Source organism: Gracilimonas sp. (assembly GCF_040218225.1).
Taxonomy (GTDB): domain Bacteria; phylum Bacteroidota; class Rhodothermia; order Balneolales; family Balneolaceae; genus Gracilimonas.
This window is the reverse complement of sequence record NZ_JAVJQO010000008.1, coordinates 230,685-461,370: the sequence shown is the minus strand read 5'-3', so window position 1 is coordinate 461,370 and position 230,686 is coordinate 230,685. Positions and strand designations below refer to the sequence as shown.

General features: G+C 40.4%; 215 protein-coding genes, 1 tRNA gene and 1 riboswitch (2 of these 217 only partly in view). Of the genes, 131 read left to right on the top strand and 85 right to left on the bottom strand.

The features are described from left to right. Both RIB15_RS13365 and RIB15_RS13360 read left to right on the top strand, forming a co-directional pair. Positions 1-874: the 3' portion of a M16 family metallopeptidase gene (locus tag RIB15_RS13365; protein ID WP_350202668.1), read on the top strand. 377 nt of this gene lie to the left of the window's left edge; the window shows 874 of its 1,251 coding nt (coding positions 378-1,251); its start codon lies beyond the left edge, outside the window; the stop codon is at positions 872-874. 45 nt (positions 875-919) lie between these two features. Continuing rightward, complete coding sequence (locus RIB15_RS13360; RefSeq protein WP_350202667.1) at positions 920-2,413, top strand: asparagine--tRNA ligase; 1,494 nt, start codon at positions 920-922, stop codon at positions 2,411-2,413. On the opposite strand, the gene RIB15_RS13355 is transcribed toward RIB15_RS13360, so the two are convergent. From RIB15_RS13355 to RIB15_RS13345, 3 genes are all read right to left on the bottom strand, one after another. Beyond that, the gene (locus tag RIB15_RS13355; protein ID WP_350202666.1) at positions 2,410-3,396 is read right to left on the bottom strand and encodes a bactofilin family protein; all 987 of its coding nucleotides are present in this window, start codon (positions 3,394-3,396) and stop codon (positions 2,410-2,412) included. The genes RIB15_RS13360 and RIB15_RS13355 overlap by 4 nt on opposite strands. Positions 3,397-3,486: 90 nt before the next feature. Next, complete coding sequence (locus RIB15_RS13350; protein WP_350202665.1) at positions 3,487-3,954, bottom strand: bactofilin family protein; 468 nt, start codon at positions 3,952-3,954, stop codon at positions 3,487-3,489. A 45-nt stretch (positions 3,955-3,999) separates the two neighbouring features. Further along, complete coding sequence (locus RIB15_RS13345) at positions 4,000-4,380, bottom strand: DUF4345 domain-containing protein (RefSeq protein ID WP_350202664.1); 381 nt, start codon at positions 4,378-4,380, stop codon at positions 4,000-4,002. Positions 4,381-4,462: 82 nt separating this feature from the next. Here RIB15_RS13345 and holA point away from each other — a divergent pair, with 82 nt between their 5' ends. The 5 genes from holA to RIB15_RS13320 all read left to right on the top strand — a co-directional run bounded on the left by holA (position 4,463) and on the right by RIB15_RS13320 (position 9,548). Beyond that, positions 4,463-5,530: a DNA polymerase III subunit delta gene (holA, locus tag RIB15_RS13340; RefSeq protein WP_350202663.1), complete on the top strand. Its 1,068-nt coding sequence runs from the start codon at positions 4,463-4,465 to the stop codon at positions 5,528-5,530. 50 nt (positions 5,531-5,580) lie between these two features. Next, on the top strand, positions 5,581-6,195 hold the full coding sequence (locus RIB15_RS13335) for a sigma-70 family RNA polymerase sigma factor (RefSeq protein ID WP_350202662.1): 615 nt from the start codon (positions 5,581-5,583) through the stop codon (positions 6,193-6,195). 43 nt (positions 6,196-6,238) lie between these two features. Beyond that, complete coding sequence (locus RIB15_RS13330; RefSeq protein WP_350202661.1) at positions 6,239-6,475, top strand: anti-sigma factor; 237 nt, start codon at positions 6,239-6,241, stop codon at positions 6,473-6,475. 408 nt (positions 6,476-6,883) lie between these two features. After that, complete coding sequence (locus tag RIB15_RS13325; protein WP_350202660.1) at positions 6,884-8,563, top strand: protein O-GlcNAcase; 1,680 nt, start codon at positions 6,884-6,886, stop codon at positions 8,561-8,563. Between the two features lie 76 nt (positions 8,564-8,639). Next, entirely contained in the window at positions 8,640-9,548 is a 909-nt protein-coding gene (locus RIB15_RS13320; RefSeq protein ID WP_350202659.1) for a cation diffusion facilitator family transporter, read from the top strand. Here the strand turns inward: RIB15_RS13320 and RIB15_RS13315 are convergent. Genes RIB15_RS13315 through RIB15_RS13295 form a run of 5 tightly spaced genes read right to left on the bottom strand, consistent with a single transcriptional unit; the run spans position 9,541 to position 15,277 of the window. After that, on the bottom strand, positions 9,541-10,023 hold the full coding sequence (locus RIB15_RS13315; RefSeq protein ID WP_350202658.1) for a Pycsar system effector family protein: 483 nt from the start codon (positions 10,021-10,023) through the stop codon (positions 9,541-9,543). The genes RIB15_RS13320 and RIB15_RS13315 overlap by 8 nt on opposite strands. 16 nt (positions 10,024-10,039) lie before the next feature. After that, the gene (locus tag RIB15_RS13310; protein ID WP_350202657.1) at positions 10,040-12,022 is read right to left on the bottom strand and encodes an alpha-ketoacid dehydrogenase subunit alpha/beta; all 1,983 of its coding nucleotides are present in this window, start codon (positions 12,020-12,022) and stop codon (positions 10,040-10,042) included. A 24-nt stretch (positions 12,023-12,046) separates the two neighbouring features. Beyond that, positions 12,047-13,021, bottom strand: coding sequence for a deoxyhypusine synthase family protein (locus tag RIB15_RS13305; protein ID WP_350202656.1), 975 nt, complete (start codon positions 13,019-13,021; stop codon positions 12,047-12,049). Continuing rightward, positions 13,018-13,878 (bottom strand): agmatinase, encoded by an 861-nt coding sequence (gene speB / locus RIB15_RS13300; protein ID WP_350202655.1) that lies wholly within the window; start codon positions 13,876-13,878, stop codon positions 13,018-13,020. The genes RIB15_RS13305 and speB overlap by 4 nt, the downstream gene beginning before the upstream one ends. Beyond that, positions 13,871-15,277, bottom strand: a complete 1,407-nt coding sequence (locus tag RIB15_RS13295) for a type III PLP-dependent enzyme domain-containing protein (protein ID WP_350202654.1) — start codon at positions 15,275-15,277, stop codon at positions 13,871-13,873. The genes speB and RIB15_RS13295 overlap by 8 nt, the downstream gene beginning before the upstream one ends. A 299-nt stretch (positions 15,278-15,576) precedes the next feature. Between RIB15_RS13295 and speD the strand changes: the two genes are divergently transcribed. From speD to RIB15_RS13260, 7 genes are all read left to right on the top strand, one after another. Next, entirely contained in the window at positions 15,577-15,981 is a 405-nt protein-coding gene (gene speD, locus RIB15_RS13290) for an adenosylmethionine decarboxylase (protein ID WP_350202653.1), read from the top strand. Positions 15,982-16,073: 92 nt separating this feature from the next. Beyond that, positions 16,074-16,925 (top strand): polyamine aminopropyltransferase, encoded by an 852-nt coding sequence (speE, locus tag RIB15_RS13285; protein WP_350202652.1) that lies wholly within the window; start codon positions 16,074-16,076, stop codon positions 16,923-16,925. 214 nt (positions 16,926-17,139) lie between these two features. Then, positions 17,140-17,502 carry a hypothetical protein gene (locus RIB15_RS13280; protein ID WP_350202651.1) on the top strand — a complete coding sequence of 121 codons (363 nt, stop codon included), beginning with the start codon at positions 17,140-17,142 and terminating at the stop codon, positions 17,500-17,502. Positions 17,503-17,657: 155 nt separating this feature from the next. Next, positions 17,658-19,319: a BamA/TamA family outer membrane protein gene (locus RIB15_RS13275; RefSeq protein WP_350202650.1), complete on the top strand. Its 1,662-nt coding sequence runs from the start codon at positions 17,658-17,660 to the stop codon at positions 19,317-19,319. 174 nt (positions 19,320-19,493) lie between these two features. Continuing rightward, a riboswitch (SAM riboswitch) is annotated at positions 19,494-19,605 on the top strand. A gap of 50 nt (positions 19,606-19,655) precedes the next feature. Then, positions 19,656-20,672, top strand: coding sequence for a homocysteine S-methyltransferase family protein (locus RIB15_RS13270; protein WP_350202649.1), 1,017 nt, complete (start codon positions 19,656-19,658; stop codon positions 20,670-20,672). A 114-nt stretch (positions 20,673-20,786) separates the two neighbouring features. Then, positions 20,787-23,486, top strand: coding sequence for a methionine synthase (metH, locus tag RIB15_RS13265; protein WP_350202648.1), 2,700 nt, complete (start codon positions 20,787-20,789; stop codon positions 23,484-23,486). Continuing rightward, positions 23,483-24,439 (top strand): methylenetetrahydrofolate reductase, encoded by a 957-nt coding sequence (locus RIB15_RS13260; RefSeq protein WP_350202647.1) that lies wholly within the window; start codon positions 23,483-23,485, stop codon positions 24,437-24,439. The genes metH and RIB15_RS13260 overlap by 4 nt, the downstream gene beginning before the upstream one ends. Here the strand turns inward: RIB15_RS13260 and RIB15_RS13255 are convergent. The 5 genes from RIB15_RS13255 to RIB15_RS13235 are packed head-to-tail and all read right to left on the bottom strand — an operon-like array spanning position 24,436 to position 27,772. Then, on the bottom strand, positions 24,436-24,882 hold the full coding sequence (locus RIB15_RS13255; protein WP_350202646.1) for an energy transducer TonB: 447 nt from the start codon (positions 24,880-24,882) through the stop codon (positions 24,436-24,438). The two genes, RIB15_RS13260 and RIB15_RS13255, sit on opposite strands and share 4 nt — an antisense overlap. Before the next feature lie 21 nt (positions 24,883-24,903). Then, positions 24,904-25,413, bottom strand: a complete 510-nt coding sequence (locus RIB15_RS13250; RefSeq protein ID WP_350202645.1) for a hypothetical protein — start codon at positions 25,411-25,413, stop codon at positions 24,904-24,906. A 13-nt stretch (positions 25,414-25,426) separates the two neighbouring features. Beyond that, complete coding sequence (locus tag RIB15_RS13245; RefSeq protein WP_350202644.1) at positions 25,427-25,798, bottom strand: cupin domain-containing protein; 372 nt, start codon at positions 25,796-25,798, stop codon at positions 25,427-25,429. Further along, positions 25,795-26,748 carry a phosphoribosylaminoimidazolesuccinocarboxamide synthase gene (locus RIB15_RS13240; RefSeq protein WP_350202643.1) on the bottom strand — a complete coding sequence of 318 codons (954 nt, stop codon included), beginning with the start codon at positions 26,746-26,748 and terminating at the stop codon, positions 25,795-25,797. Before RIB15_RS13240 ends, RIB15_RS13245 begins: the two co-directional genes overlap by 4 nt. A gap of 4 nt (positions 26,749-26,752) precedes the next feature. After that, the gene (locus RIB15_RS13235) at positions 26,753-27,772 is read right to left on the bottom strand and encodes a LacI family DNA-binding transcriptional regulator (protein WP_350202642.1); all 1,020 of its coding nucleotides are present in this window, start codon (positions 27,770-27,772) and stop codon (positions 26,753-26,755) included. Positions 27,773-27,966: 194 nt separating this feature from the next. On the opposite strand from RIB15_RS13235, the gene RIB15_RS13230 reads away from it, so the two are divergent. From RIB15_RS13230 to RIB15_RS13150, 17 genes are all read left to right on the top strand, one after another. After that, on the top strand, positions 27,967-28,950 hold the full coding sequence (locus RIB15_RS13230; RefSeq protein ID WP_350202641.1) for a squalene/phytoene synthase family protein: 984 nt from the start codon (positions 27,967-27,969) through the stop codon (positions 28,948-28,950). A gap of 68 nt (positions 28,951-29,018) precedes the next feature. Continuing rightward, on the top strand, positions 29,019-30,521 hold the full coding sequence (gene accC / locus RIB15_RS13225) for an acetyl-CoA carboxylase biotin carboxylase subunit (protein WP_350202640.1): 1,503 nt from the start codon (positions 29,019-29,021) through the stop codon (positions 30,519-30,521). A 1-nt stretch (position 30,522) separates the two neighbouring features. Continuing rightward, on the top strand, positions 30,523-31,458 hold the full coding sequence (murQ, locus tag RIB15_RS13220; protein ID WP_350202639.1) for an N-acetylmuramic acid 6-phosphate etherase: 936 nt from the start codon (positions 30,523-30,525) through the stop codon (positions 31,456-31,458). A gap of 1 nt (position 31,459) precedes the next feature. Continuing rightward, the gene (locus tag RIB15_RS13215; RefSeq protein ID WP_350202638.1) at positions 31,460-32,185 is read left to right on the top strand and encodes a lysophospholipid acyltransferase family protein; all 726 of its coding nucleotides are present in this window, start codon (positions 31,460-31,462) and stop codon (positions 32,183-32,185) included. A gap of 92 nt (positions 32,186-32,277) precedes the next feature. After that, positions 32,278-32,862, top strand: a complete 585-nt coding sequence (locus RIB15_RS13210; protein ID WP_350202637.1) for an energy transducer TonB — start codon at positions 32,278-32,280, stop codon at positions 32,860-32,862. 72 nt (positions 32,863-32,934) lie between these two features. Then, positions 32,935-33,026 (top strand) — tRNA-Ser (locus RIB15_RS13205). Positions 33,027-33,080: 54 nt separating this feature from the next. After that, positions 33,081-33,719: a 4'-phosphopantetheinyl transferase family protein gene (locus tag RIB15_RS13200; RefSeq protein ID WP_350202636.1), complete on the top strand. Its 639-nt coding sequence runs from the start codon at positions 33,081-33,083 to the stop codon at positions 33,717-33,719. 95 nt (positions 33,720-33,814) lie between these two features. Further along, positions 33,815-34,567, top strand: a complete 753-nt coding sequence (gene amrB / locus RIB15_RS13195; protein WP_350202635.1) for an AmmeMemoRadiSam system protein B — start codon at positions 33,815-33,817, stop codon at positions 34,565-34,567. A 2-nt stretch (positions 34,568-34,569) separates the two neighbouring features. Next, on the top strand, positions 34,570-35,427 hold the full coding sequence (locus RIB15_RS13190) for a Rossmann-like and DUF2520 domain-containing protein (RefSeq protein WP_350202634.1): 858 nt from the start codon (positions 34,570-34,572) through the stop codon (positions 35,425-35,427). Further along, positions 35,424-35,774 (top strand): MGMT family protein, encoded by a 351-nt coding sequence (locus RIB15_RS13185; protein WP_350202633.1) that lies wholly within the window; start codon positions 35,424-35,426, stop codon positions 35,772-35,774. Before RIB15_RS13190 ends, RIB15_RS13185 begins: the two co-directional genes overlap by 4 nt. After that, positions 35,774-36,259, top strand: a complete 486-nt coding sequence (locus RIB15_RS13180; RefSeq protein ID WP_350202632.1) for a TlpA family protein disulfide reductase — start codon at positions 35,774-35,776, stop codon at positions 36,257-36,259. The genes RIB15_RS13185 and RIB15_RS13180 overlap by 1 nt, the downstream gene beginning before the upstream one ends. A 3-nt stretch (positions 36,260-36,262) precedes the next feature. Beyond that, complete coding sequence (locus tag RIB15_RS13175) at positions 36,263-36,883, top strand: thioredoxin family protein (RefSeq protein ID WP_350202631.1); 621 nt, start codon at positions 36,263-36,265, stop codon at positions 36,881-36,883. 97 nt (positions 36,884-36,980) lie between these two features. Next, complete coding sequence (locus tag RIB15_RS13170) at positions 36,981-37,370, top strand: 6-pyruvoyl trahydropterin synthase family protein (protein WP_350202630.1); 390 nt, start codon at positions 36,981-36,983, stop codon at positions 37,368-37,370. Beyond that, complete coding sequence (locus RIB15_RS13165) at positions 37,363-38,013, top strand: 7-carboxy-7-deazaguanine synthase QueE (RefSeq protein WP_350202629.1); 651 nt, start codon at positions 37,363-37,365, stop codon at positions 38,011-38,013. Before RIB15_RS13170 ends, RIB15_RS13165 begins: the two co-directional genes overlap by 8 nt. Positions 38,014-38,020: 7 nt before the next feature. Next, a complete protein-coding gene (locus RIB15_RS13160) occupies positions 38,021-38,734 on the top strand; it encodes an SDR family NAD(P)-dependent oxidoreductase (protein WP_350202628.1) in 714 nt (237 codons plus the stop codon). 298 nt (positions 38,735-39,032) lie between these two features. Further along, positions 39,033-39,485 carry a hypothetical protein gene (locus tag RIB15_RS13155; RefSeq protein ID WP_290967919.1) on the top strand — a complete coding sequence of 151 codons (453 nt, stop codon included), beginning with the start codon at positions 39,033-39,035 and terminating at the stop codon, positions 39,483-39,485. A gap of 88 nt (positions 39,486-39,573) precedes the next feature. After that, the gene (locus RIB15_RS13150; protein WP_350202627.1) at positions 39,574-39,945 is read left to right on the top strand and encodes a hypothetical protein; all 372 of its coding nucleotides are present in this window, start codon (positions 39,574-39,576) and stop codon (positions 39,943-39,945) included. Positions 39,946-39,964: 19 nt separating this feature from the next. On the opposite strand, the gene RIB15_RS13145 is transcribed toward RIB15_RS13150, so the two are convergent. Genes RIB15_RS13145 through RIB15_RS13130 form a run of 4 tightly spaced genes read right to left on the bottom strand, consistent with a single transcriptional unit; the run spans position 39,965 to position 44,922 of the window. Further along, complete coding sequence (locus RIB15_RS13145; protein ID WP_350202626.1) at positions 39,965-42,565, bottom strand: c-type cytochrome; 2,601 nt, start codon at positions 42,563-42,565, stop codon at positions 39,965-39,967. Between the two features lie 59 nt (positions 42,566-42,624). Continuing rightward, positions 42,625-43,338 carry a 3-keto-disaccharide hydrolase gene (locus tag RIB15_RS13140; protein WP_350202625.1) on the bottom strand — a complete coding sequence of 238 codons (714 nt, stop codon included), beginning with the start codon at positions 43,336-43,338 and terminating at the stop codon, positions 42,625-42,627. A gap of 20 nt (positions 43,339-43,358) precedes the next feature. Beyond that, the gene (locus RIB15_RS13135; RefSeq protein ID WP_350202624.1) at positions 43,359-44,546 is read right to left on the bottom strand and encodes a hypothetical protein; all 1,188 of its coding nucleotides are present in this window, start codon (positions 44,544-44,546) and stop codon (positions 43,359-43,361) included. After that, entirely contained in the window at positions 44,527-44,922 is a 396-nt protein-coding gene (locus RIB15_RS13130; protein ID WP_350202623.1) for a hypothetical protein, read from the bottom strand. Before RIB15_RS13130 ends, RIB15_RS13135 begins: the two co-directional genes overlap by 20 nt. A 56-nt stretch (positions 44,923-44,978) precedes the next feature. Here RIB15_RS13130 and nei point away from each other — a divergent pair, with 56 nt between their 5' ends. The 3 genes from nei (at position 44,979) to RIB15_RS13115 (ending at position 46,889) form a co-directional block, all read left to right on the top strand. Then, positions 44,979-45,806 (top strand): endonuclease VIII, encoded by an 828-nt coding sequence (nei, locus tag RIB15_RS13125; RefSeq protein WP_350202622.1) that lies wholly within the window; start codon positions 44,979-44,981, stop codon positions 45,804-45,806. 71 nt (positions 45,807-45,877) lie between these two features. Further along, positions 45,878-46,369 (top strand): DUF4920 domain-containing protein, encoded by a 492-nt coding sequence (locus RIB15_RS13120; RefSeq protein ID WP_350202621.1) that lies wholly within the window; start codon positions 45,878-45,880, stop codon positions 46,367-46,369. Between the two features lie 28 nt (positions 46,370-46,397). Then, positions 46,398-46,889 carry a putative metallopeptidase gene (locus tag RIB15_RS13115; protein ID WP_255135566.1) on the top strand — a complete coding sequence of 164 codons (492 nt, stop codon included), beginning with the start codon at positions 46,398-46,400 and terminating at the stop codon, positions 46,887-46,889. 65 nt (positions 46,890-46,954) lie between these two features. Here the strand turns inward: RIB15_RS13115 and RIB15_RS13110 are convergent, their stop codons facing one another. The 5 genes from RIB15_RS13110 to RIB15_RS13090 all read right to left on the bottom strand — a co-directional run bounded on the left by RIB15_RS13110 (position 46,955) and on the right by RIB15_RS13090 (position 52,081). Further along, complete coding sequence (locus tag RIB15_RS13110) at positions 46,955-47,179, bottom strand: translation initiation factor (RefSeq protein WP_350202620.1); 225 nt, start codon at positions 47,177-47,179, stop codon at positions 46,955-46,957. 1 nt (position 47,180) lies between these two features. Further along, positions 47,181-48,593: an MATE family efflux transporter gene (locus tag RIB15_RS13105; protein WP_350202619.1), complete on the bottom strand. Its 1,413-nt coding sequence runs from the start codon at positions 48,591-48,593 to the stop codon at positions 47,181-47,183. 3 nt (positions 48,594-48,596) lie between these two features. After that, a complete protein-coding gene (locus RIB15_RS13100; RefSeq protein ID WP_350202618.1) occupies positions 48,597-49,157 on the bottom strand; it encodes a hypothetical protein in 561 nt (186 codons plus the stop codon). 128 nt (positions 49,158-49,285) lie between these two features. Continuing rightward, positions 49,286-50,740: a carboxypeptidase regulatory-like domain-containing protein gene (locus RIB15_RS13095; RefSeq protein WP_350202617.1), complete on the bottom strand. Its 1,455-nt coding sequence runs from the start codon at positions 50,738-50,740 to the stop codon at positions 49,286-49,288. Between the two features lie 132 nt (positions 50,741-50,872). Next, positions 50,873-52,081 (bottom strand): MFS transporter, encoded by a 1,209-nt coding sequence (locus tag RIB15_RS13090; protein ID WP_350202616.1) that lies wholly within the window; start codon positions 52,079-52,081, stop codon positions 50,873-50,875. Between the two features lie 342 nt (positions 52,082-52,423). Here RIB15_RS13090 and RIB15_RS13085 point away from each other — a divergent pair, with 342 nt between their 5' ends. The 7 genes from RIB15_RS13085 to RIB15_RS13055 all read left to right on the top strand — a co-directional run bounded on the left by RIB15_RS13085 (position 52,424) and on the right by RIB15_RS13055 (position 62,076). Next, positions 52,424-53,761: a type II secretion system F family protein gene (locus RIB15_RS13085; protein WP_350202615.1), complete on the top strand. Its 1,338-nt coding sequence runs from the start codon at positions 52,424-52,426 to the stop codon at positions 53,759-53,761. 9 nt (positions 53,762-53,770) lie between these two features. Then, complete coding sequence (locus RIB15_RS13080; protein ID WP_350202614.1) at positions 53,771-55,546, top strand: GspE/PulE family protein; 1,776 nt, start codon at positions 53,771-53,773, stop codon at positions 55,544-55,546. Between the two features lie 79 nt (positions 55,547-55,625). After that, positions 55,626-56,132, top strand: coding sequence for a Crp/Fnr family transcriptional regulator (locus RIB15_RS13075; RefSeq protein ID WP_350202613.1), 507 nt, complete (start codon positions 55,626-55,628; stop codon positions 56,130-56,132). 144 nt (positions 56,133-56,276) lie between these two features. Then, positions 56,277-57,524 carry a type IV pilus twitching motility protein PilT gene (locus RIB15_RS13070; protein WP_350202612.1) on the top strand — a complete coding sequence of 416 codons (1,248 nt, stop codon included), beginning with the start codon at positions 56,277-56,279 and terminating at the stop codon, positions 57,522-57,524. A 10-nt stretch (positions 57,525-57,534) separates the two neighbouring features. After that, complete coding sequence (locus RIB15_RS13065; protein WP_350202611.1) at positions 57,535-59,283, top strand: PilN domain-containing protein; 1,749 nt, start codon at positions 57,535-57,537, stop codon at positions 59,281-59,283. A 7-nt stretch (positions 59,284-59,290) separates the two neighbouring features. Further along, the gene (locus RIB15_RS13060) at positions 59,291-60,160 is read left to right on the top strand and encodes a type 4a pilus biogenesis protein PilO (RefSeq protein WP_350202610.1); all 870 of its coding nucleotides are present in this window, start codon (positions 59,291-59,293) and stop codon (positions 60,158-60,160) included. After that, the gene (locus RIB15_RS13055; protein ID WP_350202609.1) at positions 60,157-62,076 is read left to right on the top strand and encodes a secretin GspD/PilQ domain-containing protein; all 1,920 of its coding nucleotides are present in this window, start codon (positions 60,157-60,159) and stop codon (positions 62,074-62,076) included. The genes RIB15_RS13060 and RIB15_RS13055 overlap by 4 nt, the downstream gene beginning before the upstream one ends. Before the next feature lie 7 nt (positions 62,077-62,083). On the opposite strand, the gene RIB15_RS13050 is transcribed toward RIB15_RS13055, so the two are convergent. Then, on the bottom strand, positions 62,084-62,866 hold the full coding sequence (locus RIB15_RS13050; protein WP_350202608.1) for an alpha/beta fold hydrolase: 783 nt from the start codon (positions 62,864-62,866) through the stop codon (positions 62,084-62,086). A 137-nt stretch (positions 62,867-63,003) separates the two neighbouring features. On the opposite strand from RIB15_RS13050, the gene RIB15_RS13045 reads away from it, so the two are divergent. From RIB15_RS13045 to RIB15_RS13035, 3 genes are read left to right on the top strand one after another with little or no spacing between them, the layout of a single operon-like run. Continuing rightward, complete coding sequence (locus tag RIB15_RS13045) at positions 63,004-63,798, top strand: GNAT family N-acetyltransferase (protein ID WP_350202607.1); 795 nt, start codon at positions 63,004-63,006, stop codon at positions 63,796-63,798. A gap of 19 nt (positions 63,799-63,817) precedes the next feature. Further along, the gene (locus tag RIB15_RS13040; RefSeq protein WP_350202606.1) at positions 63,818-64,627 is read left to right on the top strand and encodes a lysophospholipid acyltransferase family protein; all 810 of its coding nucleotides are present in this window, start codon (positions 63,818-63,820) and stop codon (positions 64,625-64,627) included. 21 nt (positions 64,628-64,648) lie between these two features. Beyond that, on the top strand, positions 64,649-65,425 hold the full coding sequence (locus tag RIB15_RS13035) for a DedA family protein (RefSeq protein ID WP_350202605.1): 777 nt from the start codon (positions 64,649-64,651) through the stop codon (positions 65,423-65,425). Position 65,426: 1 nt separating this feature from the next. On the opposite strand, the gene thrC is transcribed toward RIB15_RS13035, so the two are convergent. From thrC to RIB15_RS13015, 4 genes are all read right to left on the bottom strand, one after another. After that, entirely contained in the window at positions 65,427-66,716 is a 1,290-nt protein-coding gene (thrC, locus tag RIB15_RS13030) for a threonine synthase (protein ID WP_350202604.1), read from the bottom strand. Then, positions 66,713-67,645 carry a homoserine kinase gene (locus RIB15_RS13025; protein WP_350202603.1) on the bottom strand — a complete coding sequence of 311 codons (933 nt, stop codon included), beginning with the start codon at positions 67,643-67,645 and terminating at the stop codon, positions 66,713-66,715. Before RIB15_RS13025 ends, thrC begins: the two co-directional genes overlap by 4 nt. A gap of 1 nt (position 67,646) precedes the next feature. After that, on the bottom strand, positions 67,647-70,097 hold the full coding sequence (gene thrA / locus RIB15_RS13020; RefSeq protein ID WP_350202602.1) for a bifunctional aspartate kinase/homoserine dehydrogenase I: 2,451 nt from the start codon (positions 70,095-70,097) through the stop codon (positions 67,647-67,649). Between the two features lie 413 nt (positions 70,098-70,510). Then, positions 70,511-72,739 carry an NADP-dependent isocitrate dehydrogenase gene (locus RIB15_RS13015; protein WP_350202601.1) on the bottom strand — a complete coding sequence of 743 codons (2,229 nt, stop codon included), beginning with the start codon at positions 72,737-72,739 and terminating at the stop codon, positions 70,511-70,513. A gap of 248 nt (positions 72,740-72,987) precedes the next feature. Between RIB15_RS13015 and RIB15_RS13010 the strand changes: the two genes are divergently transcribed. The 3 genes from RIB15_RS13010 to RIB15_RS13000 all read left to right on the top strand — a co-directional run bounded on the left by RIB15_RS13010 (position 72,988) and on the right by RIB15_RS13000 (position 76,545). Further along, positions 72,988-73,194 carry a hypothetical protein gene (locus tag RIB15_RS13010; RefSeq protein ID WP_350202600.1) on the top strand — a complete coding sequence of 69 codons (207 nt, stop codon included), beginning with the start codon at positions 72,988-72,990 and terminating at the stop codon, positions 73,192-73,194. A gap of 18 nt (positions 73,195-73,212) precedes the next feature. After that, a complete protein-coding gene (mutL, locus tag RIB15_RS13005) occupies positions 73,213-75,066 on the top strand; it encodes a DNA mismatch repair endonuclease MutL (RefSeq protein ID WP_350202599.1) in 1,854 nt (617 codons plus the stop codon). 369 nt (positions 75,067-75,435) lie between these two features. After that, a complete protein-coding gene (locus RIB15_RS13000; RefSeq protein ID WP_350202598.1) occupies positions 75,436-76,545 on the top strand; it encodes a tRNA-queuosine alpha-mannosyltransferase domain-containing protein in 1,110 nt (369 codons plus the stop codon). Here the strand turns inward: RIB15_RS13000 and dnaB are convergent. Further along, positions 76,542-78,062, bottom strand: coding sequence for a replicative DNA helicase (dnaB, locus tag RIB15_RS12995; RefSeq protein WP_350202597.1), 1,521 nt, complete (start codon positions 78,060-78,062; stop codon positions 76,542-76,544). The two genes, RIB15_RS13000 and dnaB, sit on opposite strands and share 4 nt — an antisense overlap. Before the next feature lie 122 nt (positions 78,063-78,184). Further along, positions 78,185-78,712, bottom strand: coding sequence for a GNAT family N-acetyltransferase (locus tag RIB15_RS12990; RefSeq protein ID WP_350202596.1), 528 nt, complete (start codon positions 78,710-78,712; stop codon positions 78,185-78,187). A gap of 164 nt (positions 78,713-78,876) precedes the next feature. Here RIB15_RS12990 and RIB15_RS12985 point away from each other — a divergent pair, with 164 nt between their 5' ends. Both RIB15_RS12985 and RIB15_RS12980 read left to right on the top strand, forming a co-directional pair. Continuing rightward, on the top strand, positions 78,877-82,029 hold the full coding sequence (locus tag RIB15_RS12985) for a sensor histidine kinase (RefSeq protein WP_350202595.1): 3,153 nt from the start codon (positions 78,877-78,879) through the stop codon (positions 82,027-82,029). A 2-nt stretch (positions 82,030-82,031) separates the two neighbouring features. Further along, entirely contained in the window at positions 82,032-82,403 is a 372-nt protein-coding gene (locus RIB15_RS12980; protein ID WP_350202594.1) for a response regulator, read from the top strand. 2 nt (positions 82,404-82,405) lie between these two features. Here the strand turns inward: RIB15_RS12980 and RIB15_RS12975 are convergent, their stop codons facing one another. Continuing rightward, on the bottom strand, positions 82,406-83,206 hold the full coding sequence (locus RIB15_RS12975; protein WP_350202593.1) for a uracil-DNA glycosylase: 801 nt from the start codon (positions 83,204-83,206) through the stop codon (positions 82,406-82,408). 48 nt (positions 83,207-83,254) lie between these two features. Next, on the bottom strand, positions 83,255-83,797 hold the full coding sequence (locus RIB15_RS12970; RefSeq protein ID WP_350202592.1) for an RNA methyltransferase: 543 nt from the start codon (positions 83,795-83,797) through the stop codon (positions 83,255-83,257). 108 nt (positions 83,798-83,905) lie between these two features. Here RIB15_RS12970 and RIB15_RS12965 point away from each other — a divergent pair, with 108 nt between their 5' ends. The 33 genes from RIB15_RS12965 to RIB15_RS12805 all read left to right on the top strand — a co-directional run bounded on the left by RIB15_RS12965 (position 83,906) and on the right by RIB15_RS12805 (position 123,369). After that, entirely contained in the window at positions 83,906-85,153 is a 1,248-nt protein-coding gene (locus RIB15_RS12965) for a TCR/Tet family MFS transporter (protein WP_350202591.1), read from the top strand. A gap of 153 nt (positions 85,154-85,306) precedes the next feature. Next, positions 85,307-85,780: a transcription elongation factor GreA gene (gene greA / locus RIB15_RS12960; protein WP_350202590.1), complete on the top strand. Its 474-nt coding sequence runs from the start codon at positions 85,307-85,309 to the stop codon at positions 85,778-85,780. Between the two features lie 16 nt (positions 85,781-85,796). Continuing rightward, a complete protein-coding gene (locus tag RIB15_RS12955; protein ID WP_350202589.1) occupies positions 85,797-86,255 on the top strand; it encodes an NUDIX hydrolase in 459 nt (152 codons plus the stop codon). Next, entirely contained in the window at positions 86,234-87,472 is a 1,239-nt protein-coding gene (locus tag RIB15_RS12950) for a hypothetical protein (protein WP_350202588.1), read from the top strand. Before RIB15_RS12955 ends, RIB15_RS12950 begins: the two co-directional genes overlap by 22 nt. Before the next feature lie 7 nt (positions 87,473-87,479). Beyond that, complete coding sequence (locus RIB15_RS12945; RefSeq protein ID WP_350202587.1) at positions 87,480-88,697, top strand: acetate/propionate family kinase; 1,218 nt, start codon at positions 87,480-87,482, stop codon at positions 88,695-88,697. Further along, a complete protein-coding gene (locus RIB15_RS12940; RefSeq protein WP_350202586.1) occupies positions 88,688-90,418 on the top strand; it encodes a caspase family protein in 1,731 nt (576 codons plus the stop codon). Before RIB15_RS12945 ends, RIB15_RS12940 begins: the two co-directional genes overlap by 10 nt. Further along, positions 90,418-91,281, top strand: coding sequence for a hypothetical protein (locus RIB15_RS12935; RefSeq protein ID WP_350202585.1), 864 nt, complete (start codon positions 90,418-90,420; stop codon positions 91,279-91,281). Before RIB15_RS12940 ends, RIB15_RS12935 begins: the two co-directional genes overlap by 1 nt. Beyond that, positions 91,281-92,234 (top strand): phosphate acetyltransferase, encoded by a 954-nt coding sequence (gene pta, locus RIB15_RS12930; protein ID WP_350202584.1) that lies wholly within the window; start codon positions 91,281-91,283, stop codon positions 92,232-92,234. Before RIB15_RS12935 ends, pta begins: the two co-directional genes overlap by 1 nt. Positions 92,235-92,626: 392 nt before the next feature. Then, positions 92,627-94,069 carry a Fe-S cluster assembly protein SufB gene (gene sufB / locus RIB15_RS12925; RefSeq protein ID WP_350202583.1) on the top strand — a complete coding sequence of 481 codons (1,443 nt, stop codon included), beginning with the start codon at positions 92,627-92,629 and terminating at the stop codon, positions 94,067-94,069. Positions 94,070-94,156: 87 nt separating this feature from the next. After that, positions 94,157-94,981, top strand: coding sequence for a Fe-S cluster assembly ATPase SufC (gene sufC / locus RIB15_RS12920; protein WP_350202582.1), 825 nt, complete (start codon positions 94,157-94,159; stop codon positions 94,979-94,981). Beyond that, positions 94,981-96,318, top strand: a complete 1,338-nt coding sequence (sufD, locus tag RIB15_RS12915) for a Fe-S cluster assembly protein SufD (RefSeq protein ID WP_350202581.1) — start codon at positions 94,981-94,983, stop codon at positions 96,316-96,318. Before sufC ends, sufD begins: the two co-directional genes overlap by 1 nt. Before the next feature lie 102 nt (positions 96,319-96,420). Next, positions 96,421-97,671, top strand: coding sequence for an aminotransferase class V-fold PLP-dependent enzyme (locus RIB15_RS12910; RefSeq protein ID WP_350202580.1), 1,251 nt, complete (start codon positions 96,421-96,423; stop codon positions 97,669-97,671). An 18-nt stretch (positions 97,672-97,689) separates the two neighbouring features. Then, positions 97,690-98,241 (top strand): NifU family protein, encoded by a 552-nt coding sequence (locus tag RIB15_RS12905; protein ID WP_350202579.1) that lies wholly within the window; start codon positions 97,690-97,692, stop codon positions 98,239-98,241. Positions 98,242-98,259: 18 nt separating this feature from the next. Then, positions 98,260-98,598, top strand: a complete 339-nt coding sequence (locus tag RIB15_RS12900; RefSeq protein ID WP_350202578.1) for a HesB/IscA family protein — start codon at positions 98,260-98,262, stop codon at positions 98,596-98,598. A 73-nt stretch (positions 98,599-98,671) separates the two neighbouring features. After that, on the top strand, positions 98,672-99,181 hold the full coding sequence (locus RIB15_RS12895) for a DUF2480 family protein (protein ID WP_350202577.1): 510 nt from the start codon (positions 98,672-98,674) through the stop codon (positions 99,179-99,181). 1 nt (position 99,182) lies between these two features. Next, the gene (locus RIB15_RS12890; RefSeq protein ID WP_350202576.1) at positions 99,183-99,905 is read left to right on the top strand and encodes an SDR family oxidoreductase; all 723 of its coding nucleotides are present in this window, start codon (positions 99,183-99,185) and stop codon (positions 99,903-99,905) included. A 276-nt stretch (positions 99,906-100,181) separates the two neighbouring features. After that, positions 100,182-101,207 carry a type 2 isopentenyl-diphosphate Delta-isomerase gene (gene fni / locus RIB15_RS12885; RefSeq protein ID WP_350202575.1) on the top strand — a complete coding sequence of 342 codons (1,026 nt, stop codon included), beginning with the start codon at positions 100,182-100,184 and terminating at the stop codon, positions 101,205-101,207. Between the two features lie 75 nt (positions 101,208-101,282). Next, positions 101,283-102,278 carry a polyprenyl synthetase family protein gene (locus tag RIB15_RS12880; RefSeq protein ID WP_350202574.1) on the top strand — a complete coding sequence of 332 codons (996 nt, stop codon included), beginning with the start codon at positions 101,283-101,285 and terminating at the stop codon, positions 102,276-102,278. 19 nt (positions 102,279-102,297) lie between these two features. After that, positions 102,298-103,137: an outer membrane protein assembly factor BamD gene (locus RIB15_RS12875; protein ID WP_350202573.1), complete on the top strand. Its 840-nt coding sequence runs from the start codon at positions 102,298-102,300 to the stop codon at positions 103,135-103,137. Then, complete coding sequence (gene nadD / locus RIB15_RS12870; protein WP_350202572.1) at positions 103,137-103,718, top strand: nicotinate (nicotinamide) nucleotide adenylyltransferase; 582 nt, start codon at positions 103,137-103,139, stop codon at positions 103,716-103,718. The genes RIB15_RS12875 and nadD overlap by 1 nt, the downstream gene beginning before the upstream one ends. Positions 103,719-103,746: 28 nt before the next feature. Next, positions 103,747-104,772, top strand: coding sequence for a S66 peptidase family protein (locus RIB15_RS12865; protein WP_350202571.1), 1,026 nt, complete (start codon positions 103,747-103,749; stop codon positions 104,770-104,772). 41 nt (positions 104,773-104,813) lie between these two features. Continuing rightward, positions 104,814-107,255: a DUF5686 and carboxypeptidase-like regulatory domain-containing protein gene (locus RIB15_RS12860; protein ID WP_350202570.1), complete on the top strand. Its 2,442-nt coding sequence runs from the start codon at positions 104,814-104,816 to the stop codon at positions 107,253-107,255. 100 nt (positions 107,256-107,355) lie between these two features. After that, complete coding sequence (locus RIB15_RS12855; RefSeq protein WP_350202569.1) at positions 107,356-110,853, top strand: amidohydrolase family protein; 3,498 nt, start codon at positions 107,356-107,358, stop codon at positions 110,851-110,853. Positions 110,854-111,317: 464 nt separating this feature from the next. Further along, positions 111,318-112,358: a phosphoribosyltransferase-like anti-phage protein gene (locus RIB15_RS12850; RefSeq protein WP_350202568.1), complete on the top strand. Its 1,041-nt coding sequence runs from the start codon at positions 111,318-111,320 to the stop codon at positions 112,356-112,358. Next, on the top strand, positions 112,348-112,944 hold the full coding sequence (gene ybiA, locus RIB15_RS12845; RefSeq protein WP_350202567.1) for a riboflavin biosynthesis intermediates N-glycosidase: 597 nt from the start codon (positions 112,348-112,350) through the stop codon (positions 112,942-112,944). Before RIB15_RS12850 ends, ybiA begins: the two co-directional genes overlap by 11 nt. A 167-nt stretch (positions 112,945-113,111) precedes the next feature. Next, positions 113,112-115,208 (top strand): ATP-dependent nuclease, encoded by a 2,097-nt coding sequence (locus RIB15_RS12840; protein ID WP_350202566.1) that lies wholly within the window; start codon positions 113,112-113,114, stop codon positions 115,206-115,208. A 1-nt stretch (position 115,209) separates the two neighbouring features. Then, positions 115,210-116,964 (top strand): UvrD-helicase domain-containing protein, encoded by a 1,755-nt coding sequence (locus RIB15_RS12835; protein WP_350202565.1) that lies wholly within the window; start codon positions 115,210-115,212, stop codon positions 116,962-116,964. 258 nt (positions 116,965-117,222) lie between these two features. Beyond that, positions 117,223-117,972, top strand: coding sequence for a VOC family protein (locus RIB15_RS12830; protein WP_350202564.1), 750 nt, complete (start codon positions 117,223-117,225; stop codon positions 117,970-117,972). A 109-nt stretch (positions 117,973-118,081) separates the two neighbouring features. Next, on the top strand, positions 118,082-118,759 hold the full coding sequence (locus RIB15_RS12825; protein ID WP_350202563.1) for a hypothetical protein: 678 nt from the start codon (positions 118,082-118,084) through the stop codon (positions 118,757-118,759). A gap of 75 nt (positions 118,760-118,834) precedes the next feature. Beyond that, entirely contained in the window at positions 118,835-119,557 is a 723-nt protein-coding gene (locus RIB15_RS12820; protein WP_350202562.1) for an NAD(P)-dependent oxidoreductase, read from the top strand. 299 nt (positions 119,558-119,856) lie between these two features. Further along, complete coding sequence (locus tag RIB15_RS12815) at positions 119,857-121,272, top strand: tagaturonate reductase (protein WP_350202561.1); 1,416 nt, start codon at positions 119,857-119,859, stop codon at positions 121,270-121,272. 2 nt (positions 121,273-121,274) lie between these two features. Then, on the top strand, positions 121,275-122,936 hold the full coding sequence (locus RIB15_RS12810) for a UxaA family hydrolase (protein WP_350202560.1): 1,662 nt from the start codon (positions 121,275-121,277) through the stop codon (positions 122,934-122,936). 16 nt (positions 122,937-122,952) lie between these two features. After that, entirely contained in the window at positions 122,953-123,369 is a 417-nt protein-coding gene (locus RIB15_RS12805; protein ID WP_350202559.1) for a cupin domain-containing protein, read from the top strand. 1 nt (position 123,370) lies between these two features. Here RIB15_RS12805 and RIB15_RS12800 read toward each other — a convergent pair whose 3' ends face one another. Beyond that, on the bottom strand, positions 123,371-124,435 hold the full coding sequence (locus tag RIB15_RS12800; RefSeq protein WP_350202558.1) for an alanine racemase: 1,065 nt from the start codon (positions 124,433-124,435) through the stop codon (positions 123,371-123,373). 5 nt (positions 124,436-124,440) lie between these two features. Further along, complete coding sequence (locus RIB15_RS12795; protein WP_350202557.1) at positions 124,441-125,283, bottom strand: 5'-nucleotidase, lipoprotein e(P4) family; 843 nt, start codon at positions 125,281-125,283, stop codon at positions 124,441-124,443. Between the two features lie 113 nt (positions 125,284-125,396). On the opposite strand from RIB15_RS12795, the gene RIB15_RS12790 reads away from it, so the two are divergent. From RIB15_RS12790 to RIB15_RS12765, 6 genes are all read left to right on the top strand, one after another. Further along, positions 125,397-125,852 (top strand): ATP-dependent zinc protease family protein, encoded by a 456-nt coding sequence (locus RIB15_RS12790; protein ID WP_350202556.1) that lies wholly within the window; start codon positions 125,397-125,399, stop codon positions 125,850-125,852. A gap of 3 nt (positions 125,853-125,855) precedes the next feature. Next, positions 125,856-126,779: a 30S ribosomal protein S6--L-glutamate ligase gene (rimK, locus tag RIB15_RS12785; RefSeq protein ID WP_350202555.1), complete on the top strand. Its 924-nt coding sequence runs from the start codon at positions 125,856-125,858 to the stop codon at positions 126,777-126,779. Next, on the top strand, positions 126,772-127,716 hold the full coding sequence (locus RIB15_RS12780; protein WP_350202554.1) for a succinylglutamate desuccinylase/aspartoacylase family protein: 945 nt from the start codon (positions 126,772-126,774) through the stop codon (positions 127,714-127,716). Before rimK ends, RIB15_RS12780 begins: the two co-directional genes overlap by 8 nt. 12 nt (positions 127,717-127,728) lie before the next feature. After that, positions 127,729-128,076, top strand: a complete 348-nt coding sequence (locus tag RIB15_RS12775) for a DUF952 domain-containing protein (RefSeq protein ID WP_350202553.1) — start codon at positions 127,729-127,731, stop codon at positions 128,074-128,076. Continuing rightward, positions 128,073-128,963: a diacylglycerol/lipid kinase family protein gene (locus RIB15_RS12770; protein WP_350202552.1), complete on the top strand. Its 891-nt coding sequence runs from the start codon at positions 128,073-128,075 to the stop codon at positions 128,961-128,963. The genes RIB15_RS12775 and RIB15_RS12770 overlap by 4 nt, the downstream gene beginning before the upstream one ends. Before the next feature lie 81 nt (positions 128,964-129,044). Continuing rightward, positions 129,045-129,728, top strand: coding sequence for an energy transducer TonB (locus RIB15_RS12765; RefSeq protein WP_350202551.1), 684 nt, complete (start codon positions 129,045-129,047; stop codon positions 129,726-129,728). Positions 129,729-129,791: 63 nt separating this feature from the next. Here RIB15_RS12765 and RIB15_RS12760 read toward each other — a convergent pair whose 3' ends face one another. The 6 genes from RIB15_RS12760 to der form a co-directional block, all read right to left on the bottom strand. After that, positions 129,792-130,160 (bottom strand): response regulator, encoded by a 369-nt coding sequence (locus RIB15_RS12760; RefSeq protein ID WP_350202550.1) that lies wholly within the window; start codon positions 130,158-130,160, stop codon positions 129,792-129,794. Positions 130,161-130,370: 210 nt separating this feature from the next. Then, positions 130,371-130,826, bottom strand: coding sequence for a redoxin domain-containing protein (locus RIB15_RS12755; RefSeq protein ID WP_350202549.1), 456 nt, complete (start codon positions 130,824-130,826; stop codon positions 130,371-130,373). Positions 130,827-130,836: 10 nt separating this feature from the next. Next, complete coding sequence (locus RIB15_RS12750; RefSeq protein ID WP_350202548.1) at positions 130,837-131,439, bottom strand: hypothetical protein; 603 nt, start codon at positions 131,437-131,439, stop codon at positions 130,837-130,839. Then, positions 131,439-131,969 carry a hypothetical protein gene (locus tag RIB15_RS12745; RefSeq protein WP_350202547.1) on the bottom strand — a complete coding sequence of 177 codons (531 nt, stop codon included), beginning with the start codon at positions 131,967-131,969 and terminating at the stop codon, positions 131,439-131,441. The genes RIB15_RS12750 and RIB15_RS12745 overlap by 1 nt, the downstream gene beginning before the upstream one ends. 13 nt (positions 131,970-131,982) lie before the next feature. Continuing rightward, complete coding sequence (locus tag RIB15_RS12740) at positions 131,983-132,672, bottom strand: NuoI/complex I 23 kDa subunit family protein (RefSeq protein WP_350202546.1); 690 nt, start codon at positions 132,670-132,672, stop codon at positions 131,983-131,985. Positions 132,673-132,761: 89 nt separating this feature from the next. Then, positions 132,762-134,072, bottom strand: coding sequence for a ribosome biogenesis GTPase Der (der, locus tag RIB15_RS12735; protein ID WP_350202545.1), 1,311 nt, complete (start codon positions 134,070-134,072; stop codon positions 132,762-132,764). 66 nt (positions 134,073-134,138) lie between these two features. Between der and RIB15_RS12730 the strand changes: the two genes are divergently transcribed. Beyond that, positions 134,139-134,384: a hypothetical protein gene (locus RIB15_RS12730; protein ID WP_350202544.1), complete on the top strand. Its 246-nt coding sequence runs from the start codon at positions 134,139-134,141 to the stop codon at positions 134,382-134,384. 3 nt (positions 134,385-134,387) lie between these two features. On the opposite strand, the gene RIB15_RS12725 is transcribed toward RIB15_RS12730, so the two are convergent. Further along, the gene (locus tag RIB15_RS12725) at positions 134,388-137,318 is read right to left on the bottom strand and encodes a BamA/TamA family outer membrane protein (protein ID WP_350202543.1); all 2,931 of its coding nucleotides are present in this window, start codon (positions 137,316-137,318) and stop codon (positions 134,388-134,390) included. Positions 137,319-137,360: 42 nt separating this feature from the next. Beyond that, a complete protein-coding gene (locus tag RIB15_RS12720) occupies positions 137,361-139,379 on the bottom strand; it encodes an ATP-dependent helicase (protein ID WP_350202542.1) in 2,019 nt (672 codons plus the stop codon). 114 nt (positions 139,380-139,493) lie between these two features. Here RIB15_RS12720 and RIB15_RS12715 point away from each other — a divergent pair, with 114 nt between their 5' ends. From RIB15_RS12715 to RIB15_RS12680, 8 genes are all read left to right on the top strand, one after another. Next, the gene (locus RIB15_RS12715; protein ID WP_350202541.1) at positions 139,494-140,075 is read left to right on the top strand and encodes a 2'-5' RNA ligase family protein; all 582 of its coding nucleotides are present in this window, start codon (positions 139,494-139,496) and stop codon (positions 140,073-140,075) included. 76 nt (positions 140,076-140,151) lie between these two features. Then, positions 140,152-140,826, top strand: coding sequence for a thymidine kinase (locus tag RIB15_RS12710; RefSeq protein WP_350202540.1), 675 nt, complete (start codon positions 140,152-140,154; stop codon positions 140,824-140,826). Further along, the gene (locus RIB15_RS12705; RefSeq protein WP_350202539.1) at positions 140,826-142,154 is read left to right on the top strand and encodes a NupC/NupG family nucleoside CNT transporter; all 1,329 of its coding nucleotides are present in this window, start codon (positions 140,826-140,828) and stop codon (positions 142,152-142,154) included. Before RIB15_RS12710 ends, RIB15_RS12705 begins: the two co-directional genes overlap by 1 nt. Positions 142,155-142,196: 42 nt before the next feature. After that, positions 142,197-144,134, top strand: coding sequence for a peptidylprolyl isomerase (locus RIB15_RS12700; protein WP_350202538.1), 1,938 nt, complete (start codon positions 142,197-142,199; stop codon positions 144,132-144,134). Between the two features lie 4 nt (positions 144,135-144,138). Then, complete coding sequence (locus RIB15_RS12695) at positions 144,139-145,056, top strand: peptidyl-prolyl cis-trans isomerase (protein ID WP_350202537.1); 918 nt, start codon at positions 144,139-144,141, stop codon at positions 145,054-145,056. After that, complete coding sequence (locus RIB15_RS12690) at positions 145,053-146,426, top strand: peptidylprolyl isomerase (RefSeq protein WP_350202536.1); 1,374 nt, start codon at positions 145,053-145,055, stop codon at positions 146,424-146,426. Before RIB15_RS12695 ends, RIB15_RS12690 begins: the two co-directional genes overlap by 4 nt. Then, positions 146,423-147,415: an AAA family ATPase gene (locus RIB15_RS12685; protein WP_350202535.1), complete on the top strand. Its 993-nt coding sequence runs from the start codon at positions 146,423-146,425 to the stop codon at positions 147,413-147,415. The genes RIB15_RS12690 and RIB15_RS12685 overlap by 4 nt, the downstream gene beginning before the upstream one ends. A 21-nt stretch (positions 147,416-147,436) precedes the next feature. Next, on the top strand, positions 147,437-149,533 hold the full coding sequence (locus RIB15_RS12680; RefSeq protein ID WP_350202534.1) for a hypothetical protein: 2,097 nt from the start codon (positions 147,437-147,439) through the stop codon (positions 149,531-149,533). Here the strand turns inward: RIB15_RS12680 and RIB15_RS12675 are convergent. From RIB15_RS12675 to RIB15_RS12660, 4 genes are all read right to left on the bottom strand, one after another. Then, positions 149,530-150,045, bottom strand: coding sequence for a SixA phosphatase family protein (locus tag RIB15_RS12675; RefSeq protein ID WP_350202533.1), 516 nt, complete (start codon positions 150,043-150,045; stop codon positions 149,530-149,532). The two genes, RIB15_RS12680 and RIB15_RS12675, sit on opposite strands and share 4 nt — an antisense overlap. 123 nt (positions 150,046-150,168) lie before the next feature. After that, positions 150,169-151,395, bottom strand: a complete 1,227-nt coding sequence (locus RIB15_RS12670) for an AAA family ATPase (protein ID WP_350202532.1) — start codon at positions 151,393-151,395, stop codon at positions 150,169-150,171. Beyond that, positions 151,392-151,880 carry a hypothetical protein gene (locus tag RIB15_RS12665; protein WP_350202531.1) on the bottom strand — a complete coding sequence of 163 codons (489 nt, stop codon included), beginning with the start codon at positions 151,878-151,880 and terminating at the stop codon, positions 151,392-151,394. Before RIB15_RS12665 ends, RIB15_RS12670 begins: the two co-directional genes overlap by 4 nt. 66 nt (positions 151,881-151,946) lie before the next feature. Next, positions 151,947-152,489: an adenine phosphoribosyltransferase gene (locus RIB15_RS12660; protein ID WP_350202530.1), complete on the bottom strand. Its 543-nt coding sequence runs from the start codon at positions 152,487-152,489 to the stop codon at positions 151,947-151,949. A 58-nt stretch (positions 152,490-152,547) separates the two neighbouring features. Here RIB15_RS12660 and tadA point away from each other — a divergent pair, with 58 nt between their 5' ends. Further along, positions 152,548-153,024, top strand: coding sequence for a tRNA adenosine(34) deaminase TadA (tadA, locus tag RIB15_RS12655; RefSeq protein ID WP_350202529.1), 477 nt, complete (start codon positions 152,548-152,550; stop codon positions 153,022-153,024). Between the two features lie 90 nt (positions 153,025-153,114). Next, on the top strand, positions 153,115-153,555 hold the full coding sequence (locus RIB15_RS12650; protein ID WP_350202528.1) for a hypothetical protein: 441 nt from the start codon (positions 153,115-153,117) through the stop codon (positions 153,553-153,555). A 192-nt stretch (positions 153,556-153,747) separates the two neighbouring features. Here the strand turns inward: RIB15_RS12650 and bioA are convergent, their stop codons facing one another. From bioA to trpE, 14 genes are all read right to left on the bottom strand, one after another. Beyond that, positions 153,748-155,016, bottom strand: a complete 1,269-nt coding sequence (bioA, locus tag RIB15_RS12645; RefSeq protein ID WP_350202527.1) for an adenosylmethionine--8-amino-7-oxononanoate transaminase — start codon at positions 155,014-155,016, stop codon at positions 153,748-153,750. A 49-nt stretch (positions 155,017-155,065) separates the two neighbouring features. Continuing rightward, on the bottom strand, positions 155,066-155,683 hold the full coding sequence (gene bioD / locus RIB15_RS12640) for a dethiobiotin synthase (protein ID WP_350202526.1): 618 nt from the start codon (positions 155,681-155,683) through the stop codon (positions 155,066-155,068). A gap of 5 nt (positions 155,684-155,688) precedes the next feature. Further along, positions 155,689-156,498, bottom strand: a complete 810-nt coding sequence (locus RIB15_RS12635) for a methyltransferase domain-containing protein (protein ID WP_350202525.1) — start codon at positions 156,496-156,498, stop codon at positions 155,689-155,691. After that, complete coding sequence (locus RIB15_RS12630; RefSeq protein WP_350202524.1) at positions 156,455-156,865, bottom strand: hypothetical protein; 411 nt, start codon at positions 156,863-156,865, stop codon at positions 156,455-156,457. Before RIB15_RS12630 ends, RIB15_RS12635 begins: the two co-directional genes overlap by 44 nt. A 310-nt stretch (positions 156,866-157,175) precedes the next feature. After that, the gene (gene bioF / locus RIB15_RS12625) at positions 157,176-158,345 is read right to left on the bottom strand and encodes an 8-amino-7-oxononanoate synthase (protein ID WP_350202523.1); all 1,170 of its coding nucleotides are present in this window, start codon (positions 158,343-158,345) and stop codon (positions 157,176-157,178) included. Between the two features lie 3 nt (positions 158,346-158,348). Further along, the gene (locus RIB15_RS12620) at positions 158,349-159,455 is read right to left on the bottom strand and encodes a DUF4837 family protein (RefSeq protein ID WP_350202522.1); all 1,107 of its coding nucleotides are present in this window, start codon (positions 159,453-159,455) and stop codon (positions 158,349-158,351) included. A gap of 9 nt (positions 159,456-159,464) precedes the next feature. Further along, the gene (gene trpA / locus RIB15_RS12615) at positions 159,465-160,262 is read right to left on the bottom strand and encodes a tryptophan synthase subunit alpha (protein WP_350202521.1); all 798 of its coding nucleotides are present in this window, start codon (positions 160,260-160,262) and stop codon (positions 159,465-159,467) included. 7 nt (positions 160,263-160,269) lie between these two features. Continuing rightward, complete coding sequence (gene trpB / locus RIB15_RS12610) at positions 160,270-161,472, bottom strand: tryptophan synthase subunit beta (protein WP_350202520.1); 1,203 nt, start codon at positions 161,470-161,472, stop codon at positions 160,270-160,272. A 59-nt stretch (positions 161,473-161,531) separates the two neighbouring features. Then, complete coding sequence (locus tag RIB15_RS12605) at positions 161,532-162,182, bottom strand: phosphoribosylanthranilate isomerase (RefSeq protein WP_350202519.1); 651 nt, start codon at positions 162,180-162,182, stop codon at positions 161,532-161,534. Further along, positions 162,175-162,993, bottom strand: a complete 819-nt coding sequence (gene trpC / locus RIB15_RS12600; RefSeq protein ID WP_350202518.1) for an indole-3-glycerol phosphate synthase TrpC — start codon at positions 162,991-162,993, stop codon at positions 162,175-162,177. Before trpC ends, RIB15_RS12605 begins: the two co-directional genes overlap by 8 nt. Next, positions 162,993-164,033 carry an anthranilate phosphoribosyltransferase gene (gene trpD, locus RIB15_RS12595; RefSeq protein ID WP_350202517.1) on the bottom strand — a complete coding sequence of 347 codons (1,041 nt, stop codon included), beginning with the start codon at positions 164,031-164,033 and terminating at the stop codon, positions 162,993-162,995. Before trpD ends, trpC begins: the two co-directional genes overlap by 1 nt. Next, positions 164,033-164,596, bottom strand: coding sequence for an anthranilate synthase component II (locus tag RIB15_RS12590; RefSeq protein WP_350202516.1), 564 nt, complete (start codon positions 164,594-164,596; stop codon positions 164,033-164,035). The genes trpD and RIB15_RS12590 overlap by 1 nt, the downstream gene beginning before the upstream one ends. Positions 164,597-164,599: 3 nt before the next feature. Continuing rightward, positions 164,600-165,586 (bottom strand): tryptophan--tRNA ligase, encoded by a 987-nt coding sequence (gene trpS / locus RIB15_RS12585; RefSeq protein ID WP_350202515.1) that lies wholly within the window; start codon positions 165,584-165,586, stop codon positions 164,600-164,602. 9 nt (positions 165,587-165,595) lie between these two features. Next, a complete protein-coding gene (gene trpE / locus RIB15_RS12580) occupies positions 165,596-167,056 on the bottom strand; it encodes an anthranilate synthase component I (protein WP_350202514.1) in 1,461 nt (486 codons plus the stop codon). Positions 167,057-167,383: 327 nt separating this feature from the next. Between trpE and RIB15_RS12575 the strand changes: the two genes are divergently transcribed. Genes RIB15_RS12575 through wecB form a run of 9 tightly spaced genes read left to right on the top strand, consistent with a single transcriptional unit; the run spans position 167,384 to position 177,916 of the window. After that, entirely contained in the window at positions 167,384-168,184 is an 801-nt protein-coding gene (locus RIB15_RS12575) for a hypothetical protein (protein WP_350202513.1), read from the top strand. After that, complete coding sequence (locus RIB15_RS12570) at positions 168,185-169,846, top strand: WD40/YVTN/BNR-like repeat-containing protein (RefSeq protein ID WP_350202512.1); 1,662 nt, start codon at positions 168,185-168,187, stop codon at positions 169,844-169,846. It begins immediately after the preceding gene. Next, on the top strand, positions 169,846-170,901 hold the full coding sequence (locus RIB15_RS12565; protein WP_350202511.1) for a hypothetical protein: 1,056 nt from the start codon (positions 169,846-169,848) through the stop codon (positions 170,899-170,901). Before RIB15_RS12570 ends, RIB15_RS12565 begins: the two co-directional genes overlap by 1 nt. Then, entirely contained in the window at positions 170,898-171,839 is a 942-nt protein-coding gene (locus tag RIB15_RS12560) for a PorV/PorQ family protein (protein WP_350202510.1), read from the top strand. The genes RIB15_RS12565 and RIB15_RS12560 overlap by 4 nt, the downstream gene beginning before the upstream one ends. 13 nt (positions 171,840-171,852) lie before the next feature. Further along, on the top strand, positions 171,853-172,869 hold the full coding sequence (locus RIB15_RS12555) for a glycosyltransferase family protein (RefSeq protein WP_350202509.1): 1,017 nt from the start codon (positions 171,853-171,855) through the stop codon (positions 172,867-172,869). After that, positions 172,862-174,265: an oligosaccharide flippase family protein gene (locus tag RIB15_RS12550; RefSeq protein ID WP_350202508.1), complete on the top strand. Its 1,404-nt coding sequence runs from the start codon at positions 172,862-172,864 to the stop codon at positions 174,263-174,265. The genes RIB15_RS12555 and RIB15_RS12550 overlap by 8 nt, the downstream gene beginning before the upstream one ends. Next, positions 174,238-175,797 carry a polysaccharide deacetylase family protein gene (locus RIB15_RS12545; protein ID WP_350202507.1) on the top strand — a complete coding sequence of 520 codons (1,560 nt, stop codon included), beginning with the start codon at positions 174,238-174,240 and terminating at the stop codon, positions 175,795-175,797. The genes RIB15_RS12550 and RIB15_RS12545 overlap by 28 nt, the downstream gene beginning before the upstream one ends. Further along, positions 175,794-176,825, top strand: coding sequence for a glycosyltransferase family 4 protein (locus tag RIB15_RS12540; protein WP_350202506.1), 1,032 nt, complete (start codon positions 175,794-175,796; stop codon positions 176,823-176,825). Before RIB15_RS12545 ends, RIB15_RS12540 begins: the two co-directional genes overlap by 4 nt. Further along, a complete protein-coding gene (wecB, locus tag RIB15_RS12535) occupies positions 176,822-177,916 on the top strand; it encodes a non-hydrolyzing UDP-N-acetylglucosamine 2-epimerase (RefSeq protein WP_350202505.1) in 1,095 nt (364 codons plus the stop codon). The genes RIB15_RS12540 and wecB overlap by 4 nt, the downstream gene beginning before the upstream one ends. On the opposite strand, the gene pssA is transcribed toward wecB, so the two are convergent. The 9 genes from pssA to tmk all read right to left on the bottom strand — a co-directional run bounded on the left by pssA (position 177,907) and on the right by tmk (position 185,815). Further along, positions 177,907-178,737: a CDP-diacylglycerol--serine O-phosphatidyltransferase gene (gene pssA, locus RIB15_RS12530; protein ID WP_350202504.1), complete on the bottom strand. Its 831-nt coding sequence runs from the start codon at positions 178,735-178,737 to the stop codon at positions 177,907-177,909. The genes wecB and pssA overlap by 10 nt on opposite strands. Continuing rightward, positions 178,737-179,387, bottom strand: coding sequence for a phosphatidylserine decarboxylase family protein (locus tag RIB15_RS12525; RefSeq protein WP_350202503.1), 651 nt, complete (start codon positions 179,385-179,387; stop codon positions 178,737-178,739). Before RIB15_RS12525 ends, pssA begins: the two co-directional genes overlap by 1 nt. 2 nt (positions 179,388-179,389) lie before the next feature. Beyond that, the gene (rseP, locus tag RIB15_RS12520; RefSeq protein WP_350202502.1) at positions 179,390-180,730 is read right to left on the bottom strand and encodes an RIP metalloprotease RseP; all 1,341 of its coding nucleotides are present in this window, start codon (positions 180,728-180,730) and stop codon (positions 179,390-179,392) included. Positions 180,731-180,735: 5 nt separating this feature from the next. Continuing rightward, entirely contained in the window at positions 180,736-181,884 is a 1,149-nt protein-coding gene (dxr, locus tag RIB15_RS12515; protein ID WP_350202501.1) for a 1-deoxy-D-xylulose-5-phosphate reductoisomerase, read from the bottom strand. A gap of 43 nt (positions 181,885-181,927) precedes the next feature. Next, entirely contained in the window at positions 181,928-182,827 is a 900-nt protein-coding gene (locus RIB15_RS12510) for a histone deacetylase family protein (protein ID WP_350202500.1), read from the bottom strand. A gap of 15 nt (positions 182,828-182,842) precedes the next feature. After that, entirely contained in the window at positions 182,843-183,589 is a 747-nt protein-coding gene (pgeF, locus tag RIB15_RS12505; RefSeq protein ID WP_350202499.1) for a peptidoglycan editing factor PgeF, read from the bottom strand. After that, entirely contained in the window at positions 183,573-184,472 is a 900-nt protein-coding gene (aroE, locus tag RIB15_RS12500; RefSeq protein WP_350202498.1) for a shikimate dehydrogenase, read from the bottom strand. The genes pgeF and aroE overlap by 17 nt, the downstream gene beginning before the upstream one ends. A gap of 34 nt (positions 184,473-184,506) precedes the next feature. Continuing rightward, positions 184,507-184,983 (bottom strand): SRPBCC family protein, encoded by a 477-nt coding sequence (locus tag RIB15_RS12495; RefSeq protein ID WP_350202497.1) that lies wholly within the window; start codon positions 184,981-184,983, stop codon positions 184,507-184,509. Between the two features lie 229 nt (positions 184,984-185,212). Next, the gene (gene tmk, locus RIB15_RS12490; protein ID WP_350202496.1) at positions 185,213-185,815 is read right to left on the bottom strand and encodes a dTMP kinase; all 603 of its coding nucleotides are present in this window, start codon (positions 185,813-185,815) and stop codon (positions 185,213-185,215) included. A 279-nt stretch (positions 185,816-186,094) separates the two neighbouring features. Here tmk and metG point away from each other — a divergent pair, with 279 nt between their 5' ends. From metG to RIB15_RS12445, 9 genes are all read left to right on the top strand, one after another. Continuing rightward, the gene (metG, locus tag RIB15_RS12485) at positions 186,095-188,134 is read left to right on the top strand and encodes a methionine--tRNA ligase (protein ID WP_350202495.1); all 2,040 of its coding nucleotides are present in this window, start codon (positions 186,095-186,097) and stop codon (positions 188,132-188,134) included. 3 nt (positions 188,135-188,137) lie between these two features. Further along, positions 188,138-190,162 (top strand): alpha-amylase family glycosyl hydrolase, encoded by a 2,025-nt coding sequence (locus tag RIB15_RS12480; protein WP_350202494.1) that lies wholly within the window; start codon positions 188,138-188,140, stop codon positions 190,160-190,162. Positions 190,163-190,206: 44 nt separating this feature from the next. Next, positions 190,207-191,553, top strand: coding sequence for a sodium-dependent transporter (locus RIB15_RS12475; RefSeq protein WP_350202493.1), 1,347 nt, complete (start codon positions 190,207-190,209; stop codon positions 191,551-191,553). Positions 191,554-191,620: 67 nt separating this feature from the next. Next, positions 191,621-192,190: an elongation factor P gene (efp, locus tag RIB15_RS12470; RefSeq protein WP_350202492.1), complete on the top strand. Its 570-nt coding sequence runs from the start codon at positions 191,621-191,623 to the stop codon at positions 192,188-192,190. A gap of 8 nt (positions 192,191-192,198) precedes the next feature. Further along, positions 192,199-192,684, top strand: coding sequence for an acetyl-CoA carboxylase biotin carboxyl carrier protein (accB, locus tag RIB15_RS12465; RefSeq protein WP_350202491.1), 486 nt, complete (start codon positions 192,199-192,201; stop codon positions 192,682-192,684). Between the two features lie 9 nt (positions 192,685-192,693). Further along, a complete protein-coding gene (accC, locus tag RIB15_RS12460; protein ID WP_350202490.1) occupies positions 192,694-194,046 on the top strand; it encodes an acetyl-CoA carboxylase biotin carboxylase subunit in 1,353 nt (450 codons plus the stop codon). 6 nt (positions 194,047-194,052) lie between these two features. Then, positions 194,053-194,433, top strand: a complete 381-nt coding sequence (gcvH, locus tag RIB15_RS12455; RefSeq protein WP_350202489.1) for a glycine cleavage system protein GcvH — start codon at positions 194,053-194,055, stop codon at positions 194,431-194,433. A gap of 56 nt (positions 194,434-194,489) precedes the next feature. Next, on the top strand, positions 194,490-196,040 hold the full coding sequence (gene guaA / locus RIB15_RS12450) for a glutamine-hydrolyzing GMP synthase (protein ID WP_350202488.1): 1,551 nt from the start codon (positions 194,490-194,492) through the stop codon (positions 196,038-196,040). A gap of 65 nt (positions 196,041-196,105) precedes the next feature. After that, positions 196,106-197,791, top strand: a complete 1,686-nt coding sequence (locus tag RIB15_RS12445; protein ID WP_350202487.1) for an ABC transporter substrate-binding protein — start codon at positions 196,106-196,108, stop codon at positions 197,789-197,791. A 32-nt stretch (positions 197,792-197,823) separates the two neighbouring features. Here RIB15_RS12445 and mltG read toward each other — a convergent pair whose 3' ends face one another. Next, the gene (mltG, locus tag RIB15_RS12440) at positions 197,824-198,909 is read right to left on the bottom strand and encodes an endolytic transglycosylase MltG (protein ID WP_350202486.1); all 1,086 of its coding nucleotides are present in this window, start codon (positions 198,907-198,909) and stop codon (positions 197,824-197,826) included. A 352-nt stretch (positions 198,910-199,261) separates the two neighbouring features. Beyond that, positions 199,262-199,807: an HD domain-containing protein gene (locus tag RIB15_RS12435; protein WP_350202485.1), complete on the bottom strand. Its 546-nt coding sequence runs from the start codon at positions 199,805-199,807 to the stop codon at positions 199,262-199,264. A gap of 113 nt (positions 199,808-199,920) precedes the next feature. Between RIB15_RS12435 and RIB15_RS12430 the strand changes: the two genes are divergently transcribed. From RIB15_RS12430 to RIB15_RS12420, 3 genes are read left to right on the top strand one after another with little or no spacing between them, the layout of a single operon-like run. After that, positions 199,921-200,331: a hypothetical protein gene (locus RIB15_RS12430; protein WP_350202484.1), complete on the top strand. Its 411-nt coding sequence runs from the start codon at positions 199,921-199,923 to the stop codon at positions 200,329-200,331. A gap of 1 nt (position 200,332) precedes the next feature. After that, the gene (locus RIB15_RS12425; RefSeq protein ID WP_350202483.1) at positions 200,333-200,878 is read left to right on the top strand and encodes a YceI family protein; all 546 of its coding nucleotides are present in this window, start codon (positions 200,333-200,335) and stop codon (positions 200,876-200,878) included. A 1-nt stretch (position 200,879) separates the two neighbouring features. Continuing rightward, complete coding sequence (locus RIB15_RS12420) at positions 200,880-201,752, top strand: DUF5777 family beta-barrel protein (RefSeq protein ID WP_350202482.1); 873 nt, start codon at positions 200,880-200,882, stop codon at positions 201,750-201,752. Between the two features lie 6 nt (positions 201,753-201,758). On the opposite strand, the gene RIB15_RS12415 is transcribed toward RIB15_RS12420, so the two are convergent. From RIB15_RS12415 to RIB15_RS12345, 15 genes are all read right to left on the bottom strand, one after another. Then, complete coding sequence (locus RIB15_RS12415; RefSeq protein WP_350202481.1) at positions 201,759-202,100, bottom strand: TM2 domain-containing protein; 342 nt, start codon at positions 202,098-202,100, stop codon at positions 201,759-201,761. Beyond that, complete coding sequence (locus tag RIB15_RS12410; protein WP_350202480.1) at positions 202,093-202,401, bottom strand: DUF2752 domain-containing protein; 309 nt, start codon at positions 202,399-202,401, stop codon at positions 202,093-202,095. Before RIB15_RS12410 ends, RIB15_RS12415 begins: the two co-directional genes overlap by 8 nt. 32 nt (positions 202,402-202,433) lie before the next feature. Next, positions 202,434-206,369 carry a DUF2194 domain-containing protein gene (locus RIB15_RS12405; protein WP_350202479.1) on the bottom strand — a complete coding sequence of 1,312 codons (3,936 nt, stop codon included), beginning with the start codon at positions 206,367-206,369 and terminating at the stop codon, positions 202,434-202,436. Continuing rightward, on the bottom strand, positions 206,347-208,404 hold the full coding sequence (locus tag RIB15_RS12400; protein WP_350202478.1) for a hypothetical protein: 2,058 nt from the start codon (positions 208,402-208,404) through the stop codon (positions 206,347-206,349). Before RIB15_RS12400 ends, RIB15_RS12405 begins: the two co-directional genes overlap by 23 nt. Beyond that, entirely contained in the window at positions 208,401-209,264 is an 864-nt protein-coding gene (locus tag RIB15_RS12395) for a glycoside hydrolase family 191 protein (RefSeq protein ID WP_350202477.1), read from the bottom strand. Before RIB15_RS12395 ends, RIB15_RS12400 begins: the two co-directional genes overlap by 4 nt. Then, positions 209,261-210,886 (bottom strand): HD-GYP domain-containing protein, encoded by a 1,626-nt coding sequence (locus RIB15_RS12390; protein WP_350202476.1) that lies wholly within the window; start codon positions 210,884-210,886, stop codon positions 209,261-209,263. Before RIB15_RS12390 ends, RIB15_RS12395 begins: the two co-directional genes overlap by 4 nt. 9 nt (positions 210,887-210,895) lie before the next feature. Next, positions 210,896-212,530: a hypothetical protein gene (locus RIB15_RS12385; protein ID WP_350202475.1), complete on the bottom strand. Its 1,635-nt coding sequence runs from the start codon at positions 212,528-212,530 to the stop codon at positions 210,896-210,898. Next, the gene (pelF, locus tag RIB15_RS12380; RefSeq protein ID WP_350202474.1) at positions 212,523-214,106 is read right to left on the bottom strand and encodes a GT4 family glycosyltransferase PelF; all 1,584 of its coding nucleotides are present in this window, start codon (positions 214,104-214,106) and stop codon (positions 212,523-212,525) included. The genes RIB15_RS12385 and pelF overlap by 8 nt, the downstream gene beginning before the upstream one ends. After that, a complete protein-coding gene (locus RIB15_RS12375; protein WP_350202473.1) occupies positions 214,103-215,287 on the bottom strand; it encodes a DUF3492 domain-containing protein in 1,185 nt (394 codons plus the stop codon). The genes pelF and RIB15_RS12375 overlap by 4 nt, the downstream gene beginning before the upstream one ends. 9 nt (positions 215,288-215,296) lie before the next feature. Continuing rightward, positions 215,297-216,232 (bottom strand): response regulator, encoded by a 936-nt coding sequence (locus RIB15_RS12370; protein ID WP_350202472.1) that lies wholly within the window; start codon positions 216,230-216,232, stop codon positions 215,297-215,299. A gap of 11 nt (positions 216,233-216,243) precedes the next feature. Next, a complete protein-coding gene (locus tag RIB15_RS12365) occupies positions 216,244-217,383 on the bottom strand; it encodes a hybrid sensor histidine kinase/response regulator (RefSeq protein ID WP_350202471.1) in 1,140 nt (379 codons plus the stop codon). A 223-nt stretch (positions 217,384-217,606) separates the two neighbouring features. Beyond that, positions 217,607-218,326, bottom strand: coding sequence for a PspC domain-containing protein (locus tag RIB15_RS12360; protein WP_350202470.1), 720 nt, complete (start codon positions 218,324-218,326; stop codon positions 217,607-217,609). Between the two features lie 47 nt (positions 218,327-218,373). Beyond that, on the bottom strand, positions 218,374-218,949 hold the full coding sequence (locus RIB15_RS12355; protein WP_350202469.1) for a 5-formyltetrahydrofolate cyclo-ligase: 576 nt from the start codon (positions 218,947-218,949) through the stop codon (positions 218,374-218,376). Continuing rightward, positions 218,946-220,559 (bottom strand): bacillithiol biosynthesis cysteine-adding enzyme BshC, encoded by a 1,614-nt coding sequence (gene bshC, locus RIB15_RS12350; protein ID WP_350202468.1) that lies wholly within the window; start codon positions 220,557-220,559, stop codon positions 218,946-218,948. The genes RIB15_RS12355 and bshC overlap by 4 nt, the downstream gene beginning before the upstream one ends. A gap of 3 nt (positions 220,560-220,562) precedes the next feature. Then, positions 220,563-221,141, bottom strand: a complete 579-nt coding sequence (locus RIB15_RS12345; RefSeq protein ID WP_255135727.1) for a bifunctional nuclease family protein — start codon at positions 221,139-221,141, stop codon at positions 220,563-220,565. Between the two features lie 238 nt (positions 221,142-221,379). On the opposite strand from RIB15_RS12345, the gene RIB15_RS12340 reads away from it, so the two are divergent. The 11 genes from RIB15_RS12340 to RIB15_RS12290 form a co-directional block, all read left to right on the top strand. Then, positions 221,380-221,754 (top strand): NADH-quinone oxidoreductase subunit A, encoded by a 375-nt coding sequence (locus RIB15_RS12340; RefSeq protein ID WP_350202467.1) that lies wholly within the window; start codon positions 221,380-221,382, stop codon positions 221,752-221,754. Positions 221,755-221,762: 8 nt separating this feature from the next. Then, positions 221,763-222,245 (top strand): NADH-quinone oxidoreductase subunit B, encoded by a 483-nt coding sequence (locus RIB15_RS12335; protein WP_350202466.1) that lies wholly within the window; start codon positions 221,763-221,765, stop codon positions 222,243-222,245. Between the two features lie 4 nt (positions 222,246-222,249). Beyond that, a complete protein-coding gene (locus tag RIB15_RS12330; RefSeq protein ID WP_350202465.1) occupies positions 222,250-222,762 on the top strand; it encodes an NADH-quinone oxidoreductase subunit C in 513 nt (170 codons plus the stop codon). A gap of 3 nt (positions 222,763-222,765) precedes the next feature. Next, the gene (gene nuoD, locus RIB15_RS12325; RefSeq protein WP_350202464.1) at positions 222,766-224,058 is read left to right on the top strand and encodes an NADH dehydrogenase (quinone) subunit D; all 1,293 of its coding nucleotides are present in this window, start codon (positions 222,766-222,768) and stop codon (positions 224,056-224,058) included. After that, a complete protein-coding gene (locus RIB15_RS12320; protein WP_350202463.1) occupies positions 224,058-224,600 on the top strand; it encodes an NADH-quinone oxidoreductase subunit NuoE family protein in 543 nt (180 codons plus the stop codon). Before nuoD ends, RIB15_RS12320 begins: the two co-directional genes overlap by 1 nt. Positions 224,601-224,606: 6 nt before the next feature. Further along, positions 224,607-225,893 (top strand): NADH-quinone oxidoreductase subunit NuoF, encoded by a 1,287-nt coding sequence (gene nuoF, locus RIB15_RS12315; RefSeq protein WP_350202462.1) that lies wholly within the window; start codon positions 224,607-224,609, stop codon positions 225,891-225,893. A 69-nt stretch (positions 225,894-225,962) separates the two neighbouring features. Beyond that, the gene (locus RIB15_RS12310) at positions 225,963-227,699 is read left to right on the top strand and encodes an NADH-quinone oxidoreductase subunit G (RefSeq protein WP_350202461.1); all 1,737 of its coding nucleotides are present in this window, start codon (positions 225,963-225,965) and stop codon (positions 227,697-227,699) included. Then, on the top strand, positions 227,700-228,731 hold the full coding sequence (gene nuoH, locus RIB15_RS12305) for an NADH-quinone oxidoreductase subunit NuoH (RefSeq protein ID WP_350202460.1): 1,032 nt from the start codon (positions 227,700-227,702) through the stop codon (positions 228,729-228,731). A gap of 186 nt (positions 228,732-228,917) precedes the next feature. Next, positions 228,918-229,412: a hypothetical protein gene (locus RIB15_RS12300; RefSeq protein WP_350202459.1), complete on the top strand. Its 495-nt coding sequence runs from the start codon at positions 228,918-228,920 to the stop codon at positions 229,410-229,412. Positions 229,413-229,492: 80 nt separating this feature from the next. After that, positions 229,493-229,975 (top strand): outer membrane beta-barrel protein, encoded by a 483-nt coding sequence (locus RIB15_RS12295; RefSeq protein ID WP_350202458.1) that lies wholly within the window; start codon positions 229,493-229,495, stop codon positions 229,973-229,975. Positions 229,976-230,288: 313 nt separating this feature from the next. After that, a protein-coding gene (locus tag RIB15_RS12290; RefSeq protein WP_350202457.1) for a PAS domain-containing sensor histidine kinase crosses the window boundary here: on the top strand, positions 230,289-230,686 show its start. Its footprint extends 1,108 nt past the window's final position; the window shows 398 of its 1,506 coding nt (coding positions 1-398); its start codon is at positions 230,289-230,291; its stop codon lies off the right edge, out of view.

Sequence of the window (230,686 nt, the reverse complement as noted above, 5' to 3'; positions counted from 1 at the left end):
GGAAAAGAAAGTAGTAATCGAGGAGATGAAGATGTATCGGGATTCTCCTGATGATTACCTGTTCGAAGAGTTCAACTCAAAAATATTTGCAGGGCATGAATTGGGTCGTCCTGTTTTGGGATTTGAAGAAACGGTGTCAGATTTTTCCCGACAGGATCTGTATGACTACATGAAGGAGCGATACTATCCCGGAAATCTGCTCGTTTCGGTAGCTGGAAATGTGGAGCATGATAAAGTTGTGGAACTGGTAGCATCATATTTCAATAAGCTGGAAGCAAAAGACACCGAAGAATCAGAACAACCTCTTCCTGAATTCAAGCCCGAAAATGTAAACCTCACAAAAGCTATTGAACAAACCCACTTTATTTATGGTCGCAGAGGGTTGAACTTTGATCACGATGATAAGTACCTGCTTTTGCTGGCGAACACCGTTCTGGGCGGCGGTATGAGCTCCAGACTGCATCAGAACGTTCGGGAGAAGTATGGGTATTGTTATTCAATCCAAACCTTCAATCAATCCTATACCGATACAGGACTATGGGGCATATATGTGGGAACCGATAAGGAATATGTAGACCACGTTCGTGAGCTGATCAAAAAAGAACTCAAACAAATGCAGGACGAGCAGGTTCCGGAGAAAGAGCTGGCCGAAGCTAAATCACAACTTAAAGGAAAACTGCTTCTGTCTCAGGAAAGTACCAGTAACCGTATGACGCGATTGGCTAAGAGCGAACTATATTTCGGTCGCTTTGTTACTTTGGATGAACTCGTCGAAAACATCGACTCGGTTACAGCAGAAGAAATCCAGCGATTTGTTCAGGACTTCTTTAACGAAGATGACTTCATGGAAGCCATTTTACTTCCTGAAGAGTAACTTTACGAAATTCAAAATTCCTAATTCATAATTTTTCATTATAAAATGACTTACATCAACAAACTCGCAGACCACGTTGATAAAGAAGTAACCTTAAAAGGCTGGGTATATAATTTCCGCAGCAGCGGAAGCCTTGTTTTTATTGAAATGAGAGATGGGACTGGTCTCACTCAATGCGTGGTTGCCAAGGATGATGTTTCAGAAGAGGTGTGGGAAGCCGCAACTTCACTGAAGCAGGAAAGTTCGCTGGAAGTGACCGGAACCGTAAAAGCGGATGAACGGAGTATTGGCGGGCACGAAATTCATATCTCTGATGTGAAAGTGCATCAGGTAGCGGAAAACTATCCAATTACACCCAAAGAACATGGCGTTGAGTTTCTGATGAACAATCGTCACCTCTGGTTGCGAAGCCAGAAGCAGTGGGCAGCTATGCGGGTTCGAAATGAAATTATTTATGCCATTCACACTTTTTTCCAGGAAAAAGGTTTTGTGCAGATGGATTCACCTATTTTTACTGGCAACGCTGCAGAGGGTAGTACAACCCTATTCGAAACGGATTATTTCGAAGAAAAGGCTTATCTGGCACAAACCGGTCAGCTTTATGGGGAAGCCATGGCGATGGCTCACGGATTGATTTATACCTTCGGTCCAACGTTCCGGGCAGAGAAATCCAAAACTCGTCGCCATTTAACTGAATTCTGGATGATTGAACCGGAAATGGCTTATTACGATCTGGACATGAATATGGATCTGGCAGAGAATATGATTAAAGCCATTGTCTCTACTGTGCTTGAAAAGAGAAAAGATGAGCTGGAGATTCTGGAAAGGGATACAACTTCTTTGGAAAAAACGGCTTCTGAGCCTTTTGAAAGAATGACGTACGATGACGCAGTAAAAATGCTTAAAAGTGATGAAACAGCTGAAATGCTGGATGAAATGGCTGAGTCAAGACGACAGGAACAGATTGATCTTGAAAAAGAATGGGAAGAGATCAAGAAAGAACATGGCTCTGCCAAAAAATGGCGCAAAGCTCAAATTGATCAGAGAATTAAGGAAATATCAGCCCGCATTGATCAGATCGAAGAAGACCTTCGAAACATCCCGAGCTGGAAAGAGTCGGCCCGTAATTTTGAATGGGGCAACGACCTTGGAGGCAGTGATGAAACGGTTCTCATGATGCAATACGATGTACCCTTAATTGTTACGCACTGGCCTGCTGAAATCAAAGCATTTTATATGAAGCGGGATGAAACCAACAAGCTTGCTCTTGGAATGGATGTGTTAGCTCCGGAAGGGTATGGTGAAATCATTGGCGGAAGTCAGCGTGAGGACGATCTCGAAGTGATGGAAGAGCGGATCAAGGAAGAAGGGCTGGATAAAGAGGTATTCGAGTGGTATTTGGATTTACGCCGTTTTGGATCTGTTCCTCACTCTGGCTATGGTCTTGGTTTAGAGCGGACGGTAGCGTGGCTGTGTGGCTTATCTCATGTCCGTGAGACTATACCATTCCCAAGAATGATGGGACGTCTTAAGCCTTAATTCCCCACGTAAGAATAGACCCGGGCAGGATCGGTAACAGACTCAGGATTTTTTCTAAGATCTGTTTCCAGTTGCTCGGGTAAAATTTCTACAGCAATACTTTGAACATCGTCTTCTATATGTTGGACAAGAACAATATTTCCAAGAACGACCGCAAACTCATCGAACTGCTTAAATAGGTGCACCAAGGCATCAGCAGCCTGCTGTAGTTGAGAGCTGCCTTCAGTGTTTCCCTTATTCAGAAGGGCCGTTTCCAGACTTTCTTTTCCTTTCTGGTATAATTTCTGAATATCCTCTTCCGAGTCGGTACTTTTACGCACATAAGTCAGCTTCTGATAGAAGGAATCAAAAACCGGTTCATCAAAAATTTCCAGCTCGAAGCCTAGTTCATTCATGAAACTTTCACAGGCTGCTTTGAGTTCCTCAGCTTTATTCTCATCCACAGCTGAAGAAGGTATTCCTGTCAATACATTACCGATAAATCGTGTTTGAGCTTGTTTGGCAGACTGATCGAAAGGGGAGGCAGCCGCAGTTGATTCCTTTTGCTCAGGTCCATCGCTGGAAATGGCTTCTTTAGCCTTTTCAATAGCTTGTTCAATCTCAGGGCGTTTTGGATTTTTAGTAAGCTTGGCATTGAGTACATCTACATCAGGGCCAACACTAACGATGCCTATTACTTCTGCATTTTCATCTACAGTGATCTTCTTTGAAAAGATAAAGCCGTCAATATTAGCTGTTGCTCTGACAGTAATCTGATCTCTGATTCTAAGCTCACCGGTAAACCTTCCCTCAAGTATTGCTTCTTGCGCAATAACAGATCCGGTAATTCTTCCTGACTCAGTTAATATAAGTTTTTTCTCAGCTTTAATATCGCCATCTATTATTCCAGCTACGCGAATATCAGATTCTGTTTCGATATTGGCGGTAATCTGTGTGCCCTTCGTGATATTAGTTACTGACTCTGCCTTATTGAGTTCGTCCACGCGATACCTATTCTTTATCCTTAGTGAAAGCCTTAAAATATCGAATACAGATCAATTTATTTATATCGAAAATAAAAAAATATCTTAGATCTAAGAGTCTTTATCGGTCTTATTTTTCTCATCAGAATTTGACTTGTGAACAGGCCCGGAATCGTTGCTTGAAATAGATACATTAGGGCCAACCTGGAAGGAGCCTTTTACCTGTGCACCATTTTCTATCGTGAGTTTTTTAGTAAATATCTTTCCGTCTACTATAGCTGATGAACGTAAAACGAGCGACTTGGCGGCTTTTACATCTCCGGTTACTTTTCCGGAAATATCAGCTTCAGGAGAATGTATAGTACCTTTCACTTTACCTGACTCGGTAAGCATCACTTTCTTTTTGGACTCGATCTCACCTTCCACAGTACCTGCGATACGAACATCGTCTTCACAAAACATATCCGCTTTTATTATAGTGGACTGAGTTATATAGGTAATAGAAGGAGCGTTGGAGCTTCGGGAATTAGAGTTAGTGTTTGATGAATTTTTCACGGGAGTAGATTTTCTCTTAAGCATAGTATTGTTTGCTACTATGCTGAATTCCAAAAGTTCCCGATATTTTTATTCTAACTTTCCCTTCAGCCACCAAGCAAATAATGAGAATATAATTTCAACTCCCGTTACTATAGGCTGACTTGGATCTTCAAATCCATAAAGGAGGATTCCTATGAAGCGCGCAATTCCTGCAGAAAGAAAAATAAAAGTGTAGGCCGTCAATGCAAGTTGAAACCGATCTTTATCTAAGCCGCTCCAGATAAAAAAGACCGCCATTCCAAATTCCAGTCCACCATAAAAAGCAGTGACCTCCACCAGCGTATTAGGGCTGTGATGAGTGAACCCAACAATTTCACCCAGGGTAGTGGGGCTGAATAAAAAGGTGAGTGCATAGGTTAACAAAACTGCACCGCTGAGAATCAGAAAGTATTTAGCAATCTTTTCCATAATTATGATTTTTGAGAAAGTAGTTCTAATTCTTCAAACTTTCTCATTTCATTCGTCTGCTGTTTCCTTATCTTTGCCACCGATGGCACGAAAACCAAACAGTAACCAGATTTATCAGCAGGTTGTTGGAGAAGTAAACTCCGGCAACCTAAAGCCCATCTATTATCTTTTTGGAGAAGAGGATTTCTACCTGGATCAACTGTTGGAACGGTTTTCTAAAATTATTCCCCCTGATCAAAAAGACTTTAACTTTGATCTTTTATATGGCCAGGAAGTCACTCCGGCTCAAGCCCTATCCATTGCGCGGAGCTTTCCCATGATGGCTGAAAGGAGAGTTTTGATTATCCGGAACTTCCTTCAGTTAAGTAAGGGCGGGAGTGAAGATGATTCACCGGCCGGGCATATAAATGATTTTATTTCCTACATCGAAAATCCAAATCCCTCCACGCTTTTGGTTTGCTTTGATACCAAGAAGCCTGCTGGAAATACCAACATTGGAAAGGTTGTAAAGAAAGCGAAGAATGTAGGATTTCATGAATTTGAACGTATGGCTGATTACCTGATACCCGATTGGGTGATTGACTGGGTTCGAAGCCATCACTCCAAAGAAATTGAGCCGGCAGCAGCCCAGCTGTTGTCTCAGTTTGTGGGCAATAATTTGCAGTTACTGTCCACAGAAATAGATAAAGTGTGCACTTTTGTGGACACTTCTGATACCGTTTCAGAAGCCGATGTAAAAAAAATAATTGGTTCATATCGCGAATTTACGGCCATAGAGCTCAAAGAGGCCATTGTTAAGCGAAATCTGGAACAATCACTATATATCTCGGAACAGATGTTGCAACACACTAAATCAGACACGGGAGAATTAATCCGTCTCGTGGGGTTCTTTAACAGTGTGTTCGTAAATATCTGGCAGATTTTGAGGCTCTCCGAAAAGGGGTTTGCTAAAAATCAGATCCAGAGCGAGTTAGGCATCGGCAGCAGCTGGTACTTTAACAAACTCTGGGATGATGCCTCAGCTTTTCGCTACGGCGATATGCCCCGGATATTTGAAGCCTTGCTGGATGCAGATCGCTCCATAAAAGGGTTCAGCACATTAGACTCCACTTCGATTTTATTCTTCCTGGTCAAGCGAATCATCGGGTAGTATCGATTCGCGCTTAGTGAGAATCGAAACTAAAATTGTGGAGTTTAATAATGAAAGCGTTTCAAGCGACATCAGTTAAGAACTATGACGACGAAGATTTAATGGAGTATTTCCAAAATGGAAAAGAACTGGCTTTTAATGAATTAGTATATCGGTATCAGGATCGCCTCCATAATTTTCTGTATCGCTACACGCATAATCATCAGGACTGTGAAGATCTGGTGCAAGAGACATTTCTCCGTGTTCATAAGAGCAAGCATTCTTACGAGCGCATCGCGAAATTTTCGACATGGATGTATACCATTGCGCTAAACCTTGCCAAGAGTTTGTATAAGAAGAAACAACGAATGTACAAGGTGTCAATTCATAAAGATGAGTCTGACCCCGATGATCGAGAGCTTCTCCTGGAGGATGCTAATATCCTTCAGGATGATGCTCTTCATGAAAAACTGTGCATGGAGCAGCTGGAAAAAGCTCTAATGGAATTACCTGAAGACTTTCGGGAAGTTATAATTCTAAGAGATCTGCAGCAGCTTTCTTACGAAGAGATCTCTGACATTACAGATATCCCAATGGGAACTGTTAAATCCAGAATTAACCGCGGAAGAGCTCAAATCCAGGCACTTATAAAAGATTATGTGCAACTGGGAACATATGCGGCTTAATTAAATTAAAGGGGAGTGAAGACTCATTTAGCAAACTCCCCTTATGAATAATTTTTTAGATAAAGAATACCATCCGGTAATCGAAGATTTCATTGTCGACTTTGTTGATGATGAAATGGGCTCGGTTGAGAGAGAGTCTTTCGAAGAAGTGCTGGTTCACGACGATGATCTCCGTGAGCTGGCATTTTCTGCGAAAGAAGGAAAAAAGTTGTTAGACCAGTTTCGTGAGATTAAAGCCAATGATGATTTCATGGAAAAACTGATGAAAAAAATTAGCTGAGAGCTATTTAATTAAGTCAGCTCTCAAATCATTACATAGTCTTTATACTACTGTGTTGGTATAAGTAGACACCACATGTTAGCCATTGGATGCTTTTCTCCGTTTGCTTTTAGAGTACATTAAACAAATAAAATTTGAAGCTATAGCAGATATCGGGTCACTCATCACAGATATCTGTTTCTTGTCTGTTCAAATTTGAGTCTGACATATTTACTAAATGATTTTTTGCACTTCCTCCATGTTTAGTGAATTTGAAACAGCAGATTCAATCTCTTGTAGATCAGGCAGTTAACATATTTTTTTCTTAGCATTCAGGGAATAGATATTCTTATTCCTTAATCGTTTTTAAATATGCATACTACTTTTTCTCTCCGTGTAAGCTTTATACTTTTTCTCAGTGTGTTTCTAATGATTTCATGTTCCAAAACAGATCAGCGCTTTGAGAAGATCGGGGTAGTGGAAGGCTTTTATGGAACTCCCTGGACTCACGAAGCACGACTAGACATGGTAAGCTTTATGGGAGAGGTTGGTATGGACACCTATTTTTACGCTCCGAAGGACGATCCATACCATCGCGCCAAATGGCGTGAGCCATATGCCGGAGAAAAGCTTGAGGAGTTTAGTGAATTAATCTCAGTGAGCAAGCAGTCGGGAGTAGACGTATTTTTTGCGATTAGTCCGGGTCTGGATATTGTCTATTCCGATTCTGCTGATTTTGCCGCTTTGAATAATAAATTACAGGCTATGGTCGGGCTTGGTGTAGAGCATTTTGCTCTTTTTTTGGATGATGTTCCTGAGGACCTGAGACATGCAGCAGATAAAGAACAGTATGAGAACCTGGCTGCTGCTCATGCCGATCTGATCAATCGCCTTTGGGATAAACTAAAAGAGCAGAATATCGAGTTTGTGGTATGCCCAACTACTTATACTTCTGCATGGGGTAACAGGGATTATATTCAAGAATTGGGAGAGACCATTCCTCAGGAGATTTCCTTATTCTGGACCGGAGAAGATGTAGCCATAGCAAAGATAACGGAAGCTGAAACCCGGGATTGGAAGAGACTCATCCAGCGTAAGCCTCTTATCTGGGATAATTTTCCTGTGAATGATTTTGAGGGTTGGCGTCCCATTCTCGGGCCTTTGAGAGGAAGGAGTCCAAACTTACCAAAAGTAGCCGAAGGCATCATCGCTAATCCAATGGACCGCCCATATTCAAGCATGATTCCATTATATACGGTAGCTGACTATGGAAAAGATCCTGCAGGATATGAACCAGATACCGCTTTGCATGAGGCTGTGACAAGTTTAGCGGGAGAAAAAGCCTTAGCTCATATAATGCCAGTCGTGAAAACATATTCCGATTATGGATGGACGGATAATGAATTTACTCCGGTCTATACTCCGGGAAAACAACTGGATGCAGATCGGTTATATGAAACTCTGGACTCTTTGCAATATCACCTTGAGCAACTAAAAGCCCCAATGTTTTCTGGCAATGACTATGTTCAGCATTTTGTGGCTGAGATCGAACCTTTTATTTCCAAAACCCGGGCTGATCTGGATGAGCTTCTGAAGACGGACAGAAGTTTACCTGACATAACCTCAGGATATGAGAAGAAATGGGAAAATGCCCGGTTTTCTATTCGTCAAGAAGGGGACAAGTGGACAGCAACTTTAGATGTGGATGAGGGTCATTCCAAAAATGAATGGGTAATGATCGTTACTCAATACAAAACCCCTCCGGAAGTATGGTTACAACCGGAAGACTTAATCATTCGCTGGGATCTTGCCAACTCAGACACTGCCAGAGGCGATCACTTTTATCTAACTCCATTTTCCCGAAAAGGAATTTCAGATATCAAAGTTCGCACAATCACTTCCTTTTTTGAACACTTTACCCGCCCATCAAACACCGAAATAACCACACATAAGGAAGATCATAAAGATCATACGAGTTATGTAGTAACCTTTCCGGCTCCTGAGCAAGATAGCGTGCGATTCAATGTTTTTGTGAATCCGGGATATATGTTATCCAAACAGCCGTATTTAGGAAATCCCTTTACTTATCCGGTTCTGGTTAGAGGGTAAGTTTCCCAAATTGATGGATGCATGTCTGTTGAGAATCGCTTTTCTTTGATTCGAACATTCATCAAATAAAAATCTCTTGGCCTCAGGATCGAAAAAAGTAATATATGCTGCTCTTATTGGTAACGGACTCATTTCAATCACTAAATTTGTTGCTGCTGTAATTACAGGCAGTTCGGCAATGATGTCGGAAGGCATACACTCGGTGGTAGATACAGGTAATCAGGTTTTGTTACTTATGGGTTTGAAAAAAGCCAAAAAGCCAGCAGATGCTGAATTTCCATTTGGCCATGGCAAGGAAGTTTATTTCTGGAGTTTTGTGGTGGCCATTATGATTTTTGCGGTAGGTTCAGGAATTTCTATTTATGAAGGGATTCACAGCTTATCCGATCCCCATGAAATCTCTAGCCCCATGGTAAATTATATCGTGCTTGGGCTGGCTATGATCTTTGAAGCTTTTGCCTGGTACTTTGCCTGGAAGGAGTTCAACAAGACCAAGGGCGATCGGAGTTATTTCGAAGCCGTTCGCAAAGAAAAAGATCCAACTACTTTTGTGGTTTTGTTTGAAGATTCTGCGGCCATGCTCGGCTTGGTTGTTGCTTTCATTGGAGTTTTTCTGAGCCAGGTAACGGGAATCCTCATTTTCGATGGAATTGCCTCTATTATTATCGGAGTGATTTTAGGTGGAACCGCTATATGGCTTGCTCATGAAACCAAGGGATTACTCATCGGGGAGAGTGCTGACCTTGAAATCATTGAGGGGATTCAAAAGATGGGTAATGGAATGAAGTCTATTCAAATGGTGAAAGAAGTGCTCACCCTACATATGGGGCCGCAATATATTCTGGTTACTATAAACGCGGATTTCGTTTCGGTTTTGAACTCTGATGAGGTTGAATCCGCTACTGCTGAATTATCTGCAGAGATAAAAAGAACTTACACCAGAGTGAAACGAGTATTTATTGAGGCTGAAGGGGGCTCTAAATAAGCACGACAAAGAAGAGTACGATTTGTACACAAAGGGTATAAAAAGAATAATTATAGTACCGGTATTTCTTATTGGCGATAGCAGAAATCTCATAAATCTGATGGAGAAGGTCGCCCTGCAACTCTTCATCAGAGGCTTCAAGAAATTCGTTGGCGTAGGTTTTTCTGTCTGGTCTTGAAATGATGTCTTTATGATAGATCAGTTTTGAAGTTCCCTGTCCGCCTGAGTGAGTTTTTCTCGGCTTTATAGTCAGAGAGGCGAAAGCCAGAAATAGCACAAAAGAACCCATAAATAGAAACTCCGGGATGTTAATCGTTTCGAGTGCTTTGAATTCGGTAAGAATAAAAGTGGCAGCCACACTGCTCACTAAAAACAAATACCGGATTTTATTATCCGCTAACTTTATGAGTTCCTGTTGATGAAGGAAAATATTCCAGCTGTAATTTAATCGGTCTATACTCTTTGCATTTTCCATACTTATAGATCATAAGTTAGTAGTCAATGAGTTTGTTAAGCATTTTCTCCAGCTTTGAATCAGCCATAAATCCTTCTTCAAGCCCTTTGTCGTGAGGAATAGGCATATCCAGGGAAGCACAGCGCAGAACCGGAGCATCGAGCCATTCAAAGCACTCCTCAGAAATGATAGCTGAAATTTCGCTTAAGGGCCCAAGTGTCAGAGTAGGTTCCTGTAACAGCAACGCTTTACCGGTTTTCTGAACCGTTTGTCTGATAGACTCTTTATCAAGAGGAAGAAGCGTTCTCAGATCCAAAACTTCCAGTGAGGTTCCTTTTTTGTCATATGATTCAGCAGCGGAAAGAGCCCACTGAACTCCCATTCCATAGGTGATGATGGTGGCATCGGAACCCTCTCTTCTGACTTTTGCTTTTCCCAGAGGCTCATAATTTGCTTTGTCAGAAATATTGTCTTTCAGACTTCTATATAGCTTTTTATGCTCAAAAAATAACACCGGATTTGGATCATGAAGGGAGCTGTACATCAAATTCATGGCATCCTCAACTGTTCCTGGTACCACTACTTTTAAGCCGGGAATTTGCATAAACCAACCTTCAACCGATTGGGAATGATAGGGCCCGGCTCCAACACCACCTCCATGAGGTGCGCGAATCGTGATATTAAGGGGAGGAGACCACCTGTAACGGGTTTTCGCAATGTTGTTGACGATCTGGTTAAATCCACAGGAAATGAAATCAGCAAACTGCATTTCTACAACGGGCTTAAATCCTTCCAAAGCCAAACCCATGGCTGCTCCCAAAGCCCCGGATTCAATAATTGGGGTATTCCTGACTCTTTGATGGCCAAATTGCTCTAAAAAGCCTTCCGTGATTTTAAAAACACCTCCATACTCTGCAATGTCTTGTCCCATAATGAGGAACTTGCTGTCTTCTTCAAAAGCTTGCCGTAATGAGGCTTGTATAGCGTCTACAAATCGGTGTTCGTAAGTAACGCCATCTTTATGAGGAGGGAGATTCTCTGGTTGCGAGGCATACACTCTTTCAAGTTCACGTTCTTCGTCAAAAACGGGGTCTGCTGCTGCTAAAGCCTTATTAAGATCCTTTTTAAAGGATGCATCTATTTCTTTTGTGACCTTTTCCAACTCATCCTGAGTAAATAAACCTTCGGATTCTATATACCGTTCGAACCGGTGAATCGGATCTTTTTCAGCCCAGTTTTCAAATAATACATCCGGTACATAATGAGTACCAGAAGCTTCTTCATGGCCACGCATGCGGAATGTTTTGGCCTCGATGAGAACCGGTTCACCTTTTAAAGCGAGTTCTCTGGCTTTGCCAACGGTGTCCATAACTTCAAAAATATTGTTCCCATCAATATTGAAGCCATGCATCCCATAACCTTTGGCACGATCTGATAAATGCTCGCATGCAAATTGCTCTGATGTAGGTGTTGATAGTCCATAGCCATTATTCTCAATAATAAAAACGACCGGCAACTTCCAAACGGCAGCCAGGTTCAAGGCCTCATGAAAATCTCCTTCACTTGTAGCTCCATCCCCACAAAAAGAAAATGCAACGGCTTTTTCTTCCCGCATTTTCATCGCCAACGCAAGTCCGTCAGCTACGGGCATCATAGCAGCAAGATGAGAGATCATCCCGATAATCTTGTGTTCGGGAATACCAAAGTGAAAGGACCGATCGCGCCCCTCGGTAAAACCATCAGCTTTCCCAAACAACTGGCAAAAAAGAGGGTAGAAGGGCACATTCCGAGCCGTGAATACCCCCAGGTTTCGATGCATGGGCAGAATATAATCTTCCGGTTCAGAAGAGAGGGAGACTCCAACTCCAACCGCCTCCTGACCAATCCCCGAAAACCACTTGCTGATTTTATTCTGCCGAAGCAGCATCAACATTCGTTCTTCAATGCGCCGGGGGAGCATTAGGTTTTTGTAGATGTACAGTGCTGTTTCTGCAGAGATTTTTTTATCAGTAATAGCCACGCAGTAAGATGATTAATTAGCAGGTTACCAACCCAACAGATAAGCAAAAATAAGCGGAGCTACAATAGTAGCATCAGATTCAATTATGAACTTTGGAGTGTCTATTCCAAGTTTGCCCCAGGTTATCTTTTCATTGGGAACAGCGCCTGAGTATGAACCATAGCTGGTTGTGGAATCGCTAATTTGACAGAAATAAGACCAAAGAGGTACATCTTCCTTCCCAAGGTCCTGCTCAATCATTGGCACTACGCATATTGGGAAATCCCCGGCAATTCCGCCGCCAATCTGGAAAAAGCCAACTCCGCTGTCTGAGTTATTCAAATACCAATCAGACAGATATATCATGTATTCAATTCCTGACTTCATCGCGTTTGGCTTTGTGCGGCCCTCAATACAATGGGAGGCAAAGAAATTACCACAGGTTGAATCTTCCCAGCCCGGAACAATAACAGGGATATTTTTTTCTGCCGCTGCCATTAACCAGGAATCTTTTGGATCAATCTGGTAGTCATCTTCCAGATCGCCACTCAAGAGCAGATCAAAGAAGTATTCGTGAGGGAAATGTCGATTCCCTTCTTCGGTGGCTTTTACCCAGCGTTTAACCAGGTGATCTTCAATTCGCCGCATGGCTTCTTCTTCCGGTATACAGGTATCTGTTACGCGGTTGAAATGCTGATCGAGGAGATCTTGCTCGTCCTGTGGGCTCAAATCCCTGTAATTCGGAATTCGTTTGTAATAATTATGGGCCACGAGATTGAACACATCCTCTTCCAGGTTGGCTCCGGTACAAGTAATAATATGAACCTTATCCTCCCGTATCATCTCTGCCAGTGATAATCCTAACTCACCTGAACTCATGGCTCCGGCAAGAGTGATCATCATTTTTGCTCCCGAATCAAGCTGTTTTTCGTAGGCTTTGGCAGCATCAACAACAGTAGCAGCGTTAAAGTGTCGGAAATGATGGGTTAAAAATTCTGAAACAGGTCCTTTATTACTCATGAGTTAGCAAATTTATAGCTTAGCATTTTATAGTAAAGTTTGGCAGCCAAAAATTGAGGTGCAGAAAATCCTTCAATTGGGGCGAGTTCAACAATATCAAAGCCGAGCACATTCTTTTGCTGAAATACTTTCTTCAAGTATTTAATCATTGTATTCCAGTTCATCCCGCCCGGCTCTGGGGTTCCGGTCGCAGGCATAATTGAAGGGTCAAAGACATCCAGATCAAGTGTGATATACACCTTGTCGGTAATTTTACTCAGGGAATCATCCATCCAATCCGTTTGGCCATACATATCTTCTGCAAAATAACATTTATTGCGGTCAAGGTATTCAAGTTCTCCGGAATCCATACTTCGGATACCTACCTGTATAAGGTTTGCGTTTTGAGAGGCATCATAGACCGCACAGGCGTGATTGTATGGTGAGCCGTGATACTCAGGGCGGAGATCGGTATGAGCATCCAGCTGAAGGATGGTGATATCCGGATGGGCTTCATAAAAAGCCTTGATAATGCCAATACTAATAGAGTGCTCACCACCAAAGAAAGTGAGAAATTTATCCTTTTTCAGAAGTTCTTTTGTGCTTTTATATACGGCTTCAAACATAGCTTCAGGTGAAGCATCTTCGAGGATGGGGTCTATAATATGAACGCCTTGTTTGTACACCTCACTATCGGTTTCAATGTCATAGATCTCCATGTTCTCTGCGGCATCCAGAAAAGCCTCAAAGCCTTGGTCGGCACCTTTTCCCCAGGTACTGGTTCCATCGTAGGGAACAGACTGAAGCAAGACCCTGGCTTGCTCAAATTCATTGTGACTTCCCTCTATACCTGCAAATAGTTGATTCAATTTAGTCATTGTAACCCAGTATGTTAAGCATATTGTCAACAGTTTGTTCGCCCCGGTAAACATAATCGAAAAGATTGCCGTTCTCGTCCTTATCTACCACGATGTGTTTGGGAGAAGGGATAAGGCAGTGTTTGATTCCACCGTATCCGCTGATGGAATCCTGATAAGCGCCCGTGTGGAAAAAACCAATGTAGAGAGGTTCGTCATCGTCATCCGAATAAGTAGGCAAAAGAACCTGTTGATTGAGCTCTTCTGAATTATAGTAATCAGAATGATCACAGCTGATTCCGCCAATATTTACCCGTTTATACTGATTCTGCCATTTATTGAGGGGGAGGAGAATGAATTTTTCATTGATCGACCAGGCATCAGGGATGGTGTTCATCAGGCTGTTATCAACCAAATACCAAAGCTCGGCATCGTTTTGCTGCTTCTGCTCCAGCACCTGGAAGATGACGGCTCCGCTTTCCCCAACGGTATATTTTCCGAATTCAGTATAGATATCAGGCTCTTCAACATTTTCGTCTTTACAGGCTTCCTGAATATTTCTTACGATTTCGCCGGTTATATACTCATAATCAAACTCAAAGCTCAGGCTGTTCTGGATTGGGAATCCGCCGCCGATATTCAAAGCATTAACAGAAGGAGCAATTTTTTTAATCTTGGTAAACTGGGTTAGAGCTTTCTTGAATTCATTCCAGTAATACATATTATCGCTTACACCCGAATCCACAAAGAAGTGGACCATTACCAGTTCAACCTGATCATTTCCTACAATTCTTTCTTTTACAAAATCCAGGATTTCACGCTTATTAATACCCAGCCTGGAGGTGTAATATGATGCCTGCGGATCTTCCTCAATAGAAATCCGTAATCCAATTTTGATGGGCTGATCCAGATCCAAAGCCATAATCTTATCCAGTTCCCGGGCGTTATCCAGTACACAGATTGAATTCCGAAAACCTTCTTTATTCAGCCGTCCAATTTTTTTGATGTAATCATCCGTTTTGTATCCATTATGGACAATAGTTTTATCCTGAGAAAAAACACCCTTTTTGTACAGGTTGTCAATCAGATCAATGTCAAAAGCTGAAGATGTTTCCAGAGACACATTCTCTTTAAGAGCGGTTCTAACCACATGATTGAAGTGACAGCATTTGGTGCAATAACAAAATTCGTATTTACCAGAGTAGTTGTTTTCAGCTATCGCTTTATTGAAGTATGTGCGGGATTGTTGAATTTTCTCTCTGATTTTTGGAAGATAGGCAAGCTTAAAGGGGGTGCCGTATTTATCAATAAGGTGTTTAAGGTCTACATTATTGAAATTTAGCGTACCATCAACCAGGTTAAAACCATTCTGAGGGAAGTGATACGTCTGATCGATTAATTCGTAATAGTTATTCTTCATTAAATAATAAGGGGTTTAAAAACGGAATAATGTAAATCAAAGGGGCGACTAATATAAAATATAATTCACTATTATTTTTAACCCTGATTATGGGTTTTGACAATTTGTTAATAAGGGTTGATGAGAGTTTTATAAAACATTTAAAAGAGCATAACATTGATTTTCTTTAAAAATATGTATCTTTATTTCTGCTTTTAAAAAAGAAAGTATCATCGGCTTTCATCAAGCCAAGAAATACATTTTCGCTTTTAGTTAAGAAGCACATTCACTGTACTTTTAATTTCAGACCTGTATAAAGATTGGAAGCACTTGGCCGACAGATTTTAGTAGAATTTTATGATTGTGAAAGCGCAAAAATTAATGATGTAGAATACATCGAAGAAGCGATGCTCAGCGCAACCAAAGCTGCCCGGGCAACTATCATTTCGCACAACTTCCACAAATTCAGTCCTTATGGAGTAAGCGGTATGGTAGTGATTGCAGAGTCTCATGTAGCCATCCATACATGGCCTGAGTATAACTATGCAGCTGTAGATATATTCACCTGTGGTGATACTATCGACCCATGGATAATACAAGAGTATCTTAAAGAAGCATTTGGCTCTCAAAATGTGAGCAGTATGGAAATGAAACGTGGTTTATTTAAAGTACCACAGGGCGAAAAATTACTCTTCAAGCCTACGGTGAATGTTCAGGAGAATTGACTGACACATAGATATATCTCGAGGAATTAGTTCAGCGTTATTCGTTTTATGGATAACGTTTTACCGAATAATGAAAAACGATTAATACCACCATGCCCATCCAATTCAATGAATTTTATCACGAGAAAACTGGCTTAACCATTGGTCTGGAGAAACTGTTATTTTCTGAACAGACGGACTATCAGTTAGTGGAAGTCTATGAAACGGATACCTGGGGGAACCTGATGACCATCGATGGGATGGTGATGCTTTCTCAAAAAGATGAGTTTGTGTATCATGAAATGGTGGCTCATCCGGTTATGTTTGCCCATCCGAACCCGGAGAAAGTGCTCATTATTGGTGGTGGAGATGGAGGAACGGCCCGGGAAGTGCTCAGGCACCCATCCGTAAAGCATCTGGATTTGGTGGAGATTGATGAAGCTGTGGTTCGTGCGTCCAAAGAATTCTTTCCGGGAGTTGGGGCATGGGGTGACGCTCGCTTAAATGTGTTGTTTGAAGATGGCATCGCTTTTGTAAAAGCAGCCAGGGCCAAGTACGATGTTGTGATAATAGATGGGTCAGATCCTGTTGGTCCGGCTGAAGGATTATTCGAGAAGGAATTTTTTCAATATTGTTTTGATGCACTAAAGGAGGATGGAGTGCTTTCGGCTCAAACGGAATCTCCCTGGGTGGCAGACTATCACAAGAGTATGAAACAGGTATTTGATGCTTTAAATGATGTATTTACTGAATCTGATATGTATTTGGGCTACATACCGTTATATCCGGCAGGAATGTGGTCTTTTGCTTATGCATCCAAAGGAATTAAAGTACAGGCTGAGGATGTATTGACTAGAGTAGAAGAGGGACTGAGCAGTTTTGGGAATGAACTTAAATACTACAATAAAGCCGTTCATCAGGGAGCATTTGCTCTGCCTAATTTTGTAAAGGAAATTATTCAGTAGGCTTTTTTTGTGAAGGGTTGAACCTCTTCGGTTGTGTACCCGATGCTTCAAGAGATTTTTGTAATAGTCTATTCTATTTTATTTAGCAGATAGGTTTTGATACATTCTAAGAGAACCCTTAAAAATAACTTAGAGAAGAGGTTGCATGAGGTTTTCAATATATCCAAACACGGGAATTCTCGTTGTAATCCTAGTATTTTTTTCAGCTTGTGATTTGATTACTAAAGATCAAACGCTTGAAGTTCCTGAGCCGGTAATTGTCAGTGCACAAGATATTCCTGTCGATATATATGCTTCAGAAGATGTCTATTTCCTTGTTCGTTATGATTCCACGATGAATAAGTGGGAAGAAGGAGCTGGTTCTATTTTGGAAGAGCTAATAAAAAGTAATTTTCATCCACAACAAGCATGGTTTCCGATTGGTGTAACCCGCTGTATGGCACCGAACGTGCATGAAGCATTCATTGTACAGCTTGAAAAGCCAGATATACAAATTCTGGAGAATGGCTTTATTACAGATACCGACTCTCTAAATTTAAATTGTGGTATTGAAGAATTTAAGTACTACTCCTTTTAGTGACATTTCATTTTAACCAGTTCTGATTCTCAGTCTCAAAACCTCTAAGGCCGAATAAACAGGACTTCTTTTTCAGTGATTATCGGCTCAATCCGTTTCATCCGTGTTCTATTCTATTCCCTGCACAAGTTTTAAAAAGAATGTAGATTTGGGACATGTTATCGAAAGCTGGTTTCTTCTCTTTACTGATCTGTTTGCCCTTGCTGGCTTTTGCCCAAAATTCATCTATGGATTTCCGTGTATTTGAAGGTGGAAAACAAATCCAGCTTCCCGATTCTGTGCAGGCACAACTTATACAAAGTCAAAACTCAGTTGAACAAATCCTGATTCGGTGGTTGTCGGCAGAAGGATACTTAAACGCTTCCGTTGATCGTATTCAGGGAAATAAAGCGTTTATCAACCGAAACTGTGAATTTGAATTGAATGAAATACAAGTCACATATGCGGGTGAGCTGGATTCTTCGGTTGTTAATCAATCCGAAATTCCATTTTCAAATCAGGCTCTAAGAACAGAGATTGCAGAACTCATTTATCAGCTGCAGGATCAGGGCTTTCCTTTTGCAGAAGCTTCCATTATTTCGCTAAAGCCGGATTCTGTTAGCTGTACAGTTGAGGCTGAGGTAGTAATTGAAACAGGTGCTAGAATTGAACAGTCTGAAATCTACTTTTCTGGTGCGAAAGTTAACTCACAGGATTATCTGAGAAAAATCTCCAGATACAATTCTTCCAGAGTTATTACACCTGATTATCTCAGATATTTGCGTTCAAACCTTAACTCAAGCGGATTATTTAATGCTGTTGAACCGGCTCAAATCTATCTTCGAAATGGAGAGCCTGTCATTATTTTTCAGATGGAAGAGCGCTCATTGAATCAGTTTGATGGATTAATCGGATATGTGCCGGATGCTGCCGGGAACGGGCAAATTGTAGGTGATGCAGAACTTTCGCTGTGGAATGTGCTTACCCAGGGCAATGGCTTTGATTTCCGCTACCAGCGCTTACGGCCGGAAACGAGTCAGCTCAACCTGGGAGCTTCACAGGATTGGATCGGGAATATTCCAGTGGGAGTTTCAGCGGGATTCCAGCTGTACCAAAACGATACCACCTATCAATCCCGGGATTTTGAACTGGATGGATATTATCTGATGGGGGCGGGATTTAAACTAATGGGTGGAGTGGGATTCCAGAGTACGACTTCCGGAAATAATTTGCCTGTGGTCATAGAACCAGACGGACAAAAGCGAACGGCCCGACTCGGTTTTGAATACACCAATCTCGATCGTTACGATGTGCCCACTTCGGGAAGTTCTGTTCGGTTAATGCTTGGTATCGCAAATAAAGATCTGTCAGAAGATTCCAGCAGCTCCTTCACTCAGAACATACTCGAATTAACTGTCCGGAATTACATCCCCATTTTTGAGAAAAGCGTGATTGCTACCTCTTTACATGGGTTTTTGCTGGAATCAGAGAAAATAACTACCAACGACTTAACCCGATTCGGGGGAGCCAATTCCTTTCGGGGCTATGCCGAACAACAGTTCCGTGCGGGAACGATGCTTTGGGGAGATGTGGAATACCGATTCTTACTCAACCGGCAGTCTTACTTGTTTGGTTTTGGTGCAGTGGGAGGTTATCAACGGCCGAAATTGTTAACCGAGATGAGCAACGATTTTCGAATCACAGATTATTTATTCTCCACAGGATTTGGCCTCAGCTACCAAACTCAAATCGGCCGATTGAAATTTACCTATGCGATTTCACCAGAAGAATCCATAGGTAATGGGAAGGTACATTTTGGGATAAGGACGGAGTTGTAGGTTTCGTAATTTTCATCCTCCGAATACACTCGAAGGATCTTCAAATTGTCTGATTTCCAAAACGGAATATTGAATATCCAAGTTGAGTATATGGATAATGGATATTCATTATGGGCTATTTCGAGGCTTGTTCTGCGCCCCAAAGACTATTATATTCAACTCGAATTTATTGAATGCTTATAAAGAAAGACCGAGGGATGGGCCCGATGACGTCTTGGCAACCACTTCTGAAAAGGGGCAGGTGCCAAATCCCACTCAGCTATACGTATGCTGAGGAAGATAAGCGAGCTAATCACTCTCCGCTCTTTCTGCTTAAGCTAATCCAACATCGAAAGAGTGAATATAAAACAAGCATTACAAGATCGAATTCTGATTCTTGATGGCGCCATGGGCACCATGATTCAGCGTTATAAGCTAGAAGAAGCTGATTTCAGGGGTGAGCAGTTCAAAGATCATACTGATGATCTTAAAGGGAATAATGATTTACTAAGTCTGACCCGGCCCGATATCATTCAGGCTATACATGAAGAATACCTCGAAGCCGGAGCTGATATCGTGGAAACCAATACCTTCAGCGGAACCCGTATCGCCCAGGCCGATTATAACCTGGAGCATGTTGTTTATGAGTTGAATCTGAAGTCAGCCGAGATTGCCAAAAAAGCTACCGACAAGTTCACCAAACAAAACCCGGATAAGCCACGATTTGTAGCAGGTTCGATGGGGCCAACAAACAAGACAGCTTCTATATCGCCAGAAGTTACCGATCCGGGCTATCGGGCTGTTACCTTCGATGAACTGGCAGAAGCTTATAAAGAACAAGCTAAAGGATTGATGGATGGCGGAGCGGATTTACTGCTTGTAGAAACCATTTTCGATACACTGAACGCTAAAGCCGCTCTTTTTGCCATACAGGAGCTTTTTGATGAGCGCGGTGAGGAACTACCCATCATGGTTTCAGGTACGATTACCGATGCCTCCGGAAGAACGCTTTCAGGTCAAACCGTGGAGGCTTTTTTAATTTCCGTATCTCATGCACCCATCCTAAGTGTAGGTTTCAATTGTGCGCTGGGAGCGAAGCAGTTACAGCCATACCTCCAAAATCTGGCAGATAAGTCTGATTTCTATGTTAGTGCTTATCCCAATGCCGGACTACCAAATGAGTTTGGGGAATATGATCAGGGACCAGAGCTTATGGGTAAAGAAGTGGAAAAATATCTTGAAGATAATCTGGTGAATATTCTCGGTGGGTGTTGCGGGACTACTCCCGCGCATATTTCAAAAATGGCCGAATTGTCCCGGAATTATGAACCTCGAATTCTTAAACGCAAAGACGCAAAGCTCGCGGAGTCGTGAATTGAATATGAAGATCTTTGGTAAAATTGAACAGAGAATGAATCAATCACTCGAAAACAGCCTTACAGTTAACCCTTTAACCTTTGCGCAACTCTGCGCGTTCTGCGATTAAATATGCAATCACTACCTCTACAGTTAAGTGGGCTTGAGCCTCTTGTTATTACAAAGGATTCAAATTTTGTAAACGTAGGAGAGCGTACAAATGTAACGGGTTCAAGAACTTTCCTGAATTACATAAAGAATAAAGAATATGATAATGCACTGAAAGTAGCGCTGGATCAGGTGCAGGGCGGGGCGCAGATTCTGGACGTCAACATGGACGAAGGAATGCTGGATAGTGCTAAGGAAATGACTAACTTCCTCAATCTCATCGCCTCCGATCCTGATATCGCAAAAATTCCCATTATGGTTGATTCCTCAAAGTGGGAAGTGATCCTGGCGGGACTCAAATGTATTCAGGGAAAAGGAGTCGTGAATTCCATCAGCCTCAAGGATGGCGAGGAGGAGTTTCTGCGACGTGCTAAAACTATTCGTCGGTTTGGAGCAGCAGTTATATGCATGGCTTTTGATGAAGAAGGTCAGGCTGATACACTGCCAAGGCGAAAGGAGATTTGTGATCGTGCCTACAAACTACTCACCAAAGAAGTGGGCTTTGACTCATCTGACATAATTTTAGATCCTAATATCTTTCCGGTAGCAACCGGGATGGATGAGCATCGTCGCAACGCACTTGATTTTTTTCATGCCGCTAAATGGATACGTGAGAACCTTCCCGGAGCTCATGTGATTGGTGGTGTAAGTAACGTTTCTTTCTCTTTCAGGGGGAATAATCGCGTTCGTGAGGCCATTCACTCCGCTTTTCTATATCACGGTATTCAGCACGGAATGGATATGGGAATCGTCAACCCAACTCAATTGGAAGTGTATGATGATATTCCCGAAGATCTGTTGGAAAGAGTAGAGGATGTACTTTTTGATCGAAGGGATGATGCTACAGAACGATTGCTGGAAATAGCTGAAGAGTACAAAGGCGAATCTTCAACAACCAAAAAGAAGACTGACGACGAGTGGCGTAAAAAACCAGTGGAGGAGCGGCTAAGCCATTCATTGGTAAAAGGAATTAATGATCATGTAGAAGAGGATGCGGAAGAGGCCCGGCAAAAATATGGAAGTCCGCTGGAAGTTATTGAAGGTCCGCTCATGGACGGGATGAATATAGTGGGCGATCTATTTGGAGCCGGGAAGATGTTTCTGCCCCAGGTGGTTAAAAGTGCCCGGGTAATGAAACAAGCCGTGGCTTATCTTACTCCATACCTGGAAGAAGAAAAAGCGAAAAACAAAGATACCAGTGAGCAGCCCAAAGTTTTACTCGCTACGGTAAAAGGGGATGTACATGATATTGGAAAAAACATTGTGAGCGTGGTATTAGCCTGTAATAATTACAATGTGGTTGATCTTGGGGTAATGGTGCCAGCCGATAAAATTCTTGATGAAGCTGAAAAGCATAACGTAGATGCTATTGGTCTAAGCGGGTTGATCACACCATCCCTCGATGAAATGATTCACGTTGCGCGTGAAATGAAGAAGAGAAAGATGGAACTGCCTCTGCTGATTGGTGGAGCAACGACCTCACGCCTTCACACAGCTGTCAAAATTGATCCGGAGTACGATGGCTCCATTATTCATGTGCTGGACGCATCACGGGCTGTTTCCATAGCCGGTGATGTGATTAGTAAACAGCGAAAAGATGGTGTTCGGCTGGAAGTGAAGAAAGAGTACGAAGAGCTTCGCAAACAGCACGAAAGCCGGCAAAATCAAAAAGAGCTTTTGAGTTATGAAGAAGCGAAAGCCAATAAAACAGAAATAGATTGGGAAGGGTATAAGCCACCCAAACCATCATTTTTAGGAACAAAGACTTTTGAAGATTATCCGATTTCGGAACTTAGAAATTACATCGACTGGTCGCCTTTTTTCAGAACCTGGATGCTGACCGGAAAGTATCCGGATATTTTGGAAGATGAGGAAGTGGGAGAGCAGGCTCAGTCTTTATTTGATGATGCTCAGGAGCTTATTGATCGTATTGTTGAGCAAAATTTACTGAAAGCAAAGGCTGCCATAGGCTTTTATTCTGCAAATAGTTACGGAGATGATATAAAGATTTATGAAGGTGATAATCAATCCAAAGAACTTACCGGATTTCACTTTTTAAGGCAGCAGACCAAGAAGAGGTCAGGTCAGCCTAATTCGTGTTTGTCAGATTATATCGCACCACAGGAAACCGGAATTACAGATTACATAGGATTTTTTGCTGTTACTGCTGGATTGGGCATTGAAGCGATCATTGATGAATACAAGAAAGTAAATGACGACTATAATATTATTTTGGTGAAAGCCGTGGCCGATCGGCTTGCAGAGGCTTTTGCTGAACGGATGCATGAAAGGGTTAGAAAGGAGTTCTGGGGCTATTCGGACGAAGAGAACTTCAGTAATGAGGAATTGATTGCCGAGGCGTATTCCGGAATCCGGCCTGCACCTGGTTATCCAGCCTGCCCTGATCATACTGAAAAACGCATTTTATTTGATTTGCTTGAAGTTGAGAACAATGCTGAGATCAAGCTCACTGAATCATTTGCCATGTATCCTGCTTCCTCAGTGAGTGGAATTTATTTCTCTCATCCTCAATCAAGGTATTTCAGGGTAGGGAATCTCGGGGAAGATCAGGTTATTGATTACGCACAAAGAAAATCATCTACGAAAAAGGAAGTCGAAAAATGGCTTTCTCCAATTTTAGACTACGAGCCAGCTAAGGAATGAAAGTAACTGAACATATTGAAAAAGCGAATGGTGATACACTATTCTCATTTGAAGTTTTACCGCCACTTAAAGGTCAGAATATCCGGTCTTTATTTGATCATATGGATCCATTGATGGAGTTTAATCCCCCATTTGTGGATGTAACCTACCATCGGGAAGAGTTTGTGTACAAGAAGCGTGAAAACGGTCTTCTGGAGCGCAAAACGGTACGTAAACGTCCAGGTACGGTGGGCATCTGTGCGGCCATTCAAAATCATTATAAGGTAGATGCTGTACCACACATCATTTGTGGTGGATTCACCAAAGAAGATACCGAGAATGCTTTAATTGACCTGAATTTTCTAGGCATCGACAATGTACTACTCATTCAGGGAGATACACGGAAACCAGAGCGTGAGTTTGTTCCAGAGCCCGACGGTCATGCCTATGCATCAGAGCTTATCGAGCAGGTTGTGGATTTGAATAATGGTATTTATCTGGATGAAGAACTTGAAAATGCCAAGCCATCCGATTTCTGCATCGGTGTGGCCGGTTACCCGGAAAAACATTTTGCGGCTCCCAATATGCAAACGGATTTAAAATATCTGAAGCTGAAACAGGATATCGGTGGCGACTATATTGTTACTCAGATGTTCTTTGACAATCAGTGCTATTTTGATTTTGTAAAGAAATGCCGGGAAGCCGGGATTACACTGCCTATTATTCCCGGATTGAAACCCATTACATCCCAAAAACAGCTAACTATTTTGCCTCAGCTTTTTCATGTAGACTTACCCATGGAGCTTTCTAAAGCGGTTGAAGAATGCAAGAACAGGGAAGAGGTGATACAGGTTGGAATCGAGTGGACTATTCAGCAGTCTAAGGAGCTGATGGAATTTGGAGTGCCAAGCCTGCACTATTATTCAATGGGGAAATCTGCTTCGGTGTATGAGGTGGCTAAGGAGTTGTTTTAATTGGTGTCTAAAGTAAGTATCACATTCTCAGGATTGTCCAGGTTAAATAAAGCCTGAGCTTTTGTATTTGTGCACAAGGGCTCATTTTTAAAGGTTGCTGGTATGAATTGAGAATTCTGAACAGCCCGTAAAGAGGTCTCATCTGCACCCCCGCCAATCCCTTTTGATATGTAAACATCCTGAGCTTCTCCAGTTGCTGTTATCTGGAATATAATTTCAACAGTCCCTTCAATTTCAGCTCTCCGGGCCATTTCTGGGTATTCTCCGGCATTTTCCTTTATGAATTCTCCATTCGAAAAAATGGGTTTTTCGGTTGCTTTAATGAATTCAACCGGAGCTTCACGATCAGTGCATGCCATTACTTCAAATACCTTTTCATCATTTCCATTGGAGCATGAAATGGCAAAAGTCAGTGAAAAGATTAACAGAAGAATTTTATTCATAGGACACTCATTAAAAAATTATCAATGGCCTTCAATTTTTACCTCCAGACACTCTTCAATAAACCGGTGAAGGATTCCCATTTGTTTGTGACCCAGTTTCTGTCCGGAATACGCAACCAAATAAAGGCTCAATAACAAAATAATTAATCCCGGCACAAACCAAAGAATATCGGCGGGGTTACCGAGCGACCAGAGGGAAAGTCCGACCATCAGAATGATCATGGTAGCGAAACCGATGGCGGAGTAGAAGAATACGAACATGGTCCATACCGATGGTTTCGGCCCATATAAACCCCTTACTAAAGTTCCTTCTTCAAGCTCATCAACGGTAATGGTTAATTGAGGTGACCAAAAATGCTGATCTTTTTGTGGTGGATAAATAGTGGCGAAGCCCTTGATGGTTTGTCCTTCACAGGTAGCTTTTTCAGAACTCAATAAAGCTCTGATTCGTTGGTTAATGTCGTCCGGGCTTAGAGATGTTTGTACCTTTATTCGAGGGCGAATGCTGCGAAAATGTATTTGATCGTCCATGCGAGTGCGATGTCTAAATCCACTGCTGATCTTCAATAGCCACGGTTCCTTCTGCCTGGGTTGAACCGGTGTGCAGGGTTGATTTTGGTTCAATCAGCATCACCCAGCATTCTTTTTCTGCAATTGGGAAGTGTTCAACTCCGGCTGGCACGATGTACATTTCGCCTTCTTTCAGAATAACCTCTTTGTCTTCACGAAACTTCAGGTTGAGTTCACCTTTCACGATGTAGAAAAGTTCGTCTTCATTTTCATGGCTATGCCAAACAAATTCTCCCTTGAGTTTAGCCAGTTTCACATACTGATCATTGAGTTCACCAACGATTTTTGGTGTCCAGTATTCGTCAAAGAGACTAAATTTTTTAACTAAGTTAGCCGGAAGAGTCATTTTAAGATACCTTCCAGCGTCTTGTTGAAGTCTTTTTCCAGGGTGGGTTCAAATTTTTTACCTGTGAGCATTTCAAACAATTCGGCATAGCGGCGATATACCTCCATCCGGAATTCATCCGGGAGATCGGGGAGAGTTTGCCCTTCAAGACCCTGAAAATCATGCTCCATCAGCCATTCCCGCAAAAACTCTTTGGACAACTGTTTCTGGCCTTCATCCTGAGCCTGACGTTCCTCATATCCATGCAGGTAAAAATATCGGGAAGAGTCGGTAGTGTGCACTTCATCAATCAAAGTTAGTTCGCCATTATATAATCCAAACTCATATTTAGTGTCAACAAGAATAAGCCCCTGTTCGGCGGCAACTTTGGTTCCCTGTTCAAAAAGGGCGAAGGCTGCATTTTTAATTTCATTCCATAAAGCTGGCTCCACGATTTCCCGGGAAAGAATTTCTTCTTCAGAAATATCCTCATCATGGCCTTCCTGAGCCTTTGTGGCAGGAGTCAGAATAGGGGTTGGGAACTTGTCGTGTTCTTTCAAACCTTCGGGGAGTTTCACTCCACAAAGCTCACGTTTTCCTGATTTATAAACCCTCCATGCATGTCCGGTGAGGTAGCCGCGAATAACTACTTCAATGGGAACAGGGTCACACTTCTTTGCTATAGTCACATTGGGGTGGGGAACATCAATCACATGAGTGGCAACAATATCTTTCACTTTTTCAAACGAAAAAGCAGCAAGTTGATTCAGGATTTGCCCTTTAAAAGGAATCGCCTGCTTCATGATATAATCAAAGGCAGAGATGCGGTCAGTAACAACAATTCCTAACTTATCATTATCAAGCTGATATACTTCCCGGACTTTACCTTTATAGGGTGCAGGAAGTCCGCTTATATTGGTTTCCGTAATGCAGTTATCAAGCGCTTCGCGGGTAGAAAAATCAGAACTCAACTTCTTATTTAGCTTTTTTATTTTCTGTTGAACCTCGCTGTACCAGCACCGGATTTATGGTGGTTTGATACAATTCATCATTGGGTTTGGTGATAATTTCGGCAAGACGTTTTGTAGCCTGCACACCGATAGTATACATCTTCTGATCGATGGTGGTGAGCTCCAGATACTTACTCAACTTAATGTTGTCGTATCCCATGATGGCAATATCATCAGGCACTTTCATGCCAAGTTTTGAAAGCGCATAAATAGCACCAACAGCCTGCGTGTCATTGGAACAGAAAATAGCCTCTGGAAATCGGCCGAGCTTATCAAATTTATAGATGGCTTCAAAGCCAGACTCTTCGGTAAATCCACCATGTTTGGTAGAATCTCCGCTTATAAACAGAGCGTTGTCAATTTTCATCTTATAATTCTTCAGTGCATCTTTAAATCCCTGTATTCGCTGCAGTGAAGCTCTTGACTCGATGACACTGGTAATCATTCCTATCTCCTCAAACCCTTGCTTAACCAAATGCTCACCCGCCAGATATCCTCCCTGGTAGTCATTAAGCATAAAATAATTGTAAGAGGGATGAGAGGCATTTACCAGCACAGCCGGAGTTTGTGTAGCTTGAATAAGTTCGTGGACGGTATCGCTTACATCAATGGATAAGAGAATAACTGCATCGGCTGTACCGCGATCAAAGAAGTTCTGTACAGCTTCTTCAGGTTGCTTAGAGCCCGTATTGTACATAATGATATCAAGATCCATTTTTTTGATTTCATCTTTTACACCTTTCAGTACCTCATTAAAATAGGGGGTTGTAAAAGAAGGAACCGCAATGGCCAGCATCTGAGGCTCTTTACTCGCAAGCTTACGAGCGCTTACCTGTGGGCGGAAGTTAAGTTCCTTAATCGCTTTCTCAACTTTCTCTTTTGTTACCTTCGATACATTCTCTGATCCGTTAAGTACCCTGGAAACCGTAGAGATTGCAACCTCAGCTCGCTTCGCAACCTCATAAATTGTCACTTTCTTATTCATTATACCTCAATTATTTAGCACTATATACTCGTTGAGCTTAAAAGATAATAGAATTGGATTAACTCAATATAACCATTTTCAAGTTTCAAGTATAAACATCTTCTTTTCAAAATGTTATAAAGAAAAACTGATAATTATCTATTTACAGCGGGAACTTTTTTAAAGCAATTAAGGCTTTAGCAAGAGAGAAACAAATGATTATGATTACGAATATTCTACGTCTGCCATACTATGTATTTCGCCCGCTGTACGAACGTACTTCCTTTCATAAGTCTGTGATTGAGGATTTACAGGATGAACAGCTAAAGGAAGCTTACTCTCATTGCCGGCATATAACAAAGAAGCATGCCAAGACTTTTTATATGGCTACACGCTTTCTTCCCAACGAAAAGCAGCGGGGTATTTTCGCTATTTACGGATTATGCAGATACCTGGATGATTTAGTAGACGAAGCAGAGGATCTCATTCACAATAAAAAAATTACAATTGATCAGGTAGATGAAAGGCTTGAGATGTTTAAGCAACGTCTTATTGATGTATATGATGGGCGTATTGTTGATGATCCAATTCTTACTGCCTTTTCCGATACCCTAAAAAAATATAAGATCTCGATGGAATTGCCATTCTTGCTGATGGATGGCGTTAAGACCGACTTGGTTAAAAGCAGGTTCAGAAATTTTGAAGAGGTTTACGACTACTCTTATAAAGTAGCTTCTGTGGTAGGGTTGATGACCAGCGAGGTGTTCGGCTACGTAGATAGTAAAGCTCTGGATTACGCTGTTGATCTGGGTATTGCCATGCAGTTGACAAATATTTTGCGGGATGTAGGAGAAGACTTACGTCGCGGACGGATTTATATACCACAAAATGAGCTCAAAACTTTTGGAATCACTGAAAGTGAATTGTTTTCCTATACTCTGGATGAAAAGTTCAGGAGCTTAATGGAGTTCCAGATTAAGAGGGCAAGGGAGTATTATTCAAAAGCTGATCTGGGAATTTCTCTGCTATCAAGTGATAGCAGGTTGCCGGTTTATCTGGCCAGACACAACTACGGCCGCATTCTTGATAAGATTGAAGAGAATAATTACAACGTTTTCGATCACAGAGCTTATCTCAATTACACGGAAAAACTTTCGATTTTGCCCCGTGCTTTTCTGGATTTAAATACAGCCAGTTAAAATCTGCTTTTTGCTTGGAGAATCTTTGCGTAAAGTCCTATTATTAGAAAAAAATAAAGCAGGATTTTATGGCGGAAATTAAGAAAGTACTCATAGCTAACCGAGGAGAGATTGCACTTCGGGTTATTCATACTTGTAAGGAGCTCGGAATAAAAACAGTGGCGGTTTATTCTCGTCCTGATGCCCACTCACCTCATGTACTTCATGCAGATGAATCTGTATTTATTGGAGAAGCTGCTTCTTCCGAGAGTTATCTGGTGATTGATAAAATCATTGATGCAGTAAAACAAACCGGAGCTGATGCAGTACATCCCGGATACGGTTTTTTGAGTGAAAACGCAGCTTTTGCCAAACGCTGTAAGAAAGAGAATATCATATTTATTGGGCCAGAGCCAAAAGCGATCCGCCTGATGGGGGATAAAACCGAAGCACGGGAATTGGTCACTAAAGCTGGAATCCCAACACCTCCGGGACTTAAAAGCGAGCTGAAAGATATTGAAGAAGCAAGAAGTGTAGCAGATGATATAGGTTATCCTATCTTGGTAAAAGCTGCAGCCGGGGGTGGTGGTAAAGGGATGCGTATCGTTCACAAAAAAGAAGAATTCGAAGCCAGCATCAAAGCGGCAAAATCAGAAGCCAGAAATGCTTTCGGGGATGATCGTATTTACATTGAGAAATACCTTGAAGAACCCCGGCACGTTGAGTTTCAGATTATGGCTGATACGCAAGGAAACGTATTACATGTTTATGACCGGGAATGCTCAATTCAGCGACGGCACCAGAAGGTGATAGAGGAAGCCCCTTGTGCTCTATTAACGGATGAACTGAGAGCAAATATGGCTAAAGCAGCTATTGAAGCCGCAAAAGCGGTCGATTACGTAGGAGCCGGAACGATTGAATTCCTCGTAGATAAACATCTGAATTTCTACTTCCTCGAAATGAATACCCGTTTACAGGTAGAACATCCCGTAACAGAGATGATCACAGGTGTAGATTTGGTAGCACTCCAGATTTTAGTTGCTGAAGGAAAAGAGTTACCAATCAAACAGGAGGATTTATCAATAAACGGACATGCCATTGAGTGCAGGATTTACGCTGAAGATCCAACTGAAAACTTCTTGCCAAGTACCGGACTTCTGAAAAAACACCGAGTGCCAACCGGTTCGGGTATTCGGGTTGATGCCGGAGTGGAAGAGGGGCAGCAGATTACCATTAATTATGACCCCATGATCTCCAAACTCAGTGTACACGGTCCGGACAGAGAGGCAGCACGCAAGAGGATGCTACGGGCTTTGAATGAGTATGAAATAGCAGGTTGCAGAACCACGATCCCATTTTGTGAATTTACCCTAAGGCACCCGGCTTTTATCGAGGCAAAATATGATACCCATTTCGTTAAAGATCATTTTAAACCTGAAGAAATGCAGGAAAAGTTGCCCGCTGATGATATTGCACTTGCGGCATCGTTACTGAAACAGAATAATCAATCACAACCAGAGACTGAAGCTTTGTTGGAAAACGGAGTTGGAGAATCAACACTTTGGTGGAAAAACAGAAAAGGACAGCAGTAAATTGAAATCTAAAGAAGAGAAAAAGAAGCTTTTTAAGAAACTAGAAAATTTAGCAACGGAGAAAAGAAATTCATCAACACTTGAAATAGACTTAGCTTCAGCAGGCGAAATTGCAAGACTCATAAATGCGGAAGACCAGAAAGTAGCCCACCAGGTTGAAAAAAAACTGGATGTAATAGCTGATGTTATTGAATTGGTAAGTGATGCCTTTCAGATGGGGGGTAGACTGCTTTATTTTGGAGCAGGAACAAGTGGCAGGCTTGGAGTGCTTGATGCAGCTGAGTGCCCGCCTACATTTGGAGTTTCTCCTGAAAAGGTGGAGGGATTTATAGCGGGTGGCAAAGACGCTATGTATGTAGCCCAGGAAGGAGCTGAGGATTCAGAAGAAATAGGAGCTCAGGCTGTTGATGGTGCTAACGTTGCTCCGCCAGATGTAGTTTGTGGTTTGGCTGCCAGCGGCCGAACGCCTTATGTGCATGGAGCTATTAAAGAAGCATCCAGGCGAGGCTGTAAAACCATTTTAGTAACTACAGTTCCGGCTGATCAAATTGAACTGGATGTTGATTATTTGATTGATGTACCTGTAGGGCCAGAAGTTATTATGGGAAGCACCCGTATGAAAAGCGGAACTGCCCAAAAAATGGTGTTGAATATGATTACAACAGGAGCCATGATTCGTCAGGGTAAGATCTATGAAAACGTAATGGTAGATCTGATGTTGACAAATGAAAAGCTTGTAGAAAGAGCGAAGCGGATTCTGATGATATTTTCTGATGTTGATTACGATACCGCAGAAACACTTTTAGACCAAACGGGTGGACATGTCAAAACTGCTTTGCTTATGGCCTTGGGAAATATGGGGGTGAACGAAGCAAAAAATCTGCTAAGTGAGAATGGTGGTTTTGTGAGAAAAGCACTTTTAAATATTAATAAATAAAATGAGACGGCTATTCAGTATTTGGGTGTTTAGCTATTTCACCCTGCTTTTTCTCGTATTCTTTGTGATTATACTGGCCGTCTTTCTGGTTACTTTTCCTTTCGACAAGTATCGGAAGGCTCCAAATTTTACACTTTCTTTAATGGCGAGATGCATGATGAAAGCCAGTTTTGGGTGGAAAATGGAGTTCGAAGGAACCGAAAAATACGATCCATCAGAACCAACCATCTTTGTTTCAAACCACCAGAGCTTTCTGGATATGGCATTTATTTACCATTTGCCATGGAAAATGAAATGGGTTTCAAAGAAAAGCCTCACCTATATTCCGGTTATGGGCTGGCTGGTGTGGCTAACCGGACATCTAACCATAAACCGCTCCAGTAAAACAGCACTTAAAAAACTGGATAATTTGATTGAGCCATTAAGAGATCTGGTTCCGGTAATGATTTTTCCGGAAGGAACACGCACAATGGATGGTGAACTAAAACCGTTCAAAAATGGGCCATTCCTTCTTTCTAAAGAATATGGCTTTAAGTTACAGCCAATGGTAATCGATGGTGGCTTTGACGCAATGCCGTCTGGTTCAAAAAACCTGAATCCTAGCGCCACATTCAAGCTGAAAGTTCTCGGTGCCATTGATCCGGCTGAATTTGAAGATATGAAAGAGCTCAAGGACCATACCCGGGAACTCATGAAACAACACTTAACAGAATTAAGACGCACTTGATCAATAAACTTCGAGACATTTACTTCGATGAGCTTGAACATGAACATCGGTTCATGCTGTCTCTAATATGTGCGGAGTTGATTATTATTTGCATGCTCAAATTTTGGCCCATTGAACCTAATGCTGTCAAAGAATATACTGACACTTTTGCTGAAGAAGTGGTTTATATCGAGAATTCCATTGTGACCCGCCAAACATCTGCCCCGGCTGCACCTCCAAAACCGAGAGTTCCTGTACCTGTTCCAAACGATGAAATTATAGAAACAGAAGTCAATTTCCCCGACATGGATGACCTGCTTTCTAAATATGAGGCTGAAGGGGAAGAAGGTTTTTCTGAAACTCAGGGAGAAGGAGAGTTTGTAGGAAGCCCGGATCAGGCTGTTGGTTTGGTGCGAATAGTAGAACCAACTGTTCCTGAAGCTGCCAAGCAAGCAAATATCAAAGCCCGGGTGCTGGTTACTTTTCTAGTGGGTATAAATGGACAGGTAGAGGATTATTACATCTCAGAAATCCGTGTTTTCGACAAAGATGGAAATTATGAAGTTGTAAATCAGATTGGATACGGCATCATGGAAGCGGTACTTCAGGCTGCAGGGAAATGGCGATTTACCCCAGCCAGGGATAATGGAAGGCCCGTAAAAACGTATGTTCAAAATAGTTTTAATATTGGTTTCTAATTACGTTGATATAGGGTATAAATACTTCTATCTTAGGCGCCCTTCGATAAGGCTTTTCATCTAATTTCAAACGGAGAGGTGCCAGAGCGGTCGAACGGGCTCGCCTGGAAAGCGAGTGTGCCCCTTACGGGGTACCGAGGGTTCGAATCCCTCCCTCTCCGCCATTTTTTGCCCATCTGTTAACGTCTCATTCTTCTAAAAATCCTTATACTTGGATCATGAAAAGATTAGAAACTAAGCACATCGATTTATGGCCGGATGATGTAATTCTTGGAGAAGCGGAAATTAATGCTGCTGGCTCGTTAGATATCCTCACAGAAGACGAGCGAAAAGAATATGAAAGTTTTTCTAGCAACAATCGTAAGGCTGAATATGTAACAGCCAGACGTTTATTCAGACATCTGTTAAACGATTTAAACATATCATCTGACCAAGTAGATTTGGTGAAAGAAGAACTCGGGAAACCTTACGCCCGCCATGGAAAGGAGCTAATCTATCTGAGTTTTACACATTCCACAAGTAAAGTATATTGTGCGCTTTCTGTTTCAAAAAATATAGGCCTTGATGTTGAACATGTTGACCGGCAAATAAATGAGGCGGTGGTGCACAGAATTCTTAATGAGCAGGAGAGAGAGAGCCTGGCTGCAGAAAAACCAGTAAAGCTTTGGACGATTAAAGAAGCTGCCGTAAAATGTTTGGGAACAGGGCTTAGAACAAATCTTAATGAACTCACCATTATAAAAAATCAAAAAAACCGCTTTTCTGTAAGATTTAACAATGATAAATTATTTGAAATTTGTAGTTTCAGGGTAACAAACCATCAGATAGCATTAGCTTATCAAAGCAAACATATTTGACAAAAGCTCGGAAGTATCATTTCTCAGGAAAGAGGGGAAGGTATCTCCGGGCTTTTTTGTTTTTTTAAATGAAATATCATCATCAGCACACAATTATGGATGTTCAAAGTCTAACACAGCAGCAGATTCAGGAACACATTAAAAATGCTAAACACTTAAACACCAATTCCGAACATGTTCGGATGCTTTTTGTGCCCAATAATATTGGTGAGCATAACTTCGGGGAACTGTGTACAACTTATAAAACCGTGGTAAATCAAAAGTTTGATACGGTTGTAGTAATTGAATCATATACGGGGCATTTGAAAAAAAAGCTGGCCATGCCTTCCAATCGGGTATTCGAAACCCGCTTTGGTGAAGTACCCGTTAATGATTTCCTGAGAAATGAATTCTGTGATGAAGAAGACGACTTTTTTATTGCTGATGAAGGTTACAGTGAAGAAATGAGCCTGTTTACCCAACTTCCGATCTTACAAGCTTGTTTTACAGATTTTGAAGTAGTAAGCCTGCAGATTGGTGATTATGATCCGGCGATTATTCGTGAATTAGCCTATACACTGGACGAACTTTTACTTAACAGAAACGCACTCATTGTTTATTGTTGTGATGTTCCCGCTTCAAATCCTGAAGAATTGGAGAAGCTGCGTTCGCTGGTAGTCAACAACAAGGAATCAGGTCTTATGCATTATCTGAATAGCAACGAGAAGACGGTGAAAGGAGCTCGCGCTTTTATGAGCGGAATTCTGGTTGCACGCTCCTGGGGATATGATGTGGAATTCCTGGATCATATTGAATCCGCCTCCCACATTTGTGGATATGCCAAAAGAACTGAACCTCAAATGGTCTGATTATGGAAAAGCCCCGCATTACCATAATAGGATTGGGAAGTGTGGGTACAGCATTTCTAAATGTGCTTTCAGAAGCTGGTTACCAGGTTTTATCTGTTTATAACCGTTCTGAAATTGATCCCGATCTTATTAAGAAATTTCCGAATACCATTTTTACCAAAGGACTGCCAAAGGAATCCGGAGAACTTGGGGATATCATTTTTATTACCGTATCAGATGATGCCATTGAATCCATATCAGAGGCTTTATCAGAAAGTCTGGCTGCATTAAATGGAAAAATTGTTGCTCATTGTTCAGGAGCACATTCCTCTGTGGTGCTATCTTCAATGCAAAAAAAAGGTGTTTCAGTAGCTTCTTTTCATCCTATGAAAGCCATCACTCCAAAAACGAATTCCTTTGAAGGTACTTGGTTTGATGTGGAAGGAGAAGAAGAGGCCATGCTCAAACTTGAAAAGATAGCTGATAATTTAAAAGCCCATTCTTTTCGGGTTGAACCGAAAGCCAAACCTTTGCTCCATGCCTCGGCTGTTGTGGCATCCAATTATTTAGTAGTTCTTGCTGAGTTGGTTTCAAAAATATCATCTCTGGGTAATGTACCGGAAGAAACAGCCCTGAAAGCAATTACTCCCTTAATGGAAAATACTCTTCAGAACGTTAAAGAATTAGGTGTTACAGAAGCTCTCACAGGACCTATAGCAAGAGGTGATCTAAAAACGGTAAAACAGCACATCGAAAGTTTGAAAAAAGCTCCTGAACTGCTTTCTTTGTATAGAACATTAGGAATTGAGGCCGTTAAAATAGCCGTGCGAAAAACCGGTGATTCCAATTCTCTTGAAGAAATAAGAAAGTTACTGTCTTGAGTTCAAAAAAGACCAGCGATTTTTATGAAAGGGTATATGATGTGGTATCTCAGATACCCAAGGGCAAAGTTACATCCTATGGAGCCATAGCAGGTTATATCGGGGTTCAGTCGGGAGCCCGGATGGTTGGGTATGCCATGAACAATTACCGTAGCTATAATTTAGGCTATGAATTACCGGCACACCGGGTTTTGAATAGACTGGGACAACTTACAGGTCGAGCACACTTTGAAGGAGACACCATGAGGGAACGTCTGATACAAGAAGGCGTTCAATTTAAAGAAGAATACACCGTTGATATAGAAAAGCATTTTTGGAATCCTACAGAACTTAATAAAGAGTCATGATGAAATCAGCAATAATCAGTTTCATACTAATATTTGTGAGCTTTTCATTTTCCGGTGATAAGATTTTGGTAGATGCTACTGCTGATCAGATTATGGCAAAAGTAGCAGAATATGAAGGGGAGAAGCCAGTTTTAATGAATTTTTGGGCAACCTGGTGTGCTCCCTGTATAGAGGAATTTCCATACTTGATGGAATTAAATGAAAAATATGAAGGACAGTTTAAGCTTATTTTAGTTTCTGGTGATTTCAGGGAAGCAAGGGATGAAGCAGAAGTGTTTCTCAAGAAACAAGGTGTTGATTTCGAAACGTACTTCAAGGTTGGAAAAGATAATGAATTCATCACCACCATTTCTAATAAATGGACGGGTGCACTTCCATTCACCATTGTGTATAATAAGGAAGGAAACGTAACGGCCTCATGGGAGGGTAAAGCGGAATTAGAGACGTTTGAATCTGAAATAGTTAATGTTATAAACGAGGATTAAGCCATGAAAAAATTTACTAAACTTATATTGGGATTATCAGCGATAGTGATTTTGACGGCTTTTACCCAAAGTCAGATTAACAATGCTGCGCTAAAAATTGGAGATAAAGCACCACAAATAAATCAGGAAGTTGAAGATACTTCTGGTCGTACTATTACTCTCGCTGAGGTAGCAGGAGAAAATGGATTGCTCGTTATGTTCTCCTGTAATACTTGTCCCTGGGTGGCTAAATGGGAAGATCGTTATAATGGTCTGGCTGATCTGGCTGAAACTAATAATATCGGGATGATCGCCCTTAATCCGAATGAACGAATTCGCGATCGTGGAGAATCTATGGTTGATATGAAAAAGCGTGCTCAGAAGCAGGGGTATAATTTTCCTTATGCATTGGATGAGAACCATATAATTGCTGATGCTTTTGGTGCAACACGAACACCAGAAATATTCCTTTTTGATGAAAATTTAACGCTGGTATATCACGGAGCTATCGATGATAACGCAGACGATGCAGGTGCTGTAGAAGCTGCCTACACAGTAGATGCTATTAACCAGCTAATTAATGGAACTGAAATCAGTACTAAAGAAACTAAGTCGCTTGGATGTACCATAAAGCGGACCAAGTAATTTTACAGAAAAACCCGTAATTTTAAGCCACGCCACAACGTGGCTTTTTTTATTGAATGATATCACCACAAACGATATCTAAATTACAGACTATACAATGCCAACCTGGACACTACATACTGAGTTTAAATTTGATGCTGCTCATTTCATTGAAGGTTATGATGGAAAGTGTGGAAGAATGCATGGCCATTCATATAAAGTAAAGATGACCGCAAAATCGAATAAGCTGAATCCTTCCCAATATTTAGATACACCAGATATGGTTTGCGATTTCAAGGAATTGAAATGGGTGGCCAAAGATTCTGAAAAAGGCGGATTTGATCATGGTTTTTTAAATGAACTAATGCCGGAAAATACCACTGCCGAAAGAATTGCCGAATTTATTCATAAAGAAACAAAAAGCAGGATTCCAGAAGGAATAGAACTTAATGTGACAGTATGGGAAACAGAAACAAGCTGGGTTGAATACACTGATAAAGATGTTTAGAACACAAGATCATACGGATCTAATTATAGATGATAAAGATTATCTGGATGTTGAATATCCGGTGATGGAGCATTTTTATACTATTCAGGGGGAAGGCGCCCATACTGGCAGGGCCTCTTATTTTATCCGCACGGCTGGATGTGATGTAAATTGTTGGTGGTGTGATGTGAAAGAAAGCTGGGAAGAAGAAGGGCATCCAAAGTTGACGGTAAGAGAATTGGTAGACGCAGCAAAGGAAAGCGGTGCACCTTTTGCAGTAATTACAGGTGGAGAACCTCTTTTGCACAATTTATTGCCACTTACCCTCGGATTGAAATCAGCTGGGTTCCAGGTTCACATAGAAACAAGCGGTTCATCTCCATTATCAGGACAGTTGGATTGGATAACTCTTTCTCCAAAGCGGTTCAAGAAACCAACCGAAGAAGTATTTGCGTATGTTGATGAGCTAAAGGTGGTCGTGCTTACCAACAAAGACCTGAAGTGGGCGGAAGAAAATGCGGCTAAGTGTCCTGAAGGCACACGTCTTTTACTACAGCCAGAATGGGAAACTCCAAAATCTATAGACTTGATTGTAGATTATGTGAAAGAAAACCCGGAATGGGGCATTAGTTTGCAGACACATAAATTTTTAAAAGTACCATAATCGAACGATGTCTTTTAGCAACCAATCAGTAATAATTACGGGGGGTAGTAAAGGCATTGGTCTTTCTATAGCTAAGGTATTTGCCCGTAGTACGGAACGTCCAATAGTATTAATTGCCAGGAATGAGCAGGAGTTGGTATCAGCTAAAGAAGAGTGTTTGAATGAAGGTGCATCTCAGGTGCATATCGTTTCTTTGGATATTACTGATGAGAGAAAAGTAGCGGAAATTAATTTCGCAACGTATAACCCCGGAATTCTTATTAATAATGCCGGTTCCTTTTTATTTAAGAAACTAGAGGATACAACCAGGGAGGAGTTTGAATCTCAGTTTCAGATCAATACCGTTGGAGCCTATAATCTTACAAATGCTCTTCTTCCGGAGTTTAAGAACGCGGAGAGGGCTTTGATAGTGAATATAAGTTCAATGGGAGCCTTGAAGGGATTAAAAGAGAGTGGTGCTTATTCAATGTCAAAGCATGCATTATTGGGGTATACACGTTCGCTCCGGAAAGAGCTAATGAGTTCCAATATCGCTGTGACAGCTATTAACCTTGGGCAGACATTTTCAACATCCTGGCATGATGTTGATATTGATAAAACAAAACTTATCGATCCAGAAGATGTGGGAAAGCTTATCATTTCTTTCTCAGAGTTAAGCCCGAGAAGTGTAGTAGAAGAGATTATATTAATGCCTCAGGGTGGAGAAGTGGCCCCAATGTAGAAAAGTTATTAGAAGTTTTTTATAGTACATCCAACCTAACTTAAATTCCGTAACTTAATCTGTGCTAACTTCTGCATTGCAAAAAAGTTGAAATCAGAATAACTTTTTCTGCAAATATTAAGATTTTTTAATTAAGTTTTGTAACAATCGAAAAGACGATCACTCTTGTGATCAAGAAAAAACCAAACAACACTAAATAATTTCTAATTTACTTTGATACAGTTATTACTAAAATTAGTATCAGATAAATTGAAAACAGTTTAACAAACAACAAAACAACACTACATAGGAGATCATCATGGGTCAACAACAATTACTTCTTGTAATTCTCGTAACAATCATCGTAGGTATTGCGACGGTTGTAGCTATTAACACGTTCGGATCAGCTGCTGATTCAGCTAACCTTGACGCAGTTCGTCAGGATATTGCTACTTTCGCTTCTTCAGCTCAGGGTTACTTTATGAAGCCTGAAATGCTCGGCGGCGGCGGCGGTGACTGGGAAGGTATTACCTTCAATACAGTTGCTTTCCCAGCTGACGAAATCGCTAACGGCGGTTTAACAGCAGTAAACGCTAACGGTGTATATACTTTCTCTGCACCAGGCGCTACTGATACTACCTTTACACTTACTGCATATCCAGCTAGCCGTATCGACGGACCGGTTACCTCTTCAGTTTCTTCTGCAACTGGTAACGGACCTCTTACAGCTGATATTGGACCAGGTGGTATTTCTTGGATCGAGAATGACTAATAGATTTTAATCTATATCACAAGTTAAAAATGGCTCCTGCAAAGGAGCCATTTTTTTTACTCCACTCTTATTTTATTCGGAGGTCAAAATGGGAAAAAGAGAACTACTGCTGGTCATTTTAGTAACAGTGCTGGTAGCTATCACCGTTTCTGTAGCTTTTAATACGTTTTCTAAGGGAGAGCTAAATCCGAATAGGTCTGCTACGCTGCAGGGTATGTATGAAGCAATTGGCAGATCCGTAGCCTATTATGAGCGCCCAAGAATTCAAGGAGGCGGTCAGAATTCTTTTGAAGAGGTTACTCTCAAAGATCTTTATCTGGAGAGCGAAAATGGCCATGGTACCTATACGATTTCTGACAGAACCTATAATTCATTCCGTTTAGTGGGAAGACCTACAAACACTGATATAGTGTTGGAAGTAATGGTTTATGCTGATTCAACTGTTTGGATTCAAAGATAAAGTCTCATCATTTGGCTAATCATTTCTTAAACAAGTCACTTTCCGGATTTCCACCTGATCTCAAATAAGCAATTAAATCCCTTAGCTCTTCTTCATTAAGTGGATTTAGTAAATCAGCAGGCATTTGTGAAATGCTTGAGGGCTCTATAGAACTAACTTCTTCTTTATGTACTGTAATTGGAAGCTGATCGGCGTTTCTCGGATAAATTTTAATAGTATCTGCCTCTTCTACGACTAGCCCTAAAATCAAATCTCCATTCTTAAGCGTTACTTCAGAACTACTATACTGATCGGATATCATCGAACTTGGATGAATAATATCCTCCAGCAATACTTCAACTGAAGACCGGAGCCCAATGGTGCTTAAATCGGGTCCTATATTTCCACCATATCCATTGAAACGGTGGCAGGAAGCACAACCCGTGGCAAAGAAAGCATTTCTTCCATTCTTGAAATTTCTATTGGTAAGATGGTCGGCTACAGCAACAATTGCTTCATTAACAGTCCAATCCCGGCCAGGTCCTTCCGTAGCAGTAACTTCAAAATCTGGCTCAGAAATCAAACTGACACCTGTTATATCAGAAACAGCATCATGTTCTTTTTTTGATGCGTTACTCAAAGCGTCATCTCTTATTTTTCTTAGATACCCCGTATAACTGGAACCACCTAATTGTTTAGAGGCCTCATTTATAAAAGTAAAATACTCTCTGCGCTGTTCGATAGTCCATCCATTTTTGACATTTCGCAACATAAAAGCATATTCGATTTGTTGAACTGGAGGTGGATTTTTCTGCATTTTTTCAATGGTACCATCAGGATGATCAACAACGCCCATCCAATTAGGTTTAGACAATTGTGGTTTGGGGTTTTGGATTAATGCCAAGGCTTTTTCAATCACTCTCGAGTCCTCAATATAAACCAGCAGACGCACCAGCTCAGTATTAATTCGTGCATCTTCGGAGGGCAGAAGTTGTTGCAGTTTGTCGGTCACTGCAGCCTTTTGAGTATCAGTTGGATCTCCAAGTCTCATGAAAACAAGTGATAATGCCCGGAGGTAGCCTAATTTCTGCTCGGGAGTTAAAGAAGCCAGGTTCATTTCGATTAATGAATTAGTGGCATTTTCTCTGAAAGTTTGTGAATTAGATCTCGCTAATGCAATTATAGCATTAATCTTGGCCCAGGTTTGATCTTCGTTCAGAGCTTTATTTGCCCACAGATTGACAGGTTGGGATTCAATTGCAACCCGAGCTGCATATCTAATAAAATGATCGTCTGAGTTAAGGTGAGGCCAGGCTTCCTGAACGGCTTTAGGATTAGTTATTCCATGATATTTTTCCAAATTCATCCGGACTTGGCGTGCCTGTTTAGCATCCACATTATCAGGATAGGGAGCTGGCTTTGTAGATTCATCACCAGTATAAACAACTCGATACAATTTGGTATCGTTAGATCTTCCTCCAATTATAAAATAAAGTGCACCATCTTTTCCTATTACTGCATCTGTTAGTGGAAGTGCATTCCCAGAAAGAAATTTTTCGGCTTCAGCTTTATAAGTAGAACCGTCAGGAGAAAGGTGGAAGGCATATATGGTTCCATAAAGCCAGTCGAGTGCAAATAAGGCGTGCTGGTATTTTGCAGGGAATTTAGCTCCTGTACCGAATAGTATTCCGGTGGGTGAGCCTCGCCCGGTGTTTAGTGTAGGTTGCAGGCTATCTTCATAGTATTGCTTCCATTTTCCGCTACCGCTTCTCCAGCCATAGTCACTGCCACTTGTTACATGTATCAGTCTTGTAGGGCGATACCATGGCATCCCTAAATCCCATTCCATATCTGAGTCAAAGGTGAATAATTCACCATGAGGATTTACGGCTGCATCATAAATATTTCTATATCCAATACTGAACATTTCCCATTCGGTGGCATCCGGATTGATCTTTGCAATATAGCCCCCGGGTGCATAAATACCCCGGGCATTACCCCTGATATCCCACATACGGGGGAGCAACAAATCCTCATCCCAATTCGGTAACCGGCTGGATGTAAGTTCAGGAACTGGAGTGTAATTTCCATTGATAACGAAGATATCATCATCGTTCGGGCTGTTTACGACACTGTGATTTCCATGCTCAGCTAATTTTGCAGGACCACCTAAGAACTCAAGAACATCAAATTGATCATCGCCCCGTTCATCACTCATTTTGAAAATCCCTTTACCTCCAACGTTGGCGTATAAATCCTGACCTTTCCAGGTAAATCCATTTGCTCCTGAAAGAGGAATTGTAAACTCTTCAATTTGAATCTCAGGCTTTTCCTTTGTCTCATTAATAGTAACCCTGTACATGCCTTTATTGCTTTGGTCCGAAGCTATCAATCTGCCTTGGCTATCTACAGTCAGGGCAATCCAGGTGCCATAACTGCCTCTTGGAACTTCGTAGAGCAGCTGAGCCTCAAACCCAGGCAAGGTTTGAATGCCTGTGCTGCCAAGCTCCTTTTGACTCACCGGCGGTTGGGTTATTTCTTTTTCCTGATCTGTAGAAGAATTACAGCCCGTAGTAAGTAGAAGGGAGGTTCCAATTAATGCGAGGCAAGTACTGCTGAGTCTTTTTTTAAATTTATGCATGCAGAATATGTGAAGGGTAAGTTTCCTGATGATATACTAAACTAAAGTAATAATTGTATTTACAATTTCTTCAATTGGATATTCCTGAACTCTACTTTCATTGGTGGGCCAAGATGAAGTTGTAATCCCAGTTTTTTTCCGATAATTCTGGAATCAGATTCATCAATCAGAGTGCTCATTATGTGTCCGTTTACTAAATGAATTACAGTATTTCCATTAGCGATTATATGATATTCATTCCAGCCGTTTTTCGTAGTATCAATCTTTGAGAACAAAGCTTCTCCTGTTCCAGTTCTGACTATATTTGTAGCAGAATTAGTACTAGGGACATAAACTATTTGTCCGCGTTTGGCTAAAGTACCGCGACCTTTTTCATCATATATATTGCCGGTAAATTCATGTGAACCATTAAAATCAGCTTGATATCCTTTTAGTGCAAAATCTTTACCTTCTACAAGGCTGCTTCTGTAATTGATCCCGCTATTACCTTTTCCTGAAATTCGAAACTCTGCTTTCAATTCAAAGTTCTCACTGATCTCACCGTTCCAGATAAAGAAGGTGTTCTCAAGAAGTATATTATTAGGGGTGATCTCGCCAGTTAGTACACCATCCTCAAATGTCCAATATCCCGATTTACCGCTCCATTCATTCAATGTGCTATCTGTTAAGATGGATTGAAAATAACTCTGTTTGGGGGGAGACACTTTTTCATCATTACAACCTGAATACGCCAGGAAAAAAACTAGGATTGAGAGAAGCAGATTATGTTGCATAGTACTCAGGTATAAAATGACTAATTTAATTCAAAGGTTCGGATTCTTTTACCTTCTTCAGAAACATCGGTAAAGGCTATTAGGACACCTTTATCAGCTTCTGTAATCTGAGGAAATCCTGCACTTCTTTCTTCCGAAATATTTGGAATAACATATTGATTAATGAGTTCACCTTTTAAGGTGTAAGCCGCAATATTCAATTGTCCGGTTTCATCAACTTTAGAGAGCCAACTTATCCATATTTTTTCTTCCTTGATAATTGTATCAACTCTGCCAACCGGATTCTTATCATCTACTAAAACTATGTTTTGGAATGTATCTCCATGATCGTTGGAAATACCTAGTTTGACTTTTGCCTTGCCTTCAGCACCTGTAAACCAGCCGGTTACTACGGTTTGATTTTCAGCATCAATGGATGGACCATTAACAGGACAAGCTGCAATTTCCCATTCGTCATTATATATAGCCCTAGGTTCACTCCAAACACCATTACTAAAAGCAGAGGTGTAGATATCCCGGACCTCATTATCTGTACGGTTTCTGTAGGCAATGATAAATCCGGTATCTGTTTCAGTTATAGAAGTATCGCAACAGTCACAAACAGAATCATCAATCAGGTACTTTTCCAGGATGTTTCCATTTGTATCAATAATAGCTCCTCTAAGGGTCATGGCTTTATTGAGGTCAGAATATTCATGATGACCTCTTCCCGCTGTTTCTCTGCCGTCTAACCATATAGCTAGAAACGTTGAGTCAGAAGCGGGAATCATGCTTAAAAACCCATGCTCGGTGGCTGTCTCATCGTGGTGAGGAACATAACCCGGAGACCAGTCACCGTTAAAAGATGAGATATTGATATCGTATGCATAAGTGCCGCCAGGTTTTTTATTAAGCCAATGAGCAGCAAAAGGCTTTCCATTTTTACCAATAATGGAAGGGTAGTCAGCCCAGTTTACAAACCAGGTTGAGTCAGCAGAAATAAGAGAAGGCTCTGACCACGAATTGTTGACATACGTTGCATACTTTAACTTAGCTATATTTTCGTTTTCTTCAACCCAACTCATAAAGATCTTTCCGGTGTTATCAGTATATAAAAAGGGCAGAGAACTTCCTTCATTTGGAGGAGAAGATATCTCTGAAAGCTGAATCTCATTAGTTTCAGAACAACCGGATAGTAGTAAAAAGAAGCTAAGTAGCAGTAATCTCATGTTGATTCTTAAATAATTGATAGGCTAAAAATATACCAGTTAAATGTAAAAATATTACGGAACCGAAATACCATAAAGGCTCTGACTGATATGAATTATAGAATTCCATAGCTCTCCATGCAATTAAAACACACGCAAAAATTACCGAATGGAGTCTTGTATCTTTATTTATCACCGTAAGGATGAGCATGGTTACCAACCAGGTACTGGTTAGAACAGAAATCAAAATCACGACAACCCAAACCGGAGAGGGAAGATGTGAAATACCATAAAAGTTAAACTCTATACGATGATAGAAGGTGATGATTAGTCGTGCGAATCCCTCAAAAAATAGAAAGCCGACTAAGGCAGATGATATAGTTATAAAAGATTTCATGAACGGATTTTTGCTATGGATTGTATGGACTTCCAAACCTTTAACCAAACTAAGATATGCCAGAAGGACCAGAAATTTGGAGAGCAGCAGATAAAATCAGTAATGCAATTACAGGTAAGGAAATTGAAGCTATATTTTTTGCTTTTGATGAGCTAAAGCAATTTGAGAAAAGCTTACAGGGTTTAAAGATAAATTCTGTTACACCGAGAGGAAAGGCAATCATAACTTCCTTTGAGAATAACCTGAGTTTATATTCACATAATCAGCTGTATGGGAAATGGATGATTAGTGAAAATGGAGATGAACCCGATACCAACAGGTCGTTGAGAGTAGCTATTCATACGCATGATAAATCTGCATTCTTGTATTCCGCTTCAGAAATTGAAATACTTGATGATGGGGAGGTTGAAAATCACTCTTATATAAAGAAACTTGGCCCTGATGTGGTTCACCCCGGAACTACCTATGAAGAAGTTTTAGAGAGATATATAAGCAGCACCTTTAAAAATCGGAAACTATCTACATTATTATTGGATCAGGGTTTCCTAAGTGGTTTGGGGAATTATTTACGGAGTGAAATTTTATTCTGCTCCGGAGTTGATCCGGATTTTCGTCCAAAGGATTGTAGCGAAGAGCAAATCGAAGCATTAGCAAGAAATTCTCTGGATCTTTCAAGAAGGTCATATAAAACAGGTGGGCTTACTACTCCTGATAGCTTAGTTGAGGCGTTAAAAGAGGAAGGGGCATCAAGAGGACAATACAGGCATTATGCATATGGAAGAGCTGGCAAACCTTGCTACAAATGTGGCAAAGATATACTCGTTATGGAAACCGGGGGGCGTAAGGTCTACTATTGTGTAACCGAGCAGAAAAACCATAATTAAATCATTCTTTTTGATGCATAATTGGTGCTAAACTTTGTATGTTTGGTCTCCTTAAAATCAAACAAAAGAGAATGAAGAATTTATTTATTTCCCTGTTTTTATTGATGATTCCTTTTTCTGTGTTCGCTCAGGAAACAGAAGTCGTACGTTTATCTGAGCCTGTACAAGTAACCGAGACCCATGAGGTATTTGGTTCTGAAATAGATGAGTGGAGTGAAGCGAGATCGCTGGCTTCAATTATTGAATCAGAAGAGGATATTTCAGGTAAAGAAGTTACTCTCGAAACTCAAGTAGCCAAGGTTTGCCAGAAAAAAGGCTGCTTTTTTGTAGCCAATCAGGATGGTTATTCTGCCCGAATTACATTTAAGGATTATGGGTTTTTTATCCCTACAGATTCGCAGGGTAAGACCGTAAAACTTGTCGGTACTTTCAATGTGAAAGAACTTTCTGAAGAGCAGGCTAAGCACTATGCTGAAGATGCAGGAGAAGACGCAGATGCTATTAATGGACCACAGAAAGAGTATTCAATTGTGGCCACATCTATTATGGTCCCTAAATCATAACTTTCATTTTTAGAGTTCTAAACTATTCATGCCAGAGAACGATTTTTTACAAGCTGAAGCAACTATTCATTCAACAAAGCAATTGATGGAATCTCCTGAAGTGGAGGCCATCGCAAAAAAAGTTATCGAAAAGCATAAGCTGGAATTTGGTCCGGCTGAAATCGGCTATTTCCTTGTTTATCCAAACTTATCCAAGCAGCGTGCGGCTAAATGTATGAAAGCCAGCCGGGAAGTAAAGCACTACTCCGGAAATGACTACCTGATTGAAATATCAGGAGAGCTTTGGGATATGCTTGATAACGAGACTAAAGAGATGATGCTTTATCATGAATTGCTTCATGTTGACCCTACCTTTAAGTCGAAGACACAAGAGTGGAAGATGACCATTCGAAAGCCTGATTTTGCCGATTTCTATACCATCAACGATAAGTTTGGTAACGAATGGTATAAAACCATTCAGGCAACGGCTTCCTCGCTTTATGATCTGGACCCTCGTCAGGAGAGTAAAGTAAAATTGTGATGGGAGTAGGTTTAGGCGATAGGCTTTAGGTGTTAGGGATGAGCCTAACACCTTGCCACTAAAACCTATTTCACCTCGTAGCCTTCTTTTTCCAGGATTTTCTTTATCCGGTCTACGTGATCTCCCTGGATTTCTATTGTTTTACCCTTAATTGTTCCCCCGGTACCAAGCTGTGTTTTTAGCTTTTTTTCAAGGTCTTCAATTACCTGGGGATTGTGTGTGATTCCTCTTATAACCGAAACTTGCTTTCCTCTTCGTCCGGCTGTTTCCATTTTTACACTAACTTTCATTCTATACTTTAGTTTTTTTCCAATTTCCGCGTCGGAACAATATAAAGCCTATTACGCCCAATAGTGATTCCGCTATTACTATAGAGTAAAAAACGCCTTCTTCGTTCCATTCAAGCGTAATGGCGAGGAAGTAAGCGAGTGGTATTTCAATAATCCAGAAGCAAATAAGGTTAATTAAAGTGGGGGTTTTAGTATCTCCTGCACCGTTAAAAGCCTGAATTATAACCATTCCGAAAGCATAGGCAAGATATCCGTAACTCATGATACGCAGGCATTTTGAGCCTACTTCAATAATGGCTAAGTCGTCGGTGAAAATACTTACGAGGTTTTCAGCAAAAATTAGAAAGAGCACACCAACCAGTCCCAGAAAAATCATGTTTATAATAGCTGATATCCATGTAGATTTCTCTGCCCGGTCGGGTTGATTTGCCCCAAGGTTCTGTCCCACAAGAGTTGCGGCTGCATTACTCATTCCCCAGGAAGGGAGAATTGAAAAGATCAAAATTCGGATGGCAATGGTGTACCCAGCCAATGCAATACTTCCAAATTCAGCAATAATTCTCACCAAGCCGACCCAGCTGGCAGTGGCAATTAAAAATTGGCCTATTCCGCCAATCGAAACACGCACCATCTTTTTCAGGATCTCTGTCTGAATTGATAAGTGTTTGCGCAAAATTTTTATTCGGCCATTATCATCAAATAAACGATAGAATTGATAACATACTCCAACGCCTCGTCCAATAGTAGTTGCGACTGCCGCTCCAGCGATTCCAAGCTCGGGGAAAGGACCATAACCAAAAATAAGTAATGGGTCTAACACAATATTAATCCCGTTTGCTATCCATAAAACACGCATTGCTATTGCAGCATCTCCAGCTCCCCGAAAGATGGAATTAATGACAAACAGAAACATAATGACCAAATTTCCTCCTAACATAATTGCAGTGTAGGAAGAAAGGTTACTTGCAATATTTTCATTAGCCCCCATAAGCAAGAGAATCTCTTCAGCGAAGAAAATTCCGGTTATAGAAATTGGAGCAGAAATAATCAGACAAACGAAAATAGCCTGAACAGCAGAAATAGCGGCTTCATCTTTATTTTTTTCACCAATTCGGCGGGATATAATAGCCGTTGTGGCCATGCTAAATCCAATTCCGATGGCATACACAAGTGTAAGAACGGATTCTGTGATTCCAACAGCAGCAACAGCATCGGCTCCTAGTTTGCTAACAAAGAAGATATCGACAACAGCAAAGATGGATTCCATCATCATCTCCAATACCATTGGGATGGAGAGGATTAATATAGCCCGGCCTATGCTTCCTGTAGTGAAATCTAGTTCAGTTCCAGCCAGAGAGGCTTTAATATCAACCCATAAAGATCGTGGGGAGTTTTCTGGCTGTATTTCGGTCATAAATTAATGTGGACGAGGGGATAAAAAATTAGACCCGTGTACGTGTACATTCTGGACTTTCCAGGCTAATCTTTCAATTAAGGAGGAGGGGGCTTTAAATAGCACAACTGAGTCGGCCTTTCTTACAACCATCCGGTCAAGCTGATCAAATTCTTTAAACTCCAGTACAACAGGAGCTTTAATCTTGTTGACATTTTTGAGAAAGTACTTTTCCTGTGGCGAAGCATACTTAACCACAGATCCTGAAAACCCAGTGTAAACACCGTTGAGCTGCTCTGCATTTTTAAAAATGACCAAAGGAGCTTTGTCATCAATTGAAGAAAGGCATTCATCAATATTGGCATAACTTTCTTCTTCGTATGGTGTAACTACTTCCGCCAGATCTATAACAACAGCCTCACCGATCACCTCTCTTTTCAGCTCGTCAATAGAAGCTTTACGGTTTGTTGTGAAAGGACCAGCATATACAATCAGTGTGTGCTTTGAGCTATCTGTATTTCTGAATTTTTTAAGAAACTCTTTGTAATTAACACTGTTGTATTCAAAAGTATTTTCTGCGTTCATAATCGAAAATTATACCTGTATTAGTGATGAGCTTCAAAGGTAGCGGTTAGAACGATTGTAAGAAAGGATTAAAATAAAAAAGTCCACCTTGATTAAGGCGGACTTTGGAAAGAATGATTATTTAAAAATCAGTTTACGCTTTTTCTTCTGGTTCCAGAAATACCTGAGTACGTTGTTTGTTGGCCAGAAGGCGTGGTAACTGAAATTTTTATTGTCAGATCTGCAGGATCAGCTGATTCTTCATCCGTATCCCGAATTGAAAATTGGAATTCAGTAGCACCGGGGCCCGGATATAGATAATTGCCAAGTGTGAAATCCGTATCTCCGGTAACTTCAATATCGTCCCCTCCATCAATCGAAATTTCTGTACCGGCAGCCATCGGGTTTCCATTTAGATCGGTGACCGTATAAGTAAAACTTGCACCGCCATTGGGTTGTAAATCAAAGGTTGTAGGGTTTGCTGAAATAGATGCTGCAGATGTAGAAAATACAATAATTACATTCTTCTCTATTTCCTGGTTGTTTCCATTGATAGTTCTGGCAGTTACTGTGGCATACCCGTCGCGACCACCACTTCCGGTCACATTGTCGTTAGGGCGTGGGTCACCGGAAATCAGATTAACTGTTACCTCTCCATCACTATTAGTGTTTCCTGCTCCTGATCCCTGAATGATACCACCTGTAGTAGTAAAATAGACAGCTGTTCCTGGTTTTACGGGATTACCAAACTGATCTCCCAATATTACAGTTAAAGGATTTCGGTTTCCATTGATAGACCAACCCTCAAAATTATAGTTATCTGCCGCAATACTGAAATGATCCAAGTCTGGAAAACCACCATGAATGGTAATTGCCACTGGTCTTGATCTGATTGTCAGGCCTATATCTTCTCTTACAATTTCAGCCTGAATTTGCACTACACCAGCTAAATTTCCACTATAAAGATTTGAAGTGACAGTACCGTTGGCATTGGTAGTTGCTGTTATAGGAGTAATACCTTCACCACCATTGGGGCCAGAGATAATAGAAAATGTCACTTCTTCTGAATTGTTTAAGTCGAGATTTCTACCTGAAGAATCCTGAACCTGAAAAGAAAAACTGGTATTAACAATTCCACCGGTCTCAGCAATGTTGATTGTTTCCTCTGATATCCCATCAAGGATAATTGCTGCTGCACCTGCAGAGGGGCCCGAAACACCTCCATCATCGTCGTTACCACCGCCGCCATTATTATTGCCTTCGGGAGTAAGCTGAAAGTTGAAGCTTGTAATATTATCTCCGGAAGCAACCTGAACATTTCGGCTTTCTGAAACATAGTCAGTTGCCGAGGCAGCCAATGTTAAATCAGTTAGCTCTGAAACATTAATGTTACTAAATGAATATTGACCCGCCGAATCAGTTCTTGTAAAGTCACTGAATTCTTGAGGGCTGGTAATTTGTACAGTAGCATTTGCTATGGAATTACCATTATCTGAATTCGTAACTGCACCCTGAATGACAACGGTTTCGTCATCATTTGATGTACATCCAACGAAAATATGTAATAAAAAAGCCGTGCAAAGAAGTAGAGATATTTTACGCATAGTTTTTTCTTTTATAGAGAACTAAAGGGATACTAAGTTACAATAAAATTCATTTCAAGTTAGAAATACGTTATAAAAGTAAATTAGGAAAGAAAGAATCAGAATACAGAAAAGAAATTGAATTGGAATAAGTTAGGCATGGTTTTCAGTATTTAGTTCCGGCTCAGGAACATGTTTCCATACCACATATGCCATTAAAAGTATCATGCATGTACCCATAAAGGTATTACTGACATATCCACTTTCTACGTAAAAAGGCCCGGCTATTGCTCCTCCAACTCCATATCCAACCTGACCAATAGCTACCAGTAAACTCATCAAAGAACCCCGGTTATCAGATTTTATCAGCTGAGTAGAGAGTGCTTGAAATGGACTGATTCGCATTGCGATAAGCACCATAGTGACAAAAAAGACGATGTAGGCAATCCAGAATTCGGAAATAACATAAGTAGTAATTCCCATAACCAATGCGAGCCCAAGACAGGAAATTATTATAATTTTTTTTCGCCCAATACGATCTGATATTTTACCGGCAATTGGACCTGTGATTACATTAGCTATTCCTCCCACGAAGAAGAGGGAAGCAATGGCCGTACCGCTAACTCCAAATTTATTTTCAAGCCATGTAGGAAGGTATACCACATAAACTGATATGCTGAGAAACATCACTACATATGCAAAAGCTACAGCTCTTACCTCACTTCGTTTTAGTAAGGTGTAATATTTCGAAATGGATCCTTTAAATGTAACCCGCTCTTGAGATAATTCAACATTTGGCTGTGGTACTTTTGCCAAAATCAAAACATAGGTAAGGGCCATGATGGCACCGAATAGAACAAAAGGAATTCGGAAGCCCATTAAATCTGCCAACAATGTTCCTAATGGGATCCCCAATATCTGGCCCATAGCTATGCCACTCATGATCCAACCGTTTGCCCAGCCTCTTTTTTCGTAGGGAAAGTAATCACCAACATATGCTACAGCCGAGCCACTTAGAACACCTCCGGCCATCCCTGCGAGGGCACGAACAACTAATAAGCCTATGAATGAATCAACAAGTCCATGAAGAAACAGGAAGAAGGAAATTCCACCCGTTCCAATTAATAAAATCTTACGGCGTCCAATTTTGTCGGAAAGAGGCCCCATGATAATTGCAAACAAGCCAACCATAACTGCATAAACGGTGACTAAATTTCCAAGGATTTCTAAAGGGGTTCCAAGTTGTTCGCTTATACGGGGGAGAATGGGTGAAATAATCATGACCTGACTACTTGCTGCAAAAACAAGTAACCAGAGGGCAAAAATAATTAGGTAGGGATTGCCGTCTTGCTTCTTTGTCATTCTAAATTCTTTGAACCAAGATAGAATGCTGGTTTATAAAAAACAGTAAATAATTTTTCAGCAACGATGTCTGCGCTTTTTATCAAAGTTTGATTTATGTTTTTTGGAATACTGCCGAATACATATGAAATAGTATAAGAGATTTTAATAGTTGCTTTTACAAGATTATTCTTATTTCTAAAAAAAAAGTAGTTTATTGTAACAAATAAAGATATATATCATCATTAAGTGGCAACCCGGTTTAGTAAACAATTCGTAATCGAATTAAGAAATACTGGATTATTGAAACTATATTAATGCAGACTAAATGTCTAAAAACTGAGATGGGTAAATTTTAGCATTATGGCACAATTCAGGCTAAAAGCGATATCACAAAAGGGAAAAGTTGTACAAACTGAATTTGAGGCTGACAATAAAAAGGAAGCTCAGCTTAAGGTCGACAGGCTTTCAAAGACTAATGGACTAAAAATCCAGTCTGTTGACGAGAAAGTAATGTTTATGTATAAGGTTCAGCGACCGGGTAAACCAGTAGTTACCGGTGAACAGGAAGCTTATACCAAAGAAGAGCTGGAAAAGGCTCTTGTTAAGCTTGGCTATAAAGTTAAGAGTATAAACAAAAAGCTTTTTGACTTTAAAGGAGGGGTTCCACAGCAAGAGGTAGTTACTTTTATCCGGCTATCATCCGATCTGCTTCAACAACAGTTGCCTTATGATGAGATTTTGAATCTTCTATACGAGGATACTCAGAACAAGAGGATGAAAGAGGTTATTAAAACCATTCAGAAAGACTTAAAGGATGGTAAAGAAGGTTCTGAAGTATATGGTAAACATGAAGATATCTTCGGTAAATTTGCTGCTTATATGCTAAGTGTTGCTTCCACCTCAGGTAATATGGCATTGGTATTTGAAAGTACTGCTAAGTTCATGGAGAGGGATGCTGAGTTTAAAAAGAATATGAGGCGTGCTCTTATGATGCCCGCCGTAACCGTTTTAGCGGTTATCGGTGTTGTGCTGTTTTATGTAGGTTACATTTTTCCTGCTACAGCTGAAATGTTTCTCGAAATGGACATCGCTCTTCCACCTATGACAGCAGCAACTTTGGATATGAGTTATTGGCTGAGAGATAATTGGATCTTAATTGTATTGTCATTTATAATCCCAATCGCTGGCTTTGTATACTTTATTCGAACCCCGAAGGGGCAGTTGCTCAAAGATAAATATATAATACATCTGCCCGTTTTGGGTGATTTATTACATAAAACAAGTATCGAAATTTTTGCTCGTGTATTTTATACTCTTTACAGTGGCTCAGGACAAAATATTGAAGTAATTAAAGTAGCTTCTGAAGCATGCCGGAATAAATACATGGAAAAGCAGATCAAAGAAGTCGCGATTCGTAAAATGTTAAAGGATGGTGCCGGGCTTATTGAGTCTATGGAGGCCACAGGGGTATTTACAAATACGGCATTAAGTAGATTTAGATTAGGTGCAGAATCTGGTGCTTTAAGGGAAAATGCCAAACAGCTGGCCGAATATTACGAGATTCAAACTACCTACAAGATGCAGTCAGTAATTGACATGATAAATTTGTTTATCAATTTATTTATCATGGTAGCTCTGATTGCTATTACTGTTGTTTCTTCCGAATCAGCTGTAATTCAGCCAAATTCTGGTGTTTAAGAGTTTTAAATGGGAAAAATAAACATACGAAGACATATAGGGGATATCCTTGTAAACAAAGGGATAATCACTAATGAGCAGTTGCAAAAAGGCTTGTCTATACTTTCTGAGGAACCCAAGGAAAGTAACCGCAGGTTAGGGCAAATTCTTTCTCAGGATTTAGGCCTTAACAGGCATTTGGTGATGAAAGAAATTGCCAGTATATATGCATTTCGTGAAGTTCTTAAAGATGTAGATGAAATACCGGGAGAGGTTCTTGATCATATCAAAGAAAACCTCGAAGACCTCCCGAAAGAGATTGTGGATGAACTGGTACATCATAAGGCGTTACCGTACCAAAAAACCAAGAATTCCATCATAATTGCTGCTGCAGACCCATCTGATCCCAATATCCAGAGCGTACTCAATAAGATTAATTTCAAACAAACCGAATTAGTCTACTGTAAATATGAGTCGATAGAAGACATTCTTTCCAAAGTATATGAGCAGAAAAACGAATTCCTGGATCTGCTCGAGGAAATCGATTATGAAGAGCCTGATTTAGATAAAAATCAGGAAGAAATTGATGAAGAAGAGATTGATGCTGAGATCAATCAGAGTATGCTCAACTCTCTGGTGGAGGGGATGTTGGTTGAATCAGTTCGTCAGGGTGTTAGTGATATGCACATTGTTCCCAGCTCCCCGACTACAACAGATATTCGGTTTCGTGTGGATGGTAAACTGCAACTTTGGTATCAGCAGAAGAATGTAAAACCTGAAGCTATTTCAGCTGTTATTAAAGATAAAACACGAAATGTTGACCGTTTTGAACGGGATGCTTCTCAGGATGGATTTATTCAGCGTCAGATTGATGGTGTAGGTATTCGATACCGGGTTTCCATCATGCCCATTGTTGGTAAACAATACGATCGCAAGTTTGAATCCATTGTAATTCGTGTTTTGGATGATCGAAATGTAATTAGAGATCTGGATAAACTTGGCCTGCAAAAGCAGGCAAAAGCTAATTTTGTCAAGTCAATCCAAAAGCCTTCGGGTATCGTAATTATCACGGGACCTACCGGTAGTGGTAAGTCAACGACGTTGGTAGCCGCTTTGTATTATGTGATTGACCCAACAAAAAATGTGTTAACTGTGGAGGAACCTGTTGAGTACATTATTGAAGGAGCCAGACAGCTTAAAATTAGTAATCACATGACTTTCGACCAGTCTATTAGGGGTATCTTACGACATGACCCTGATATTGTACTGGTAGGTGAGATGAGGGATTTAAAGACTGCTGAGATTGCCATCAAACTGGCAAACACTGGTCACTTAACATTTTCAACACTTCACACCAACGATGCACCTAGTGCAATTTCTCGTCTTTTTAAGATGGGGGTTGAGCCCTTTTTGATTGCTAACGCTGTTAATCTGGTAGTTGCTCAGCGTTTGATTCGACGTCTGTGTGGTAGTTGTAAGGAAGTTTACACCCCACACCCTGAGTCAGCTAAAGGCATTGGTTTTACAGACCAGGAAATTGAAGAAGCTACATTTTATAAGGCTGTGGGTTGTGAAAAATGTAATCAGACTGGGTTTAAAGGACGTGCAGGTATTCATGAAGCCCTGTACTTCTCTAAAGAAATTAAACAAATGATATTAGATGCAGGTGGCGATATTGATGAAGGCGCCATTAAAGAACTAGCAATGTCCCAGGGGATGCTTACATTACGTGGGTCTGGCCGGGAGCGTATCAAAGAAGGTGTTTCTACGATCGAGGAAATTGTGGCTGCAACTATTGAAGATTAATAAGCGGAAAACTTGAAATTAAATATTAACTTAATGCATATTGCTGTTATGCCAGTAGTAACCATTACAGGGGTTTAGTATGAGTACTGAGATGTCAAATTCCGGCGATGAATTAATGACCGATTACATAAAGAAGTTTTTGAAAGAACCTCCGTTGCTTCTGAAAAACTTTCATTATGAAGACGTTCTGGAATTCCTTCAGTTAGGGAAGGAAGAAAGATTTTTGTCTGATGAAATAATCCTGAATGAATCGGAATATGTTAATTCAGCCTATTTAGTAGCCGAGGGTAAGGTATGTATATGGAAAGATAACATACAGTTAGCTACGTTGGGAGAAGGAAACTTTTTAGGGGAAACTTTTTTATTCAGTAAGAATAATAGAATGGCTAAGGTTACAGCTGAAGGCGATTGCGTACTGTTAAGGTATGAAAGGTACGAAGCTCTTAATTTTTTCAGGAAAAAGCCTGAAAAGCTCTTTAATATCTTTACAAAAAATATCATCGAAATACAGCAGCGTAAGATCAGTAACATGAATGTTCAATTACTTAATCTGAAGAAAAGATTATTGAACGACACAAACTGGTAATACTGAAAACGGTTTATTGTACGGCAAACTTATAATTCGCAAGCACATAGGCTTGGAATATTAGTTTTTTTTAATTTTTTTCGTAACAATGAACCTCTACAGTTATCCTGTTATTTGTCATCAACAAAATGATTTGGCTTTATTATGGAGGCGGCAACTAAAAAATCCGAAAAGCTATCAGAACTGGTAAAACCAGTTATTGAGAAATTACCCCGAACTTCCAGGGGTATAGATCGCCATATCCAATTGGGAAATGTTGTTGATAATTTAGGAGATGAGCACCGTGAAAAGCTCTCTGAGATTTTGGACAACTACCTTAAAAAGATGCTCAAGAATGATGCTTCTGATATTGACTTGGGAGGCCCCGGATGTGATGGTCGGGTATGGTATCGAATTTATGGTGATAAGAAGCCTGCAAAAGAACCAGTTAGCCTCACACTTGACGAAACAAATGTATTGTTGCACAATGCGATTCTTCCCACCCAGCGAAAAAAATTAATTGAGGATAAAAACCTCGACTTTTCATATTCGATAGATCTTGGGGGCGGTACACAGCAACGTTTCAGGGCCGATATGTATTTTGATCTTGAGCATCTTGCTCTGAACATGCGGAAAATTGATAACACTATTCGTCCTTTCAAGAATTTAAACGTCCATACAGAGGTTGCTAAGGCGTTAAGCTTGAAATATTACAAGTATGGATTAACGCTTATTACGGGTATTACAGGTTCAGGTAAGTCCTCAACTCTTGATACTATTATTGATGCAAATAACCGGACGGTTGATTCTCACATTGTTATTATTGCTTCGCCAGTAGAATTAATTCACACCCCGATAAAGTCAGTAGTTCGGCACAGAGAAGTTGGACGAGATGTTGAATCCTTCAAGGAAGGTGCTGTGCAGGCACTTCGTCAGGATCCCGATATCATCGTGATTGGTGAGCTTCGAGATCCGGAAACGATTATGACAGCTCTGGAAATTACTGACTCTGGCCACAAAACTTTCGGTACTCTGCACACCTCATCAGCTATGGAAAGTATTGAGCGGATTTTGGGTGAGGTCCCAACGGAAGAACAAAATAGGGTAAGAGTGAGGCTTGCGGATGTTTTAACTTGTGTAGTAAGTCAAAAACTGGTTCCCAGCCTGGATGGGAAGCGAGTTTTGGCCAAAGAAGTATTAATGGTTAATACATCAGTGCGAGCGGCTATCCGAAATAATAACATTAGCGAGATATACCAGATGCTAATGGAGGGTAGTGATAAAGGGATGAATACAATGGAGCAGGATCTTAAGAGATTGTATACCGATGGTATTATTTCCAAAGAGAATGCCCTCAATCACGCCAACAACAAAACTAAAATGGTTCAACTTTTAAGTGAAGTAAATTACTAGACTCTGAAGCATGTTAGGAAATAAGACATATACCGGAATTGTTGTTGACGAAGAGTTTCTGAAAATCGCCAGGGTTAAAATATCTGGCAAGAAAGTTTCTTTAGTTAGTCTGGATAAAGTTCGCTTGGTAGAGAGTTTAAAAGGGAAAGCCAAAGCCCCGAAAGAAGAAGAAACCGTAGATGTTTTCGATAGCATAGATGATAGTCTTGATGATGAAGATGTAATATTCGGGCTAGAAGAAGAGGAAGAAGATCAGACTGAAGAGTTAGACCTGGAAGCCTTTGAGGATGATCTCGATGATTTTGAAGATATCGATTTTGATAACCTTGATGATTTAGAAGGCTCAGATGAGATTGTAGATACCGATATGGTAGATGAAACTGAAGCAGCTGCCTCAAATGAGTTGTTAGTTTATAATCTCTTAAGTTCAACAGATTCAAAAAGAGCAGATATTGGCCTTAGTATTCCCGCAGGTCAAACTATTTTTCAGATTCTTAAAGATGTTGATTTTTCTGAAACTAAAAGAAAAGATTTACAGGTAATTGTAGACGACCGGCTTGAAGCTCTGCATGGCGTTTCCAAGGCCGAAGATTACTACTCTTATTCGGTCAGGGATGATGGAGCCCTATTACTTACCTCTATCGATGATGAGCCTGATTTGCTCAAGTTGATGAATCGCACCCGTGATATCTATCGCGGGAAGATGTTCATCAATGAAATTTTACCAGATGAGATTCTGCTTTTAGGATTGATAAGAGCTAATTATGACCTGGATATTAACAGTATTACAGGTGTAGTTCAGTTTGGTGAAAAAACAAGCAGAATTCTGTTTTTGAAAGGCCCACAGCTATGGATTGTTTCTCCGATTATCACCGAAGGTATTAAAAATCCAAAATTCCTCAATACTATATTCAGTAAGATTCTTTTCCAGCTAGATACTGGTGAAGTTCCTAACCTGGATCGTCTGATTATTTGTAATAACTCCCTTGGCGATGATGCTATTGAGTTTTTTGAGGAACGTTTTCAGGATGTGAATGTATCTGAGTTCGAATTTTCGGATGAGTTTTTTGACTCCGCGGAAATAAATCCATCATCAATTCCTGCTTTTACAACAGCTATTGGCGCCGCCTGGTCGGCTTCTGGTTACGAAAAGGATAAGTTTCCTAGCATCTCTTTTCTGCCTAACTATGTAAGAGATCGTCAGAAGATTTTTAAACTGCAATGGCACGGTTTTCTGCTTCTTCTTTTGATTTTATTGACTCCAATTGTTTCAAATCACTTTTACACTCAAAATGCGGCTGAAATTGACAGGCTGCGTAATGACGTGAGTACCCTTAATGCACAAATTCAATCACTCGAGCCTACTGTTCAAAGATATAATCAGATAAGTTCTGACTTAGAACAAATTCAAGCCAAACTTGTATTGTTGAGTGAACTTAACCAGGGGACATTGCGCTGGAGTAAGAACATGGATCGGTTGAATAGTGGTTTCGAAGATGTTAATTCAGTTTGGTTGACATCGGCTACAACTTTACCAAACGGTGATATTGAATTAAATGGATACGCTGTTTACAGAGAACGTATTGCAGAGTTAGCAGATGTTTTTGAGCATGCTACTTTATTGGACGTGACTTCAGATCAAATTAGAGAACAGGATATTTACAACTTTACTTATGTTGTCTCAGAGTTTTTTGATGATGAAAGTATCTATACACCTCAAAGTGTACAGGGAATCGAAGATTTAATAGAAGGAAACTAATAGTCAATTGTCATACGCGGTCAGAAATACCATTATTCTTTTAGTAACGCTTACGTTGTTCGTAGGGGCTGCTTTTACTTATATCAAGTTTTTTCAGATGTCTGAACTGGAAGAACTTCAGACCTCTGTAACTGAAAAGCAGAAAGACTTCAACAGTAAAAAGGCTACAAGTGATGCTTTTCCTGCATTAAATCAGCGATATCAACAAGCATTATCTATTATAGAAGACGCTGATAAATCGCTATTCAAGTCTCCAAATCCTGATGATATTTATGATTACCTGAATTACATAAGTAACAGCAGCACCAATTCTAAAGTGTTTTTTGACTTTGTTTTTGTGGACTCTACGGCTCAGGATCAATATGGAGTGGTAAACGCAGACATTAATGGGTACGGCAGTTATTCTAACTTTATGAATTTTATTAACAAAATTGAAAACAGCCAGCTGTTGAATAAGATTTCTGAAATTTCATTAGCACCGCCCAGTTCAAATCCTGAAGAATTAAACGATATTACCTTCACATTTACCATTGAAAGTTATTATGAGCGGATTCCGATTCAGGAAGGGCTGGCTTTATCAAGTCAGCTAACTATGGATGAGCGTGTTTCAACATTCAATCCATTCTATCCGCTAATACAAGAAATAATTCCTCCTAACGATGAAAATCTCATTAATGTGGAGCAAAGCAGACTTATAGGCCTCACCGCATCTCGAATTTTTATCGTAGATCAGGGAGGTAACATAAATTCACTTAGAAAAGGAGATAAAGTTTATCTTGGTGAATTAGAATCTATAGACCTTAATAATAAATCCGCTACTTTTAATCTAAACAAAGGTGGCATCACGGAATTGGTTACCTTGGAGATAGAGCGATGAACCCAATGAAAGCAACATTCTACAAAAAAGGTTTTTTATCATTAGTCCTTATCGGTTTGGTTAGTATAATGATGCCCGGGCTAAGTAATGCTCAGATCGTAGATCCGTTTAGAGAATACACTAATCCGGATGAAATCGTAGCCTTCGACAAAAGTACGACTTACAATGAAGCGATAGAGATTATTAATACTTTTGCACAGGAATTTGAGAATAGATTTATCGTCGATAACTCTGCCTATAGCGGTACTATTGGTGTTACTTTGCCGGCAATGCACTGGAAAGACGCTCTCCAATACATCATGAGGTTCAACGATCTTGAGTTGACAGAATATGATGATTTCTATGAGATTACGGTGCCGGCTCCTGAGACAACAGGCACTACAACCCAGGCCTCGTCAGGTGGGTCAAGTGGTTCTTCAGCACAGGGTGAACCACCATCAGCAACAACACGCACACAGGAAGTTCGTATTAACGCTACTTTTTTCGAAGGTAATAAAAGGGCGCTGCAGGAAATTGGTATTGACTGGTCAACTTTAACAAGTGATGTGCCTGATAATTTATCTGACTTCGTTGGAGCTTCTGGAGGAGGAGAGGGTATACCTGCTACTGAGTTTAATGATCAGTTTGTTTCAGTCAATTCCTATAATGCCGCCAGTGTATCTCAAAATGCTTTTAATGCATTAGTAAACCTTGGTGAAGTAGGACCGGGCATTAGTGTACAAGCTCTTTTCAGTGCTTTTGAAGCTGATAACCTTGGTAAAGTTTTAGCGACCCCATCTATTAAAGTGGTTGATGGTGAAGAAGGTAATATTCAGGTTGGGCAGGATTTCTCGATTAAACAACAGGATATTGCAGGAAATGTGATCGATAACTTTGTGAGCACCGGTACAATCTTAACAGTTACACCGGAAATTATCACTCAAGGCGATACCTCATTTATTTATTTGTCTCTGGAAGTAGAAAGATCAACGGTTCAGCCCGATGTTGTAAGTACTATTGTGAATAAACAAGAAGCTACAACTTCTGCAATCCTGCTCAATGGCGAAGCTACATACGTGGCTGGTTTATACAGAACAGAAGAAACATCAGTCCGCAGGGGAGTGCCAATCTTGAAAGACCTGCCAGGATGGTTCTTTGGCTTGCGTTATTTATTCGGATACAATTCTAAAGATTATCTTGAGAATGAACTGATTATTATCATTCAGGCTGAGCTGATTAAGCCTGTTTCAGAGCGTATATCTCAACGTAAACTTACACAGAGAGAAGTGCTAAACGATACCCGTGATGGCATGAGAACAAATCTGGATAGGGTTTTTACTACCGAAACTTTTGATATGCCCGTTGAGGAAGAAGAAGCAGAAGCTGAGTTGGAAGAGCAACCTGTAATGGAAGATTCAACACTTGCAGAAACGGACTCGGAAGAAATGGAGCCCGATACGGTTGAAGTTGAAGAAACACCTGTTATTGCTGCAGAAGATGATGCTTTAACTGATGATCAAAAAGAAATTGCCAAAGATCTAAGTATGCCGGTTGATAAACCAGAATTGATGGTGGTTGTACCCAAGGCATTTAATTTGGATGAATATCTTGAGTATCAGCAAAATGAAGTAGAGGTAGAAACAATGCAGGAAGAAACCTCAAACCTGAAGTATTTTATAATTGGTGGTTCATTCCTGGTTCCTGGTAATGCCCAGAATTTTAAATCAACGCTTGAACAAGAAGGATACGAAACTCAGATTCTGTTCAATCCTGAAACGAGATTCAATTATGTAGCTTATGAAGCTTTTGCTGATTTTGATGCAGCTGTAAATCGTACGCTCGAAATCAGAAATAGCTTTAATAGTGAAGCTTGGTTATTCACTCTCAGAAATGGGAATAATCCCAATGCTGAACGAATTAACGGTAGCAGCGAATAAAATCGAATCAGGAGTGAGCCTTCAGGTACTGAATGGAAACCCTGTTAAAGGCTCCGGGGCGCTCTACATTACAAACATGACCACAATTTTCTATTACCTGTAGTGTAGAGTTTTTATGCTTTTCTACGATTTGCTTCACAGGAGGGAGAAACATATAGTCTTCACTGCCCATCACGTAAAGCATGGGTGTTTGAACTTCTTTTTCCTTGAAATAACGAAGCAGCGGATTCACCTCATTGGTTAGCTTAAACCATCTTAGAAATTCTTTTTGATATAGTTTTTTTGCTTCCCTGATAAATAGATTTCTGGATTTAGCGTGGCGCTTTCTTGGCATAATAATCCAGGCAAATAATTTATAAAGCCACATATAGGGGATGAACCGCTTAAACATATGACCAACGAATACAAGAATTCTGGAGCGTACATTTAGTCGGGTAATGGCACCGCATAGGATAGAAGATTTAACCCGTTCTGGCGCAATTTCAGCGATTGTACGAATTATTATAGTTCCTAGTGATACCCCAATGAAGTGCGCTTTTTGAATTTTAAGATGATCCAGTACCTCAATGATATCCTGGCTAATAAACTCAAAGGAATAATTCTCCTCATAATACTTCTGAAGCAGGTCTTTAGATTTCCCATGTCCTCGTAAATCCACCATTAACACATTAAAGTGTTTTTTAAAGTCCCTTAGCTGGCTAAACCAAATAGATGAGCTTCCACCTGCACCGTGGACAAACACAACCCAGTCTCTCTCTTCAGAAGATTTATATTCTTTGTAGTACAGCATAATTAAGGGTACAAATATTTATCAATTAAGTAAATATCAAAGCGAGCTTAAGGTTAAATACATTTTCACAACAATTACTAAATATATCCTTAATCCAGGGAATTTAGTTTCAGTTGAACCTTCTTAAACAAGATACTATGGTCTCTGTTACTAAAGTTGAAAATAAAACGAATTCTGACGTTGCAAAGTTTGATTCTTTAAACATTCAGACAAATAAATACACTGTCCGACTGGCTAAAAGCTGGCAGGAAGTAGAACTGGCACTGAAACTACGTTTTGAGGTTTTTAATCTTGAGCTGGGGGAAGGATTGCCTCAATCATATATCAATATGATGGATGAAGATGAATTTGATAAGCAGTTTCATCATTTATTGGTAATTGAGAATGCTACAAATAAAGTGATTGGTACTTATCGTGTACAGGATGGGGACATGGCCGAACAAGGGAATGGATTTTATACTGCATCCGAATTTACAATCAGCCTTTTCCCGGCTGAAGTTTTATTTAACGGAATAGAACTAGGGAGGGCTTGCATTCATAAAGAACATCGTAATGGAAGAGTACTTTTTCTCCTTTGGAAGGCAATAGCAAAATATCTGGTAATAACAGAAAAGCGATTTCTATTTGGATGTTGCTCACTAACTTCACAATCATCTGAGGAAGCCTGGAGAGTATTTAATTACGTGACACGAAGAGGGCACCTTCATCATTGCATTAATATACCAGTTGAGCCTGCATTCCATTGCCCGGGGAGGGTTGTATCTAATCATTCCGAAATAGAGCTTCCCAAGTTATTTCAACTCTACCTCCAAATTGGTGCGAAAGTATGTAGTTCGCCCGCTATCGACAGGACTTTTAAATCTATTGATTTTCTGATCTTGTTAGATTTGAACACAATCAAACCCGAAACAAAAAACCTGTTTTTCAAATAGAAATTGTTAATTTCCGCCCATGAGTATTCTACGGGCTATTACAAAATTAATCAGCTTTTTGGTTGCAACCCTTTTCTTTTATTCCCTGATCATGCTATGTCTGGTTGGTTCTGTGCTTGGAATCAACTATGAAAAGCTAAGGGGATACCTGCTTCGTGCGTGGGGTAAAGTATGTTGCTGGATAATTGGAGCAAAAGTAGAAATCAATAATAAAGTACCCGACCCTCCTTTTTTGTTAGTATCAAATCATCTTAGTTACATAGATATATTTGTGCTTTTCTCTCAGCTGAGATGCCTTTTTGTGGCTAAGAGTGACGTCAAAACCTGGCCATTAATTGGGTTTTTAATCCGGACCTGTGGAATTTTATTTATAGACCGTCAAAGGAAAAGGGATGTAACAAGAGTTAATAAACTTATCTCAAAGAACATTAATGATAATCAGGGTATAATTTTATTTCCCGAAGGAACAACTAGCCCTGGTTACGAAATTTTGCCCTTTAGAACTTCTCTGTTGGAATATCCCGCTTCTGAAAAATTTCCGGTTTCAACGGTTGCACTTTCCTACAGAACAAGACCAGATCAGGTTCCGGCTTTTAACGCTATTTGTTGGTGGGATGATACCCCATTCTTTGTACATTTCTTTAACTTGCTGAAACTTAAATCCTTTACAGCCGTTCTTAATTTTGGTCCTGAAAGAATAATGGATCAGGATCGTAAGCAGTTAGCTGAAAGGCTGCAAGGTGATATAGAGTCTCATTTCGATCCCGTTATCACAGAAGAAGAGTTTCATGATAAAAACCTGGAATTTACACCCATTGCTTTCCCTTAACCCGGCAAGGAGACTCAGTCTGTGAAAGTCATTAAAATCTGCATAATCTTTGTTTTGGCTTTAGCTTTTTCGGGCTCTGATCACGATGTTTATTCCTTTTCAGAGGGATACTCTTTTCAGGATTCTGTTGTTCAGGATAGCATAGGGCAAGCTTCAGATTCGGTTAAGTTCAAGAAAGACAGTCTTGAGAAATTGGTACCTTATCTCGATGAGGTAGAGGCAGATTCAAAGAACGAGCTTATCGTTATTTATATGTTGTTAATCGTTCTTGCCACTTTTATGAGTGAAGACCTTGCTTGTATTGGAGCAGGTATAATGGCAGCTCAGGGTTTGATTGATTTCTGGCCTGCTGCCATTGCAGCAACTGCCGGAATTTTTGTTGGAGATTTTACCCTATACTTCGCTGGTCGAATTATGGGTATGGCAATTTTCGATATTCCACCTTTTAAGTGGATGGTCAAGAAAGAAAATGTGTATAGCGCTGAGGCTTGGTTCCAGAAAAAAGGGCCTGTTATACTTGTTTTGAGCAGATTTATCCCGGGCAGTCGTTTTCCTGTTTATCTGAGTGCGGGCATTCTGAAAACAGGATTTTGGACCTTCCTGCTATATTTTGGATTAACAGCTTTGCTATGGACACCCACCTTTGTTTGGTTTTCTGTTATTACCGGCAATGAGCTGTTGCTGTTTTATGAGACCTACGAAAATTATGCTATATGGGCTATTTTAGCCGTATTCATATTTTTACTGATTCTTCTGAAATACCTGATCCCTGCTTTGAAAACGAAGTTCAAGGTTTAAACTATTTCTTCAGTAAAAAAGCCTTAAGGTCATCAAATTCAGATGAAAATAGTAAGGATTTTTTTGGGAGTTCATCAAAAGAAAGAACAGAAGGTAATTCTGTATGGATCTCATTTTCTACTGTTTTTCTGAATTTACAGGGGTGCGCCGTTTCCAGAAAAATACCAGTGCCACCATGCTGATGGATATATTCTTTTAAACCCAAGAATCCTATTGCGCCGTGTGGATCAAGAACATATTCTGTTTCTTGATAAAGATGCTCTATTGCTGATCTGGTTTCTTCATCTGAAAAAGAATACCCCGAAATGCTCTTCATCATTTCTGAATGTGAGCCAGCAAATAGCTCTAGCATTCTAACGAAGTTACTTGGGTCGCCTACATCCATAGCATTTGAAATGGTTTGAACACTAGGTTGAGCTTTATATTCTCCATGCTGTAGATATTTTGGTACGGTATCATTGGCATTAGAACAGGCCAGGAAATGTTTTATAGGCAAATTCATACGCTGGGCTAAAAGTCCGGCCGATAAGTTTCCATAGTTACCACTTGGTACTGATACTACAACTTTGTCCCATTCTTTTTTTGGTAACTGAGCTATTCCATAAAAGTAGTAAATGCTTTGTGGCAGTAATCGGGCGATGTTAATTGAGTTGGCAGAGGTTAGTGTGATTTTGCTATTCAACTCCTCGTCAAGAAAAGCTGCCTTCACCATTTTTTGACAATCATCGAAGGTCCCATCTACTTCAAGGGCTGTGATGTTTTTACCCAGGGTGGTCATTTGTTGCTCCTGAAAAGGACTGATTTTTCCTGACGGATAAAGAATTACAACATCGATATTCGGTACATCATAAAAACCCTGAGCAACCGCACTGCCCGTATCTCCTGAAGTGGCTACCAAGACGGTCAGTTTCCGGGTTGTTTGATTACTAAAGTGACTAAGGCATCTTGCCAGAAATCTTGCTCCTACATCTTTAAAGGCAAATGTAGGCCCATGAAACAATTCGAGGGAGTAAATACGGTCAGTAACAGGAACCAGGGGGATTTCAAAGTTCAGTGTTTCCTCAAGAATATTCCGGAGTTTGTCATCTTCAATTTCTCCGCTTACAAAAGGCCTGAGAACCTGAAAGCCAATTTCTGAAAGGGAAAGTTTTTTAAGTTCATTAAAAAAAGAAGGGGGAAGAATGGGGATGCGTTCAGGCATATATAAGCCATTATCATCCGGAAGCCCTTTAAATATCGCCTCTTTAAACGAAGCTGATGATGACTCTCTATTTGTGCTATAATACTTCATGATATTATCTCTGAGCCAACAGGATTTATGGCTGAAACATGGACATGACTTTCCAAACCAATGCTTTTGAAAAGGGCTTCAAACCTGGCAGCTACTTTATTAGCAATTGCTTCTCCACGACTAAGTGTGAAGATTGAAGGCCCCGATCCGGAAATACTACAGCCGAGAGCTTCTGTTTCCAGCGCAATGGTTTTAGCTTCCTGAAATGATGGTATCAACATTCCCCGTATGGGCTCAGCGATTACGTCCTGCAGCGATCGCCCAATAAGATCATAGTCTGCCTTAGCCAATCCACTAACCAGCCCACCAATATTTCCCCACTGTGTTATGGCGTCTTTAAGTTCAATTTGTTTGCGGAGCATTTTTTTAGCATCTGCTGTTTTAATTTCAATTTGAGGGTGAACAACAGTAGCTACTAAGTCCTCAGGATAATCCAGGTCAATTACATCCAGAGGTTCGTAACTTCGGATTAGGATGAAACCTCCAAGTAAAGAAGGGGCAACGTTGTCGGCATGGGGAATTCCCGATGCCAGTCGTTCACCTTCCATGGCGAATGGGATCAATTCTTTTATGGTGAAAGGACGGCCAAGCAACTCATTCACCCCAAAAACAGCTGCTGCAGAGCTTGATGCACTGGAACCAAGCCCACTGCCGGGTTTAACCTTTTTGGTGAGCTCAAATTCAAATCCGAAGCTTGGTTTGTTGTCTATATTATTCAAAAGAGCCTGAACAGAAACAGTTACTACATTTTCATCAGGTTCTTTTGATAATGAATCTGAACCGTGGATTTCCGTAATCTTTAGTTCAGGTTTTTCTGTTTTTCGGATGATAAGTTCATCGCCAATTCCCTTAAGGGCAAATCCCATTACATCAAAACCACAAGCTACATTAGCTACGGTTGCAGGAGCAAAAACTTTTATAGAATCCATATCAGGCAGATGCAATTTTCATGATGTCAGCAAAAATACCGGAAGCTGTTACGGCTGCTCCGGCCCCGGCTCCTTTTACTACTAATGGTTGGTCACTATATCGATTGGTATAGAAAAGTACAATGTTATCTTTTCCTCCTAAATTATAGAATGGATGGTCTGATGCAAAAGCTTCAAGACCGGTCTGAGATTTTCCATCTTCAAAAGTTGCTACATATTTGAGTCTTTTACTTTGTTCACTGGCTTTTGTAAAAATCTCTTTGAAAACATCGTCATGTTCATCAAGCTTAGAGTAGAACTCGTCGAGCGAATCAGTTTCCATACATTCTTCTGGCACAAATCCATTATTGGTTATGTCATCCAGTTCCAGGTCGTAGCCACTTACACGTGCCAGGATCAGGATTTTTCTCATCACATCTACACCGCTTAAGTCGATACGAGGATCAGGTTCGGTAAACCCGGCTTCTTTAGCCGCCTTTACTACCTCGCTGAATTTTTGGGTACCGTCATAATTGTTAAAGATGAAATTTAAAGTTCCGGAAAGCACGGCCTGAATTTTATGTACTTCATCACCGCTTTTGATAAGATCATTCAGCGTTGAAATTACGGGCAGACCAGCTCCGACATTCGTCTCATAAAGAAACTTCGATTTGTATTTAATAGCTGAATCTGTGAGCTCTTTGAAATTTTTATAGGATGATGAACAGGCTATTTTATTAGGAGTAACTACAGAAATACTGCTTTCAAGAATGTCTTTGTAAAGTCTCGCTATCTCCTCTGAAGCAGTAGAGTCAATGAAAACCGTATTTCTAAGATTCAAATCTTTCATGATTTCCACAAAAGCATCCACATTCATTTTTTGGTGCTTTTCATCCAGAAGCTGTTGCCAGTTGTCCAGGTCAATTCCTTCCTCATCAAAATACATTTGGCGTGAATTTGCCAAACCTGCGATAAATATGTCGAGATTATGTTTCTTTGCCAGATACTCCTGTTGGGCTTTAATTTGATCTATAAATACCTGCCCGACATTTCCAACACCGATCATGAATAAGTGAAGCTTTCTGCGGTCAGACAAGAAGAAGCTCTCATGAATACTATTGAGAGACTTCTTTAGATCTTTCTTTGATATGACAACAGAAATGTTCAATTCGGTAGAGCCCTGGGCAATGGCCCTGACATTCACTCCGTTATGACTCAGCGTATCGAACAATTTTGCACTTACACCTACTTGCTTTTTCATTCGGGAACCAACCAGAGCTACAATAGAAAGGTCGGTTTCTACTTCAAGCGGATTTATTTTATGTGTTTCGATTTCAAAAGAGAACTCTTCAGATATAGCCTGTCTCGCTTTATCAACATCTTCCAGAGCAATTCCGACTGTTATTGAATGCTCAGATGATGCCTGAGTTATCATTATTACATTTACCTCTTGACGGCTTAATGAACCAAATAACCGATACGAAATATTAGGTACGGCAATCATTCCACTTCCCGTGAGGGTACATAACGCGATTTCCTGTATACAAGATGTTCCTTTAACAACCTGTCCATTTTCAGGGCCGTCTTTTGAAATAAGTGTTCCGGGGCTATCCGGCTCGAAAGTGTTTTTTATATGAACCGGTATATCTGCGTCCAGTACGGGCTGAATAGTAGGGGGATAGATCACCTTTGCCCCGAAATGCGAAAGCTCCATAGCTTCCTCATAAGAAAGATGATCGATAGGATGAGCATTAGGCACCAGACGGGGATCTGAGGTCATCATGCCACTAACGTCTGTCCAGATTTGCAATTCTTCAGCCTTTAAAGCTGCTGCTAACAAAGCGGCAGTATAATCAGAACCCCCACGCCCCAGAGTGGTGATAAGACCATCATTTTTGGAAGAAGCCACGAATCCCGGACAAACAGAAACAGAACCTGCTGACCTGAATTGTTTTTGAATCTGATTATAGGTGGTTTTGGTATCTACGGTGGCTTTACCGAAACGATTATCGGTTTTTATCAAATCCTTCGAATTAAATAAGTCAGAATCCAGCCCTGTTGATTTAAAATAATCATTGATAATTGTCGCAGAAAGTATTTCACCATAACTCAGAATATGATCCAGAGAACGGGGTGAGAGTTCTCTGATTAAAAACACACCACGACAAATATCCTCAAGGTCATTAAGCAGAAGTTTAGTTTGTGTAAGCGTGCTATTTCGTTCTTTAACTGGTAACAACTCGTTACAAAGGGTAAGGTGACGCTCTTCAATTGCAGAAAGGATTTTCAAATAGCTTTCATCACCATTGGATGCAAGATTTGCAGATTCCTGGAGTTGATTTGTTATTCCTCCCAGGGCAGAGACTACCGCTATAACTTTTTCTGCTTTTGCCTGTTCCTGAACTATACTCTGTACTTTATTAAGATTTTCCGCAGTGGCTACAGAGGTTCCACCAAATTTCAATACAAACATAATAGATATAAAACTAGGTTAATGACTTTAAGGCTGTCTGAGATTGGCATAATGCCAAATGGCGATATGTAGATAAGCACCCCCTAAGGGGTTGTAATTGTAGTCGTAGTTGAATTGATAACCAAAGACATAGCTGTGCTCAAAGCCATTGAAAGAGCCGGATTTTTGGAGCTATGTGTTTGATTAAATTTCATTGCTTAAGTCTATTTTATTTGAGACTGAAAGTAAACACTGAAAATCAATTTCTTTTTAAGTGAAGATAAATCAGTTAGTAAGATAGAATTTGTAGCGCTTTTAATTGATGAAATTCCAGCTTTGAATGTAAGCAAGTATTCGGGTGTGGGTATGAAAAAGGGAAATAAAAAAGCCCGGATCTTTTAAGAACCGGGCTTATGGTCTAAGTTTATCAGAGACTAAACAGATTCAATGATTGAGTTCAATGTTTTGCTGGGTCTCATGCGGTCATAAACGATCTCGCTATTAGGCCAGTAGTATCCTTCAATGTTTTCCGGATTTCCCTGGGCTGCAATCAATTCTTCATTGATCTGTGCTTCATTCTCTTCCAGTTTATCAGCTACCGGCTTAAATCGCTTGGCTAGTTCAGCATCCTTGGTCTGATTTGCCAAAGCACGAGCCCAATACATAGCCAGATAAAAATGACTACCACGGTTATCGTGCTCATTCACTTTACGGGAAGGAGACTTATCATTCTGTAAATACTGTGTATTTGCTTCATCCAATGTTTCTGAAAGCACAAGGGCCCGGTCGTTATCAAAAGTTTTACCGAGATGCTCCAGGGAAACGGCTAAAGCCAGAAACTCTCCGAGAGAATCCCAGCGCAAGTGCCCTTCATCCAAAAATTGCTGAATATGTTTTGGTGCAGATCCACCTGCACCTGTCTCAAACAACCCACCGCCATTCATCAGTGGAACAATAGAAAGCATTTTGGCACTGGTTCCAACTTCCAGAATTGGAAAGAGGTCGGTGAGGTAATCACGCAATACATTCCCGGTAACAGAAATGGTGTCTTTTCCATCTTTGATTCGCTCCAGGGTATAACGCATTGCTTTAACCGGCGACATGATATGAATTTCCAGTCCTTCAGTATCAAACTCAGGCAAGTACGTATTTACTTTTTTAATGAGCTCTGCATCATGCTCCCGACTTTCGTCCAGCCAGAATACAGCAGGATCTCCCGTTTCACGAGCTCTGCGAACCGCTAAACCAACCCAATCTTTGATGGGGGCATCTTTAGTCTGGCACATTCTCCATATATCACCTTCTTCAACCGGATGTTCTAACACAGTCTTCCCGGCTTTATTAACAACTTTTACGGAGCCATTTCCAGGAATCTCAAACGTTTTGTCGTGTGAGCCATACTCCTCAGCTTTCTTAGCCATGAGTCCAACATTAGGCACACTTCCCATGGTAGTAGGATCGAAAGCTCCGTGTTCTTTGCAGAAGTCAATTACTTCCTGATAAATACCAGCGTAACTACTTTCAGGAATAACGGCTTTGGTATCCTGCGTTTCATCATTCTTATTCCACATTTGACCAGAAGTACGGATCATGGCAGGCATGGAGGCGTCGATAATAACATCACTGGGAACGTGAAGATTAGTAATTCCTTTATGGGAATTTACCATCGCAAGGTCAGGCCCGTTGTCATAGCATTTTTGAATATCTGCTTTAATTTCTGCCTGCTTACTTTCCGGCAGTTCCTGAATTTTGGACTCCAGATCTCCAAAACCATTGTTTGGATCGACTCCTAGTTCTTTCAGTGTTTCTCCATGTTTCTCAAATACATCCTTGAAATACACTTTCACGGCGTGCCCAAAAATAATTGGGTCAGATACCTTCATCATGGTTGCTTTCATATGCAACGAAAAGAGCACACCCTTATCCTTGGCATCTTTAATCTCATTCTCAAGGAAATTAATTAAGGCTTTTTTGCTCATGGCTGCGGCATCAATAACTTCGCCGGGAAGCAGGGGAGTGCTTTCTTTTAAGACTTGCACATTACCATTGGCATCTACAAACTCGATTCGGACATCATCGGCATCAGAAACGGTAATAGACTTCTCGGAGTGAGCAAAATCATTTCCATCCATGGTTGATACGTGAGATTTGGACTCGGAGCTCCATTCACCCATAGAATGGGGGTTATTTCGGGCATATTCTTTAACAGGTTTTGGAGCTCGTCGATCAGAGTTTCCTTCCCGAAGAACCGGATTTACGGCACTCCCTTTAACTACGTCGTAGCTTTTTTGAATTTTCTTCTCTTCTTCGGTTTGAGGCTCTTCCGGGTAATCGGGTAAGTCATAACCTTTACTCTGCAACTCTTTAATAGCTGCAACCAACTGGGGAATTGAAGCACTGATGTTAGGTAACTTTATGATATTAGCTTCCGGTTTCTTTGCAAGCTCACCCAATTCGGTAAGGGCATCAGATACCCTCTGGTCTTCTTTGAGGTAATCCGGGAAATTGGCAAGAATGCGTCCTGCAAGAGAAATGTCTTTCGTCTCAACATTAACTCCGGCTGCTTTGGTAAATGACTCAATAATTGGGAGGAAAGAGTGGGTCGCTAAATAAGGTCCTTCATCCGTTATGGTATAAAAAATCTTGGCTTTATCAGTGCTCATTTTTAAGTAAATGGTTAATGTTCAATTAATTAATGTTAAGATCGAAAAAATGGTTTCCGAAGAAAAATAATAGGGCAGGGAGTTTACAAATTTTAGTAGCAAAAGAACATTTGAAAGAATACCCAACCTGCAATATGCATTATTCAAAATTGAATGTTCGATATTCACCCCGCAAATTCTGTATATTAGGCAAGATTTGGTAACCACCTGCGTTAGCCATTCAAAGCCAATAAAATTGAGGTGTTGTTATGATCAGACCGATGTTCGGCTTCCGGCCTAAACCCAAAAAATTTGATTACCCGTTTCGCTACTACGATCCCGAAAAGGATGAGAAAGAAAAGCGCCGAAAGCGGATCAAATTCGAGACCCATACACGACGAAGACCGGCACAGTTTACCCGCGTAGTATTTTATGCGGCATGCCTTGCCCTTATTGTTTATTTAATTTCACTATAAAAGACGTACAGATAACCATTGAGCGATACCCGGATTAGCGATTCCATTATACATCAGCTTCCCCCAGAAATTAGTAATAAAATTGCGGCCGGTGAGGTTATTCAACGCCCTGCTTCGGTAGTTAAAGAACTTCTCGATAATGCCATTGATGCCGGTGGCGATCAGGTCAAAATTCTTATCCAAAATGCAGGCCGAACCTTGATTCAGGTTTCCGATAACGGGTGCGGAATGAGTAAGGAAGATCTTCCGCTTTGTTTTGAACGGCATGCTACTTCTAAAATCAATTCTGTTGATGATCTTTTCAAAATCCGGACGTTGGGTTTCCGGGGGGAGGCCATGGCGTCCATTGCTTCTGTTTCGCAGGTTACTGTTAAAACAAAGCGAGCCGGAGATGAAAATGGCTGGGAATTTGAAGTTTGGGGCGGAGAGGAAAGGGAAATTAAGCCCACTGCTACCGATAATGGAACTACTATAGCTGTTCGAAACCTATTTTTTAACGTACCGGCTCGCCGGCAGTTTTTAAAGACTGACGTGACTGAACTTCGGCACATCTTGCGAACCATTCAGTATACAGCATTGGCTAATACAGATGTAGCTTTTTATGTTGAGGCAGATGGGGATATCATTTATGATTTACCCATCCAGGACCTTAAAGATCGCGTTACACAGATTTTTGGAAGTTCTTATAAAGCCAGCCTTATAGAATTTGGAGAAGAAACCAGCTATGTGAAAATTCACGGATTTGCCTCGGATCCCAAACTGGCAAAGAAAAGCCGCGGTGAGCAATTTTTGTTTGTTAATGGCCGCCCATTTCAGCATCGTTATCTTACTCATGTAATTCTGAGTTTATATGATGCGTGGACGAGGAATAATGAATATCCGTTTTATGCTTTGTTTTTTGATATTGATCCTTCCAAGGTGGATGTGAATGTTCATCCGTCCAAAATGGAAGTTAAGTTCGAAGACGAACGCAGTGTTATACAGCTGGCACGCTCGGTGGTTAATCGTGCCCTGAATAAGCACTTTCAGGTTCCAAATATTCAACAGGACCAGGATGCTTTTTTGAGTGATGATCCATCCAAAGGATTTGATTCAGGGTTCAGCTTTAATAAACCCCGGTCACAATCTTCTGGTCAGGGTGGAGGTGGATTCCAAATGCCTTCCCGAATTAACAACCGTTCTTCGAACATTCAAGGAAAGGGTGATGAATTTGGAGAGAAATTATATGGAAGCAACTCGGCTCAACGTGCTGATTTCTCAGATGCGAATAACTTCGAACCTTCTGAAGACCAACAGAAGAAAGTCACACAGGATAAAGGCTTTTGGCAGCTACATAACACATATATCCTTACCCAAACACGAACCGGACTTACCGTAATTGACCAGCATTTGGCGCATAAGCGCATCATTTTTGAAAAGGCGATCAATGCTACCGAAGAAGCACTTCCAAGTACGCAGCAGTTACTTTTTGCGCAAACACTAGAGCTGTCTGCATCAGATTATACGCTACTGAAAGAGCTGCATTCCATCATTCAGCGGATGGGTTTTTCTGTACAACTGCTGAGTGGAAATACCGCCATGATTAATGGGGTGCCAGCCGATATTGAAATTGGCAATGAGGAAGAAGTACTGATCTCGATGCTGCATCAGTACCAGGAACTGGGGCAGAAAGTAAAGCTGGAAGCCCGGGAAAAATTAGCGATCGCTTTTGCAGCTAAAGCAGCTATTCCACGTGGTAAAAAACTTACCGAACAGGAGATGGAAGGGCTGGTTGATCAACTTTTTGCCTGCGAACAACCTTATTTAGATCCGTTGAAAAAGCCTACGATCAGCTACATTCCGCTGGATGAAATACAGTCCCGGTTTAGGTAGTCTTAGTCTCGTTGCAGAGCTCCGCTCCGTAATCCTCCTCCGAGATTCCACAGCAGAGCAGTGGAACCCGTAGAATGTACCACGTCATTGCGAGGAGTCTAAAATATCGAATGTCGGTTTGGGATGTACAACGACGAAGCAATCTCCCTGAATCGAGCTCCAAAATGGTTCAACGAGATCGCGTCGTCGTAAAGCATAGATGTAAATGGTAAGTTATCGATGCTCCTCGCGATGACGTCAATACAGCCAATTCTGGAAATCTACCCATCCTAAAAATCAGAGTTTAGAACCATCTTAAAACTCACTTTATTCGGTTCAATAATAAATTCCTTATACTTATCGCTTTCCTAAGATCTTAAGATCATTTGTATGAACATTCTGGCGGTAGAACCATTTTACAGCGGCTCTCATAAGGCTTTTCTTAAAGGACTTGAAAAGCATTCAAGCCATAATATTATCCCTATCAAACTAAATTATAAGGGATGGAAATGGCGCATGCATGGAGATTCGGTTTCATTGGCTGAAATGACAAAAAAGGTTGATGAAGACATTGACCTGTTGCTCACGAGCAGCATGACTAATTTACCTGCTTTTATGGCTCTCACAAATCCAAGATTTGCTCATACGCCGGTGATTATGTACATGCATGACAATCAGTTTACCCGTCCGATACCGGAAGGAGAAACCCGGGATTTAACGTATTGTTATATCAACTATTTAAGCATGTTGGTGGCTGATAAGCTGCTTTTTTCCTCTCAGTTTCACCTGAATGATTTAATGGAAGCACTGCCAAAATTTTTGGATAAATTTCCTGATGCCAATCAATATAATACTGTAGAAAGGATTGAAAAAAAGAGCATTGTAATGCACCCGGGACTGGATCTTTCCAGTTTTGACAAGCAACCGGATACCCGGTCTCAAAATGAAAATCCGGTTATTGTTTGGAACCAGCGCTGGCAGTTTGACCGGAATCCAGCTATGTTTTTCCGAGTGTTAAACAGGCTCAATGATATAGACCTGAAATTTGACCTGATTCTGGCTGGTGACACACAGCATGAAAAGCCCGAAGAGTTTGAAAAAGCCTGGCAGCGATTCGGGCAGCAAATCACCCACTTTGGGTATGTGGATGACAAAGAAAACTACAGTAAACTACTTCATTCTGGTGACATTGTTGTGTCTACAGCTAGCTATGAGTTCTTCTGCGTTGCCATTATGGAAGCGATATATTGTGGATGTCATCCATTGGTGCCCAACAGTTTACATTATCCTGAACTTATTCCAAAAAGTCTGCATGATCCGCTTTTGCATGCTCCGGTTCTATATGAAACGGAAGATGATCTTTTTCATCATATGAAGGAACTGCTGACCGGTAAAACCAAATCTCTCCCGAAAAATTCACTTCAAAACATCAACCGACATCTGGATTGGTCGAAGCGGATTAAAGATTTCGATAAGCTCTTTGATGGAGTAATAAATTAAAAAGGAGCGTCCTCATCTGGAGCAGGATTATGTGGTAAGGGTGGAGGACCGTCGTTTCCGTTACCTCCATTATTTCCACTACCATCACCAAGAAAAGGGTCATTCTTCTCGGCAGACGTGAGGTTTTCGAAACGAGCATAATCCTTCACGAAGTACATCATTTTACTTCCAACAGGACCGTTACGTTGCTTTCCTATAATCACTTCAGCTATACCAGCCGTGGATTGGCCTTCAGCAGTGGTCGTAATTCCGTAATACTCTGGACGATATAGGAACATAACGATATCGGCATCCTGCTCAATAGATCCAGACTCACGAAGGTCACTAAGTTGTGGGCGTTTGTCACCTCCGCGCTGCTCAACCGCACGTGAAAGCTGTGACAGGGCAATGACCGGAACATCAAGCTCTTTGGCTAGTCCTTTTAATCCACGGGAAATAGATGCGATTTCCTGTTCACGGCTTCCAATATCTTTTGCGTTAGACTGCATCAGCTGAAGGTAATCGACTACAATCAACCCAATTCCTTTTTCACTCTTCAGTCGCCGGCATTTGGTTCTCAATTCCATCAGGCTGATGCCCGGTGTATCATCAATAAAAATCTCAGCACTGAATAACCGGCTCGCTGCATCAATCAGTTTGCGGAAGTCTTCATCCTTTAAGGTTCCTTTACGTGCTTCATCTGCACGAACACGGGCTTCCATAGTTAGTAAACGTTGCACTAAAGACTGATTCGACATCTCCAGACTAAAAAGAGCAATGGGAGTTCGGAGATTTTCATCGGGATGCATAGCTGCATTACGGGCAGCAGTTAATACAAAAGCCGTTTTACCCATAGATGGCCGAGCTGCAATAATAATCAAATCACCGTTTTGCCAACCAGCAGTCATGTCGTCAACGGCTAGTCCGGAAGGTACACCTGTAATACCGTAGTCTTTGCCCCGAAGATCTTCCAGATAGGAAAGAGTATCTTTCAAAAGCTTTTCAACAGGAACGGCAGAGCTTCGGCTTTTCTGGTTTGAAAGATCAAAAATACGCTGTTCGGCAGTATCTAACACATCGTAGGCATCGCTGGTGGTATCATAAGCATCTTTGATGACATCATTGCTGGCGAGAATCAGATTCCGCTTGATAGCTTTTTCGATGATGATTTGAGAGTGATACTCAATGTTTGCTGAAGAACTGACGGAGCGTGTCAGGTCAGATAAATAGGTAGGACCTCCACATGCATCCAGCAGATTGTTATCCTTTAATTCTGTTTCAACGGTAAGGAGATCCAGCGGATTATCACGTTCATATAAGTTGGACAGAGTCTCAAAAATATGGCGGTTGGCAGTCTTGTAGAAATCGGTAGGCTTTAGCATCTGCAGGGCAATAGTAGCCGCTCCGTGTTCAATCAACATGGCACCCAAAACAGCTTCTTCAACTTCTACGGCTTGAGGGGGAACACGTCCTCCTTGCTCCAGAACTTTATCATCATTCTTATAATTATTACCGTAAGATCCGTTCTTTTTTGCCATGAGTGAAAGTGAAAACTAAAGAGTACTGCTGAAAACCGAATTACAAAAATAGGTATAAATTGAAAGCAAAATGAGATTCTTTTTCCACAAATTTAGAACAAGGTTATCCACATTCAATAATCTTAATCTGTACTGAGCTTAGAATAGATTTCGATGTCGATATAGGTGTCATTTTTGAGCTCTGCATTCCTCATAGTTCCTTCAAAAGTAAAGTCGAGTTTATCCAGAGCTTTTTTGCAGTTAGTGTTATGGCTTTCCACATACCCCACGATACGGTGCAGGTTTAATTCCTGAAATCCGAAATTAAGAATGGCAGGTATTGCCTCACCCATAAAAGCATTACCCCAATATTCGGGAAGAAGCCAAAATCCAAATTCAGCTTTATTATGCTCACGTTCGATATCATTTAATCCACCAGCACCAATAAAAGTGCCTGATCCCTTTAAACAAATAGCCCACCATTTGCCGGTTTCATTTTTTTCATGATTAGCGAACCATTTCATCTGTTCTTTAGCTGACTCTTTAGTATCAAAGCTTATACCGTAATATTTGATGATGTCCGGATTTGATAGTCCCTTAAATACATTATCAAGGTCGCTGTCTTTAAAGGAGCGCAATACAAGTCGCTCAGTTTTAAGGGTTGATATCATGAGTGCTTTTTAGCTAGAATTAACAAGGAAATTATATGAAAAGCTTAAATATTAAACATCGTATATTTGGCAAATAAAAATATCAGGGATAATTAATTAGCAGCTTTGGTTTATCAAGAGAATGCTGATGAATTTTTTCCAACACTAAAAAATTCTCTTTGTTTTTGAAGTATTATAAATATTTCATCCTACGGTTTGTGCCCATTTGTTTTATACTGTTTGCTCCGTTCATCTCGGTTGCACAGTTCTATCCGGCAAAAACCTATTCAATCGTAGACGGTTTGCCGTCTAACGCCATTTACGACGTTACGCAAGCTGACAATAGCGTAATGTGGTTTTTGACTTCAAAAGGTGTTACTACTTACGATACACACAATTGGTATGTATTTCCGGATAGTTTACAATTGCCGACTTATCTGAGTTCTAAGATAGAAAAAAGTAGTGATGGGCTGATTTGGGTAGCGGGGAAAAATGATACCGAGTTCGTAATTAAGGTTTTTGATTCAGAGAGCTGGAGAACCATTCCCTTTCCGGATTTTTGGAGTGAAAAACAGCCTACTTTCACTTTTGAGGTCTTAACAAATGATGGACAACATCAGATTGTATTAGCTGGAACACGCGCTGTATATCTATACTCGACAAAAGATGGAAAATGGGAAAATCTTCCGTTTCCTGAAAATGAATCATCCGAGATTAACTCAACAGTCAATATTGACGAAGAGGTATTTATAAATACGCAATCAGGTCAGTTTACGGTACAAGATGGTCAGATTGTAAGAAGTGAATACGACTCTTTTTTCAACAGGTATCAGGATATTCTGACCATCGCCAAAAAGGATAGTACTGTTTATGTTTTAGGATTCAACTGGCTGGCAAAAATTCAAAATAGCCAGTTTGAAATTCTGTCTGAAAATCCTGGAATCCATACCAGGTCGGCTTATAACCGCCACTCTTTAATAATTGACCAAAGAGATCGAATATTTTACAGCAGTAACTCCCGGGTAATGCAGTACGACAGAGAAAGCGGACAAAGTATACCGCTTGAAGTAAATGGACGAACCAATAACATCTTCTCTAACAAACTGTATCTGGACAAAGAAAATAATATATGGTCGGTCGACAACAGGGGGCTTTTTAAGTTTAACATTCTCAATTTTAAGAGTTATAACAGAGACTCGGGGCTCGCTGAAAACGAAGTAAGTGCAATTTTTGAAGCTTCTGACGGGACATTATATATTGCAAACCCTTCCAATTTGAATGTATTCAGGAATGGGGAAATAACGGACCAATATTCTTTAGAAGCTGATAATGAGACTCAGGTAAGGGTTTTACAAATGGCTGAAAGGAATGATGGGTCTGTGTATTTGGCAGCAGGTGATGCTGGATTATATCATTTAAAAAATGGAATACTTATACCCGTTTTTACGTCTTCTTCCTTCCCAATGGTTACCAGTGTTTTAGAAGCTGGCGGTACAATTTATTTCTCTGATTCGAGGCATGTATATAAGCTTTCTGAGAATAACGTACCTATAAAAATAAACGAAAAGCCATATCACTATATCAGAAATATTGTAGAACTTGGAGATGGAAGAGTAGGGTTTTTAAGTGCTATAGAGGGTTTATATCTGTTTGAGAAAGGCACAGTGACTAGCTACAACTCAGGTCTTTTGAACTATAATAATATCTATGATGCGACAAGTTGGAATGGGCAGATCATTTTGGGCACATCTGCTGGATTAGCCACTTTGGAAAACAATCAAATAGTACCTTTTCAGATAAATGATTTTGAAGATGTTGTTTTCTCTCTTTTGGTCGATCACAATAATCAGCTTTGGATTGGAACGTTTAATGGTGTTTTCAGATGGGACGGGGAGACTATAAAGCATTTTTCTGTAGCTCAGGGACTTATAGGAAATGAAATAAACAGAAATGCATTAATACAGGATAAAGCTGGTGATATCTGGATAGGAACCGAGCTTGGTGTAAGTGCCTATGATGAAAGTGAAGATAGGTCGGCTGATAAAGTACCTGATCTTTATTTTACCTCAATCACATCCGAAGATAGTCAGGATATTAAATCAGAGGTTCGGCCATCTTTGCCAGCCGACCTTAGTTCGTTAATATTTAAATTCAGAGCAATCTCATTCCTGCATAACGACAAAATCTTTTACAGGTATCGGTTATCCGGACTGGAAAAAGACTGGAACTTCTCTACTAATTTCAGCAATCCAGCTGTTACGTACAGGAATCTGGATTCCGGTGATTATACATTTGAGATTCAGGCAAGAAATGAAGTAAGTGCATGGAGTGGCAGTAGTACATTCAGCTTTACCATAGAAAAACCCTTCTATGAAACCTGGTGGTTTATTTTAATGGTGTTATTAGCTGTATTGGTAATTTCATACCTGGCACTCAGGTTGAGATACATATATTTAATTGCTAAACAAAAGAAGCTGAAGGAACTTATAGATGAACGTACCAGGAGTATTACTGAGAAAAACCTTCAGATTAAATCAAAGAACGAAGAGTTGACTCAGGTTAATACCGAGTTGCACAAAAAAACGGACTCTCTTAATGAGGCACTAAAAAAATTAGAAACTGCCCAGGTTAAACTTATTCAAAAAGAGAAAATGGCAGCACTTGGAGTTCTGACTGCCGGAGTTGCTCACGAAATAAATAATCCGGTTAATTATATTAAATCAGCCTCTGAAGTGATCAGTGAGATGATTGAGGAGGAAGAAGACAAGCTTGTCATCAAAGAGAAAGATGTTTTCGATGAAGTATTCAAAAGCATTGAAATTGGAGTAGAAAGAATTGTATCGATTGTAAGAAGCCTGGGCTCCTTTAGCCGAACAAATGAAGAGGATAAAGGGGAGTGTGACATCAATAAAATACTTGATGAATGTCTGTTGATACTCAAAAGCGAGTTCACCGGAAGGGTCGAAATTGTTAAAAGTTATAGCAACCAAAAAGTTAGTATTCAAGGAAATGAAGGTAAATTATATCAGTTGTTTACGAATATTATTCTAAATGCTGTTCAGGCAATCGATGGTGAAGGAGAGGTTGCAATCAAGACTTGGAATAAAGAGCAGAACATTTATATTGAAATAAAGGATAATGGCAAAGGGTTTGATGATTTGATTAAAGAAAAATTATTTGATCCATTTTTTACAACCAAAGATCCGGGAAAGGGAACCGGATTAGGTTTAGCTATAGCCTATAATATCGTGGAAGTACACAACGGAGAAATCCATTTTAATTCAGTTCCGGGTTCTGGTACGATTGTTACAATTAAATTTCCTGCAGATTTGGGTTAATCATGTCGGTAAAATCAGTAATTCTTTATGTAGATGATGAACACATCAATCTGCTTTTATTTGGCAGATTAATGAGTAAGCACTTCGAGGTTTTAACTGCTGCTTCTGCTATGGAAGGTTTACAAATGCTTGATGAAAATCCTGAAGTCAAAGTTGTTATCACTGATTTGCGAATGCCAAAAATGGATGGTCTTGAGTTCATAAAAGAAGCAAAGAAAAAATTTGATGATAGGCCGTACATTATTCTTTCAGGATTTGAAAAAAGTGACGCAGTCAAAGATGCCATCAGGCAGGGATTGGTTGAAGAATATATCCAAAAACCCTACAGTTCTGAAGTTGTGGCAGACCGAATTAAAGAAACCATCTCAACTTAACGTCAGGGTTTTCCGCCCAGTTCGTCATATCTTTTTCTCAGCAATTGTACATCTTCCCAAGTGGGGCGTTTATACTTTTGATTATAAAGTAAAGCCGCAGGGTGATAGGTAACTATTAATTCCCTGCCGTGAAATTCATGAAACGTGTTTCTGAGATTACCCAAAGACGTTTCTTTGTCCAGCAAGGTTGTAGCTGAAATTCTGCCAACGCAAAGAATCAGTTTAGGGTCTATTAGTTCGATCTGGCGCAGAAGATAAGGAAGGCTTCGCTGGCGTTCTTCCGGTTTAGGGTCACGGTTATCTGGAGGACGATGTTTTAAAATGTTGGCGATGTAGATTTCAGATCTTTTGAAATTGATAGCCCCCATAATTTTGTCTAACAGTTGCCCCGCTTGCCCTACAAAAGGTTCACCCTGTTGATCCTCATTGTACCCCGGAGCTTCTCCAACTATCATCAAATCTGCGCTAGGATTTCCTACACCAAATACCAGGTTAGTACCATCTAGATCCGTTTTTAACTCTTCTGCTTCTTTACACAACTCCATGAGTTCTTCAAGGGTGGCGCAATCTTGTATACGCTCTGCCGTTGACTTTTTTTCTGTTACGTTTTCAGCTTTAGCCTGAGCCTTGTCAGATTGTTTATTATCTGTCGGTTTGGAGATAAAACCTGTAGCGGGTTCTTTTATCTGTGGATTTCTTGTTTCAGAATCTGTATCCAGCTTCACTGAAAAATCTCCATACATTTCCCGTTGCTGTTTCAAAAATTCAGCGGCTCGTTCTATAAATCTTTTGGGATCGTTCATGGATATATGATTACTGTTTGTTAGTTCTCCGGATAAGATAAAAGGGAATCACCACAACTTCTCTAACATAGCATACAAAACTACCCCAGCGGCTACTGATACATTCAAAGAGTGTTTTTGGCCATATTGAGGAATTGCTACAAATTGGTCAACAAGTGGAAGAAGCTCTTCATCAATTCCTGTTACTTCATTACCCAATACTATACAGATTTTATTGACTGATGTCAGATCTAGATCAGGCAAAGAAATACTGCCCGATGTTTGTTCCAGGCCAAGAATATAATACCCTTGTTCTTTTAAATTGTTAGTGGCATCGACTCCATTTTCTACATACGACCAATTCACAAATTCTTCAGCACCGATGGCTGTCTTATTAATTTCTGGTCGTGGTGGAGTAGGAGAATAACCAGATAAAATAACTTCTGATATGCCAAAGGCATCGGCAGAGCGAAATATAGAGCCTACATTGTGAAGGCTTCTAATATTATGAACCAGCACTTTTAGGCTTCTCAGCTTTTCAGGAGCGGTACGCGCCAGGTTTTCTTCAAGTATTTCTTTTGTGGTGAGTTTATTCAAAACTGAACTTTCCATCTTAAAATTATTTCAGAAAAAGCCTCATTACAGAAAAGGATTACTTAACTTTGAAGCCATAATTACTCCGCTTAAAATATCATTGTTCAGGCATCATTGCATTAATTCATGAAACAAAAGAGAAGCGCAGCGCTCATCTTCATTTTTATTACGGTTCTGGTGGATGTCATTGGCTTAGGTATCATCATTCCTGTGATGCCAGCACTGATTATGGAACTTACGGGTGGCGGACTTAGCGAGGCATCTTTATATGCAGGATGGATAACCTTTACCTATGCAACTACCCAGTTTTTATTTGCTCCGGTTATTGGAGGTTTAAGTGATAGATTTGGGCGCAGACCCGTGTTACTGCTTTCTCTTTTAGGCTTTGGATTAGATTACATTCTTCTGGGTTTTGCACCAACAATCGTTTGGCTGTTTATTGGCCGATTTCTTTCGGGTATTACTGGTGCAAGCTACACAACAGCCAGTGCCTATATTGCTGATATCAGTCCGCCGGAGCGAAGATCACAGGACTTTGGATTGATTGGTGCTGCTTTTGGGCTCGGTTTTATAATTGGTCCATCAGTCGGGGGAATTTTAGGAGAATATGGGGCCAGAATTCCTTTCTTTGCGGCGGCTGGATTGGTTTTAATGAACATGCTCTATGGATATTTTGTACTTCCAGAGTCTCTTTCCAAAGAAAACAGGCGGCCTTTTGACTGGACTCGCGCAAATCCTTTCGGAGCTTTAAAACAGATTAAACAATATCCCAAAATCGCCAGTTTAGTGGGGGTATTCTTTTTGGTCTATGTAGCAAATCATGCCACACAAAGTACCTGGACCTATTTTACCATGGAGAAGTTCAGCTGGACAGAAATGACCGTTGGCTTATCTTTAGGTGTGGTAGGCTTATCAGTTGTAGCTGTGCAAGGTGGACTTATCAAAGTTGCTATTCCTAAGCTTGGGAATAACCGAACCGTATATTTTGGTTTGATGATGTACGTGATTGGGTTTTTAGGTTTTGCTTTCGCTACTCAGGGCTGGATGATGTTTGCCATAATAGTACCATTTTGTATTGGTGGGCTTGCTACTCCGGCTTTGCAGGGTATCATCTCGAATGAGGTGCCCCAAAATGCTCAGGGCGAGCTACAGGGAGCCCTTACAAGCCTGATAAGCTTCTCAGCTATATTTGGTCCACCGATGATGACTAACCTGTTTGGCTATTTTACTTCAGATATTGCTCCCATTTATTTTCCTGGTGCGCCTTTTTTCCTTGGCGCGATTTTAGTAATAGCAGCTATTATTTGGTCAACTAAATCGTTGGGGATTAAGGAAAAAGTGGTGGTTTCTGAAGAGGAGCGGTCAAGCATATAATATCTTATCGTACAAATGTAATTGCAAAATCAAAGATGGATATACATCTTATAACACCTTATTTTAGACTACATTGTAGAAGAAAAAATGAAAGGCGTCTGCTGTTGGTAGATTGCTTTTTTTATTTATTGAAACCGAACAAAAGAAGAGATTATGAGCAAAGTTCAATACCTCACACAAGAAGGTTATGATAAGTTGGAAGCGGAATTAAAGGACCTTAAAACCCGTGGAAGAAGAGAAATTGCGAACGAAATAGCTGAAGCGCGGGCAAAAGGAGATTTGAGTGAAAATGCTGAATATGATGCCGCTAAAGAAGCTCAGGGGCATATGGAAGACCGTATTACCAAGCTGGAAGATGCTTTGGCGAATTCCCGTGTACTTGATAAAAGTGAACTTGACCTTTCTAAGGTTCGGGTGTTAACGACGGTTACCATCTTGAATAAGAAGATGAATAAAGAGATGAAATATACGCTTGTATCTCCGAATGAAGCTGATTTTGCTGCAGGTAAAATCTCAGTTGATTCTCCTATAGGGCAAGCTCTGATGGGGCTGGAAATTGGTGAGTCTGTTGAAGTTGATGTTCCGGCTGGTAAGCTTGAGCTGGAAGTGAAAAACATCGAAATCTGATTTCTGACTCTCACCCATGAAAAAGCTCATTGATGTTTATCCGTATAAGATAAAGGGGGGACAGCCTCTGTTTCTGATCTTTAAACGGTCTTCTGATAAGATCTATGGCGAACAATGGCGAATGGTGGGTGGTAAGGTAAAAGATGGAGAGGCTAGCTGGGAGGGGGCTCTTCGTGAACTCAAAGAAGAAACCGGACTAGCTCCAAAAAAATTCTGGGCCATCCCCTCAGTAAATCAATTTTATGAGCCCAATTCGGATACCGTTTATTCCATACCGGCATTTGCAGCAGAGCTGGCCGGAGATGAAGAAATCCAACTGGACGCAGAACATTCCGAGTTCAAATGGGTTAGTATTGAAGGCATTCAGCCCTACATAAGCTGGCCCGAACAACGCCGGCTTATGGAGCTAACCTATGATATTTTAACAGATCAATTCCTTGAAATACTTCCAGAGTGGATAATCGATATTTCTTAGTTGTACTTCTTTTTTTGTTGATTCCCGGAGCAGTTCATGCTCAGAGCGATAAGTATAAACTGGAGTTTGCTCCTGACCTTTGGTATAACAGTGTAGATGGAATACGTGTCGGTGTCAGGGTTTTAGGAGATATGGAGGGGACCTTCCTCGATGGACCACATCGTCTGGATGCCGGGGCCTGGCTTGGTACCAGCTTTCCCGATCAGCCCGTTTCTTATTATGTCTCATTTACAGAACCTATTCCGGGGCTTTCTGATTTCGGTGAGGAGTTTAATGTTCAGCTTAAAAGCAGTATCAGAACCGGTTATAGCAGACATGGAATTTCATTAAATAAAAGATTCCAAAAAGGATTTGATGAGCTTCGCCATCAGGAAATAAGTATTGAAGTCTCACAAGAAAAAGCGATCGGTAATGAATACAGGCTTAACCCATTTCGGGAAACTGATTGGAAAACATTAGTTGGATTTGATCTCAATACGAGCGGATTTACCCCATTAGGTGCCCTGAAAACATCTTTGGTCTTAAAACAGAACATTAACGGAGCTTCCGGAAACTTCTCTATTGGAAATGCTGAGATAAAACATCTGACCGATTTAGGAAAAGGGTTTGGCTTAAATTTAAGAGCTTTTGGCGCCTTGGTCAGCTCTGATGCACCAATGGAATATAATTTCAGTTTGGCTAACAGGGCTCCGGTATCCTGGCTGAATAACGGGGTGACAAGGGCAAGCGGAACAATTCCGGATTTATTCTTTGAGAACGGACTTGTTCAGGTTGCCGGTGGATTAAATATTAGAGGATATAACACAGAATCTTTTATCAATCCTGATGGTGATAAGGATTATTCAATTAGTTATGTAGGTACTATTGATAAAGGAATTTCGCTGAATACAGAACTCATCTTTCCTAATTATATTAATTCTTTGCTTAACCGCACCATTATGGGTGATTTTATCCATCTTAAATCTTACCTATTCCATGATATTGGAAAAGTCAGCGGTGTTAGAATTGAGGACGACATTGCTGTAGACCTTGAAAAAACAGTATCCGATGCAGGGGTTGGCGTACAGTTTTCTATTAATATTCCTGACTGGTTAGGAAAGGACAGAGGCTTTGCAATCAGGTATGAGGTGCCATTTTGGATATCTGATCCCGAGAATGGAGAAAAAACTTTCAAATTTCGTAATTTGATAGGCATTGGAGCAGTAATCTCACTTTAACTCACTCATGAAAATTCTGGTAATAAACTGCGGTAGTTCATCTATTAAATACCAACTCATAAACACGGAGAATAAAGAGTGTTTATGCAAGGGGTTAGTCGAGCGTATCGGGGCGGTGACTTCAATTATCAAACAAGAATTTAAGGATGAGAAGCCGCTTAAAAAGTCTATGGTAATTGAAAACCATGCAGCTGCTCTTAAGAAAATTATGGAATTGTTGATTGAGTCTGACAATGATTCTCTTCAATCCCTTGATGAAATTGAAGCTGTTGGCCATCGGGTGGTACACGGAGGGGAAACCTTTAAAGATTCTGTACTCATCGACGAAGATGTTGAAGAAGCGATTCAGCAAGCTTTTGATATCGCTCCGTTGCATAATCCCCCAAATCTGGAGGGGATTCGCGCTGCCAAACAGCATCTGCCCAATGTGCCGCACGTGGCTGTTTTTGATACAGCTTTCCATCATTCTTTACCACAACATGCCTATTTATATGGTATTCCCAATCGACTCTATCGCAGATATAAAATCAGAAAGTATGGTTTTCATGGAACCTCACATTATTACGTGAGTCGTCAGTATCACAAAATATCAGGCAAACCAAAGGAAGGTTCCAAAGTAATTACATGTCATTTGGGTAACGGATGTTCGGTAACCGCTATCAAAGATGGTAAATCATACGATACCAGCATGGGTTTTTCTCCACTCGAAGGCTTGGTTATGGGAACCAGAAGTGGCGATATAGATCCATCTATTTTGTTCTACCTCATAGAGAAAGAGGAATTATCTCTTGCAAATGTTCATGCTTTATTGAACAAGCATAGCGGACTTCTGGGCCTCAGCGGATATGCTGCCGATATGCGTGATTTACTGGATGAAGCTGAAAGTGGTGACCGCCGCAGTAATGAAGCCATTGATGTTTTTTGCTATCGGGTAAAGAAATACATCGGATCTTACATTGCGGCATTAAATGGAGTGGATGCGATCATTTTTACAGGTGGTATAGGTGAAAATGCAGCCCCCATCCGTGAGAAAATACTAGGGAATATGCAATATGCCGGCATTGAAATTGATGTGAACAAAAACGCAGATTTGGGCAACGAAACTAAAATTAGTGCAGACAATTCAGATGTGGATGTTCACGTTATTCCAACTAATGAAGAATTGGTGATCGCAATAGATGCAGCCAAAATAGCTACGGCTTCAAAGCAAACTCCATGGGCTTAAAAAACTATTTAATTTTTGCTGCTTTAGTAGCAAGCTTGTTATTACAGGGATGCTCAAGTACCAGTTGGGTAGTTGTTGATGATCAGGCTCTTGATATTAACGACTATGAGCTTATTTCATCCCAGTATTATTTAGAAAGCACCAATGGTATCACGCCAAACCAGCCCATTATTCATTTTGACCTGAAATCAATTAATACCTATGAATACGCTGAAAGGGTGAAAACTGAGCGTTATATACAAAGGTATCGCCCCAGGCTAGGATATGTTTTACTCGGTGCTGCCGGAGCGGGACTGTCTTACTATGCTGCTTTTTCTGATCAATTTCTGGATCGTCCTTCTGATATACAGCGGTATGCTTTAACCGGAGCAGGCACCCTGCTAACCGGTTTGTCTTTTTTAAATATGAAACCTGTTGGTGAGCCTACACGCACCGGGGAAAGCCGTTTATTGAGGCAGACCGGTACCACCACGGAGGTTGATACTACCTCTGCTCGTCCATATAACACCGATAACCCCGGAATCCGAATTTCTTACAACAACAGGATATTGGTAGAGAATAAAGAATGGGATTTTAACAGGGGACGTATCTCAATTAACCTTGCAGAAGAAGTGGATGCCGGAATATTTGATGAAAATCCCCGACAGAATATCGTTGTTGAAGCATCATATGATTCTTTAACTCATAGAAAAGAAGTAGCGGTTCCGTCTGTTTTTGAACAATTTGTGGTAGTAAACGTGCAAATTACGGCTCTTAGGAATGAACCGGAATCTAACCCGGGTAATATTCTAACCGATCTGGCTGAAGGAAGTCAGCTAAAGCTGGTTTCTAAAGAAGGCGATTGGTATAAAGTGTTGTATGGTATTTCTGAAACCTGGGTTTCGGTAAATGATGTACGCACTATTTGGAGGCCCTCTGAATTTGCTTCCGATCTTTCTGTTGTTGCCATCCCCAATGTTCCCTTTGGCTCGGTTGATGTGGAGAGAAATATTCCGGTATTGGGAAGAAGCTCGCTTAATTCAGGAGCTTTTATACTGTCCAACAATCAGTATGAAGGAGAATTTTCGGAACGTATTTATGGTCAGCGTGACGCGAAATTAATGGAAGAATATTTCATTCAGGGTTTTGGTGTCAGAAGTACGAGAGTCGTAAAGGCAATGAATGCCACCAGCGATATGATGGTAGACAGAGCTTACTCCCGACTGGCTTCAACTATAAATGATTCCCGGCACAATCTTAATGTATACATTAATGGCTATGCAGAAATCAGGGATGGCCAGGTTTATCTGTTGGGAAGCGAGTTATCTGATGATGGGGAACTACAATATATTGATCTTCAAAAATTATTCAGAGCTTTCAATAACCTGGACTTAAACTCTATTAAAGTTTTTGCGGATCTCGATATACTGAATGAAAATGGTTCAACCCAGCCTCTGGATAATCTTGCTTCCATTATTACAGATAGAAATTTTGCGTCAGCTGTATTCTTTTCTTCAAGGCCAGGTCAACGTTCGGGAATTTATTCCTCCACAAGTGGAGAGCAAAACAGACATAGCATTTTTACATACTATCTGGCTGAAGCCATTAAAGAGCGAAATATGACGATGAATGCCATCTATAATCATTTAGAAAGGAATGTGCCTTTTACGTCCCGCAGTCTTTATGAACGCCCTCAGAATCCATTATTCTTCGGAAACAGTGAGCTTGAGCTTCTGAACTGATGGGATTGCTCTACATATTTCTGAGTATTTCGTGTTCGCTTACCATTGCCCAAATACTAAAGCTTGCTGAAAACAGAAAGCTGAATGTACTCAAAATACTGGTTTGCAATTATCTGGCTGGGTTTTTAATCAGCTTGTTCAATTCAACTGAATTTTCTGTTTTCCCCGAAATCTCTCCCGATCCAGGAATTTGGCTTATTATTCTTGCGCTCATTCTGGGGATAATATTCATCGCTAATATGGTGGTTTATAGCCGTTCAATCGACAGGGTGGGAATGGGCGTTAGTATAGCCGCGATGCGAATGTCTCTGATTTTCCCGATTGGAATTAGCCTGTTTGTATTTGGTGAAGCCATCGGTGGATTGAAATACATTGGAATCATCCTGGCCTTGGGCTCATTGTTGCTGATGGTGCCACGCATAAGCACGAAAAGTATTTCCGGATTCTCCCATGCGTGGTTGCCGGTATTAATTTTTTTAATGACAGGAATGGCCGACACCGGACTGAAAGTGTATGAGCAGTTGTTTTCCCAACAGATTTCGGAAGATCTTTTTGTTTCGGGAATTTTCTTTTTTTCCTTTTTAGTGGGAATAGTAATTCTTTTAAAAAGGAGGGAGATTCATTTTAACTTCACAGAAATCGTGTATGGTATAGCCACCGGAGTTGTAAATCTCTATTCGTCCATATTTTTGATTTATGCGTTAAAACTTATGCCCGGCTCTATCGTCTTCCCACTTGTGAACGTGAGCCTGGTTGTTTTAGGGACGATCATTGGTATCGGAATATGGAAAGATAAACCTTCGGCGAAGCAATGGTCAGGACTGGCTGTAGCAGTAATTTCAATCATTTTACTAGTAGGATAATGGATATCATTGAAGACATTCGAAAAAGATCAAAATCGGACTTAAAAACCATCGTGTTTCCGCGCTCTTCGGATGAGCGGGTAATTAAAGCAGCTCTTTTTTTGCAGGAAAATGATCTGGCTAAGCCCATACTGATTCAGAATGAAAGTGCTTCAATTCCTGAAGAACTAAAATTTATTGACCCGGTTTCGGACGAAAACCTTAAGAAATATGCACATTCTTTTTATGAGAGAAGGAAACATAAAGGACTATCTGAAGCAGAAGCTATTGAAATTATTAAAGACCCGCTTTTCTTCGCTTCGGCTATGGTTGCAGCAGGTGATGCCGACGGCTGTGTAGCTGGTTCAGTATCTACAACCGGTGATGTTCTTCGGGCAGCAATTCAAACCATTGGCCTGAAACCGGGTTCTAATGTCGTATCCAGTGTATTCCTCATGAGTTTTGATGACGGCCGTGTGTTTACCTATGGAGATTGTGCGGTAGTGCCATATCCCAATGCTGAGCAACTGGCCACCATCGCAATGGATTCAGCTCAAACCCATAAAAAAGTTACCGGAGCTGGTCCAAAAGTCTCCATGCTTTCTTTTTCTACAAAAGGCAGTGCTGAACACGAGCGCATAGATCTGGTCCGGGAAGCCCTGGAAATCGTAAAATCTCATAATCTGGATTTTCCGGTAGATGGTGAACTGCAATTCGATGCTTCTATAATTCCTGATATTGCCATACGCAAAGCACCGGGATCAGAAGTAGCAGGACAGGCCAATGTGTTTATTTTCCCAAACCTTGATGCCGGAAATATCGCTTACAAAATTACAGAGCGACTAGCCGGGGCTACTGCAACCGGTCCGATTATTCAGGGATTAGCCAAGCCCATGATGGATCTTTCCAGAGGCTGTTCCTGGGAAGATATTGTAAATACCGCCTGTGTATGCTCCCTGATGGGGAGGGAGTAAGTTGTAATCATGGTAATCCCAAAATCAAGCCAATCAAGGTTCCATGATTTTGAACCTTGATTTATGGGATGGGAGGATTTTCTTGATTAATCCTAAGTATATCATCTTGGCAAATATTCATCGCTTCGCTCTGAAGGACTTGGTCGGGAGAAAGCAATCAATTTCCATGGCTAAACAAACCCCGAACTTTTCAACGTTTGGCTTACAATTACTTACCGTTACAAACCTATTTATTCAATAGAGATTCTCAATCATTTCAGATTTAGTTAAGAAAGGTAGATTTCGTATATTTGTACTCAATCTAAATAGGCCTGTAAAAGAGCGAACTTAAACCGATGAAAGGTTGTTTTTCAGGTGTAATCAAGAAGCAAAATTTTAAGACCATATAACTAATGAGCGAAACGCAAGCGTTAGAGTCAATGATTGGGGAAGAGTACAAATATGGCTTTTCCACCGATGTTGAATACGAAGATTTTCCCAAGGGACTTAACGAAGATATCATCCGCGAACTCTCTGCTCGAAAAGAAGAGCCGGAGTGGATGCTTGAGTTCCGTTTGAAGGCTTATCGGGCGTGGACTGAAATGGAAGAACCTGATTGGTTCAATGCAACCTATGAAAAGCCTGATTTTGAGAATATTCAATATTACTCAGCTCCCAAGAATAAACCCAAATTGGATAGTCTGGATGACGTAGACCCAAAGATTCGTGAGACTTATGATAAATTGGGAATTCCACTGGATGAGCAAAAAATGTTGTCCGGAGTTGCAGTTGATGCTGTTTTCGATAGTGTTTCTATCTTCACAACGTTCAAGGAGAAGCTTGCTGAAGCCGGCGTGATTTTCTGCTCCATTTCAGAAGCGGTTAAAAATCACCCGGAATTGGTTAAGAAATATATGGGATCAGTAGTGCCAGCCCGGGATAACTTCTACGCTGCTCTAAATTCCGCTGTGTTTTCAGACGGATCTTTCTGCTATGTACCGAAAGACACCATCTGTCCGATGGAGCTTTCTACCTATTTCCGGATTAACAACATGAACTCCGGGCAGTTTGAGCGTACGCTTATTATTGCTGAAGACAATTCACATGTAAGCTACCTCGAAGGCTGTACTGCTCCTATGTATGATGAGCACCAGTTGCACGCAGCGGTTGTTGAGTTAGTGGCGATGGATAACGCCGAGATTAAATACTCCACCATTCAGAACTGGTACGCCGGTGATGAAGATGGTAAAGGTGGTATCTATAACTTTGTAACCAAGCGTGGTGCTTGCCGGGGTAAGAATTCAAAGATTTCCTGGACACAGCTTGAAACCGGCTCAGCCGTAACCCTGAAATATCCAAGTGTGATTTTACAGGGGGATAATTCCATCGGTGAGTTTTATTCAGTCGCTGTTACCAACAAACGTCAGCAGGCCGATACCGGTACCAAAATGATTCACATCGGTAAGAACACCAAGAGTACCATTATTTCTAAAGGTATTTCTGCCGGTAACTCACAAAACAGTTACCGAGGTGAAGTGAAAATCTCTAAGAAAGCGGATGGTGCACGTAATTATTCGGTTTGTGACTCGATGTTGATCGGGCAAACTTGCGGTGCACATACATTCCCATATATCTCTTCTCAGAACCCAACGGCAAGTGTGGAGCACGAAGCTTCAACTTCACGAGTAGGAGAAGAGCAGATTTTCTACCTGATGCAGCGTGGTATAAGTGAGCAGGATGCCATTTCCATGATTATTAATGGGTTTGTGAAAGAAGTACTGAAAGAACTGCCGCTTGAATTTGCCGTTGAGGCGAACAAGCTGTTGGATATCAAGCTGGAAGGTAGTGTAGGGTAATTGAAACTACCCATGAAGTCATTCAGAGCGATAGCGATGAATCTTCACTAGTTCGACATGTGAAGATCCTTCGGAGGTATCCTCAGGATGACCAGAAACGACAAAGAACTTAAAATCAAAAAAGAAAAGAACGATAACGTGTTAGAGATTAAAAATTTACATGCCTCAGTAGAAGGCGAAGAAGAACAGATTCTGAAGGGTGTGAACCTGAAGATCAACAAAGGTGAAATCCATGCCATTATGGGACCAAACGGCAGCGGGAAGAGTACGCTGGCCAAAGTTGTTTCTGGTCACCCGGAGTATGAAGTAACCGAAGGTGAAATCCTGTTTGAAGGAGAAGACATCACTGATATGGATGCTGATGAACGAGCTCACCTTGGGCTGTTCCTGGCATTTCAGTATCCGGTAGAAGTTCCGGGTATCACCAACAAAACCCTTCTTCGTGAATCATACAACACTATTGCCCGAGAAAACGGCCGCGAAGAACTAGACCCAATTGAGTTTGAAGACTATTTAAAAGATCGTCTGGAAATCATTGATATGAAAGATGAATTTCTCGAGCGGTCTATCAATACTGGATTTTCCGGTGGTGAGAAGAAGAAGAATGAGGTATTCCAAATGGCCGTGCTGAATCCAAAGCTGGCTTTTATGGATGAAACCGATTCCGGCCTGGATATCGATGCGCTGAAAATTGTATCAGACGGCATCAATAAAATTGCAGGACCAGAAAATGGGATTGTACTGATTACTCACTACCAGCGTCTCCTGAATTATATTACTCCTGATTATGTGCATGTAATGATGGGTGGTAAGATTGTGAAATCAGGCGACAAAAGCCTTGCACTTGAGCTTGAAGATCAAGGTTACGACTGGTTAGAAAAAGAATTTTCCCTAAATGGAGAGGCTCAGTAATGAGTGTAGCAGTAAAAGAAAAAGAAACCATTTTAGACTTTCTGGACGGTAATTTTGAAACCGTATCTAACGTTTCAGCTATTGCCGGATTGAATGAGAAAGGAGCGGGAAATATTTCTGAATTCCCATTTCCAACCAAGAAGGACGAAGACTGGCGATTTACAGACCTGAAATCAATCAGCCGAAGCCATTTTGTGCCGGTATCAGAAGCTGGAACTGTTTCAGTTGGTGATATTAGTGAATATTATCTGCCGGAAGCCACCAACAGTCGGTTGGTTTTTGTGAACGGCGAATTTGATGCGGAGCTGTCTTCAACAACGGATATTCCTGAAAATGTAATTGTAGGAACGCTGGCAGAAAACGCTGATTCTGAGATTATCGAAAAGCATTTAGGTGCTTACACCAATTATGATGAAGATCAGGATGTGTTTGCGGCTTTGAATGATGCTAATTTCAAAGATGGTGCTTTTATTTATGTTCCCAAAGAGACCAAAGTAGAAGCCCCGATTCATATCCTGAATGTATTTACGGGTGCTGACAAAGCTTTTTACGCAACTCCGAGGGTGCTTTTTGTAGGTGAGGCTTATTCCAAATCAACCATTGTTGAGGAGCACGTAGCTCTGGAGCAAAATGAATATCTGAATGTAACTGTGAATGAGTTTAAGCTCTTTGAAGGCGCTCATGTTCACCATGCACGTATTCAGCGCGACAGTAAAAAGGCGAATCATATTTCACGTCCGATTGCTCACCTGGATAAATATGCTGAATATCACTCATACACTATTTGTCTGGGAGCAAAATTGTTCAGGAACGATCCACGAGTTGTCCAGAATGATGAAGAAGTCAATTTTACTATCGATGGCCTGGTGCTGATTGACGGTGAACAAATAGCTGATACGCATTCTGCTATCGATCACAGACACTGGCATGCGCAAAGCCACCAGCTACATAAAGTAGTGGTGAACGATAAAGCGCATTCCATTTTTAACGGTAAGATTTTTGTTCGTAAAGACTCACAGAAAATCGATTCCTTCCAGGAAAATCGAAACCTGTTGTTATCCTACGACGGAACGGTTCACACCAAACCACAGCTTGAGATTTTTTCTGACGACGTACTTTGCTCGCACGGAGCCACCATAGGTCATCTGAATGAAGACGAGGTATTTTATCTGCATAGCCGTGGTCTGACCAAGAAAAAAGCGCGTGAACTTTTGGTTTACGCTTTTACACTAGAAAGTATTGAGAACATGGAAGTGGAATCAGTACATAAATTATTATTAGATGAAGTAGTCAAATTCACCAGCCGTGACGAGGAATTTGTAGCGGTAAGTGAGTAATATTTACCAGAAAAGAGTCATTCAGAGCGACAGCGAAGAATCATCACTTGTCAAACTTGTGAAGATCCTTCGGCAGTAGCCTCAGGATGACTTAAGAAGAAAATGGAAGAAGCACTAAAACAAGATACCGCCACATTAACTACGGATTGGGAATCCATCCGTAATCAGTTTCCTGTGCTTAAGCGGGAAATCAAGGGAAATCCATTGGTGTATCTTGATAACAGTGCTTCCAGTCAGATGCCGCAGCGGGTGATTGATCGGATTAATGATTATCACGCCAACGAGCATGCGAATGTTCACCGGGGCATTCATACTTTGAGTCAGGAGGGGACCGATGCTTTTGAAGCAGCCCGCACTAAGGTGAAGGATTTTATCAATGCCCGTCATCTGGAAGAAATTATTTATACAACCGGAACCACAGATTCCATTAATCTAGTGGCCAACAGTTACGGTCGTAAGCATTTCAAGGAGGGGGATGAAATCATCCTTTCTGAAATGGAACACCATGCCAATATTGTACCATGGCAAATGGTTGCTGAAGAGACCGGTGCTAAGATCAAAGTCATTCCTATGACGGATGATGGTGAGTTGGTGATGGATGAATTCCACAACTTACTTTCCGATCGAACCAAAATGGTTGCCGTTCTTCATGTTTCTAATGCACTAGGTACTATCAACCCGGTTAAAGAAATTATAGAATCGGCTCACGCCAAAGGCATTCCTGTTTTAATTGATGGAGCCCAAGCTGTTCCCCATTCCGTGGTGAATGTTCAGGAACTGGACGCTGATTTCTATGCCTTTTCAGCCCATAAGATGTGTGGTCCTACGGGATTTGGTATTTTATATGGCAAGAAAAAGTTGCTGGAAGAAATGCCTCCATACAGAGGAGGAGGGGATATGATTGATAAGGTAACGTTTGAGAAAACCACCTGGAATGATCTCCCGCATAAATTTGAAGCCGGTACTCCGCCTATTGCTGCCGGAGTTGGTTTTGCTGAAACCATCGACTTCCTGAATGAAGTCGGGATGGAGAACATCGCGGCCCGTGAAAAGGAATTACTGGATTACGCCACAGCTGAACTGAGTAAGATCGACGGACTTAAAATCGTCGGTACAGCAAAGAATAAGGCGTCGGTAATTTCGTTTTTACTTGAGGATATTCATCCAACGGATGCCGGCACTATTCTGGATCAAAAAGGAATTGCAGTAAGAACCGGACATCATTGCGCTCAGCCCATTATGGATCATTATAATATACCGGGTACAGCACGGGCATCGATTTCCTTCTACAATAATAAAGAAGATGTTGACCGGTTAGTGGAAGGAATCAAATACGTAAAAGAATTTTTCTAAAAACAAACGAGAATCGAGATGGCAAAAATTAAAGAAATAGAACGCACACCAAATCCGGATGCCATGCGCTTTGTATTGGCTGAACCGCTGACGAATGGAACTACCCGTTCGTTTGAGAATGCGGCCGAAGCTGAAGGCGATGAACTTGCATCTGCTTTGTTTGCAATCGATAACGTGATCAATGTTTACTATGTAGACAAATACGTGACTGTAACGCAAGATGGTAAAGCTGTTTGGTCTGAACTGCTTCGCAAGTTGGCTCCTCCAATTCGTGAGGCTGAAGCTACCGATCACAATGAAGATGATTCTGAAGTGCATGTAAGTAAAGAGGCACAAGAATCTGATGATCCAAGGTTGCAGGAAATTAACCGCATGCTGGATGAGCAGGTTCGACCATATCTGTTGGCAGACGGTGGCGGACTCAAAGTATTGGGTCTCGAATCAAACCGACTGAAAGTGCACTATCAGGGTGCTTGCGGAACATGCCCAACAGCTACGACCGGTACGCTTTATGCCATTGAGAGCATGGTGAAGCGCATTGACCCTGAAATTCAAGTTGTGTCTGTTTAAACAGAAGGAAGTAACATTATGGAAGAGCTTTCCATTACAGATCGAGCAACCGAACGGATTAACTTAATCCGGAAAGAGCAGAATGTACCCAACGACGCCTATTTACGTGTGGGTGTTGTAAGCGGTGGTTGCTCTGGTTTAACCTATGATCTGGAATTCAATTCTGATGTTCAACCAAAAGAGAACGATAAGATATTTGATGTAGACGGCCTCAAAGTATTGGTCGACATGCGCAGTTTTCTCTATTTGGCCGGAACCGAACTGGATTATACCGAAGGACTGAACGGGCAGGGGTTCCATTTTAAGAATCCTAATGCTTCGCGAACCTGCTCCTGCGGAGAATCTTTTTCTATATAATTTTTGTCACTAAATCACGAAAGCACTAAAATTTTGAGTTTTCGTGCTTTTTGGCAACAAAAATGATCTTCTTATGGGAGAAAATGAAATTGTAAATCGGGTTCAGCAGAACACCAAGCTGGTTACGCTGGATTTACAGAAATTCCACGACGATACGCCTATCGAAGAGCTGGATATTAAACAGTTCTTGTTTCAGGAATTGATGCTGAAGGAAAAAGACTTCCGGGAGCAGATTAAAGAGTTCGACTGGTCGCGATATGAGGGTAAATACCTGACTGTTTTTTGCAGCACCGACGCCATCATAGCTCCCTGGGCCTGGATGTTGATTACCTCCTATGCTTCAGAATTTGCCAAGGAAATATTCAAGGGGAGGAAGGAAGTTTTTCAACACCAGCTCTATCAAAGAGAGTTAGACAGTTATGATTGGGATCAATACGAAGACAAGTTTGTATTGCTGAAAGGATGCGGTAAAGTACATGTACCTGATTCCATTTACATGCTGGCTACCAATAAGTTAATGAAAAGAGCTAAAAAGATTATGTACGGGGAAGCCTGCTCGAACGTGCCTGTTTGGAGAGGATAATATGAAAGTCTTAATCACCGGCACCTCCCGCGGAATTGGAAAGTCCATTGCAGAAAAGTTATTGGAAAATGGCAATTTGGTTATTGGTACATCCCGTTCAACCAATACACCATTTCCCAATAACCAACGCTATAGCCACATTGCCTGTGATTTATCAAAGCTGGAAGAAGTAGAGAAGCTGAAGGCGGTATTTCATGAAGAAGAAATCCCCGAAGTGCTTATCAACAATGCAGGAATGTTTGCCGAAGCTGATTTTGATATCTCTGATGAAGATTGGCTGGCCAACTGGGATCTGACGCTTCAGGTTAATCTCCGTTCAGCTGCTCTCATTTCCAAGTGGGCACTGAATGCCTGGAAAAAAACCGGAATGGAAGGGAGGCTTATCAACATCTCATCCCGGGCGGGAACAAGAGGAGACACGCAGGAGTATGCCAGCTACGCCGCCAGTAAAGGAGGGATGACCGCTCTGACTAAAAGCATTGCTCGAAGCTTTGGAAAGTATGGAATCACCGCTTACACAGTCGCTCCCGGCTTCGTTAATACTGATATGGCTCAGGGTAGCATTGAAGTGTATGGAGAAGATTATCTCACCAAGGACTTAGCTTTAGATTCCATAGCTCCACCCGAACAAATAGCAGAAATCAGTTATTTGCTGGCGTCAGGAAAACTGAAGCACGCAACGGGGCAGACGTTTCATATTAACTCGGGAAGTTACCTGGTATAGAATTTTCTGATCGTCATGCAAATACCCTACAGATCCTGAATCAAGTTCAGGATGACGACTTACTAGAGAAAAACGTCATTGCGAGGAGTAAAGATCTTAGATTCTATTTAATAAGTATTTCGACGAAGCAATCTCCCTATTTCAAGAACCCAAGCATTCCAAGAAGATCGCCACGTCGAAAGCTGTGTTCATTTTTTTTATAGTCTTGAAGCTCCCCGGGATGATAATCAATAAATAAGCATTGGAATTTGGTGCTTGGAATGTGGAATTTCCGTCATGACAGACATCAGAGACCGAAAAAAAGACCACGTTGAGCTGACCGTTACTGACGGAACCCAATATAATCTATCTGCAGGATTCGAACGCTATCGCTTCATTCATAATGCATTACCTGAAGTTAATATCAACGAAGTAACAACTGCAGCAGATTTTTTGGGACATACTTTCAGTTTCCCACTATTCATTTCTTCGATGACCGGAGGATATGCTGATGCCGGACCTGTGAATTCAATAATTGCTGAATTTTGTGAGGCAGAGAATCTTCCTTTTGGAGTTGGGAGTCAGCGTGCGATGCTGGAAGATCAATCCCTGACAGATACCTTTTCTGTAGTTAGGGAAAAGGCTCCAAATGCTTTTATTTGTTCTAATATTGGTGGAGCTCAACTTATTGGTGGACTTAAACCTAAGAAGATCACCCAACTGATAGATTCAATCAAGGCTAGTGCCATAATTGTTCATTTGAATCCACTGCAAGAACTTATGCAACCTGAGGGAGATCGGAATTTTAAAGGGATTTTAGATGGCATAGAACAGCTGGTTAAAGACACCGAATTACCGGTTATTGTGAAAGAAACCGGAGCCGGAATTTCCGAACATACTGCTCGCAGATTATTAAATGTTGGGATCGAAGTAATTGACGTTGCAGGAGCCGGAGGCACCAGCTGGGCAAAAGTTGAGAATTTCAGATCGTCTAATCATAGTGCAAACCATAATTTTGATGAGTGGGGTATTCCCACTGTTGAATGCATACAACAGCTAAGCAAACTGGAATGGGAACGCAGTTTTGAAATCATTGCTTCTGGAGGCATTCGTTCTTCCTTTGATATTGCCAGGTCGCTGTGTCTGGGGGCTCATTTTTCAGCATCGGCACAACCTGTGATAAAAGCGATAAAAAATGGAGGATATGAAGGATTGGAAAAGCTTTTTAATCAATGGAAACAGGACTTAAGAACTATTTTAATCCTGTTGGGATGCACAAACGTGAGGGATTTAAATCGTTCGCATGTTGAGGAAATTAAGTAGAGCTGTCAGGCGGATTCAAACTAACATCGTCCTGTAATTTCCTTATATTCAGTTTATTCATCTACGAAAAGAGCATTGAGCAACAACAACCTTCAGCAAAAATTACTGGAAAAGATTGAAAGGGGTTTAAAAGACCTTGATTTCCCGGTTCACCCAAAAACCCTTTATGAGCCATACCGTTATGCCTTATCGGTTGGAGGGAAGCGGATTCGCCCCATGCTTACTATACTTGCGAACGGGCTTTGCGGAGGGGATTTGGATGATGCACTTCCTGCCGCACTATCTATAGAGATTCTCCATAATTTTACGCTCGTACACGATGACATTATGGATAGCGCCGATACTCGACGTGGAGAACCCAGCGTATTCAAAAAATGGAATGAAAACATCGCGATTCTATCCGGAGATGTGATGTTTGCTGATGCATTTCAGAAACTTAATTTTTATGGACATAATGACTCTTACTCAAAAGAAGAATATGTTTCTATTCATGATGTTTTTACCCGGACTGTAATCACCGTTTGTGAAGGCCAGGCACTGGATATGGAGTTCGTTGATCGAAAAGATGTCGATCATAATGAATACCTTGAGATGATTGCAGGTAAAACGGCCGCGTTGCTTAGTGGAGCCCTCGAAATGGGAGCTATTTCAGCACATGCTTCATCACAGAAAAGGGAAGAGCTCGCTGAATTGGGCTATGAAATGGGTATTGCCTTCCAGGTACAGGATGATCTGCTGGATGCGATAGCTGATCCTGAGAAATTTGGAAAACGTCCTGGCGGAGATATTTTTGAAGGAAAGAAAACATATCTTACCATACTTGCGTTAGAACGTGCAAATGATGAACAGGCTACACTAATAAAAGATACATTAGACACTGAAAATCCGGCAGCTGATCGTGTAGATGAAGTGCTGGATATTATGTCAAATTTAGGTGTTCTTGATGATGTGGCTCAGGAAATAGATCAGCATTACCAAAAGGCATTACACCTACTCAATAAATTTGAATCTTCTGAATACAAACAAGAGCTTGAAAAACTTCTTATCTTCTTACGAAACCGTGACCACTAAATCACAAAAAACATATTCAATGCGCAGTAAACTTTTAGTAGTATTTGCTTTTTTATTCATGTTTTCGGCTTGTAAAAATGACCGTCTCATCAAAAGAGGAGACTCTGTTGAAGTGGCTTATCAAAAAGCCATGGCGTTTTATGAAGAAGGGGACTATGGCGAGGCTGCAAATGCTTTTGATACGGTTACCAGAGTAGCAAGAGGAACAGAGTATGGCCAAGATGCCCAATATTATCTTGCCGAAAGTTATTATAAAGACCGTCAATACCTTCTGGCTGCCTCTGAATATGACCGGTATGTGAGCTATTTTCCACAAGACGAGCGCCGCCCTGAGATTGAATTTAAATCAGCGATGTGCTTTTACAAGCTAAGCCCGAGATATAAGCTGGATCAGGCGCAAACCCGTAAAGCTATTGACCGGTTCCGTTTATTCAATAACCGCTATCCAGACCATGAAAGAGTTCAGGAAGCTGCAGCTCGAATCGACGAATTAAGAGAAAAACTGGCTCATAAGTCCTATGAAGCTGCTCGTTTTTACGTTCGGACTGAACAGTACAGAGCCGCTACTATTTATCTGGATAAAACCATTGATCAGTATCCAGAGTCTAAATGGGCTGAACGCGCATTGGTAGATCAGATTCAAACTTATATTGATTATGCTGATAATAGTGTAGCCAACAAGCAGGCAGAGCGATATAGTAAAGCAATAGAGAACTATGAAAAATTTCTTCAGCTTTTTCCTGAAAGTAAACTCCGGGAAGAAGTTGAAAACTACCATGATGAAGCAGTTCAGAAATTAGCCGAAGTCCAAAAGAGAGACAGTAACCAAGATGAAGTTGCTGATTCAGGGCAAGGCTAATGTCGCGCCGTATTGGTTTATTTGGGGGTACGTTTGATCCGGTGCACAACGGACATCTGTCTATTGCACACTCCTTTCTGGAATCGAAATTAATAGATGAACTTTGGGTACTTTTAACTCCTTATCCGCCCCATAAAAGTCAGGATCAAACCGACTATGATATGCGTTTGTTGATGCTTAGAGAAGCTTTTTCTGGTATTCAGAACTTATCTATAAAAACTATTGAGAATGAGCTGCCAAAGCCTTCCTATAGTGTTCAGACCATTCGGTATTTAAAGAAAAAGCATCCGAATCAAACATATTTATATTGCATGGGTGAAGACAGTCTGGCTTATTTTCACACCTGGAAATATTATGAGGAGATTTTGGAAGAGTGTGAACTTATTGTAGCACGCAGACCCGGCGAAACCCATACTGAAGTTGAAGACAAAATTCTAAAGCGTACTCACTTCGTAGATCATACCCCTTTGGATATATCTTCTTCAGAGATCAGAAAAAAAATCGCCAGAGGAAGTTCGATTTCTGATCAGGTACCCGAAGAAGTCGTAAAAGTCATTGAAAAAGAGCAGTTATATAGCTAACTACTGCCATTCATAAAATATTATCAGAATGGCATTTACCCGAAAAGACTTTCTCAAGACAACCGCACTCGCTTCTTTAACAGGAGCCGCATTAGGAATTTCAGATTCCGAAATAGAAGCTGCACCCGGTTCAACCCAAAAAATTAAACCCAAAGCCTTAAAAGCCGGCGATACCTTAGGACTGGTGGCTCCGGCTAGTCCTATTTATGAATCATCTGTTTTTGATGAAATGCTTACAAACCTGCAGGGTTTGGGCTTCAAACTGAAGCTGGGAAAATATGTACGCAGCCAAAGAGGATATCTTGCTGGTACCGACCAACAGCGGGCGGATGACTTAATGAATATGTTCCGGGATCCCGAAGTGGACGGAATTATGTGTATTCGGGGAGGGTGGGGGTGTAACCGTATTTTACCCTTTTTGGATTTTGATGTATTCCGAAACAACCCGAAAGCATTCTGTGGTTTCAGCGACATCACTTCGCTTCATATGGCCATGTTTCAGAAAAGTGATCTGATTACTTTTCACGGACCAGTAGGGAAGTCGAAGTGGAATAAGTTTACGACGGACGCTTTTAAACAAATAATCTGGAAAGGGGAAACTCCTAGCTTCGAAATTCCACCAACCGATACCCGAAATTTTGTTATAAATCCCGGTACCATTGAGGGAAAACTACTTGGAGGAAACCTTTCGGTATTGGTCTCCATGATTGGTTCTGAGTATTTGCCTTCCTTTGAAAACGCTGTTTTGTACCTGGAAGATATTGGAGAAAGCGTATACCGAATCGACCGGATGCTGACCCAGCTTAAACTGGCCGGTATTCTAAATCAGATCTCAGGGTTTGTTTTTGGGAAATGCACCGATTGCGATGCCGGAGAAAATAGCCTTACGTTACAACAGGTTTTTGATGATCACATCAAGCCACTGGATATTCCGGCTTTTTATGGGGCTATGATCAGTCATGAAGATGAAAATATCACCCTGCCGGTTGGTTTGAGTGCCAGAATAGATGCAACAAAGAAAACAATTCACGTATTAGAATCGGCTGTTGTTTGATCGAATAAAAATTTCAATTTGTATGCAATCAGGTACAAATAATGAGTTGTGAGTCCCGTTTTTCTGGGTTGATGGTGTTCGTTTTACTGTTGATGGCGGGTTTAAATGTTTTTGCACAAAAGGGGACTTTATCCGGCTTTGTGCATGATGCAGAAACCCGGGAAACCCTTCCATATGCCAATATTATAGTAGAGGGAACAAGCAAAGGAACCTATACGGCGAGCGACGGTTCCTATTCCATTCAACTCGATACCGGCACAGTCAGCATTCGCTATCGGTTTATATCATTTCGCGATACCGTTATCCAGTTTAATATTAAAGCCGGCAAAGAGATTAAACAGGATGTGTATTTAAAACCTGACCTGGCATCTATGGAAGTAACGGTAAGCGCCAATCGCGTTGCACGAAAGGTTCAGGAACTTGCCCGCCTGCGTGATCAGCAGAACTCGAATCTGAACTCCTACAAAGCTGAAGTGTACAAGTTGGCTATTCTCAGCAATGTAGACAAAGACTTTAATTATGAAGAAGCTGAACAAGACGAATTAGAACCCATTGCTTTCTCTGAACGCAAATCAGAGATACGATATATATCGGAGCCGGAACGTTACTCCGAAACACTGGAAGCCAACAGGGCCAGCGATAATTTCTTCAGTGAATATGATTTCTTTTCTACCGGGGGAGCTCCGTTGAACCTGAATTCTGATGAGGTCATCCTGAGTATCCTTTCAGAAGATTTGACCGTAGTTGGCCCAATCTCAGATAAAGCCGGCCGGTTTTATGAACTTTATGATGAAGAAGCTGACAGCAGCTGGCCGGAAGGGACCATTGAGATATACTTTGAACCAAAAACCGATAACCGTCCACTTTTTGAAGGTCAGGTTTGGTACGACGAAGAGCGGTCGGTCATACTTGGCATAGATGTAACCCTTAACGACTATGCCGAAACTAATTCCGGCACCTTTAAAATTTCTGATCTGAGGTACCAGCAGAGTTATAAAAAAGTTGAAGATTTCTGGCTGCCGGAAGAAACAGAGCTTTCGGCTATGCTGCAGTTTATCACCTCCAAAGACCGTATTTACTATCATGATGTATGGACCTGGGATAATTATGAACTTAATGCCCGAAGTATAGATCCTCAGCAGATAGAATTAAATACGACCAATATTTTGCAGGACGCCCACAAACGGAAGCAAACTTATTGGGATACGCTTTCTAACCGGGATCAAAATGATAATACCCGGCTCTTGGATGAAGCCAAAGAGTATGAAGAAGACCGGGCCCTGGTAAAGGCAGGGATGTCAGCTATGCGAACCTTTTTCAGGCTGCCTTATCAACTTGAGCGATTCTATCTGACCAATTTTAGCGATATCTATCATTATAACAGGGTAGAAGGAAACTACCTTGGACTTGGACTCCGGACTCCGGTTCACCCCGACTACGAATACCGGGCTATAGGCGGGTACGGATTTGGCAACCAATCCTGGAGCTATGAATTAAGTGGATATCATTTCTTTGGGAATTCATTTGTAGCTCCGGAAGGAAGTTATCATAAACTTACATTGCCTCAATATCAGGATTATGAGTACAATCGAACTCCGCTGGATTTTTTCGAGGCTCGCCAGACGATGTATGCATTGGCTACAGGTACTTCGGGTAATAACTTTTTTGAGCGTGAAGGATATGAGGCTGGATTGCGCTTTCGATTTGGTACGGAATCTTTTTTACGCTTTTTGTATATAAATGAAACCCATCGTTCACTTACTTCTACAAGAAATTTCAGCATTTTTGGTAACGATCTTAGCCCTGAAAAATATGCAAACAACGATCCGGTTTATCCTGCTGAGCCAGGGGATATTAATGGCTTATATCTTCATCTGCACCATGATACCCGTCAGTACCTAAGAACACAATTTCTACGGGATTATAATATCCGCGAGTTTGGCTGGCTTGCCGATGCTGTTCTTGAAAAGGGAATGAGTGAGTGGAAAAGTGATTTTGACTACAATCGATACCGACTGGCTCTGAAATTTTATTGGCCTGTTTTTTCATCTCATTTCTTTCAAACAGATATTATTGTCGGAGCTGCAAACAGCGGAGTGCCCAATCAGCGATTGTTCACATATAACGGATATATTCCAGATGATTATGTCAGGTATCGGCCTTTTAGCACATTAGACTATCGTGAACCATTAGGAAATCGAATATCACAAATTAAAGTCCGCTACAAATTTGGAAGTTCACTCACCCGAAGCATACCTATCAAATTTATTCAGAAAAGCGGGATACAAATTTCCACTGTCTTAACGGCGGGAGTGATAGATCAGACTTCCAGCCTGGAGCCATTGCTTCCGTACTCAGGATCTAAAACACAAGCGGAGATAGGTATTGCTGCTTCCAAGATTTTTGGAATCTTCTATGCTGAAGTGAGCAAGAAGCTCTATGGCGAGTTTGGGAATTCTATTGGCTTTTTGTTACTGTTTTAAAACAGTTTGGTACAAAAACAAAATTTTACGGGTTAAGAAGCAACTATTTGCTTTAATTCCGTAGATAAGCATTTCTAACTACAATTAATCCCTTATACCTATGAATACGATTACAACCACTAAATGGGCAAAGATCCCATTTTTCCTTTTTTTGGGGCTATTCACGGTTCAGAGTGTACATGCTTCTATTTTCGAGGTACGGCAAGACACTACTGAAGCGGATACAACAGTGATCCCCAAAGCTGATAACGAACTCCCGATGAAACCCGGGCGAATTATTGAATTCAATACTACCGAAGGCACATGGATGTCACTTGACATAAGCCCGGACGGTCAACATATAGTTTTTGATTTAATGGGGGATATATATCGTATTCCTGCATCAGGTGGTGAGGCTGAACAACTTACCGATGGAATGGCTTTTGATACACACCCCCGATACAGCCCCGATGGTAAGTATGTTCTTTTTACTTCGGATGCTTCCGGTGAAGAGGATTTATACTATGTTGATGTTGCTGATACGTCTGAAATCACGCAGATCACCAAAGGTGGAAATACGCGCTATACCAACGCTGACTGGACACCTGACGGTGAATATGTGATCGCGTCAAAAGGAGGGTTGACTCCAAAGCTATGGCTGATTCACAAAGAAGGTGGAAGCGGAACAGCGCTTATTGGTGAACCAAATGGTCTTAAAATCATCGATCCTGCAATTTCTCCTGATGGGCGTTATGTGTATTTCTCACAAAGAAATGGTGCATGGAACTACAATGCCCAGCTACCACAATATCAGATTGCACGGTATGATCGTGAGGATGGTTCGCGACAGACTGTGACTTCCCGCTATGGCTCGGCCTTCACTCCAACTTTATCCCCGGACGGAAAGTGGATGGTTTATGGTTCCAGGTATGAAGATAAAACCGGATTGGTAATTCGTGATCTGAAAACAGGTGATGAAAGATGGCTTGCTTACCCGGTTCAAAGAGATGATCAGGAGTCTATTGCTACAATGGGTGTATTACCTGCAATGACCTTTACACCAGATAATAAGAATCTTATAACTTCTTATGGCGGAAAGATATATAGCATTAATATTGAAAGCGGGGAATCGAAAGAGATTCCTTTTGAAGTAAATGCAGATCTCGAAATGGGTCCTGAAGTTTTCTTCAAATATCCTGTGGATGACAGTAAAGAAATGATTGCTACACAAATTCGTGATGCAGAGCCTTCTCCCAATGGAAAACAGCTGGCATTCACTGTACTCGACAAACTTTATATTCAGGATTTACCGGATGGAGAGCCTAAAAGAATAACCAATTCTGACCTTATCGAAGCGCAGCCTACATGGTCGCCCGATGGTAGCTGGATTGTTTATGCTACCTATGATATGGAAGACGGCGGGGCTTTATATAAAGTAAACCCGAATGCACGAAGAATCCGGGCTGAAAAGATTACCAACGATCCGGGAATATATAGTGAACCCGCTTGGTCAAAATCACAAAATCGAATTGTTGCTCTTAAAGGAGACAACCGAAGCTATGACCATTCCACTGGTCCTTTTGCATTTGGATCTACCGAAGACCTTGTTTGGGTTTCTGCAGACGGTGGTTCGAGCAACTTTATTGCTAAAAGCAATGGCCGATCTAATCCTCACTTTGTAAAATCAAATGATCGCATCTACCTGAACCGTGGAAATGGTACGCTCCTTTCTGTTCGCTGGGATGGAACCGATGAGAAAGAGCATGTTCGTATTACCGGAATCACTACAGCCGGTTTTAACTCTATGGGAGAGAACTATGCGTCTCCTGAGATGCTTCATCCGGAAGAGGCTGCTAAAGAAAATAACCCGCCTTCTAATGCCAGTATGGTAACAATGGCTCCCGAAGGAGATCAGGCTATGGCGCTTATCAACAATGATATTTATGTAGTTACAGTGCCTAAAGTAGGTGGTGATACTCCGAGAATATCGGTTGCGAGCGCAGCGAGTGCGGCTTTTCCTTCCAAAAAGCTTACCTCCATTGGCGGGCAGTTTCCTCATTGGTCGAACGATGCGAGTAAAGTACATTGGTCGATTGGTAAAGGTCATTTTATTTATGATCTGAATGCTGCTGAAGCTTACGAAGACAGCGTGGAAGCGGCTAAGAAAGCTGAAGCCGAGAAGAAGAAAGAGGAGGAGCAGATGAAGAAAGACGACGACTCCGACGATGGGGATGATTCTGGTGATGCTGATGAAGAAGCAGATGAGGAAGAACCTGAAGAAGAAAAGGAAGAGAAGAAGGAAGACGAAGGGTATAAGCCTGAAGAACTCAGCATTGAGGTATCCATTACCAGAGATATTCCTGAAGGAACTATTCTTCTCCAAAATGCCCGCATTATTACTATGAATGGCGATGAGGTGATTGAAAATGGCGATGTTCTGATTGAGAACAACCGAATCGTGGAAGTGGGAACTAATCTTACAGCGCCAAGCGGTGCAGAAACCCGCGACCTAAGCGGGAAAACGATTGTTCCGGGATTTGTTGATACTCATGCTCACCTTTGGGCTTCCTGGGGTATTCATAAACAACGTTTCTGGGGCTATGCCGCTAATCTGGCTTATGGAGTTACTACTACCCGTGATCCTCAAACTGCTACTACAGATGTTCTGACATACTCAGATATGGTAGAAACCGGAATGATGGAAGGTCCGCGCGTGTATTCTACAGGTCCAGGACTTGGATTCTGGGCATATAACATTCAAAGCCTTGAGCACGCCAAAGATGTTATGAAACAGTACAGCAAGTACTATAACACCAAAACCATCAAGATGTATTTGGCAGGAAACCGACAGCAGCGGCAATGGATTCTGATGGCAGCCAAAGAGCAGAGCATTATGCCAACCACCGAAGGTGCCCTCGACTGGAAACTGAATATGACGCAACTTATTGACGGGTATCCGGGACATGAGCATTCATTGCCTATCTATCCGATTTATAAAGATGTAATCACCACAACAGCTGAGGCGAAAATGGCGGTTACGCCCACTTTATTGGTTTCTTATGGTGGTCCGTGGGCCGAAAATTATTTCTATTCCCGCGAGAATCCGTTCTTTGACGAGAAGCTGCGCACCTTCACTCCGTACGAAGAGCTGGCTTCCAAGTCGCGCCGTCGTCCGGGCTGGTTCCATGACGATGAGCATGTATTCCAGAAGCATGCAGAGTTTCAGAAAGACCTGAAAGAAGCAGGCGGACTTTCCGGAGTGGGAAGCCATGGTCAGTTGCAGGGACTTGGTTTCCACTGGGAGCTGTGGGCGATGGCCACTGGAGGCATGAATAACCACGACGCCCTTCAGGTAGCCACCATTGACGGTGCCACCGCTATTGGCCTGGACGGTGATATAGGGTCTATAGAAGCCGGCAAACTGGCCGACCTGATCATTCTGAATGCAAACCCGCTGGATGACCTCAGAAACACCAATTCTATTGAATGGGTCATGAAAAACGGCCGCCTTTACGACGGCGATACGCTGGATCAGCTATACCCAATGCAGGTGAAAGCAGCTCCCTACGAGTGGGAATTCCCAAACCCAACGCAGATGATGCTCCCCGGAAAAGAATAAATTTTCGTTAATGGGAAATCGTTATTCGTTATTGAATAACAGATTATCCCGATTAAACGAATAACGAAACACGATCAACGAAAAAAGGCTCCTTCGGGAGCCTTTTTTGTTTACCTCATCATTAAGCCAAAAACCATTTCCGGAAAAAGTCATTCCTGTGAAGGCTGGAATCTGGTTGCTTTAATTAAGCTCAGTGTTTAACCTAACAACTTCAGGCATTCCTACAGCTACTAATTTTTTGGGGAATTAACACAGTTGAAATAAAGGGTTAAGATGTTATATTGTAGATAGTTAGAAATAGACATTGTCCAACAACTTTATGCGACTAATGAGACGGATAATATCTATACAACAGCGAATAATGATTTTGAAGGGTGATTTCTGGGTTTTATCCACGGCTTACTAACAAAGTCCTTATTCGGATAATATTATGTTATTGGGCTTTTAAATTCAAAAATGATCAAATGGTTGACATCGCAAATGATATTGTTAGTAAAATATCTGATTACAGATCTGATGATGGTATTCAGATCGACGCCCAACATGTAATCACCTGGGCAAAACAATTTGAGGACCAAGATCAAGAATTTTTACTAACAGAATTAAATCATATTCTACCTAATTCTTATGTAGCCCAATCTGATATTGATGAAGGGATTGAAAGCATATTAGGTTACCTCTCAAGTCATTATGGATACAATTCAATTCAAGAATTTTTAAGGGAATCTATTTTCTTGGATTGCCAACCCAATTACAAAAGCCAATCAATTATACTCAATAAGGTTGATGACTTTTTAAAAAATGATATCGGAATAGATATTGACGAATGTGGTAAAGATGGTGTTAAATACTGGATATATTTTGATGATGTTTTGGCTTCAGGTGGTACGTTCAGAAATAATATAAGTGAGAAACTAAATGATTATGGGGTCGAGAACTTTATTAACGAGGAAATAAAGATAGTTGGTTTTTTCTTTTTTCTTCATTCATGGGGATGTGGAAACTCAAAATATATACTAAACAAAAATATTCATGATCAAATAAGCGATCGTTTAGATATTCATTACAGTAACGAAATAGAAAATAATCCTCGAATTAATAATTACAACAAAAACCCTTCATTTAATCATGCTTATCCAAGAAAAGATCAAGAGAACGAAAAATGGAATAACTATTTAGACTCTTTAGAACATGCTGAACATAATAGGAAGTTTGCCTACAGGGCCAATGAGCAACCTTCAGAAGAGATTTTTTTTAGTTCACCAGAAAATAGAATTCGTTACGAAAAAATAGTTTTAGATAAAGGACTTGAAATATTAGAAAGAGCAGATAATCTTGCTCCTTCAATTAGACCTTTAGGCATTACAACTCCAAGTTATCAAACTTTTGGAACTGGAAGTCATGCGTTTACTTGGAGGAACATCTCAAATACTTGTCCTATCATATATTGGTGGGAGAACAAAGGATGGGTACCTTTATTTCCCGTAGGAAACCGTGGATTATAAAAAGAATCTTAGACATTACGACAAAACAGAAAGTATTTCTTTTAGAAGTACTAAAGATAAGTTTGGATCACTATCAAATATGGCTGGTGGTTTTCCGATAAGAGTTGGCTCCTACACTGTCAGGACATCTGAAGCTTTATATCAAGCTCTAAAGTTTCCTAATAGAGTAGAGATACAGGAAAAAATTGTATCCATGAAAAGCCCAATATTTGCTAAAAAAATTTCAAGGAAACACCAAAATGATACAAGACAAGACTGGAATAGAATACGTTTTAAAGTGATGAAGCTCTGTATCGAACTTAAGCTAATACAAAACTATCATAAATTTTCAACTGTTTTAATTTCAACAAAAGACAAAAACATAGTTGAGTATTCCAATAAAGATAAAATATGGGGTGCTTCAAGTAAGGATGATCAATTTATAGGAGTAAATGCTCAAGGAAGATTATTGATGGAAATACGAGAAAAGGTTAAAAAATACAGTCAACAAGATTATCAAATTGATCTTCCTAAACTTCAGAACCTTTACTTTTATGATATAGATCTTATAAAATTCGTAGACACTAATTACAAAACAGCCCACTAACAATCGCATCAACTTGGACGAGGACGAAGCTCCGATTTCCAAAATTGCTTGTTTAGAAATTATCAATATTTATTGACTCATATTTCTCACCTGTTATGTGCTGGTACATTATTGGTAAATTTGGATAATAGAATTGGACTTACAACCAACTACAAATTAGGGAGAAAATGTATATATCAGAGATATCATTAACAAACTTTCGGAATTTTCAAAGTGAAACGGTTCTATTTAATCCAGGGGTAAATGTAATTATAGGGCATAATAATTCTGGGAAAACTAATCTTCTAAGAGCATTACAGTTTATTTTCGATAGAACAGGCAATAACAAGCCAAGTATTGATGATTTTAGTAAGAATATCAGTGACTTTAGTTCGCCACCATCCATACAGATTTCGGTTTTAATTTGTCCGCATAAAGATGAGCCTGACGACCAAAATGTCATTTATGATTGGTTAGTTGAAAACCCTCCTAATTACAGAGCAAAACTCACTTATATTTTTGAGCTTCCGGTAAAACATCATGAAGAGTATCTTGACTTAATAGAAGGAGGCAAGAAGGACGATGGACAGTATGATGCTCAAGCCTGTTTCCAAATTATAAATAAGAAATTTCTCTCAAAATATGTTTCAAGAATTTATGGCGGTAACCCAGCTAAAAAAGAGAAAGCCTCAAATGAAAATTTAGATAGATTTGATTATCAATTTCTTACAGCTATCCGTGATGCAGAGAGGGAAATGTTCTTTGGAAATAATACAATTCTAAGAGATGTATTAAATTATTTTTTGGACTATGACATAACTCAAGGACAGGAAATGGAAGAATTATCCGATGAACAATTAGAAGAGATAAAACAAAGAGAAGATGATTTTAAAGAAAAGTCCAAAATACTCTTAGAAGAACTCATAGGTAGAATAGATAAAAATGAGATCCTAAAATATTCAAAAGATACAGGAGCAGATAAAGGAGGTGTACCTAATTTTGATGCTGATGCTTCTGAACATGATTTATTATTCGCTTTACGTCTTGTTGTTGAAAAAAGTGGACTAAAAATTCCGATTAACAATAACGGACTTGGTTATAACAATCTTCTGTATATGGCTCTCATACTTGCAAAGATGCAAATGGAAGTTTCATCAGCTTTCATGGGGGATAATGCAAAAGTATTTCCAATACTAGCTATTGAAGAGCCTGAGGCACACTTACATCCAAATTTACAGGCAAAATTTTTGAAGTTTTTAGAAACCAACCTTGAAACTAATCAACAGGCAAGACAAGCCTTTGTTACAACTCATTCTACGCATATTACTTCTGCTATAGAACTTAATTCAATCATTTGTTTGTATACAGATATTGAAGAGGAATACAGAGTTGGATACCCCGGGAAAGTCTTTTCAGAAAATAATGAGGGCAAAAGCTCCAAAATATTTGTTCAGAGGTTTTTAGATGCAACAAAATCCAATATGCTTTTTGCTGAAAAAGTTATTTTTGTTGAAGGAATTAGCGAAAAAATACTTATCCCTTGCTTTGCGGCATACTTGGAAAAAGAAGATAAGCTAACGGATAACCACACGGCAATCATTAGTGTTGATAGTAGATCATTTAAACACTTCCTGAAGATTTTTTCTTTCAATGATGACTTGCCATATGCGATCAATAAAAAGATCGTATGTATAACAGATGCTGACCCAACTATTAAGAAGGGTAATAATTGGGTATCAGCTTATCCGTTTACTTTGGAAAGTTTGGCTGATGAAGAAACAAAGGCTATATCATTTCATATTGATGATTTAAAGACCGATTACTCAGAAAATTATGAGAATATCAACCTGTTTCATCCAGAGGAAGGTAAAGGCAAAACCCTAGAATATGAGTTGGCTATTATCAATCCTAAATCTGAGTTGCTCATAACAACTTCTTTTCCTTCGCAAAATAGTGCGCATACCCCAGAAAATTTTAGTGAACTCCAAAGTATTCTAGACCAAGAAACAGACAACATTATTGATAAATACAAAGAGATGAGAGGGATTGATGATATTAATAAGGATAAAATTTTGTCAGGAATTGATAATTGTACATGGGATGAAAATGAGAAGAATAAAGCTTTCATAGCCGCCATTTATAATAGGATTGTCAAGAGTGCTAAGGGAGAACACGCTTTTTATCTTGAGAAGAATCTGAGAGAAAACCTCGATAAAGATGATGGACAACTAGATTTCATTATTCCTGATTATATAGAAGGTGCAATTAATGAGATAGCAGATTGATATGCCAGATTTGAATGAATTACCAGATGTTTCTGAGTTGAATACTCTTGAAACCAATTTTAAAGTATATGCCGGGCCTGGTGCTGGAAAAACCTCTTGGCTCATAGAACACTTAGAAAGAGTCCTAAAAAAGTCAACTAGGCTGGAAAGAACTAGGCAAATTGCTTGTATAACTTACACTAACGTAGCTGCTGAGGAGCTTATAGGAAGGCTGGATTGTGACAAATCTCGTTTTGATATTTCAACGATACATAGCTTTTTATATAGAAATATTGTGAAGCCTTTCTCTTATCTGATTGAATACGATGATAATGGTGAGGAATTATTTGATGTTTCGAATTTAGATGGTCATGAAGAACACGTAGTTCATGGAGACCGTCTAAGGAGGTGGATAAATACATTAAGTGGTAATTATAATTATTTACAATGGTCTCAAAATAAACCAAATGTAGTTGTAGAGCTGTCTAGCCTTGATTATGAATTTGACGACGATGGGAAAGTCCAATTAATTGTTAGAGCTAGAAGAGGTGCCAGAATACCCAAATCAAACGGGGAGCTTTGGATTTATAAATCCAAATATTGGTCTGATGGAATCATGCATCACGAAGACGTTCTTTATTTTTCCTATTTAATTTTATCTAAGTACCCATCAGTAATAAAACTTATTAGAAATAAGTTTCCCTATATCTTTGTAGATGAATTCCAAGATACTACTCAACTTCAAACATGGATTTTGGATAAAATATCTGAGCAACACACTGTCATTGGTGTGGTCGGGGACTTAGCCCAATCAATTTATCGGTTTACGGGCGCTCAGAGGAATGATTTTATCACTTTCAAAAATGGGGATATTTCTGCATTTAAGTTAGGACAAAACCATAGGTCAACGACTAACATAATTGACTTTCTTAATATGCTTAGGAGTGATATTCAACAGGACTATGGAGATGAAGAGAAGAATGGAGGGCCTGTTGTTGTATTAGTAGGAACACCAAAGCAGTCTATGGATTGGTTTAGCGCACATCATGACGATAAAGACTTGTACATATTAACAAGAAAGAATACTTCTGTTTATCAGATATCAAGCCAGATAGGTTCTTCTACAGATGATCGTTTGAATGAAATGTATTTAAACGATTCAAATGCCCAGAGGGCTAGTTTTATTCATTCAATCTTTAAGGGTTTAAAATTTCATGATAAGCATGACTATCTTAATTCAGTCAAAGAGATTGTGAGACATTTAAAACGAGTAAATGATGGTTCCGTTTTAAAAATAGAACTTAGAGACATTGCTATTGGGTTACTAACTAATCTTGATGAAAACCAAAGACAGCAAACCATTTATGATCTTTACACAGATTTAAGGTCAGAAGTATCAGATAAATTTGGTATTACCATTGGTAGTGGATTACGTAGTGGGAATGCAAAAACATTCTATGAGAATAATACAGTTAATGATTTACTCCCTCACGTTAAGGTTGATACTAGGTCTGATGATAAAGTTAGAACTATACATAGTGCAAAGGGAACTGAGTTTGAAAATACTTTAGTTCACTTCGAGACCTTAAGTGATTTTAAAAAATATATTTTGGATGCACCTTCTTATCTAGAGAACGATGAAGATGATGGAAGGATATTTTATGTAGCATGTAGTAGGGCTATGGAAAATTTATTCATAAATATTCCAGAAATAAATGAATCTGATATGGGCTCTATTAAAGAGGTGGAGCTTCAGCTACATTATTTGGATAGCTAAGAATTTATTTTGAAAGTTTTTCGAAGTCTTTCAGTTTTCTATCCCATTACAATTACCTAAGGATTAAATATAACACCTTAAAAATCAACCAATAACAAGCGTTTCAAGTCGGACTTGGGTAGTGGCTCCGCATTTAAAACTTTCAGCTAACTATTTATTTCTCTTACTTTCAAAAAACCGAAACCGCGCGCCGTTTAAACACCGGATCATTACACCCAAATTTTAAACCTTGCCAACTCTAAACCAAATGAGGTAGTCATGCAAAATCCATTCTTACACGGTGTTGGGGGAGTACTAAGCGCAGATATAGCAGTACCGGAGCATGAGCGGGAACTACGTTTCTACTCAAAGGTTCTGACGACCGGTTCGACTCCGCTGTGGCAGGACGATTTAACCAACAACCAAGGCACGCCGGTGATAGGATTGGGGGCACGTTCACCTGAATACGAAGCCCTGCCACTGCAATGGATGCCGCACATACAGGTTTCCGATGTAGCAGCCAGTGCGGATCGTACACTCGAACTCGGAGGGCAGGAGCTGATTCATGCCAAAGGCGATGACGGGCAGAGTCAGTGGGCCGTTTTGGTTGACCCCTGTGGAGCGGCATTCGGGGTAGTCCCCGCTGCTGCTGACGATCCGGACAGTTCAAGTCGTTCCGTCCGTATCGGTTGCATATCCTGGCTTTCACTTGTGGTCTCAGACGTTTCGTCGATGTGTGAATTCTACGAGCAGGTCGTTGGTTGGTCAGCGACCCCGGCCGACACAGAAGGTGGATTTGAAATGCGGAGACCGGATGGTATTGCCGCGGCAGAAATCTGTCCTAAGAATAACGACAACGAGCGTATTCCTTCCGTCTGGATACTTAGTTTGCCGGTCGGTGACTTCAGCGAGAGCCTTCGTCATGTTCGTGATGGCGGCGGTGAAATCGTTAAGGAAGAGACGGAGGCCGGACACGCCGTAATCAGGGATCCCGTTGGTGTCTATATAGCCTTGCAGGAAGGGAATTGATGTAGCCCATCTTTGCTTTTGTAAATCTTTCCTGAATTAATTAAGATTCGGAATAATCCCTTCTAACATGCTTTTCTAAAGGGAAACTAAAAATATAATGGGGATAAATATGCGTCTCAATAAAACTACTGGTGTTTTAATCACCACTCTTTGCCTGTTAATGCCGGGTTCATATTTCGTGAAGGCCCAGAATTCGATTAACTCAATTGAAAATGAAAGTGTAGCAGCTGTCATTCAGAATGCATTTGATAAGAATGCTGAAATGGCTGAAAAACTTATAGAAGTATATCACGCTACTAAACGATTTCAGGATGTGGAAGTAGCGCTGAAAGAAGGATATGTAAGAGATCCGTTTAATATTTGTGACACAGGCCCGATGATGGGATGGCCTGAATTTACCGGAGCAATGGGGGTTCACTACGTTCGACCTGATTTACTGGGGCTTGTGCCCGGAACCGAACGTGTCGATGGAAATGGCCTTCATACGGACTTCAACAATCCGGCTATTTTGATCTATGAACCTATGGAGGACGGCTCTATGAAGTTAGTAGCCATTGAGAACCTGGTTTTCCAGAAAGGATGGCATGATGCAGGTAATGAAGCTCGTCCTGACTTTATGGGTATCGACTATTTTTCTATGGTCGACAATCCCGAAACTGAACCCGATGAAGCCCATAAGTTTGAACCTCATTATGACCTCCATATGTGGCTGTATAAAGAAAATGAGCACGGACTCTTTATGCCGTTTAATCCATCGGTAAGCTGTGAATATCATGTTGATGATTAATAGTAGTGGCGGAGGTAATTAAACCTTTTCGAGGTTCCTGCGTAGGCAGCCGTTTCTATCACACAAAAGGAATACATGAGTAAAGCATTAGTCTTAGGCGCCAGCGGGGCCACCGGTCGGTTATTGGTGAAATTGTTGCTGGACAAAGGGGTACAGGTAATCGCTTTAGTCCGGAATGCGGGATCTCTCGCTAATATCATAGATTCCAATGGGCAATTAGATATTGTGGAAGCGGAAATATCAACCATACCGGATCAGGAGTTAGCGAAATTACTTGCCGGGTGCACTTCTGTATTTTCGTGCCTGGGCCATAATATAAGCTTCAAGGGTATATATGGACATCCCCGTCGGTTAGTGACCGATGCGGTTGCTAAAGTGGCCAGAGCTGTGGAGCTGGTTCAGACAGATCACCCGATCAAAATGGTTTTGATGAACACCACCGGCAACAGCAATCGGGATATACCGGAAAAGCCACCGTTTTCTCAAAGACTGGTTGTTGCCTTATTGCGGCTCATTCTGCCACCTCATGTGGATAATGAACAGGCAGCAGATTTCCTTCGAGTCCAGATTGGTCAGGATAACCATAAGCTGGAGTGGGTGGTAGTACGTCCCGATGGCCTGATTGATGAAGAGCAAGTCAGTGACTATAAGATCTATGCCTCGCCAATAAGAAATCCTATTTTTGATGCTGGAAAAACCAGTCGCGTCAATGTTGCTGATTTTATGTCTGAGCTGGTTTTAGATTCTGATCTTTGGGAAAAATGGAAAGGGAAAATGCCCGTCATTTATAATATATAATGATAATTCACTCGCTCAATCTATCGCATTTCTTAGCAGTTGTAGTTTAAGCACCTCCCTATATTGCTTTAAAGGCTACTTCTTGGTTTACCGACAAATAAATTAAGATGATTTTTCATTTTCAAATCTTTACTTTGGGCTTACTTAATCGGTAACTTAAAATTTGTAATCCAGCAAAAAACTTGACCACCCATAAATATGAGTACAGTATTTCTCGTATTTCATTTTGTTGATTTCGCAGATTTTTCAGAAGCCGCATATCGTCAATACATTGTTCGGCTATCATATAATTATAGATCATGAATAGATTAAAAAGAGATCAAAAGGATCACGGAAATCCTTTAAAAGTAATACAGTTTGGTGAGGGTAATTTTCTACGGGCTTTTATAAACTGGATGATCGACATCCTGAACGAAAAAAATCATTTCAATGGTAGTGTAGCTATCGTGCAACCGATCGAAAGAGGAATGGTTAGCTATCTGAAAGAACAGGATGGTTTATATCATCATTTACGACAGGGCATTGAAAATGGAAAAACAATTGATGAAGTCAGAAAGATTGAATGTGTATCGTCGGCTATAAATCCCTTTGAAGAACTTGATACTTATTTTGGCCTAGCTGAGGAAGAAGGAGTAGAGCTGGTAGTTTCGAATACAACCGAGGCGGGAATTGAGTTTGATGCCAGCGACATCCCTCAAAATGGAGACCTTGCTGAAACTTTTCCCGGTAAATTAACTCAGCTTCTGAAACGCCGCTATGATCATTTTAACGGAGATCCCGAAAAAGGTCTCGCAATAATACCTTGCGAGTTAATTGAAAAAAATGGTGACAAGCTCAAGGAATGCATTCTCAAATATGTTGATGTTTGGAATCTGGGCGACGAATTTAAGAACTGGATTGATCAAAACTGCTCGTTTGCGAATACGTTGGTCGATAGAATCGTCCCTGGTTACCCAAAAGAAGAAATAGAGTCCATAAAAGAACGTATTGGCTATGATGATAATCTGGTGGTAAAGTCGGAGGCTTTTCACCTTTTTGTAGTTCAGGCTCCGGATAAAGTAAAAAAGCTTTTCCCAGCACAAGCAGCCGGTTTAAATGTGAAGTTTGTTGAAGACATCACACCATTTAGAACCCAGAAGGTCAGAATCCTGAATGGCGCCCATACTTCGATGGTTCAGATTGGTTTGCTAAGCGGACTAGAAACCGTAAAAGAAGCCATCGAAGATGAGGTGGTTGGTGAGATGATGAACAGGATAATATTTGATGAAATCGTACCTACCATAAAAATTCCCGGTGAAGACCCTAAAGAGTTTGCAGAAGAAATCATTTCCCGGTTTAAAAATCCTTTTATACGGCATGAATTGATGGATATTTCACTGAACTCCGTTTCCAAGTATAAAGTAAGGGTCCTTCCAACAGTGTTGGATTACCTGAAGCTGAAAGGAGAACTTCCAAAGAGACTGGTATTTGCTCTTGCTTGCCTGATTGAGCTTTATCAGAAACGGACGAGCGAGCTAAATGATGATGAGCAAAACCTGGAATTCTTTTTTAAAAGAAAATCAGCGTCTCCTGAAGAGCTGGTTGATGATGCTTTGAGTAATATCGAAATGTGGGATCAGGACCTTACAAAAGTTGAAGGAATGAAAGAATTGGTCCTCGAGTACTTTAAAAACATCCAGAAGCATGGAATGCCTAAAGCAATACAACAAATTTAATTATGATTGAAGCAATAACCATTCATGAAAATGACGATCTGGCTGTTGCCCTTTCTGATATTCCAAAAGGAATGATAGTCTCTGTAAATGGGGAAGAGGTAACAGTTAAAGACTTTATCAAAGCCAAGCATAAATTTGCTTTGAAGGATTTTGAGCCCGAAGACCAGATGCATATGTATAATGTAACTGTAGGTCGGGCAAAGTATGCTATTAAAAAAGGCGAGGCTATTACTACTGAAAATGTATCTCATACATCAGATGATTTTAGTATCGAAAACCGGAAACAAATTTCGTGGGATAAACCCGATGTTTCTAAATGGGAGGATGTGACCTTTGACGGCTACCACAGGGAAGATGGTCAGGTTGGTACGGCTAACTACTGGCTGGTTTTCCCATTGGTTTTTTGTGAGAACCGAAATATTGAAACCATAAAAAAAGCATTTAATAAAGCACTCGGCTTTGAAAAACCTGATCCATACGTAAGCATGGTTAGCAAGCTGGTGGATCGCTATGAGAATAATCAGCTTAATGGTAGTGGAAACGGCCTGGATATTGATATTGAACCGGAGCAGCCAAAGCCAACTCCTCAAAAAAGAGTATTCGAGAATATCGATGGAATCAGGTTTTTAACTCATCAGGGAGGCTGTGGAGGAATACGCCAAGATTCAGAAACTTTGTGCAGACTGTTATCCGGATATATAAACAATCCAAATGTAGCTGGTGCTACAGTATTGAGTCTGGGATGCCAGAACGCTCAAATTACCATGTTCAGGGATGCCTTGAAATCAATTAATCCTGATCTGAAAAAACCTGTTGTTATACTAGACCAACAGGCTACCGGAACCGAAGAAAAGCTCATAAAGAATTCAATTACGAAAACCTTTATGGAACTGGTGGAAGTCAATAAACAAACACGGAAGCCGGCTCCATTAAGTAAACTCACCATAGGTTTGGAATGTGGTGGTTCCGATGGATTCTCTGGAATTTCCGCAAACCCAGCCATTGGATACACCAGTGATTTAATTGTAGCGCTGGGAGGTAAGGCTATTTTATCTGAATTTCCTGAACTATGTGGCGTTGAGCAAGAGCTCATAAACCGAATGGAGACCGACGAGATGGCGGAAAAGTTCGTCGACATTATGAGAAGATTTGAGCAATCTGCAATAGATGCCGGCTCGGGTTTTGATATGAACCCTTCTCCAGGCAACATTAAAGATGGTTTAATAACGGATGCCATGAAATCGGCCGGAGCGGCTAAAAAAGGCGGAACATCCAGGATTCAGGATGTACTTGATTATACCGAATACGCTCATAAACCGGGTTTAAACCTGCTTTGTACACCTGGAAATGATGTTGAGTCTACTACCGGACTCGCTGGTTCTGGCGCCAATGTAATCTTGTTTACAACCGGGCTTGGAACACCAACCGGAAATCCTATTGCTCCTGTATTGAAATTATCTTCTAACTCAGCTTTAGCCAAAAAAATGCCGGATATCATAGATATTGATACAGGCCCGGTTATAAAGGGTGAAAAAACCATTGAACAGATGGGAGCTGAGATACTGGACTATATTATCGAGATTGCAAGTGGTAAAAAAACTGCTAAATCTATGGATCTCGAACAATATGATTTCATACCATGGAAAAGAGGCGTTTCTCTTTAAAAAAACTGAGGCATAGATGAAAATCACACTAACGCTTTTATTAATACTGCTAAATTTTCCCTTGCTGGCTCAGGAAAATCAACAATCATTCACCATAGAAAATGCGGTGTCTGAATTCAATCTGGAAGAAATAGATTCTACCGGGGTTGGATATCAGTTCTGGTTTGTAGATAAAAAATTCCTGGATGGCCGTACACTTAAAATGAGTGTGGTGGAACCTCATAAAGCAACCCATGAGCCTCATTCACACGAGGAAGATGAATTCTTTTTTGTTTTGGAAGGAACTGCTGAGTTTTACCTCAATGGGGAAACAACCGTTGTGAAACCCTATGCCAGTTTTTACTGCCCACCCAACAGCATGCACGGTATTCGTAACGTTGGAGACACAGAACTTAAGTACCTGGTCATTAAAAAATATCTCAACGTGGATTAATTCAGTTTATACCATTCATATGGTCCAGAACCTGACCTTCTTTGGTATGATATTCACGCATTAAATCAGCCGTAAGGCAGGAGTGAATAGGAAATATCTGAATGGTTTCCCCTATGTTCAGTTTGTCAAACACATCAGCACTGCATTGAATAATCCCGTGTTCCTGTGAAAGGCTCTTCACGTATGTCTCTTCCGAAAGATATTTCAGCATAGGTTCACCAAAGCTCTGGTAATCATCTATATGAACGGAATCTTTAGAAAAATGGACGGCTCCTCCATGAATTAGTACTTGGTTCCGGTCTGCAAACTTTTCTATAACCGGGCATTCCATATACACTGCGATTTCATTAGGAGAACAAGAGCCAATTTGAACCTGCATCCAGTCATAGAACACAAAATTGCCGGGACTTATCTGCTCAGCAGGGCCAAACTCTTCCAATGTACTACAGGAAGGCGTGTCGCCATAGCAAATGGGTAATTTTGGAAAGTGAGATTTAAGTGCTTCCAATTTCTGCAGGACTTGTCTTCCTTTTTTCTCTATTTCCTCTCTGGATCTCGATTTGTAGGTATGTCCTGCATGGCAATAAAATCCAGCAGGGTAGCAATGTTCAGATTCTTCAATGACATTCACTAAAGAACGGATTCGGGTTATATCAGAGACAGGAATCCCGCTTCTTCCATAATCAGGGTCAATTTCGATATAAAGTCCTAGTTCTGCATCCAGTTTTTCATCCAGCTTCTTAACTACTTCTTCTGAAAGAACAAGTGTTTTTAAAGATATTCTCTTTGCAATTCTATTATAATATTCATGAGCTAACACATTGGCAGGGAATGCAATAGTTATATCATCCCAATCATCACTTAGGAAGTATTCTGCCATTTTTATGGATGAAACTGTGATGCCGGTAACATCAAACTCCCGGAAAATTTCTCCAATAGCTTTAGATTGGTGAGTTTTAAAATGAGGGCGTAATTCAACTCCTGCTTTTTTTGCCTTGGAAGACATTTGCGAGATATTAGACCTGACAATATCCAGGTCAACAAATAGGGTAGGAAACGGCTGCATCAATATCAGTTTTTGGAGTCCAATTTTTTTCTGAGAATAGTATTTCTTTCTGATTCACTCAAGCCTTCTTCAAAGTCAAAAATAGCTTGTTCCCACGATCCATAAACAGGGTTAGGAAGGATGAACCATCGGCGGCCAAAGTACTCACTGTATTTTTCAGTTAAATCAGCTCGTTTTTTTTGGCTGATGTCTTTAGCCGGAAGAAAATCATTTAAATCATCCCCAATAATCATAACCACTCGATAATTTTCCTCAACCTGTTTTCTTCGTTCAGTTTTAGAGGAATTCCAGCCTGGTTCTTCACCATTTGTCATGATGTTATCTATGGAATTTGAAACAGGAAATCCTTCTTCAATCAGGTTTTTACGTGTAGCTTCTTCGACTTCATATCCGCGGTTAGTGATATAAAAAATAGTGACACCACGCTCTGCAGCAAAGTTTGTAAACTCAACAGCTCCCGGAATCGCACTTGCTTTTGCTTGCTTACACCAAGCATTCCAATCCTCTATATTAAAATCTTTCCCTTGTTTAATCATACGGGCCTGGAAGGGAGAATTATCTAGAACAGTCTCATCCACATCCAGAATAATAGCAGGAGGCAGGGACATGAAATTATCATCCTGTTCCTGATTCAGAGACGCTGTCCAGAATGAATCTTCCAATGGAAGGGGGAGTGTTCTTACCGCCGTGGCATATGTTTGTAAGGCGAGGGCATCATATTCGGCTGAGTTTTGAACCCAGAGAGTGGACTGTAGTGTAGCATCATTTTGAATATTAATATTCTGAGTAGAGCTACAGGAAACAAATGTGATGGCAGATAAAAGGATACCAACTTTTAAGTAATGCATACCAATGATTTTCTTTTGACTTTTCACCTAAGATAGGAAATCAAAAGAAGAGCTAAACAATTTTAAGAAGGAAATGTGATAAGCAGTATAAAACCTGTATTTTTGGGAATCCTATGAACACATCAAACCAAAAAATTATTGGTCGTATTGAACTGGTAAATTTACCAGAGTGGAATTTTACCGATTTGGAAGCAAAGATTGACACCGGTGCTTTCACTTCAAGTCTTCATTGCCATCATATAGAGCCATTTACAAAAGACGGTAAGTCCTGGATTAGATTTTATATGCTCGATCCTGATCACGATGCTTATAATGAGCAAATGCTTGAAATGCCTCTTCATGATCAGCGTGAAGTAAAGAGCTCGAACGGAGAAACTGAACTGCGCTTCTTTATTCAAACCAAAATTGAGTTTTTTAACTCTCTTTATACCATCGAATTCTCTCTTACAGATCGTTCTGCTATGAAATATCCCTTATTGATAGGGAGAAAATTTCTTAGAAAAGGTCCTTTTATTGTTGATGTGACAAACAAAAATCTTTCAAAGAATATAAAGACCAAGGAGTCTTAAATAATGAAATTAGGAATTCTTTCCAGAAACAAATCACTTTATTCTACTTCTCGGTTGGTTGAAGCAGCTGAAGAAAAGGGACATGATGTTGAAGTTATTGATCACCTCAAATGTGATATTGTTATTGAGCAGGATAATCCCAAAATATACTATAAGAGTAACCGGATTGATTATCTGGATGCAATCATTCCCCGAATAGGTGCATCAGTGACTTTTTATGGAGCTGCTGTTGTTCGGCAGTTTGAAATGATGGAGGTATTTAGCGCGGTCCATTCTCAAGCTCTGGTGCGTTCCAGGGATAAACTGAGAAGCCTTCAGTTGTTGGCCAGTTCCGGAGTTGGATTACCAAAAACAGTATTTACCAACTACTCTAAAGAGGTGAAGAAGTTAATTGAATCGGTTGGGGGCGCTCCGCTTATTGTTAAGTTACTGGAAGGTACACAGGGACATGGTGTGGTTCTGGGGCCTACAAAGAAAGCTGCGGAATCTATTATCGAAGCTTTTCATGCAATGAAAGCCCGGGTAATTGTTCAAGAGTTTGTTTCAGAGTCTAAAGGAGCAGATATCAGGGCTTTTGTTGTGGATGGAAAAGTAATTGGCGCAATGAAACGGCAGGGAAAAGAAGGGGAGTTCCGTTCAAACCTGCACCAGGGTGGTAGCGGTACACTTATCAAGCTTTCTAAGAGTGAAAAGGAAGCGGCCCTGACGGCTGCCAGAGCTATGGATCTTCAAATTGCAGGAGTTGATATGTTGCAATCTGACCGCGGGCCATTAATTTTAGAAGTAAATTCTTCTCCAGGGCTTGAGGGCATTGAAAAGACAACAAAGAAAGATATTGCTTCCGCTATCATCGGTTATATAGAAAAAGCTGTGGAAGAACGGAAGCAAAATCCTGCACGCAAGAAAAAAGCGAAAAAACATGCCTGATTTTATAACGATTAATAAGCAAAAAATCGGGCTTGGGGAACAAAGAATTGTCAACCTGAATATAGCCAGGCTGCCCACTTACACGAGTATTGACTTACCTGTACTGGTTTATCGGGCGCCCAAAGATGGCCCCGTATTATTGCTTACAGGTGGGCTTCATGGGGATGAAGTTAATGGTGTTGAAATAGTACGCCGGATGATTGAACGTGATATCGTTATTCCCGAAAAAGGAACTGTTATCGCCATTCCTATTGTAAACATTTATGGTTTCATACAGAATTCCAGAGGGTTACCGGATGGAAAAGATATTAACCGAAGCTTTCCTGGTGCTAAAGGCGGATCACTGGCCAAGTTACTGGCACATACATTAATGAAAGAGATCATTCCGGAAGTTGATTGCGGAATTGATTTCCATACAGGAGGTTCGGCAAGAGCAAACTATCCACAAATACGATGCTCATTTAAAATCAAAAAGGCGAAAGAGCTGGCAAAGGCTATGGGTGCTCCGGTGATGATGCATTCTTCGCTGATATCCAAGTCTTTTCGAAGTGCAGCCCATAAAAAGGGAAAAGAAATCCTGGTGTACGAAACCGGAGAATCACTTCGGTACGACGAAACCGGAATTGAAGAAGGCATAGACGGCACCCAAAGACTTATGAAACATCTAGGCATGATTAAAAGTGCTCCTGATCCTAATGAGACCAAAGTTTTTAATAACTCCACGTGGATCAGAACTAAAAATGCAGGACTTTTCATCACAAAAGCTGAACTTGGCGAGATATTCAATAGACGTCAGGTACTTGGGTCAATTAAGGATCCTTATGGAGAACTTAATTCCCGTGTGGTTGCTCCTCAGGATGGAATGGTAATTGGTCTAAATAACTGTCCTGTAGTAAATAAGGGCGATGCTCTTATTCATTTCGCATATAACAAATAAAAAAATATTACCTTGGAAATAGACTTATTATTTACCGCGATTAAACCGGCTGACTGGAAAAGTGTATCTGATAATGGAAGTTTTAGTCCTGATTCTGTTGAGGAGGCTGGTTATGTTCGTTCTTTTACTGGCGAGCGGGCAGAAGATATCCTTAATCATTACTTCAAAGGAGAAGAAAAAGTGATGCTGATCGTGCTTGATCCGCTTCGAATTCAATCTCCCATAAAGCATATCACTGAAGATGGATTCAAATTTATCGCTATTCAGGGAGCGGTCTCAATTGATGCCATTATTGATAAAATAAAACTCCATTCCGATAAAAAGGGAAAGTTTTCTCTTAACGTTAAGCATTTCGATTGAGCAATCAGCATTCATATTGTTTTATTATCAATTGCGCATCCAATGCTAACCGGGCTGAGGCCTTCTTCAGAAGTAAAGAGAAGTTTCTCACTGGTAAATTTTTGAATACAGAATTCATTTATATCAGTGAAGGCGATTCCATTGTTGATATAGTAAAAGAAAAGGCACAAGAGTACTCGCATATTATTGCGTGTGGCGGAGATGGAACTGTCAACCGGGTGGCCAATGGATTAGTTGGTAGTGAATGCATACTTGGTGTTATTCCTCTTGGCAGTGGAAATGATTTTGCTCAGAGTATAGGCTTGGGAAAAGATTTTGAGAAGAATGTGAATACACTTCTTAAGGGAAAAGTTGTTCGAACAGACCTGGTTAAAAGTAATTGGGGATTTTTTTTGAATACTTTTGGAATCGGTGTAGATGGCCTCACAAATTACTATGCTTCAAAATCACGATTCAAGAGTGGTTTTATGCGCTATTTTTTGGGTGGATTGACCGCTTTGTTGACATCCAAGCCCGTTAGAACCAAAATTTCAATTCCGGATCAAAATATAGAAGTTGAACTGTCAGTTTGGATGGTGGCAGTAGCCAATGGGAAATCTGAAGGAGGGAGGTATATAATTTCTCCTTCATCTGTTAATCATGATGGAAAAGTTGAACTCATACTAGTGAGAGCTGTCTCCAGGCTTCGTCTGATTATCGAGTTCTTAAAGCTATCGTTTGGTTTTTCTTTTAAGAAGAATGTTATTATTGAATTTTCTATGACATCAGCTGCAAAAATTAAGACCTACAAAAAGTTAAAATCTCACGCAGACGGCGAACAGGTATCAGAATCAGCTGATTTTTTCTTTGAGGTTTACAAGGGGGAATTACCTGTCATAATAGCTTAAAAAAATTCAGAAAAGCGCTTCATTAAATCTTCACGATTTCGGAGTACTCTTAATTAACTTCTAAATTTAAAGGAGGAAATTATGAGAGGTCCGGTAAAAATAATCGATCGCAAGAATGATCTGAAACAAGGATATTTAGTCCGTCTGGAAATAGGTTTTGTACTATCCTTACTGATATTTATTTCCGCTTCAAAACTTAACATCAGACCTTCCGATAAGGGAGAGCAAATTGTTATAGATAAGCAGGAAGAAGTATTTGTAGAAGAGATCGTGCAAACTAAACAAGAACTTAAAGCACCACCGCCACCGCGTCCGGTTGTACCTGTTGAAGTGCCAAATGATGAAATTATTGACAATGAAATCATCGATTTGGATGCTGAACTTGATTTGGATGCGGCTATGATGGAATTACCGCCGCCACCACCCAGAATGATTGAAGAGGAAGAAGAAGAGGAAATCTTCGTAGTGGTTGAGCAAATGCCTGAACTTATTGGTGGTCTAGCTTCTGTGCAAAAACATATTACTTATCCTGAAATGGCTTTAAAAGCTGGAATTGAAGGTCGCGTAGTCGTTCAATTTCTAATTGACAAGGAAGGTAATGTTCAAGATCCTATTGTAGTTCGCGGAATTGGAGGTGGTTGTGACGAAGAAGCTCTCAAAGCAGTTCAAAAAGTTAAATTTATTCCAGGAAGGCAAAGAGGAAAACCAGTGGTTGTTCGATACAGTATGCCAGTAACATTCAAATTGCAACAAACTGAAAGCTAACGCAATTACCGGATAATCATAGAATTGTAAATAGGAATAGGAAAGAGTTCTGGGCTAAAATGTTCAGGACTCTTTTTCTGCAAGTCGGTTAATTGTACTTTTAAGCTCATCGAAACTAACAGGTTTGATGAGATAGTCCACAAAATCTGTTGCCTTTGCCCGGTCACGATTCATAGGGTCAGAGTTACCCGTGATATAGATAACCGGAACGTTATTTGACTTTTCACGAAGGGCAATCATAGCATCGATTCCATCAACGTCATCTTCGAGCATGATGTCCATCAAAACAAGGTCTGGATTCAGAGCATCAATTCTTTCAATGGCTTCCTGACCTTTGGTAATAATTTCCATGACCTCATAGTCCAGTCGTTCTATCATTTTTGAGAGTAACAAGGAAAGGACTTTGTCGTCTTCTACAATAATTATTTTCATACTGAGCAAAGATACTTTATTTCTATTAACCAACCATCATATAATTTCAAGGTAAGAAGTTATTTAAGTTTGGTAAAATTATAATAGCATAACTTTCCTATAATTTATATTATGTAAAGTAATATGTATTTAAGTTAATACAATCTCTCCTCCCTATACTAATATTGGTTCTATATAAACTGAGTAAGTTAGTATCTAATGCTTTTAGCTTTAGTCCAGACTTGCCAGGACTTCCTGAACTTTGGAAAGGTTTGGTATCTTGCCTGAGTCCTCAAGAATTTCTTGATGAACTACTATTCCCTTTTTATTAATTACAAATACTGAGCGTTTCGATACGCCTTTCATTCCAAAGTAATCTTCGTATAGAGAATTATACAGTGCGCTTACTTCCTTGTTGAAGTCGCTAAGAAGCTTAAAGTTTAAGTTATTGGCTTCCTTGAAAGCTCTTAGAGTAAAAAAGCTATCAATGCTAATAGCTAATACTTCTGCATCTAAGGAATTATAGATTTTAAGATTATCTCTTGTGGAGCAAAGTTCTTTTGTACAAACACCGCTAAATGCTAATGGGAAAAAAAGCAGAACCACATTTTTTTCGCCTTTGTAGTCCTCAAGTGTAACGTCTTCGTTATTGGTGTCTTTGAGGGTGAAATTTGAGGCTTTTTCCATTTATGTATTTTTAGTTGTTGAATTCTTCGCTCTTGATAAATCTATATGTCATAAAAAGAATTCCCACAGTTAGTAAAATTTCAGATATCCATATTAACTCCGGAGCTGTTCGATTGAATATCAGCCAATACCCCAAATATGATATTCCTATGCTGGATAAACCGATAATATAATATCTTCTTCTACGCTTTCTAGCCTGATTTAAGGTAAATACTAAAACGGTTACTGCCAGAGCTCCGCCCTGGTATATAGCGTTAATCAGATCTTTGATAACTATTGAATCGATAATCAGCGGAAAAAAGAAGAAACTCACAAACGGTAACGCAGTCAGATATACCGGAAATCGTGCAAATATCGGTTTAGACTCCCTTATAAGTACTAATAATCCGCTTATATAGATGGTAACAGAGATTAGTTTTCCCCACTGGAAAAGGTTTATTACCACATCAACCTGGAAAAGATCAAGCAAATATGGAATAGAGATGAATAAAGCAGAGAGACTAAAATAAAGTTCTAATAATGTTCTGCGCTGTATAAAACGCTTCAGTAAGAGAACACATACTACTCCAAATGAAGATGATACAACTAAATCAATCCATTTAGCTGGTTCCATCAGCTTTCAGGATTTCTGCTTTCCAGCTCCCGCTGCACTTGTTTGCTGTTTTGATAAGTTAGAACGAGATCAGCAATTTCTTTCAATGTGGCTCGCTCTTTACGAACCATTTGATTGGCGAATTCATATAGAGAAATACTTTGTCTACCCTTGTTAATCTCTCTCTCCCAATCAATTAGGTTAATGTTCTTAATAAGATTTAAGATAGCGACCCGATGTTTTGAGATTTTATAAAGTAACTTTTGAATGTCTTTTGTAAGATCATCGTCCACCTCAAAAGTCTCTTCAGGATCGGCGTACGCATTAAGGTTTATTGGGCGAACACTTTTGAAGGCATCTTCTATCACTTCTCTGTAGTAATTCTGCTGGGCGTGATCCAAAAACAGAAGAATTTCTGCTATGGACCTTCCCCCTGGAGGGGTTTCATCATAAGGGACGGAATCTATTACGTATTTAAGTGCTTCAGCCTCATGTTCAAGGTAAGCTACATCATCGATAAGAGAATCAATTTGGCTTTGCTTTATATCCATCTTATAAGAGTAATTAGGTGTTCCAGCTGGAAGAAGCCGGGGTTGAATCATTTTTTTCTTGCTGCTCAATCATGTCAACCAAAGACAATCCCGTATTCCAGTCTTTATCCCTGTCTCTTACGGAGTGAATGTTATTCTCTTCCTGGAAATCCCAGAATGAACCAAACTGACGGTTTCTATACTTTTTGAGGTACTCAAGACGATCAGCTACATCCTCTTTCGGCACCAATAAACGCTCTTTATCATAAATAGCGTCTTCTCGTGATTCGAATACTATATCATAGTCTTTACTCATAACAATGGCTTCTTCAGGACAAACCTCCTCACAATAACCACAATAAATGCATCGAAGCATATTGATCTCGAAGAAATCCGGGTATCTCTCCTTCTCATCCTCTGTTTCTTTTGCCTGCATACTGATGGCAAGCGGCGGACAAGCTCGTGCACACAATCCACATGCAACACAACGTTCCTTGTTATGGTCTTCAACTAAAACGGGTCGGCCGCGGAAAATTGCGGGCGGATCCCATTTTTCTTCCGGATAATTAAGGGTAAATGTAGGCTGAAACATTTGTTTAAAGGAATACCACATTCCTTTAAATATCTCAGGCAGATACAGTTTTTCAAGAAAATTGAGCTTTCGCTCATTCTTATAATTATCGCTTAATGCGTTTACTGTAGGTTTTTCGAGATTCTTAGCCATTCAATTCGAATCGTTTTCGTGTCTGTATTAGCACTCAAAAATAAACCTTTGTTGGGTTAGCATCAAAGTTATTTCTGAGCTTTTCTATTTTATTTTTGGCGGAAAATCATGGTAATCGGAACGCCAATAAATCCAAAACGTTCCCTTATTTTATTTTCTATGTATTTACGGTAGTTAGGCGGCAAATCATGTGGACTGTTCATAAAAAACTTAAACACCGGCGGATCGCTTTTTACCTGTGTCGCATATGTAATCTTTAACTGCCGTCCTCTTTTCATTGGTAACGGCTTCTCTCCTAGCATCTGGTCCAAAAAGTCATTGAATTCCGATGTTGGGATTTCTTTTCTTCGTTCATTGATTACTTCATTTGCAACATCCAAAACCCGGTGAATTCTTGTCTTATTAAGTGCAGAAATTGTCACAATAGGCACATAATAAAGTTGTGGTACTGAAGTATAGATATAATCCTCAAAATCGCGGACGGTGTTGGTGTCCTTTTCAGGAACTAAATCCCATTTATTTAGCACTATAACCAGTCCTTTATTGAACTTTTCAGCCTCTCGGATTACCCGTTTATCCTGAGCATCAAAGCCCTGCATAGCATCTACAATCAGAATTGCAATATCACATTCACGGATGGCTCTGTCGGTTCTGATCGTACTATAGAATTCGATATTCTCTTTTACTTTAGTGCGTTTTCTAAGGCCGGCAGTATCCACTAATAGATACTCTTTCCCATCATACTGTAAACTACTGTTTATAGAATCACGGGTGGTTCCGGCGATGTCGGTTACGATTGCACGTTCATCGTCAAGTAAAGCATTAAAAAGGCTGCTTTTGCCAACATTGGGCCGGCCAATAAAAGCCAGTTTCGGGGTATCATTTTCCGGTTCAGGCTCAGTCTCTTCTGGTAATAGTTCCACAACCCGATCCAATAAATCTCCGGTTCCGGTTCCGTTGATCGAGCTTACCGCAAATAAATCCTCAAAACCTAATTCATAGAATTCTGTGGAATTCATTCTGCGCTCTTCATTATCGGCTTTGTTGCTTACAAGAAGTACAGGCTTATCCTGTTGTCGTAACAGATTAGCTACCGACTTGTCCAGGGTATTAATCCCATTGGTTACATCTACAACAAAAAGAATCACATCTGATTCCTCGAGCGCAATATGAACCTGTTCACGTATACCTACCACCATCACATTCATTTCGTTTGGCAGGTATCCTCCGGTATCAATAACGGTAAAATCACGGCCGTTCCAGAACGACTCACCGTAGTGACGGTCACGTGTTACACCATACTCATCGTGAACAATTGCTTTACGGGTTCCGATTAGCCGATTAAATAATGTGGATTTACCAACGTTAGGGCGTCCTACAATGGAAACTACTGGGAGCATTTTAAGTCTTAGATTCTTAGATTGAACAAGCAATAAAGGTACGCATTATTCAGCACTATATTAACTATGCTACAAAGCTTTTATGACAACCTCGGCTTCTTCGGCGCGTTCTTCATCGCGTTCTTTCTATTCATCTTTTTTATTTTTTGGATTGCTGGCATCGCCGGCATTTCTCTGCCCTATGACGGAGGCCGTAAAAAAGGTAAAGACTGGCAGGTTATTTTAGCTGTTCTATTTCCACCCTATCCTGTTATATGGTTGATTGTGGATATGTATCTTCAGCGAAAATATATGCGTGAAGAGGAAAAATAATTTTCAAAAAGGTATTGCTGCCTGAACCCGGTAGTATAAATCAGACTGGGCATTTGTGAATGCCTTTTGGGCTGGTTGAGCCAGACCAACACTATGCGATATGTTTATTCCAAAAATAGATACTTCGTTCTTCAGTTCTGTCCCTGCTCCCCATCTATATATGGTACCTGTTTCGCCAGACGTTGATTTTGCGTTCCAAACCATTCCGGCATCGGTAAAGATATTTAAACTTACTCCCCCAAATCGGAGAAGCCCGAGTATTTGTGTTTGCAAGGACTGTATTAATGGAATTCTATATTCCAAACTACCAAAAGCCACATGTTTACCTGTCACAAACTCACGGTAACCTCTTACCCGCTCATTATCACCAAAGAACTGCAGAGGAATATTATCAGGCAAATGGATGCTTATATTGTCGTACTTCGAAAATCCAATGTAATTTTGAGGCAAGTTGTTACCCCATTGTGATTGGAGTCTTCCCTGCAGGAAAAACCGGTTCAGCCCAAAGAATGGTTGTATAGTGTAACCATGAATATCACTTGTAAGGGTTCGTGTATCGGAACCAAGAATTTTTTCAGATCCTGTTAAGCTTAACTTCAGTCCTGATCCATCTAAAGGATGAAAAGAGTTATCTTTCCATGGACGCTGTTTCGTTATTTGCCAGCTGAGCTGAAGGTCAGCAATTGTTGCATTTTGAGGTGCCGAAAGATTTGGGATTGAAGCGAGCCGGTTTTCTCCCATAGGATCTGTTGAATATCGTCTCAGCCTGGCAGACCAACTGCTTGTTTGATAGGATCCCGAGAACATATCCAACGGCCAATAGATCGAAATATCTCCGCCTGAGTACTCCTCAACTAAGAATTCATCTCCATAAAATTGACCGTTTCCTGGAATATTATAGACAGAAAAAGTTAGCGTGGGATATAGCTGATTGTTGATATAGGATACAGCACCAAATGATTTGATGAATGGATCAGGGATAGAAAACCATCCCCCGCCAGATATTGTATGTTTAGCAAGAGGCTCGGTCCAGTTTGTGGTTGCGAACAATCCCCAATCCTCAGAATCTGAATAATAAGGAAAGCCAAAGCTGGCAACGTGAGTAAGGTTTTTTAATGAATGGTAGGAATACCGGTTGCTAATCAATTCTGGGTCCGGTTCTATTTTGGAAGGAATTTGGGCTGGCGGTGTGGAATACCTCCAGCTTCCATATTCCTCAGGAATAGTTAGTTCAGGTTGATAAACCTTACGGGATGCAGAAACAAAATAAATATGATCCTCTATTCTTGTCTCAGACGCACCAATTATCAAGTGCTCCTCACCTGTAGAATCAAAATCTGATATCCACCCAAAAACCTCGCTTCCGGTAAACAAGTTAGTGAACCGGGATTCTACACCGGATCTAAAATCATAAATAAAAACGTTTGGTACCTCGTCTCTCAAAGAAACATAAGCTATTTTGCTGCCATCGGGACTCAGAGTTGCTTTCCGGTTATCTATATTTCCTGAATCCAGGATTCTTTCTGAACCTGTATCAGGGTTAATCAGGATGAGATTTCGATCTCCACCTTTTCCAAATCTATGAATAAGCCAGCTGTTCTCACTTTCTACCCAAAGCGGCCAAAGGAGCTGAACATCTCCGGAAAAACGGGTGATCCGCTTCTCTTCTTTTGTCTCAAGATTCAGCGTAAATAAATTTCCAGTGCCCTCTTCATTAGCAATATATCCGATTTCATTTTCTGATGGGCCGGATACAGGAAATTTGGCTTTTCGGTTATAGGTAACCTGTGTCTCTTTTCTTTTTTTGTAATCGTACTTAAAAATATCATTCACAAGAGATGAGTTCCGCCCTCTTACTATTCGCGAATAAATCAGTGTATTTTTATTCAGCCAATTTAGATCAGAGTTAATCCCTCCCTCACTAATTAAGGTACTTTCTCTGGAAGAATCTGTATTGGCAACATATAATCTGCGCACAGGACGCGACATTGAAGTCAAAGACAATACTGCCAAGAGACTATCATCAGGGCTTACAGCGGCATCAAAATAGAACTGACCTGGAAAAGAAAATTTATTTGAATAGAGTGAATCGGTCCGTTCCATTTGAGAGGCCACGGTGTTATAATAGACGTTGACATGTTTACGCCATTCATCATAAAAAGTACTGTAACCTCCGTCAATGGTTTCTTCAAAGGCTTTTTCAAAATCGTGATAGCTGAACAAGCCAAATAATTTTTTTCGAAATTTGAGAAGACTAGCGAGCGTTGTATCACCATATTGCTCGGCAAAATAGCGCAATTGTGAATTTCCTAAGGCGTATAGAAGTCGACCATTCTCTAACGATTGGCCTCCGCTGAAATCTAAATCATCATCAAATATAGCTTTTCGAAGCCATCGGTCACCACGCTGGGAATCCCATTTCTCAGTTTCATATTGAGCCAACCCTTCTGTCCAAAAACTTGGCAATGGGTTTGCAAACGTATATTGAAGTAATCCCAAGGGAGATTTTACCGCTTCAAAATGGAAAATATGAGCTAGCTCATGAGCTATTACTTTACGAAGCCATTTCTCCCGTCCGGTCCAGATTTCACTATAATCATTAAGGTTAACCCAAATATTTGTGTATGGCCGGGTAAATGGAACAGCAAAACCGTTATTTACTTCATCTTCATCAGAAAGGTAAATGCGGATCTTTTGATCAAATTCTACTTCCAGGTTTTTTGAAAGTGCATCGTAGGTTTTCTCAGCAATGGCTGCCGCTTCAACCTCAATACCTTTAATCCTGTCAGGATACATGATTAGAAAGTGTGCTGTCTCAGCAACCTGCCAGTCCAGTTCTGGATGATTTCTTCCACTAGTCGAATTAAATCCTTGTCCAACTAATAACTGAGTGGATAAAACAAAGGTGATGAATAGAATAGACTTTTTAAACAAAGATCGATGGTTGTGTTATAAATTCAGCCTGAAATACGGAAATTAATCTGTCAATTGCTGTTGATTCCCATCCGACAGCTGCTGTTGCTCTTCTTCAACCAGTTTCCATTCTTCTACTAAATCGTTGTTCATTTCTTTAATGAAGCGGGAAGGTTGTGTAAAATAATCACCATAGGCTGACTGAGCTAAAACCGGATAGCTGAAATACAACATCTCTTTGGCCCGGGTGGTAGCTACATATAACAGCCTTAATTCTTCATCCAATTGCTCCTCGTCTTCCACCGAATACGCAGATGGAATAATTCCATCCAGGCATTGTATGATGAATACATGCTTCCATTCCAATCCTTTAGCAGAATGAATGGTACTGAGTATCAAAGGTGGCTCTTCCTTGGTTTTTTGTTCGGTGTCTACGGCCGTTGCTGTGATTGGATCCAGAGCCAGTTCTTCCAGCATTTTTGGCAAAGATGCGAAGCTATCAGAAACGTTAATGAAAGCTTCTAAGTCTTTAAGGCGCTTAGGGTAGTCATCATATCGGTCTTTGCAAAAGTCCCGATAGTATCCCACTATTAATTCAACCACTTTGGAAACAGAATGATCGTTGTCTTTAAGCTCCACGAGCAATTTACTAAGCACTTTTAATTGCTCAATGTAAGATTGACTTGTTGTATCAGACAGATCCAAACGGTAGGGATTTTTGGCTAATCTAATCCATTCAAATAAGTCCTGAGCAGTCTTTGGTCCTATTCCATCCAATAACATCAGCACTCTATTCCAGGCAATAGTGTCCATTGGGTTCACCAAAACTCTGACATGAGCCAAGACATCCTTTATGTGAGCTGCTTCAGTGAATTTTTGTCCTCCATATTTAACAAAAGGAATGTTCTTTCGATTTAGCTCTACTTCAAGATCAAAAGAATCACGCCCGTTCCGGAATAATACGGCCATCTCATTTAACTCCATTCCCTGCTCTCTCATCTGGAGAACCGCCTGGGTTATAAAACGGCTTTGATCGTGTTCACTTGAAGATTGTACAAGTGCAGGAAGTTCACCATTCTTTATTTCTGAATAGAGCTCCTTATCAAACTTGAAATTCGCTTGTTTTAAGAGGTTATTCGCTACATCAAGAATCTGTGGGGTTGATCGATAGTTTTCTTCCAGCTTGATTAATTTAGTACCCTCAAAGCGCTCAGGAAAATCCATAATATTTTGATGGTCTGCCCCTCTGAATGAATAAATACTCTGGGCATCATCTCCTACTGCCATCACATTACCATGAACGCTCGAAAACAGCTCAGTGAGTTCGGCCTGAAGTTTGTTGGTATCCTGGAATTCATCAACCATAACAAACTCATTATTGGAAGCAACCTTAACCCGTATATCATCATGCTGCTTAAGAAGTTGCCGCGTTTTTATGAGAAGATCATCAAAGTCCATAACAAAGTTCTTTTCCTTATAATCCTGATATGCCAATGCTACCTTTTCGATCTTCTCTTCCTGCTCTAAAAACTGCGGGTACTGCTCTTGCAAAACCACTCTCAAATCAAGGTGTTTGTTTATGCATGTGCTGATAATATTCAGAAGAGTATTTTTGTTAGGAAATCTTTTCTTCTTTTTGTGAAGTTTAAGCTCTGTTCTCACAAACTGAATGACTTCTAATGCATCAGCTGTATCTATGATAGTGAAATTGGATGGGTATCCGATTACGTCAGCATGACGATGAAGGAGTAAGCTACAGTAAAAATGAAAGGTCCCTCCTTGTACCTGCCTGCAACGCTCGTCAAGGATATAGCTGGCTCTGTTCAGCATCTCTTTTGCAGCCCGTCGTGTAAAGGTGAGCAATAGAATATTGGAAGGCTTTACTCCACTTTCTACCAGCCTGGCTACCCTATGAACCAAGGTTCTTGTTTTACCTGTTCCAGCCCCGGCAACCACTAAAGCAGGCCCTTTTTCATGAAATACAGCATCCAACTGCTGCTTATTCAACAGATCAGCATAAGGAATAGAGTAATCTTCCGGCCTTTTTCTGGGCTCTTCTTTCTGTAGTACAAATTTTTTCATGCTTTAAGATAGTAATCTGAATGTATATGTAAAAATTATGTATTCGTTGTTGACTATATCATACTATATATGTAAATAACATGTGTAATGTAAATCAATTCAGAGAGGCAGATTATGGCCAAACCAATTCAACTCCCTTTATTTAAAGATGAGGTTAAGGTAAATGAGTGTTTGATATTAATTGAACCGCCACGAAATGTGGTTGACTACGTTTCCATCCTAAAAAGAGAGCTACAAGATGAATATGGTGATTTTCTTTCACGTGGTTCTAAAGCTCATATTACTCTCAGTAATTTCCTGGTTGCAGAAAACAGAATTGATAAGGTAATATCAACCATTGGCCGAAGATTATCCTTGTTTCCTAAGTTTGAGTTACAGCTTAAGGGCTTCTCAACTTTCGATGCTGGCAGAACTTTTTTTATTGGAGTAGAAGAATCAAAATCTTTTAAGTACCTGGCCAAAGAATTTGAAACCATCAAAAAAGAGGTAGTTAAGACAACCAGGTTTTACAACAGTAATACTCCTCATGTAACTATTGCCAGAAAACTACCGACTAAAGCTTTTAAAAAGATCAAGAAGAAATATATTTCAAAGCCTTTTTACTATACTTTTGATGTAGAAAGACTAATCGTTTTGAAGCGTAATAATTCAAAAGATAAATACGACTTCCATTCTTATATAAATCTTAAGAATTAGTTTTTCCAATTGTCCGAATACCCAAATATATTCCGTCCACAAAATTATAGGGTTCAAATATTAAGTAAAGCATTAAATGATTAACGAACCTTCGTTAGCACCGCGGGAATTTGGATGGATAGAAGTCGTTTGTGGCGGCATGTTTAGCGGAAAAACCGAGGAATTGATTCGTCGTGCAAAACGAGCTCACATCGCTGGACAAAAAGTTGTAGTTGTAAAGCCCGCTCTCGATAAAAGATATAGCGACACCGAAGTAGTTTCTCATAATGAAACAGCACTTCCCAGTATTTTGGTAGATACCGCCGACCAAATTGTTCTGCTCACCGGAGACGCGCGTGTAGTTTGTATCGATGAAGCTCAGTTTTTTGATGATCGTGTGGTTGAAGTAGCCAACTCTTTAGCCAACGATGGGAAAAGAGTAATTGTAGCTGGGCTTGACATGGATTTTAAAGGCCAGCCTTTCGGCCCTATGCCCTACCTCCTTGCCATAGCCGAATATGTAACTAAACTACATGCTGTTTGTGCGGAAAGCGGAACTATGGCTCATTACTCCCAACGTGTTGTTGAAAAAGAAGGTCAGGTTTTAGTTGGAGAGTACGATGCATATGAACCTCGCGCCCGGCACTGTTTTCGTCCTCCGGTGGATCGCCGCCGGGGGCGCCCTATCAAACCTTTTATAAACCCGGCTGTAAAAGAATCTGAAGAAGATTCTGCAGACAAAACCGAAGAAATAAACTCAGAGCACACCTAATGGATATCATACGCGGAATCATTGGAATTGTAAGTCTTCTTGGACTTGCGTTCATATTTAGCAATAGCAAAAAAAATATAAACTGGAGATTGGTTGGTATTGGGATTGGAATCCAATTCATTCTTGCCATTTTTATTCTGAAAGCAGATGTACTGGCAGGTTTTTGGGGGCCGCTTGGCTGGCCCATGATTCTTTTTCAGAAGATTGCCAGCTTTTTTGTGGTGGTGCTTAATTATACAACAGAAGGAGCTTCTTTTATTTTTGGAAGATTAGGGCATGGCCCAGAGTATGAAGATAGTTTAGGCGTGTTTTTTGCTTTCCAGGTTCTCCCTACTATTGTTTTCTTCGCTTCGCTGACAGCAATTCTCTACCACTATGGTATTTTGCAATTCATAGTTAAGATGGTTTCAAAAGGAATGCAAAAGCTTTTGGGAACTTCTGGTGCGGAAACTTTATCGGTGGTTTCCAATATTTTTGTTGGACAAACAGAAGCTCCATTGGTAGTTGAGCCATTCATTAAAAAAATGACAAAGTCTGAGTTGTTTGTAGTAATGACCGGTGGAATGGCTACCATAGCTGGTGGTGTGATGGCTGCTTATGTAGCCATGCTCGGAGCCCCATTCGCTGAGGCTAATGGATTGGAAATACAGGTAGCTCAACAACTTTTTGCAGAGCGACTATTGGGTGCTAGTTTAATGGCCGCCCCTGCTGCTCTTGTAATCGCTAAGATTTTATTTCCAGAGGATGGTGAACCAGTCACAAAAGGTGACGTCTCTATGAATGTTGAGAAAACGGATGCCAATGGTATTGATGCTGCTGCATCAGGAGCCGGAACGGGTTTGCACCTTGCTTTAAATGTAGGTGCAATGTTGTTAGCATTTATTGCATTATTGGCTATGTTTAATGGCATTTTGGGCTGGGGAAGTGATATCACTGGTATCACCGGGTTATTAGGTGAAAGCCTGACTATTGAGATGATGCTGGGTTGGATCTTTGCCCCCATCGCCTGGTTAATTGGCGTTCCCTGGGCAGATGCAGTTAATATGGGCTCGTTGTTAGGTACCAAAATTGTATTAAATGAGTTCGTAGCTTACTTAAAACTCGCAGAAGGTGTAAGTGCAGCAACTTTATCTCCTAAAACAATAGCAATGGCTACATTTGCGTTGTGCGGGTTCGCTAATCTCTCCTCTATAGCCATTCAAATTGGTGGAATTGGAGGATTGGCACCAAGCAGAAAATCAGATTTGGCAAAATTTGGAATTAAAGCCGTTTTTGCCGGAACTTTAGCTAACTTAATGACGGCTACATTTGCTGGCATGCTTTTTTAAACAGAACCAAAAATCATCAAGAAAACTAAATCAGTATTCGCAATGGCGAACATAACTTATCGATCATTCTATAGTTTATTTCTTTTACTAATTGTCCCTTCATTGGTTATCGGGCAGTCAAAAAACGATAAAACCGTTGTTGGGGAAGTCGGAAATCAAAAGGTGACATATGCTGAACTTAAGAAAAACTACAGCAGCGGTACTTCTGAAACACCTACCCTTGAAGATCTTGAAAGCTTCCTTCCTATTTATCTGGATTATAAAGCGAAGTTAATCTCAGCTAAAGAACAAGGCTATTTCGAAGATTCTGCATTAGTAGCAGAGCATAAGTCATATGTGACTCAGGCCGCCTATGCATATTGGCTTGAAAATGAGATTAAACCAGCAGCTTTCGGTGAATTTAAAAAAAGAGCAGAACTGGAGCTCAAAACATATCACATTTTAATTGCTGTTGAACCTGATGCCTCCGAACAACAAGCGAACGAGGCAATTGCAAAATTGAATCAGGCAAAGGAAGAAATCAAAAATGGCATTCCTCTGGATGAAGTCAATGAAAAGTATTCAACAGTGCGAGGTGGCCGTAGCATGGGTGGCGATATTCCATGGATCTCTGTTGGGCGAACTGTTCAGGAATTTGAAGAAGTAGTCTATAATTTAGAAGTAGGTGAAATTTCTGAGCCTTTCAGAACTCAGTTTGGTTACCACATAGTCCTTCTTCAGGACAAACGGGAGTTGACCCCTGCGCGTCTGGTTAACCATATTTTTGTTCGCGGAACCGGAGATTCTACAGCCTATGATAAGATACATAATGCTTATGATGCTCTTGAAAACGGCCGGCCATGGAATCAGGTGCTTAACGAATTTACTGAAGATGGAGCCTCTAAAAGAACAAATGGCCGAATTGGCTGGGTAAGCTACAGGCAAAACTTTGCCATGGATTTTGTTGAGGCGGTAATTAACCAGGACCCTTCAGAACCTTATTCTGAGCCGGTTAAAACTAACTATGGCTATCATATATTTAAGATAGATTCAGTTGAGACCTATAACTCTGAGGAAGAACGAAATCAGGTTCTGATGCAGCAATTACGGAATACTCCTTACTACGAGGAAAGCAATCAATTTGTCATTGAATTTCTACAGAAAGAATTTGATGCTGAAAAAATTTCCGAATCAGAAGATCTATATAGAAAGTGGATTACTGAGTTTGACACTTCAAAAATATCCTCTCTTTCTAGTCCATCTGGCCTTGCTGGAGAAACAGTATTTGAGTTTAATGGTGAAGATTATACCACCGATGAATATCATACCTTCATCCTAAATAAGTATGGCAGCCGTATGGCTAAAGATTATCGCAGTAATTGGTTGGATGAATATGCTCAAAAAGTAGTTGACGATAACATTATTCCACTCACCCTGAAAAAATTCCCTGAATTTGAGCAACAATCAGAAAGTTATCTTAATGGCCTGGTGGTATATAACATCAATGAACAAAATGTTTGGAGTGCAGCCACTGTAGATAGCTCACGTTTGCATTCAATGTATGAGGATAATCTGGACAAGTATCAATATCCTGAGCGTCCCTTCTATTACTTGTTCACAGCAAGACACGATTCAATCCTGATGAAAGCCAAAACCTTTATTACTAATGGCGGCTCTCCGGATAGTGTTAAGTCCAAGGTTGATAAGCTGGGGGTTTCGGTTGACTCTACTACCGTTTTTGTTCAGGAGCCATTCGATAAGCTGGCAGGAATGAATGAAGAAAGCTTCTCTGACACATTCGAGTATAACAGTATACGCGGGATGTTTTGGTTACAAGACAGGCTTCCTGCACGGAATATGACTTTTGATGAGGCATTTAATCGCATTTTGGCAGAGTTCCAGCCGCAGCGTGAGAAAGAATGGCTGCAGGAACTCCGCGACAAATATAATGTGAGAGTTCACGTTAAGAAGCTTCAAAAAGCTTATAAGAAAGACGCATAATCTGATGGCAATACCTCGGTCTTGGTATATTTTACTTTTGTCTACCCTTTTACTGCTGATATCATCGTGTCAAAAAGATAACAGCACGCAACCAGTAATTTTAGCTGAAGTTGGAAGTCAGCAGTTAACAAAAGCAGCAGCAAAAGCTGAAATTCCTACTCATATTTTTCAATCAGACAGCACTTCTGCTTATTTGAATTATAGGGATAACTGGGTGCGCAGACAGGTAATTCTGCAAGAAGCCGAACGATTAAACTTTACTCAACGCAAAGGAGTTCAAGAAAAATTACAGCGAATTCGTGAAGAATACATTCTTCAGGCTGTTCAGGATTACATCATCACTGAATTTGAAGGTGATATAGATGTCAGCGAACAAGAAGCCCGAAATTATTACCAGCAGAATAAGGATAAGTTTACACTTGACGAACGATATGTACGCTATCGCCATCTAATAGCGAGCAGCAACAACGGTGCAGAACAGGCAAAAAGAGACCTTATGCGAGGAATTGAGTGGGAAACCGTAGCTAAACAATACTCAAAACATGCAGACCTGAAGATCAGAGAATCCGAACGTTTCTGGCCTATTTCCATTGCTGGTGGCGATATTACTATGCTAAACCGGTATTTAAATATCATTGGCCCTTCAGAAATATCTCCCACCTATCGATCTGGGAGTGAATATCATTTTGTGCAATTATTAGATGAGCGCCCCCAGGGCGATCACCCCGATTTAGATTGGTTAATCGGCCAGATCAAAGAATGGCTGACTTTGGAGAAACGAAAAAGAGCGTTCAACACATATGTAAAGAATCTTTATCTTCAGGGACAGGCAAATAATGAAATTAAAATTCATAGCGTTATAAACGAAACGAATACAGCAGTGGACGACTCTACTGTTTCACTGAACCAAATTAATCAATGAAGAATAAATACGTTTTTATACCCCTTCTTTTTCTAGCTTTAATTTTCACATTTAATACTCAGGCTCAGCAGCGTCAGCTTGCAGATCAGATTGTCGCTCATGTAAATGATAATATTATTCTAAAGTCTGAAATCGACCAAAGTGTCGCTGACTACATACGTCAGTCCAGAGTTCAACAACAGGGACAACCCGTTCAATTCAGCCGCGAACTATGGTTTAACTTTCTAGAGTCAGCTATTGATAATTATGTACTTCTTGAAAAAGCCCAGATTGACTCTATTACAGTGTCTGAAGAAGAAGTAGAACTTAGAATGGACCAGCGAATTCAGCAGCTTATAGGACAAGCAGGAAGTGAACAAGCTCTTGAACAAGCATTTGGAAAATCTTTGCTACAGCTAAAGGCCGACTTTCGATCTGATTTCAGGGAACAGATGATTACCAGTAAGGTTCAGCAACAAAAAATGCAGTCTATTTCAATAACCCGGCCGGAGGTAAATGAGTTTTTCGAAAGCATTCCTAAAGATTCTCTTCCAACCATCCCTGAGCAGGTTGCTCTGTCTCAAATTGTCATCATCCCTCCCGCTAAAGGTGATGCAGAACAACAGGCTTTTAAATTTGCGCAGCAGCTTCGGGATTCTATCGTAACACATGGAAAGTCGATTGAAGAATTAGCACGTCGGCATAGTGATGACCGGGGATCGGCTCAAAGAGGCGGACTATTACCACTTATGGGGCTTGATGAGTTAGTTTCTGAATACTCAGCAGCAGCTTCTGCCCTGCAACCCGGAGGTATTTCTAAAGTTGTTGAGACGCAATTTGGGTATCACGTTATTCGTCTTAACCGCAGAATGGGTGATCAGATAGAAACCAATCATATTTTAATTTCAGTAGATTCCGATGAGCTTGATGAAGAATTTGCTGTCAATCGTCTGAATGCAATTCGAGACAGCATTATGGCGAATGAGGATGTAAAATTTTCCGAAGTTGCCCGCAAGTTAAGCGAAGACCCTTCTACATCTAATCTTGGGGGTAAAATATTTGATCCTCAGAGTGGTGAACGCCTGATACCCCTGAACCGTTTAGATCCTGCTATGTACAGGGTCGTATTGTTGATGGATGAGGAAGGTTATATTTCTGAGCCTAAATCATTCAACCTTCAAAGCCAGAATAAGAAGGCGTACAGAATTGTACGTTTAGATCGGCAAATTCCTGAACATATAGCGAACCTTAAACAAGACTATGAGCGCATAAAAAGTATAGCTTTGCAGCAAAAACAAATTCGAATAATGCAGAAATGGATGCGAGATTTGCGGGAAGATATTTATGTTGAATACAAGATTGATGTGCCTCAAATGGAGAATAGTTTATGAGTACTGATGTAAAAGATCCGGTGAAGTTAGCGGATGAATTCCATGAGGTTTTTCATCAGATAAAAAAAGAGATACATAAAGCTGTAATTGGGCAGGAAGATATAATTAATCTTCTGTTGATTAGTCTTTTTTCAAGAGGTCACTGCGTTTTAATTGGTGTTCCCGGATTAGCTAAAACATTGCTGATCAGAACGTTAGCTGAGTCATTGAATCTTACATTTAATCGTATTCAATTTACCCCAGACCTTATGCCTGGTGATATTACCGGAACGGAGGTAATTGAAGAGAATAAAGATTCGGGCCGTAAAGAGTTCACCTTTATTAAAGGACCTGTTTTTGCCAATATTGTTCTTGCTGATGAAATTAATCGCACCCCACCGAAAACACAGGCTGCTTTATTAGAAGGTATGCAGGAGTATCATGTTACAACGGGTGGGAAGACTTATAATTTAGATACTCCTTTCTTTGTGCTGGCAACGCAGAATCCTATTGAACAGGAAGGAACTTATCCCCTTCCTGAAGCTCAACTTGACCGTTTTATGTTCAATATTTGGGTTGATTACCCTACCCTTGAAGAGGAAAAGGAAATTGTGAGTAAGACAACAGCTCATCAGGATATTAATATTGAGGCCTTGGTTACTAAAGAGAAAATCAAAGAATTGCAGTCTTTGGTGCGCGAAGTCCCCGTACCCGATAATGTGCTTGACTATGCCGTTGAATTGGTCTCTAAAACTCGTCCAAACACCGACATGGCTCCGGATTTCGTAAATAAGTACATGAGCTGGGGAGCAGGCCCAAGAGCCTCTCAATACCTTATTTTAGGAGGGAAAGCCCGCGCACTTTCTCAGGGGCGTTACCATGTGACCGAAGAAGATATTAAAACCCTGGCCATTCCCGTTTTGCGACATCGTATTGTCAATAATTATGCTGCTGAAGCTGAGGGTTATACTACGGTTAAGTTGATTAATATGCTTACAGAACAATCCTGAAATCATAAATGAGGGACTAATGTGGATTTCCAGGGTTTTCAGCACATACTTCCGCCAGCAATAATAATCATACTTATTATTGGATTACTGGCACTATCATGGGCTTCGTATCGAAAGTTTAGCAGCATTCCTTCATTCGGTAAATGGACGCTTGTAGCTCTAAGGAGCTCCGCTCTGGTTGTCGTTTTATTACTTTTACTAAATCCCTATTTCTACTCCTCCCGCACCGTTGATCTAAAACCAACAATAGCTGTCTTTCTCGATAATTCAGAGAGCATCGACATTTCAAAGGGAGATTATGAAGGACTTGATTCTTATATCCGGCTTCTGAACTCCCTGAATTTTAACTCTATTAGTGAGGCAGAGTTCAGGTTTTATTCTATCGGAGAGTCCATTTCTGAATTCATACCTGATTCTTTAAATGCAGTTGAATCTCAAACCAACCTTGCAGAACCTGTTAAATCAATTCTTGAAATGGAAGAACAGGTGCAGGCTGCAATCATAATTTCTGATGGAATCATTACTTTTGGACGAAACCCTTCCATAAACGCTTCTAACTCTTCTATTCCATTATACACGATAGCAGTTGGAGATACTTCACGTGTAAAAGATGTTTCAATCTCAAACGTCCTTACAAATACAACCGGGTATACAAACACCAACCATATCATTGAAGCTGAGATCTCACAATCCGGGTTTGCTAGTAATAACGTTAATGTATCTCTCATAGCTAATGAAGAAGTGCTTCAACAGCAACAGATTACATTCGATACAGATAATCAGGTAAAAAAAGCACAGTTTGAGCTTGAGCTTACTGAAGAAGGTCTTAAGCAATTTGAGATACAGGCTACGCCTCTTCCTGATGAATGGACCAATTCAAACAATTCCCGGCTTTTTTCTATAGATATATTGGATAGCAAAGTGAAGATTCTGCATGTTGCTTTTCAAATTCATCCTGATGTTAAATCGATTCGTTCAATTATCCGGGAAGACGAAAACAACGACTTAACAACGCTGACATGGCTAGGTGGAAATCGTTTTGTGGAAGAATTACCAGATGAGAATGAGTTTAACCTGATTATCGTGCATGGGATGCCTGGTTCTGTACAGGATTTCAGTTTTCTGAACCCAATTGTTGATACACCGACTATATTTTTTGAGTTGGGTAGTCGTTCAGGTATAGGTTTTAATGAACTGGGAACCCTCGAACTTATTAATACTCAGGCAAACCGTGTTGCACCAGTACGTCTGAATCAGTTATTAGAACAGGATCAACAACCTATTTTAGAATTACCTGAAGTTAATTTAAACGAAGTACCTCCTTTGTATTCAGGATTAAGAAGCCAGCTTTCCGATTTACAGAGTACGACTCTATACTCAATAAATTATGATGGAATAAACACGGAATCGCCTGCTGTTGCTATTATAGAACAGGGAAACTTAAGACGCTCTCATGTACTACCCTGGGGTTGGTATAAATGGATTCAAAGTTCTAATCCTCTTGAACGGGAATATGCAGGTACTTTTATAGCGAATTTAGTTTCATGGACTGCAAGCGACCCTGACAACAGAAAGCTTCGTATTTCTCCGGCTAAAAAAACATTCAGTACAGCTGAGGCTCCTATCATCAATGCCAGTCTTAGAAACGAACGCGGGGATCCGGAAAGTGATGGAATTATTGAAGTCGAGGTTAGCTCTGATGAAGGAAGTCCCCGGTCATTCAACATGGAGAATGTGGGAAATGGAAATTATACTCTTACCCTGCCTCGCCTGTCTGAAGGTTTATATAGCTATCAGGCTGCGGCACGAAAAGGAGAAAGAGAGATTGAAACAAAGTCTGGAGAGTTTCTGATATCCAATTCCAGCTCAGAACTTACCAACACAATTCGCGATGATGCTTTATTAAAATCTATTTCAACCAATTCTGGCGGTAGCTTTTTTACTTATCAAAATGCAGAATCTCTTTGGGACAGCCTCAAAACTGCTAATGTACTGCAATCAAGTACACAGACGATAGAGAAATATTCTTTTCCAGTGCGCTCTTTTTATTGGTTTGCCCTTGTATTGCTTTTATTGGGAAGTGAATGGCTGCTCAGGAAATATTATTCTCTTCCTTAATAATTTCTTTTTTCCACCTTAGGGGGCTGATTCTCACCAATGGTTACTATAAAAATATCTCCATAGGCTTTTTCATCGAGTTGCTCAAATCGTTGTTCTCCCAGTGATATATTAACCAAGAGTGGTGTTGTGTTGGAGTGACCCACAATCAGAGCTGTAGAAGCTTTATTCGAGGATATGATAGACTGAACCAATCCCTTTGGATCATTCAATCCGTATTCCTGGATTACAATGCCTAAACTATCTGCTATTGGAGATGCGGTCTCTTTGGTTCTCTTATATGGTGTGCTATAAATAGCTGATACATTATATTCTTTAAGCATAATGTCAGCTAGTCGCACAGCCCGGGTTTTTCCCTGCTCACTTAAGGATGGATCTCGTGTACCATCATCTACTTTCTCTGCATGACGAACAAATATCAAGGTTGTTTCTGAGACTGGTTCTTCTGCTGACTGAGCAAAAGCGGTTAAGGATATTAAAAGAACACCGGAAATTAATAAGAGTCGTTTCATATGTCATGCAAGATTAAAAGTTGTGAGGCCATACGGTTGTCTGTTTAATTTAGTTTCTTTTTGATAATAAAAAAGGCCGACCTCCCGGCCGACCTTTTTTGACAGTTAGTAATATTTGGGGTATTACTTTCTTGCTAATACGATTATAAGACCTACTATGGTTAACAGGCTTAATCCAAATAGAATTGGAATAAGGAATGACTTTGGCTTGGCCTCATCTCTCCAGGTCATAATTTCAGTGTCAATGGTTGAAATTTGAGTCATTGTGAGTACTTCTCCTTGCTGCACAAATTTGCCCCAGTCTTTTTTGATTTTCCCATTCCAGAAATCATAAAAAGCCTGAAAATCAGCATAGTTTTCATCAGTAATAACTTTCTCACGGCTGGCATCTGTTGCCTTGGTAACAAATTGCTCGATAGAATTGTAGAAACTTTCGTTACTATCAAAAGCACCGAGGTCAACATTGTTTTTCTCGAGATAGCTATCCATGGAAGCCCACATATTTTTTGATGCGCTGGCTTTCCAGTCACCCAGTTTATTCTCTATACTGTTCTCCCATTCATTGGCTTTATTACCTGCATAAATACGAGTGAGGTCGTCTCCAATTTGGTTCCACACTTCTGAAAAGCGATTCTGTACGACATACATTCGCAGATAATCTTCCGTTTGCAAAGAACCATCATCAGATTTCAGAATCTGAATATTCTCTTCGATCACAGATTCTATAACGTGTAACGGATTATCCTCTTCCTGTAAAGCTCTTGGGCCATTCTCTTCGGTAAATTCAGCCAACGCTTCACCCTGCATATCTTTATAGGTGATAAAAAGAGAATCGATCATATTAAGTACGAATTCATCACGCTCCTCCATACTTTTGCGATATCTTTGGACAAGGTTGGAAAGATTACTTTCACTCTTTTCAGAAGCTAAAATTGCATTTCTAAGTGAATCGGTACGCTCATTTAAATTTGCAATTTCTGACTTATAACTAGAGAGCTCAGTAGAAAGCTGGGTTAGCTTCTCGTTTTGATTCTCAATAATCAGCAATTTGTGTTCTGCAGCTCGTGCTCTTTGTTCAAGTTCATCGATACTGCTTTCATAAGTTTCCGGATACAAAGCATTATTAAGCAAAGCTTCATGGTCTTCATTATAGTAAGCGAAATCTTTAATCTCGGTACGCAAACTATCAATCTCTTTCACGGTCATCGCTTCCGATATTGATGTCTTAAGTTCCGCATAACGCTCTTCAAAGTTCTTTTTTACCTGATAGTCAGATGTTTGAGCAGTAACAGATACTGAACCTGCTATCAATGCAATCATTACAAAAGTAGCTGTATATAACCGTCTCATGATTGTTCCTCCTCTTTGTCATTCTTTTTAATGCCGTTTTGATTCATAGTTATAACTTCATTGGATTCAACCTTTACCAGCTGAACAACTCCGTCTCTCATATTAAAGGCGGGTTCGGAAATCCTTTCCTCAGAAACTTTGATTTTATTTTTCAGCTTAAGCGATCCGTTTCCCGGTTCCATCACATAAACGTTCTTGAATTGATTTGCTGTGATGAAATAGAAACCTTCTGCATTCCTAATGAGGCGGACTTCTTTAATTTGATTGGTGCTGTCATTTTCTCCAAATTCTTGTTTTTGAAATGGAGAGACATTGAAGGTAATGCCATGTCTGACATCAGTTACGGTTCCATCTTCATCAGGAGTTAAAACTGATTCAATTTGGTGGGCGTAGTTCACATTTTTGACCACAAAAGTCTTGCAGGCTGTGCCTAACATCACGATTGAAGCCAACAGAATAATCGGAGTAAGTTTATGGGGTCTCATTTTCGTGTCCTCAATTACTATTGTTTGTTCAAGCAATTGTATTCACGAAATAAAATATTGTTCCGGTTATTCGATGATAATACTTTCTACCGGCACACCCTGGTGAAGTTGATCGCGTCCATTCAGGAAGGAAAGCTCAATAATAAAGGAATAACCAACTATATGTCCCCCAAGGCGTTTTACTAATTTCGATGCTGCAGATGCAGTACCTCCCGTAGCAATTAGATCATCATGTATGATTACTTTTGCTCCTTCAAAAATTGCATCGTCATGTATTTCAACACGGTCTTCTCCGTATTCTAAAGCATAAGTTTCTGAGAGTGTTTTAGCTGGAAGCTTACCCGGTTTACGAACCGGAACAAACCCGGCGTTTAAATCCTGTGCAAGATTTGTACCGAATAAAAATCCTCGTGACTCGAGTCCGACAACGTAATCCACAGATTTATGCCTGAAAGGTTGAGCCAGCATATAGGAAGTAAGTTCCAGGGCACGCTTATCCTGCAAAAGTGTTGTTATGTCTTTAAACTGAATTCCCTCCTTCGGAAAATCCGGAATGGTGCGTATGGTTTCAGAAATAAAATCTTTTATGCTTTGCTCTACTTTTTTCATCTAAATAGGATTAAGTTCGCGCCAAGGTAGTTAAATCCAAGGATAGCAATCAAGTATTATGAATGAAACTGAAGGACAAGTTTGGCAGAAACATCATCGATTTATGGCCCGTGCCTTTATGCTGGCCGAGCAGGCTTTTGATGAAGGCGAAGTACCCGTTGGAGCCGTCATTGTTCGGAATAATCAAATCATTGGGAAGGGCTACAATCAAGTTCAGCGATTAAACGATCCGACGGCGCATGCTGAGATGATTGCCATCTCAGCCGCCTGCGAAACCATGGATGAGAAATACCTCAGCGAATGTACCTTGTACGTAACTCTTGAGCCCTGCCCTATGTGTGCCGGAGCGGCTGTATGGAGTAAACTTGGCGGAATTGTTTTTGGAGCAGCAGACGCCAAAGCCGGTGGTTGTGGCAGTGTTTTCAATATCTCATCAAATAAAAAGCTCAATCACCAGGTAGAAGTGATACAAGGCGTGATGGAAGCTGAATGTGAGCATTTATTGAAAGCTTTTTTCAGAGAACGCCGCAGTTAAAATTATTCTACTTTTACCAGAATAATTATTACTATTTGAAAGCTATTCTATTCCAGAGATATCTATAAATACTAACCTAATTGATTTATGATGACTGAAGAACAAAATAATAATGGAATAACTACCTGGTTTTGGGTTATTGGATGGGGAGCCCTGGTTTGGAACTTACTTGGCGTCATGTCTTATATCATGACCGTAACCATGAGCCCTGAAATAATGGCTGAACTACCTGAAGCTCAACAAGAACTTATGAATAATACACCTGCATGGGCTACGGGAGCTTTTGCATTCGCAGTATTTGGTGGTGCTTTTGGGTCTTTGGCACTTTTAATGAAAAGAAAACTAGCCCTTCCACTTTTCATTGTTTCCTTTGTTGGGATTGTTGTGCAGTTGTATCACTCACTATTTATGAGCAACTCAATTGAAGTTTACGGTCCTGGAGGAGTAATAATGCCGATTATGGTCTTTTTATTCGGAATTGGACTCATCTGGATAGCCCGGCATTCAATATCCAAAGGTTGGCTTAAATAATTACAAGCGATCTTTTACGGACGGGATATAATTAGAAAAAAGTACCCCAAAAACCCAAACCCTGTCCTCAGGTAGATTTTAAAGAATCGTAAGGACTAATCATAATTAATTTATGCATTTAAGGTACTTTCTATTTGGACTTGTTCTTAATTAGAGGACTTGAGATCAATATGCACGAATACAAAAAAGGCACTATTCGATAAGTTCTGAAATCGTACTATAGATTTTTCTCAATTCCTCTTCTGTAGTGCAGTAAGGAGGCATCAGGTAAAGAACATTTCCCAGGGGACGTAACAGAACTCCATAATCAACACACTTCTTCTTAATTTCATTAGCCACCGAATTAAGATAACCTCCCTCTTCATCATTTTTGATGTCCATTGCAGCAATGGTTCCGGTAACTCTAAAGTGCTCAAGCCTTGGATTTGATTTAAGTTTGTCAATTTCTTCCAAATGAATAGATTCAAACTTTCTAAAAGCTTCTTCCCTTTCTAAAACTTTCATCGAAGCTACTCCGGCAGCACAACCCAATGGATTTGCAGTATAGCTGTGGCCATGCCAAAAAGTTTTTATTGGATCTGATGAATTGAAGGTTTGAAAGATATCGTCTGAGCAAACAGTGGCTGCTAAAGGCATAAAGCCCCCTGTAATACCTTTTGACAAACAAATAATATCTGGTTCAACCTGAGCTCTTTGACAGGCAAAATAATCTCCGGTTCTGCCAAACCCAGTCATTACTTCATCCAGAATAAGTAATACTCCAAACTGTCGGTTCACCCAGTGCAGTTTCTGCATAAATTCCTCGCTGCACATACGCATTCCGCCTGCTCCCTGGACCATGGGCTCCATCAAAATACCGGCATATTTGTCGGGGTGATTGCTAAGCAGGTCTTCCAACTGCTCTATAACTTCATCCTCCTTTTGTGCTCTTTCTTTGTCACCCATCCAGGTTTCAGGAAAAGGCAATACTTCTACATCAAACAACAAGTCTTTAAAAACATCCGTAAAAACAGAACGTTCGCCGGCCGACATGGCTCCGAAAGTATCTCCATGGTAGGCCCCTTCAAAGCAGATAAAAGTTTTTCGGTCTTCTCCTTTATTCTTCCAGTATTGGTAGGCCAGTTTCATCCCAACTTCCACTGCTGTAGAACCATTGTCAGAATAGAAAACCCGCTTTAAGTTCTTAGGGAGCTTTTCGACCAGCATTTCTGCAAGTTGTTCTGCAGGGTCATGAGTAAAACCAGCAAAGATAACATGTTCTAGAGTCTGGGCTTGCTTATAGATGGCATCTGCTACTTCAGGATGGGTATGCCCATGAATATTCACCCACCAGCTTGAAATAGCGTCTAAAACTTCGGTTCCGTCTTCCAGGGTAAGCCAGGATCCTCTTCCGCTTTTTACTTTAATAGGATCCGGAGCGTCTTTTAAAATTGTGAAAGGATGCCAGAGGTTTTTATGCACTTTCTTTAATAATTAGTTAGAATTTAAGATTAGTTGATGGCTCTATTATTTAAATAAAACAGCTTTTGTATGATTTTATGAGAGTCTGTTTGTTTATTGTATCTAACTCTTGGACTTCCCAAACCGGTACTTTTCCGAAATGCTCTATGGTCTCTCTATTGCTTTGGTGATGCGGACCGTTAAGAATCACCCCAAAAACTTCAACACTCCGGCTTCTCAAGGCTTCAAGAGATAATAATGTATGATTTAAAGTGCCCAATTCACTTCTTGCAACCAGTAATACCGGAATATCAAATTGGGTGATTAAATCCAGGATAGACTCCTTCCAGTTAATAGGAACCCACAGTCCGCCGGCTCCTTCAACTATAAGATGTTTGGTTTCAAAATCAGGAAGGCTGAAATCGTGCAGCGATATTTCTACTTTATCGATATCAGCAGCACCATGAGGAGACATCGGGGTGTTCAGGCGATATCTTTCTGGGATGATTCGTTGATCTGCAACTTCCGAAACTCGTTTTACAAATTCGGTATCGGTTTCTTCATCCAATCCGGCTTGCACTGGCTTCCAGTAGGTTGCATCCAGACTGCTCATCAACATAGCTGAAATGAATGTTTTACCAATACCAGTATCTGTTCCGGTTATAAATAGTTTTTCTGGTAAATCCATACTCATTATTTAAAATCTTTTTTGGCTGCCAAATAAACGACATGCCATTTAACTTTAATTCTGTCGCCTGCTTTTTCGTCCCAGTGATTCAGTAAGAGCTTGAATTGCTTAGATGACAAAGAATTACCTTTTAAATTTTCACTTGCCCCTATTCGTTTCAAATGGCGAAAGAAATCAAGTGAAGTATCGAATTCCTGAAACAGATCATTCTCGTAATAATCGATTTGCAAAGGCCCCATAGAAAGCTTGACGACAACTTCTTCTACATCAGGTAAAGGATTCGCAGTGTAGGGAAGTCCCAGTTCAAGACAGTTCTCATACCACTGCTCAAACGTGTGATTGCCCGGAAAGGAACAGAGTAGCAACCCGCCTGGCTGTATTGCACGAGATAGGTTTTCTAAGGCTATGGAAGTATCCCTGAACCACTGTGGCGCAAAGTTACTTATTACCATCGAATACATCTCATCTTCCTCTTTAAATTCGTTCGCATCAAGCACTTTGAACTTAATTTTATCATTTACAAGCCCTTGATTATCCAGCTCCTCTTTGCAGAATTGAAGCATAGACGGAGAAGCATCTGTAATAATGAATTCCTTTTCAGGGAAATGCTCTATCAGTTTACGGGTTAAAAACCCCGTTCCACAACCTATTTCCAGAATAGGTCCGGAGGGTAAAAGCTCACGCCATGGCAGCAGCGAGGAGATGAGTCCATCGGCTACTTTCTTTTGAATTTCTGCTTCCTGATGATAGTTTTCAGCAGAATGACCAAAATTACTGGCTATTCTGTTGATTTCTTTTTCTTCTGTAATTTCCATTGTGTTGGAAAATAGGAATCATTGCATTTATAAACGACCAGCAATCTTTATAATGTGTAACCGGCATTCCGTGCCCAGCTTGCTTTATAAAATGATATACTGCATTTCCATCGGTTAATTCTGTGAATTCCTTCCCTCTGTTGTGAGTCAAAATTTTATCACTTCCACCATCCAGACTGATGATAGGTTGACCTTTTTGCAGGTGTGTAAGATCAAAAACAGAAGTGCTGAGTTTTTTTAAATCTTTCAATAGAAAATCAATATCTGGTTTCCCTTTTGGGATATTCTTTTTCTTATCCGGATGAAAGGCATTGACCCAAAAATTTTTAAGAACTTCTTTAGGGTTTTCATCAAATTGCTTAATCATTTTTTTGAGCACCTTTAAAGATCTTTTCCTGTCAGCTGTATCTTTTGGATGAAATTCTTTGAACCCATTGAAAATCACAACACATGAGGCCTGTTCGATGTGCTCTTTTGGACACCAATGGAGTCCAAAGGAGTGCAAAAATATCACCTTATGCTTTGATTCATTAGAAAACTTAGGAAGCTTTTCTTCCAAAAAATATCCCCTATCTGCTGTCTTTAACATTACGTTCGGAGGCAGGATATCTTTCCAATTCTTCCAAAAAGATGAATCGAAACCCCACCCGTGATACGCAATGATTTCTAAATCAAGCTTATTTTCTTTTTCCGAATGCACGTAAAAGTTTATCTAAGTCTTCTTTTTGATGTTTTGCAGTAATCGTAATTCTAATGCGGGAAAATCCCGGGGATACAGTTGGCGGACGTATTGCAGTAGCAAGTATGCCGTTATTTTCCAGTTGGTGTGAAACGGAAATTGTCTCCTTTTCATCGCCAACAATTACAGGTATAATTTGGGAATTAGAATCACCTGTTTCAAATCCTGATTGCTGAATTTCTTTTTTGAAATATTGCGTTAGCTCATAAATGTGTTTTCTTTCAGCATCCATGGTGGGTATTAGCTCCAAAGAAGCCTCCAAAGCTCCAATTACAGCCGGAGGCAATGCTGTCGTATAAATAAAGCCGGGACAAAAGTTAATGAGGTAGTCTTTTAATTGTTGAGAGCAAGCGACAAAGGCACCAAAAGCTCCAAATGCTTTTCCAAAAGTACCCAGCGACACATGAATTCCTTTCTTTCCATAGTTCAACCCTAACCCCTTTTCACCTAAAACTCCCAGAGCATGGGCATCATCCGAAAATAGCAAAGCATCATACTTTTCAGCTAAATCAATCAGCCGCTTCACATCGCTTTGATCTCCATCCATACTGAATACTGTTTCTGAGACGATCCAAATGCGGTTATATGACTTTTTTTGCGCCTTCTCCAGTAATTTCTCTAGATGCAGGTAATCATTATGATCATAACGCTGCAAATCAGACCGGCTCAGAATTGCACCTTGCAGCAGACTGTTATGAACTTTATTATCGGCTAGGATGAGTGAGTTTCGATCGGCTAACGTTGACAATATGGTAGCATTGGCCTGAAAACCAGTATTGAAAACCAGGGCTGCCTCCACATCAAATACCAGGGCTAACCTGGATTCCAGTTCTTCGTGTATAGTGAAGTTTCCACTTACCAACCTGGATGCTGTTGAACCAGCGCCATAGCGTCTGGCATACTCCAAACTCTTCTTAATAACTTTGGGATGGGTAGCTAAACCCAGATAATCATTGGAGCAGAAGTTAAGTATACTCTTCCCTTCTTTCTTTATTGAAGCCCCTTGAGGTTCCGGTTCAACCCGTACTAATTCTCTAAAGCGGTGTTCAGCTTTTCGTTGAGCAAGAGCCTCTGAAATAAAATCCAGTTTGTCGGAGTTTTTACTCAAGGTTTATGAAGCTGGTTCTGGCTTAGATGTAGACGTCCAGGTAGAATCAGACTCAAACGTACGACCCATTGCCCTGAATTGACGTACAAATGGTAGTTTCTTTCTTACTCCAGGTGCAAACTGATTGTAATCAATCATGAATAAGCGATTGGTATCCGGGTCGTAATAGGTAAAGTTGACAAATGGACCACCCATTAAGCCATTAACCATATACCATGTTCCTCGGGTTTCATAAGCAAGCAACCGACCTTTCTGAAAGCTTTCTGTAATAACGGGTCTGATTTCAGGGCGGTTTGTGTAAGTTTGAACGTACATGGAATCCCTTGCCCCTTTTATATATTCCTGAGACAGAGAATCCCGTGTATTAATAATCCACTCGTCATCCAGAAATGAAATATCTTTCACATCATCCTTATACCATATCCACATCCAGCGGTCGTTCTGGGGAAGAAATCGCCTGTAACTTATAAAGTTTAGCGTATCAATGTTTTTGATGTAGTCGTGCTGGAAACGAACAGTGAAACCTCTGTTTTGCCAGAGTGAATCGGATAACTGGGTTTGTTCTTTCTTCTCGTATACAAAATACTCCCAGCGCTGCAGCTCTTTCTGGAGCATATTATTTAGCAATGAATTTTCGGTATTCCTGATTTTTTGTGCGAGTAGTGAATCGGATGTAGAACTTAGTATTAAGACATATTGATCACGATACCACTGGTCTTCAACTGGAAAGGCAAAGCTTTCTCCTTGTCTTACACGCTCTTCAACAGATTCATCAAGAAAACCCCGAACCTGACGTCCGGTATTGGAATCTTCGTCAATTTGCGCAGCAAAAATGACATTTTTCTGGCTTTTAAGTCGGTCTAAATGAGACTGAGAACGAATTTGGGTGAACTGAAGATCATAATAGGCTTCTCCGTTTGGCACGGTAAGCACCCATTTACCAAATACATCCCTGATGGCTTCAGCAGTCTGGCTTTCCCATTTTGTTGAATCCATTACTACAACTACTTCTCTTGTATTACCTTCTGCAAGTGGCCGGTAGTCACCATTGCATGAAATAAAGAGTAAAGCTAAAGCTGAGACTAAAAAAGAACCTAAGGTTAATCGCATAATGAATAATTAATTTCCAAATTTAAGTGAGTGAACGAAGGAAAAGAGCTCTGATTTCCAGCCTTCATTCGGATAGTGTTTTTTGATGGTATCAATTAAGGCACTACCAACTATAAAACCATCGGCATTTGATGCGATATCCACAGCATCTTTATAAGATTTAATACCGAATCCTACCATAACCGGATTCTTGGTAATGTTTGATCTAACGCGCTCAATAAACCGGTTAACAGACTTCGATACTTCTTCACCATCTCTGGCTCCGGTTACGCCGGTAACGGAAACGCAATATACAAATCCTTCCGACTTTTCATCAGCTTGCTGCATACGCTTGTCTGAAGTGTTGGGGGCTACCAAATAGATAAGAGACAGGTTAGAATCAATAGCTTGATGTTCAATGATACCTCCCTCTTCTATGGGTATATCAGGAATAATAAGTCCATCAACACCAGCCTCTTCGGCCTTTTGGCAAAACTCTTTGATTCCATATCGCAAAATCGGATTCATATACCCCATCAGAATAATCGGAATTTCAGAATGTTCACGAACTTCTTTTACCATTCCAAAAATCTTGTTCATGGTAATTCCATTCTTTATGGCTACATCACTGGAATATTGAATGGTTGGTCCGTCAGCAAGTGGATCACTGAACGGAATTCCAAGCTCTATCATATCTGCACCATTTTGCTCTAGTCCAAGAATCAAATCTACTGACGATTCCAAGTCCGGGAAACCTGCCGACAGGAAAAGACTCATTAGCTTTGAGTCTTTTCCTTTTTCTTTAAATACTTTTTGAATTCTGTTCATATTTCTATCAAAGATTTTCTGAAATGGTACCCATGTCTTTATCTCCCCGACCTGAGCAATTTAAAATTACAATTTCATCTTTTGTTGTTTCTGGCATCATCTTCTCGAGCCATGCAAAAGCATGTGCGGTTTCAAGTGCTGGTATAATACCCTCAGTCTTGGATAATAATTTTACGGCTTCCATAGCTTCATCATCCGTCACGGCATAGTAATTAACTCGGCCCAAATCTTTAAGATGGGCATGTTCGGGGCCTACGCCCGGGTAATCAAGTCCGGCACTAATGGAGTGAGCAAGCTCAATTTGTCCTTCATTACTTTGAAGTAGATAACTCAGCGACCCATGGAGGATTCCGGGCGTTCCTTTGCTCATGGTAGCTGCTGTTTTACCAGATTCTACACCAAAACCGGCCGCCTCAATCCCAATAATATTCACTTCTTCATCGTCGATAAATGGATAGAAAAAGCCAATTGCATTAGATCCACCACCCACACATGCAATGAGGTGATCAGGGTTTCGGCCTTCGTAATGGTGAATCTGTTGTTTGGTTTCACGCCCAATTACTTCATGAAAATATCGAACCATCATAGGGTAAGGATGAGGCCCAACCACCGAACCGATGATATAAAAAGTGGAATCTACATTGGTCACCCAGTCACGGATGGCTTCATTGGTAGCATCTTTCAAAGTCTTAGATCCGCTGCTTACCCCCCTTACTTCAGCTCCGAGTAACGTCATTCGATCGACATTGAGCTTTTGACGAACCATGTCTTCTTCGCCCATATAGACCACACAATCAAGCCCAAACTTAGCACAGGCTGTCGCAGTAGCCACCCCATGCTGTCCGGCTCCAGTCTCTGCAATAATGCGTTTCTTACCCATTCTTCGGGCCAGCAGCACCTGCCCGATGGCATTGTTAATTTTATGAGCTCCTGTGTGGCACAGATCTTCTCTTTTCAGGTAAATTTTTGCCTTTCCGTAATGTTCAGTTAGTCTATTCGCATACGTTAACTTTGTAGGCCGGCCGACATACTCATCGAGCAATGATTTGAATTCGTTCTGAAAATCTTCATCGTTTTTAGCTTTTTGAAACTCCTCTTCCAGCTCCTGTATAGCAGGAATCAAAATCTCCGGAACGAATTTACCGCCAAATTTACCGTAATATCCCCTTGCATCGGGAAAGGTGTATTTCTTTGTTTTTACTTCATTCATATGAATCTAAACTGGTCATTCAAAGCGACAGCAAAGTATCCTCTGGATGACATGATTAACTAATTTGCTTCCAAAGCTCTCATTTGATCCATGAAAGCTTCAATTTTTTCAAAATCTTTAAGTCCTGGCTTCTGTTCCAGGCTACTTGATACATCAATAGCATAAGGATGAACTGTTTCGATTGCCTTGCCGATATTGTCAGCGTTTAACCCGCCGGACAGGAAAAATGGAATATCTATATCTGCTTCTGTAAGCATACTCCAGTCGAATGTAGTTCCGGTTCCGCCCCATAAACCATCAATCTTTGTATCAAAAAGAAGAAAGTCAGCAACTGACGAGTATTGATCAATTTGATGCTCTAGCAAGTAAGGCACCGTCTCCTCTTCAATATGAATAACTTTAATAATTGGTTTCTCAACCAATTCGCAGTATTCCACGGATTCATTACCGTGAAGCTGAACATAATCCAAACCTGTTTCTTTGGCTATTCTATTGACATCATCCAGTGGCTGATTCACAAAAACACCCACCTTCTCAGGGCCTTCCAGCCAGTTAATAATCGCTCCGGCTTCTCCGGGTTCAATATACCTGGGACTTTTCTCATAAAAAATAAAACCCAGATAATCGACCAAAGCTCCTGCTGCAAACCGGGCATCTTCAAGGTTTGTAATCCCACAAATTTTTATTCTTGTTTTTTCTCGTTTACTCATGAGTAATCAACTTCTCAAATTCTTCTTCTGTTTGTTCCAGTAGATCTTTTACGGCCTGACCAGGGTCTTTTTGTTTCATAAAATACTCACCGATTAAGGCCGAATGGATTCCTTCTTTCTTCAACAGTGCCAAATCTTTTCCTGATGACAATCCGCTTTCAGAAACTAATATGGTCCCTTCTGGTGATTTCTGAAGAATATTGATGCCGCGGTGCACATCTACTTCAAAATTTTTCAAATCTCTATTGTTTACACCTAAAATATCAACCAGACTGAAATCGATTCTTTCAAAATCTTCCTCATCATAACATTCAACGAGAGCATCCAATTCAAATTCTTTGGCAGCATGAAGAAGTTCTTCGAGTTGTGCACCTTCTGTAATTGCAACAATGATTAAGGCTGCATCAGCACCATAAGCTTTTGCTTCTTTCATCTGGTATGGATCGATGATGAAATCTTTACGAAGCAGAGGAAGCTGTACCCGTTTCGATATGGCTTCAAGATAATCTAAATCTCCCTGGAAAAACGGTTGGTCAGTTAAGACAGAAATCGCAGAAGCTCCACCCTCTTCATACCGGAGTGCAATATCAACCGGATCAAAATCTGGGCGAATAATACCCTTGGAAGGAGAAGCTTTTTTAACTTCAGAAATGATGGAAACAGAGTCTTTTTTCTGTAATGCATTCTTAAATGAAATCGGCTTCTTTTCAAATCCTTCAAATGAATTAAAGTCATTGAAGGAAATCCTTTTTTTGCGTTTTGAGAGGTCTTCAGCCGTTTTCTCTACTATTTGGTCAAGTATATTACTCATCAGTACTTAAACGTCCCCATAGCGTCGTTTGTAGCATCTATAAAATCATTGAGCATTTTGCGCGCCTTCCCTGATTCGAGTGCTTCTGTAGCCAATTCCTTCGCTTCTTCCAGCTTATCTACTTTTCCGGAAGCCTGAATTGCAAATGTAGCATTTAACAGGGCAATATTTTGTTGAGCTTCGGTTGCTTCTCCAGCCATGATGCTGGTTAAGATTTTAGCATTTTCTTCCTTACCACCACCCATCAATGCTTCCATATTCACCTTTTTAAACCCAATGGTCTCCGGATCAAACAGTATCGAAGTTGAAACCACTTTATCTTTCAATTCAAAGACTTCAGACTGGGAAGTCAGGCTGACTTCATCAAGACCGTCGTGAGCATTAAAGGTATAAGCAAAATCAGTGTTCAGGTTCGCAAGAATGTGCACCATTTTTTCCGCCACTTCTTTGCTAAATGCACCAATCACATAGCGCTGAACTCCGGCAGGATTCACCATAGGCCCAAGGATATTAAAGAAGGTTCGGAAGCCTAATTCCCTTCTTGTAGGCATTACATATTTCATAGCCGGGTGAAACATAGGAGCAAACATGAAAGCCATTCCTACTTCTTTAAAAACCTGTTCAACCCCTTCTTTACCCAGTTCAATAGAAGCCCCTAAATATTCTAAAACATCGGCAGAACCACATTTACTGGATGCACTGCGATTTCCATGCTTTATAACCGAAACTCCGGCAGCGGCAGTAATAAAGGAGGAGGCAGTAGAAATATTAAACGTTCCGGATTTATCCCCACCGGTTCCCACTAAATCAATAGCTCCTTCTATGTCCACATCTACTTTAACGGCTTTTGAACGCATTACTTTAACGAAAGCGGTGAGTTCTTCAATCGTTTCACCTTTTAAACGCATGGCCGTGAGGAAGGAAGCAATTTGTTCCTCAGAAACCTCCCCTGTCATAATAAGATTTAAGGCCGTTTCAGCTTCAATTTGACTCAGGTTTTCAGAAAAAGAAAGTTTATTAAGTATACTTTTAAAATCCATTATTGACGTAACCAGTTTTGAATGAGTTTGGGTCCTTCAGTGGTTAAAATGCTTTCGGGGTGAAATTGGATTCCCTGTATCGGGAACTCTTTATGACGAACTCCTTGTATTACCCCATCATCTGATTGAGCTGTAATTTCGAGTACCTCGGGGATGGTATCAGGATCTAATACAAGAGAATGATATCTCGTTGCTACAAAATCTTTTTCAGCCCCTTTAAATATAAACCTTCCATCATGTGATACCTTGGAAACCTTGCCGTGCATCAATTTAGGTGCATGAATAACTTTAGCTCCGAATACTTCCCCTATAGCCTGATGGCCAAGGCACACTCCCAAAATAGGGGTCTCTTTTCCGAGTTCACGGATAATTTCTTCTGTGATTCCTGCTTCATGAGGTCGCCCAGGACCAGGAGAGATTAAAATCTTTGAAGGTCTTAATTCCCTGATTTCATCCAGTGTCATAGCATCATTACGGATGACTTTATAATTATCCGTTTCTGCTGCTACCAAATGTACCAGGTTATAGGTAAACGAGTCGTAATTATCGATAATCAGAATCATAATTTAAAAATGCCGAACAATTCCTGTTACTTCTCTGATAGGCTCCATTACAGATTCTGCGCGTTCTCTGGCCTTTTTACCCCCTTCTCGTAATACATCGTGTACATAATCCAGATTCTCGGCGAGTTTATGTCGTCTTTCACGGGCTTCAGCAAAATATTCTTCAATCATGCCCAACAACTCTTTTTTGGCGTGGCCATACCCATAACCTCCCGCTTTGTATTTATCTGCGATCTGCTTCTGTGTACTTTTATCTGCAAAGAGCTTTATGAGAGCAAACACATTATCCGTCTCGGGGTCTTTGGGCTCTTCAAGTGGTGTTGAATCGGTTTCAATAGACATGACACGCTTTTTCAACGCTTTTCCTTCCGCAAAAATATTAATGGTATTACCATAACTTTTACTCATTTTGCGCCCGTCAATACCAGGAACTACGGCTACAGATTCAACAATGTGCTCTTCGGGAAGTTTGAGATATTCACCATTGTAAGTGTGATTAAACTTACCAGCCAGATCCCGGCAAATCTCAATATTTTGTTTTTGATCTTGCCCTACCGGAACCACATCGGAGTGATAAATCAGAATGTCAGCGGCCTGCAAAATCGGATAGGTAAATAGTCCGATGTTGGGGTTCATACCCTGAGCTACTTTATCTTTATAAGCAACCCCCTTTTCCATTAAACTCACTGGAGTTAAGGTACCTAATATCCATGCAAGTTCAGTGACCTGAGGCACATCACTTTGAGCAAAAAAGGTACATTTCTCCGGGTCCAACCCTAATGCAAGGTAATCAAGTGCAATATCCCTCGTGTTTTGGCGCACCTCTTCCCCATTATTAACCGATGTGAGTGAATGGTAATTGGCAATGAAGTAGAACGCATCTCCCTTATCCTGAGTGGCAATGTGTTGACGAATGGCTCCAAAATAGTTGCCTATATGGAGTTTTCCTGAAGGGGTGATACCAGATAAAATGGTTTTATTTTTACTCATTGATCTATTTTATTGAATATCTAAAGCTACGCTAAGCGCCTGTATTAAAGCGCCCGCTTTGTTTTGTGTTTCTTCAAATTCTTTGGTGGGATTGCTATCTGCTACAATCCCTGCACCGGCCTGAATATAGGCTTTGTTATTCGTTACTACCATTGTGCGGATAGCAATACAGGTATCCATATTCCCGGAGAAATCGAAGTAGCCAACAGCTCCCGCATATATACCTCGCTTGGATGGTTCCAATTCATCGATAATTTCCATTGCTCTTATTTTTGGAGCACCACTCACGGTTCCGGCCGGAAAACATTGCATCAATGCATCCACGGAAGTTTGATCATCCCGAAGTTTGCCAACCACATCGCTTACAATGTGCATTACATGTGAATATCGCTCGATCACCTGATTTCGTTCCATTTTAACGGTACCAGCCTTGCACACACGTGATAAGTCATTACGTCCTAAATCAACCAGCATAATATGTTCTGCTACTTCTTTGGGATCGTTTTTAAGGTCCTCTTCAAGATCCAGATCTTCTTGGCGGGTTTTTCCTCTTGGCCGGGTTCCGGCAATAGGCAGCACTCTTGTTTCTCCTTCCTGAACTCGAACCAGTACTTCCGGTGATGAGCCAACCAGCTGGAAACCCTCAAAATCCAGGTAGAATAAATAAGGAGATGGATTCACCATTCGCAATGCCCTGTAAAGCATGAAAGGATCCCCACTCATATCAGCTTCAAATCGCTGGGATAGCACTACCTGGAAAATATCACCTTCATAAATGTATTCTTTGCCCTTATCTACAATTCGTTCAAAATATTCCTGTTCCATATTACTCGACAGTGAATTCGTATCAATACTAAAAGAACGGTTTTGATAATTTGAATTCAGAGCTGCCTTTTCCATCTCATCGAGACACTGCTGAGCTTTTTCATAAGCTTCATCTAAATTGCTCTCTTCTTCAACAAATATAGTTTTAATAAGTACCACCTGATGCTTCACATGATCAAAAGCGAAGACTTCATCATAAAAAGCCCATATTGCTTCCGGCAGATTCAAATCATCATCCGGAACGTTTGGGAGTTCTTCTACGAGGCGGAACGTATCATAAGCAGAAAAACCAACGGCACCCCCTTTTAGACGTGGAAGTTCAGGAAGCGTAGGTTCAGAATAGGCAGTAGTGAGTTCTTTAAGCTTATCAAAATATCCCTTCTCTGCTTCTTTGATTTCTCCTGCTGATTCAAGGGTGGTTCTTTTTCCATCAAAAACCAACTTTTGATATGGATTTCTTCCTATAAACGAATAACGAGCCAACTGCTCTCCGCCCTCCACCGATTCCAACAGAAATGGAAATTCAGCTCCTTCCCGAATATTCATAAATAAAGATACAGGGGTAAGTACATCAGCCAGCAGCCTTCGGTATACCGGGACGACCGTGTATTCTTCACTAAGCTTTAAAAATCTTTCTTTGTCCATTTACTTAGCCACTAAAATTTGTGCTTTAGAGATTTTGTGGCAGTTTGATTAAATAAAAAAACCCACAATTCCGACGGAACAGTGGGTTTGGTTACATTCTTTCCTTTTTCGCTCAATCACATACGAGACCCACTGTTATTTCTTACAACAGGCCACCACCAAGCATTAAGTTGAACGATTTGTTTTCTCATAACGCGTCGAATATAACGGCATCGATAAGTACATGCAATATGAAGTTCCACAATTTATTTAGTTTAAAACCGTATTGGATTTAAGAACAATGAATCCTTACCATTATGCATTAACCTTTTAGCAGTAAATTATATTTTGAAGCAACTATTCATCTACACCCTTTTGCTCTTTATAAGCTTGGCGGCACTTTCTTGTGATTCGACTACTTCCCCTAAAGATATCTTTGAGGACGAACCAAGTATTTTAAATTTTGATGTTTCACCTCAGAACGTACAATTCACATCCGGAACCGACGGAGTTAAAGATACAACTGTTGTAGTAAGTTTTACCGCCATTACCCAGAACCTTGCCGATGGAGTTTTACCGACAATCACTATTACTGACAGAGTATCCGAACAGGTTGTATTACATCAGAATATGGACGGAACATCTTCTGATGATGAGTATCAACTTGAAATACCTTTTGAGACGAAGACAACATTTTTTCTGGATTATAAAGTAAATGTAATTGTAGAGGAATCTGACGGAAGTGATTTTAACTATGCCACTGCTTCATTAAAGATCACTGGCTTTTCTGAAGTTCGGCCTGAGATTTTATCTGCCCAAAACCCTGAAACCGTACAAAGACCAAGTTCTGGAACAAACCTTTACCGGTTTACTGCAAAGGTTACCGATGAAGAAGGCATTGATACCATTGAAGGTGTTTTTGTGCGAATTTTTAATCGTTCTTCCGGGGAGGTCAATAGCTCCCCCTTCACTTTGTACGATGATGGTGAAAATGGAGAAGATATAAGTGCCAGCGACTCGGTTTTTACCGCGGCCTTCCCCGTAAATTCTGGAAGCCAGCTTCAAACTTTTGACCTTCACTATTACGCAATTGATAAAGGTGGCTTAGTAAGCGATACCGTTAAAACAACATTTAGTATAGTAGAGTAAATGAAGAAATTTTTAGCTGTTCTAACTCTTTTATTCATTCCTTTAGCTGGATTATCTCAGGTTTACGGACCACTTGATCCAAACCAGGATAATTTCAACTCAATCAGGGTAAATGGTGTAAGTACTATCCTTGCTTATGGAGATACAGTGTGGATTAGCCCATCATTGAATCGAAACATTGGCAATGTGGCAGAATGGTTCACTCCAGAAAATGCAGATAGTGTAGTAAGTGGAATTGGCAGAGTATACTCACTTGAACTCGGACAAGATACCGTGTTGGCTGGTTTAGGATTTACAAATACTGATGCCGAAAGTAATCCTCAGACCGCTTATGGTTACTATTTTTCAATAGATGGTGGAGATTCCTGGAGATTTGAACCTCCGGTTCTGGATCCTGATCCACCCGCCAAATGTTTTTCAACTGATCCCGATTATCAACGGCCAGCCACTGCTGAAGATTACGATCCGGATTGTGATATCCAGTTTACTTATGGTGGTGTTACCTATAATCGTATTAGATTTACAGTTCCTGAACAAGCGCCACCGTACGAAGTTGATTTCAAGGATAACGTTGTATTCTCTACAAATTTTGCCGGAGGGTTGCTTAGAAGTACTGACTTTGGTCAAACATGGGAGCGAGTAATTCTTCCCCCTGATAATGTTTCAGAAATGACTCCGGATGACGATTATACCTGGGGCTCTAGCTTAATACTTGCTTCCGGTAATGCTGTTCAGATTAACAGGTATGATCCTATAAGCAGCGTTGGATTTAATATCCGTGCTTTTGGGGTGCATATTGATACTCAGAACAGAGTCTGGGTGGGAACTGGAAATGGCATTAATGTATCTGATAATGCACTTTCAGCACCAACAGATAGCATCAGATGGAATCATATTACTTATGATGGCTCTGCAAATGGATTAATTGGAAACTGGGTCATTGAAATCAAAGAAGAACCCGGTACAGGAAAAATCTGGATGACTAATCGAGTAATTGAATCGGGGCAAGAGAACCAGGGTCTGGTTTATACCGATGACGGTGGACAAACGTTTGAGCAAATGTTGATTGGAGAACGTATCAACGATATCGGCTTTAAAGATGGATACGTTTTTGCAACCGGCGATAATGGACTATTCATATCTCCCAACGGTGGCGATACCTGGATAAAATCACCACAAATAAAAAGCCCAAATACATTTATTAAGTCCTCGGCTATTTTTTACTCTGCTACTTCTACAACGGATCGCGTATGGGTTTCAACAAGCGACGGATTGGCATCACATGAATGTTGTGTTACAAACCAGGTTTTTGACAATTGGCAAATTACACGTGTAGATTTCCCGCTTGATGGTGGTAATATTCATGAAGAAGGACGCAATGTTAACAGTTATGCTTATCCCAACCCCTTCTCTCCTACAGTTCACGAATTGGTTCGCATCAAGTTTGAAGTCGATCAACAAGTGAATGTTAAAGTCCGGGTTTTTGATTTCGGAATGAATTTAGTTCGGGAAATTGAAAATGCCTCTTTTACTCCAGGAACCTACGAAGCTATATGGGATGGAATTGATGGAAAAGGACGAAAAGTAGCAAACGGACCCTATATTTATGTAATACAAACCGGTAATAAACAAACAACCGGAAAAATTTTAGTGGTGGATTAATGAATTATAAATTCCCAGATATCAATAAGAATATAATTCTGTCTGTACTTCTTTTATTTGGATTAATCTCTCCTTCCTTATTTGCACAAAATGGAGGATTTGCCGGTGCATCGCATCGCATAGGATACAGTGCACGGGGAATGGCTATGAGCAATGCTATGAGTGCAGTTACATCTGAAGGGGTCTTTGCTTATTACAATCCGGCACAAGCTGCTCTTTTTTCAAATATCAGACAAGCAGATTTAACCGTTGGTGCACTAAAATTTGACCGGGTATTCCAAAGTTCAGGAATTCACCTTCAGTTACCTCCTTCTGCAGGTATTTCCATTAATTTATTAAGGTCTGGCGTACAGGATATTGATGGAAGAACGGTCAGCGGATATCCCACCGAACTTTTTAACATCAATGAATATCAGCTGGCGAGTAATTTTGGTATCAGGATGAGTGAAAGATTTCATGCAGGAATTGGACTTAAGTTCAGTTTAGCTGATTACCATGCTGAATTAGATAATGCCTTTACAGTTGGAATAGATCTCGGGTTTTTATATTTCCCCGGAAATTATACCAGCATAGGAGTGTCAGTTAAGGATCTTTTAGCTAACTATACATGGAATCCGCAGCAGCTTTATGGTTTAGACCAAGGCCGAAATGAAGCAAATGATTTTCCTACCCGCATTGTATTTGGATTTGCTTACCAACGGGATAAATATACCATATCCAGTGATTTTGAGATACAAACCTATACTTCAGAATTACAACGGCAGCGCATCTTTATTGATCAGGGTAATCCTATTACAATCATGGAAACCGAGACAATTACCACGAGTTCAACTCAATTTCGTTTAGGGGGTTCCTGGAAAGCTCATGAACGCTTTACCCTGCGGGCAGGATGGCAATTACCAGAGACCACCGAATTTGACAGCTGGTCATTAAGCAGTGGCTTTTCCATTCATCTTCCTTTTGATGTATTTTCTCCTTCCATCGACTATGCTTTTGTGATGGAACCTTACCGAATTTCTAACATGCATGTATTCTCTTTACGACTGAATTTATGAAAACCGGATTTTTCGTCCTCTTTTTTTCGATAAGCAGTACTGTTCTTTTTGCTCAGGGCAGCGGATTTGAAGTACTTAGTATTTCACCAACTCCCTACTCTCTTTCCAAAGCGGAAGCAACAACCTCTATTTCTGAAGGTTCAGCATCGATTTTCTCCAATCCGGCGTTACTTTCGCTCAATGATCATTCCTCTATTGATCTGGGATATTCTTTTTGGATTGCTAACGTGAATAATATTTTCGGTGGTGTTAACTTCAGAAATGAACAAAGGGCCATAGCTTTTTCTTTTTATACTTCCGGGGCCGACGACTATGAATCCCGAAATAATCCCGGTCCTCCAAACGGTGAATTTTCCATTCAATATATCTCTATTGCTGCCGCATACTCATATGATTTTAAATACTTTGCCCTGGGTGGCGCATTTCAATATCTGAATGAGGAAAACTTCACTTATCAGGCCAATGGTTATGCGTTCAACTTTGGAATTGCAAGTGAATTATTGGACGAGATGGTTCGTGTGGGAGCTTCTGTGACTAATTTGGGAGAGATGGAGAAGTTAAATATCAACGCTACCCCTCTTCCGACAAATTTCAAAGCAGGCACATCAGTTGATGTGCTTAACTTCACGCCTCCAAAAAATGATGATTTACCCGTTCTTTTAACTGCCTATGCCGATTTTGTACATCCCCTAGTAGAAACCGATGATAAAGATTATGCTGACTATACTGTCCCTGGCTCATATTTTAATTTGGGGCTCTCTTTTACAGTAGCTGAGGTATTACAGATCAGTGGCGGGTACAAAACCCAGAATAATGTTCGTCCGATTTCATTTGGAGCAGCCTTCTCAACCGATGAAATCACCTTTAATTATGCGTTAGTTCCTTTCAATACCGGTTACGGAACAGTACATTCCATCGGGATTCAGTACAAATTTTAATAAGGACTTTTTTATGGAGGTAACATCTCTTAAAGAGATTTACGCATCAGTAAATGAAGATGCGCGTATCGTCTATGTAGTACCTTTAATTCGGTTTTCGCATAAAAAATCTGATTATTTATATCTGCTCTACAAAGAGTTGATAGAAGGCAAAGAGTATGATATTCAGTCTATAAGTGTATTTAATCATTTTAAACTGGTAGCGGGTATACTTTCTAACCGTCAGGCTATTCTTCATTATCATTGGTTGGAATTCCAGGATTTTAAATCCTTGCTGGGTATGCCCTGGAAAATGTTGTGCCTATATTTTTTCCATAAGCTTGGCGGAAACATTGTTTGGACGCTGCATAATGAGTTTCCACATGACCAAAAATATCTTGGTCTGCATAGTTACCTGCATAAGAAAATGGCAAGCTGGTCTAAAGTTCTTCATGTTCATTGCGAAAAGGCAGTGAAACTAATGAGTAATCGACTGGAAGTTTCTGAAGACAAATTCAGACTAATACCACATCCGGATTTTCCGGCAGAACCTATCGATAAAGATATTGCCAGAGATAAACTGAACGAGCACTATAATTGCGAGCTAAAACCAGATTTAACGACCATATTAATGTTTGGTAACATAAGCCGCTACAAACAGATAGAGAAAGTATCTGATTTAGTTATTGAACTGAAACAGGAATGTAAACTCTTGGTTGTAGGCCCTGTTAAAAAAGGAAATATGAAGTTGTTCGATCAGCTAGAGGCAAGGCAAAAGAAAAGTAACCGTATTAAGGTCATTCCTCACTTTATCGATGAGAAACAAGTCCCCTGGTTTTACAGTGCTGCCGATCTTTGTGTTTTTAACTATCGTGAAATTCTTTCTTCCGGTGGATATCATATGGCAAAAGCATATCATAAGAAGATTATAGCACCAGATATGGGGTGTTTGAGTGAAGAAGGGAAAGAAACAAATGTTGATTTATTTACCACTCAGGATGAACTAAGCCAATTGTTGCAACGGCAATTACAAGCAAATAAGAATGGCTAAACTGAAAGAAAAAGCGTTTTGGATTGTTGTAGGTGATATAGCTGGCCGCGGGCTTTCTTTTCTTACCTCAATATATCTTGCCCGTACTTTAGGTTCAGAATTCTATGGACTTATTACGGTTGCGCTTTCTATTCTTGGATATGCTACCTGGGTTTCCGATATGGGATTAATTAGTATAGGAACCAGAGAAACAGCCAAAGAGCCTTCTAAGAGAATTTTCAGAGTACTGGAAATATTCAGAATGAAGCTCTTTCTGGGGATCATTGTCCTTATTGGCTCCACTGCAATTGTCTCGTTAATCAATACCGGAGAAATAGAAAAGCAAGTCATATTAGGTTACCTGTATTCAATAATCCCTTATATGGCACTCATGGAATGGTTTTATTCCGGAAAGCAGCAATTCGGGAAAATAGCCCTTTCAAAAATTTTGAATGGACTTATTTATTTCCTTTTGGTCATTTTTATGGTGCATTCGGTTGAAGATGTCACTCTCGTTCCCGTTCTGTATACCACAGGAGTTGCCATCGCAGCTCTCACCCTTGCTACTTTTGCGATAAAAGATAAACCTTTCAGTCTTCCTTCAAGAGGCCTGCAGATCTATCCTGACCTGCTTAAAACAAGCTCTATTTTAGGATTAGGCAAGTTTTTTGCCCAAATAGTGCATCTTTTGCCACCTATCCTAATTGGAGGAATTTTATCATTACGAGATGCAGGATTGTATGGAGCAGCCTTTCGAGTTGTTATCATTGCTATGATGATAGATCGTGTTTTTGTAAACCTGCTACTTCCAAATCTTTCCTCTTTATGGAGCATGGATCGTGCCGAAGCTAACAAAAAAATTGACACTGTCTTCAGATTTGTAGCCGCTGGCGGAGCTCTAATTGCTATGATAACGGCTATCGGGGCTGAACAAATCACACATCTGCTTTATGGAGATCAGTATGCAGAGAGTGTTATATTACTCCAGATTCTGTCGATACTTATTGCCGCTACTTTCATTAATAGCCTGTTCTCATTTGGACTAATAGCCACTAATAAAGACAAAGAATACTTTCTGGCCACCTGTTTTGGAGGCACAATTTCTGCCATTATCATTTTTAGCTTTACTGCTTTAGGGAACTCTACAATGGTAGCAATCTCAGTTTCTGCAGCTGAAATTATAATCACCCTTTTCACCTATTTTTGGTTCAGAAAAGTTGTCCCCCTGAATTATTTAAAACCATTACTGATAAGCTACCCTGCTGCGATTATATTATTCATTATCTTTCTTTTCAGTCCGTTGATGCCTTTGATAAACGCTGCCATTGCCTCAGTCATATTCATCGCAATTATCATTCAATTCGGTATTCTTAAGCCCGAACAACTAGAATGGGCAAAGAAAAAGGTTTTAGGATGAAGCAGCGACTGTGTATAGGAATTCAGGAGAAAAATAACGCATGGACTGCCTTATTAGATCAGCTGGGAGTTTCCTTTGAAGAGGTTAACTACAACTATGACCTAGAATATCAGTACAGTGTTATTATTCAAAATAAAAAACCTGATAAAGATCAAAGGTCAAAGTTAAAGGGCTTTCTGAAAAAAAAAGGAAGCCTTTTAGAAATTGGTGATAATGTAGTTTTTAATGAAAGCAAAAAAATTCACTCCTATCATCAGAAAACGATCATTAATGACTCCCGGAAATCCTTTTTATCGCACATATCTCATATAGATATCCGTTCGAAAATCAGAACTCATGAAGATTCATCCTTGCTTGAGGGACTGGTTTATATAGATCCTGACGCAAAATACAATCTGGCTTATTTGGGAGTTGATGCCGGTGATTTATTGCAATCTTCAGGATATAAAAGAAAATATTTTTATAGTCAGCACAAGGAAAATCCGGATGAGATAGTAAGTCAGGTTTCAAAACACGAATTATCAGAAACCTTGAAATCTGTACTAAAAGAACTTCACTTTCTCAGGTCTTTACCCTATATCGAAAAGTGGACATCCCCTACACCAAAGCCTGTTTTTGGTTTTCGAATCGATAGTGATTTTGGAGATAAAGAATCCATTGATCAGCTATATGAAATTATCCATAAGCACAAGAAATCAGCTACCTGGTTTTTGCATGTTCAGGCTCATGAAGACTGGCTGGAGCATTTTAAGTCCTTTCAAAACCAGGAAATTGCCCTCCATGGATATGAACATGGGACTTCTGATTCTTACAAAAAAGTGTTTCATAATATAAATAATGGACTGCAGCTTCTCGAAAAAGCAGGATTTGAACCTACAGGTTTTTGCGCGCCTTATGGAATATGGAACAAAGCACTTAGTAAAGCTTTACATCAAACTGACTTTACTTACTCATCGGAATTTACATTCGGCTATGATGGATTACCTTTTCAGCCCGCTAAAGAACATCTCCCGCTTCAAATTCCTATACACCCTGTTTGTACGGGAAGTTTGAATCGGCGTCAATACTCTATTAAAGATATGAAGAGTTATTTTGAACAGATTTTACGGAATAAATTATCCCGTTTTGAGCCAGCTTTTTTCTATCATCATCCACTTCAGCCCGGACTTTCCGTTATAGATCATCTTTTAGAACTGAGTAATGTCCATGATTTTGAAAACCTGACTTTTGCTCAGTTTGCTACCTTCTGGAAAGAACGACAAGCATTTACGTTTGATGCATATATGAAAGATAACAGGGTTTCTATTGATAAATCTTCGGATCCGGAAAAATTGATCCAAGTATCTTTCAACCACTTTGAGTTTGATTTAGTAACCACAGAAAAGGCTGTGACAGACCTTACAAAATCATCAAAATTAAAGTATTCGAACCCCTATCTTCCTAATCCTAATGAAGCTTCTGAAATGAGAAGAAGGAACTTACAACTACTTAAAACATCACTCTTAGACTGGAAAAACAGGATTCGATTATGAAAGTAGGCTATGTAGCACCGATGAGCATTGCGGCTGTATCCGGAGGGCTAAGAACCCAGGCTTTACAGACTACACAGCATATATCTTTTTTTGGGATAGAACCTTATTTGATTTCTCCCTGGGATGATATCAAAACCCTTGATTTGGATCTTGTGCATGTATTTGGTGCTTCTATAGAAAATGTCGGTATCGTAGAACAAGTTAAAGCACTTGGAATTCCTCTTTTCCTTTCTCCCATCTTTTTCTCCAACAGAAATGCAGCCTTCATTAGAAGAGCCCTTAAGATCGAAAAACTTAGTTCCATATTTGGTTCCGGGATTCGATCCGATTTCAGTGTTAAATCAAAGCTATGCAGTAAAGCAGACCTGAACCTCCCGAATACCTCTGCTGAAGCCAACCTGATACAACAAGGGTTCTCTATTTCAGCTGATAAGATAGAGACTATCCCTAATGGTGTGGAAAAGAGATTTTCTAACGCAACACCAGATTTGTTTCTGGAAAAATATGGGATTAAAGATTTCGTGCTTTTTGCAGGTCAGGCCGCTGCTCGGCGTAAAAATGTGATTAAATTACTGGAAATTGCAGATCAAATTGAAGCAAAAGTCGTAATTATTGGTTCCTTTAATCAGGATAAATATGGACAAAAGTGCTTATCACTAGCTCAGAAAGCCGGAAATGTTACTTTGGTTGAAACACTGAATCATGAATCAGAATTACTCACCTCCGCTTACGCCGCCAGTAAGGTATTTGTACTTCCCTCCCAGTTTGAAACTCCCGGCATTGCGGCAATGGAAGCCGCACTGACGGGATCTCATATTGTAATAACCGAGCGTGGTGGAACAAAAGATTATTTTGAAGGTTTTGCTGAGTTTATAAACCCGGATTCTTCGAAATCTCTTTCAACTGGCCTTAATAACGCTTTAAAAAAGGAGAAATCCGAAGAACTAAAGAATCACATCTTGACAAATTTTACGTGGGAAAGAGTAGCCGAGTTGACAGCAGAACAATATAAAAGATTATGTTCATGAAGAAGATTCTAATCGCATTCGGCACACGACCGGAAGTTATTAAACTGGCTCCGGTCATCTTAGAACTCAAAGACGAGTTTGAGGTTACCGTTTTGCATACAGGTCAACACAAAGAATTAGTTGAGCCGATGCTGTCTCTTTTTGGTATAGAGCCAGATATTAATTTAAATATCATGGAACCCAATCAGGATTTGTTCAGCCTGACCCAAAGTCTGCTTCCGAAGCTGAAAAAAGTAATTGAAGACACCCGGCCTGACTATGTTATGGTTCAGGGAGATACAACTACTTCTTACCTTACTGCACTTTCCTCTTTCTATCAAAAAATTCCGGTGCTTCATGTAGAAGCAGGATTAAGAAGTCACGACCCCTATTACCCTTTTCCCGAAGAAATGAACCGAAAGCAGATTTCACATCTGGCTTATTTTCATTTTGCACCAACTGATCTGAATAAGAAAAATTTATTAAGTGAGGGCATTTCTAAAAATTCAATTGCGGTTACAGGTAATACAGTTATTGACGCTCTTAAGCAGATCACCAACACTCATATTTTTGAAAAATCTGTACCTGAAGTACTCACTAAGGTAAGCAATAACCAGAAATTACTCGTTTTAACTGCTCATCGGCGTGAGAATCATGGCAAGCCTTTAATGCAAGTATTTGAGGCTATAAAGAAGCTTCTGCAAGATCACAAGGAGCTGTGCGTCATCTTTCCGGCCCATCCAAACCCAAATGTGACAAAAGCCGTTGAAAAAGCTGCGATTTCTAGTGATCGTTTCTTACAAATAAAGCCTCTTGACTACCTTTCCTTTCTCCACGTGTTAAAACGAGCTGATTTAATACTATCTGACTCTGGTGGTATTCAGGAAGAGGCTTCAGCCCTGGGAAAACCAGTGTTGGTTTTAAGAAACGAAACAGAACGGCAAGAGCTAATTGAATCAGGTCTGGGAATATTGGCAGGAACCAACCCAGAAGTAGTTATTAAACATTCAGAAGCTCTATTAAACGGCGGTGAAATCCTCGATGCGTCCATGATATACGGAGATGGAAATGCAGCAGTCAGGATCAAGAAAGCAATTAAAGATCAGCTGTAATCCTGGAATTCATCTACTCCGGCCGGGCCGTAATCATCGGTGAAAAATTGAATAGCACCGATAATCACTCCTTTCAAAATAAACAGAGTAAATACGGCCATGAGTCCATATTCTTTGAATGCCAGAATGAGGATTAGATATATCAGGAACAGTACAAACTTTCCCTTTTGCTCCTTAATAGTTTTTCGATCAAATCTTGGAATTTTGTCAAAAGGAAGGGTGCTCACCATCAGAAATGAAATAACTACGATAAATGGTATAAGCACTGAATTTAATCCGTTTTCGAGAAAAGAGAACAGTTCAAGAGAATCTCGGAAGGTCAGGAAAAAGGCACCCAAAATAATGGCCTGAGCAGGAATTGGCAATCCAACAAAGAAATCAGGCCTTGGATGTAAACGGGCATTCACATTAAATCGGGCTAATCGAACTGCTCCGCAAAGTGGAGGTAAAGCACTCACGATAATACCAACAAAGCCAAGTTCGTGTAGACTCCAGGTATAGATTAGAAAACCCGGGGCTACACCAAAAGATACCATATCACTTATAGAATCAAGTTCTATACCAAAGTCGCTGGTTGCGTTGGCAAGTCGAGCCATTAATCCGTCAAAAACATCAAATAATCCTGCAAGCGCAATCAGCCATGCTCCCCGGATAAAGTCTCCGTCAGAGATAGAAATAATAGCCAGGAATCCACTGAACAAGTTCATCAGTGTAAAGAAACTGGGAACTGCGATCTTCTTGTTAACCGGTGGTTTTTGTTCTTTCCTGCGTTTTCTGCGCTGTTTGAAAGAATGATATTTTTTCTGAATCGGATATTTCATTAATTAATAACCCCAATTATTGATTCTCCTGCTCGGGTGGTATCACCTGGTTTAACCTTCACATCTACATTAGCAGGAACTACAACATCCATTCGGGAGCCAAATTTCATAATTCCAAATCTCTCCCCAGCTTTCAGTTGATCTCCTTCTTTAATGTTGTAGACAATTCGTCGGGCAAGAAAGCCGGTAATCTGGCGGAAAAATATTTTGGCCTGAGAGGGATGAAGTACACCAAAATCTGCGCGTTCATTAAGCTCTGAAGCATGTTCAGTCCAAGCCATCAGGTATTCTCCGGGATGATATTTCACATACTCCAAAGAACCTGAAACAGGATTCCGGTTTACGTGGACATTCAATGGTGACAAAAAGATACTTATTTGGGTTGCTTTACCCTTTAAATACACTTCCTCTTCTACCTCTTTCACAAAAACAACTTTGCCATCAGCCGGTGAAATAATCAAGTTCTCATCTTCGGGGATATTACGATCCGGATCCCGAAAGAAAAAGATAGTAAGGCAAGTTAACGTTCCCATACCGGCATAAATCACATAAGCAAACCAGTGATTTAAGAAATAGTATGCAAAACCACAGACCAAAATAGAAACTGTGATTACAAGAGCTATTGTTGGGTAACCTTCTTTAGATAACATATTTAAAGTCCGAAGTATCTGAATGCGTCGTTAAACATTACAAAAATGAATAAACCAATCATCAGGAAAAAACCTATTTGTTGCGCAATCATTCTCACTTTCTCAGACGGTTCACGACGTGTAATACCTTCGTAAAGTAAAAATACAAGGTGACCTCCATCAAGAGCTGGGATCGGTAAAATATTTAAAATAGCCAACGTAATACTGAGCAGCGCCGTTATATTCCAGAATCCAATCCAACCAGCCTGATCTGTAGCTTCACGGGTAATGCTTGCTATAGCTATCGGGCCGCCGAGGTTCTGAGTGACGGAAATATCGCCCGTAATCATTCTTGCAAAACCCTGAACAATACCCACTGTTTGCTCTATGGTTTGATTATATCCTTCGCCTATAGACTCCCAGAATCCATATTCGATGCGCATTAAGCCCAATGTTTGAATCTGAGGTGAAGCTATGCCAATAGTTTTAGTCTCCGGATCGGGTGTGATAGATGCATAGAAAAGCGAATCACCGCGTTGCACACCAAAGTTAACCGCTGAATCTGCATTTTGAATAATCTCTACCAGTTGAACCCAATACTTAACGGTATCTCCATTTGCTGACACAATGCGATCGCCTGCTTCCAAGCCGGCTTCAGCAGCGGGCCTTCCGGCTGGTACTGATGACACCTTACTTGGAAACGAATACGTTGGATCAAGAAAGCCACGGGTTTGCAGGCTATCCAAAAAGTTCGGAGTAACAGGAACAGAAACCTGTTGCCCATTTCGCATCACCATGTAGGTCAGGTTATCTGAAGTAAGCTCTGAAGCTGATACCAACTCATTGAAGTAAGTTACCCTTTGTCCGTTTACACCTACAATTTTATCGCCTGTTTCAAATCCTATTTCATATAAAATAGATGTTTCCGGAACGTAAATTCCTTCCGTTTCATCAATAGGAAGAACTGCTTTACCCTGGCTGTATGTCAATCCAAAATAGATAAAGAAAGCCAGAATCATATTGAAAATCACTCCGGCAGTAATCGTTATGATACGCTGCCAAACAGGCTTACTTCGATATTCCCATGGCTCTGGTTCTTTTTCAAGATGGTCAGTGTCCATGCTTTCATCGATCATCCCAGATATTTTTACATACCCTCCAAGTGGGGTTGCACCTATACAATAATCTGTATCTCCCTTCTGAAAGCCCCAAACCCGGGGTGGAAATCCAATGGAAAAGCGTTCAACCCTCATTCCAAAAAATTTTGCTGCTAAAAAGTGACCCAGTTCATGAATAAAAACCAGGATCATCAATGCTCCACCAAAAATCAGGAGCGTGTTTAATAAACTTAAAAACCAGTCCATGTAAATTATTTAATAATTGAATGCGCGAATTTCCGCGTCTCTTTATCTATTTCTTTTAACGTCTCTGTGTTCAAACTATCATTCAATTCAATGTTAGCCAAACTTTCTTTTACAATTTCAGGGATGTGAATATAACCAATTTCTTTGTTCAAAAATCGCTCTACGGCAACTTCATTAGCTGCGTTTAAAACTGCCGGAGCATATCCCCCTTTTGTGATACTATCCATAGCTAATTTTACGCAGGGAAATTTATCAAAATCAACGGGTTCAAAGGTAAGATTTTGAACCTCTTTCCAGTTCATTCTGGGTGTATCCAGCGGTAGCCTTTCGGGATAGCTCAGCGCATATATAATTGGAACTTTCATGTCTGGCAAACCTAACTGTGCCTTACTCGAACCATCTGTAAAAGTAATCATGGAATGAATAATACTTTGCGGATGGATAACCGGCTCAATTTTGTCTACGGGAATATCAAAAAGCCAATGAGCTTCGATAATTTCAAGCCCTTTATTCATCATGGTTGAAGAATCAATCGTGATCTTTGCTCCCATACTCCAGTTGGGGTGATCCAGAGCTTGCTCAACCGTTACTTTTTGCATCTGTTCCTTGGATAGCTCACGAAACGGCCCTCCGCTTGCTGTGATGATTATCTTTTCAATATCATCCATAGACTCGCCTACCAGACATTGCAACATAGCACTGTGTTCTGAATCAACCGGAATGAGTTCTGCATCTGATTTTTTAAGCTCAGCGATTATTAGCTCTCCCCCAACCACCAACGACTCTTTATTGGCAAGCGCTACTTTCTTACCTGAACGAATGGCCTCAAGGGTAGATTCAAAACCCGCAAATCCGACAAGACTATTTAAAACCGTATCCACTTCTTCTAAAGAAGCAATAGCGGGTAAATTTTCAGCTCCGGTAAGAACTTCTGCATCAGACACTGTCTTTTTAAAATCCTGATAATGATCCTCATCACTAATCAGGGTATACTTCGGCCTGAATTCTTTTACCTGTTCAGCAAGTAATTCCCAATTGGAATTGGCGGTAAGAGCAACAATCTCAAATTTATCGGGGTGCTGACGGACGATTTCAAGCGCCTGTGTCCCAATGGATCCTGTTGATCCCAGAATAGCCAGTTTTTGTTTGTTCAAAATACTTCTTGATTTAGTTCTGCTTCAAATTAAGCAATGATTTTTAAAAACCCATTTCTTTTGCTACTTCATACATTTGGGCATGTGCAATAACCGTATCATTAAGAGTTGGTGCATATCCTCCCGACAACAACAATACCATAGGCAAATTCCGTTGTGTTACGGACTCGATCACAATTCGCTCCCTTTCTCTGAGTCCCTTTAATGTGAGGGATAATCTGCCAAAATGATCGGCTTCCAATGGATCAATTCCACCTAAATAATAAACCAGGTCTGGTTTGAAATTAGTCAGGATAGAATCCAAGGCTGTAATCAAAGCTCTATGGTATCCTTTATCTTCCGTTTTGTCGGGCAAGCCAACATCAAGATCAGAAGGCGGTTTCTTAAAGGGATAGTTCTTTTCTCCATGAATGGAAAACGTGAATACATTAGGATCATCAGCAAATATAAAGGCGGTTCCATTTCCCTGATGTACGTCACAATCTATCACCATGACTTTATTTACCCACTTTGATTGTTGCAGTACTTTGATCGCAACGGCCACATCATTGAATACACAAAAACCTTCTCCCAAATCAGGCATAGCGTGATGAGTTCCACCGGCTAAATTCCCTGCAATTCCATCTTGCAGCGCCATCAAACCGGCATTTATCGTCCCCTGCACGGCCAGCCTTGATCTTATAGCCAGCGACTTACTCCATGGCAAACCCATCCTGCGTTCTTCTTTGCGGTCTAGCGTTCCTTCCCAGATGGCATTAGCATATCTTTGCGTATGAGCCATAATCAAATTGGAATGGTCAACCATAGAAGGTTCTACTATTTCGGAATCTTTCAGAACATTTCTTTCCAATAAATATTGGTGTAGCCCTCTGAACTTCTTCATCGGGAAGATGTGGTCATCTGGAATGTCTGCAACATAACCGGGACTGTAGCTAACTCTCAATGCGTAAAAACTTCTTTAGTTTAGTTTGATAATTCCCATCATCCGTCCGCTTTTATCTTTTTGACGTCGGTATGAATAGAAATTTTCATCAGCAATGGTACATGAATCATTAACTTCTATGTGATTGCTCTCAATACCCTCATTCAATAATTGATATCTGATGAAAGCTTTCAAATCAACATGTGGTTTGGCATAATTCGTTCTGTCTACAAACTGTTCCGGAAATTCAACTGCTACTTCCTCTCCTACTTCAAAATTGTGAAGAGATATGCATGGACTTACAAATACTTTAATATGCCTCGCATCAGCTCCAAGCTTTTCCATTCTTTGGATTGTTTTTGGGACTATGTCAGCCACTGCTCCACGCCATCCGGCATGAGCTGCTCCTATAACTTTATTTTTAGCATCTCCCATTAGCACAGCTGCACAATCAGCCACCTGAATAGCCAAAGTTAAGCCTGAGTTTTTGGTTACAAACCCATCAGTACCTTCGTAGATACCACCTTGTGTTACTTCCTCAATTTCCGTTTGGTGAACCTGCACCCCATATACAATACGCTCCTGATCTGTTCCAATTTCTTGTAAAAGCCGCTGTCTGTTTGATAAGACTATTGAAGCTTTCTCTGAGGTATTAAGCCCCAGATTCAGGCCCGGTATATCCAATCCGGGATGAACCGCTTCCTGATTTCGAAGCGTAAACCAGCTGGAAATTACTTCGCCATTCAGCAATTCAGGTTTTATAAAATTAATGCGGGAAGACATCATCCAATTTCATTTTTATGAGTCCGGTTGGAAATTCCTGTCCGGTCCACATCTTAAAAGATTTCGCCCCCTGATAGATCAACATATCCAGCCCTTCTATTGGAATGCCATCAGCTTTCTTGGCTTGTTTCAAAAACTTGGTTTCGCGGGGATTATATACGGCATCATAGCAGATTTTACCAGATAAGACTTCAACTTCATGATCTTTGACTGGTGAAGCATCTGTATTAGGTACCATCCCTAACGGAGTGGCATTAATAATAATAGCCGCTTCCTCGGCATAAGCTGTCCAGTTCTCATAATTGCACATGATGATATCAGAGTGTTCGTCATATTGCCCCGGGCGGCGGGAAACCATTACAATCTCTTCAATTCCCATTTCACGAAGTGCATAACAAATAGCCTTGGTCGCTCCCCCTGTTCCAAAAATTACTGCTCTTTCTCCGGCCAGGTCATCTTCATAGTCCTCGATGGGAACGCGGAATCCATATTCATCGGTATTCTCACCTACAATTTTACCGTCTCTTTTTACAATGGTGTTAATAGCCCCGATTTGTGCAGCTTCCACACCCAGTGTGTCCATAGCATCAAAAAGTGTTTCTTTATAAGGGATGGTAATATTTGCTCCCAGAAACTCGAGGCGATTGAAATGAGCAATCAAGGTAGAAATCTCACTATTACGAACTGCGACCGCATGATATTCAGCTTTAAGCCCGTGATGATCTAAAGCGGCATTATGCATTAATGGAGACACACTGTGGCTTATCGGGCTTCCAATTAATAAATAATGAGGTTTTTGGCTTGACTCTGATTTTAAAAACTCACTGAAATCCATACGTCCTTGAATAATGACAAAAAAAATGCGCATCGTTGAGATGCGCATCAAGTAATGTAAATAATATAAAGATTGAAATACCTTATGCGGTAACTTCTTCTTCGGTCTCTTCGGTTGGCTCGATTGGAGTTTCTTTGAAGGTTCCGCCTTCAGCTAATTTCTTGAATGTCTCAAGATCTTTTTTAAGCTGAGCAGGTGAATCTTCAATGAAAGAAGCCAATTCTTCTTCAGGATCACCGAAGAAAGTTCGGTAGTCCAGAGAAAATTCAACGCGTGTGCGTTCGCCATTATCAAGCGGAGTAAAACGAATAGTTCCGGTTTGATTCAGATTACCATTGATAGTAATCCAGGCAAAACGAGTGTTACGAAGATTATCGATAAGATTAGTTGTCCACTGATACTCTTCTCCTCCAATGTCAGTCTTGTACTCGAAAGTTTGAGAGTTAACTCTCTCTACTTTATCGATGCGATCCAAGAACTTAGGAAATTCAACTGGATTAGAAAGGAGCTCGTATACTTTGGCAAGAGGTAGATCAATTTCGATTCTTTCGTGCGCCATAATTTATTACTTGGTAGTTATGATCGTTAGAATTGTATTCTTTTGATGAACTGGTTGTCATGGAAACAGGCAGGACTCATCCAGATTGCTTTAAATTTACGGATAAAAAGATTAAGCCTCAATGATCATCGCAGATAAATAATCGGATAACCGTAAAGTTTCTTAAAAAAGACATATTACTCCTCCCTTGTTACATCAAAAATGTGTTTAAAAAATAACAGAGGGTAAATCACAGCGAAGATTTCAGTTCTGAAAAAATATCTTCGTGAATGGCATCTTTGTCCTGACCGGCATTAATCGTCTTAAAACGCGATTCTGTTTTTGCTAAATACTCAAATCCTTCAAAAACTCGTTTGAAAAAGGAATCTCCTGAGAGTTCCATACGGTCTTTTTCAAAGCTTTTTGTGCGCTCAGCGGCTTCTTCAAGGCTCAGCCTCAGGTAAAAAGTAAAATCCGGTACCAGATTGTGCGTGGCAGCTACATTAATTTGGTGAATCTGCTCGATGGGCATGCTCTTGCGCCCGAACCCCTGGTATGCTGTGGTGGAGTCATAAAACCGATCCAGAATAACAATCACATCTTCTTTAAGTAAAGGCTGAACCTTTTCTGCCACCAGTTGCGATCGCGCTGATGAAAACAGCAAAAGCTCGGTCACCGGATCAATATCCAGCTCGGGGTTAAGCAGCATTCCGCGAATCATTTCAGATACATCGGTTCCTCCGGGCTCCCGAAATACCTTCACTTTATGCCCCAGTTCGATAAGCCTTTCTTTTAACAGGGAAATCTGTGTGGACTTCCCGCTTCCGTCTATTCCTTCAAATGTTATAAGCATGCAGTGAAGTTAAGGAGAAATGAGTAACAGAAAAATTTATTAAAACCTGTCATTGCGAGGAGCACAAAATGCTGAATACAAGATTGTGACTTATGTCGACGAAGCAATCTCTTGATAGCAATATCCCAAGTAGGTTATGGAGATCACCGTGTCGGAAGCTCTTAGGAATCAAATATAAGCAATGATACTCCTCGCGATGACAGGTTATTTTTTCAATCCACCTTAAACATTAAACCAACCATTTCTTATCTTCGGTAAAAAGACGGATAAAACGCATTCATGCCCAATAAAAAACGAATTCTTGTTACTTCGGCGCTGCCTTACGCTAACGGCCCCATTCATCTTGGTCACCTTGCCGGAGCCTACCTCACCCCCGACTTCTACTGCCGCTATAAACGCCGTACAGATGCCGATGTAGCTTTCATCTGCGGTTCTGACGAACATGGCGTTCCAATAACTATTGCCGCGGAGAAAGAAGGAGTTTCTCCTCAGGATATTGTAGATCGTTATCATGAAATGAATAAGAAAGTGTTTGAGGATTTTGGAATCACTTTCGACTACTATGGCCGAACCAGTTCAAAGGTTCATCACGAGACATCGCAGGAGTTTTTTACCACGCTATACGAAAAGGGCTTCTTTAAAAAGAAAACCGAGGAGCAGCTATATGACTCTAAAGCGGACATGTTTCTTCCCGACCGTTATGTAAAAGGAACCTGTCCAAATTGTGGTTTTGAAGAAGCGTATGGAGATCAGTGCGAAAACTGCGGAACCTCCCTTTCCCCTACCGAATTAAAAAATCCGGTGAGTGCTTTAACCGGTGAGAAACCAGAACTCAAGAAAACAGAGCACTGGTATATGCCGCTGGGTGATGTTCAGCCAAAACTCGAAAAATGGATTGACAGCCGGGAAAACTGGAAGCCTAATGTGATGGGTCAGGTTAAGAGCTGGCTGAATGATGGACTTGCCGACCGTGCCGCTACCCGTGACCTCAGTTGGGGCGTTCCTGTTCCACTCGATGAAGCCAAGGGTAAAGTATTGTATGTATGGTTTGATGCGCCTATCGGATATGTATCAGCTACCAAAGAATGGGCTCAGGAACAAGGGAAACCAGAACTCTGGAAAGATTTCTGGCAAGATGAAAATACCGAGCTTTATCACTTCATTGGGAAAGATAATATTGTCTTTCATTGCATCATGTTCCCGGTCGTTCTGATGGAACATGGTGATTATGTACTGCCTAAAAATGTGCCAGCCAATGAATTTTTAAATCTGGAGGGCCGGAAACTATCCACATCCCGCGGATGGGCTGTATGGTTACATGAATACCTGGATGTTGAAGAGTTCAGCCCTGATTTACTTCGTTACGCATTGGGAACTACCCTTCCGGAATCCAAAGACTCTGATTTTTCCTGGAAAGATTTTCAGGGACGCATCAATAATGAACTCGCAGATGTGCTTGGCAATTTCACAAACCGCTCGCTTTCTTTTACTGCCAATTATGCTGATGGTAAAGTTCCGGAACTGATTGAGCCCTCAGATTTAGACAAAGAGACTCTTAAGGCTATTGAAGATCAAAAGGGGAAAGTCACACAGGCTTACGAAAACTTCCGATTCAAGGAGGCTATTAGTGAGACCATGAATCTCGCACGAATTGGAAATCGCTATTTCACGGAAACTGAGCCGTGGAAAACAAGAAAATCTGAGCCCCGAAAATGTGGAAATACATTATATGTAAGTCTGCAGATAAGCGCTGCTCTCTCCTGCTTATTTGATCCGGTTCTTCCCGCAAAAATGAAGCAATTAAGAGCACAGTTCGGTATTAGTGATGATTTCAGTTGGGATGACATCACATCAAATATGCTGGATAAAGGAACCCCAGTGAAGCAGGGAGACATTTTATTTGATAAAATTGAGGACGAGCTCATCGAAGAACAAATTCAAAAACTACACGACAAAGCAAAAGCCGCAGACCCAAAACCGGATGTCCCTGAATTAAAAGATGACATTGAATTCGGTGATTTTATGAAACTGGATTTACGGGCAGGAAAAATTCTAACTGCTGAAAAAATTGAAAAATCAGACAAGCTCATTAAGTTCACGGTCGATATCGGGCTGGAGAAACGCCAAATTGTATCCGGCATCGCCAAGCACTTTAACGCAGAGCATCTACCCGGGCAAAAAGTAAGTGTCGTGGCTAATCTCGCTCCCAAAAAACTAATGGGAGTTGAAAGTCAGGGTATGATTCTAATGGCAGAAGACTCAGAGGGCAACCTCAAGTTTGTTGAAACCGAAGCCGAGCCCGGAAGTCCTATTACATAGTTAATGCCGGAAGAAACTCAACATATCTGTACGATCGAAAAGCTTGACCAATTTCCGCTTGGGTGTTCTACTAGCGGAAAACAAACAGTTTTTCGGCTTTTTGCTCCTAAAGCTAATTCTGTTAGCCTGATTATCTATGAAGAGTATGAGCACGATTCCGGCCTCGAATTGCCGTTAGATAAAAATGACGAGGGTATTTGGGAAACCATCATCCAGGATAATTTTACCGATAAATGGTACGCTTATAAAATAGATGGTCCGGAAGATGATCCTTTTTTCACTTCTACTAACCATGCCATTGCTGATCCCCGTAGCCGGCATGTAACATCTAAAAATCATCATCTTCAATTTCCTAAAACCAAGATCATATCGGAAGAACCCTTCGACTGGCAAGACGATGATTTTGTAACTCCGGAAGACCCAAGAGATTTAGTGATTTATGAGACACATATTAAAGATATGGTAGCTCATTCATCAGCAAAAACCTTTGTGCAAGGTATTTATAATGACTTTCGTGAGGCTGAAGTTGGTGGAATCAGCCACCTGAAAAGGCTTGGAGTAAATGCCGTTGAATTTCTTCCCCTTCAAAAATTTGGGTATTTCGAACCCCCATTCGGGGAAAAAACAGCTGAAGGCGTAAAAAATACCTGGAATCCTTATGCCAGAAATTATTGGGGATATATGACCTCCTTTTTCTTTGCACCAGAAACCATTTATGCCTCGGATGCTACACTCGAAGTCGGAAAAGTTGTTGGACGGGATACAAGTGCACAGCTCGAGCTTAAGTCGCTGGTTAAAGCGCTACACAAAGAGAATATCTCAGTTATAATGGATGTAGTTTACAATCATGCCTCCCATTATGATTTGAACCCGCTCAAATACACAGCTAAAGATCATTATTTCCGCCTGGATGAGAAAGGTAATTATCTAAATGACAGCTGGACTGGAAATGACATAAATACTGCTTCGAAATATTCCAGAGAGTTAATAGTAGAATCGATAAAACACTGGATGACTGAATACCATATCGATGGATTTCGGTTTGATTTAGCGGGCATTATAGACTGGGAAACAATCGATTTAATCCGCGAGGAAGCACGGAAGATCAATCCCAATGTTATCCTTATTGCAGAACCCTGGGGCGGTGATTATAAACCCTCCGGTTTTTCCGACCATGACTGGGCTTCCTGGAATGATAAAATCAGAAATGGGCTCAAGGGATACCATCCGGTTGAAAACAAAGGCTTCATCTTCGGTGAAACAGATCCCAATCTCTCCCGTTTTGGCATCGAAAATTTAATTCGCGGCACCCTTGAGCCTGGAGAACATGGTCTTTTCAATCATTCAGGTCACTCTGTTAACTACCTGGAAAGTCATGACGGATACACTTTGGGAGATCATATCCGGATTGCCCTTGACCCTGAAAAACAGACTCAGGTATTTGAGGATAGAAAAGAAATTACTTCCCTCTCAAAAAAAGAATTAAAAACAGCTAAACTAGCTGCATTGTCGTTGTTCGTCTCTCAGGGCATAACTATGATGCATGCCGGGCAGGAATGGGCTCGCTCAAAAGTGATTCAGGATCCGTCTGGAAAAGATTCTAAAAAAGGCCAACTCGATCGGGATAGTTACAATAAAGATGACGAAACGAATTGGCTGAATTTTAATGAAATTGACATCAATAAAAATTTATTTAATTACTATAAAGGATTGATTCAGTTACGGTTAAACACCCCTGCTTTAAGAAAAGCAAAACCTAATGAAATCAACTTTAAAGTATATAAAGATCCGCTTCATGTAACTTTTTCAATTGATGGAAAAAGTTCAGGTGATATGTATGATTACTTTGTATCATTGAACGCGAGCTACAAACACGCTCACGAAATTATACTTCCCGAAGGGTATTGGGAAGTTGTTGTTAATTCTGAAAAAGCTGGTTCTTCCACCTTAAAAAGTGTTGAAAAATCGATGTTGGTACCCGCAATTTCAGGAGTTGTATTAAGAAAGTTGCGTGTGAGTAATGCTTAAAATATTTTACGTTTTCATTTAAATAATCCTAAGGAGGAACACACTTGGCTGGAACAACCACAACCGACCGCGGTTCATGGAATTCAAAACTTGGTTTTATACTCGCAGCTGCCGGTTCAGCGGTAGGACTTGGCAACATTTGGGCATTCCCAACTAAAGTAGCCACCGAAGGAGGCGCCGCATATCTTCTCATTTACCTGCTATGTACGTTTGCAATCGGTTTTCCGGTGATGGTAGCAGAAATATCTATTGGTAGAAAATCCGGAAAAAATCCTGTTGGTGCTTTCAAAGCCATTAGTTCGAACAAGTTTTATCCCCTTGTAGGGTTATGGGGTGTTATTTGTGGAGTGATGATTCTCTCCTTTTATACCGTAGTTGCTGGTTGGGCTTTTGGTTTTGCCTTCGAAGAGATCTTCTATTTCTTTGGATGGTCCGGAGCTGCAGATTGGCTTACCGATACCAACAATGGATTTAAAAATGCGATTATTGCCACTGTATTCATGTTGGGGACTATTAAGATTATTACAGCTGGTGTAAGTGACGGCATTGAGCGGGCCACCAAAGCGATGATGCCACTTCTGATAGGTATTATTCTGATCATGATTGTTTATGTACTTCTGCAACCTGGTAGTTCAGAAGGCGTTAGTGTATATTTACTCCCTGACTTCAGTAAGATTAATGCTGGATTAATATTTTCAGCAATGGGTCAGGCTTTCTTCTCACTCTCATTGGGAATGGGTGCACTCATTACCTACGGTTCGTACCTGAACAAAAAAGAAAATATTCCACAAGCCGCTGCTTTTGTAACATTAGCTGATGTAGGAATTGCATTTCTTGCTGGTTTACTTATTGTTCCGGCCATGTATCTTGCACAAAGTCAGGGTATCAACATCAATGCGGGTGGTTCTCTGGCGTCCAGTACAGATCTAGTTTTTCAGATTCTTCCTGCCTTGTTCCACACAATTGGCGGCGCAGTAGGTATGATTTTAGGGGTGACCTTTTTCTTGCTACTTAGTATTGCCGCTTTAACATCTACGATATCACTGCTGGAAGTTCCGGTTTCTTTTGTTATTGATGAATTTGAAGTACAACGAAAAAAAGCCGCCTGGACTGTTGGGTCAGGTATTTTAGCGATATCCGTAACTGTTGCTTTCTTCCCCGCCTTAATTGGTTGGTTTGATTATTTATTTAGCACCATCGGTTTACCACTTGGAGGATTTTTAATCTGTCTGTTTGTGGGTTACGTCTGGAAAACTGATCAGGCGCTAAACGAAATGGAATACGGATTTGCTGGAATTAAACAGACCCTCTTCTCTAAAGTGTGGCCTATTTTCATCAAATATATTTGCCCAGCAGCCATTCTTTATAATTTGATCTCTAATTTCATCTAAACTCATTTGTTATCCAAGCAGGCAGGTGGTATTTTTGGTCGAAATTTATCGGAGGAAAACCTAAAGAATGTCAAAAGTATCAACATCAGACTTCAGAAACGGAATGGTTCTGGATCTGGACGGAGAACTCTACTCCATTACTGAGTTTCAACACGTTAAGCCAGGAAAAGGCCCGGCTTTCGTTCGCACGAAACTAAAGGGAATTGTTAATGAAAAGAATATTGATAAAACCTGGCGATCAGGTGAAAACGCTGAGGCCGTAAGGGTTGAAACCCGGGAATATCAGTATCTTTATAATGACGGAGAACTCTACTACTTGATGCATACCGATACCTATGAACAAATTCCCGTGAATGCCTCCCAGGTAGAAAGAAAAGGGTTTTTGATAGACGGTCAGAATTGTGTAGTTGTTGTAAACGCTGATGAAGAGTCTGTTTTGTATGTAGAACCAAAAGATCATATTGAAGCCACCATTGAACAAACAGACCCAGGCCTTCGTGGCGATACCGCACAAGGTGGCAGTAAACCAGCTACTTTAGAATCTGGAGCTACGGTTCAAGTTCCACTTTTCATCAACGAAGGTGAAAAAATTCGCGTTGATACCCGAACCGGAGAATATATAGAACGAGCTAAATAAGATTTATCATGGATTTAAAACTGATCAAAAACATTTTAGACATGATCGCTGAGAGTGATGTTAACGAAGTATCACTCGAGGAAGGCGATTTCAAAATTAAAGTTAAAAAACAAGGTGAGGTCCAGCAGGTAAGCTATACGCAACCAGCTCAAGCCGTTCCTCAGGCGCCAGCACAACCTGCTGCTCCTGCACAACAACAGGCACCTGCTCCGGCTTCTCAAGGCGAATCCGGAGATTCAGCAGACAAAGCTGACGGTGATACAGTAACCTCTCCTATCGTGGGAACTTTCTATGAGTCTCCATCACCTGATTCAGATCCTTTTGTGAAGGTAGGCGATAAAGTTTCTAAAGGCGATACGCTTTGTATAGTGGAAGCCATGAAAATCATGAATGAAATTGAAGCTGAATTCGGCGGCACCGTTAAACAAATTCTTGTAAACGACGCACAACCCGTTGAATACGAACAACCACTTTTCATTATCAAAAAAGACTAAACGGCTTTCATGTTCAATAAAATTCTGATTGCAAATCGAGGAGAAATCGCACTGCGAATAATTCGCACTTGTCAGGAAATGGGCATCAAGACGGTAGCTGTTTATTCTACTGCCGATGCTGATAGCCTGCATGTAAAATTTGCTGATGAAGCCGTATGTATAGGCCCTCCGGCTGGAAAAGAAAGTTATCTAAAGATACCTAGTATTTTAGCTGCGGCAGAAATAACCAACGCTGAAGCTATCCATCCTGGTTATGGATTTTTAGCTGAGAACGCTGAATTCTCTCGTATATGCGGTGAACACGACATTAAATTCATTGGCCCTTCCCCGGAAGCTATCAATAAGATGGGTGATAAGTCCGTAGCCAAAGCTACAATGATTGCCAATAATGTTCCTGTTGTACCCGGTAGTGACGGTGAAGTGGACAGCTACGAAGAGGCAAAAAAAGTTTGCAAAGAAATCGGCTTCCCTGTAATTATTAAGGCTTCTGCCGGAGGTGGTGGTCGTGGTATGCGTATGGTGATGGAAGCATCTGAGCTCGAAAAAAATTATAAGATGTGCCGAAATGAAGCTGAAACGGCTTTCAATAACCCGGCTGTTTACATCGAACGCTTCGTTACAAATCCTCATCATGTTGAAATACAGGTTCTCTCCGATCAACATGGAAATCATACCCATTTAGGTGAGCGGGATTGCTCTCTGCAGCGTCGCCACCAAAAGGTACTGGAAGAGTCTCCATCTCCCCTTATGACGGAAGAGCTTCGGGAAAGAATGGGTAATGCAGCAACTAATGCGGCTAAAGCGGTTAACTATGAAGGAGCTGGTACCGTTGAGTTCCTCGTAGACGATGATCATAATTTCTATTTCATGGAAATGAATACCCGTATTCAGGTTGAGCACCCTGTTACCGAAGAAGTTACAGGTATAGATCTGATTGAGGAGCAAATCAAAGTAGCCGCCGGAGAAAAACTTAAGCCTTTTGAGCTAAAGTTTAATAATCATGCTATTGAATGCCGTATTAACGCTGAAGATCCTGCTCATAATTTCCGCCCTTCTGCGGGTGAAATTACTGTTTTCCATCCTCCTGGTGGACATGGGGTCCGCTTAGATACTCACGCATATTCCGGATATCGTATTCCTCCCCATTATGATTCAATGATTGCCAAGCTGATTGTGAGCGCCCCCACCAGACCAGATGCCATCAAAAAAATGAAGCGTGCGCTTAAAGAATTCATTATTGAAGGAATTAAAACAACCATTCCTTTCCATATCCAGTTAATGGATGATGAAAATTTCATCAAAGGGAAATTCGATACCAAGTATTTAGAACGAGAATTTAAATATACACCCAAAGAAGACTAAACTACGATGAGCATACCTGCTGAATTGAAATATACCCGCGAGCATGAGTGGATTAAAGACAATGGAGACGGAACCGCTACGATTGGCATCACTGATTTTGCTCAGGGTGAATTAGGTGATATTGTTTTTGTAGAATTGGAACCAGAAGGCTCTGAATTTTCAAAAGACGATACTTTTGGTACGGTTGAAGCTGTTAAAACCGTGTCTGACCTTTATGCTCCCATTGATGGTGAAATAGTTGAACTCAACGAAAAGCTTGAAGACGAGCCTGAACTTGTAAACGAAGATCCTTACGGCGATGGGTGGATGGTAAAAATTAAGATTGCTGACAACTCTCAGCTGGATGATTTACTTTCAGCAGAAGAATATGAAGAAGTCATAGCCTGACTTTTATCTCTATCAAGGTTTTATTTATTTCACTCACTAATATTATCTAAAATTTCATGCACAGCCGACATTCGGAATGGATTCTAATCCTTGATTACGGTTCTCAATTCACTCAGTTAATAGCACGTCGGCTGCGAGAGCTTCACATCTACTGCGAAATTCACCCCTACAACGTAAATCTGGAAGATGTCTCAACTCCAACCCCGGGCGGTATCATTCTTTCCGGTGGTCCAAAAAGCGTCAATGATGAAGACGCTCCGGACCTTCAAACAAAAATCCTTGACTGGGATATACCGATTTTAGGTGTTTGTTATGGACTGCAGCTTCTTGCTCATAATGAAATCCCGGGAAGTGTAGAAAAAGCCGAAAAGCGAGAGTATGGGCGTGCAAATCTTTTGATTGATAATGATGAAGACTTGCTCAAAGATATAAAAGAAGAAAGTGTGGTTTGGATGAGTCACGGCGACCACATCCATGAGCTCCCTTCTTCCTATGAAATTATAGGACATACTGCTAATGCAAAAGTAGCCGCGGTACGCCATACAGAAAACCATGTTTATGGAGTTCAGTTTCATCCCGAGGTTGCACATACCGAATTTGGAAAACAACTTCTCGAAAACTTTGCGTTCACGATTTGTGGACTTAAAGGCGACTGGACTTCCAAATCATTTATTGACGAACAGATTAAGTCTATTCGTGAGAAAGTTGGAGACGACAAGGTTTTATGTGCCCTTTCAGGTGGAGTAGATTCAACAGTTGTAGCTACTCTGATACACAAAGCAATTGGTGATCAGCTTGAATGTGTATTTGTTGATAACGGGCTTCTAAGAAAGCATGAATTTGAATCGGTTTTAGACCTTTACACTAAAGACTTGCATCTTCCAGTAAGAGGAGTCGATGCTTCCGGGCTATTTCTTGACCGCTTATCTGGTGTTTCTGATCCGGAAGAAAAACGAAAGATTATCGGTAATGCATTTATTGACGTTTTTGAGGATGAAATTGGTGATGATGCCGATTTTAAATATTTAGCTCAGGGTACTCTTTATCCTGATGTAATTGAGAGTGTGTCATTCAAAGGTCCGTCAGCTACTATAAAATCACATCACAACGTCGGTGGTCTTCCGGAAAAAATGAAGCTCGATTTGATTGAACCTGTACGGGAGCTGTTCAAGGATGAAGTTCGTGAAGTTGGAAAAGCATTAGGCATTCCTGATCACTTTATAGGTCGCCATCCTTTCCCGGGTCCGGGACTTGGCATCCGGGTTTTAGGAGAATTATCGAAAGAGCGACTCAATTTGTTGAGAGAAGCAGACTATATTTTTATCGAAGAGCTCAAAAAACAGAACCTGTACAACGAAGTTTGGCAGGCTCTGGCCGTTCTTCTCCCGGTTCAAAGTGTGGGTGTTATGGGTGACGAACGTACATATGAATTTACTATCGCCCTCAGAGCTGTAACCAGTTTGGACGGGATGACTGCCGACTGGGCGCACCTTCCCTATGAGTTTTTAGCTCATGTTTCAAATCGAATTATAAATGAAATCAAGGGCATCAATCGTGTGGTTTATGATATCAGTTCCAAACCACCAGCCACAATTGAGTGGGAATAATTTAGTCAGAACTTTTTAGCTTCAGCTTAGTTATAAATCAGGTAACCAATTTATTCAAGATCTTGATGAAACGACTTCTATTTTCTTTAGCACTTATTTTTGTTTTCACTGCCTCTGCAATAGCTCAATCTTTTCAAACCGGAATTGAGTTTTATGAGGAAGGAAACTACGAACGCGCTCTGCGGATTTTTGAACAATCAGAAAATCCAAGTGCCCAGTTATTTGCTGGAAAAAGCCATTATGCCTTAAATAACTTTATTAAGGCCAAGGAATATTTAAACCGCGTTGACAGTACTTCTTCTGAAATTTATTCCGAAGCAAAGTACACTTCATCCCTTGCTGATTTCCAACTCAAAAACTTTGCTGCTTCTCTTGATGCCCTCCATGAACTAAAAGAGAATTCACGTGAGCCGTCTATTTCCAGAGCAGCATTTTCTTTTTATCGGGATGTGGTTAATTATTTAACCCTGGAACAGCGTTTCAACACATTTAAAGCAACAAAATATGATGCTGTTAGGCTAGATCTTGTTAAGGCAGGTATTGGTAAGTTAGACCTGGATTCTGCCCGAGCCCTGTTTAAAGCATATAAGACAACGACGGTTTCGGACACTTCCAACTATGCTTCCATAGAAACACTGCTGAGTGATTCAGCAGCGTACATGCAACGGTATAATCCAAATAGATATACAAAAGCACCATCCGGATTAGCATACAATATTGGAGTAGCACTCCCACAATTCGATATTGAATCACCTCAGTTTGAAATTCCTCAACACTTATATTTTGGAATTCAACTTGCCGTTGAAAAATTCAATAGTGAAAATACAGATCTTAAGGCTTTTCTAACTTATAAGAATACAGATGCCGATGCTGCTAATGCACCATCCATTGCCAATGAATTGGTTTGGAATCATGACGCTGACATAATTATTGGCCCCTTGTTCTCTGAAGTTGCTGTAGCAATGTCAAAGTATGCCGAATTATATGAAGTGCCGATGCTAACCCCTCTTGCAAATTCTGACAGCCTTAACCTTGATCTTACATACACTTTCCAATTAAATCCCACCTTTGCCATACAGGGACAAAGAATGGCACAGTTTGCTATTCAAAACCTTGGATATGACACTCTTGCTGTAATAGCTGAACGCGGATCTCTGGGTGAACCTTCTGCTGTAGCTTTTCTTGATGAAGCTAGAAAATTAGGGGGTGAAGTTGTAAGATACTATGTCGAAGATCTTGAATCTGAAGGCTACGATATCAGTAAATATGCAAGAAACTTCGATCCTGAAGTAGATACCGTGTTCAACTATAATATAGACGCGGTATACGCTCCTTTTACCGGCAATATTGCAGAAACCCTGATTAGTTCATTGCTTACCAATCTTGAAGCTATAGGAACTGATATGACGGTTCTTGGATCAGAGGAATGGGAAATGGCTGATATCGATTCCCGTAATCTTCCCGACACCGAAATCTATTTCACCAAAACCTTTGAACAGAATCCGGGTAATACTGATATCGAAGATTTTGAAAGTGAATTTCGTCTTCGTTTTGATACCGATCCCAACCGTTTTGCACTTATAGGCTACGATGCAGCTAATGTAGCTCTAAGAACTCTGAAGAGAGTACAAAATCCGGGATATCTTAAGGAAGGCCTCAAAAAATTTAATAACTATCGCGGCTTGATCATGGATGTGAGTTTTGAAAACACGCACATCAATCAGGAAGTAAAAATCAAACAAATCCGGTAAAAAGTCTGCTCTATCAGCTAGAAGAAAGTAGTTTAGCGGGTTTCTTGCTCATTAGCTTGCTCCTCCGCTTCACGCTGTCTTTTGATTCGATACTGCTCTCTTAACCAACGTCTCCACTTCTCACTTTCTGCCTGGTGTTCACTAAAAGTTCTGGTAAAAATATGTCCGCCTTCAGGATTAGCAACCATATATAAATAGTCGTGTTCTTCTGGATATAAAGTCGCCTCTATTGTTGAGAGACTTGGATTTGTTATCGGTCCTGGTGGCAATCCATTGTTCATATAAGTATTGTATGGATGGTCGACCTGATAGTCTTCAAATAAAAGCCTGCGGCGTTCTCCCAACGCAAAGTTAACGGTAGGATCTGCCTGCAAGCGCATCCCCCTGTTCAATCTATTCCAGTACAATCCGCTAATGATCGGCTTCTCTTCCTGATTTTTTGCTTCCCATTCTACAATGGAGGCCAGGGTAATGACTTCATTCAAAGTTAAATCGAGTTCTTCTGCCTGTTCCCTGAAGTCTGCTGTCATTGAATTGTCAAATTCTCTCAGAATTTTGCTGAGAAACTCTCGGGGTGAACTGGTCCAGTAGATCAAATAAGTTTCGGGAAGCATACGGCCAAAAAGTTCTTCCTTGGTAAGATTTTTTTCAGCTAAATAGGAACTATCCGTCAATACTTGTACAAAAGAATCTGAATCAAAATGTAAATTTTCAGCAACTGTAAAGGCTAATCTTTCCGGGGTAATGCCAGGCAGGATAACTACCGAAACCGGATCCTGAATACCTCTCGCCATTTTGGATAAAAAACCGTTATATGAATATTCTCCTTCAAACACATATCGACCGCGCTGCATTTTCCTCCATCCAAGTATACGAGCTGCCCACTCCATTTCAGCTTTATCATATGCTATTCCCCTATCGTCCAAATGGACCTGCATCTCTTCTAGTCCTGTATCTTCATTAAGAATGACTTCTATTTGTTCCTCAAACAAAACAGAAGTACCTGAGGTAAGTCGAGTGAGCCGGGAGCTCAACACCACTACTACTATAAGTGTAAAAACCAGCAGCGCTGAAATTAGCTCTGGCTTGGTTAAAGCAATTTGTCTTTGAAGATTCATAGCATAAAGATACAAATAGAAATTTAAAAGAGAATATTCGAACTACATTAATCTGATATCAATAATTTATGAATCTCCTGAAACATTCCTTTTTAGTGGACGTACTTGTGTAGCGAAGAGCAAAGAGCTTTTGGATGCTGCATAAGCACCAAATGCCCTAAAGAAAAAAACCCGGATTTTGATCGGTCCGGGTTTCTTTTTTTAAGAAAGTTTATCGGTCCTCAAAAGTTGGATTGAACCTAATCCAGAATAAAGTCTGTCTTTCTATAAGAGCAATTGGTTTTGCTAATCTAAATCCCAAGACTTGAAGTTTTAAAGTTTTTGAAGATATACTTAAATGGAAATAACCAGATCATTCACGATATACTTCAATCATAAATATGATATGGTCATTCAGGTTTTTCCCGATTAAAGTAGCCCCTTTCCGTATATCCTCTCTGGGTACATTAGCTGCAAATTTAGCATCCTTAAGCTTTTTTGTTACCGATTTTACTTTCATATCCTCAAAGCCATTTGGCCTCATTAAAGAAACAGCATTCATGAAACCCGAAAGCTCATCACAGGCGAAAAGATAACGTTCTATTTCCGTTTCCGGTTCTTTACCTGTCCGTTCAGGTGCATGAGCTTTAATTGCTTCTATTACTGATGCTGAATATCCCTGACTCGGCAGAATCTCTTCTACAGCCTTATGTGGATGTTCGTCCGGAAATTTCTCCCAGTCAAGGTCATGTAACAAACCCGCAGTCCACCACTCCTCTATCCGTTGATCTGATTTATTTAATGAACGGGCGTAAGCTTCCATTGCTTTTGCAACCATCTTTGAATGATTCAGCAAGCTTTCGCTTTCAATGTAACTGTGTAACAATTCCAAAGAAGTTTCTCTATTTATGTTAGTCATAACATCTACTTAGTATTTGTTTGCGTATTAACATTTGCATTAATGATGCAAAATCGTTTAACATTCAACAGTTATTTTATAATAACTAATAATATTTTTAATTGAGGCTAACTATGCGTCCGATCTTTTCTTCTTTTTTAATAATTGTGCTTCTATTTAGTACAGGCTGCATCAATAATGTCGAAGATATTTCCTCTACGCCTGATTTTGATCCAAACGATATTAGTTATTCTGCTGATATTCAGCCAATATTTAATTCAAGTTGTGGAGGAAGTGGCTGCCATATCAGTTCTTCAACCAATGGTGTTAATCTTTCTTCTTATAGCGCAGTATTAAATAGTTCAGGAGCTGTTTCTGGTGGACCCATTGTTATACCTGGAGAACCGGATAATAGTCCGCTTGTTGACAAAATCAAACCCAACCCCTCTTTTGGTAGCAGAATGCCTACTACGGGCGAGTTTCTTACACCATCAGAGATTGCAAAAATTGAAGCCTGGATTACAGGCGGAGCACAGGACAACTAACATGAAAAGAATTCAAACTACACTCATATTTATTCTAGGATTTATTTCATTAGCCACGGCTCAATCATATATGACTGAAGAAGGTCGCGCTGTTTTTCACTCTGAAGTACCTTTGCACTCATTTTCCGGAAATTCTGATAACCTCACGGGCTTGATTAATCTGGATAACAATAAGGTAGATTTTTACATAGATCTGACCACTCTTCAGACTGGAATTAAGAAAAGAGACCGGGATATGAAGGAAACCCTTGAAACCGAAAAGTTCCCCTTTGCTGAGTTTTTTGGGACGCTCACTTCTGATTTCAACCCTGATACAACTGCAGAACAACCTGTTAGCGTTGAAGGGGAATTCAAAATTCATGGTATAAGCCGGGAAGTTGCCATTGAAGGAACTATGCAAATGAAACCGGAAGGGCTATTAGTGAAGGCCAGTTGGGTATTAAGGCTTGAAGACTATGAAATCGTCCCTCCTAGTTTGCTGTTTGTGAAAGTAGATCAGGAACAGAAAATTGAAATCGAAGCTTTGCTGAAACCCGTAAATGATTAAAATGAATATTCGAAAAACAACATTATTGGTTCTGATAGCTATTTTTGGAAGTTATTCTGTGCATGCGCAGGTTTTGGAACGCAAACGGGCAGTTCAGGATGGGCCGGTTGAGGATATTTTTCTTGCAGGTAGCATAGCCGGTTTAAGTACGGTGACGGGCCTTCCCCAGAATAACATGAATAGCATGGTAATGCATAATTTCGGGTTGGTTTCAGGAGGGATTGAAGATTTTTATGGCTTAGATGGCGGAGCAGCAGTACGGCTTGGCATCGATTACGGGGTAACAGACAAACTTGACATTGGAATCGGAAGAACCGGCATTGAAGATGTAGTGGATCTGAGAGCTAAATATATTATTCTCGAGCAGCTAAAATCTGATAAAATACCTATTCAGATTGCCATTAAAGGTGATGTCGGTATTTCAACCCAAAAAGAAAGACGCTTCAATTACACTTTTTCAGAGCGCCTTAACTATTTCACTTCTGTTATGGTTGCCCGAAAGTTTAACGACAAGTTAAGCCTGCAAATATCCCCTATGATTTCACACTTCAACACCGTTGTAAAAGAACAAAACAACGGCAAGTTGTACAATACCATAGTAGGAGTTGGACTAGCCGGTCGATATAAGCTTAATAACCGAAATGCCCTCGCTTTTGAATACCTGCCTGTTTTAGGCAACAGAAACCCAAACACCAAAGACCATATTGCCGTCTCTTATGAAATCGATACGGGCGGGCATGTTTTTCAGCTCTTTTTTATGAGCGGACGATGGTTTACCGAACAACACTTACTTGCACGTACTGATACCAATATTCTGGATCTTGATTTCCGGTTCGGCTTTAATATAAACCGATTCTTTGGCCTGGGTAAATAAACCGGACTATATGTACGATTGTATTTCTTTCGCTACGCCACGGTTATATTGAAATGCCATGTCCTTATAATTCACCAAGTCAACAATGGTGCCGATCAGGCAAAGGCCACCGGTGAAAATATAGAGTATACCCATTCCAATCTGATTTAACATCAGGCGATGTACACCCGCAATTAAGAAAAACCCGAGAATACAGGTAATCAATATCGTTTGGGGATCTTTCCGTCGTGATCGATATACTGAAGCAAATTTAGAAGCCTGTTCATCAGAAAATTCAGAAAGTAATTTCCCGACATATAATGACTCGTCGCCTTCTAGTTCTGGTAAATGATCAATTACATTAGCCATGCTGTTCCTTATTTGTAGTTAGTTTTGATTCTTTATAAAGATTCTTGAGAAGATAGATGATGCGCCCTGCAAGAATAAAAACGGCTGCCGGCCCGGCCAAATGAGCCTGAAAAGCCGATGTTAAATCTCCCCGAAATGTATATGATATCGAATGTCCTAATCCCTCTCCCGGACAAAAATCTATACCTGCCCACTCAAAAAAGCAAAGCGATGTACCCGCATTTTCAGGATTCATAAATGCCAGAAGCATGAGTCCTGCGCTGAAAATAAACCACTCTAAATGTTTTCTTATAAAACGCATAATCGGGCTACGAATCTTATTAAAGTATGTTTCTAGTTTCTTGCTCTTAATTTCTTTGGAAAGTAATGAGAAATAGTAAAGAAAATTCGATTTGATCGATATACCTGGCTGGTAGAAATTTCACTACCTAAGCTAATCTGCCAGAAGTTCCTGAACTTATGCTCCAGTTGAATTCTCCCGGTAAGGAAAAACCCTTCCCTTCGTTCATGTTTGCCCATTATTTCACCGGTAAGTTGAGTACGGTAATCAAAATTATCCGGGTTGCGATATTGTAAGTCCAATCCTAAGCCTTGTGAAAAATACTGATCAGGTGTGTAGTAAGGTATTCCACTCAAAAAGCTTTCAGTAGCATCTGAATAACTAACCTCTCCCAAAGGACGTACCCTAAACTTGGTTTTCATCAAATCAAGGAAAAGACGGCCTTGCCCCCCATATCTGAGCACATCATTGGTATAATACTTAGTATTAGCTGATATAGAGCTCACTAACTTATTTTTTAGCCAATAGTCTTGTCTATACAGTTGTAGCTGTGCCTGGTAATAATCATTCTGGAGAGATGTGGATGTTAACTCTGCCCCTCCTGTTAATTCTAAGGAAGTAAATGCTGAATCTTTTGAGAAACTCATCCCAATTAGCCCCTCTGGAATAAATTCGCTCTCACCAAATAATACTGTTGGACCTGCACGAAATTCAAATTGTTGGTTATCAGAACGATGGGCGAATAAATAACCAGCCCCTTGGTAATTAAGGGTCAGGTCAGTTTGTGAATCGTCATCTGAGAATAACAGGTACTCAGTTTTTAATGTGTGAGTATTTTTCCTTCGGTTACCTAATTGAACTGATAGTCCACCGCGTGCAAAGGTATTGTTGAAATTATCGTCCCGGTATTCTCCGAAAAGAGAAACTTTCACGCTTTCCGTCCAGCGATATTCGTCTTCTAAGGCCTGTTTTTGGTCAGAATCAAAGAACTTTGGATACCGTTTGTAAAAATCTTTTTTACCTTTATAAGGCATAAAGCCAATTTCATTTCTAATAAGCGTATCAGCTGATAAGCCTTCTGCCCTTTCTTGTTCGAAAAGTGGGTATAAGGTACTGTATGATTCTTCATAAAAACCTTCATAAAACAAGTTGGTTCCCACAAAAGAACGCAGGCTGTCATTAGTCGGGTTGTTATTAATTAATTCTTTCGCCTGAGCTAAATAAAGGGCATCTAAATTTAACTGTGCCAACCAGAATAATTTTAATTGTTCGTCAAAATCGGGTGAATTATTGGCCCAGAATAATGCCTTCTCATATTCATTGGCTTCAAAACCATACATCAGGGCAAGGTTTGATGCATATGGTGTAAGTTGTTCGTATGAATAGTCCGGAAACTCTTCTACTAACTCCATAGTGCTATCAGGACTTTCATAGTAAATGGACCGTTGGACTGTGAAAGCATAAAGTGAATCAGTCTGAGGACGCATATCCAGCAATCTCTTTAGATTCTCTTTCATCTCAGGCCAGTTCTCCTGTGATTCAATCGATTTGGTATAGCTTAGTAAAGTTTCATAATCATCGGGAGCAAGCTGCAACTCACGCGTTCTCCATCTGCGTTCAAAGTCTTCACCAAATAAACCTAAAGCAGCAACTGCCTGATTCTTCAACGCTATAACTTTTGCTGAACGATGTTCTTCCCATAGTCTTTCAAGAAACATCTCAGCCCTTGATTGCATCCCTTCCCATCCGTAGTAAGTGAGTAAGCGGTTGATATCATCTTGCACCCAAATCTTATTTCTGAGCAATCTATTTTCCAGAATCTCTATGGCACGCGGAATTTGATTAAACTCCACACTCAAAGAGATCAACTGTTCCTGATTCGATAAGCTTGGATTCCGTCGCCAGGCTTTTACTGCATCTTCAAGACGGGTATCACGCCAGTTTCCCTCTATCTCCGAAGAGGTACCGGCCAGCGAAGACTGACGATAATTATTGATTTGATCACGGACCAGACTATTCACAAACTGCCTGTCATAGTAAAACCTTTTATCAAAATTTGGCACAAAGAATACATCCGTTGTTGTTCTAAACTGATAAAGATAGCCATCCCAAATTTTCGTGCGAGAGTAATCTAGTTCTTGCTGGTTAAGCGTAATATCAATTTCTCTTGATTGTTCTTCCGTTACATACATGTACCAATGCTTGGGGTCATTGGGAAACCTTGGATTGTAGTTGTTTCTGAAACCTGTATTAATCTTAATAGAAGGTCCATTTAAAGAATATTTTGAAAGTCCCTGCCGCCAGTCTTTTGTCTTTCTTCCACCATTTGTTGCTGTAACAAAACGATTGTTCGGATAATGGTAGTTGGTATACTTTATTCTTTGGCTTAGAAGTTGATAAAGACCATAACCATATTCCGGGTCTGATTTCCAACCTAGCCCCAAAGGGTTACGACTTTTAAATTCATCTTCAATACGCTGGTTAACCTGAAAAACATCATCCGGGTGTACAAAGTGATTCCATATGCCGGTCAGTAATTGCAAGCCATGCTGATCCATCAGTGAGTTTTCATTCATCGTAAAACCACTGCTAATACGCGGGTAATTGTATAAGGCTGCTGGTGCATAAGGTTCAGGATCAAATTCCCTTCCCTTACCTTCTTCCTTATCTCCAAAATAGAGTGAGCTCATGTATCTAATGCTCGGCATGCCTTTAACAATGGCTTGTATTCCAACTGAGTCAATTTCATTTGTTGGAGGTACATAATTTGTAGGTAAAGCACCAAGGTTATCAACTCTCCATCGTTTTCTGGCAGCCTGAAGCGAAGAGATCATGAAGTTCATATTATCCCAGTCTTCCAACCAAAGCGAGAAGTGATTGTATCCGTGAAAAGCGAGCTCATGCCGGGTGTCCCTGATATCATTCGCTAAATAAATGCTCCCGGGTACAATATTTTGATTGTAAACAACGGAACCCTGCCTCCATTCCTGAAAGTCAAAGGGTGGCACTACATTAGCATTATAATTAAAAGCTGTCATAGCCGAATAGCTAATGCCAAATGAATCAGCTAATGCTTTCATATCTGGCCACCAAATCTTACTTACAAATTCGGCGTGTGTGACATCGTATTCTTCATCGATGGGGGCTAACTTTTCGTTATACAGTGGTGCGGGGAAGTCATCCAGAAAGATTGTACTTACATCAGCTACCCGGTAAGGAATACCCTGCAAGCCCCTCAATATGGATGAGAAAAGAATTCCTCTATAAATTTTACCCCCTACAACAAAGCTGTTAATAGTTACTACTTCTCCCAAACCTATTCTATTTGAAATAATAAATGGCTGAGCAGAATTGGTGGCAGTACTTGCCAAAAACTTTGTTTCGCTGTCAAAATCTCCCGCAAGTAAGCCATAGTGCGGAAGCAGGCCCGGCGACATATAACTTTTTCCCTTCATGCCCGGAAAAGCATCATCATTTAACTGAAAGCCAACATCAATTGAATCTATATCAAAAGTAGCATTTTGCTTCACGCCCTGTAAAAACGAAAATCTGGAATTACTGATGGGACCTACAATCAAAATGGAATTACCCCGAGTAACAAACTCAATCATTCCCTCAATTTCCTCATCAGAGAGCTGTTGTATCCGGTCGGTAGTTACAATCAGACTTCTTACTGTTTGAGGGATATCAAATTCCTGTGTCAGTATTCCGAGATCAATTGTGAAATAAGGAATTTTAGTATAATCCAAAGCTTTTAAAACCTGTTCTGAAACTTCTGCACTGAAATCATTTGCCTGGTTCTTTATTACCATTACAAGAGGTGATTGGGCAGAAGCATCAAATTGTGAAATGTTCCTGTATGAGCCGTCTTTCTGACACCCTGAAAGAAGTACCAAAGAAATCACAACAAACGCAGCTATTGCATTGAGAAATCCAACTGACCAATTGGCTTTATAATCCGGATTTTTATTTGAAAAATCGTGCTGCACGTCCTTCCTCATTGGGATAAATATTCTTCAAAACACCTCTTATGGTAGATTCATCGTCCCTGTTTATAATTTCATAAACGATAGCTTCTTCTGTTTCGTGATATACCTTGATTTTTCTCCCTTTCAGCTGTCTGAATGTTACCAACCACTGCTCTATATCTCTCATTATTCTTTGGGCATCGTACAATATTCCCTGCTGAATAGAACCATAAGGAGGTTTTTCAACAAAGAGAAAAATACTAGCAGGCGGCACTTCCTGAACTTCTGGTCTTTGATCATCAGGGAAGGTTAAATATTCTTGATACAGAGAATCAATGGCGCCATAATTATCCAGAAAAAACTGGTAATTCATAAAATAATGTCGATTAGTAGCCAACTCACGATCAAGCTCGGGCCCTACCGTGGCATAGGTATAAGGAATTCTTTCATTTATGATATTATAATAAGCATTAAAAAAACCATTTGGTTCGGTTTTAGGCAACATTCTGCTTGCCCTAAGCCCCCCCTGATAAGCATATAAGAAAACGACAATTCCGAGGGTAAGAATTGGTACTATGTAAGGCGTAATTTTTTTAATGGGCTTTATAACCCACTCCAGAAAAGTAAATATGGAATGAAGAGACAAGCCAAAGAAAATACAGATCAGAATTCCATAAAAACTATTCAATTGATCGGGATCGATATAGATATATTGGTAATCAAAAAATGGTGTGTACAAGTATGATGCACAGATAAAGAGAAGAAGAAAAACCAACTCATCTCCGATGCGCTTCTTCTTCTTTACAAATAGCCGGATAATAAATGCTGCAAACAAACTAAGTCCGGCATACAAGTAAATGAGGCTGAGCTCTTCAATTGGCATTATCAGACTCGTCGTAAAACTAAAAACCTGCGTATTAAATAGCTGATCCTGAAAAAATGTATTAATGCTTAGTCCTGATGACAGACAATACAAAATGTATGGTGCAAGCGTTACTGCATAGATTGAAGAAAGATAAAGTAGAACCTTTCCGGATCTCTTTATGAAGTTGCCAGCTGGTATGGATAATATTCCTAGCAGCATAAAAGGCAAAAGCACCATCATTAGCACAAAAATATTCGAAAGACCTGTTGCCACAATGCCCATAAAAATATAAAACCAGGGGCTCTTCCCTCCTGACCTTATATTTCGAAGATAGAACAACATTGTTGGAAGCGCGAAGCATAGTGAAAAAGAAAGAGAAGTTAATTCTGATTCAAGCTCTAAAGAAACGGGCAGAAAAAGCGTTGGAAAAACAGCATAAATTAAGGAAGAAAGCAATGCTGCAGAAAGATGTTTTCCCTTTGTAAGGTCTCTCATCAACCAAAAGATGATAATAGCCAGGAAAAAACTTATTAACGCACCAATGATGTGTAAAATCATCTCCGGGCTAACCTGGGTAATTGTACTAAAAAAGTTTATGATGGAGTGCATTCCCTTAGGAACCGGATAGCCCGTAAAATACTCCTGAAGGCTTAACCTTTTTACAGCATCTAACTCAAAATACCAGACCCTGCTAAATGGAGCTGAATTTTGGATAGAAGGAATGATTCTTAACACCGACGCTAATATCCCAATCGCTATTGCGGCAAAGGTGTAAGGATTCTCTGGCTTGATGGAAGGCTTTTTAAGAATCCGGTCTTTTATACCAGTCCATGTTAGCTTCCTTATCTTTTCAATAAATAAAACATGATTAGCAACTATACGATTTTCTGCAGTATTAAAAATATCTGCAATGGTATTTCCTTCCCACGTCCTTTTAAAGAAATGAACCAAGAAAGGCAGCATCAGCAGGCAAAACATGATACTGATGAAATCATAGATATGAAGGTTGACAAGGACAAAGGTACCAATGATAATCAATCCACCCAGTCCTACCCAGGAAAGTACAATACGATCAATTCCTTTTTTCTTTCCTGCGTGTTCAAAAAATAAGGGTGTTACAAAACCAAAAACAAAAAGAAAGCTGATGGTTAACCGGATAACCGAAAAAATAGCCTGAAAATCGTAGTTCATAATCTCCCGGCTTTCAAAGTATTAGCTACAGAATCAGGCAGAACGGGCAACTCACTTAAGCCAATATTACTTATAAAATAAGGACGAGCTAAAGTATCTAATCGGGTTTTAATTTGGCTTCTCTTTAAATCAGTATCCGCAAAACCGACTATGAAATAAGGTTTTCCGCTTTTCTCAGAATAATGATTCAGGTATTCCAGCCTTTCGTTGTATTCTTGTGCCGTTCGAATTTTGTACTCTTTCTTTTCGAAATCATAATCCGAAGCCAAAGCCTCAGTTAGAAAGGCATCAATATCGTCCTTTGTTTCTTCCAGTAAAAAAACACCAGCATTCTGAATGATGATCTTAGCCGGGTACCGTTTTCTAATTCCCTCAATAAGCTGAACCATATAAGGCTGAAGGTGAGCTCTCTCCGTTACAGGAGATACAGCATCAACGGTATCAAGGAAAAAGCCATCAACCTCTTTCTCTGCTATTCTTGGTAATACTTCGGTCAGGATAATCTGACGGGTTTCATCTTTTTCAAGGTCAACAAAAAAACTATTCCAGTTTTCATTTTTACCCAAAAAACCGATTTCTGCAAGCCGGGGATAATACCATCGATTTGTATCTACTTCTCCCAGAGTGATATAAGCAATAATTTTTGTACCGGTTGCACGTAAAGCTGCCATTTCTTCTTTGCTATAGAAATCAGGCTCAATAATTACCATGCTATAATTTTGCAGCTGATCGGGAGTAACTTTAGCATAACAAACGGCAAAAGGAGTTTGACTGGCTATAGAAAATGAAGCCTGATTAGTGCTTTTACATTGTACAAGTGTACTTGCCATTATGGATGCTACCAAAAGCTTCAGTTTCATTCCTCAACACCTAGCCTCACGCATTCTTCCCAGCCTAAAGCCTGCAGAAGCTGTATTGCTGTAGGAATTAATACCATATCAAATTCTATATCAGCGCGTTCCATTAAACTTTTTGATAATAATTCAATCCATTGTTCATCAGTTTTGGAATCATCATTGGAATGCGTTTCAATAAAATCTACAACGTACTCAAAGAGACCTATAATTTTACCTGTCCATGGAATACTTTCTGACTTTAATCCTCCCGGAGAACCATTGCCATTAACCCATTCATGATGAGTTTTTATTCCCTCCAGAACATCCCGCTCAATAGAAAGTTGTTCAATCAGGTTTGCACCGATAATAGGATGAGATAACTCTCCTCCAATAGTTTTACCCGGTTCAATACTCACAGCACCTACATAACCAATATCATGGAGTTTGGCAGTTTTTGTGATTATCTCCATTTCCTCGTCTTCCAAACCAAACAGCATACCAAATCGCTGTACAAATGCTATCATTCGAGGAGTGTGATGACGCGTTTTTTCCCGGCTTTCTTCGATGGCTCGCAACATTTTGTAGTAACTATCCATCAACCTGTTGGAGAAAAAATGATTTTTAAATCTATAGTCGAACAAATTAGATAATGAAAATCCAATTTCATGAAGCAGGCCTGGGATATCGAGCCTAGATTCATCTTCAGGTTTTTCGACTAAAATAAAACCAGAATGGTGTTCGCCCTTGAAATATTCTACATCAACTTTTTTACCCCAATGCTGAAGAAATTGCTCGCCATGTTCAGTAGCCTTTACTTTACCATCATTGTCTTCGTAAAGTTTTTCGCTGCCCGCTGCAGTAAAATAGTTTGCTACTTTTTCCTTCATGCCGAGCGAAGCTAATAGTTTATGCCCGTTTTTAGTAAACTCAACAATACAACCAGACCCTACTTTCCGGCCATGTACCACATATCGGAGAATAATCTGTGCGATGCCTTCCGAATTTAGCTTTCCACTGCCTAAATCAGAGACCACACTTTGAATTTTCTGTTCATACTCTTTCTGTGGGTTACTCTCCTCTTCGTCGAGGCTAATCAGCCAATTCGCTAACAAACGGCCTACAATAGAGAGTTTTGGAGTGATTTGCTCCGGGCTTTTGGTATATGGACCTGCACAATAGATTCCCCATTGCTTTCCATCCTTACTGAATAACGGAATGTGCTCACATTGACCAATAGAATGAGATGTTATCCCGTGTTCCTTAAACACCTCATCCATAGTCATTTTCTTTTCCAGATTCTGTAGCTGGTACTCAAAATCTCTTATAAATTCTTTTTGCTGAGGAGTTTGTTTATGAGGTTCGTTTTCGTCTTTATTATCACGTAATATATTTTTTGTAAGCACATGTCTTCTATCAAGTATGAGCTTTTCATCTTGCAGCTTATAGACAAAATGGACAGGCGCCCTGTACAATAAATCCATCCAATTTACGAGGTCGCTGAAAGAAGGATTTTCTTTTCGGGATAAATGCTCGGCCGACAGCTCCCAGAATTCAAGCTGGTCTTCGGTACCAAAAGCCTCCATAGAGAACGCTTTACTAAGCCGATTGCCCACTGTATGTATGTAACTTCGAACGTCTTTAATCATAGAGGTACCTCAATATGCAGAGTAATAAAAGTAATCGAGATGTTTAAAAAATCTTTTTGCTAAAATTCCGGTAGAAATCCCGAACACAGCAGCTCCGGCAATAAGGCCAATTACGGCATATTCCAGTCCAAAAATCCGACTGCATAAAAATCCGGTTATAAAGTTCACAAACAATGAACCAATCATCGAATACATCACCATTTCAGGACGGTTCAGCGTAAAGAAAAATAAGCTGTTTAATAGCCCGTAAATCAAAAACAAATAGCCTATACTTGCCAGCCAGAATACCCTAAATGTCATCTCGTTTGCAAAGAAGTCAGCAATCTCAGGAACTTCATTTTCAAATACCCGAAGGCTTAATACACCATAATAAGTAATCACTATCGATGCCCCCCCAATAACTAAAAGCAGAATAATCTGTTTGATATAAAAACGTTTAAAAAAGCGATTAAAAAGCTTAATCTTTGAAATAACTGCTTTTTTCTGAGCTGGAATAAGGTTCAGAGAAAATGATTGAACACTAAATTCAAGCATCGCAATCGTAATAACCAGACTGATAAGAGCCCAGTCCATCCCAAGTTCGTATGGAGTATTAAACCAAACGATATATTCTGGAGGTGGTGGTCCGGCCGACCATGCCATCAATCGATCCATAAATAGAAAGGTGAAATAGCAAAATCCATACACAAAATATCGATACGTATTATAATAGCTTACTTCCCCTTCTGGCAAAGATTGCTTAAAGAGTTCCTGACGAAGCGACTGTATTTTAAGCCTGTAATAAATAAATGCGTATGCGGCTATTATTAGCGTAGACGTTAGAATGCCGAGCCATTGGGATAAATAAATTCCCAGGCCTGCGAAATCCATTCCAAAAATTACAAAAATGGTACCCCCTACAATACCGACCAAAATCATAAGCCGTTGTTCTGTGGCAAACAGAACCGATGCTGACAGTAATAATAATGAAATCAGCACCATATAAATCATTGCCAAAATGATAAGCTGTTGCGGATAAAAAGGTAAGATCAGATTAATGGCAAAAATGACAACTGCAGATATTAATACAAACGGAATGCCAATTTTCAGGACAGATATGGTTGCTTTGGCGGCTAAGTAGTAATTACCCTCTCCTTTATATTTTGATACTAACCTTCCCAATGTTTGAATGAAACCACCGGTCAATATAAAAGAGAGCATGGTACCTAAAGCCACTACCGTTGCCTGAGCTTCATTGAAATCAAACCAGGCCCATAGTGCATATTCAAAAACTATGATAGCTATGATTTGGGATAGCATTGGCATAGAAAAAACCATTCCAGCACTGTAATGCCTGGCAAATAGTTTAAGGGTTCGCCCAATACCACCAAATTTAAACTCATCTTTATCGTCCTCATCCTTAAGGGCTGATTCCTGTTCCCTGCTTTTTATCCTTCTGTAAACTTCATCACCCAGATCAAATACGGATTGGAATCCATAATCTGTCTGGGCATCAACATTTCGAACTCCTAAAGACTCGATGGTAGCTGCAACGGCCCATTTACTGATTGGGTTTCCAATTAGTTGGTATACACGTTCCGTTATTTGGTCAACCGCTTCAGGCTTGGTAAGCTCTGAAACTTGGATCTGGTCTAGTTCAGGCATGCTCAAACTCCGCTTCTTCAAGATGACTGAGCAGCTTAAGAACAGAAGCTATCTGAACGTTTTTCTTCAACGGAGTTCTGTGTTGAGATGCCAACTTCATGTATGAATCGTAGTAAGCATCTACTGACTTTTCTGTTGTAAAGGTAAGCAATACCCTTTCTCTGGCTTTACTACCCAATTCAAGCCGGAGATCATCGTCATTCAATAATTTCACCACTCCTTTTGCAATGTCCTGAGGGTCCCTGGGCTTACATAAAATTCCACAACCCTCAAGTGCATCTCTGATACCACCTACATCTGTAGCCACAACTGGGCGTGCACAACTCATAGATTCAATAACTGTATAGGGGAATCCTTCCGAGATTGAGGTTAAGATAGATATATCACCCTCATTAAAAATCATGCTTGGCTGATCATGAAAGCCTCCAAAATGAAATGTGTCTTCCAATTTCAGCTCTTTAATTAAGTCCCTGCATTTTTCAACGTAATCTTTATCAACCTCCAGGCTTCCATATACCTTAAACTGAACCGCTGGAATCTCTTTCCGAACCAAATCAGCAGCCCGAATCATGGTTTCAATATCTTTCAAAGGAAAAACCTGCGCTACGGCAATTACTGTGGGTACATCCTGGGTTTGCTTAGGTTTTGGAGTTGGTTTAAAAAGATCTGTATTCACCCCGTTATAGATGGGAATGATATTACTCTCTTCGGCTTCAAACCGCATCTCCCACTCCTTGTTTGCTGTTGTTACGGGCGAAATCTGGTCAGCAGTAAAATAAACAGCTCTGCTAACCAACGTTGACATATCCACAAGCAGCTTTTTTGAGAAGAAAGGCATATCTGCCTGTCCCACGTTAATTAACCGCTCCCGCATGTAAACACCATGATCTGTAACCATACTTGGTATGCCATACTCATATTTTCCTGCAATGGAAACCAAGGCCGGAAAACCTGCGAGCGTGGCATGGGTAACATCCACTTTATCTGTAACAGGAGCAGCCAAAGGCATCATAAAATGATAAAGCCAGCGCATTCCAAACGTAATATCAAATACACGCGGCTGCTCATTGTAAGACAGGTTAGACTCCTCAAAATAATTGATCAGCGACTGTTTGAATTCAGTCCACAGCAAAGGCTGTCTCAATGTTTGTTTATAATCATAATATTGGAAGTACTTCCAAAGGCCGTAAAGAATATCACTTACACGAGACACATCAGTATATGGATTGAGGAGGCATTGTATAAAGTCCTCAAAAATAGGCTTAAAATATTGGTTGATGACATCCTTAGATACTCTGGCTTTCTTTTCAATTTGATGAGAAAAAGGGTTCTCATCATCATAATAATCTGAGGGCTCATCGACTCCCCATAGCGGAATATGAGTAATCTTTCTGATATTCTCAGGCAGCCTGTAACGGCTTTCTACATAGGGATTACCTGTAATAGCCAGTAATTCAAAATCCACCTTCTCTTTCAATTCGGTGCACAAAATATGAGACCAGGTAGACACACCTCCGCCGCTGTAAGGGTAAGAACCCTCCGTTTCAAACAGCACATATGGAGTGTCTTTACTCACTCTTCTATTACTTCCTCCATCATTTCCTTAATCAAAGTCTTATAGTGAGAAAAAATATACTCCCAGGTGTGATATTCCTGAACACGAGCAAAACGGTTCTCAACATAATGTTCAAATTCCGCCTGATGATTCCATAGCCTGATGATATTGTCAGCTAATTTGCTAACCGGCAAACCCGGAGCGATTACAAGCCCATACTTTTCAGTCAAATCACCTACACGAAAACCAACTGGCAGTGCTTTATGGGCTAATGCCTCTAACATTACCAATGGCTGTGATTCATTATGACTGGTTATCGACAGAAAATCAAAATCTCTAAAATAAGTCTGTGCCGATTGGTTCCAAATGCACTCTACTTCAGGATAATTTAATGATACGGCTTTAACCTTGTTTTCAAGCTCTTTCTCGTTTGCATCGCTTAGTAACATTCGAAATTGAGGGCTTATACTTTTACTTCTGAATTCCTCTACTAACTCAAAAAAAGCAAGTGGGTTCTTCATTTCAGCACACCGACCTACCCACCCTATTACAGGTTCCTTACCCCTGCTTTTTTCAGATTTAAGCCATGACTTGGGAATTCCGTTTGGGATGTATTTTACATCATTTGCGCCTAATTCTTTTTGATAGGGAATATTAGATTCAGAAACTGTAACTATTTGCTCTGCATATTGATACGTCAATGAAGCGATATTTTTAAAAGATGAAACCACGTCATTTTTACCATCATGATCGTTGGGTATTTTGTAGCCACATTCCAGGGCTACTGCTCCCATCTCAATTTCTTTCCAATAAATAGCATGTTCCGTCAGCAGCAGTGGAATTTTATTTATGGTTGATAATTTTGTACCCAGCCATCCGGCAAAACCAGTATTTGTTACATGTACGAGATCAAATTTTGATTTCGTGAGCTCCTGACTTGAAACTGAGTCCTCAAACCATTTATCAAGATAGTTTAAAGAACCGGAATTCATTTCAGGAGGAGAAATCCGAATGAATTCAACAATATTATCAGTCAAAGGATAAAGTGCATCGGATGGATTGAGCCCCTGAAATTCATCCGTTGCAATCTGCAGAATGGTAAAATCAAACTCTTGTAAATGGTTTAAATACTGATAAACCCATTCACTAACTCCACCTCTGTACCATGGGTAGGTGCCTTCTATAATGAGCAGAATATTCATATACTTAAATCAGGAGTTAGCTTTTTTGTAAAGCCGATAAAGAATAGAGCCTGATTGTTTAATTAATCTGGAGACAAGCTCAAACTCAGTAGATGAGAATAAAACAGAACGTTTCATGAGTAATATTCCAAACATTGGGGCATCAGACGGAACGTTCATGTTATTCATTAATAATTCCCGTTCACTTATCGCAAATAATGGAACAGCTATTTCAGCTGCTAACTCCTCATTCTTCGAAAAATCGATAAAAAAGCCCAGTTCCTCATTAAATACATGATTGGTCATGTAGGCTTCTTTTGTTTCCTGGAGATGCTCAAAGCTTTGCTGGTTATAAATATCCGCGGGATTGTCAGGTTGTTTTGAATTCAGAGTCTCCAGATACAACAACTTTGTCTGATTATCCTGGACCATCCAAAAACCCGTAAATTTATTGGATATAATCTCATTTAATCCATTTCCTAAAGTCTCTACGGTATCGGGGAATGAACCTGATATTGCCGTTTCCATCAACTTCATGACGAGCTTATCTTTCTTTTTAGACTGATCCTCATCCAGTCCAGTAACCCTGATATCCGTTACTATTTTCATCCGTATGATTTCAAGAACTCGCTCTCTGTCATTATTCAGGAGTTCTTTCTTAATAAAATCAGCAGCTCCAAGATCATAAGCCTTCTGTTCTTTCTCTACAGTTGGCAGGTTTGTCATAATCAGAACCGGAATCTTTTTCTTTTTTTCATCCAGTCTTATAGATTCCAAAAACTCCAGCCCGGAAATACCTGGCATATGAATATCGGACAGAATCAGATTGATATCAGTTTCTGATAGAATGTCAATTGCCTCTTGCACATTATGGGCATTTAATACGGTAAATTCGTTCTTGAGGAGGTTTTTGATCATGAAGTGAATGGGTTCATCATCATCAATAACTAAAACCTTATAGTTCATAGGTAATTTATTTAAGCTTGCTTATTTATAGGTAACTGAATGAAGAATGTGGTGCCTTTATCTAATTCTGACTCAACCCAAACTTTTCCTTTGTGAAGCTCAACATAGAGCTGAACAATATCCAAACCAAGTCCGGTTCCAACCTCTCCACTTGTTCCCTTTCGGGATGATTTATTGGTGCTTGTAAATAAATCTTCTTGCATTTTTTTGGGAATTCCAATGCCGGTATCCTTCACCTTCATTTCTAAATTCTCGCCATTTTCAGACGCGTAAACAATCACTTCTCCACCTGAAGGAGTAAACTTCAAAGCATTTGAAACAAGATTGTTCATAGCAATTTCAATTTTATTCTGATCTGCATCTACTTTAAGTCCGGCTGGATTAACTTTGTAATCCAGTTTTATGTTCTTAACTACAGATTTCGCTTTATTCATTGAAATTACTCTTTCAAGCAACTCTGCGATCGATATTTTTGAGTATTCTAACTCTTCGGGCTCCACTTTTTTAGATTCCCTGTCGAGTACCTCACGTACAAGATTCAATAAGTTTGTTCCACTCTCTTCAATCACAGAAAGCATATGAGTTTGCTCTTCTGCTGTTATTTTATCGCTATCCTTCATTAATTTGACCAGCCCAATAATACCCGTGAGCGGGTTCTTTATGTCATGACTAACGGTTCGAACCAGGTCATCCTTTTTTTGATTCAGTCTGCTTAATTCAATTTCACGCTCTCGTAAAATTTTTATGCGTTCATTGAGCTGTTTTTGAAGTGACCGAATCTGAAGGTGAGTCTTTATACGGGCTAATGTCTCTTCTTTCTGAAATGGTTTGGTAATATAATCAACCCCGCCATATTTAAATCCCTGCACTTTATCATCGGTATCCGTCAATGAACTGAGGAAAATGATAGGGATATCTGCAAGCAGTTCATTTGATTTAATCCTTTTAATGACTTCAAACCCACTAAAATCGGGCATCATTATGTCAAGGAGAATTAAATCAGGTACATGCTTCTCTGCCAATTCCAGAGCCTCACTGCCGCCCGATGCTTCAATGTACTCGTACCCTTCCTTAGACAAAACATGCGATAATAGACGAAGATTTGCGGGCGTATCGTCTACAATTAAAATTAAACTTTCTTCTGGCTTCAAGTGCTAACTTATTTTGGGGTTTAATCTGCCATTATTAAAAGAGCAAAATATGGCTAGACAAAGGTAGTTAGTTAAAAATAACCTTACTAATTTTTTTATGCGATTAGAACTAATTAAAAAAGGCCTTCTTAATTAAAGAAGGCCTTGAAGAAATAAAAAATAAATATGTGTTTTTTCAGAACCAAATCATGGTGACTGAAATTGACGTAATCATATCATTTGATTAATAATCAAAGTCATCCATCATTTCTACTGGTTCTTTTGGCATGGCGAGTGAAAGTCCGAAATAGACCAAAAGACTGGCTCCCCAACCCATGAAAAAAGCAGCTACAAAAATAAACCGTACAACTGTAGCGCTAATCCCAAAGTACTTAGCTAAACCACCACAAACACCTGCCCATTTCTTATCTGATCTGGATTTCATAAGTCTTTTTGAATGGCGGTAGCCATAACTATCAATTCCGCTGTATGACTTACTCTTAGAAGAAGATTTTGAGTCTAAAGCATTGTTCAGTTTTGAACCTGACGAATAAGAGCTGTTTTCTGCCCCCGGAATGTCTGAGTATGTGCCTGAAGATGTTGGCTTAGCTTTTTTACGAGCTTTCTTCATCTTTCGTTCTCTTTTCCTGTCTCCCACAAAGTATCCAAAACCGATCAAGGTTATTAGTGCACCACCTATAATTGGAAGACCAACAATTGCGTCACTGACAAAATTAGAAAGTCCTTCGCCTATTGGCAATCCAACCCATTGAATCAAAAAAGTAATAGCAAGGAAAAGCATTACCATCCCCGAAATTGTTGCGATGTTCCAGATACTTTTACCCGTATCTTTTTCTTCTTCTTTCAGAAATTCCTGCATCGTTGAGTTTAATTCAAAATCGTTAAACTCGAGAGATGCTGTACCGGTTCTGGATGCTTGTTTTGTTCTTGTTTTTTCAGCCATAATAATTTTTTTCCTCCGTAATGCCCTACGGCAAAATTAGTGCATTGTTACGCGAAAATCACTTCTTCTTCTGAAATTATCATATCTAATTTTTCATCGAATTCTTCGGTTGGAATTTCATCAAAAAGAAAAGACTCAAAAACCAGTCCCACTTTCTGAGCATTGGTTTCAGACAAAAACCGATCATAGAAACCCTTTCCATATCCGAGCCTGTTTCTTGCCCTGTCTGCCGCCGCCATGGGTACTATTATCAGATCAAGCTCACCCATATCGACCTTAGATATTTGAGCCGGTTCGGCTACACCCCATTTATTCGTTTTTAAATCTGAGAGTGATGTAATCCCAGAATGCGATAAAGTTCCCTCAGAGAAATTGGTAACTGGAACAACAACTCGCTTCTCACTATTAATCAGATATTCCAAAAGAGTATCTGTACACACTTCACGACGTTGGTTCATTGATATATAGGTATGCACCGTTTTCGCCACTTTAAAGGAATCATGGTTTATAAGTGTTGAAATAATTTGATCTGACTTTTCTTTCCAGTCACGGGCAGAAATCTTCTGCCTTTCGGCTAATACTTTTTCCCTCAATTCCTGCTTTTTCTTTGAAGCGGAACTCATAATTCAATCAGGTGGTGCTTAGTTAAATCCAGTCCGTTTTTTTCAACTTCGGTTAATAATTGGCTCCAAATATCCAACCCATATTTATTCATGAAGTATACCGGAGAAACCGCACGTTCTTGCAACCCTCCATCCGGAAATAAGTTTACTTTAATTTTCTCTATCCGGTTTATCTGAATTTCTTCCTGCTTTTTGATAGAGCGATATACCCGACCCTTTAGTTTGTCGAGCTCATTGGTGAAGCCTGCCACAGTTTTACCAACGGTACCATCTAAAGTGGGATCGATTTCGTTAATGACCTCTAATGGCTTTTTTGCTGAATCTTCTAGTTTCTGTTTCCATTCCGAAAAAACCTCTTCAATATCAGTCGTGTCTGCCTGCTCAACAAATTCAGATTCAAGATCTTCAATACGTTTCCCATATTCACAAAACCTGAAAGGAAGCTTCTCCACAATTCGGGTAATACCTGACTCAATCAGGGTGCCGCAGAACCTTGGAAAAATAGGTGGCATCTCTAAATCAAATTGCTTGTATAAGTCTTTCATCTGTCCGTAATAAGCCAACTCTCCAGGACCAGCAACATATCCAAGAGTTGGTAAAAGCTTGTCCTGTATTATTGGTCTCAGGAATACATTAGGAGAAAAGTTTTCTGGTTTATTCTGAATTTCTTCAAGTAATTCAGCTTCCTTCCAGCTTATTGGTCCGGCTGTCCAATTAGAACCATCTTTATGAATTTTAAGCCTTCCTTCCTGATCTGATATATAAAATAAATTGGAGTCTCCATTCATCACCTGCCTGTGAAACTCTTTCTCCAGTTCTTTACTTTTATTCTCAACAGATTGATAGATAAGGTCGGCTTCAGAAATACTTTGTGTAAATTCATCAGCCAGTATTTTTTTAATAGCTTTGAAATTACTCCCGGCAATAAGGAGGCCTTCTTCTGCAAACCAATCATTTATTAAGCCTGCAAAAGCCTGGGCGTGAGTTTTGCCTTGCATATAGTGCTCGTTGAGCTGATTCCAAAGTTTATCAGAGAAATCAGTTTCAAAAAGCTCTTCTTTAACTTTTGCTTTCAGTTCTTCAATTTGATCAGAAATAATCTCATCAGAAACCGGGTGACCACTGCCCTGCTGATCCAACTGAACTTTGGTAAAGTCTTTTCTACCGGTAATTCCTGTCCAGGCAATTTCTTCAAAGTCATGATCTTCGTCCGCCAACCAAAAAACAGGTACAACGGGCCTGCCTAATTTCTTTTCATACTCTTTGGCAAGCAGGATTGCTGTCATTGTTTTGTAAATCGTAAACAACGGTCCGCCAAGTATTCCAAGCTGCTGACCAGTCACAATTGCCAGTGAATCATCACTGGCAAGTTTTTTTAGTTGGTTTTCCTGGGAAGATGTGATCCCTAGCTCGTCATGATATTTTTTTAGAGCCTCAACATATTTGCTTTTATAGTTGGAACTGGAAATAGTCCCTGCTCTCTTTTCAATATCTCCGGCATAAAGCGGATTATACTCATAAAATGCTCTGAGTTTATCGAAATTATTTAGGTAAGTATTGAATAGTGTTGAATAAGAGAGTTCGCTAAACGAACAACCTGATATGTCCAAAATTTATCCTTTCATTTTTGAAATACGGTCCCTGATCTTGGCCGCTTTCTCATAATTTTCTGTTTCAATAGCTGTCTGAAGCTCTTTTTCCAACTTTTCGAGCTGCGTTAACTCTTTTTGTCCGGGAGCAGGTTCATCACTTTTAAGTGCCTCTTCCAGTGTTTGGCTTTCTGGTTCAGTGCTTATACCAGCTTCCTTCAGAACCTCATCGTTAACATAAATAGGTGCATTAAAACGTACCGCCAATGCAATAGCGTCACTCGGCCGGGCGTCAAGCTCGACAAGCTGATTCTCCCGCTCAAATATAATTTGCGCATAAAAGGTTCCTTCCGATAGGTCATTAATAAAGACTTGCTTGACCTGAGTGTCAAAGCTTAGAAAAAAGTTTTTCAGGAGGTCGTGAGTCATGGGCCGAGGTGGCTTAATATTCTCAAGCTCCAATGCAATAGCTTGTGCTTCGAACGAACCTATTATAATTGGGAGTCTTTGATTTCCTTCTGCCTCAGTTAAAATCAGAGCATAAGCTCCACCGCTGCTAGGGCTTGTTGAGAGTCCCAAAATTTCCATTAATACTTTACTCAAATCTACACCTTTTATATGCTTTTGTAGGTTGGATTTAGAAGGTAACGAATTTTAATTAAGTCTTAAACCTGCACATTTTGTTATGCAACTTTAATGAATCTTAAAAAGTTTACCTAAAATTCAATCTTTTTTCTTCCATAAAAATCCAAATAAAGCCTATATTCTCGCCCAATTTCGTTGACATTGCGAAACATTGAGGGTAACTTTTCAGCCCATTAACCGAGAACATTTCAGATATATGCTCGAAAATTATTTTCCAATTCTAATAGTAGCTATCGTCGCTATGATTTTAGCGGCAGCATTCCTGCTCTTGTCTAAAATTTTAGGGCCTTTTCGTCCAAACAAAAACAAACTCGATCCTTACGAAAGTGGAATGGATCCAGTGGGTGAAGCCAGAGACCGTTATTCTATCAGTTTCTATTTAGTAGCCATGGAATTTATTGTATTCGACCTTGAGGTTGTTTTTATATATCCATGGGCCGTTCGTTACCTGGAGTTTGGCGTAGGAACGTTCATGGCTATGATGCTATTTATTGTAATACTATTCATCGGGCTTCTTTATACTTTGAAAAAAGGCACCTTGGATTGGGACTTAAATCATTTTAAAGCTTAAACATTACTATGGGAATTGAATCAGCACTAGGTGAAGGTTTTTTTACTACAAAAATTGATGCGCTATCCAACTGGGCGCGAGCCAATGCTGCATGGCCTATGCCAATGGGTTTGGCTTGTTGTGCAATTGAGATGATGGCTTTTGCGGGTCCTCGTTATGACGCTTCCAGGTTTGGGTCAGAAGTTATGCGCTTCTCCCCTCGTCAAAGCGATGTAATGATCGTTGCAGGTTGGTCTACCTACAAAATGGCTCATGCCATTCGCAGAATCTGGGATCAGATGCCGGATCCAAAATGGTGTATTGCAATGGGTGCTTGTGCATCAACAGGTGGTATGCACCGTTGCTACGGAGTAGTTCAGGGAGTTGATAATTACTTGCCTGTAGATGCTTATGTATCCGGATGCCCTCCACGGCCTGATGCCCTTCTTCATGCGCTAATGAAGATCCAGGATAAAATTAAAACTGAGCACTCTGTTTTATTAGATAGTTAAGATTATGAGTTTAGAACTAAACAAAACGGAGCAAGGCGTAGTAGATGGCCTGTCTTCTGATTTCTCAGAAGATTTGATTGATGTCTACCAATCCTGCGATCACACATATATTCGGGTTGAAGCAGAGAATATTATTCAGATTCTCAAATTCCTGAAGGAGAAACATCACTTCATCTTTTTATGCGACATCATTGGAACCGACAGGTATACCTCTGATGAACGATTTGAAGTGATCTACAACATCATGAATCTGAGAACACAGGACAGAATTTTTGTTAAGATCAGAGTAGAAGAAGAAAACCCTCACGTACCAACCGCTACATCACTTTGGACTTCAGCCGGCTGGTTTGAGCGTGAAATCTATGACATGTATGGTGTCCGTTTTGAAGGACATCCTGATCACAGAAGAATGTATATGCCGGAAGACTTTGAATACTTCCCGCTTAGAAAAGAATTTCCGCTGTTGGGTATCCCCGGTTCTATCGAATTGCCTAACACAACCCCAGATACGGAGTAAGGCATGAAACTCACAGATATTAACAGTAAGGTTGATCCTAAGTTTTTTAAGGAACACCAGCGAGGTATATATAAAAGTCTTGAGGATAAGCACACAACCATTGAGGAAATTGACAGCGAAGATCCGCTGAATTCCAAAATGGTACTAAACATGGGACCTCAGCACCCTGCAACTCATGGTGTGCTTCGTTTGATTCTTCAGTTACGTGGTGAACTCATTGAGAAAACAAAGATCGATATTGGGTATCTCCACCGCGGTGTAGAGAAAATTGCTGAGAATAAAACGTACCAGGAATTCATGCCTTACACCGATCGCATGGATTACCTCTCTCCATACAGCAATAATGTAGCTTTATGTACCGCTGTTGAAAAACTGGCCGACGTTGAAGTGCCGGAACGGGCTCAATACATCCGAATGATTTGCTGTGAACTTGCCCGAATTTCTTCTCACCTTTTATGGCTGGGAACAATGGTTATGGATGCCGGGGCGATTTCCTTTTTTATCTGGACATTCCGTGAGCGCGAAAAAATTTATGACATTTTTGATGAAGTAGCCGGTCACCGGTTTACCGTTTCACATTCCAGAATTGGTGGTGTAGCTAATGATCTAACCGATGATGCTGTAGCCCGTATTAAAGAATTTGTCGAAAAATTCCCACAGGAGCTTAAAGACTGGCACAAACTTTTAGACAGAAACCGCATTTTTATTGACAGAAATCAGGATGTGGGTATTCTTAAAACAGAAAATGCACTAGACCTTGGAGCAACCGGCCCCGTACTACGAGCTGCTGGTTATGCTGTTGATCAACGAATTATCAAACCTTACCTGAAATACGATCAGGTTGATTTTGAAGTGCCTACCCGCATGGAAGGTGATAATCTTGCCCGGTATTTCGTCCGTATGGAAGAAATGGGTGAAAGTATTAAGATTATTCAGCAGTGCTTCGATAAGATGCCTAAAGGTCCGATCCGAACCAACAATGCCAAACAAGCCTATCCTTCTAAAGACGAAGTATATTATTCCATGGAAGGCATGATTCATGATTTCATGATGACGGATACAGGCATTTGTCCTCCTGCTGGTAAAGAAGTTTATCATGCGGTGGAGTCACCAAAAGGTGAACTTGGCTACTTTATTCAAAGCGATGGAACCGGACATCCATGGAGATTAAAAGTAAATGCACCATCCCTCAGAAATCTTCAGGTATTGGAGCACATTCTGGATGGAGAAATGGTTGCTGATACTGTTGTAATAATCGGAGGAATTGATCCTGTAATGGGAGAAGCAGATAAATAATGGAAGAAACGTACGAATTTACAAAAGAAGACTTAGAGGAAATCGAAACCATAAAGGCGAAGTTTCCTACCGTGATGCCTGCTACCCTGCCTACACTCTGGGTAGCTCAACGTCGGTTTGGCCACGTTGAACCGGCAGTTCAACGTCTGGTTGCCGAGACTCTTGACCTACCCGAGTCACATGTACATGGAGTGGCATCATTTTATACCCAATATTATAAAGAGCGCAAAGGGAAATACGTATTGGATGTTTGTACAACAACCAGTTGTCAGCTTTGTGGCGGTTATGAAATGCTGCACTACCTGGAAGATAAACTGGGTATTAAAGCTGGCGAAACAACTGATGACGGTATGTTTAGTATTCAATCGGTTGAATGCCTCGGGGCGTGTGGCTATGCACCAATGATGCAGATCACAAATGATGTATACGTTAATAATCTCACGGAAGAGAAATTAGATAAAGTCATCGACAGCCTTAAAAAAGGTGAAATGCCTGAATTTGAATCGGTAGGAATGCCTCTCCTCGAAAAAAGAAATATTTAAGTAATTATGGCCTCAGACTGGAAATCATTTGAACCCGTTCTTATTCCCGACATCCCCAATCTCGAGAAGATTGATGTTTATGAAAAGAATGGCGGTTATGAATCGCTTAAAAAAGTAGTTACCGGCAACGACTGGACTCCTGAAAGTGTCGTAAATGAAGTAAAAGCAGCTAACATCAGAGGACGAGGCGGAGCCGGATTCAATGCCGGACTGAAATGGTCGTTTATGCCCAAGCCTGATGGCGGACCTCGTTACTTGGCATGCAACGGTGATGAATCTGAGCCCGGTACCTTTAAAGACCGAAAGATTTTTGAATACAATCCACACCTCTTTATTGAAGGAGCATTGATTGCCGCATACGCGATGCAAATTACTACCATTTATGTGTACGTACGCGGGGAATATATTTCATGGGTTAAAATGATGGAGAAAGCTCTTCAGGATGCCCGTGATAAGGGATATATAGGTAAGAATTTATTTGGAACCGATTATAGTGTCGAATTTGAAATCACCTATGGTGCTGGTGCCTATATATGTGGCGAGGAGACATCGATGTTAGAGTCGCTCGAAGGCAAGCGGGGGTATCCACGTGTTAAGCCTCCCTTTCCTGCCCAAAAAGGATTATGGGGCCGACCAACCACGATCAACAATATCGAAACTTTAGCCAATGTTCCTTTAGTTATAAAAAATGGCTCAGATTGGTTTAAAGGAATTGGTGCTGAAAATCACCCAGGCCCCGTGCTGTATGGAATTTCCGGACATGTAAACCGTCCTGGTGTTTATGAACTGCCCACTGGTGTGCCGGTAATGGAATTGATTAATGATGTTGCACAGGGCATTCGTGGTGGCAAAAAATTAAAAGCGCTTATCCCCGGCGGATCTTCTACTCCGGTTTTAAGAGCAGATCAGCTTGAAGGTATTTCTATGGATTCTGACTCTCTTCGGGAAGCCGGATCTATGATGGGAACCGCGGGAATGATTGTAATGGATGAAGATACGGACATGGTTGACGCCCTCTGGAGAATATCTCACTTCTACCATCATGAATCCTGTGGACAATGTACTCCATGCCGTGAAGGAACCGGCTGGGCTGAAAAGATTTTATTGAAGATTAAAAACGGTGATGGTGAAATTCGTGATTTAGACCTTTTATTGGATCTAACCACACAAATGGAAGGCCGCACAATCTGTGCCCTGGCGGATGCCGCCGCATGGCCAATTCGCCATACTATCAACCGTTTCAGAGATGAATTTGAAGCACGATGTAAGAAAAGCGTGCATGCAGTTGCTTAATGATTAACCACAAAGAACACGGAGATAGCAAATTCGCTTTGTGAACTCTGTGGTTTTAATGTAGAAATTATGCCAGAAATATTTATAGACGGACAACGATACGAATTTGAAGAAGGCACTGACAAAGGTCTGCTTCAATTCATTTTAGATAATGGTAAGGAAGTTCCTTTCTTTTGCTACCACCCTTCTATGAGCGCACCGGCTAACTGCCGACAGTGCTATGTAAAAGTTGGTACACCAGTTAAAAACCGGGAAACTGGCGAGTATGAACTGGATGAGAATGGTGAACGTGAAATCAGATGGTTTCCAAAAATGCAAACCTCCTGCACTATGCAAATGCAGGACGGTATGGTTGTTCAAACTCAGGAGACCAGCAAGGAAGTAGCTCGTGCCCAAAAAGACACGATGGAGCTCATTCTGGTTAACCATCCGCTGGATTGCCCGATTTGTGATCAGGCCGGAGAATGTCCGTTGCAAATTCAGACTTATAAATACGGTCCTGAAGGCAGTCGTTTCGAAGTCAAAAAGGTTCATAAGCCTAAGAGAGTTGAGCTTGGGCCCCGAGTAACACTTGATGCTGAACGTTGCATAAACTGTACCCGATGTGTACGCTTTACAGAAGAAATCAGTGAAACTCATCAATTGACCATCACTTCACGTGGTGATAAAAATTATCCTACTACAGCCCCAGGACGTGAGTTTGATGATCCTTATTCTATGAATACCATCGATATCTGTCCTGTAGGAGCCCTCACATCTACCGATTTCCGGTTTAAGGCTCGGGTTTGGGAAATGAATCAAACCCCAAGCATCGATGTAACGAATGGTAAAGGAACCAATATTGATATTTGGACACGGGATAATCTGGTACTCCGAATCACTCCTAGATATAATGGTGAAGTAAACGACCATTGGATGTCAGATGCTGGACGAGAAGCTTATAGAAGGTTTAATGAAAACCGTATCTCCCGCCCTGCCCTCAAACTCGATGGAGATAATCAGTCCAAGACTTCCTGGAATAATGCTATTGAGACTTTTGCTGAAACGCTGGAAGCCGGAAAGCCGGAAGATGTTTTAGTGATCGGAAGTGCTCACGCATCGGTTGAAGAGAATTATGCGTTAATGAAGATCTTCAACCTTTGGGGTGTTAATAACTTTAAATTTGCCCCGCATATCATTGAAGGTGCCGGAGATGACTTCTTGCTAACTGACGATCAGGCCCCTAATACCGAGGGAGTAAAACTGCTCGGCTACGAAGAAAGCTCAGATCTTAAGTCAGATATTAAGGATGCCAAAATCGTGATCATGTTTTCTGATGAGTTGATTGATCGTGAAGTACTTTCTCCGGATGATCTTAAAGGCAAATTCAGCATACTGCTTTCAACCAATGAATGTGATACCAGTAAAGCAGCCGATCTTGTTATACCTGTAACCTGTATTGCAGAGCACGCAGCCAGCTATGTAAATGTAGATGGTCGAATTCAGCGTTCCTTCCCTGCCAAAGAAACTAAGTACACCCATCGAAGTCTGGATCTGGAAATGTCACAAGGCCGACTGGATCGCTACGGAACCAATTTTGATAACTGGGTTACCGAAGACAATAAGGTTGATTGTGCTCCCGCCTGGGAAATCATGAACCGATTGGCCGATCGCTTAGGACTTAATGTAGAGTTCGGTTCACCCCGTGACATCATGAATGAAATTGCAACATCTAATCCAGCTTTCGAAGATATTAGCTACGAACGAATGGATAATGAAATGGGTGTAAATCTTAACCCTTCAAACAAAAAAGAGGCAACAGCATAAATGAGTACAGGTGGAATTGATATTTTAGGACTTTTTATCCCTACCTGGGTTGCCGTTCTTAGCTTAGGTATTTTTACCTGGCTCAATTCAGCGGCTCTTCTGGTTTATGCTGAACGCCGAATCGCTGGGTTAATTCAGAATCGTGTAGGGCCAAACCGGGTCGGACCTGCTGGCCTATTACAGCCGGTTGCTGACGTTTTAAAACTTCTTTTGAAAGAAGATGTAACTCCTTCTCAGGGTTATAAAGTAATTCACCACATTGCTCCTGTCATTCCGGTTTTTACTGCTTTTATGACCGTTTCTGTAATTCCCTTTGGAGAAAATCTATATGTTACCGATATCAATGCAGGTGTTCTCTTTATCCTGGCCATTGCTTCTCTTGGAGTTTATGGTGTAACACTGGCGGGTTGGTCATCAAATAGTAAATACTCCCTTCTTGGTGGACTTAGAGCTGCTGCTCAGATGATTAGTTACGAACTTCCCATGGGTATGGCCTTGGCTTCGGTGGTTTTAGTAGCCGGTTCTCTTAGTATGGTAGAAATTGCCGCTTCACAGGAGTATCTGTGGAATGTGTTTATAAACCCGATTGGTGCAGTAATATTTATTATAGCTGCCTTTGCTGAAGCCAACAGAACTCCATTTGATTTGGTGGAGGCTGAACAGGAACTTGTTGGTGGTTTCCACACTGAATATAGTGGCATGCGTTTCGGAATGTTTTTCCTTGCTGAGTATATGCACGTTTTTATTGGAAGTGTTCTGATTACAACTTTCTTCTTTGGAAGTTACCACCTTCCTTTCGCGGGATACTGGTTACCTGAAATGAGCCCATTAGCCAAAGGAATTCTGGATGTATCCGTATTTATGGGCAAGGTTGTATTCTGGTGCTTTGTGTTCATTTGGGTACGCTGGACCATCCCACGATTCAAATACAATCAGGTAATGAAGTTAGGCTGGGCTCGTTTACTGCCTCTCAGTATTCTTAACTTTATGCTGATTGCTGCAGGCATGTATGCTTATACACACTTTTTCTAATCGTTTGTTGAACTGACTTTAATCAGCCCGTCACAGACCTTACTGTGATGGGCTTTTTTATTTTTTACAGTCCTTCCTATCGCATGAATTGCCTAATCCAAAGATGTGATATAATCTAGCTTCCCACTTCCCTATTCTTACTCCAGATTCTTGATTGAATATTATCAAAAACAAATGGAGCTGGCTATGAAGGCAATCAAATCTTTACTGTTACTACTAATACTTTTCTCAATCACATCTTGTACAATTTATGATAATGATGTAGAAGGCGAAGTCGATCTTGTATATTCAAGTACCATAACTATTCGCGCAAATGACTTTGTTGCAGAAGATGAATTCGTTTCTGTAGCAAATTATGGCTGGGATAACCTGGATGAAGAAATGGTCGACTATGGTTTGGTGCTAGGCTATATAAGATTTGAAGGAACAACCGCATGGCATGCTTTACCCTATTCCATTCCTTTTGAAAATGATCTGGTTAATATGCGCTACTATTTCGATATAGACGATTTTACCTTGGTACTCGAAGGTGAGGTTGCTGATAATAATCAGGTAAATGCCAATATTTTTGATGGAGATGTACTGAGAGTCATAGCTATTCCTCCCTCAGAGATTATTAAAACCAAAGCTGTAGATTATCGGAACTATGAGCAGATTAAGGAGTTATATAATATTGAATAAAAACATTCAGAGTAACAATCCGTATCATCTTTACTCTTGTATGTATTAACTCAAACAAAAACTAACTATTGGAGACACTAATGAATCTTTCAAAAGTAAGTACTATTCTATTCGGAATTATACTTGGTTTCTCTGTTACAGCCAGTGCACAAACAATACCTGAAACAGGGTCTTTGGGTATTCGGGCAAATATAACTGGCCAGAATTCAGTTGAAATTCCATATATGTTAAATGAGTCTTTATCCCTTGCTCCTTACCTTAGATTTACTACAACTGAAGACCAATCAACCAGCATAGGTATTGGAATACGGCCTAGATATTATACAGGGTCAAGTAATGCACTGAGTACATATTTTGCTGGAACTCTGGGCTTTAATAATACTTCATTCAGCAATAATAATAATTCTGTTACTGATTTTATGCTGGGAGTAGGCTATGGAGCTGAATATTTCTTCTCCGATAGTTTTAGCGTAAGTGCAGATGCAAACCTGAATAGCCGTTTTGGTGATAGTGCAACTAATCTTTCCACTTTAGCTCGCGTATCTGCCTCATTTTACTTCTAGTCTGATTAGGTTTTACCAGCTTAAAAGCCGCCTTCCATTAGGGCGGCTTTTTCTATTTATACCCTTTTTTTATATCATTTGCGCTCTTTCGGTGCAATCTTATTTAATGAAACAGTCATTCTGTTTTTTTACATAGCTTTCTCAAAAAGAACAGAGTACAATTGTATTGTAAATCGGAAACTGAAATCTAAAGCTTAAGATTTCATCAAAAAAATCGATAACCAAACTAACAAAACTGTATATTCAGCAGTCAATTAAGCTTTAGAATATTATGTGCTTAGACAAAAAAATCTACACATAATCAAATATTTTGATGATTCCAGAAGAGAATATTACCCAATCTGCCTCATACTTTAGAAAAGTTCTTAACAATATCCCGAATAGTGTCTTTGTCATTGAAGTCACTAATGACGGTAAATACCGAATTCAGGATGTAAATACAGCGCAACTAAGGTACTTAGGTAAAGAAAAAGATGAAATTTTAGGTAAAACCATTGATGAGCTCCTTCCGGGTGAAACAGCAATTCGGATCAACAAGGTGTACAGTAAATGTGTTAGTAAGAAAAAAAAGATCTCTTACGAAGAAGAATTCACCCAGCCTGGCTCTTCCAAAAGCTACTATCTAACAACACTTACTCCCATTTGTAACGAATCAGGTAAAGTAACTACTCTTATTGGTAGTTCTATAGATATCACTGATCGAAAGCATAT

Bases quoted from the DNA above. Each gene is read 5' to 3' on its own strand.
- RIB15_RS12550 (WP_350202508.1), top strand. From the start codon at position 172,862: ATGGCTAAACTGAAAGAAAAAGCGTTTTGGATTGTTGTAGGTGATATA.
- RIB15_RS13155 (WP_290967919.1), top strand. From the start codon at position 39,033: ATGGGTCAACAACAATTACTTCTTGTAATTCTCGTAACAATCATCGTA.
- holA (WP_350202663.1), top strand. From the start codon at position 4,463: ATGGCACGAAAACCAAACAGTAACCAGATTTATCAGCAGGTTGTTGGA.
- RIB15_RS12605 (WP_350202519.1), bottom strand. From the start codon at position 162,182: ATGAGTAAACGAGAAAAAACAAGAATAAAAATTTGTGGGATTACAAAC.
- RIB15_RS12565 (WP_350202511.1), top strand. From the start codon at position 169,846: ATGAATTATAAATTCCCAGATATCAATAAGAATATAATTCTGTCTGTA.
- RIB15_RS13305 (WP_350202656.1), bottom strand. From the start codon at position 13,021: ATGAGTAATAAAGGACCTGTTTCAGAATTTTTAACCCATCATTTCCGA.
- RIB15_RS13175 (WP_350202631.1), top strand. From the start codon at position 36,263: ATGAAAAAATTTACTAAACTTATATTGGGATTATCAGCGATAGTGATT.
- RIB15_RS12340 (WP_350202467.1), top strand. From the start codon at position 221,380: ATGCTCGAAAATTATTTTCCAATTCTAATAGTAGCTATCGTCGCTATG.
- RIB15_RS12720 (WP_350202542.1), bottom strand. From the start codon at position 139,379: ATGAAAAAATTTGTACTACAGAAAGAAGAGCCCAGAAAAAGGCCGGAA.
- accB (WP_350202491.1), top strand. From the start codon at position 192,199: ATGGATTTAAAACTGATCAAAAACATTTTAGACATGATCGCTGAGAGT.
- der (WP_350202545.1), bottom strand. From the start codon at position 134,072: ATGCTCCCAGTAGTTTCCATTGTAGGACGCCCTAACGTTGGTAAATCC.
- RIB15_RS13000 (WP_350202598.1), top strand. From the start codon at position 75,436: ATGAACATTCTGGCGGTAGAACCATTTTACAGCGGCTCTCATAAGGCT.
- RIB15_RS12310 (WP_350202461.1), top strand. From the start codon at position 225,963: ATGCCAGAAATATTTATAGACGGACAACGATACGAATTTGAAGAAGGC.
- RIB15_RS12670 (WP_350202532.1), bottom strand. From the start codon at position 151,395: ATGAGACGGTTATATACAGCTACTTTTGTAATGATTGCATTGATAGCA.
- RIB15_RS13140 (WP_350202625.1), bottom strand. From the start codon at position 43,338: ATGCAACATAATCTGCTTCTCTCAATCCTAGTTTTTTTCCTGGCGTAT.
- RIB15_RS12955 (WP_350202589.1), top strand. From the start codon at position 85,797: ATGAAAAAGCTCATTGATGTTTATCCGTATAAGATAAAGGGGGGACAG.
- thrC (WP_350202604.1), bottom strand. From the start codon at position 66,716: ATGAAGTATTATAGCACAAATAGAGAGTCATCATCAGCTTCGTTTAAA.
- RIB15_RS13010 (WP_350202600.1), top strand. From the start codon at position 72,988: ATGATCAGACCGATGTTCGGCTTCCGGCCTAAACCCAAAAAATTTGAT.
- pta (WP_350202584.1), top strand. From the start codon at position 91,281: ATGGATATCATTGAAGACATTCGAAAAAGATCAAAATCGGACTTAAAA.
- RIB15_RS13080 (WP_350202614.1), top strand. From the start codon at position 53,771: ATGGGAAAAATAAACATACGAAGACATATAGGGGATATCCTTGTAAAC.
- RIB15_RS12965 (WP_350202591.1), top strand. From the start codon at position 83,906: ATGAAACAAAAGAGAAGCGCAGCGCTCATCTTCATTTTTATTACGGTT.
- RIB15_RS12790 (WP_350202556.1), top strand. From the start codon at position 125,397: ATGAACACATCAAACCAAAAAATTATTGGTCGTATTGAACTGGTAAAT.
- trpB (WP_350202520.1), bottom strand. From the start codon at position 161,472: ATGAATGAAGTAAAAACAAAGAAATACACCTTTCCCGATGCAAGGGGA.
- nuoD (WP_350202464.1), top strand. From the start codon at position 222,766: ATGAAACTCACAGATATTAACAGTAAGGTTGATCCTAAGTTTTTTAAG.
- speB (WP_350202655.1), bottom strand. From the start codon at position 13,878: ATGACTAAATTGAATCAACTATTTGCAGGTATAGAGGGAAGTCACAAT.
- RIB15_RS12910 (WP_350202580.1), top strand. From the start codon at position 96,421: ATGGAAGAAGCACTAAAACAAGATACCGCCACATTAACTACGGATTGG.
- RIB15_RS12570 (WP_350202512.1), top strand. From the start codon at position 168,185: ATGAAGAAATTTTTAGCTGTTCTAACTCTTTTATTCATTCCTTTAGCT.
- RIB15_RS12935 (WP_350202585.1), top strand. From the start codon at position 90,418: ATGGGATTGCTCTACATATTTCTGAGTATTTCGTGTTCGCTTACCATT.
- RIB15_RS12715 (WP_350202541.1), top strand. From the start codon at position 139,494: ATGGCCAAACCAATTCAACTCCCTTTATTTAAAGATGAGGTTAAGGTA.
- RIB15_RS13255 (WP_350202646.1), bottom strand. From the start codon at position 24,882: ATGAATAAAATTCTTCTGTTAATCTTTTCACTGACTTTTGCCATTTCA.
- RIB15_RS13165 (WP_350202629.1), top strand. From the start codon at position 37,363: ATGTTTAGAACACAAGATCATACGGATCTAATTATAGATGATAAAGAT.
- RIB15_RS12755 (WP_350202549.1), bottom strand. From the start codon at position 130,826: ATGGAAAAAGCCTCAAATTTCACCCTCAAAGACACCAATAACGAAGAC.
- RIB15_RS12495 (WP_350202497.1), bottom strand. From the start codon at position 184,983: ATGGCGCACGAAAGAATCGAAATTGATCTACCTCTTGCCAAAGTATAC.
- sufC (WP_350202582.1), top strand. From the start codon at position 94,157: ATGACCAGAAACGACAAAGAACTTAAAATCAAAAAAGAAAAGAACGAT.
- RIB15_RS12635 (WP_350202525.1), bottom strand. From the start codon at position 156,498: ATGGAAATTACAGAAGAAAAAGAAATCAACAGAATAGCCAGTAATTTT.
- accC (WP_350202640.1), top strand. From the start codon at position 29,019: ATGGCGGAAATTAAGAAAGTACTCATAGCTAACCGAGGAGAGATTGCA.
- RIB15_RS13275 (WP_350202650.1), top strand. From the start codon at position 17,658: ATGTTATCGAAAGCTGGTTTCTTCTCTTTACTGATCTGTTTGCCCTTG.
- trpS (WP_350202515.1), bottom strand. From the start codon at position 165,586: ATGAGTAAAAATAAAACCATTTTATCTGGTATCACCCCTTCAGGAAAA.
- dnaB (WP_350202597.1), bottom strand. From the start codon at position 78,062: ATGGCAAAAAAGAACGGATCTTACGGTAATAATTATAAGAATGATGAT.
- RIB15_RS12375 (WP_350202473.1), bottom strand. From the start codon at position 215,287: ATGAATATTCTGCTCATTATAGAAGGCACCTACCCATGGTACAGAGGT.
- RIB15_RS13260 (WP_350202647.1), top strand. From the start codon at position 23,483: ATGAAAGTAACTGAACATATTGAAAAAGCGAATGGTGATACACTATTC.
- gcvH (WP_350202489.1), top strand. From the start codon at position 194,053: ATGAGCATACCTGCTGAATTGAAATATACCCGCGAGCATGAGTGGATT.
- RIB15_RS12390 (WP_350202476.1), bottom strand. From the start codon at position 210,886: ATGATTAAAGACGTTCGAAGTTACATACATACAGTGGGCAATCGGCTT.
- metG (WP_350202495.1), top strand. From the start codon at position 186,095: ATGCCCAATAAAAAACGAATTCTTGTTACTTCGGCGCTGCCTTACGCT.
- RIB15_RS13105 (WP_350202619.1), bottom strand. From the start codon at position 48,593: ATGACCGAAATACAGCCAGAAAACTCCCCACGATCTTTATGGGTTGAT.
- RIB15_RS12705 (WP_350202539.1), top strand. From the start codon at position 140,826: ATGGATATCATACGCGGAATCATTGGAATTGTAAGTCTTCTTGGACTT.
- RIB15_RS12780 (WP_350202554.1), top strand. From the start codon at position 126,772: ATGCCTGATTTTATAACGATTAATAAGCAAAAAATCGGGCTTGGGGAA.
- RIB15_RS12435 (WP_350202485.1), bottom strand. From the start codon at position 199,807: ATGACTAACATAAATAGAGAAACTTCTTTGGAATTGTTACACAGTTAC.
- RIB15_RS13330 (WP_350202661.1), top strand. From the start codon at position 6,239: ATGAATAATTTTTTAGATAAAGAATACCATCCGGTAATCGAAGATTTC.
- trpA (WP_350202521.1), bottom strand. From the start codon at position 160,262: ATGAACAGAATTCAAAAAGTATTTAAAGAAAAAGGAAAAGACTCAAAG.
- RIB15_RS12410 (WP_350202480.1), bottom strand. From the start codon at position 202,401: ATGCGTTTTATAAGAAAACATTTAGAGTGGTTTATTTTCAGCGCAGGA.
- RIB15_RS12560 (WP_350202510.1), top strand. From the start codon at position 170,898: ATGAAAACCGGATTTTTCGTCCTCTTTTTTTCGATAAGCAGTACTGTT.
- nadD (WP_350202572.1), top strand. From the start codon at position 103,137: ATGTCGCGCCGTATTGGTTTATTTGGGGGTACGTTTGATCCGGTGCAC.
- RIB15_RS13095 (WP_350202617.1), bottom strand. From the start codon at position 50,740: ATGCGTAAAATATCTCTACTTCTTTGCACGGCTTTTTTATTACATATT.
- metH (WP_350202648.1), top strand. From the start codon at position 20,787: ATGCAATCACTACCTCTACAGTTAAGTGGGCTTGAGCCTCTTGTTATT.
- RIB15_RS12750 (WP_350202548.1), bottom strand. From the start codon at position 131,439: ATGGAACCAGCTAAATGGATTGATTTAGTTGTATCATCTTCATTTGGA.
- RIB15_RS12805 (WP_350202559.1), top strand. From the start codon at position 122,953: ATGAAAATCACACTAACGCTTTTATTAATACTGCTAAATTTTCCCTTG.
- RIB15_RS12830 (WP_350202564.1), top strand. From the start codon at position 117,223: ATGCAAAATCCATTCTTACACGGTGTTGGGGGAGTACTAAGCGCAGAT.
- RIB15_RS13090 (WP_350202616.1), bottom strand. From the start codon at position 52,081: ATGACAAAGAAGCAAGACGGCAATCCCTACCTAATTATTTTTGCCCTC.
- RIB15_RS12300 (WP_350202459.1), top strand. From the start codon at position 228,918: ATGAAGGCAATCAAATCTTTACTGTTACTACTAATACTTTTCTCAATC.
- RIB15_RS12895 (WP_350202577.1), top strand. From the start codon at position 98,672: ATGGGAGAAAATGAAATTGTAAATCGGGTTCAGCAGAACACCAAGCTG.
- RIB15_RS12320 (WP_350202463.1), top strand. From the start codon at position 224,058: ATGGAAGAAACGTACGAATTTACAAAAGAAGACTTAGAGGAAATCGAA.
- RIB15_RS12740 (WP_350202546.1), bottom strand. From the start codon at position 132,672: ATGGCTAAGAATCTCGAAAAACCTACAGTAAACGCATTAAGCGATAAT.
- RIB15_RS12415 (WP_350202481.1), bottom strand. From the start codon at position 202,100: ATGGCTAATGTAATTGATCATTTACCAGAACTAGAAGGCGACGAGTCA.
- RIB15_RS13215 (WP_350202638.1), top strand. From the start codon at position 31,460: ATGAGACGGCTATTCAGTATTTGGGTGTTTAGCTATTTCACCCTGCTT.
- RIB15_RS13160 (WP_350202628.1), top strand. From the start codon at position 38,021: ATGTCTTTTAGCAACCAATCAGTAATAATTACGGGGGGTAGTAAAGGC.
- RIB15_RS13115 (WP_255135566.1), top strand. From the start codon at position 46,398: ATGCCAGAGAACGATTTTTTACAAGCTGAAGCAACTATTCATTCAACA.
- RIB15_RS12855 (WP_350202569.1), top strand. From the start codon at position 107,356: ATGAATACGATTACAACCACTAAATGGGCAAAGATCCCATTTTTCCTT.
- rseP (WP_350202502.1), bottom strand. From the start codon at position 180,730: ATGGACTGGTTTTTAAGTTTATTAAACACGCTCCTGATTTTTGGTGGA.
- RIB15_RS13360 (WP_350202667.1), top strand. From the start codon at position 920: ATGACTTACATCAACAAACTCGCAGACCACGTTGATAAAGAAGTAACC.
- RIB15_RS12545 (WP_350202507.1), top strand. From the start codon at position 174,238: ATGGGCAAAGAAAAAGGTTTTAGGATGAAGCAGCGACTGTGTATAGGA.
- RIB15_RS12940 (WP_350202586.1), top strand. From the start codon at position 88,688: ATGGGCTTAAAAAACTATTTAATTTTTGCTGCTTTAGTAGCAAGCTTG.
- RIB15_RS13145 (WP_350202626.1), bottom strand. From the start codon at position 42,565: ATGCATAAATTTAAAAAAAGACTCAGCAGTACTTGCCTCGCATTAATT.
- RIB15_RS12360 (WP_350202470.1), bottom strand. From the start codon at position 218,326: ATGGCTGAAAAAACAAGAACAAAACAAGCATCCAGAACCGGTACAGCA.
- RIB15_RS13040 (WP_350202606.1), top strand. From the start codon at position 63,818: ATGAGTATTCTACGGGCTATTACAAAATTAATCAGCTTTTTGGTTGCA.
- RIB15_RS12430 (WP_350202484.1), top strand. From the start codon at position 199,921: ATGCGTCCGATCTTTTCTTCTTTTTTAATAATTGTGCTTCTATTTAGT.
- RIB15_RS12945 (WP_350202587.1), top strand. From the start codon at position 87,480: ATGAAAATTCTGGTAATAAACTGCGGTAGTTCATCTATTAAATACCAA.
- RIB15_RS13235 (WP_350202642.1), bottom strand. From the start codon at position 27,772: ATGAATAAGAAAGTGACAATTTATGAGGTTGCGAAGCGAGCTGAGGTT.
- RIB15_RS13210 (WP_350202637.1), top strand. From the start codon at position 32,278: ATGCTCAAATTTTGGCCCATTGAACCTAATGCTGTCAAAGAATATACT.
- amrB (WP_350202635.1), top strand. From the start codon at position 33,815: ATGGATGTTCAAAGTCTAACACAGCAGCAGATTCAGGAACACATTAAA.
- RIB15_RS12700 (WP_350202538.1), top strand. From the start codon at position 142,197: ATGGCGAACATAACTTATCGATCATTCTATAGTTTATTTCTTTTACTA.
- RIB15_RS12710 (WP_350202540.1), top strand. From the start codon at position 140,152: ATGATTAACGAACCTTCGTTAGCACCGCGGGAATTTGGATGGATAGAA.
- RIB15_RS13325 (WP_350202660.1), top strand. From the start codon at position 6,884: ATGATTTCATGTTCCAAAACAGATCAGCGCTTTGAGAAGATCGGGGTA.
- bioD (WP_350202526.1), bottom strand. From the start codon at position 155,683: ATGGATTTACCAGAAAAACTATTTATAACCGGAACAGATACTGGTATT.
- RIB15_RS12990 (WP_350202596.1), bottom strand. From the start codon at position 78,712: ATGATATCAACCCTTAAAACTGAGCGACTTGTATTGCGCTCCTTTAAA.
- mltG (WP_350202486.1), bottom strand. From the start codon at position 198,909: ATGAATCTTCAAAGACAAATTGCTTTAACCAAGCCAGAGCTAATTTCA.
- nuoH (WP_350202460.1), top strand. From the start codon at position 227,700: ATGAGTACAGGTGGAATTGATATTTTAGGACTTTTTATCCCTACCTGG.
- RIB15_RS12795 (WP_350202557.1), bottom strand. From the start codon at position 125,283: ATGCATTACTTAAAAGTTGGTATCCTTTTATCTGCCATCACATTTGTT.
- RIB15_RS12660 (WP_350202530.1), bottom strand. From the start codon at position 152,489: ATGAAAAAAGTAGAGCAAAGCATAAAAGATTTTATTTCTGAAACCATA.
- RIB15_RS12420 (WP_350202482.1), top strand. From the start codon at position 200,880: ATGAATATTCGAAAAACAACATTATTGGTTCTGATAGCTATTTTTGGA.
- RIB15_RS13050 (WP_350202608.1), bottom strand. From the start codon at position 62,866: ATGCTGTACTACAAAGAATATAAATCTTCTGAAGAGAGAGACTGGGTT.
- RIB15_RS12650 (WP_350202528.1), top strand. From the start codon at position 153,115: ATGACTGAAGAACAAAATAATAATGGAATAACTACCTGGTTTTGGGTT.
- RIB15_RS12555 (WP_350202509.1), top strand. From the start codon at position 171,853: ATGGAGGTAACATCTCTTAAAGAGATTTACGCATCAGTAAATGAAGAT.
- RIB15_RS12980 (WP_350202594.1), top strand. From the start codon at position 82,032: ATGTCGGTAAAATCAGTAATTCTTTATGTAGATGATGAACACATCAAT.
- RIB15_RS12825 (WP_350202563.1), top strand. From the start codon at position 118,082: ATGCGTCTCAATAAAACTACTGGTGTTTTAATCACCACTCTTTGCCTG.
- sufD (WP_350202581.1), top strand. From the start codon at position 94,981: ATGAGTGTAGCAGTAAAAGAAAAAGAAACCATTTTAGACTTTCTGGAC.
- RIB15_RS12355 (WP_350202469.1), bottom strand. From the start codon at position 218,949: ATGAGTTCCGCTTCAAAGAAAAAGCAGGAATTGAGGGAAAAAGTATTA.
- greA (WP_350202590.1), top strand. From the start codon at position 85,307: ATGAGCAAAGTTCAATACCTCACACAAGAAGGTTATGATAAGTTGGAA.
- thrA (WP_350202602.1), bottom strand. From the start codon at position 70,097: ATGTTTGTATTGAAATTTGGTGGAACCTCTGTAGCCACTGCGGAAAAT.
- aroE (WP_350202498.1), bottom strand. From the start codon at position 184,472: ATGCGCATCTCAACGATGCGCATTTTTTTTGTCATTATTCAAGGACGT.
- fni (WP_350202575.1), top strand. From the start codon at position 100,182: ATGACAGACATCAGAGACCGAAAAAAAGACCACGTTGAGCTGACCGTT.
- RIB15_RS13100 (WP_350202618.1), bottom strand. From the start codon at position 49,157: ATGAACGCAGAAAATACTTTTGAATACAACAGTGTTAATTACAAAGAG.
- tadA (WP_350202529.1), top strand. From the start codon at position 152,548: ATGAATGAAACTGAAGGACAAGTTTGGCAGAAACATCATCGATTTATG.
- RIB15_RS12445 (WP_350202487.1), top strand. From the start codon at position 196,106: ATGAAACGACTTCTATTTTCTTTAGCACTTATTTTTGTTTTCACTGCC.
- RIB15_RS13110 (WP_350202620.1), bottom strand. From the start codon at position 47,179: ATGAAAGTTAGTGTAAAAATGGAAACAGCCGGACGAAGAGGAAAGCAA.
- RIB15_RS13055 (WP_350202609.1), top strand. From the start codon at position 60,157: ATGAACCCAATGAAAGCAACATTCTACAAAAAAGGTTTTTTATCATTA.
- speE (WP_350202652.1), top strand. From the start codon at position 16,074: ATGCCCATCCAATTCAATGAATTTTATCACGAGAAAACTGGCTTAACC.
- RIB15_RS13130 (WP_350202623.1), bottom strand. From the start codon at position 44,922: ATGAAATCTTTTATAACTATATCATCTGCCTTAGTCGGCTTTCTATTT.
- RIB15_RS12840 (WP_350202566.1), top strand. From the start codon at position 113,112: ATGTATATATCAGAGATATCATTAACAAACTTTCGGAATTTTCAAAGT.
- RIB15_RS12970 (WP_350202592.1), bottom strand. From the start codon at position 83,797: ATGGAAAGTTCAGTTTTGAATAAACTCACCACAAAAGAAATACTTGAA.
- RIB15_RS12480 (WP_350202494.1), top strand. From the start codon at position 188,138: ATGCCGGAAGAAACTCAACATATCTGTACGATCGAAAAGCTTGACCAA.
- RIB15_RS13120 (WP_350202621.1), top strand. From the start codon at position 45,878: ATGAAGAATTTATTTATTTCCCTGTTTTTATTGATGATTCCTTTTTCT.
- RIB15_RS12295 (WP_350202458.1), top strand. From the start codon at position 229,493: ATGAATCTTTCAAAAGTAAGTACTATTCTATTCGGAATTATACTTGGT.
- RIB15_RS12620 (WP_350202522.1), bottom strand. From the start codon at position 159,455: ATGCGATTAACCTTAGGTTCTTTTTTAGTCTCAGCTTTAGCTTTACTC.
- RIB15_RS12765 (WP_350202551.1), top strand. From the start codon at position 129,045: ATGAGAGGTCCGGTAAAAATAATCGATCGCAAGAATGATCTGAAACAA.
- trpD (WP_350202517.1), bottom strand. From the start codon at position 164,033: ATGGATTTTAAAAGTATACTTAATAAACTTTCTTTTTCTGAAAACCTG.
- RIB15_RS12540 (WP_350202506.1), top strand. From the start codon at position 175,794: ATGAAAGTAGGCTATGTAGCACCGATGAGCATTGCGGCTGTATCCGGA.
- nuoF (WP_350202462.1), top strand. From the start codon at position 224,607: ATGGCCTCAGACTGGAAATCATTTGAACCCGTTCTTATTCCCGACATC.
- RIB15_RS13150 (WP_350202627.1), top strand. From the start codon at position 39,574: ATGGGAAAAAGAGAACTACTGCTGGTCATTTTAGTAACAGTGCTGGTA.
- accC (WP_350202490.1), top strand. From the start codon at position 192,694: ATGTTCAATAAAATTCTGATTGCAAATCGAGGAGAAATCGCACTGCGA.
- RIB15_RS12860 (WP_350202570.1), top strand. From the start codon at position 104,814: ATGAGTTGTGAGTCCCGTTTTTCTGGGTTGATGGTGTTCGTTTTACTG.
- RIB15_RS13170 (WP_350202630.1), top strand. From the start codon at position 36,981: ATGCCAACCTGGACACTACATACTGAGTTTAAATTTGATGCTGCTCAT.
- RIB15_RS12820 (WP_350202562.1), top strand. From the start codon at position 118,835: ATGAGTAAAGCATTAGTCTTAGGCGCCAGCGGGGCCACCGGTCGGTTA.
- RIB15_RS12760 (WP_350202550.1), bottom strand. From the start codon at position 130,160: ATGAAAATAATTATTGTAGAAGACGACAAAGTCCTTTCCTTGTTACTC.
- RIB15_RS12395 (WP_350202477.1), bottom strand. From the start codon at position 209,264: ATGAAACTGAAGCTTTTGGTAGCATCCATAATGGCAAGTACACTTGTA.
- RIB15_RS13065 (WP_350202611.1), top strand. From the start codon at position 57,535: ATGTTAGGAAATAAGACATATACCGGAATTGTTGTTGACGAAGAGTTT.
- RIB15_RS12695 (WP_350202537.1), top strand. From the start codon at position 144,139: ATGGCAATACCTCGGTCTTGGTATATTTTACTTTTGTCTACCCTTTTA.
- RIB15_RS12875 (WP_350202573.1), top strand. From the start codon at position 102,298: ATGCGCAGTAAACTTTTAGTAGTATTTGCTTTTTTATTCATGTTTTCG.
- RIB15_RS12810 (WP_350202560.1), top strand. From the start codon at position 121,275: ATGATTGAAGCAATAACCATTCATGAAAATGACGATCTGGCTGTTGCC.
- RIB15_RS13315 (WP_350202658.1), bottom strand. From the start codon at position 10,023: ATGGAAAATGCAAAGAGTATAGACCGATTAAATTACAGCTGGAATATT.
- tmk (WP_350202496.1), bottom strand. From the start codon at position 185,815: ATGCTTATAACATTTGAAGGAATAGACGGAAGCGGGAAGTCCACACAG.
- RIB15_RS13190 (WP_350202634.1), top strand. From the start codon at position 34,570: ATGGAAAAGCCCCGCATTACCATAATAGGATTGGGAAGTGTGGGTACA.
- RIB15_RS12335 (WP_350202466.1), top strand. From the start codon at position 221,763: ATGGGAATTGAATCAGCACTAGGTGAAGGTTTTTTTACTACAAAAATT.
- RIB15_RS12590 (WP_350202516.1), bottom strand. From the start codon at position 164,596: ATGATTCTGATTATCGATAATTACGACTCGTTTACCTATAACCTGGTA.
- pssA (WP_350202504.1), bottom strand. From the start codon at position 178,737: ATGAAATATCCGATTCAGAAAAAATATCATTCTTTCAAACAGCGCAGA.
- RIB15_RS13045 (WP_350202607.1), top strand. From the start codon at position 63,004: ATGGTCTCTGTTACTAAAGTTGAAAATAAAACGAATTCTGACGTTGCA.
- RIB15_RS13015 (WP_350202601.1), bottom strand. From the start codon at position 72,739: ATGAGCACTGATAAAGCCAAGATTTTTTATACCATAACGGATGAAGGA.
- RIB15_RS13200 (WP_350202636.1), top strand. From the start codon at position 33,081: ATGAAAAGATTAGAAACTAAGCACATCGATTTATGGCCGGATGATGTA.
- RIB15_RS13075 (WP_350202613.1), top strand. From the start codon at position 55,626: ATGAGTACTGAGATGTCAAATTCCGGCGATGAATTAATGACCGATTAC.
- RIB15_RS12835 (WP_350202565.1), top strand. From the start codon at position 115,210: ATGCCAGATTTGAATGAATTACCAGATGTTTCTGAGTTGAATACTCTT.
- RIB15_RS12330 (WP_350202465.1), top strand. From the start codon at position 222,250: ATGAGTTTAGAACTAAACAAAACGGAGCAAGGCGTAGTAGATGGCCTG.
- RIB15_RS12730 (WP_350202544.1), top strand. From the start codon at position 134,139: ATGCTACAAAGCTTTTATGACAACCTCGGCTTCTTCGGCGCGTTCTTC.
- RIB15_RS13295 (WP_350202654.1), bottom strand. From the start codon at position 15,277: ATGAAGAATAACTATTACGAATTAATCGATCAGACGTATCACTTCCCT.
- RIB15_RS13070 (WP_350202612.1), top strand. From the start codon at position 56,277: ATGGAGGCGGCAACTAAAAAATCCGAAAAGCTATCAGAACTGGTAAAA.
- RIB15_RS13180 (WP_350202632.1), top strand. From the start codon at position 35,774: ATGAAATCAGCAATAATCAGTTTCATACTAATATTTGTGAGCTTTTCA.
- RIB15_RS12800 (WP_350202558.1), bottom strand. From the start codon at position 124,435: ATGCAGCCGTTTCCTACCCTATTTGTTGACCTGGATATTGTCAGGTCT.
- guaA (WP_350202488.1), top strand. From the start codon at position 194,490: ATGCACAGCCGACATTCGGAATGGATTCTAATCCTTGATTACGGTTCT.
- RIB15_RS12665 (WP_350202531.1), bottom strand. From the start codon at position 151,880: ATGAGACCCCATAAACTTACTCCGATTATTCTGTTGGCTTCAATCGTG.
- efp (WP_350202492.1), top strand. From the start codon at position 191,621: ATGTCAAAAGTATCAACATCAGACTTCAGAAACGGAATGGTTCTGGAT.
- pgeF (WP_350202499.1), bottom strand. From the start codon at position 183,589: ATGTCTTCCCGCATTAATTTTATAAAACCTGAATTGCTGAATGGCGAA.
- RIB15_RS12425 (WP_350202483.1), top strand. From the start codon at position 200,333: ATGAAAAGAATTCAAACTACACTCATATTTATTCTAGGATTTATTTCA.
- RIB15_RS13350 (WP_350202665.1), bottom strand. From the start codon at position 3,954: ATGCTTAAGAGAAAATCTACTCCCGTGAAAAATTCATCAAACACTAAC.
- RIB15_RS12370 (WP_350202472.1), bottom strand. From the start codon at position 216,232: ATGAACTATAAGGTTTTAGTTATTGATGATGATGAACCCATTCACTTC.
- RIB15_RS12675 (WP_350202533.1), bottom strand. From the start codon at position 150,045: ATGAAACGACTCTTATTAATTTCCGGTGTTCTTTTAATATCCTTAACC.
- RIB15_RS12385 (WP_350202475.1), bottom strand. From the start codon at position 212,530: ATGCCTGAACTAGACCAGATCCAAGTTTCAGAGCTTACCAAGCCTGAA.
- rimK (WP_350202555.1), top strand. From the start codon at position 125,856: ATGAAATTAGGAATTCTTTCCAGAAACAAATCACTTTATTCTACTTCT.
- RIB15_RS12900 (WP_350202578.1), top strand. From the start codon at position 98,260: ATGGAAGAGCTTTCCATTACAGATCGAGCAACCGAACGGATTAACTTA.
- wecB (WP_350202505.1), top strand. From the start codon at position 176,822: ATGAAGAAGATTCTAATCGCATTCGGCACACGACCGGAAGTTATTAAA.
- RIB15_RS13345 (WP_350202664.1), bottom strand. From the start codon at position 4,380: ATGGAAAAGATTGCTAAATACTTTCTGATTCTCAGCGGTGCAGTTTTG.
- RIB15_RS12525 (WP_350202503.1), bottom strand. From the start codon at position 179,387: ATGTTATCTAAAGAAGGTTACCCAACAATAGCTCTTGTAATCACAGTT.
- RIB15_RS12905 (WP_350202579.1), top strand. From the start codon at position 97,690: ATGGCAAAAATTAAAGAAATAGAACGCACACCAAATCCGGATGCCATG.
- RIB15_RS12400 (WP_350202478.1), bottom strand. From the start codon at position 208,404: ATGAACTACGATTTTCAGGCTATTTTTTCGGTTATCCGGTTAACCATC.
- RIB15_RS13245 (WP_350202644.1), bottom strand. From the start codon at position 25,798: ATGACTCTTCCGGCTAACTTAGTTAAAAAATTTAGTCTCTTTGACGAA.
- nei (WP_350202622.1), top strand. From the start codon at position 44,979: ATGCCAGAAGGACCAGAAATTTGGAGAGCAGCAGATAAAATCAGTAAT.
- RIB15_RS12690 (WP_350202536.1), top strand. From the start codon at position 145,053: ATGAAGAATAAATACGTTTTTATACCCCTTCTTTTTCTAGCTTTAATT.
- RIB15_RS13230 (WP_350202641.1), top strand. From the start codon at position 27,967: ATGATTATGATTACGAATATTCTACGTCTGCCATACTATGTATTTCGC.
- RIB15_RS12685 (WP_350202535.1), top strand. From the start codon at position 146,423: ATGAGTACTGATGTAAAAGATCCGGTGAAGTTAGCGGATGAATTCCAT.
- RIB15_RS13135 (WP_350202624.1), bottom strand. From the start codon at position 44,546: ATGAGATTACTGCTACTTAGCTTCTTTTTACTACTATCCGGTTGTTCT.
- RIB15_RS13250 (WP_350202645.1), bottom strand. From the start codon at position 25,413: ATGGACGATCAAATACATTTTCGCAGCATTCGCCCTCGAATAAAGGTA.
- RIB15_RS12975 (WP_350202593.1), bottom strand. From the start codon at position 83,206: ATGAACGATCCCAAAAGATTTATAGAACGAGCCGCTGAATTTTTGAAA.
- trpC (WP_350202518.1), bottom strand. From the start codon at position 162,993: ATGAGTAATATACTTGACCAAATAGTAGAGAAAACGGCTGAAGACCTC.
- RIB15_RS12815 (WP_350202561.1), top strand. From the start codon at position 119,857: ATGAATAGATTAAAAAGAGATCAAAAGGATCACGGAAATCCTTTAAAA.
- RIB15_RS12850 (WP_350202568.1), top strand. From the start codon at position 111,318: ATGGTTGACATCGCAAATGATATTGTTAGTAAAATATCTGATTACAGA.
- RIB15_RS13085 (WP_350202615.1), top strand. From the start codon at position 52,424: ATGGCACAATTCAGGCTAAAAGCGATATCACAAAAGGGAAAAGTTGTA.
- trpE (WP_350202514.1), bottom strand. From the start codon at position 167,056: ATGGACAAAGAAAGATTTTTAAAGCTTAGTGAAGAATACACGGTCGTC.
- RIB15_RS12630 (WP_350202524.1), bottom strand. From the start codon at position 156,865: ATGATTAAGCAATTTGATGAAAACCCTAAAGAAGTTCTTAAAAATTTT.
- RIB15_RS12865 (WP_350202571.1), top strand. From the start codon at position 103,747: ATGGCATTTACCCGAAAAGACTTTCTCAAGACAACCGCACTCGCTTCT.
- sufB (WP_350202583.1), top strand. From the start codon at position 92,627: ATGAGCGAAACGCAAGCGTTAGAGTCAATGATTGGGGAAGAGTACAAA.
- RIB15_RS13025 (WP_350202603.1), bottom strand. From the start codon at position 67,645: ATGGATTCTATAAAAGTTTTTGCTCCTGCAACCGTAGCTAATGTAGCT.
- RIB15_RS12890 (WP_350202576.1), top strand. From the start codon at position 99,183: ATGAAAGTCTTAATCACCGGCACCTCCCGCGGAATTGGAAAGTCCATT.
- RIB15_RS13335 (WP_350202662.1), top strand. From the start codon at position 5,581: ATGAAAGCGTTTCAAGCGACATCAGTTAAGAACTATGACGACGAAGAT.
- RIB15_RS12745 (WP_350202547.1), bottom strand. From the start codon at position 131,969: ATGGATATAAAGCAAAGCCAAATTGATTCTCTTATCGATGATGTAGCT.